This is a genomic window from Corynebacterium sp. KPL1995, from assembly GCF_000477935.1.
GTDB classification, from domain to species: Bacteria; Actinomycetota; Actinomycetes; order Mycobacteriales; family Mycobacteriaceae; genus Corynebacterium; species Corynebacterium pseudodiphtheriticum.
Window position 1 is genome coordinate 1,010,779 of record NZ_KI515715.1, and the last position, 230,686, is coordinate 1,241,464.

The window sequence follows — 230,686 nt, forward strand, 5'->3', positions numbered from 1 at the left end:
GTCATGGCCTTCAGTCTAGCTAGGCTTGGGGCATGAATTTTCCGAATAGTGGCGCTCGGTTGCCTCAGTCACCGCGCCCATCGAAGCAACCTCGCTCATCCCAGCCGTTTCTGGCTTCTCTGCCCCCTCTCGCAGACATCCTCGAGCGCGCCCACGTCGTTTCTTTGCCCATGGCGGTGAAATTCCGTGGCCTGCGCCACCGGGAAGTGGTGCTTATTGACGGCCCGGCCGGCTGGGGAGAATTCGCCCCGTTCGCTGATTACACTGCCCGCGAGACCACCCCCTGGCTGCGCTCTGGGTTGGAAGCTGCCTACCAGGGGTTTCCTTCCCCAAACCGTGACTATATCGAGGTCAATGCCACGGTCCCGGCGGTGGAGCCAGCCCAGGTTCCGGAGGTGCTTTCCCGCATGCCCGGCGCACGTTGCATCAAGGTGAAGGTGGCTGAGCCTGGCAAGGATTTCCGGGATGCGCTTGCCGACGACATCGCCCGGGTGTCCGCGGTGCGTGAGGAGCTGTCCGGAATTCCGGGCACCCGCATCCGTGTGGACGCTAATGGTGCGTGGACGGTTGAGCAGGCTGTGGAAGCGGTATCAGCGTTGGCCCCGCTGGATTATGTGGAACAGCCGTGCGCCACGCCAGAGGAACTGGCGGAGGTTCGCACCCAGCTGATGCGCCGCGGGATTTTTGTTCGCGTCGCCGCCGATGAGAGCATCCGGCGGGTGGAGGATCCGTACCGGGTGGCGGATTTGCAGGCGGCGGATGTGGCCGTCGTCAAGGTGGCCCCGCTGGGTGGGGTGCGTCGGGTGTTGCAGCTGAGTGCGGATCTGCGCGCGCGCCATATGGATGTGACAATTGCCTCGGCTTTGGACAGCGCGGTAGGGATTAATGCTGGGTTGGCGGCGGTGGCGAGTTTGCCGAAGTTGAACGACGACGAGGACATCGATGTGGCTCCGGCACCGGCGGGCTTGGCGACGGGTTCGCTTTTTTTGGAAGATGTGGCCGCGCCGCGTTCGCTTGTCGACGGCATGTTGGCGACTGCCCCGGTGGCACCCGATGCTGACCGGCTGGCTGCTTTGGCAGCGGACGGTGCGACGCACGACTGGTGGTTGGACCGGTTGCGTGCGGCCTATGCGCAAATGGAAGCGCACCGTGCCCGAGAAAATGGTGAAAGTTGGGCGCCGCGGTAAAGGTCCGCCCCCGGCTAGACTGGAGGTTATGCCTTCTTCGGATCCTGCACACCTGCCACAAACCGACGCCTCTGACCAGCAGCAACCCATACAGGTCCCGACCTGCGTGAGCATCCATGATGCCCACCTGCACAATTTGCGCCATATTGACGTGACCATCCCGCACGGTCAGCTGGTGGCATTCACCGGTATTAGCGGTTCGGGTAAATCCTCGTTGGCGTTTGGCACGATCCATGGGGAAGGCCAACGTAGTTACCTGGAATCGGTGGCTCCGTTTGCGCGCCGCTTGATCAGCCAGGCGACTGATCCGCAGGTCGGTTCCATTGAGGGGCTATCGCCGACGGTTGCGCTTCAGCAGCAGACCACGGCGCCTGGGGCGCGTTCGACGGTGGGCACGATTAGTTCTACATCGAATATTGTTCGTCTGTTGTATTCCCGGTGTGGTGATTACAGCGCACTGTCTGGCGCTACAACGTCTGGCAGCGCCCCATCCGACACCCCGATCACACGCCTGGCCTCAGATGCTTTCAGCCCGAATACTGCCGATGGCATGTGCCCGGAGTGCCGTGGAACGGGCACGAAGTTCGTCGCCACGGAAGCGTCGATGGTGCATGAGCCGGAGTTGTCGATCCGCGACGGCGCGATTACTGCATGGCCGGGCGCCTGGGCGGGTAAGAACTTCCGCGACATCCTGGAGGCCCTGGGCTATGACCTTGACCGCCCGTGGCAGGAACTTTCCGAGTCCGACCGCAACTGGATCCTGTTTACCCGCGAGCGCCCCGTCGTCGAGATCGTTCCGCACCGTGGTGCCGACCAGGTTCAGCGCACTTACCAGGGCACGTGGCGTAGCGTGGCCGAGTATTTGTATAAGACACTGCGGGAAACGGAATCGGATTCGTTGCGACGTCGCACGGAGTCTTTCCTGGAATCGCATACCTGCAGCAATTGCGGTGGCGCGGGTTTGCGGCCGCAGGCGCTGCAAGTGCGCTATTTGGATGTTCCGATTAATGAGCTGAATGCGTGGTCCTTGGACTTTCTGCACCAGGCGTTGGTGGACCGCCAGCAGGAGCTTGGCCAGCGTGCCGGCGCCAACAACGTCGGCCGTGATGACCAACCCGACACTGCTGCGGCCCCGGCCACCCGTACTGCGCAGGATGATGCCGAGGCCTTGTTGTTAACCCAGATTGTCCCTCCGCTGGCTGCTGCACTGGAGCTTGGCCTGGGGCACTTGAGCCTGGACCGAGCCGCAACCACATTGTCTGCCGGGGAGCTGCAGCGCTTGCGCCTGGCTTCTCAGTTGCACAGTTCCTTGTTTGGCGTGACCTATATTCTCGACGAACCCACCGCGGGTCTGCATCCGCAGGAACGCACGGCCGTGCTTACGGTGATCCGTCGCCTGTTGGCCGTGGGAAATAACGTGTTTGTCGTTGAGCATGACATGGATTTCGTGGCCCAGGCTGATTACCTCATCGACATTGGCCCTTATGCCGGTGACGGGGGAGGGACCGTGGTATTTGCGGGCAAGCCAAGTGAGCTTGCCGACGCTAATGGGCAGCTAGCGGAATCCCCGACTGCCCAGGCCTTGGCAAACCGACGTCTCGAGCTTGCCGACGCCCCGCGCGATGCTAACGGCCACTTGGTGCTGCGGGGGATCAACCACCGAAACCTGCAAGGGCTTGACCTGGAGCTCGGATTGGGCCAGTTCACCGCGGTGGCTGGGGTATCTGGTTCGGGTAAGTCGACGCTGGTGACAGATGTCGTCGGCAAGCGCGCAACGGAGCACCCGGACATTAGCCGGGTTGTCACGATAACGCAGAAACCCATTGGCCGTACTCCGCGTTCCACCCTGGCGACGTATACAGGAATGTTTGACCGCGTCCGCAGCATTTTCGCTGCCCAGGCGCGCCGGGATGGCAAGGATGCGAAGAAGTGGAATGCCTCGAAGTTTTCCTATAACACGAAAAAGGGCCAGTGTCCGGAGTGCTCAGGGGCCGGCCATATCGAGGTCGAGTTGGTGTTCTTACCTGGGACCTACACGTTGTGCCCGCGGTGTCAGGGCGGCCGGTTTAACGACGAGACACTGGAAGTGCGTTGGCACGGGCGCACCGTGGCTGATGTGTTGCAGTTGCGAGTTACCGAAGCGTTGGAGGTTTTCCGTGACCTTGCCGACGGCGGTACTAAAGATCCCGACCATTCCCAGATCACCCAGGTGGTGCGGGCTCTAGAGGTTTTGTATGAACTTGGCCTGGGCTACCTCCGCTTGGGGCAGGGGGCGCCGGAGTTGTCTGGTGGCGAGGCCCAGCGCATCAAGTTGGCGACGGAGCTGCAGCGGACGCAGAAGAAATCCAGTTTGTATCTGCTCGACGAGCCAACCATGGGGCTGCACCCGCACGATAGCGCGAAGTTGCTGGACAAGTTGGAAGCGCTTGCCGACGCCGGCGCTACCGTCGTTATGGTGGAGCACAATCTGCAGGCGCTGGCTCGTGTGGATCGTGTGATTGAGCTTGGCCCTGGGGCGGGAGCTGCTGGAGGTCGCATCCTAGCGCAGGCGAGCCCTAAGAAGTTGGCGGAAGAAGATACTGCTACGGGTCGGGAATTGGCCCGGCGGGTGGGGCCGTAAAATGTCTAGACTGGGCCCAAGCCTTGAGGAGGATTGATGACACCTAATTCTGGCAATTCTGGTCATTCCGGCCGTTCTGGAGCGAACCACGGCGGAGCAAACCATGGTGGCTCGAACCATAGTGGCCGCCCGGGTCGCGATGAACGTACCGAATTTTTCCGTGGCGACGATCGCACGGAATATTTCGGTTCGAACGATCGCACGCAATATTTTGGTTCGAACGAGCAGACACAATACATAGACCGTCCGAACATAGACCGTCCGCGGCAGTACTTTCCGGATCAGGACCAGAACCAGGGGCCCCAGGGCCAGCAAGGTCAGCCGCAGACTCAGCAGTACCAGGGCCCGTACACCCAAGGCTTTGGCCAGAATCAATACGGGCAACAGTATGGACAGCCATATAACTCCGGTTATGCCCCTGCGGCACAGCAGGCTACCGTGCACAATGCGCACCAGCCGCAGCAAACAGCACAGGCATCGGGTGGCTCGAGTTCCTGGCAAATGTTGCTTGGCATCATTTCGGGTTTGGCGTTACTGCTGGCCGTAGTGTTTTTCTTCCTGTGGCGTTCCGCTGATAATGAGCAGGCTACGCCGCCGACACCAACTACTGTGACCTCCACACAAACAGAAGAGGTTAATGTCACGGTGACAGAACCAACCACCGTTATCGAAGAACCCGTTTTGCCTGGTGGCGACGGTGGAAGTTGGCGAGACCAGATCCCAACTGAGGTGCCGGAGGAACTGTTGCCGCCAGAAGGTGAAGAGTTCGATCTGCGCAGCTGGTTGAGCAATATTTTCGGCTAGTTCTTTACCTGAATAGGCACCTGATTACGCCTGGCTAGTTTAGGCCTGACTAGTCATGACCTGGCCGTATCAACGCTCACCCGATCGTAAATATTGCGCTCATAAATACTGAAACTGTAAATCCTGAGTAGGAGATCATGCCCGAATCCCCACAGACCGAATCCCCACAGTCCGAAAACCAGGTGCAACCTGCGGCCGTCCAGTTGGCCCAACAGGTAGCTGCCCGGCTCGCAGAATTCGCCACCGATGTCGTGCTGTGTCCGGGTTCGCGTAACGCCCCGCTTTCGTTGGCGCTCATTGCGCACCCAGGATTGCGGGTGCATGTGCGCCTGGATGAGCGCAGCGCAGCCTTTTTGGCGTTGGGGTTGGCGCGCGTGCAGCAGCGGCATGTTGCGGTGGTAATGACTTCGGGCTCGGCGGTGTCGAATTGTTTGCCTGCCGTCGTTGAGGCTGCTCATTCTCATACGCCGCTGCTGGTGTTGAGCGCGGATCGGCCGCAGCGACTCGTCGGCACGGGGGCTTCGCAAACAATCCAACAACAGGGCATTTTCTCCACGTTTACCCAGACCACGCAGATCAACACCGTGGATGACCTCCCCGCGTTTTCTAAACGCCTTAGCGCTGACCGCTTGGCACACATCAATGTGGCTTTTGATGTGCCGCTGGTGGGAAGCGAACTGGCCGAGCCTCGTACAGATGGTCTTGCCGACGCCCACTTTGCTGATGCCAACCTTGCCAGCGCCCACTTTGCCGACACCCCCGCAATTGCACCGGTGGATCCCGCGCACCCTGCCCGCCGCAGGCTGCCTACCTGGTCTGATCACGGAGAGGTTGCCGTTGACCTGAGTAAACCAACCCTGGTGATTGCCGGCGATGAAGCCTGGCGTGTCGACGGGCTCGAAGATGTGCCGACGATTGCCGAGCCGAGCGCCCCGGCTCCGTATGTTCCGGTGCACCCGGGGGCGGCCGCGATTTTCGCCAAAGATGATGCCCAGGTTGGCGAGTACTACGTGCGTACCAAACCTGACCAGATAATCGTCGTTGGGCACCCTACTTTGCACCGCCGGGTGCTGACGCTGATCACGGATCCGGATATCGAGGTTATCGTGCTGTCCCGCACCGATGATTTCTTGAGTCTGCGTGAGGGCGGCGCTCAAGAAACCCGCGGTACTCGTGTGAAAACCAATGGTGAACCTACCCGGGAGTGGTTGCAAGTGTGCCAGGCCGCCTCCGATCTGGCTGCTGGGGCAGTACGCGAGGCGCTGGAAGGTGAATCGTACGGTTTTACAGGACTGCACGTTGCTGCTGCTGTCACGGACACGTTGGCGGTTGGAGATACCGTGTTCGTCGGCCCGTCGAACCCGGTCCGTGATGTTGCCCTGACTGGTTTGCCGTTTGACGGCGTCGACACGTATTCCCCGCGGGGAGCTGCCGGGATTGACGGCAATATTTCGCAGGCCATGGGTGTAGCTATTGCTGCGCAGTCTTTGCGTGCCGACGAAATCCGCGCCCCGCGCACCGTTGCCCTGCTCGGTGACATCACCTTTTTGCACGATGTCGGTGGACTGCTGCGTGGGGTGGATCAGCCGGAGCCGGAAAACCTCACGATCGTGGTGGCCAACGATGACGGTGGCGGAATTTTCGAGTCCCTCGAAGTAGGACAGCCCGGTTTGCGTCGTGATTTTGAGCAGGCCTTCGGTACCCCGCATGGGGTGGACATTGCCGTGATCTGTGAGGGCTACGGCCTGCCCTACCAGCGTGTGGAGAGCCCACAGGAGCTTCTCGACGCCTTGGCCGCCCAAACCGAATTTCCGGAATCGATCCTGGTCATTGAGGCGGCGACCACTCGGGCGACGCGTCGGCAATTGCACCAGGCGATCGATGCAGTTCTTGGGGGATAAATCTGGTTCCCTATGGCAGATTCTGTAGATCCACAAGCCACGAGTGCGCAAGAAGCAAGCCCGGATAAAACTGCACCTTCCGCCGCACAGTCTTATGATCCGCGGCGACGACGTCGGCAGTGGCAGCGGCGCATGCACCAGCTGGTTGCAACCTTGTGCTTAGCTGGGCTACTGGGCTCAGTTGCCATGATTGGCGGGGCAGCGGCGAATGATCACCGGATTGAATCTGATCCAGGTCGCGCCCTAGCGACGGTCACGGGTACCTCCTTGTTGCGCACTACCGTGGAATTCCGGGACGGCGAAGGTCTGTATCGGGCACCGTCGACAGGCGTGTTGTACCCCACCGGGCTTGCCGAGGGCCAGCAGGTTTGGGTGCAGTATTCGCGCGTGGATCCGGACCTGGTGAAAGTCGCAGGCCGCGGTTGGACGTTGGCGATTATCCCTGGGCTGAGTGTCGCGGCGCTGGTTGTCGTCGTCACGTTGGTGTTGTGGCAGTTGATTAGCTTCGCGACGCGTCCCACAGCGCATCCTCACAGGACGCCGACGAGCACACCAAGAACTCCCAAGACAAGTAATCGCGGGTGATGCTAGTTGTTGTCTGCACCTTCGGCCCGATCGCGGCTGCGCGTAGCCATCATCGCCGAATCTTTTTTGCCGCACGTGAACGGGGTCAGCAACTCCGTCCTCCGCATTCTGGAATATCTGAACGCGCAAGGCCACGACGCCATCGTTATCGCACCTGGCCCACACGGTAGGGGGCCAGACAGCAGAGTCCCGGACCATCCAGAAATCTCCCACTACGCGGGTTTCCGGGTCGTGCGCGTGCCGACGATTCGCTTGCCGTTCGTCGATTCTCTGCCCATCGGCGTGCCAACGCCGACCGTCTACCGCACGCTCGCCGAATTCCGCCCGGATATCGTGCACTTGGCCAGTCCCTTCGCGCTGGGGCGCGGTGGTGGTTGGGCTGCTCGGCGTTTAGGCATTCCCAGGGTGGCGGTTTTTCAGACTGATATTGCAGGTTTCGCCGGGCTGTACCAGCTGGGGGCATTACAGCGCGCTACCTGGCGTTGGATCAGGCGGATGCATAATCATTGCCAGCTGACGTTGGCGCCGTCGACGGAGACCATCCAGCAGTTGGAATCGCACGGGGTGCGCAATCTTGCACATTGGGGGCGCGGGGTGGATACGCAGTTGTTTCATCCGGAGAAACGCTCGGATGCGCTGCGTCGGAAGTGGTGCGCAGGACGGCCGAAACAATCACCGCCAACTATCGTCGGTTACGTGGGACGCCTGGCTAATGAGAAGGGTGTGCACCGGCTGGCTGCCTTGTCCGGGCGGACTAATGTGCAGCTCGTCATCGTCGGTGATGGCCCGTGCCGTTCTGAGTTGGAAACCGCGATGCCGGATGCGGTGTTTTGCGGAGCACTCAGCGGTCAAGATTTGGCTGCTGCCTATGCCAGTTTCGATGTTTTCGTCCACCCTGGTGAGCTGGAGACTTTTTGCCAAACCATCCAGGAAGCGCACTCTAGCGGCGTGCCGACGATCGCCCCGCGGGTAGGCGGCCCAGTCGACCTGATCCGGGATGGTAGCAACGGGAACCTTGGTGACAGCAACGGAAACCCTGCTGGCTGCACTGGGCTGCTACTGGATCCCGATAATTTCGAAGCAGAGCTTGCCGACGCGGTCAGCTGGTTAGTAGCCCCGAGCCGTCGGCAAGAATTATCCGCTGCAGCTCGCGAGCACGTGGAGGATAAGACCTGGCCGAGGATCTGTGCTCAGTTGGTGGACTATTACCGGCAGGTACTGGCGGAGGTGAACCCAGCTGCGTGGGAATCTCCGGGTGCCAACCATTAAGCTGGTGGGGTGGATTCTTCGAATAAGGCTGAGCAAGACAATAAAGCCCAAGGTGCTAGCGCCCAGGACAAAAAGGCCCAGGACAAAAAGGGCCAGGACAAAAAGGGCCAGGACAATAAACCTCAGCAAGCACCGAAACTCACTCGTGCGACGCTGGATAAGGCGCCGGTGGATGTGGCGTCGATGTTTGATACGGTCAGCAAGAATTATGATCTGACCAATACCGTCCTCTCGCTCGGAATCGATAATTATTGGCGCAAACGCACTCGTGAGCGTCTGGATCTCAAACCTGGCGATAAGGTGTTGGACTTAGCAGCCGGAACCGCGGTGTCTACCGTGCAGTTGGCGCGCTCCGGAGCCTGGTGCGTGGCCTGCGATTTTTCCACCGGCATGTTGGCCGCCGGTGCCCACCGTGATGTGCCTAAGGTCGCTGGCGATGGAATGCATTTGCCGTTTGCGGACGATAGTTTCGACGCTGTCACGATCTCGTATGGGCTGCGTAATATCCACGACTTTCGCGCCGGGCTGCGGGAAATGGCGCGGGTGACCAAACCGGGCGGCAAGCTCACAGTGGCTGAATTTTCTACCCCGGTGGTGCCCGTATTCAGCACGGTGTACAAGGAATATTTGATGCGCGCGCTGCCGGTGATTGCTCGGGTGATTTCTTCGAATGCGCAGGCGTATGAATACCTGGCGGAATCGATCCGTATGTGGCCGGATCAGGAGACTTTGGCTGCCGAGATCAACGCTAATGGATGGTCTGAGTGCGGTTGGCAGAACTTGACGGGCGGAATTGTGGCTCTGCATTCGGCTGTGAAGGCTTAATTGGTCTGGGCTGGGTCCGATTGGGCTTACCGTCCCGATTGGTGCAGTGGTTCCGGCCCCGGCACCGGCGTTAATTCCCCAGAGCGCCAAGAAAAAAATATACGATGCCGTTGTGAGATTTTACTGGAGCCATATTTACCGTCCGTAGGCTCAGTTCAACCATATTCGCAGTTCTTAAGCACAGCTCGTAGGCCCATAATGATAATTTTGACTATTTTGATAATCGCGATAGCCGTAGCGGGCTTATCTGCTATCTATGAATTTAAACATGGGAATCGGCCACGAGCCAGGATAGTGGCCTGGGCTGGAGTTCTCTTAGCATTACCCGCTGCATGGGTTCTTTATCGCGCTACTACCGGCGGCCTCCAGGAAATGCCTCTACTTGAAATCATCGCGACTGCTGTTTATATTTTCGTGCTTCTGGTTGTTGTAGAAACAAAACTCGTGCTGTCGGAGCGTAAGAACACAGGAGTCACGAGTGACGAAAACACTAAAAAGCCCAGATATTAAAAAGCCCAAATAAATTGGCCAGATTCCTTAATATCGGCGGTGGCTTTGTTTGGCCTTGTTTAGTTATGCCTCGCCATTGGTTTTAGCATCGCAGGTTCCCCATATTCCCTAAACCGTCGAATCCCACAGCGGCGTGTCGGCCCGCACCGTCGCCGCATATTTTCCGGCCTTCTTCCACAACCGGGAAATCAGGTCGCGGTCTTCGTCGGTAACTAAGTTGCCCATCAACCGAGCAGCCGCTGGCATTAAATAGCGCGCCGCCGGGCCCCGCAACCCTAACGGGCCGAACACAGGCAAAAACTGCGGGTAGGTCAAAAGTCGGGCCGCGGTGCGTGCCCACATGAACGCCTCGCCGAAATGCGCCCGCAACACTTCGGGCCACACTAAGGTGAGGTCGACATCGCTGTCCAACAGGCCTACGGCTAGCTCGGCGGTTTCCAGCCCGTAGTCGATACCCTCACCGTTTAATGGATTCACGCATGCCGCCGCGTCGCCGATCAGCATCCAGTTCGCCCCGGCTACGTTCGATACGGCCCCGCCCATGGGCAATAACGCAGAGGCCACTTCGTCCGGATCCCCTAAACCCCAGGCTTTGCGCTGTTGGCTGGCATAAAATTCCAGCAGTTTCTTGGTGTTGATCGCTGCCGGGCGTTTATCTGTCGACAATGCGCCGCATCCCAGGTTCACTGTGCCGTCGCCAAGCGGGAAAATCCACCCGTATCCAGGTTGAACGGTGCCTTGTTCGTCGGTCAGTTCCACGTGCGAATGCATCCACGGTTCATCGGAGTATGGCGAGCTGCAATACGACCGCGCGGCGATCCCATAGACTTCGCTGCGGTGCCAGGTACGCCCAAGTTTTTTGCCAAACGTCGAGCGTACCCCGTCAGCCACGATCGTCCACCGCGGGCGCAGCGTAATCTCGCTTGCCGACGGCTGCTGGTCGTTTGTTGGCTGTTGGCTGCCCGAGGATGCCGACTGCTCCGCCGACCGCTGGCCACCGACCCGTCGCACCGTGATGGTCTCAATCGAATTGTTCTTGACGACGACATCAGCACCCGAATACCCGGTCCACACCCGTGCGCCTGCTGCCGCGGCTTGCTGCACCAGGTAGTTGTCTAATTTGCGCCGTGGCCAGGCGGTGCCCACATCCCCAAAATGTCCGTTTGGCCACGCGGCGGTCACTGATCCGCCGAAGCCGTGCAGTTTTAATCCCCGGTTGCGGTATCCCGGGTTCACTCCATCCAGAAGCCCTAGCTCTCGGAGTTTCGCCATCGCGCGTGGGGTGAGGCCATCGCCGCAGGTTTTATCGCGGGGAAAGGTTGCTTGGTCTACCAATACGACGTCCCATCCGGCGCGTGCGGCATAAATCGCAGCCGCGGCTCCAGCTGGGCCACCGCCAATAACCGCGATTTCGCAGGAGACAGCGTCATTGCCGGTGCTGGAGGCGTCGGCAAGAATTTCGCTTTTCGGAGGTTTCGACGTGGAAGATGCAGTGTGGGACCCGGAATCGGGCCGAGCGGGGGAGTCGTCGGCAAGGCTCATGGGCATTATTGTTGCATGAATAAGCCCCCGGAAGTGTTTTGCCCTGTTTCGTCGGCTACTGTTAGGACGGGAATTATGGGAACGAATAAGCGCAAGGATAAACCTCGGATATGACCACTGGCCAAAACCAGGTTTCTGGTTACACCCCCGCTGTGGATTTGGGGGATGAACAGCTCAATTCGCGCATTGCTGCCGGGATGGAAACGGTCGAAGACCTGCTGCGTTCGGAGCTTTCGCAGGGCGCGGAATTCATCACGGATAAGGTTTTGCATTTAACTACCGCTGGTGGCAAGCGGTTCCGTCCAATGATGGCGCTGCTTGCTGCTGAATATGGCCCGCATGCAGAGTCGGACAACGTGTATAAAGCAGCGGGTGTGGTGGAGATTGTGCATTTAGCCACGCTTTACCACGACGATGTAATGGATGAAGCCGATCAGCGGCGTGGGGTCGAATCTGCGAATTCGCGCTGGAGTAATTCGGTGGCGATCTTGTCTGGTGATGTGTTGCTTGCGCACGCGTCTCGGATTATGTCGACGATGGATAGTCTGACTGTGCGCCACTTCGGAGAAACTTTCCAGGAGCTGGTTACTGGGCAGATGCGTGAGACACTTGGCGCGGGTGAGTCCGACCCGGTGGAGCATTACCAGAAGGTGATTGAGGAAAAGACCGCGGTGCTGATCGCCTCGGCTGGGTACTTGGGTGCGTATCATGCGGGTGCGGATGAGCCGACGCAGCGCTCTTTGCAAACCATTGGCGGTGCGATCGGCATGATCTTCCAGATCGTCGACGATATTATTGACCTGTTTTCTGATCCGAAAGATTCTGGCAAGATTCCGGGTACTGACTTGCGCGAAGGCGTGTTTACGCTGCCGGTGTTGTATGCATTGGCAGAAGATAGCGCTGCTGCTAATGAGTTGCGTTCTTTGTTGACCGGCCCATTGGAGGCTGAGGATGATGTGCAGCGTGCGATTGCATTAATTCGGGAGACAGAAGGACGTGCGAAAGCACTTGCCGACGTCCAAGCCCATTTGGATGTTGTGGACCGTGAGTTGGACAAGCTGCCGAATAATGCCGCGACGCGCGCCCTGCGCTTGCTTGCGGAATACACCATGCGCCGGGTGGGCTAGCTGGGCGCTTGCTGGGAGCATTGGGTGGTGGCTCCCTGTACATGCCTTTTCGGCTCGCGAAACCCCAACTGTAGTGCCGATTTGTAAGTTTATTGGGTGTCTATAGTAGGCTAAGAAACCGCACCAAATGGTGCACGCCAGGTTGCCCGAGCGGCCAAAGGGAGCGGACTGTAAATCCGCCGGCATTGCCTTCAGAAGTTCGAATCTTCTACCTGGCACAGTTTGAAACCTCACGCGAATTATCGCGTGGGGTTTTTGCATGCGGGGGTCTGGGGTTAAGTAGGGGTTAAGTAGCAAAAAATGTGTCTGATCGGCGTGTCGCCAATTCCCTAGATCTGGCCTTTCCGGATACCGATTGAATGTGTGTATTCAACATCGATGCCCTGGTCGTAGAAGGCTGGCTGACCAGATTACTGGCCAGTGGTGGAACTGGATGCATCCTAAGGCATAACTTGATTTCAGGTCGCATTTCTGTCCGTATAGTCCACAAGGAAGCGTAAAAACAGCCGTGCTGGGTCGGAGAGTCGGTTCTTCGAGCTCCACACCACCCGCAGCGGACGGTCGAAATTGACTCCAACCACCGGAACCTCGAGGTATTCCCCGGTGGCTAACTGCGATGATACCGCGCGCCTCGCGATCACCCCTGGTGCTCCTAGAGTGCCTATCCCGGTACGTTGTGCTCCTAGCGATCCAAACTCTCCTATCGGTGGGGCGAGACCTTCCAGAGCGTCTTCTACGACTTCTCGAGTGCCGCTTCCCTGCTCGCGCAGCACCAAAGGTGTGGATTGCAACTCCTCTTTCGTTATCGGAGCCGTCCCTGTCACTGGTATGGATGCTGAAGGCATATCCAGGTCATTGTGGTTGTTTGATTTTGCCCAGGGGTGATGCGCGGGTGCAGCAACGATTAGCTCATCGTGCCCTATCACTCGCTGGTGTAGTTCATGGGCCACCCAGTTACCCTCAACTAGAGCTAGTTCCGCATCTCCCTGGATCACGTGACGTTGGGCCTCCCGACTGTTGAGCTGACGCATGTGCAGATGAGTCTGCGGGTGACGGCGTTGGAAGGCCGCTGCCCACCGGGGGTAGTCTATTTCCGCCACAGTATGAGAAACCACCAGCTTAAGCCCCTCGGTTACAGCGTTGTTGGTGGCTGCTTTCAGACCATGCGCGCAATCGTTGAGTGCCCTTTCTAAGCCCTCAAGCACACGGATCACTTGGTGTCCCACTTTTGTCGTGGAACTGCCCGCGGCGCCACGCCAAAAAATACGTGTATTTAGGTGTTTTTCCAATTTGGCGACGCGTGTGCTGACCGTCTGTTGGGAAACATTGAGATATTTCGCAGCCTGATTCATTCCTCCGTGTCGGGCTACAGCGAGGACGATGTCAACCGTGAGGGCATCGGGAACGTAGCTTCGTCGAACGGAAGAGAACCGAGAGTCATCACCATCTCGTGCGGGGTACATGCTTTCATTGTAACCCTGTACGGATTTTGTGCTCTCCCGTAAACGTTCAGCAGTACATAGCCTGAAGCGCATGCTTAAAATTGAGAATAAAATGGAACTTCCGCCACTCGGACCTGGCTGGGCCGGAGCAGTAATGGGACTAGGGATCTCCTCGTCCCTCATTGAGACTCATCTCAGCCCCGTTGTGGGGCATCTCCCCGCGAAGATCATGATTGTTGCCGCAACTCTTCTCGCTCTGGCGCTCTCGATAGGCTTCATTAGGCACCGCAATCCGGGCTTTCGCCCCAATAACATGCCCGCGTGGGGCATGGTCTCTATGGGGATTTTAGCTTTAGGCAGCGCCTACTCGCTTATTTTTAATGCCTGGATGATTCATATTTTGTGTTGGGCAGCCGGAACCATCCTTGGTGTGATTACCTGCCTAAGGTATCTGCAGTTCCTTATTTTTGACCGTTCCGTTACTCCTGCTTTTACCTTGGGGTTGCCCCTGGTTGCACCGATGGTTTCCGGAACCTCCTCGGCTCAGTTGGTGCCGCACGCGGGGGAGTGGGGGTCGCTGGTGCACGGCATTGGCGTAATGTGCTTTGCATTGGCATTGGCTACGTCAGTGCCGACGTTCGCCTTCGTTTATTTGCGTACATTCCCCAATCTTCCCACCAGCTTTGCCGCCACTGCCTGGATTCCGCTGGGCATTGTCGGCCAGTCCACAGCGAGTGCGCAGTTGCTTGCCGGTGAGCAGTGGCATTTCCGGGCAATGATCTATGGAGTTGTGATGCTTAGTCTCGGGATTCCGTTGGCTGGTTATGCCATTGTCAAGCATTGGGGGGCAGTTCTTGGCAGCAGCCCAATGTCGTATAACCCCACGTGGTGGGCCAGCACTTTTTCGGTCGGCACCTGTTGTCTCGGTACGCATACCTTGTCGACGCAACCCGCAGCATTGGAGTGGGGTATGGGATGGATTGATATCGTCAGTGTCGGCCTGCTTGTTCTTCTTTTGCTCCACGTTATGTGGGCATCTTATGGAGCCGTCAGGATTACTGTGTTTAGCCGAGGATAATCCGGAAAGAATCTCGGTACTTCAGCAATGCTGGTCTCGACGTCGGTTAAAATTTGGTCACCTTTCAGCCCCCCGTGCAACGTCATAGGTTTCTAGTTCTGATACTGCCTGCAGTGACCATAAGACGGCCTATTGTCTGCGATCGTCACAAAACAATTACCTTTCGGTAATCGTAAATTGTTCAGTGGGGGGGGTATTATGCCGAAAAATCTATCCCAACCTGGTGATTTGTGTACTTGCATTCAATTGAGTTAGGCTGTGTGAGGCTTCAACGGAGCGCAACAAAGTAGATCGAAAGACTGCAAAGTTGGTTTCGAGGCTGCGCCCCCTTAGCTCAGTCGGTAGAGCGTTTCCATGGTAAGGAAAAGGTCGACGGTTCGATTCCGTCAGGGGGCTCTGTTGCTGTTTAGGGCCGAACGCCTTAAACGCTGCAACACCAGGCGGTGTAGCTCAGTGGTAGAGCATACGACTCATAATCGTTGTGTCGCGGGTTCAATTCCCGCCATCGCTACTGGGATTTTTCCCATTACCTCAAGCCTTGTGCTGACTGGTTCCCGGTCTGCTAAGGTGAAGGCTGCTGTAAGTTCAGGTTTCATCTTTGGATCCCTGTTCTTTTACCCAGCACCCTCTAGGGGCGTGGCGCAATTGGTAGCGCAACGGTCTCCAAAACCGTAGGTTGCAGGTTCGAGTCCTGTCGCCCCTGCCATTATTTTTATGAGGTCATTCACCAAGGTCTCCGAGGCCATTGAGGAGTTATTGACGTGAGCGAAGAAAACAACGCTACCGGTGGAGCGGCTCGCCCAGTCGGTAAACGTCAACTCTCGGGTGCTTCCACGACATCCAGCGCTTCCTACAAAGCGAAGCGCGTCGTCAATGTCGATGACTCATCTGTTCGTGATGACAAGCCCGGTGGCGGTCCAACCAGCTTTGTTCCAGAGGTCGTCTCTGAAATGGGCAAGGTTGTCTGGCCTACCGCAAAGCAGATGGTGCAGTACACCATCGTCGTGTTCGCCTTCCTGTTCGTCCTTACTGCGCTGGTTTGGAGTATTGATACTGTAGCCAGCTTGGGAGTTGATGCAGTTCTTAACCCTTAGGTATAGTTGCTAAATATCCGGTTGTTATCCCGCTTATCCCTCGTTGGATAAGCGGGATAATTTATGACACAACCGCACCAGAATTACCCAATGACCCTATGCATAAGGGAGTAGAACGACCGTGAGCGAAGATACGCAGAACGAAAACCTTAACGACAGCGACGTTTTTGAAGACGTCACCCCGGAAGTAGCCAGGGCTAGCGAAGCGGCCGAGCTCGCTGCTGAGGAAGACCGCGAATCGCTTGGTGATGACTACGATGCGGATTCCGATGATTTCGCCAAAGACCACGAAGAGGCCGTCAAGGCTACTGAAGCTGCCGCAAAGTCTGTAGAAGGCGCAGACGATGCCAGCGCAAAGGCCACTAATGATTCCGCTGAGTCTGATGCTTCTGCAACGGAGACGGATGCAGATGCGGATGCTGCCTACCGTATGCGTTTGCGGGAGTTCACGAAAGAGCTGAAGAAGCAGCCGGGGCAGTGGTACATCATTCAGTGCTATTCGGGTTACGAAAACAAGGTGAAAACCAACCTGGATATGCGCATCCAAACTCTTGAGGTTGAGGATTCCATCTTCGACGTCGTAGTTCCGATTGAAAATGTCGTGGAGAAAAAAGACGGCAAGAAAAAAATCGTCAAGAAGAAACTCCTGCCAGGCTATGTTTTGGTTCGCATGGAGATTAACGACCGCGCTTGGTCTGTGGTTCGTGACACCCCGGGTGTAACTTCTTTTGTGGGCAACGAGGGCAATGCGACTGTCGTCAAGACCCGTGAGGTGGCCAAGTTCTTGCTGCCGAAGACCACCGAGGCACGTGAAGAGGCGCCAGCACAGGCAGAAGAAGAGCAGGTGGCAAGCCCGCAGAAGCCAGCCGCATCTGGCATCAATCACGATTACCAGGTTGGCGAAGCCGTCACGATCCTGTCTGGTGCGCTGGCTTCGGTTTCGGCTACTATCTCCGAGATCGACCCAGAAACCGGCAAGATGCAGGCGCTGGTGTCGATCTTTGGTCGCGAAACCCCTGTGGAACTCACCGCAGACCAGGTCGAGCGCATTATGTAGTTTGAGCCTGGCGCCCGGGTTTGGGCTTGGCGCCCGGGTTGCAGTACGCTAGGTCTTCGTGTGTGCGTACTAATGCGTGCGCAATCGCGTTTGTAGCAGCACACCGGAAAAGAATTGCACATCCCCGGTTGCCGGCGAAGGCCGGAATCCGGACAGCCCCCGTTATTCATCGTGGCGGGGTGCTGGTACCACGGAATTGAGGTAAAACGATGGCTCCTAAGAAGAAAAAGAAGCAAGCAGGCTTTATTAAGCTGCAGATCCAGGCTGGTCAGGCAAACCCTGCTCCTCCAGTCGGCCCTGCCCTGGGTGCCCACCAGGTCAACATCATGGAATTCTGCAAGGCTTATAACGCCGCTACTGAAGACAAGCGCGGCGAAGTTATCCCTGTAGAAATCACCGTCTACGAGGACCGCTCCTTCGACTTCAAGCTGAAGACCCCACCTGCTGCCAAGTTGCTGCTGAAGGCTGCTGGCGTGCAGAAGGGCTCCGGCGTTCCGCACACCCAGAAGGTCGGAACCGTGACCTGGGAACAGTGCAAGGAAATCGGCAAGACCAAGTTCGAAGACCTGAACGCTCGTGACGAGGAAAACGCTGCCCGCATCATCGCTGGTACCGCTCGCTCCATGGGCCTGAACGTTGATGGACACCCAGACGCGTAAGTCGGGCCCCTCGCAAGCGTTAAGGTCTGTCGTACCGCAGCCTTGATGTTCGCCATGGCCGCACTCGGATAAAGTCGGATGAGGCCACATCCACCGTGGCAGAGCCAGCTACGGCTCGCTGACCACGACAATCCCCAAACTTAAAGGAATTGAGAAATGAGCACTAAGTCCAAAGCTTTTAAAGAAGCCGCGACCAAGATCTCCCGCGACCACCTGTACCGCCCACTAGAGGCAGTAAAGCTGGCTAAGGATACTTCTTCGAAGAACTTCGATGCCACCATCGACGTCGCTATGCGTCTGGGCGTTGATCCACGTAAGGCTGACCAGTTGGTTCGTGGCACCGTGTCCCTTCCAAATGGCACCGGTAAAGATGTTCGCGTTGCTGTTTTCGCGGCTGGCGAGAAGGCCACCGAAGCTGAGCAGGCTGGCGCCGACATCGTCGGTGTTGATGAGCTGATCTCCCAGGTCACCGAAGGCAAGATCGATTTCGACGTCGCAATTGCTACCCCTGACCAGATGGCAAAGATCGGTCGTATCGCGCGCGTCCTGGGCCCTCGTGGCCTGATGCCGAACCCGAAGACCGGTACCGTCACTAACGACGTCACCAAGGCGATCAAGGAAGTTAAGGGCGGTAAGATCTCTTTCCGTGTTGACAAGGCTTCCAACCTGCACGCCCTGATCGGTAAGGCCTCGTTCAGCGAGCAAGCTCTGGCTGAGAACTACGGCGCATTGTTGGACGAAGTTCTGCGTCTGAAGCCATCGGCTGCTAAGGGTGTTTACCTGAAGAAGGTTACCGTTTCTTCCACCACTGGTCCTGGTGTTCCAGTTGACCCATCGGTGCAGAAGAACTACACCGTAGAGGCTTAAACACCTCCAGGCTTAATCATCTCTACGCTTAGGTAGCTTAAGCCTTAAGCAACTGAGTGCCCGAGTGTTTCGCCCGAGGATCTCGCGCCCGAAGCACTCGTACTGCACCCCGCCCACCTTCACTCCCGTTCATTGGGATAGTGCAGGTGGGTTTTCTAGTATCCGTGTCAATTACCCTGCTATTACCCCCTATTAACTCTGTTGTACACGGGGTAATCTTGAAAGTACTATGCGGTATCTCTATCTGGCCCTTGGGCTGTTGTGCGTGGGGCTCGGTGCTTTCGGTGCGTTAGTGCCGTTGGTACCGGCGACTCCGTTCGTGCTGCTGGCGTTTTTCTTTTTCACGCGTAGTTCGCAGCGGTTGGAATTCTATATCGTGCACCGCTCACCGCTGCGTAGTTATCTCATTGATTTTTACTCTGGTTCGTTAAGCCGCAGACGTCGGATATACATCATTGCGACGGCCTGGGCCTCAATGATCTTGTCAACGATTTTGGTGGGAAAATTGTGGTTCGCGGTGATGATGGTAGGCATCGGGATGATTGCCGCGACCGTAATTTGGCGCCGCGAGCCCAAACCAGAAAAAGTAGCTCGTTTTTGGCGCCGTTATGAAGAGTCTGCTCGTCTCCAGAAACGTCGCCAGCAGGAACAGCACCAACTGGATCAGCACCAACAGAAGCGTCGTCAGAAATGACGCCAATACGGTCGCCGCATATCGCAGATGTTTAGATTTAACCTATGAGTTCTGGTTTTGCCCGGTCTTCCTTCGCCCACAATGGCAAGGCCCGAGTCGCCGTCATTGGTGCCGGCCCTAACGGCCTTACTGCTGCAGCAGTTTTAGCGCAGGCTGGCTGCCGGGTAGAAGTTTTTGAATCCGCCGACCATATCGGTGGATCAGCACGCACCCACCCTGCGTTCGGGGCGGGGAGCGCGGTTGATTTCGGTGCTGCGGCTCATCCGTTCGGAGTCGTGAGTCCGGTGTTTCGCCAGTTAGACCTCGAAAATTATGGGCTGGAGTGGAAGCATCCGCAGTACCCGATGGCGCACCCGCTTGTCGACGCACCTGCGGTTATCTTGCATCGCGATCTTAAGACCACCGCCGCACAGTTTTCCGACCATGACCGCCGCGTGTGGAACCACCTGCACAAGCCGCTTGTCGACGACGTCGGCAAGCTTGTCAACTCTGTGCTTCCGGTCCGCCCACGTTACCCGCTTGCTCTCGCGCGCTTGGGCCTGCGGGGTTTGTGGCCAGCGAGAAGCTTAACTTCGCGACTGCTTGTCGACGAAGCTGCTCGGGCCTTGCTGGTTGGTTCTGCTGTGCACGCGATTCGCCCGCCGAGTCAGCCAGGTACCGCAGCATTTGGATTGTTGTTTAATTCACTTGGGATGACCACGGGTTGGCCAGTGGTTTCCGGCGGTTCTGGACAATTAGTTAGGGCTTTGGCACGCGTGATTGAGCACTACGGCGGGACAATCAAGACCGGTGCTAAGGTCCAGGATCTTTCTGGTTTTGTAACCTATGACGCTGTGGTGGCTACGCAAACTCCGCGGCAGCTACTGGCCTTGCAAGGGCTAGATTTGTCTAGGCTGCGTTCGCGGAGTCTACGACGATGGAAATACGGTACCGCGGTGTACAAGGTGGACTATTTGGTTAATGGTCCGGTGCGGTGGAATGATCCGCGAGTGGCAGGGGCGGGCACGGTGCACGTGGGTGGAACCGTGTCTGAGATGCAGTTAGCGGAAAGTCAGGCTGCGGCGGGGATGTTGCCGGAGCGCCCATTCGTGATGGTCTGTCAACAACAGACCGCGGACCCTACGCGTTTTTCTGGCAGTTGGCGGTCGTTGGGGGCTGGGCGGGTGCTCTCGGCGCAGCTAGATGCAGGGAGAATACCGGAGGATGCCAGGCAACCGCACATCCTTTGGGCCTATGCCCACGTGCCGCATGGTTACCAGGAGCAATTCCCGGGTGAAGTAGCAGGCCTGATAGAAACGCAAATTTCGCGATATGCCTCTGGGTTTTCCGCGCAAATTATCGAACGCCACCAGGCTTCTCCAGTCCAGCTGCAGGAAGCCAACGCGAATCTGATCGGCGGGGATATCGCCGGTGGGGCCATGAATTTGGGGCAGATGCTAAGGCAGCGTCAATACGTTGGCACGCTGACGATGAATCCGGAGGTTCCGGTGGTGCAGGCGAGTGGGGCTAGCCTGCCAGGTGCAGGTGTGCACGGCATGGCCGGGTGGCGAGCAGCCCAAACGATTCTCCGTAGATTTTGGTGCTACTGAATTCAGGTGATAGGGTTCTAGCTGAAGTTTGAACGGCTTTTGCCGCGCTCAAGTTTCACCGAAGACCGTCGGTTATCCGTGTAGCGGATCGAAGGTCACCCCACGAGTTGCTCGTGGCGGCGACGACCCACGCAGGAGACACTTGTGCATTCCAACCAGAAGGTTGTATGCGCCCTGTGCTCTTGCACGGGGCTTTTTTGTTGCTAGCTTGCCAGCCCCAGTGGCATGGTCTTGCTAGAAGCAGGGGAGTCTCGTGGTGACACCACTAGGATGTATCGAAAGGAGGCGTGAGTAACCATGGCAAACCCGAAGAATGTTGCGGAATTGGCCAAGCTGAAAAACAAGCTGGCTGAGTCTGACTCGGTAGTTCTGACTGAATACCGTGGTCTGACTGTTCCGCAGATTTCCGAGCTGCGTGATCAGCTGGGTTTCGATGTTGAATACTCCGTCGCCAAGAACACCCTTCTGAAGATTGCCGTTAACGAAGCGGGAATCACTGACCTTGACGAATACTTCCAGGGCCCAACCGCCGTCGCCTTCATTAAGGGCGAGGCTGTTGACGCCGCGAAGGTATTCAAGAAGTTCGGTTCCGAAAACGACGCTCTTGTCGTTAAGGCCGGCTACATGGACGGCAACGCACTGAATGCCGACCAAGTCAAGGCATTGGCTGACCTGGACAGCCGCGAGGTAACCCTTGCGAAGCTGGCCGGCGCTATGAAGGGCAACTTGGCAAAGGCAGCAGCAGTGTTCAACGCACCTGCTACCAAGATGGCTCGCCTCGGCGCTGCTCTCGAAGAGAAGAAGCAGAACGAAGGCTAAAAACCACACGGTGCTGGCCCTCGCGGTTGCAAGACCTGGCTGGATTATCCAGCCCGGCTCGCATGCCGACGATGCGCCGGAACCAACGACAAATTGTGCACTGTGAAGCGCGAAAGCGCAGAACACGCAACTATAGAAAGGAAGCCTGACATGGCTAAGCTCTCCAAGGACGAGCTCATTGAAGCGTTCAAGGAAATGACCCTGATCGAACTTTCCGATTTCGTTAAGGAATTCGAGGAAGTATTCGACGTTGAAGCTGCTGCTCCTGCAGCTGTAGCTGCTGCTCCAGCCGCTGGTGCTGGCGAAGGCGCTGCTGAAGAGAAGGACGAGTTCGACGTTGTCCTGACCGACGCTGGCGCTAAGAAGATCGGCGTTATTAAGGCTGTCCGCGAAATCGTTTCCGGCCTGGGCCTGAAGGAAGCCAAGGAACTCGTAGAGTCCGCTCCAAAGGCTATCATCGAGGGCGCTTCCAAGGACGACGCCGAGGCTGCAAAGACCAAGCTGGAAGAAGCTGGCGCTTCTGTCGAGCTGAAGTAGTCTTTACTACCCCAAGCATTCTTGCCACCGCCGCGAGTCGGTTATAACTCGTAACAATCGCTAACCCGCGGGTTCACCTTTTCGGTGCCCGCGGGTTTTGTTATGGGATTTGGCAGCGTTTCCGGTCGTTTAATCCGATAAACCCCCAATTAACCCTGGCGCGGCTCGGGGTGTTGCCACAACGATGTCACTGGAAGGACAAATATCGTGTGCCCGTCGTCGTGGAATCGGAGCGCCTTATCCCCGAGGTAGATAACGACGGTTGCCGCTACGCGTTGACCTAGCTGTGAGCCAATGGTTTTTAGGTGTTTCCACGCGCGTGCATCGACGTCATGCGAGCTTTTTACTTCGATGAGAATAACCCGCCCGTCGGCAAGCTCAACAACGATATCGATTTCTTCGTTTCTTCGCCGGAAATGAGCGATGGAATACCGCTCGGTAGACCAGGTCTGTTGTTTGCGCAGTTCTCCGACGATGAATGCTTCTAGAAGTGCACCGTATAATTCAAAGCCGCCGGATTGCAGCGATTTTTGCACGGTTAGTCCTGATAAAAACGCGGCTAGCCCTGTATCGGAAACGCTGATTTTTGGGCGTTTCACGCTGCGGTTGGTAAAACCGACGCCCCAGCCGGGAATAGAGTCGACCAGATACATCCGTTCAGCGAGCTGTAGATAGTCGGTAAGTGCAGTTTCGGAGATTCCTAGGTTCCGGGCGACTTTTGCTTTGACAAGTTCAGCTTGTCCTTGGCTTGCCAATATCTTTAACAATGGTTGCAGATATTCTGCGTAGTCACTGCTTCCTGCTAATTCACGTGCGTCATGGGTAGCTAAGCGTTCCAGATATGAAGAAAACCATCGGTCCCGTCGGCGACCAGGCTCTCTCTTTAGTGGCTCTGGGTATCCACCTGCAATAACAATCGATCTTTGCTGCTCAGGGCGAGCAATATTTTCGTGCTGGTAGTGCTCGCCGACGGAGTCGATCGTGGTACTGGAAGTGACAGAAAGGATCCAGTGGACCCAATCTTCTGGGGTTGACCTATTGGCTAATTCTCCCTGACTGAGCCCGTAGAGACGTAGTGATTCCGCTCGTCCGGCAAGAGAATCGGATACCCCGGGGAGAGTGAGCAAATCGGTGGATCCGGTAATGGCATACCTGCCCGGACGGCGGTCTAAGTCAATGACGCGTTTCATGGCCAAAGCTAAATTGGGCGCGCGCTGTGCTTCGTCAATGACAAGAGTCTTGTTTGGTGCTTGTTGTAGAAATCCGATTGGGTCAGCCTGTGCATATTCGCGGTCTACGTCGACATCCAAGGTGACAAAAGCGGCTTCATCGTTGCTGAATGTTTGCCGTAACAGGGTTGATTTGCCGACCTGGCGTGCTCTCTGTACTACCAGTAATGGAGAGTCTTCAATGATCTCTCGAGCGATTACCGTAGGCTATGCCTACGTACTTCGTACGAGAGGTTCTTCATGGCTAAATAATAATAGGTGAACACGCTGCACGGGGTTTGTGTAGCTCAAGCGCGAGGATTTACCGAAGTTAGCACGGGGAAAAACCAATGATAGCGCAAGGATTAACCACAATAGACGCGAGGATTTTGTCGAACAAGCAGGTGCGGTTCCGGCGGGTGGGAAATCGTTCTGCCGTCGAGTGTGTTCCACACAAGGGCCCTCCACCATTTACTCATACTTTCGGATGATTTTTCGGATCCAGAAGAGGTAAACTAAAGCCTAGTGCTGCCACCACAATTGGCGGCAGCGTCGGCACTGTCGGCATGCTACCCGCGCAGATGCCACCATTTGTGAAGAAAGGATTCCCCATGACTGGCACCCCGAACACCCTTCTCGTTTTCTTTTCTCGTAGCGGTGAAAATCTCTGGGATGGTGGTCGCCGCACACTAGAAATCGGTAACACCAAGCGTGTCGCCGGTATGATCGCCGAACGTATCGAATGCGACATTTTCGAGATCACGGCCGCTGACCCTTATTCCGACGAGTTCGATTCCGTTGACCAGCGCTCGGCACAAGAACTACGCGACAATGCTCGTCCAGCCATCGCTGGCGAATTGCCCGACGTCGGCAAGTATGAGCGCATCATCGTGGGCAGCCCGGTGTGGCACGCAGAACTCCCCATGATTCTGCGCACCTTCTTCGATGAGACCAACGGTCTGGCAGGCAAGGACGTCTATCCGTTTGTGACGTTTACTGGCGGTGCGGGGGCGGCATTGTCGGAGGTGGCTGCGGCATGTCCGAAGGCGACGGTGCACCAGGGGCTGCCGGTTCGCGGTGAGGATGTGGACAATGCAGGGGAAGATGTTGACGCCTGGGTGGCAGTCGAGTTCCACGGTGAGGAGCTTTGAGTAACCACTATGTAGCGCGATCATCTCACATGGTGTGACATGATGCGGCATAGTGCGGGGGCCACCCAGGCGCCTCTCGGTCCCTGGGTACGGTAAACTGCCACACATGCTGCCTGCCTCACGCGTTTTGTCTGCCATTGCGATCGGCATTGGCCTTGCCTTGGTGGTCGGCGCCGGCCTGGCTTCGCGTTTCGTGCACATTGACGCGCGATTACCGCTTGATGTCCAGCACACCACCTTTCGGCTTGTAGACGACGCCACTGGTTACCAGCGCCAGTTGCATTGGGACCTGCTGGAGCCTGCTGATGCAGAATCGGTCGCCGTTCGCGTTGGTTCGACGCTTATACGAAGCACCGAGGAAAACCAAGCAGGCCAGCCCGACGAGCAGCCAGGGGGTAACCACGCGCAAGACAACCCGGACGCAACCGAGCTTGTCGACGCCGACGTTTGGGCCTTCGATATGGACCGTCGGAGCGGGCAAGCGCTGAGTACTGCGCAACTCAGCCACACGTTGGTGACTCCGGCTGCACACGTCGAGATCGATGGCCAGTGGTTAAAATTCCCAGTTGACGCGGAAAAGACCAGCTATGACGTGTTTGACGAAACGCTTCGGGAATCCCACCCGGCGGCGTTTCAGGAGGAAGTTACAGTAGACGGGGTGGAGCTGTACCGTTATCGTCAGGTCATCGATCCGGTGAACGTCGCCTCGAAATACGCGGATGCGCGCAACACTAAACAGGAAGACCCGGTGGTTCCTGATAGAGCTCCTGCAGAAAACGCTGAAGAAGCGCCTGTGAAAACTCCAGAAGAAAACGCAGAAGAAGCGGACGCGCTAGAACAAGTTCCGGCACCCACAATCAGGCGGCAGTTGTATTTGCATCATTCGGCGACGCGTGATTATTTTGTGCATCCACGCACAGGCATGATCGTCGACGTGCACGAAACTGTCGACGATTATTTTGCGACTCACACGGGAGAGCGTATCGAAGACGGCATTGCATATGAGGCGCAGCTTGCCGACGCCGACGTCGAAAAGCTTATTACCCAGGCGGAGTCATTCCCTGACGATGACACAGTGCGTCTTATCCGCTACATTGTGTTGGGACTTGGTGCGCTTATTACAGTGCTGGCGTTGATCGGCGTGTTTGGTGGCTTTCGGCGAGTCCGACAGAACTAGGTCTGAGCAGCAGGTGCTCCGTTAACTCCCTCTGCCACAGTTGCTAATCAGGACTTTACAAAATAAGCAAATTGCAATAGACTGCTACGTTGCGCTGGAATCTGTGGACTAGTGCATGCTTGAGCCTTGTTGATTTTCGTGAAAACGTTCACTTGACAAGGTGATTTTATGCTATCTGATCACGGAATTCCACAGCAATAAAAGATGCTAAAAAATACCAGCGGTTGTAGGGCAGTCACATGCCAGAGTGGCTGAAACCCGCTTCCGCGTGAGGTGCTGGAAGGACCCATCTTGGCAGTCTCCCGCCAGACCAGTTCAGTGGCTAATATTCCCGGAGCCCCGCAACGGTACTCGTTCGCGAAGATTAACGAACCGATCGCCGTCCCGGGGCTTTTAGACCTACAACGAGACTCTTACGATTGGCTCATCGGTACGCCCGAGTGGCGTGAGCGCGAACAAGAACGTCGCGGTGCCGATGCGCAGATTACTTCAGGGCTCGAGGATATCCTGAATGAGCTTTCGCCGATTGAGGATTACTCCGGCAACATGTCTCTTTCGTTGTCTGAGCCCCGTTTCGAACCGGTGAAAAACACCGTCGACGAGGCGAAAGAAAAAGACATTAACTACTCCGCACCACTGTATGTGACTGCGGAATTCATTAATTCCGATACCCAGGAGATCAAGTCCCAGACTGTTTTCATCGGTGATTTCCCGATGATGACCGAAAAGGGCACCTTCATCGTGAACGGTACAGAGCGCGTCATTGTTTCGCAGCTGGTCCGTTCCCCGGGTGTTTACTTTGATCGTTCTATCGACAAATCCACCGAGCGTCCGCTGCATGCGGTGAAGGTTATCCCTTCTCGTGGCGCGTGGCTGGAATTTGACGTTGATAAGCGTGACACCGTCGGCGTGCGTATTGACCGCAAGCGTCGCCAGCCGGTTACTGTGCTGTTGAAGGCTTTGGGTTGGACCGAAGAGAAGATCCGGGACCGTTTCGGCTTCTCCGAACTTATGATGTCCACGCTGGAAGCTGACGGCGTTGCCAATACCGACGAGGCTTTGTTGGAAATCTACCGCAAGCAACGTCCGGGCGAGCAGCCTACCCGCGATCTGGCGCAGTCGCTGCTGGACAATTCTTTCTTCAACCCGAAGCGCTATGACTTGGCACGCGTTGGTCGTTACAAGATCAACCGCAAGTTGGGCTTGGGTGGCGATCATGATGGTCTGAGCACCCTAACTGAAGAAGACATTGCTACCACGCTGGAATATCTGGTGCGTTTGCACACCGGCGAGCGGGAGATGCAATCGCCGGAAGGTCAGCATCTGATGTTGGACACCGACGACATCGACCACTTTGGTAACCGTCGTCTGCGTACTGTTGGTGAGTTGATTCAAAACCAGGTGCGCGTCGGTTTGTCTCGTATGGAGCGCGTCGTACGTGAACGTATGACCACCCAGGATGCAGAGTCGATCACTCCGACTTCTTTGATTAACGTCCGTCCGGTCTCTGCTTCGATTCGCGAATTCTTTGGTACTTCCCAGCTGTCCCAGTTTATGGACCAGAACAACTCACTGTCTGGTCTGACCCACAAGCGTCGTCTCTCCGCGCTGGGTCCTGGCGGTCTGTCGCGCGAGCGCGCCGGCATCGAAGTTCGTGACGTGCACCCTTCGCACTACGGACGCATGTGTCCAATTGAGACCCCGGAAGGTCCGAACATTGGTCTGATCGGTTCATTGGCATCGTACGCTCGAGTGAATTCCTTCGGCTTTATCGAGACCCCATACCGCAAAGTTGTGGATGGTCGCGTTACTGACGAAGTTGAGTACCTGGCTGCCGATGCGGAAGACCGTTATTCCATTGCCCAGGCTGAGGTCCCAACCGCAGAAGACGGCACGATTACCAGTGACCGTATCGAGGTCCGCCAGAAGGATGGCGATATCGCCGTTACCACTGCTGACGGCGTAGATTACGTTGACGTTTCCCCACGACAGATGGTTTCTGTCGCTACCGCGATGATTCCGTTCCTGGAGCACGACGACGCTAACCGTGCTTTGATGGGTGCGAACATGCAGCGCCAGGCGGTTCCTCTGGTCCGTTCCGAGGCACCATATGTTGGCACGGGTATGGAATTGCGCGCCGCATATGACGCTGGCGACGTAGTCATTACGCCGAAGGCAGGCGTTGTGGAAAACGTCTCTGCGGATCTGATCACCATCATGGATGATGATGGCATTCGCGATACCTACATGCTGCGCAAATTCGAGCGCACCAACCAGGGCACCAACTACAACCAGACTCCACTGGTTAATATTGGCGACCGCGTCGAGGCAGGCCAAGTGCTTGCCGACGGCCCTGGTACCCATAACGGCGAAATGTCGTTGGGCCGCAACATGCTGGTGGCGTTCATGCCATGGGAAGGCCACAACTACGAGGACGCGATCATTCTGAATCAGTCCATCGTGGAAGATGACTCTTTGACGTCCGTGCACATCGAAGAACACGAAATCGATGCTCGTGACACCAAACTTGGTGCCGAAGAAATTACTCGCGAAATTCCGAATGTTTCGGAAGATGTTCTACGAGACCTCGACGAGCGCGGAATCATCCGCATCGGTGCAGACGTCCGCCCAGGCGACATCCTGGTCGGTAAGGTCACGCCGAAGGGTGAAACTGAGCTGACCCCTGAGGAGCGTTTGCTCCGTGCCATCTTTGGTGAGAAGGCTCGCGAAGTTCGCGATACCTCGATGAAGGTTCCACACGGTGAGACCGGCAAGGTCATTGGCGTGGCGCGCTTCTCTCGTGAGGATGACGATGATCTCTCGCCAGGCGTCAATGAGATGATTCGCGTCTACGTTGCCCAGAAGCGCAAGATCCAGGATGGCGATAAGCTCGCTGGCCGTCACGGTAACAAGGGTGTCGTCGGCAAGATCCTGCCGCCGGAGGATATGCCATTCATGGAAGACGGAACCCCGGTTGACGTCATCCTGAACACCCACGGTGTTCCTCGTCGTATGAACATTGGTCAGGTTTTGGAGATTCACCTGGGTTGGCTGGCACATGCCGGTTGGAAGGTTGATCCCAACGATCCGCAAAACGAAGAACTTATCAAGACCCTGCCGAAGGAACTGTACGACGTTCCAGCCCATTCGCTGACCGCAACCCCGGTTTTCGACGGTGCTTCCAACGAAGAAGTCTCTGGTCTGTTGGCTAACTCCCGTCCAAACCGAGACGGCAATGTCATGGTGGATCGCCATGGTAAGGCTCGTTTGTTTGACGGCCGCTCCGGTGAGCCATTCGAGCACCCGATCTCCGTCGGTTACATGTACATCTTGAAGTTGCACCACCTGATCGACGAGAAGATTCACGCTCGCTCGACTGGTCCTTATTCCATGATTACCCAGCAGCCGCTGGGTGGTAAGGCACAGTTCGGTGGTCAGCGCTTCGGTGAGATGGAGGTGTGGGCAATGCAGGCATACGGTGCCGCCTACACCCTGCAGGAGCTTCTGACGATCAAGTCCGACGATGTGGTTGGACGTGTGAAGGTCTACGAGGCGATCGTGAAGGGCGATAACATTCCGGATCCGGGTATCCCAGAGTCCTTCAAGGTCTTGCTCAAGGAGCTGCAGTCGCTGTGCCTGAACGTTGAGGTTCTTTCCTCTGACGGAACTCCGATGGAGCTGTCTGGCTCTGACGAGGACGACGAAGCCGGACCATCGCTGGGCATTAACTTGTCCCGCGATGAGGGCGCCGCTGCAGACATCTCCTAAACGGCAAAACCAACGCCGAAATACCAAAAGTCCTTAATAGTCATTGCAATCCCTCCTTCATCGGAGGGGAAAGGGTATTTACGTGTTTGACGTAAACCTCTTCGACGAACTCCGCATTGGTCTTGCCACTGCCGACGACATCCGCCGTTGGTCCAAAGGCGAGGTCAAGAAGCCGGAAACCATCAACTACCGCACCCTGAAGCCGGAACGTGACGGCTTGTTCTGTGAGCGCATCTTCGGACCAACCCGCGACTGGGAATGTGCCTGTGGCAAGTACAAGCGTGTCCGCTACAAGGGCATCATTTGTGAGCGCTGTGGCGTTGAGGTGACCAAGTCCAAGGTGCGCCGTGAGCGCATGGGCCACATCGAGCTGGCTGCTCCAGTGACCCACATCTGGTACTTCAAGGGTGTTCCTTCCCGTCTGGGCTACTTGTTGGATTTGGCTCCAAAGGATCTGGAGCGCATCATCTACTTCGCGGCGAACATCATCACTTCAGTAGATGAGGAAGCCCGCCACAACGACTTGTCCACTCTGGAAGCAGAAATGCTTTTGGAAAAGAAGGACGTCGAAGACGACACCAATTCTGAGATCGCCGAGCGGGCTCAGAAGCTCGAGCAGGACCTAGCGGAACTGGAAGAAGCAGGTGCGAAGGCCGACGCACGTCGTAAGGTGCAAAACGCTGCCGAAAAAGAAATGCAGCACATGCGCGAACGCGGCGAGCGCGAAGTTGATCGTCTCGACGAAATCTGGAACCACTTCGTCAAGCTGGCTCCAAAGCAGATGATCATCGACGAGACCATCTACGAAGAACTCGTCGATCGCTACGAGGATTACTTCACCGGTGGCATGGGTGCGGAAGCCATCCAGACTCTGATCCGTAACTTCGATCTTGAAGCTGAGGCTGAAGAGCTTCGCGGCATCATCAATGAAGGCAAAGGCCAGAAGAAGATGCGCGCTCTGAAGCGCCTGAAGGTTGTCGCCGCATTCCTGAATTCTGGTAACGATCCTGCTGGAATGGTTCTGGATTCCATCCCAGTTATTCCGCCAGAGCTTCGTCCAATGGTGCAGTTGGATGGTGGCCGATTCGCTACCTCCGACTTGAACGACCTCTACCGTCGTGTGATCAACCGCAACAACCGTCTGAAGCGCATGCTGGATCTCGGTGCTCCGGAGATCATCGTGAACAACGAGAAGCGCATGCTGCAGGAGTCGGTGGATGCACTGTTCGACAACGGCCGACGCGGCCGTCCTGTCGCTGGCCCGGGTAACCGCCCACTGAAGTCCTTGTCCGACCTCTTGAAGGGTAAGTCGGGTCGTTTCCGTCAGAACCTGCTTGGTAAGCGTGTGGACTACTCCGGCCGTTCGGTTATTATCGTCGGCCCGCAGCTGAAGCTGCACGAGTGTGGTCTGCCGAAGTTGATGGCGTTGGAGCTGTTCAAGCCATTCGTCATGAAGCGCCTGGTGGAAAACGACTATGCGCAGAACATCAAGTCCGCCAAGCGCATGGTTGAGCGTCAACGTCCAGAAGTTTGGGACGTTCTCGAAGAAGCAATTTCGGAGCACCCAGTGCTGCTGAACCGCGCACCAACCCTGCACCGTCTGGGCATTCAGGCATTCGAACCGAAGCTGGTCGAAGGTAAAGCCATCCAGCTGCACCCACTTGCCTGTGAGGCCTTCAACGCCGACTTCGACGGCGACCAGATGGCGGTTCACCTGCCGCTGTCCGCCGAGGCACAGGCCGAAGCTCGCGTGCTGATGCTGTCGTCGAACAACATTTTGTCCCCAGCATCCGGTAAGCCATTGGCCATGCCGCGTCTGGATATGGTCACCGGTCTGTACTTCTTGACCATGAACAAGCGTGCCGACGAACAGGGCGGAGAGGGCCGCTACCAACCTGCCGACGAAAATGGTCCGGCACAGGGCGTGTACTCGTCGTATGCGGAAGCCATCATGGCACGCGACCGCGGCGTTCTGGGCTTGCAGGCGCCTATCAAGGTCCGTATTTCTCACTTGCGTCCACCGCGCGAAATCGAGGAAGCGCAGTTCCCAGAAGGCTGGCAGCGCGGAGATACTTGGTTGGCTGATACCACCCTGGGTCGCATCATGTTCAATGAACTGCTGCCATGGGACTACCCGTACCTTGAAGGCGTCATGGTGCGTAAGGGCGGTGGCTCGGAGAAGATCCTGCTGGGCGATGTCATTAATGACTTGGCCGTAAAGTATCCAATGATCTCCGTCGCACAAACGCTGGACAAGATGAAGGATGCCGGCTTCTACTGGGCAACCCGATCCGGTGTGACCATTACGATGCACGACGTTTTGGTGCTGCCAAACAAGACCGAGATCCTCGAGTCTTATGAGGCCGAAGCAGAGCGTATCGAGCGCAAGTACTGGGAGCAGGGTGCTCTGACCGAGCGCGAGCGCTATGAGCGCTTGGTCGAACTCTGGAAGGATGCGACCGACAAGGTCGGTACTTCTGTTGAGGAGCTGTACCCAGACGACAACCCAATTCCGATGATCGTGAAGTCGGGTGCCGCGGGTAACATGCGTCAGATCTGGACGCTGGCCGGTATGAAGGGCATGGTTGTGAACTCGAAGGGTGACTACATCACCCGTCCGATTAAGACTTCCTTCCGCGAAGGTCTGTCGGTTCTCGAGTACTTCAACAACTCGCACGGTTCCCGTAAGGGTCTGGCCGATACCGCTCTGCGTACCGCAGACTCCGGTTACCTGACCCGTCGTCTGGTCGACGTTGCCCAGGACGTTATTGTCCGCGAAGAAGACTGTGCGACCCGCCAGGGCGTGCGTGTGCCAATCGGTGAGCAGATCACTGACGACACATACGCAGTGCACGAGCTCTGGGAGACCTCCGCTTCCGGTCGTGTGGTTGCCTCCGATGTCAAGGACGCCAATGGTGAGGTTTTGGTCGCTGGCGGCGACGATTTGACTGAGGAGAACACCCAGAAGCTGGTCGATGCCGGAATCACCGAGATCAAGGTTCGTTCGGTTCTTACTTGCCAGACTCCAGCAGGTGTCTGTGCGAAGTGCTACGGCAAGTCCATGGCTTCCGGCAACTTGGTCGACATCGGCGAGGCCGTCGGTATCGTGGCTGCCCAGTCCATTGGTGAGCCTGGTACCCAGCTGACGATGCGTACCTTCCACCAAGGTGGTGTCGGCGGCGACATTACCGGTGGTCTGCCGCGTGTTCAGGAACTGTTTGAGGCCCGGAACCCGAAGAACCGTGCCCCAATTGCATCGGTCGCCGGTGAGATCTCGTTGTCGGACGAAGGGAACTTCTGGACCCTGACCATCCACCCAGATGATGGTTCGGACAATGTCGTTTACGAGAAGCTGTCGAAGCGTCAGGGCCTGGCGCAGGTGCGTCGCCCAATGGAATCCAACCCGGATGCCATGATTGAACGCGCACTGCGAGACGGCGACCACGTCGAGGTCGGCGAGCGTTTGCTACGCGGTGCTGCCGATCCGCACGATGTTCTGGAAGTTCTGGGACGTCGTGGCGTCGAAAAGCACCTTATCGACGAAGTGCAAGCCGTGTACCGCACCCAGGGTGTGGCTATCCACGATAAGCACATTGAGATCATCATCCGCCAGATGCTGCGCCGCGGTACGGTCATCGATTCCGGTACTACATCGTTGTTGCCGGGCAACCTGATCGACCTCTCCGAGGCCAAGCAGGTCAACGCGGCCCAGGTCGCAGAGGGCGGACAGCCTGCCGAGATGCGTTCCGAGATCATGGGTATTACCAAGGCCTCCCTGGCTACCGAGTCGTGGCTGTCGGCTGCTTCGTTCCAGGAGACCACCCGCGTTCTTACCGACGCCGCCATTAACAAGCGCTCTGACTCGTTGATCGGTCTGAAGGAAAACGTCATCATCGGTAAGCTCATCCCGGCTGGTACCGGTATTAACCGTTACCGCAACATCACCGTTAAGCCGACGGAGGCTGCTCGCAATGCGGCATACTCTATCCCTACCTATGGTGACTCCATCTACGGCGACGATGGCTACAGTGACTTCACTGGCGCTTCCGTCCCACTGGACGAGACCTTCGAGCTCTAAAGCGCTGTTTGTGTCCCGCAGCTTCCATAGGCGCAGGGACCCACAGCATTAGGACTATTATCGCCACTCGGTGCTAGTCCTAAGCCGTTCTGCAAGGCCCTATCCCTTTTCGGGGTAGGGCCTTTTGCGCGCCCAGATCGTGCTTGGTGTTTAGACTCGAGTGAGCCTTGTGGGCGGGCTGAGCCGAAATTACCGGCATTTCAGACAGGTCAAGGCCGTGCGTGCCTGGTGCACCACCTGGGTGTGGTGATTGTTCCCATAAGTGCTTGGAAAAACTTAGCCTTGGGTATAGCGTAAAGCGGGCTTAGAATCTTAAAAAGATCATTAGAATTTCAGAAAGGCAGCCATGTCTGATCATTCCTCCAATGCGCGCGCGACAGCAGAACCGAAACGTAGCCTGACTTGGCGCCCGATCGACATCGTCATCGTCGCCATCTTGGGTGTGGCGACTGGATTCATCTTCGTAGTCTGGAACAACATCGGTTACGCGTGGTTTACCGCTATGGATAATCTCACGCCAGGGCTGGGTGGTCTGGCGGTGGGCATTTGGCTGCTCGGTGGTGTGCTTGGTGGATTAATTATCCGGAAACCGGGTGCGGCGATCTTCGTCGAGGTTTTTGCGGCCAGTGTTTCTGCAGCTCTGGGTTCGCAATGGGGGCCGGAAACCCTCTATTCCGGTTTGGCACAGGGGTTGGGTGCGGAATTGATCTTCCTTATCTTTGCCTACCGCAAGTTTAATATCGTCGTCGCCACGCTTTCTGGTATCGGGGCAGGTGTTGGCGCCTGGACGTTGGAATTGTTCCTCTCTCCGAACCTGGCAAAATCGCTGGAATTCAACATTATCTACCTCGTATGCGTTGCCATTTCGGGTGCGATCCTGGCTGGCATTCTGGGTTTTTCGTTAATGAAGTCACTGGCGAAAACGGGTGCTCTCGACCGTTTCGCGGCTGGTCGGGAGCACCGCGCATAGAGCTTCCGGACCAAAAACACTAGCTCTCCATCATTCGACACCAATCGCATCCTTATCGATATGTCAGCAACAGCGGTCGAAATTGCTAATTACACCTGGAGGCATGCTGGGCGCGCGAAGCCAGCGATCGACAATCTGAACCTAGAGATTGCGGCCGGCGAACGTGTGCTCATTTGTGGTAATTCGGGTTCAGGGAAATCCACTTTGGTCGCTGCCATCGCTGGTGTGTTGGGCGGTGATGAAGAAGGCGATGAATCTGGCCGGTTGTTGCTTGCAGATGCCAGCGGTAGAAAAGAGCCTGCAGGAACCTCAACACCAGTGGGCCTGGTATTACAGGATCCGGACTCGCAGGTAATAGCTGCACGCGTGGGGGACGACGTCGCATTTGGCTGCGAAAATCTAGGATTGGAGCGCACCGAAATTTGGTCCCGGGTCCGTGAGGCCCTGCCATTGGTGGGTTTGAATCTCCCGTTAGACCATCCGACTGCATTCTTGTCTGGTGGCCAAAAGCAGCGCTTGGCTCTGGCGGGTGTTATTGCCATGCGTCCGGGCATCATCATTTTGGACGAACCCACCGCGAATCTTGACCCCGAAGGCGCGCGTGACGTGGTGCAAGCGGTAACCAACGTTGTAAACCACACTGGAGCGACATTGCTGGTCGTCGAGCATAATTATGACGTTTGGCTGCCATTATTAGAGCGTGGTTTGGAGTTTTCTGCAGGTAAACTTGTCGACGACGCACCGGCCAAAGACATCGTAAACCGGCGCCGCATTGGAAACCTCCCAGAGGCAGCGCCGAAGTTAGCAAACAATGCCGCAGCGCTCACGGCGCATGAGGTCATAGCAGCGGAACAACCTGCTCATTTGCCTGCACGCAGCCTGCACCTGCCTGAACATGCGTCGACGGTGCTTACCGGCGCTAATGGTACTGGTAAGACTACGCTGCTGATGACGCTGGCGGGCTTGCGGCCTCTTGCCTCAGGCCGGATTGATTTGGCAGATTCTATCCGTGATGGCCTACGGGGCAACGTCGCAAAGTGGAAGTCTCGGCAGCTGGCCCAGCGCATTGGATATGTGTTTCAGAACCCGGAGCATCAATTTGTCGCCCGCACGGTATTGGAAGAACTGCAAGTGGGTCCGAAGGTGATGGGTCTGGAGGTCAGTGCGCGCCGCTATGATGAGCTGTTGGAGCGGCTGTCCCTGGCCCATCTTGCACGAGCCAACCCCTTTACCTTGTCCGGTGGAGAAAAGCGGCGCCTTTCTGTGGCTACTGCCTTGATAGCCGCACCGAAATTATTGCTTTTCGACGAGCCGACTTTTGGGCAAGATCCCCATACCTTCGGCGAACTGGTCGCAATTGTGCGTGGTTTGGTTGACGAAGGTGTAACCGTGGCCTCAGTGACGCACGATGAGAACTACCGTAATGCGCTTGGTGATAACCATGTCGAGTTGTTAGCGACAGGGGGTAAGTGAGATGGCTTCCGAGCAGATCCCTTCTGTAACGCTTATCCCTTCTGGGGCGCCGAAGATTAACCCGTTGACCCGCATTTTGATCATGCTGTTGGTGACCACCCCTTTGTTGCTGAGCCTGGATTGGCTAAGCGCCACGGTCTCGTTGGTTATCACTATCGTGGCAGCTCTTATCGGGGGAGTGGGATGGAAGAAACTGGTGGCCACGCTTTGGCCTTTACTGTTGGTCGCGCCGTTGTCGGGCATCTCGATGCTGCTATATGGCGCCGAAGGCGGCGAGGTCTATTTCGAGTTTTGGTTGATGACGATCTCTGACAACTCCATTGAATTGGCCATTGCAATCATGATTCGAATCCTTGCGGTGGCGAGCCCGGTGATTTTGTTGGCCCGGAATATTGATCCCACACGCTTGGGCGATGCGCTGGCACAGATAGTGCGTGTTCCGGACCGCTTTGTCATTGGTTCGGTGGCAGGTGTACGAATGACGGGCTTGTTCAAAGACGATTGGGTGGCGATGAATCGCGCTCGTCGTGCTCGCGGCTTGGGTGATCGGGGAAGAATTGCCCATTTCTTCACTATGGCTTTTGGCCTGTTGGTGCTGGCTTTAAGGCGTGGCGGCAAACTTGCCACCGCCATGGAAGCTCGTGGGTTTGGCCGCCGGCCGCTCTATGGGGAGCACCGATCGTGGGCGCGGCCCTCGCGCTTGCGCACCGCAGATTGGCTGGCTTTGGGGCTTGCCCTCGTGTGTGCCGCAATCCCGGTGGTGGTCGCAGTGATGGTCGGCAGTTGGCGCTGGTTTGGTCTCTAATCTGCTTAGGTATCCGCTGTTCTGGCCGTATTTTGTTGTGCGGGGTGAAGGCCTTTGGACGGTGCTGGTGCGGCACTTGTCGACGCCGCTTGCTAAGGAAATACACTGAGTAAGCCAGTTGAGGGCCCAATCCAGGCCGGAAAATTGTTGCGCTCGGACAAACAGGTGCACTGAGGCAATCTTCTCTGGCAAGGACGGTCCTGGATTGATAGCCCCGCCGATTGAACTCGCGCTTGAGAAGTGCTATCCTACGAGTTGGTTCGTCTCACTTAAGTGGTGGGATGATAAGTCTGATCATCTTCTTGGCGCAGAAACGCCAATGGAGACGTTCTGGACACGCGGAAGGGCCCCGGAAAAGAGCCCCCATTTTTGCGTGTTTGGATGCGTTGTCTAGTCCAGCTCCGGCTGGCGCCACAAAGGTGAAGAAAACTCAACCGACAAGAAAGACTGGTTTATGCCAACTATTCAACAGCTGGTCCGCAAGGGCCGCCACGATAAGAAGTCGAAGGTGGCAACCGCAGCGCTGAAGGGTTCCCCACAGCGTCGTGGTGTCTGCACTCGCGTCTACACCACCACCCCAAAGAAGCCAAACTCGGCGTTGCGTAAGCTTGCTCGTGTTCGTCTGACCTCTGGTGTAGAGGTTTCGGCCTACATTCCAGGTGAGGGTCACAACCTCCAGGAGCACTCCATGGTTCTGGTCCGTGGTGGACGTGTAAAGGACCTTCCAGGTATTCGTTACAAGATCGTCCGTGGCGCTCTTGACACCCAGGGTGTTAAGGACCGTAAGCAGGCTCGTTCCCGTTACGGCGCAAAGAAGGGGTAATAAACAATGCGTAAGAATCAAGCTCCAAAGCGTCCAGTTGTTAAAGACCCGATCTACCAGTCGGAGCAGGTATCCCAGCTGGTCAACAAGGTCCTGCTCGATGGTAAGAAAGCTACCGCTGAACGCATCGTGTATGGCGCTCTAGATAAGTGCAAGGAAAAAACCGGAACTGACCCGTTGGGCACCTTGGAGAAGGCACTGGGCAACATCCGTCCAGACCTTGAGGTCCGTTCCCGCCGTGTCGGTGGCGCTACATACCAGGTTCCAGTAGAAGTACGCCCAAGCCGTGCGAACACTCTGGCCCTGCGCTGGCTGGTTACCTTTACCCGTAAACGTCGCGAGAACACCATGATCGAGCGTCTAGCTAACGAGATCTTGGATGCCTCCAACGGTTTGGGTGCTTCCGTCAAGCGTCGTGAAGACACTCACAAGATGGCTGAAGCCAACCGCGCTTTCGCCCACTACCGCTGGTAATTCGCTGTTTAACCAGACTGCGAAGCTTCTCCCGTTGAGTTATGTCTCGGCACGGAAGCAAACGCAGTCCGGACACGACAGATTGACCCGCAATGCGCCAGCCCAACCTGGAGGATTACGGGTCATTTGTTTAGCAGCCCGCATGCAAAATCGGCGACAAAAGCTTCGGCCAAGACTGTGCAAAGGACGTCGATAATAGCTAAACGGCTGCCAAACGAAACTTTTCGTGGCATTATCGCAATTAACGCGACTATCGCGCGGAAATTTACAGCAACAACTATTTTGATGGGGTAAAACTGTGGCACAAGAAGTGCTTAAGGATCTAAACAAGGTTCGCAATATTGGCATCATGGCCCACATCGATGCTGGTAAAACCACCACCACCGAGCGTATCTTGTTCTATACCGGTATTAACCGCAAGGTTGGTGAAACCCACGACGGTGGTTCGACCACCGACTGGATGGAGCAGGAAAAAGAGCGCGGTATTACCATTACTTCCGCTGCCGTTACCTGTTTCTGGGAAGGCAACCAGGTCAACATCATTGACACGCCTGGCCACGTCGACTTCACCGTCGAGGTTGAGCGTTCCCTGCGTGTGCTCGATGGCGCCGTAGCTGTTTTCGATGGCAAGGAAGGCGTTGAACCGCAGTCCGAACAGGTTTGGCGTCAGGCTGCGAAGTACGACGTTCCGCGTATCTGCTTCGTGAACAAGATGGACAAGCTCGGTGCAGACTTCTACTACACCGTGCAGACCATTATCGATCGTTTGGGTGCCAAGCCACTCGTTATGCAGCTCCCAATCGGCGTTGAGGATGATTTCGACGGCGTCGTCGACCTGCTGCAAATGAAGGCTTATATGTGGCCTGGCAAGGTCGAAGTCGGTGCTGAACCTCAGCTGACTGAGATTCCTGCAGACCTGCAAGAAAAGGCCGAAGAATACCGTGAGAAATTGGTCGAAGCTGTTGCTGAGACTGATGAAGAACTCATGGAAAAGTACTTCGGTGGCGAGGAAATCTCCATCGATGAGTTGAAGGCACAGATTCGTAAGCTGGTTGTTAACTCTGAAATCTACCCGGTTTACTGTGGTACTGCGTACCGCAACAAGGGTGTCCAGCCATTGCTGGACGCTGTCATTGATTTCTTGCCAAACCCAATGGACGTTGGCGAAGTCATTGGCCACGAAATGGGCAACGAAGATGTTGAGATGCGTCGTAAGCCATCGGCTGAAGAACCGTTCTCCGGTCTGGCGTTTAAGATTGCTGCGCACCCATTCTTCGGCCAGCTGACATTCGTTCGCGTTTACTCCGGACGTGTGGAGCCAGGCAACGAAGTTCTGAACTCCACGAAGAATAAGAAGCAGCGAATCGGCAAGATTTTCCAGATGCACGCCAACAAGGAAAACCCTGTTGACGAAGCACTCGCAGGAAACATCTACGCGATTATTGGTCTGAAAGACATCACCACCGGTGACACCATCTGCTCCAAGGAAGACCCAATCATCCTGGAGTCCATGGACTTCCCGGATCCAGTTATCCAGGTTGCAATCGAGCCAAAGACCAAGGCTGACCAAGAGAAGCTATCGACCGCTATCCAGCGTCTCGCTGACGAGGACCCAACCTTTACCGTTAAGCTGGATGAAGAATCCGGCCAGACTGTTATCGGCGGCATGGGCGAGCTGCACTTGGACGTCCTGGTTGACCGCATGAAGCGCGAATTCAAGGTTGAGGCAAACATCGGTAACCCACAGGTTGCCTACCGCGAGACCATCCGTAAGTCGGTTGCTTCCTTGGACTACACTCACAAGAAGCAGACCGGTGGTTCCGGACAGTTCGCTAAGGTTATCGTCTCGATCGAGCCTTATGCTCCAGACGAGAGCGAGCTGGAGGAAGGCGAGAGCCCGTTGTACAAATTCGAGAACGCGGTTACTGGTGGCCGTATTCCGAAGGAGTACATCCCTTCAGTCGACGCAGGTATCCAGGACGCCATGCAGTATGGCTACCTGGCTGGCTACCCGCTCGTCAACATCAAGGCAACCCTTGAAGACGGCGCTTACCACGACGTTGACTCTTCGGAGATGGCCTTCAAGCTGGCCGGATCCCAGGTACTAAAGGAAGCAGTAGCTAAGGCTAAGCCTGTGCTACTGGAGCCATTGATGGCCGTAGAGGTAGTTACGCCTGAAGAATTCATGGGTGACGTCATTGGCGACATCAATGCTCGCCGTGGACAGGTCGAATCCATGGATGACCGTTCCGGCGCCAAGGTCGTTAAGGCCCGCGTGCCGCTGTCCTCTATGTTCGGTTACGTTGGCGATCTGCGTTCCCGTACCCAAGGTCGTGCGAACTACACCATGGTTTTCGACTCCTACGGTGAAGTTCCACAATCTGTTGCAGAAGAAGTTATCGCCGCACGTACCGGCGGTTCCACAAACTAAATCGAGAAGAAGTGGGGAAATGGCTCCCCACCTGAGTCCGGGCGCCAAACATTCGGCAACTAACAACCCTGTTAAGCACCGTTTATTGGGTCGCTCGGCTCAATTCTCGCCGGGTTGCGGCCGCGCTGAGCTCATTACTTTCCGTTCTTTCGCATCGTAGATTATGAACTTTCCTAATCGCGAAGCCATTCGTCTCCGTTGATACAGAGCGGTTCAAGTGTTTAGGACATTGCTAGAATGGGCTGAGCCGGCCGTTACCCGATGGCCGTTGATCTGACTGATATGGTTACTTAAAACCGTTTATATGCATGAACGGTTTGATATATCTGTGCCATAATTCTAGGATCAGGTAACGGGCACACCTGTAAGACGTTGCCTGCCGCTTGTCTGCGACCTAGTCGTAGACGACTTAGTAGGCAAAATATACAAACCACGTGGCTGCGAAGGTCGTAGCCACCGATAAAGTCCAGGAGGACATACAGTGGCAAAGGAGAAGTTCGAGCGTACGAAGCCGCATGTGAACATCGGCACTATCGGACACGTCGACCACGGCAAGACCACCACCACCGCAGCTATCACCAAGGTTCTGTCGGACAAGTATCCTGATGAAAACCAGGCATTCGCGTTCGACATGATCGACAAGGCTCCTGAGGAGAAGGAGCGCGGTATTACCATTAACATCTCCCACGTGGAGTACTCCACCCCTAAGCGCCACTACGCGCACGTGGACGCCCCAGGCCACGCTGACTACATCAAGAACATGATCACTGGTGCCGCTCAGATGGACGGCGCTATCTTGGTTGTTGCAGCTACCGACGGCCCAATGCCACAGACTCGCGAGCACGTTCTGCTGGCTCGCCAGGTTGGCGTTCCTTACATCCTGGTTGCACTGAACAAGTGCGACATGGTTGACGACGAGGAAATCCTCGAGCTCGTCGAGATGGAGATCCGCGAATTGCTGGCTGACCAGGAATTCGACGAAGAAGCTCCAATCGTTCACATCTCCGCAGTCGGCGCCTTGGAAGGCGAAGAGAAGTGGGTTAACGCCATCGTTGAACTGATGGATGCTTGTGACGAGTCGATCCCTGATCCAGACCGTGCTACCGACAAGCCATTCCTGATGCCTATCGAGGACATCTTCACCATTACCGGTCGTGGCACCGTTGTTACGGGTCGTGTTGAGCGTGGTTCCCTGAAGGTCAACGAAGAAGTCGAGATCATCGGCATCAAGGAAAAGTCCCAGAAGACCACCATCACCGGTATCGAAATGTTCCGCAAGATGCTGGACTACACCGAGGCCGGCGACAACGCTGGTCTGCTGCTTCGCGGTACCAAGCGTGAAGACGTTGAGCGTGGACAGGTTATCGTTGCTCCAGGTGCTTACAGCACCCACAAGAAGTTCGAAGGTTCCGTCTACGTTCTTTCCAAGGACGAGGGCGGCCGCCACACCCCGTTCTTCGACAACTACCGTCCTCAGTTCTACTTCCGCACCACCGACGTTACCGGTGTTGTTACCCTGCCTGAGGGCACCGAGATGGTTATGCCTGGCGACAACGTCGACATGTCCGTCGAATTGATTCAGCCAGTCGCTATGGACGAGGGCCTGCGCTTCGCTATCCGCGAAGGTTCCCGTACCGTTGGTGCTGGTGTCGTTAACAAGATCCTGGATTAATTCCTTGACTTGTTGGCGTAGTGTCAACGCCCATGGCGTTCACTAGGCTAGACGCTTTTCGCCGCTACCGAATTTTCGGTAGCGGCTTTTTGCGTGGTGCGGGAGATTGTGTGTTGCAAGTCTATTAGGTTTAGCCGTACGTGCCCGGTTTACGCGGCTATTCGGTTGGAATAGTGGCCGTGGTGCTGCAACGATCCCACCTGGAGTATTGCTGATTTACCTTCCTTGACAGGCGACTCCCTTACTATAGTAGGGTGCTGCGATTGCGTAACCTTATACTTTTTCGCAACGGATCGAAAACAGATGTGATTCTGAAATTGTGGTCACGTATTGATGGCCACGCGAGGGAGAAGGTATTACGAACTCGTCGGGGTGAGGACCAGTTCGTTTTGATGTCTTGTGTTTTGTCAAGCTTTCTTCAACACCCAATGAGGTTTGCTAGGAATGGGGAAATAGCGACGGTTAGTGCTCCTCCTGCCACGAAATAGATGCCGTGTGTTGCTGCATCAATTTGGATTCGATTGCCACGCCGGTGACCGCAACAATGATTGGCAGACCGCTCGCGGAATACATCCCGACTTTCAGCCGCTCGCGCGGATTTGTGATTCCAGAGCCTGTGTTGCTGAATACCTGTCGTAGGTACACCGGCGGGACGTGCGTTACCAGAAATAGAGCGGCTGAGAATAATTCCAGCGGCAAATGGGCCTGGCGCAATAGCGACATTCGAAAGCTGCAGCTACTGCCCTCAGAATAGCCATATTCATTATGATTAGGCGCAAGCTAGTTTGGTTCGTTGCTCCGGCGCCAGATACGAACGCACGCCCGATCCCAGGGATCGCGTGAATTATTGCTGCGGGAGTTGAATGCACTGAAAAATACGCGCCGATACCGCAGCGATGGCGCAGATAACCCAAGTTGATAAGGCGGTTTTGGCTTGCTGGAACGCATCGACTTTAGATCAATTTCGTAACCTGCGAGTAAGAAGACGCGCCCCGGCCTAGCCCTTTACGTATTCCTATGCTCGTATCTTCTGTTGCAAGGTCTAGCACAGGCGGGCCGATAAGCATCCCAAAAAATAATAAAAGTGTGACAGCAGGGATGCGATTAGTGAAGGCGAAGGCCATCAAAGGCGCGAGTAACGCCGCAGCCATGATCCCAGCGAAGGAAACCAGAGCATCGGCATATTCCGTTGCCCCAGCTGTGAGTACTAACGTGCCAGTAGTGTCTATGCTGTCAACTGCCATACGTTGTTGCCTAAGCACTAACTAGGACGAATCATAATCCTGCACTCATCTAATGGCAGGTTTTAGTATTTGGTGAAAAGAAAACCGCGTGTCGGGAACAGACTTCCACACGCGGTCTCTTTAGTCTCGCAAATTCGATGGCGCTGAATAATGTATTTGCGCAGATTTTGCTCTCTAACGGCCTTTCCGTGCCGTGATGTCTTCGTTAGTAGGCGGGTTTTACCTTTTCCATGTGCAGCAAGTAGACAGTATCGATATCAACATCTTCGATTGCATCACGAAGATCTGCCTCGCTCGTTTCAATCATGTCATTGAGCTTGTTTAGATCGGCCTCTGGACGCGCATTAATGGTGAACTCGATAGTTGGCCGTTTTCGGTCGATAGAAACCTTCTGCTTTGCTGAAGTCACGTCGGAGTCTGTCGCTAACTGAGCTGCCACTGCCTGCGCGATATGACTAATGTGCATAGAAATATCGCCCTTTTCGTCGGAAGCTGAAGAACCAACTTGCGAAAAGGTCCGGCGGCGTAAGTTGATGATGATCAGCCACAAACCAATGATAATCGTTCCCGCTAGGATGCCCCAGAGTAGGTATTCATACCAATTTTGGTCTGGCAATGACCGCCAAGCGTCTGGGTCGCGCCAGAGTGCGAGCTCCTTCGCGAACTCTACATCGAAGTGCGCTAACACTGGCCAGAGTCCAAAGAGGATTAGCGTAATCGCGAGCAAGAAGAATATGAAGCGGTCAATGAATGCGGTCAGTTTGCTCATGATACGCCCTCCTGAGAACTGTCACCCTCGACCTGAACCTCGATCTTCGGCTGTTGTTGCAAGAATGCAAACTTAGTTTTGATTGCTTCCTCTACGCGCTGGGGTAACGAGGAGTCGTTGGTATCACCTTCGACAATGACTTGCAACCTCTTCCGCGAAATCTTGGAATGCGCGGAACGCGCACCAGGCAATTGTTGCGCAGTTGCAGAACTGACTCGAGCCAGATCCACGGGACGTACCCAGACCGCCGCATTGCTGTTTAGTATGCGGTGTGTTTGTCTACGTGGTTTGAAGGCAACAATCAGGAGCAACACTCCGAGCACGATCGCGCCCGCGCCCACCCATACGATCCATTCGGGAAGCTCATTCTGTCCAAAGAAGTCCGTAATTGGTGTAATCCAGCTCTGCTGGTCTTGATTCGGTAAGACGAACCAGATTTCCCGGATCATTACGCCGGCTACCGCGAGTAGAAGTAGGCCAAGCAGCACAGCAAGCCCACGGGCGATCGGTGACGCCTTTGGCGCTTGGCCACGATAAGCCTTTTGTTCAGCCACGTGAGCCTCCTCTTAGATCTCGAAGTACTTCCTTTGTGTCTTTCCGGTAGATAGCGCGCAGTGGGGCTGGTTTCGGAACGGTCACCGTTCGGAATGGGTGATCGGCAGGTGCGTAAGGCTTACGCAGTTGTTGTTTCATCGGCGTCCGTACTTTGCGAAGAGCACGGGCCTTGGGGACCTCCGGCTTGCGTGGCTGGCCCCAACTCGCAACATTTATTTCACGCAATGCGTGTTGTTTAGGCGGCTGTATTTTTCGCAGTTTTTTACGTCGAATGTTTACTGGTTGTGGCTTGCGGGGTTTCGGCACTGAAACCGAGCGAAGTTTCCGTTTCCTTGGCGTTTCGACTGACCGTAGAGCGAATGACCGTGTATTGACGTCAATAAGTTCCCGCGGTTGTGGCGAAACCACTTCGCGCAGTGGCTGAGGTTCGGGTGCTTGTACCGAAATGCTTCGCATTTCACCGACGGTAACCGACCGCAAAGCAGCCGGTTGCGGCACGGAAACTTCACGCAACGGGGCTCTTTTCGGAACCGAGATTGCCTTTAACTTCCTTTGCTCCGGTACTGAAGGAGAAAATGGTGTTCGAGGCTTCGGTGCCTCCACCTTTCGCGGACTCGGTAACTCGTTTACCGTGATTTCGGCTAGGGGCCTTGCTTCCGGTGCAGAGACGCGGACGGGCTCCTTGGGGTCATCCACAGAGATAACTCCGAGAGGTTTTGGCCAGGGAGTTTCTACTTTCCTGCGGATAGCTAGTTCGCGGGTCTCAACTGCAGTGAGTTCCGCAAAGCCAGGCGAGATCGTTATCTCCCGCAAAGGAGCAGCTTCTGCCGTCTCAATCTCCCGCAGGGTCTCGGTCTTTGAGGTCACGTGAGGATGCGCAACTTCGAGTTCATTGACTGAAATCGCGCGCGGTGTGAACTCGGAGCGAGCCTCGACGTCATCGCGGGTGATTCGTTGCTTCGACGGCACGGCTTCGCCGATTGTGACATTGACCCGCGTGGCTTCATATCCAATATAAGTGTCAAGCGCTTCGGCTATAGCTTTTCGCACTTCCGCAGCAACCCTCACCGCAGGAGATGGCCAAACCACGGCGATGACAGCATCGACCGAAGCGACCCGGCGCTCTTGATCCAATCGGATATCAAACCTTGGGTAGTTGCGTGATAACAAGCCGCCGTTAATGTCCGTGGTGCCCGGTACTTGGTAAATCGCGCGCTCAACGACGTGTTCGGCGACGCGAGTTTTGTATGTTGTCACGCCTGCAGCCTGCGACGAACCTGAAGACTTGACGGCCTTATGGGCCTGCTCGGTCTTGTCGACGGCGCTGGGGGAAGAAGTCGCAAGTGATTCCGTGGTGGCCGCAGGTTTATCCTGCTTTTCCATTAGCCCTGACCTTTACCCGAAGAGAAGATGTTTGTCAGATCGATACGACCATCGAAATGAGCGCCAATGGCGGCGCCGATCAGGGCAAATGGGATAGCCCAAAGGGAGTACCATCCGGTGATAGCGATCAGCAGCATTATACCGATGCCGACCAGCGCGCCAATCAAAGTGTAACTAATGTTGTTCATAAAACCCGTCCTCAAAAGTCTTACTACTGGGTAGATGTGGAGCTATCGGTGGCATCAGAAAAGATCACGTCCACGCGGCCTAAATCGATGGAGCAGGCTTTCTGAGCAACATCGCGGATGTCAGATGCGAGATCGTGTAAATTCATGCCCGCGGAGAAATCCGCGGTGATGTGAATTTCGATGTGTAGTTCACCTGCACCAGAAACGCGGCGTAGGCCAGAAATGCGTTCTCCGGGGTACAGCAGGGCGACTTCGCCGAAACGGCCGGAGTGTAGCCCAGCGACCCCGTGAACATCTTTAACTTTGGATGCGATGGATCGCGCATCCGCCACCTCAAGCTGGGGTGCTTGAGTTGCGGCCATTTTTAGCGATCCTGGCCAGAAGAGATTGCGGTTTGCTCGTCTTCGTTTTCGTCTTCTTCATCACCAGGAAGCTTGACGTCGTGAACGTTGACATCGACGCCGGAGACGTTCAAACCGGTCATGCGCTCGACGGCGGAAATAACGTTACGGCGGATAGCGTCAGCCAGCTCGTGGATGGCAACACCGTATTCTGCGGTGATTGCAACCTCGACGGAAGCGGTACCTTCTTCTACTTCGACAGAAACGCCTTGCTTGACGTCTTCGCTACCGAAGGTTTGGCGGATAGAGCCCATGACACGCTGAGAAGTCGATCCCAGGGCAGCAACTCCCGAAACTTCGCGGGTAGCCAGGCCAGCAATCTTGCCAACTACACCGTCGTCGATGGTGGTGGTGCCGTGCTCGGTTTCCAAGTTGCTGTTTACCTTGCGAGCAGGGGTGTTGTCAGACGATTGGTTCTGGTTTTGTTTTTGGTCGGCCATTGTGGCGCCTACCTTTCTGCTGTCTCATGGTTAAGAAATGAGACCCCGGTGACTTGCTAGCCGTGGCGGTACCGCCGTTGAGAATATGGAGGTACCCGGGGTGTATTTGAATCTGCCAAGCGGTGGAAATCACACGTTGATGTGTGCCATTTCCCTTGACTGACTTAATCCTACGGAAAAACGTTTATTAGCGTCGTCTCGTAGTGCTGTATATCCTACAGGTGGGGAGGCTGTGGGGGTAAATAGAGGTAGGTTGAGTTTTTCCGAATGACGTGTTTAAATGGCCAAGTTGCTTAAACAGGGTGTATTCCATCTATTGGTGCGCTGTCAGGTGCCGCAATATACGGTATTCCGAGTGCTGCCTCAATAGTCGGAGATGCGCTGTGGTTAAGCAAACATGACACCTTCGCCGTGCATGGCCCCTAAAAAACTCTCAAAACATCAGGGGCTGACACATGTGCACAGAAGGGCTACCAATCGGGCTAGGTTCGTCGTCATAGACAGAGCATCCCGAGAGGTAGTGCCGGAGAAGGGGCATAGCAAGTAAACAGCGGCAGTACACAGTCAGGTTCCATCGGAACGTTTGGCTTCAGTGCGCGCAAGAATTGTGTGCCTGGCCGGATCCGGTGCGTGTCAATATAGACCGAATACTGGCGTTGTTTGCCTTCAGCTAGCCCTGGATGCGGACAACGTTGAAGAGAAATCGAAGAGCGAGCTTTCATCGTCCGATGACGGAAAGCAAGCGAGGAAGAGGATAATCGTGGCGGGACAAAAAATCCGCATTAGGCTAAAAGCCTACGATCATGAGGCAATTGACGTCTCGGCAAAAAAGATTGTCGAGACCGTCACCCGCACCGGCGCCCGCGTGGTTGGGCCTGTGCCGCTGCCGACTGAAAAGAACGTCTATGCCGTTATCGGTTCTCCACACAAGTACACCGATTCGCGTGAACACTTTGAAATGCGCACACACAAGCGCTTGATCGACATTCTCGACCCGACGCCTAAGACCGTTGACGCATTGATGCGCATCGATCTTCCGGCCAGCGTTGATGTCAACATCCAGTAATCGCGAAGCGAACACTACATAAAACTGTCTAAAACTGTCAGTGGAGAACAAATAATGAGCGAAAAAGAGATCAAGGGCATTCTGGGCACCAAGCTCGGCATGACTCAGGTCTTTGACGAGAACAACCGGGTCGTCCCGGTTACCGTCGTCGAAGCTGGTCCTTGCGTGGTTACCCAGATCCGCACAAAAGAAAAAGACGGCTACTCGGCCATCCAGATTGCGTACGGCGAAATCGATCCCCGCAAGACTGCTAAACCACAGGCTGGCCACTTTAAGAAGGCCGGTGTCACCCCGCGCCGTCACGTAGCTGAAATCCGTATGGATGACACTTCGTCCTACGAGGTCGGTCAAGAAGTTACCGTCGACATCTTCGAGGGAGTTAACCTCGTTGACGTGACCGGCATCACTAAAGGTAAGGGCTACGCCGGCGCTATGAAACGCCACGGCTTTGCAGGTCAGGGTGCTGCACACGGTAACCAGGCCGCCCACCGTCGCGTCGGTGGTATCGGTGGTGCTGCAACCCCAGGCCGCGTATTCAAAGGAAAGCGTATGGCCGGGCGCATGGGTCGTGACCGCGTCACCACTCAAAACCTGAAAATCCAAAAGATTGACGCAGAATCCAACCTGTTGCTCATCAAGGGCGCTATCCCAGGTGTCAACAAGGGCGTCGTCACCGTTAAGACTGCTGTGAAGGGTGGTGCATAAGCATGAGTAACCTCACGCTAGATGTACAGACCGCTGAAGGCTCCACCAACGGTACCGTTGACCTACCAGCAGAAATCTTTGACGTGACCACCTCGGTTGCCACCATGCACCAGGTAGTTACCGCTCAGCTTGCTGCCGGTCGAGCCGGTACCCACAAGGTAAAGACCCGCGGAGAAGTCCGTGGTGGTGGCCGTAAGCCATTCCGTCAAAAGGGAACCGGTCGTGCTCGCCAGGGTTCGATTCGTGCTCCTCACTACACCGGTGGTGGCATTGTGCACGGTCCAGTCCCACGTGACTACGCACAGCGCACCCCTAAGAAGATGATCAAGGCTGCTCTCTTTGGCGCACTATCCGATCGTGCTCGTAACGGTCGTATTCACGTCATCGACGAATTGGTTCCAGGTCAAGAGCCTTCCACCAAGAAGGCCAAGGCATTCCTGGAGCGCGTTTCATCCAACAAGAAGATCTTGCTGGTAATCAACCGCGAAGATTTGAACGCTCAGCGCAGCGCCAACAACTTGCCGAACGTGCATATTTTGGACTCCGGCCAGCTCAACACATATGACGTTTTGAACGCTGACGACGTTGTCTTCTCGGCCGCAGCCCTGCATACCTTCATCAACCGCGGCGCAGAAGCAGCCGTTGCAGGGGAGGAAAACTAACATGGCTAAAATCGTAAACCCACGCGATATCATCATCGCACCGGTTGTTTCCGAGAAGTCCTATGGCCTTATGGAGCAGAACACCTACACGTTCTACGTCGCCAAGGACTCCAATAAGAACCAGATCAAGAATGCCGTTGAAGAAATCTTCGGCGTGCAGGTCGCATCCGTCAACACTCTGAACCGTGAGGGAAAGCGCAAGCGTACTCGCACTGGTTTCGGGCGTCGGAAGGCAACCAAGCGCGCCTACGTAACTCTTCGCGAGGGCAGCGACTCCATCGATATCTTCGGCGCTAACGCCTAAGACTTCGGAAGGTAAGGAAGAATTATGGCTATTCGTAAATACAAGCCGACAACTCCGGGTCGCCGCGCGAGCTCCGTTTCCGAATTCGAGGAACTGACCCGTTCCACCCCGGAAAAGTCACTTTTGCGTCCACTGCACAAAACCGGTGGTCGTAACGTACACGGACACATCACCGCTCGGCACATTGGTGGCGGTCACAAGCGCCGCTACCGTCTGATCGACTTCCGTCGCAACGACAAAGATGGCATCCAGGCCAAGGTTGCGCACATTGAGTACGATCCAAACCGCACCGCGAACATCGCGTTGTTGCACTACGCCGACGGTGAAAAGCGCTACATCATCGCCCCTAAAGGCTTGAAGCAGCACACCATCGTTGAATCCGGCCCTGACGCCGACATCAAGGTAGGTAACAACCTACCTTTGCGCAACATTCCAACCGGTACTACGATTCACGCAGTTGAACTGAAGCCAGGTGCGGGCGCCAAACTTGCACGCTCCGCTGGTTCCTCGATTCAGTTGCTGGGTAAGGAAGGCAAGTACGCCATCCTCCGTATGCCGTCTTCGGAAATTCGTCGCGTAGATATCCGCTGTCGCGCTACTGTGGGTACCGTAGGCAACGCTGATCAGATGAACATCCGTTGGGGTAAAGCTGGACGTATGCGCTGGAAAGGCGTTCGTCCAACCGTTCGTGGTGTCGTGATGAACCCGATCGACCACCCACACGGTGGTGGTGAAGGTAAGTCTTCCGGTGGTCGTCACCCTGTGTCCCCATGGGGCAAGAAGGAAGGTCGCACCCGCAACCCGAACCGCTATTCCAACAACATGATCGTGCGCCGTCGTCGCCCGAACAAGAAACGCTAAGAGGAGGTAAAACGATATGCCACGCAGCCTAAAGAAAGGCCCGTTCGTCGATGAGCACCTCCTCAACAAGGTGGACGCTCAGAACGAAAAGGGCACCAAACAGGTAATCAAGACCTGGTCCCGCCGTTCCACCATTTTGCCGGATTTCATCGGACACACCTTCGCGGTGCACGATGGCCGCAAGCACGTTCCCGTCTTCGTAGAAGACTCAATGGTCGGACACAAACTCGGCGAATTTGCACCTACCAAGACCTTCAAGGGTCACGTCAAAGAAGATAAGAAGAGGCGATAAGCGATGAGTGACGTTATCACCAGCGCAACCGCCACTGCTCGGTACGTGCGTGTAACCCCAATGAAGGCACGTCGCGTCATCGACCTGGTGCGCGGAAAGTCAGTATCTGAGGCTCTAGCCATCCTGAAGTACGCACCACAGGCCGCTGCGAAGCCAGTTGCAAAGGTCGTTGCCTCGGCCGCGGCTAACGCAGAAAACAACTTCGGGCTGAATCCTCGCACATTGGTTATCTCCGAGGCATACGCCAACGAAGGACCAACTATGCGTCGTTTCCAACCGCGTGCTCAGGGTCGTGCGTTCATGATCCGCAAGCGCACCAGCCACATCACTGTGGTAGTCGAAAGCCAGGAAGAAGGTGCCAAGTAAATGGGTAACAAGATCCATCCACACGGCCTACGTTTGGGAATTACCGCTAACTGGAATACCCACTGGTTTGCTGAAAAAGACTACGCAGACTACGTGGCCGAAGACATCAAGATCCGCAACTTCTTGTCCAAAGGACTAGACCGCGCGGGTATCGCAGATGTGGTCATCGAACGCACTCGCGATCGCGTTCGCGTCGACATCCACACTGCCCGCCCAGGCATCGTTATTGGCCGCCGTGGTGCAGAAGCCGACCGCATTCGTCGCGAGCTCGAAAAGCTGACCGGCAAGATGGTCGCGCTAAATATTCTTGAAGTTAAGCAGGTCGATGCCAACGCAACCTTGGTTGCCCAGTCGATCGCTGAACAGCTCGTGAACCGCGTTGCTTTCCGTCGTGCTATGCGCAAGGCAATCCAGTCCGCGATGCGTCAGCCTCAGGTCAAGGGCATTAAAGTCATGTGCTCGGGCCGCCTCGCTGGTGCCGACATGTCCCGCGTTGAGCGCTACCACGAAGGCCGTGTTCCCCTGCACACCCTTCGTGCAGAGATTGACTACGGAACCGCCGAAGCCCACACCACCTTTGGCCGCATCGGCATCAAAGTGTGGATCTACAAGGGCGACGTCGTCGGCGGCGTACGGGAATCCGAACTGAACGCACCATCCGAGCGTCGTGGCCGGGGCGATCGTCGTCCTCGCCGTGGTGGCCAACGCCGCCAGCGCGCTCAGCAGAAGAAGGACTAAAGCATGCTTATTCCTAAGCGCGTGAAATTCCGTCGCCAACACCGCCCAAACCGTAGCGGTGTCTCGAAGGGCGGAAACCGCATTAACTTCGGTGACTACGCGATCCAGGCCCTCGAGCCAGCGTATGTGACCAACCGCCAGATCGAATCCGCACGTATCGCCATCAACCGCCACGTTAAACGTGGAGGTAAAGTGTGGATCAACATCTTCCCGGACCGTCCGCTGACCCAAAAGCCACTCGGTGTACGTATGGGTTCCGGTAAGGGACCTGTCGAAAAGTGGGTAGCTAACGTTAAGCCGGGCCGCGTACTTTTCGAAATGTCGTACCCGAACGAGGCAGTTGCGGTTGAGGCTCTGCGTCGTGCCAGCCAAAAGCTGCCATGTAAGGTCCGCATCATCAAGAAGGAGGACCAGCTCTAATGGCAACCGGTACCCCTGCATCCGAGTTCCGCGAGCTCGACGAAAAAGAGCTCAAGCAGCGTCTAAGCGACGCTAAGGAAGAACTATTCAACCTGCGTTTCCAACTGGCAACCGGTCAGCTGACGAACAACCGCCGCATCGGCGTCGTCAAGCGCGACATTGCCCGCGTTTACACCGTGCTTCGGGAACGTGAGTTGGGTATGACCGAAACTCCAGGAGCTGAGGCATAACTATGAGTGAGGCAACTGTGACAGATTCCACCAAGGGCCCTACCCCGAAGAAAGAAAAGGAAAAGGGCGCCCGCAAGGTTCGGATCGGCTACGTCGTATCTGACAAAATGCAAAAGACCATTGTCGTCGAGCTCGAAGACCGTAAGCAGCACGCGCTGTACGGCAAGATTATGCGCTCGAACAGCAAGGTTAAGGCTCACGACGAAGACGAGATCGCCGGCATTGGTGACCGCGTCCGCATCGTCGAGACCCGCCCGCTGTCGAAAGACAAGCACTACCGTCTCGCAGAGATCGTCGAAAAGGCTAAGTAGTCCAACAACGGACAGAACTTATACCTGTCGACGGCGACACTCGTTTGAGACGCCTGGTCGTTAGCTAACTTACGACCTACCCGAATGCCCCGCATTGGCTTGCCTTTGCGGGGTCTTTCTGTAACTTAGGGCATCCATATCATGATAGGCTAATCTGAGTTGACTTCAGCCGATTTCAACGAAACACGACGAAAGGTGAATGGATGTTCCGCCGTTTTAGCGTCAAAACCGCAGTAACCGCGAGCCTGGCCGGCTTTGCATTGCTCGCTGCAGGATGCTCGAACTCGCAAGACTCTGCCGACAGCGCAGATAGCTCTGACGAAAAGATGGAGGCCACTTCGGAAGAACGAATTGCGGCAGTCGGCCTGGGCGATGCCGATACGGTCCTGGCTCTCGGCGAGACCCCAGTCGCGATTGCCCCGTGGGCAGGCTCCAACGATGGGGTAGGACCGTGGTCGGAAGATCTATTGGGTGACGCTGAGCCTACCCTGATCCGCGATACTTCCGCCGGCTTCGATCAACAGCACATCGAGACGATAGCGGCAACTGACCCCACGAAGATCATCGCGGTCAACCACTCAATTGATGACGAAACCAAGAAGAGATTCGAAACCATTGCGCCGACCACGCTGCACTCCGCAGAAGATAGCGATTGGCAAATTCCGTGGGAAAAGCAAGTAGAAACCATCGCCAAGGCATTGGACAAAGAAGACGAAGGCCAAAAGCTTATCGACGAGACGAATGCTGCCTTCGAGAACTTCCGGGAAGACCACCCAGAACTGCAGGGCAAAACCGCGGCCATCGCATTGCCATCCGACAACCAGCTGAGCCTGTACACCTCTGGTGATGGTCGTGGGCAATTCATCGAAGACCTTGGCTTTGTCATTCCGGAGGATCTGCAAGAAACCGACGGCGAATTCTACCGGACCATCGCGGCTGAAAATTTCAGCGAATATAACCAGGTCGACTACCTGTTCATCGTGGACTGGGAAGGTGCAGCCGACAAGATTAAGTCCCTGGAGGCATTCCAAAACATCGATGCCGTGAAAAACGGCAACGTCTTTTACTTCGATGACCTCACCGGGACCGCCATGTCCTTGCCGAACCCTCGCACCATCCCATATTCCATCAGTAAATTCACTGAGAAGCTCACTGAAAAGCCCAGTGATAGCACGAAATAGACTCGCGCTAGCGAGGCTTTCGGGGGTCCAACGGGCACACGGACGGTGTGCCCGTGACGGGGTCGGGGACCACCATTGCCGCTAAACCGTAGACGTCTTCGACCAATTGGGCGTCTAATACTTCACTGGGGGCCCCGGTGGTCACGATCTCGCCTTTTTTCATCACGATCAAATGATCGGCATACCGTGCTGCTTGATTTAAATCGTGCAATACCGCGACGATAGTTTTTCCTCTTTCGTGGAAATCGCGCATGAGCTCCATCAATTCGTACTGGTGCGCAATATCCAGAAACGTAGTTGGCTCGTCCAGCAACATGATCGGAGTTTGCTGCGCCAACAACATGGCAATCCACACGCGCTGGCGCTGCCCACCCGATAATTCAGCTACCAATTTCCCTGAAATATCTTCCAAACGAGTAGCGGCCAGTGCCTCAGCGACAGCCTGCTCATCCTGCTTGCTCCACTGGTGAAACAGGCTCTGATAAGGAGCACGCCCACGCGCAATCAAATCAGCCACCCGAATTCCATCTGGCGAACTAGAAGACTGCGGCAATAGCCCCAACTGTCGCGCGACCTGTTTAGCGGGCAAGCTGGCGATGGCTTTGCCATCAAGAAGCACCTCACCTTGCGATGGGGTGAGTACCCGCGAAAATGCGCGCAGCAAGGTTGATTTACCACAACCATTCGGGCCGATGATTGCGGTGAAGGAATTATCCGGGATATCGACGTTGATATCGCGGGAAATGGTGGCGGTGTCATAACCGACGGTGGCATTGACGACGCGGAGACGTGGAGCAGTAGAGTTCATCGTTATTGCTTCTCAGAGTGGGGGAGTATGTGTGGGGGAGTTCGCGTGGGTTAGTGAGTGGACAGCAAGGTGTGAGCCGAGGTGGATCCTTCTTTGTCAGCCGGTGCCGTAATGTCGCTTAGATTCGCGTATCAGTAGCCACAACATGTACATGCCGCCGATGACGACGGTGATCAAGCCGACCGGAATTTGCCGGTAGAACGTGGCAATAATCAACGACAATACGTGCGCTCCGGTTAACAACACCGCGCCCATAGCGGCGGCGCCGAGGAGAGAAACCCCAGCGGTGTGCATTAATCGGCGCGCGATTTGCGGTGCGACCAATGCAATAAACGAAATTGGTCCGGCAGCTGCTGTCACGAGCGCAGTGGTAGCAACCCCCACCACGATTAGCAGCAGGCGCGCACGGTTGACTTCGAAGCCTTGCGTCGTCGCGGCGTCGTCGCCAAGCTCTAAGTGCCGTAGCGGACGCGACAGTATTGCAGCACCGATGATGACGATTACGCCGAGCACCAGCGTGGGCAGCAGACCTTGCCAGGTCACTTTCGTGATGGATCCGGCTGCCCAAAAACCAACCTGCATGCCTTCTTCCACATCGGCGCGGGTGATGAGATACGAATTCAACGATGTCAACATGGCGGAGATGCCAATGCCGACGATGATCAACCGGAACCCCTGTACGCCTTTACGCCACGCCAAGACGTAGACCGCTAAGGCGGTGATGATGCCACCGATAATGGAGGCGGCGGCGATCGACCAAAAACTACTCGTGCCGATCACCAGCATCGTGATGACGACGGCGGTATAAGCACCCGCATCGAAGCCGATGATGTCCGGCGAGCCGAGCGGATTGCGGGTCAGTGATTGGAAAATTGCCCCGCCGATGCCAAGTAACGCACCGAAGGCGACGGCGGCTACGGCGATGGGTAAGCGCCATTCGCGCACGATGGTGGTATCGAAACCATCTCCGCCGCTGAACAAGGCGGTTATCACTTCGCCCAAATCCAGTGGATATTCGCCGAGAGTGATGGCCGCGATCGCTCCGATCACAGCTAGGGCGAACAAGCCCAGCGCGGTCAGTAGCAGGCGGGTAGGGAAGTGCAGTGAGACCCACCTGGTGCGCACGACGAGTTTGCGGTAGCCAGGGTCCACCGACGCAGGTGCTTGTGTGTCCTGAGACTGTGTACTCATAGTCCACTCGCTTTCCGACGGCGTACCAGCATGATCAGCACTGGTGCGCCGACCACTGCAGTGATGATGCCGACTTCAATTTCTCCAGGACGCGCGATGATGCGGCCGATGACGTCGGAAGCCAACACCAGCACGGGTGCTGCCAGCGCTGAATAAATAATGATCCAGCGCTGATCCGGGCCGACTATCCACCGTACGACGTGGGGAACCATCAGACCGACGAAAGCCAGACCGCCCGTCAGTGCGGTGGCACCACCTGCCAGCAGCGTGACTGCAATGATGCCCAGCACGCGGGTACGCACGACTTTGGTGCCAAGTGAAGCAGCGAGGTCGTCGCCAAGCGCAATCGAATTCAGTGACGACGAAATCGCCAGCGCGAGAACCAAACCTGCCGCGAGGAATGGTGCGACGAGAGCGGTATCAGAGAGGTCAGCGCGGGCAACAGACCCCAAGCTCCAGTTGCGGATGGCTTGGAAAGTGTCGGGGTCGATCAGGGTAAGAAACTGTGTGATTCCAGAAAGCACCGCCGCCAAAGCCACACCGGCTAGCACCAACGTCGCGGGGTTTGCCTTGCCGCTCGCGCCTAACGATGCGCCAGAGCCAATGAAATAAACCACCACGGTGGTGATCGCTGCGCCCAGGAAGGCGAACCAGATATACCCGCTGATGCTGGTCAATCCGAAAAACCCGACGCCTAAGGTGACCGCGAATCCGGCGCCGGCATTGACTCCGAGGATGCCGGGATCGGCCAGTGGGTTGCGTGTTAACGCCTGGATGAGAGCACCCGCCACGCCGAAGGCCGCGCCGGTCGCGATCGCCACGACGGTGCGGGGGATGCGCAGGGTCCAGACAATGATGGCGGCTTCGGAGTTATCGCGGGCGAGCAGGCCATTCCAGACTTCACCCCAGGGCAAAGGGTTAGCGCCGAGGGCGATGCTGAAGCAGATCATCACCACGATGGCGGCGAGTATCGCCAGCATGCCCAGCGTACGGCGGGCAAAAAGTGCAGGTGCCTGCATGAACCATCCTTCGTTTTTAGCAGGCCGGAGAGTTTTTGACCGTCGAGACCTGCCACCGAAATGCTTTCAACTTGGACAGCCTACCCTCTCAGGAGTGGATTAGCCATGCCTAGGCTATTTGTTTGATTTAGATATGCGTTATCGCGCATCGATTGCGCAAATTATCCCGGACGCGACCACCGGCACGGCCGCAGCTACAAGTCGCGAACTGAGTTGAACAATCATCCCAGGCTGTGGTTGAATGGCAGGGTTGCCGATGCAGGTCGGCGGATTTGTGATGCGTTTCCGAATCGCAACCGCCGAGACCCTTCGACCGTCACTGACTTTTTCTGTGGTGTGTTCGTCGACAAGCATCAGGTAGCTGCAAGAACAAGACCGAGTGCGATCAGGACGGAAATCTTTTCGCACATTAATCCAGGTCAGGAGACCAACTGTGATTCAACAAGAATCGCGCCTGAAGGTCGCCGACAACTCCGGTGCACGAGAAATTCTCGTCATCCGGGCCCTCGGCGGATCCGTGCGACGCTTCGCAGGCATTGGTGACATCGTTGTCGCTACTGTCAAAGAAGCAGTCCCAGGCGGAAACGTGAAAGAAGGTGACGTCGTTCGCGCCGTCATCGTTCGCGCAAAGAAGGAAACCCGTCGTGCGGACGGTTCCTACATTGCTTTCGACGAAAACGCTGCTGTCATTCTTCGTTCCAACGATAATGACCCACGCGGTACCCGTATCTTCGGGCCTGTCGCTCGTGAGCTGCGTGAGAAGAAGTTCATGAAGATTGTTTCTCTCGCACCGGAGGTGATCTAGGTGAAGGTACATAAGGGCGATATGGTCCAGGTCATTTCGGGCCCAGATAAGGGCGCGCAAGGCAAGGTCATTGAGGCATACCCAAAGACCAACAAGGTTTTGGTTGAGGGCGTCAACCGCATCAAGAAGCACGTTGCGAACTCTGCGCCGGAGCGCGGCGCCGAGTCTGGCGGAATCGTTACCCAGGAAGCACCAATCCACGTCTCGAACGTCGCGGTGCTGGATTCTGACGGTAACCCAACTCGCGTTGGCTACCGCTTTGACGAGAACGGCAAGAAAGTCCGCATTGCTCGTCGCAACGGGAAGGATATTTAAGGCATGAGCGACAACTACACTCCACGTCTGAAAACCCGTTACCGCGACGAAATCAAGAACAAGCTGAATGACGAATTCTCTTACGAGAACGTCATGGAGATCCCCGGTGTTGTCAAAGTTGTTGTCAACATGGGTGTTGGCGACGCTGCTCGCGACTCCAAGCTGATCAACGGTGCGGTTGAGGACCTTACTCTGATCACCGGTCAGAAGCCACAGCTGCGTCGCGCTAAGAAGTCCATCGCGAACTTCAAGCTGCGCGAAGGTATGCCAATTGGCGTGCGCGTCACCATGCGTGGCGACCGCATGTGGGAGTTCTTGGACCGTTTGTTGACTATCGCGCTGCCACGTATTCGTGACTTCCGCGGCTTGTCCGATCAGCAGTTCGATGGCCACGGAAACTACACCTTCGGTCTGTCTGAGCAGACTATGTTCTACGAGATCGACATCGACAAGGTTGATCGTCCACGTGGTATGGATATCACCGTTGTTACCAGCGCTACCAACGACGATGAAGGTCGCGCACTACTTCGTGAGCTGGGATTCCCATTCAAGTAGTAGGCTACTGCGTTATTGTCCTGTGTACGGGGCAAATAGCGGGTCATCAATGATCAAATCCTTCTGTGCTTGTCGCGCAGAAGGATTTTTTGTTAAGCCCTGCGTCAGTTCAGAGGGGCGTTGCAACACTTTCCCTTAAGAAGGTGTTGTTGTGCCTGGAGTTGTTGGCCCGTACCACTCATTGTCTGAATCGGATCGTCGTGGCCTGGTCGCCATGGTTGACAGTGGGCATAGCGTTCGTCCGGCTGCTGGTGAGCTTGGCTGTCATTACGTGCATGCTCTGAATTTTTGCCATGCCCATGGATTGCCAGTTGTGTATAAAGCCAAACGAGCTGATCGTAGCGGTAACCAAGCTTGTCAACTTGTAGAGCTAATCCAATACGGACTTTCGGTACACCAAGCCGCCTGTAGGTGCGGGATGCATCTAACCGCTGCCTATGCCATTGCTATAGAAGCTGGGTGCCATATCCGTCTAACCCGGTATGTCCGGAAAGCCCGCCAGACACAGTTGAGGGTGGAATACCTACGTCTTCGCCTGGCGAGTCTGCCTGTTGGTGATGCCGGTGTTCCAGTAGAAATTCATCGTCGAGCGTGTTTAGCTTTCGAAAAAGGACTCATCAAATCCAATAGGCCACGAGAAGAGTTCATACCCGTCGGTGAGGACGCCACCACGTATAAAAGACTCATGAAAGCGCTGCGTCAACGCCATGATGTCGTCGAATCTGGACGTCTTCGTTCTCCTGCCTTGCCTAGCGGGGTGGATCCGTATAAACGCATCAGTAATCGCTATATCTGCTTTGAAGAACGCGTTCTTATCGCCGATCTTCTTCGTGAGCATGTGCCGTTGCGTGTGATCGGACGCTGTTTAGGGCGAAGTGCCTCGTCAATTCAGCGTGAAGTACGCAGAAACCACAGTGCTGAAGACCCGTATCGTGCAGAAACAGTCCAGTTAAAAGCTTGTGCGCGTAGGCTGTGGCCGAAAATACCGAAACTGTTGGCTGACAAAAAGTTATGGGACTATGTATGCGCACAATTGCGGGCACAATGGTCACCTGAGGAGATTTCCAATCGCCTGCCTATCGGAGGGTGTCAGGAATTTTGTGTGTGAGGCTTTGATCTGAAGGAGTTTCACCGATAATGACTACTGTGTCACCGAAGAAAGGCCATGACCCGACAAGGGGCAACCAAATCAGCGAGAAGCTGATGGAAAAACCTTAAGCTGGCTAGCTTGATCGGCGAGCTGTCGAGTTCTGCTGATGATGCAAGTGACCTGGTAAAAGGTTTGTTGCAGGCATCGATCAACACTAGTCTGCAGCCGGAGATGGATACGCATTTGGGATACGGCCATGCCGAGGGGGCGTGTCGGCACGTTTGCTCCAACGATGGTGCCCAAAGGCTCCCATCGGCTCACAGAACTCGACGACATGATTATCTCTTTTTACGCCGGGGGATGACCGTGCGCGATATTTGCCACCATCTTTCCACCACCCTTGGTGTGGATATGAGCCCGGATACGATCAGCACGATTACCGATGAGGTCATGGTGTGGCAAAACCGCCAATTAGACGAGTTCTCCCCCGTGATCTTCCTCGACGCGCTCCGCGTGAAAATCCGCGATGGCCACCGTGTGGTCAATAAGGCCTGCCGGAAGCTGTGGAGGCAACCTGGCTGAATTCCATGGTGCAGACTGTATTGTGCACCTGATTCGAGTTGTTAAACGGTGGGTGTTGTATCAAGACCGCAAACCGTCTCTGGCATGCTACGCGATATCTACACAGCTGCAAATGAGGACACGGCCCGTGCCAGGCTGGATGCTTTTAAGGCCAGTGAACTGGGTCGTAAATACCCGCAATCGGTGAAAGTCTGGTGTGATGCTTGGGACCGGTTGGTACTGTTTCTGCAGTTCCCGCCGGCGGCACGGCGGGTGCTCTACACCACGAACTCGATCGAATCGCTCAATGCTTAGGCTGCGTAAAGTCACTCGTAACAGGGGGGCAATTCCCAACGATACTGACGCATCCCCAAGAATAGTGCGGAACGGAGATTGGATCATGCACATCCTCGGAAAGAACATCCCCCAGATGTGGATACTTTGGGATGGCGCGCGCGAGGCGTTCCGTGAAGATAGCGTGAGCAACAACCGCCACGGGCTGGCGGGCGCCCACCCATGATGCAGCACCTTCCGCGATGCCGAATTCGTGGGATTGAGCTTCCTCCCACGTATCGATATCCGAGGCGGGAACCACCTTCACTGCCACGCGTTGTACGGCAAAATCATGCGCTCCGATTCGTGCGTGAAGGATCACGATGAGAACGAGACCGCCGGTGTCGGCGACCGCGATCGCATCGAGGAGACCCGTCCGCTGTCCAAGGACAAGCGCTTTCGTCTCGTTGAGATCATCGAGAGGCGCGCTAGTTTTCTCTAGGATTTCCGGTACTTGCCGGTGTGTGGATTTTAGTTGGCCCTGGTGAGGCGGAAATCCGCAGTATAGACCGGCTAGGCAATCGCCTATAGCGGGTCTTAGTGTTATCCATACCCTTCCCATTCGGCTATTGTTAGGTTAAGCTAAGATTATTCAAGCTTGCTGTACTTGTGTCATTACTTCGCTCAAGTCGGTACGAAACCAGATTTTCCGCATTACGAGATAAGGAGCGCGTGTTGTCTAGCAACCCGTTTGATGACGAACAGGGCAGCTTTTTTGCCCTGATCAACGACAAGGGAGAGTACTCGTTATGGCCCAGTTTCGCCGCTGTGCCTGAGGGCTGGACGGTGGCACTCGGAGATCTCTCCCGTGGTGTAGACGGTGGGGTATCGAGGGACGAGGCGATGGAGTTCATCGATCGCGAGTGGACGACTTTGCAACCGGTAGGAAAGCCTCACGAATAAGTGAGTGTTGTACTTCCTAGCGCCACTCCTCGTCGGTCGATTGCCGAAATAGGTCGGTTGCTTCGTTGCACCGCTATGCCTGCAGTAAGTGCGATGCTGTTCACTTTCGCTGGCGCTTTGCTCTCTCTGGTTCCCATCTATTTGTTGGCCAGCGTCATCGATGCGGTAGCAGCCGGTGACGGGAAGTCTGGCGTGCTGAAGGTGATCGTGTGGGCTATCGCGGCATGCGTTGGTACTGCGGTAGTCGCTGGCCTTGCGGAGGCACTGACAGGCGTGACTATTGCCCGGCTGGTGGCCAAGTTGCGCGAGCGTGCCGTCGCTGCAGTGCTGAATCTTCCGCCCACGACGGTAGAATCCCTGGGACGGGGAGAAGTGTTGGGACGAGTTGGTGCGGATGTTGCCGCGCTAGTGAGCAGTGCACGCAAATCAGTTCCATCAACCCTGAGTGCGCTGGTGATGGTCGTGGTGGCCAGCGCAGGAATCGGCGGGTTGGATTGGCGCCTCGCATTAGCGGGGCTGTGCGGGATTCCGTTCTATGCCCTGGGGTTGCGGTGGTATCTCCCTCGTTCTGCCCCTTTGTATCGACGCCAGCGCGAACTGGAAGCCGGTGTTATCGGATCCTTGCAAGGTTCTATGGAAGGGATTCGCTCGGTGCGTTCGCATCGACTGGTGGAAAGCCGTCAAAGTCTTACGAGGCGCTACGCGCAAGCATCGCGAGACGAATCGATCGCTGCATTTCGTGTGTTTTCTGGGCTGGTGGCGCGGGAAAACTTCGCGGAGTTCGTGGGGCTATCGGCTTTGTCGATCGTCGGCTGGTTGCTTTTCCGCGAGGATTTGGTGTCGGTGGGCGAGATCTCTGCTGCGTTGATTCTGTTCCATCGTCAATTCGTGCCAATCGGCACGATTCTGTTCACCTTTGATGAACTGCAGCGTAGCGGAGCAGCCCTGGGTCGTATCGTGGGACTTATTCATTCCGTGGGTGCGCATACTCCACAGCCGATTGAAAGCCACTCCACGCTTCGGGAATTCCCATCTGTGGAGGTAGATGGACTGAATTATCAGTACGAGAACGGGCCGAAGATCTTGCATGACCTCTCGTTCCAGATTCCTGCGGGGCGCTCGGTATGCGTGGTTGGTGGATCGGGAGCAGGTAAGTCTACAGTGGCGGGAATTGTCTCTGGAACCCTCGAGATTACAGAGCCGGGTGTGATCACCATTGATGGTCGCGATGTGGTGGAGATGAGCGCACGAGAAAGAAGCTCGCTATTTTGCGTTGCCTCCCAGGAGAACTACGTCTTTGCGATGAGTCTGCGCGATAACCTCCTGCTGGCGGCCGAAAGTGCCAGCGATGCAGAAATATGGGATGCGCTGCGCCGAATTGGTGCTGAAGATTGGTGCACGTCCCTGTCCCATGGTAGTAAGCACGGCCTGGACACGATGTTGGGCGAAGGAGGCCTGCATGTAGATGCGGTGGCGGCCCAACGTCTGGCGCTGGCCAGGGTGGCATTATCGCGGGCTGGCGTCGTCATTCTTGACGAATCAACGGCTGAAGACGACGGTTACTTCGAGGAAACGCAGCAACCCAATGAGGCCTTTTCGATGTCCTTGGAAAATGCTGCGCGTGCGGCGATCCGCGGACGGACGGCGATGGTGATTGCCCACCGGCTCAGCCAGGCGACTACCGCGGATAGCGTGGTGGTGATGGAGCGCGGGCGCGTGGTGGAAACGGGCTCGCACAAGGAGCTTGCAGCTAGTGGTGGAACGTACGCCGACATGTGGACTGCGTGGAATGAATAGGGGTGGCAGGCGGGTGTCAAACAACAAGGTGGTGAGCCTGCGAGGGCTGGTCAGAAAAAATTCTCGTGCTATGGCTCTGAGCGGCTTGTTGCTGAGCATCTACCATGTGGCAGAAGCCATGATTGCGGTGTTGATGGGGTGGTTGGCGCACAGTCTTATCGCAAGCGACAACGTGTGGCATCTGGTGGGCGGAATCACTGCCTTAGGCGCCACTCTGGCCACGGTGTCTTTGAGCTGGCAGACCGGATTCCGGATCCTGCAGGCTACATCTGCTCGGAACGTATGTGAACTGCGGGCAGGTATCACCTCGCAGGTGGTAAGTCATGGTGGGCAGCCCGATGATGTGGACAGTCTGCCTCGCCAAGAATTGCCCACGGTGGTGGGCGAAGATGTGGTGCAGGCGGTAGACATCATCGAAGTGGTTCCAGTGGGGATCAGTGCGCTGGTGGGCGCCATTTTCTGCACGATCGTTTTGGCGCTGATTGATCTGCCGTTGGGTGTGGTGGTGCTGGTGCTCAGCTCGGTGGTGCTGATGGTTCTGCATAAGCTGTCGAAGATCATTGAACGGCGCGCGGAGCGGCAACAAATTTTGCTCGCGCGAGTGACCGCGCGCATGACGGACATTTTGCAAGGATTGCCAGTGATCGCTGGAGTGGCTGGTGCACATCCTGCCTACCGAGGATATGCACGGAAATCGGAACTGGCGTGCGCAGACGCTCGAAAGCTTGCGTGGGTCAGTGGAGGTTATGAAGCCTTAGCGATGGGCAGCAATGTGCTGTTGCTGAGCTCGGTGGGCCTGTATGCGGGCTATCGGGCTATTTCTGGCGATGTGACTTTGGGGGAGTTGGTCACCGTGGTGGCATTGTCGCAATTTATCGCGGAGCCGATGCGACAGTGCAGCAGAATGCCGCGCTTTATTGGGCTGGCGAGGGCTTCCGTTCGGAGGTTGCAGCGCGTGGCGGAAGCCCAGCAGCTCCGTGAGGGGCTGAGCGTGCCACCTGCTCAGGTCGGCACACCTGCTATTTCCACGTGCGGTGGAAACGGCGATGTTGCGGAGTTAGACCAGGCTTCAGTGAAGTTCGTCGAAGAGCGTCTGACGGTGGTGCACTGTTCAGCCACATGGGCGGATGCTCTGGTGGACGCGTTAGTCGCGGGGGAGTCTATGAAAGTCGGCACCCCAACTGATCCGCAGACGCAGCATCTTTGGATCCGTGGGCGAGACATCCGCGAGATCTCGGTAGGCGACGTGCGTTCCGCTGTACTGGCCGAACCCAGGCGGCCTGCCTTGTTTGGCGACACCGTGGGGCAGGCTGTACGGCGGAGCTCCGGAGAAGGCGGGATGGTAGATGCTGCGGAAATCCTCAGCGCATTGGGGCTCGATGAACTTGCGCCGGGAGGTGCTCATGCTGCCGGGGTATTGGATTACGAGCTGACCGAAGGCGCCCGCAATCTCTCCGGTGGCCAGCGGCAAAGGCTTGGCCTAGCGCGAGCGCTCTTGGTTGATCCGGAGATGTTGGTGATGGTTGATCCGGTCTCGTCAGTGGATTCAATTTCCGGCATGAAAGTGGCTCGTGCGGTGCGAGACATTCGCCGCGGGCGTACCACGGTGGTCCTGTGTGCGGGAAGAGCCTTCCAATCAGTGGCTGAGGAAGTAGTTGATGTGAAGCTCTTAGCGGGGAGTTTGCGGACGAGGGGTGATTAATTCTCGGCAGGGGGTTGCCAGGCAGTTAGATTTAGGTTAGTCTAACCTATGCATTGCCTGCCTTAAGAAGTTGGTTGGCGTATCCTACAGAGAGGCCACAGTGACTATCATTGATCGACAAGCTCACACAACCGCCGAGCGCAGCACCCAAGAAAATTCCGTCCGCGACCTAGTGGGAATCGGAATCGGCCCCGGAAACCTCGGGCTCGCAGTAGCTATCGAAGAGCAAGCCCCATATCTCGATGCCCTCTTTGTGGAAGCCCGCCCGGAATTCAACTGGCACCCAGGTATGCTCCTCGATGGGTCCAACATGCAGATCAGCTTCCTTAAAGACCTGGTCACAGTCCGCAATCCGCAAAGCCGCTTCAGCTTCATTAACTATTTGCATCACAGCGGCCGCTTGGTTGATTTCATTAACCGCCAAACCTTCACTCCGGAACGCGTGGAATTCGCTGACTACCTCCGATGGATCGCGGATCATATCACCGTGGACACGCAGTACAACACCACCGTGACTTCCATCGAGATGCTTCCAGAACAGGCCGCAGACGGAGCTCGTTTTGTAGTGCACATCCGCAGGAAGTTAGGAAACGGTGAATCCGAAGGACAGCATGCTCAGCGGGCGGAGTCCATTCGTTGCCGCAATGTGGTGGTTGCCTGTGGCCTGGAAGCCAAGATGCCCGCGTGGGCAGAGGACAGCTCCTTGGATACCTCGCGCATCTTCCACAACATCGATTTGCTCCCACGTACCAAGAAATTGCTGAACAGTGGATGGGATATTCGCCGTGCACTAGTGATTGGCGCGGGCCAGTCCGCAGCCGAGGCTATCCGGTTCTTCCACGATTGCCCGCATATCGATACCATCACGGGCAGCCTGAACAGCTATGGCTTTATCCTCGCCGATGACAGCCCCTTCGCTAATCGGGTTTTCGACCCGGATGCCGTTGATGACTTTTTCTACGCGCCTGATACGATCCGCAATGAGTTGTTGATCCGCCATCGGTACACCAATTACGCTTGTGTGGAATCTGAGCTTCTCAATGAGCTGCACGATCGTCAGTATCGGGAAAGCGTCACTGGGCGCAAGCGGCTCGATATTCGCCGGACCACGGAAGTGCTCAGTGCGCGTAATTGTTCCGACGGCAGCGTTGACGTGGACATTCGCCACCGCGTAACCGGAGATGTGGTGACCGAAAACTTTGACGTGGTGGTGTGCGCCACGGGCTTTAGTTCTCGTGGTCTTACGGGGATTCACACCGATAATCACGGAGGTGACGATTTCACCGTCACCAGAGATTATGGCGCCGTGCTTAACGGGCAGCGAGTGTCTGGATTGTTCGTGCAGGGAGCTACCGAGGCTACGCATGGACTAGGTTCCACCTTGCTCTCCAACATCGCGACGCGCTCCGGGGAACTGGTGGCGGCCATTACGGGGCAGCAGCGCACACATCGTGTACACGCGGATGAAAATCTCTGCTCGGAGGATCATCAGGATTCTTCGCATCTGATCGCGGGCTGATTTTCCTGAATTGTGCTCCGTTCGACATTGACTGACACCTAACTCGACGTTGGCTGACATCTAGCTCGGTGTTCGCAATCCGCGTCTGATTTCCTATTTTCCTAATCACCGAAAGGCTCTTAGTGCCCACTCGATCGTCTGCTCACACCCCGAATTCCTCTGGCGATACTCTCGCTTCTCCAGATGGTGGCTCCGCCATCTGCAATGGCCACAGTGAACTAGATCGGATCGCCCAACAGCGCATTTGGAATGACACGGATCAGGACCGCGATCGCCCTGACCTGATCAGCTTGCTCCTGCAACATACGCAGGAGGCCCCGGATGCGCCTGCAGTGGTGGATGACCAGCACACACTGACTTATGCGCAACTCGTCGCTCACGCCACATCCGTGGCGCATAGTTTGCAGAAACAGGGTATTGACGCTGGGCAGAGTGTAGGAATCTCGTTGCCACGCAGCGCGGAGATGGTGGTAGGTATCGTTGCCACGTTGCTCGCCGGTGGCAGTTTTGTTCCGTTGGATCCTTCGTGGCCGCAGGCGCGCCGGGAATCCGTCATCCACGATGCCAGCCTGAGCTTTGTGCTCACGCAAGACAATTGCGTGCTTACTGATGACGCACTATTCGACCTCGATGTCACTCGCGAGCTGTTCACCCCGCCAGCCATGGAAAGCGTTGCGTACGTGATTTTTACATCGGGCAGTACCGGCCGCCCAAAGGGCGCGATGATCCGCCACGGCGCGATCGTGGAGCGCTTGCTCTGGCAGCGCGATCAGATCCTGTTCTTCGGCCGTGATGATGCTTCTCTGTTCAAGGCTCCGCTGGCCTTCGACATCTCCATCAACGAAATCTTCCTGCCGCTGGTCTGTGGGGGCCGCGTGGTTGTGGCTGCGCCAGGTGTAGAGCAAGATCCCCAACGTTTGGCCCACCTTATCCATCGAGAGGGCGTGACGTTTGCGTATTTAGTTTCGAGTGTTCTCGACGTCATGCTCAAGCAGGCCGAAGGTACGAATCTGTTAGACAGCTTGCGGCATGTCTGGTGTGGCGGAGAGATGCTCACCCAGGCGCTGTTCCGTCGTTTTCGCCAGCAGCTGGCTATTCCGCTGTACCACGGCTACGGGCCAGCGGAAGCCACCATTGGTGTCTCCCACGTCATCTACCGTGACGATGAGGATCGCCTCAACACGAGCATCGGTGTGGCGAACCCGAATTGTCAGCTGTACGTCCTCGATGAGCAGCTAAGAGTGGTTCCACACCAAGAAATTGGCGAACTCTATGTGGCCGGTTTTCTTCTGGCTAAGGGGTATATCAATGCCCCAGGGCTCACGGCCAGCCGCTTTGTCGCTAACGTGTTTGCGTCGGACGGAACCCGGATGTACCGCACAGGAGACCTGGTGCGCAGGCACAACGACGGCACACTGGAATTCGTGGGGCGAGCCGATAATCAAGTCAAAATCCGTGGCATGCGCTTGGAGTTGGAGGACGTGGAGTCCGCGCTGGTGGGACACCCAGATGTGGAGGTGGCGAGCGTGATTGCCCGGGAGGGGAGACTGCTAGGCTACGTGACTGTGACTGCGGGCCTCGATGGTGCTGCCATCCGTGGTTGGTGTGCCGAAAAACTACCTGAATACATGGTGCCCGCGATTATCACAGTCATGGACGAGTTGCCGCGGACAGCCAACGGGAAGGTCGACCGGAAGGCGTTGCCAGAACCGGATTGGAACTCGCTCACAGACGCTCCGGCCGATGCTGAACGTGATGGGAAAACCGTCGCCCTGATCGCGGAGGCGATGGCTGAAGCATTGGAGGTCAGCGCGCTGGGGGCGGAGACGGACTTCTTCGATATCGGCGGCGATAGCCTGCGGGCCATCACTCTGGTTTCGGCGCTGGGAAGGCGCGGGGTGGAGGTCAGTGTGGGCGATATTTTTTCTGCGCGCACTCCACAGCAATTGGCTCATTGCGCCGAAGAGCGCGAAGCCTTTGTGCACGATCCGGATGATGAGCCAACAGGTGAAGTGCACTCGTTGCCGATTCTGCGCTGGTTTGATGCCATCACCCAACACGTGGACGGGTTCATTCAGTCCGTGGAGTTTTCCGTGCCAGAAGACGTGGACGAGCAACTGGCTGGGCGAATGCTTGGAGAGCTACTGCAAGTCCATCCCGCGCTGCGGGCGCGCGTGCATCAGAATCCGTTGCACTTGGAGATCCCGGAGAAACCTGCCGAGGGTGGGGTGCCTATCCGACCCACGACGGACATCGATGCGCTTTCCTCGTTGCTGGATCCGCCACACGGAGTGGTGGTAGCTACCGGACTAGAGCCTGGCAGACTGCGCCTGGTGGTGCATCACCTGGTGGTTGACGGCGTGTCCTGGAATATTATCGGCGAAGACCTCGCTGCAGCGTATCGCGGGGAACAGCTCGCGCCGGAGCGGACGTCCTTGCGCCGATGGGCGCAGCTGTTGCAGCTTGCCGTTGATACAGGCGAGTTTGTGGAGGACTCCAATAGTTCCCTGCCCCCATTGCCGAGTGCGGATGAACCTCTGCGGGACCCGCAGGTGCCAGCACTTGCAGATATTCCCGAGAATGCGCCCACAGTTCGTGAAGAACGCAGCCTGGTACATGAGGCATCGGTGCAGATCACGGGCGAATTACTGGGGGCGGTACCCCGGGCCTTCCGCACGGGAGCGAATTCCGTATTGCTCACGGCCCTGAGCGTGGCATTAGCGCGTTGGCGCCTGGAAAAACAAACATGGACCCTAGTGGAGATGGAGGGGCACGGCCGCGAAACGCGGTTCGTTCCCGGGGCACAGGGCAGGGAAGCAGACCTCTCACGTACGGTTGGCTGGTTCACTTGCCTGTACCCCATGCTGATCGACCCCACCCGGGCGGTACTGCAAGAAGATTCCGCGGCGGCCGGGGGTAACATTGCGCCGTTGGCGCTGGCTCTCAACGCGGTGAAAGACCAACTCGCTGCCATCCCCGGCAACGGTGTGCCCTACCAGGCCCACACTTGGCTGCACCAGTCTTCGAAGATCCCTCCACAGGCACAGGTGCTATTCAACTACTTGGGGCGTGTTTCCGCAGGTGCACACGATTTCGCTCCCGCTGGCTCTACCGGACAACTCGGCGAGCAACGTGACCCGGACCAGCCGTTGGTCCGCGAGCTGGAGTTCAATGCGATAGCCGAAGACACCGGCGAGGGGTACGTCTTGCGGACTACGATCTCCTGGGCGCGAGGCAGGATCTCCACCGAACGGATCGACGAACTAGTCGCGCACTGGGATAAGGCATTGCGCGAGGTGGCAACGCTTGCCGATCACGGCGTGTTGTCCCTGGGCGACGTTGCCCCCGCTCCCGTGAACACCGCGGACCTGGCGCGAATCACCGCGCAGGGATCCGCAGAGTTGCAGGACGTGCTGCCTCTGACCTCGTTGCAGCATGGCATGTACTTCCATTCGCTGTTCGAGGAATCGGCAAGCTCGTATGTGGAGCAGCAGGTCTTGCGTGTGGAGTGCAACGAGCCATTTGACCGGGAGCGATTTGCTCGTGCTGCGCGTCTTTTGATCCGACGCCACCCCGCACTAAGCGCGCGTCCTTGGGAAACCGACGGCGGCGATGTGGTTGCCGTGATTGATCCGGGGATTGCCGAGCATCTGCAGGTGAACTTCCAGGAAGCGACGGTGCCTGCTGAGTTGGCTGAACCTGAGTTGGCCCGTGCTGGATTGGAGGGGTGGCTCATGCAGCATGCGGAGGAGATTGCCGCTGACGACCTCTCACAGGGGATCTGCTTGCGGCCCCTCGGTGATGCCTTGCCCGAGCCGCTCATGCGATGGACCGTTGTGACCCCGACTAGCGCCGATGGTGAGGTGCATGGCCAGTACATCGCGGTGATCCAGACGGTGCATCACCTGATCGCTGACGGGTGGTCTGTGCCCATCATGTTGCGGGATCTCTTGGAGATCTACCGGGATGATGATGCCCAGATCCCGCGCTATGACCCGCAAGCCGGAATAGCCGGCAGCGTGCGATGGGTGGCGCGCAGAGACAAGGAAGCCGATCTGTCCGTGTGGCGTGAGGAAATGCGCGAGGTGCGCCCCACGGTGCTGTGCCCGAATCCTACGAGTTCGCTCGAGCGCAGGGAATTGCTGGTAGACGATCCGCGGACTATTGATGTGCCCGAGCGCGCTAGGGCAGCAGGTGTGGGCTTGCCGGATGTGGTGCACGCGGCGTGGGGGATGGTCCTTCGCGCCTTGGCGGGTTGCGAACCGGGGGCTGACGTGGTTTTTGCTACCTCAGTCTCTGGCCGTGACATTCCCGTTCCTGGTGTGACAGAGGCTGTGGGCATGCAGCTGAACACCATCCCGGTGATCGCTCCGGGGCAATCTGATCCCACCTTGCCCGTGACCAGTATGTTGCGCGCCATGGTCCATCACAACAATCAGGTCCGCGATGTGCAGCATGTCAGTTTGGCCGATATTGCCCGCGACCTGGGAACCAATGCCAGCGAACTGCTGGATACTCTGATGGTGGTGGAGGTGCCGCTGTCTCCACAAGACTTGGGATGCCCCGGCTCCCCACTGCAGGTCGTCGACGTGCGCAACAATGGCGCGCCGCACTTTCCCTTGTCCATCGTGGTTAACCCTTCCGCCGAGTACCCACTGCGCCTGATCTACGATCCGCTACGAATCACCGAGGTACGTGCCCAGCGCATCGCCCAGATGCTCGCGGCGAGTGTGGATTGTTTGCTGTCTGAATCCGGTGCCGTGGCGACCGTGGGTGAAGTTGCAGAGGCTTTGGGTGCGGTGCCTGGTGTGGAGTCCGGAGCGACGACTAGTGTGGGGTTCGCGGCGGACACGCTTCCTTCTTTGTGGCGACGCAGCTTCGAGCACTTCAGCGACCGGCCCGCCCTGACCAGTATCGGAGAAGACGGCGCTTCGGAGCATTGGACATATCAAGAACTAGATGATGCCGCGCGGCGTATACGCGCTCTACTGGACCAGAAGGTTTCCACCCACACACCAAGAGTAGCCCTGCTCATGGAGCGCGATGCTTGGCAGATCGCGGCCATCCTAGCTACCACGATGTCAGCCGGCACCTACGTTCCCGTGGATCCGCTGTCGCCGCAGGCGCGGGTGGAATTGATCCTGGAGGATTGCCAACCTGATGCCGTGCTGGTGTCTCCCAACGCGGAAAAGATGGTTTCCGAGCTGGTGAGTTGTCCTGTCCTCGTGTTAAGTGAGCAGACGATGAATGGGGAAGCGAAGCCAACTGCGGATCGGTCGGTAAGCGTGGCCCGTGACAATGACATCGCTTACGTGATCTACACCTCCGGCTCCACCGGGCGGCCGAAGGGAGTGGCCGTCACGCACGCCAACGTGACCGCGATGCTGCGCAATGCCCGCAACCACGTGGAGGTTTCGGAGGAGGACGTGTGGTCTATCAGCCACAGTTTTGCTTTCGACTTTGCGGTGTGGGAGATGTGGGCAGCATTGAGTTCCGGAGGGCGTGCCGTGGTAATGCCGTATGCCCTAATGCGCTCGCCTGAAGATGCCGCAGGTGTGCTGAGTGCCGAGGGAGTTTCGATGCTGAGTCAGACTCCCACCGCTTTTGCCGCGTTAGAGCCGCACCTTGGGCAGGACTCTGCGGTGCGCACGGTGATCTTCGGCGGCGAGGCTCTGGAGGCACGTGCGGCGGCGACCTACTGCAGTGCACATTCGAACATTCGGTTTATCAACATGTACGGCATCACGGAGACAACGGTGCACGTCACAGCACATGAATGCTCCGAGAACTCAGGGGAGGCTCGCAGTCCGATCGGCCGTCCGATGGACGGGGTGCGCACCTATGTCTTGGACGCGCGCTTGCAGCCAGTACAGGCTGGAGAGACTGGCATGATTTATGTCGCCGGGCCGCAGGTAACCGCCGGTTATTGGGGGCTTGCTTCTACCACGGCCTCCCGCTTTGTGGCTGATCCTTTCGTTGGTGGTGGCGCGCGGATGTACTGCAGCAATGACATGGCAAAGGTGCTTAACAACGGGCATCTGGATTACGTGGGCCGCGCCGATAGGCAAGTACAGCTGCGCGGTTATCGCGTGGAGCTGGGGGAGATAGAGGGTGCGCTGGAGAAGGTCAGTGGTGTGCGGGAGGCTGCCGTGGTGGTCGTTGATCTGCCTGAGGGGCAGGTGCCGGGTGCGTTGTTGATTGCAGATTCTGGTGCCGATGCCAAGGAGATTACCTCCCGGGCTGCCACAGCGGCCCGAAATGCACTACCTGCTTATATGATTCCGCAGCTATTCGCGGTGAGTACGCAGGTGCCGCAGACCATCAATGGCAAGCGGGATGAGGACGCGATCCTGGATCTTTTGGGAGAGGTTCCTACCGCTCGAAAGATTTCAGGCACTTCGGATCTGGTGGAGGTGATCTCGCGGGCAATCGCTGATGCGCTTTGCTTGGACCGCGCCGAGGTGGAGTCGGACTCGGACTTCTTCCGTTTAGGTGGGGATAGCATTCTTGCCATCCGTGTCACTCATGCGCTGTCGCGCGCTGATCTCAGTGTGACTCCGCGAGACTTCTTCTTGGGACGCACGCCGCGCAAGATCGCCGAGCGGGTTACGACACAGGCAAGCCAGAAGAATATACGGGAAACTGAGCAGAGCCAGGAAGAAGCCTTGCCCAAGAATGAGCACGCGGAGATCTCCGGAACTTTCCCCGTTCCAGCGATGCTACGTCGGCAGATGGAACGAGGAATGAGCGACCGCTTTGTGCAGGCACGCCGCTTGGATTTGGGGCCAGTCGTTGTGGAGGACCTGGAACGGGCCTTGCAGCAGGTTGTGCAGGCACATCCGATGCTTCGTGCAAGCGTGGACACCAGCTCCGCGTTCACACGCTTCGTTGGTGTTGAGGGGGATGGGCCTATGGTTGTGCGGACGCTCGGTGTGGATGAATTGATCGATCACATCGATATCGCCGCTGGCTGTAGCGTGGTGCTCGGGTGCGTGGATGGGTATGTTAAAGCCGTTGCCCATCACGCGGTGATCGATAGCGCTAGTTGGATGATTTTGGAAGACGATCTGCGCGATGCGCTCGCAGGGCGCAGGATTCTCCCTGAGCACGAGAGCTACAGGGATCTGTGCCTGCAAGAACTTTATGATGCCCACACAGCAGCAGCTCAGGATGTACAGCACTGGAGTGAACTGGCTGCACTGCCTAGGCCCGTCGAGGGCTCGAACCAGTGGAGTACGGATCACGTGAGCAAGCTCGAAGTGAGCATTGATGGACAGACCGCGCAGGTTCTGCAGAGCGTTGCGCCTGAAGTGATGGGTGTGGACGTCCAAGACCTGGTGACAGGACTGGTGACCGTCGCGGTGGCACGGGCAATGGGCACGGACGCGCGAAGCTGGGCCGTGGACGTAGAAGGCCACGGACGTCCGTCCGATCATTCCTATAGTCGAACCCTTGGGTGGTTCACTACCATCGCGCCGGTGGAGCTCCCGTTGGCTGATCCAGCGGATGCAGCGCGTGCCGCAGCGGAAATGCGCGCGCTCCACGAGGAAGGCGCAGCTCCGGACCGGCGCACCTATCAGGCACTGCGATACACACACCCGCAAGGCCAGCGAACTTTGAGCCACGGTGCACAGATCCTGGTCAACTACCTCGGACGGGGAGAGACCGGTACTGTCATTCACGCGCCGGGCGATGCCACCTGCCAGTGGACGAATTACCTGGTGGAGGCAGATGTTTGGTCTAGTGAGCGTGCTGTGAGCATGGACCTTTCCGTGGCGAATTCAGTGATTCCCGTCCAGCGTTTGCGCAGCGCCATCGGCGAGGTAGCTCGCGAATTGCAGGAGCATGTCAGCCGCGAGCAAACCTCAGGACGCAGCGCTCCGCTGAGTGTGCTCCAGCGTGGAATTTGGTTCCAGTCGCAGGTGGCAGCACCTGGAGCCTACGTCGCACAAACCGTGTTGACGTTTGACCGGAGACTGGATGCCGACGCCGTTGTGGAAGCCTTTCGGGACACAGTGACCATGCATCCAGCCATGGGGGCGGCGTTTCACACTGATGCTTCCGGCCAGCCTATGCAGATTTTGCCATGGAATGGACAAGACATCGATTTTCCCGTCGAGACCATCGATGGGGATCTCGAGGAGATCATGAGCGCTGATCGCAGCTCGGGCATCGATCTTGCATCCGTGCCTCTGGCGAAGGCAACCATCGTCTCTGGCCGAAGTGCCGAACAGCCTGGCGACACGCTGCTTCTCACCTACCACCTGGTTCTGGTCGATGGTTGGTCGCGCGCGGTAATGCTGCAAACTTTCCTCGAGAGGCTGTCGTTGAGGTCCGGACTTGCAAACAGGCAGGGTGCGGGAGAGTTGGCTCCGCGCGGTTGGTCTATTGCCGACGTCCTGCTCGAGTCCGTTGACACTCAAAAAGAACAGGCAGATAGCGACTATTGGGTACATCGTTTGGAGAAGTTGCCTCAACCTACGCTGGTTGCGCCGCAGGCCGCGGAGATCTCCTCAGAGCACCCTGGTAACGAGTTGCCTCTCCAAATGTTTGCTGAGGTCAGCGAGGAGCTGACCGGCGCACTGCAGGAAAAGATCCGGGCGCAGGCTGTGACATTGACCTCCGTGGCCAATTCAGCCGTGGCCGTGGCCTTGGGGGCTATCACAGGGGACTCAGATGTGGTGTTTGGCCAGTCCGTAAGTGGCCGCGATGTCTTGAGTGACCCTGGCATGGCTGATGTGGTGGGAGTGCTGCTCAACACCGTGCCAGTGCGAGTGACAGCTAGGCCTGGCCAGAGCATAGAAGAACTGGTGCAGGATGTTCATCGCCAGCGCATCGAAGACATGGATCACGATTCTGCGGATCTTGGTGCTATCCAGCAGCAGCTGGGTGTGGGCACGCTGTTTGATTCCATGGTTGTGGTGCAGAATTTCCTCGATCCGCAAGCAGCCGCGGAACTTCGGGAACGCCACGGTGTTGTGGAGGAGCGCGCGGAAGATTCCACACACTTCCCTTTGACCTGGGTATTCACCCCGGGGCCGAAGCTGGCCATCAAGCTGGAATTCCGCCACGATGTGATAGATGAGTCCTTAGCACATTCCGTGCTGAAGGCCGCGACCGAAGTCCTGACAGCGTTTGTGGATAAACCAGATATTCCGCTCGCTCAGTTGTTCCAGTTGGCGCCAGCCCACGCGGTGCATTCTGCCTGGCAGTGCTCGACCGCGCAGGTGGCTTCCTGGCAGAAGGCTGAAGGTATTGATCGCACCATCGCGGACGAGCTCTTGGACACTGCCCGACTCTTCCCGGATCGCATCGCGGTAGTGGATGACGCCCAACAGTGGACGTTCGGTGAGCTGATGGCTCGCTGTTCCGACATTGCGGAAAAGATCAAGAATTGCGGCGTGAACAGCGGTGATACTGTCGCAATTGCGGTGGAACGCTCCGCGCATTCGGTGGCGGCTCTGCTGGGAGCCCTGTGGGCGGGGGTGCGCTACGTGCCGCTTGATCTGACGCACCCCGATGGGCGGCTCCGGGTGGTCGTGGAGGACAGCCAGCCCGCAGCCGCGCTGGTGGATTCGGGTTCTCGGGAGCGCATGGAGCGGATCGGTGCGTTTCCTTGCGTTGACGTCACCACTGCCGATTCCTACGCAGCCACCCACACACCTGTGGCCATGCCTGGGGACGTTGCCTACCTGATGTATACCTCTGGATCGACAGGAAAACCCAAGGGCGTGGTGATTACGCATCGAGGGCTGCACAACATGTTGGACAATCACCGGCGCAAGATCTTCGCGCCAGCGGCTGCTGATGGACGAACATTGCGGATCGCGCACGCCGTCAGTTTTGCTTTCGATATGTCATGGGAAGAGCTGTTTTGGCTTGTCGAAGGCCATGAGGTGCGGATCCTTTCTGAGGATTTGCGACGCGATGCCGCGGCCATGGTCCAGGCCATTCGCGCGCATCAGGTGGATGTCATCAACGTCACCCCGACCGTTGCCGAGCAGCTGTTCGCGGAGGGGATGCTGGAATCCGACACGCATCGCCCGCGGCTGGTGCTTTTGGGCGGCGAGGCAGTCTCTCACAGGGTATGGGAGACATTACAAAATGCCGATGCCGTGCGCGGATACAACCTTTACGGACCTACCGAGTACACTATCAACGCTCTTGGTGCTGGCACGGATGAGAGCCCCACGCCCGTGATCGGAACGCCAGTGGACCGCACGGCGGCGTTCGTTTTGGACCCGTGGTTGCGTCCCGTTCTTGCAGGAACGCCGGGTGAACTCTACCTTGCGGGCAGCGGCTTGGCACAGGAGTATCACGGACTCGCGGCCCGCACCGCCAGCTCCATGGTTGCCTGCCCGTGGGGCGCCCCGGGTGAGCGGATGTATCGCACAGGAGACATTGTTCGCGTGCGTTCGGATGGTATGTTCGAGTACCTCGGACGCAGCGACGATCAGGTGAAAATCCATGGTCACCGCGTGGATCCCGGCGACGTTTCTGCCGTCGTGTCCCGTGGCCTTGATCCCCGAATCCTCCACTGCGTGACCATTCCTGTTCGAATATCCGACGCCACACTCCTGGCCTGTCACCTCGTGGCCCCACAACTGCTCGATGCGGATCAAGGGGAGCGGCAGAGTTTCCTGACTGGAGTGCGCAATGCATTGCGCGAGGAACTGCCCAGCTACATGATCCCGGACCGATGGTCGATCGTGGGTGAGTTGCCGATGACGTCGAATGGAAAGACCGATCTTGCCGCACTGGGTGAGGGAGAAAGGATCAGGGAGAAGGGGCGCGAACCGGCGAGCGAAGCCGAGGAGATCACGGCGGAGCTGTTTGCCGAATCGCTAGATATTGAGCCCAAGGACGTGCCGGCGGATGCTGATTACTTCGACATGGGCGGGCACTCCATGGCGGTTATCAAGCTCTGTGCGTTGCTGCGTGGAGAGCTTGGCGTGGAGGTCGGTGTGCGTGAATTCTATGGGCTGCGGACGGTCGAGCGCGTGGCGGAGTATGTGCAGGCGCGCTCGTAGACTCAGCCCAGCAGTTCGGCGAGTGCCGGGATGATCCCGTGGCGCCACATCGCGGGATCGTGGCCACCGGGCGTGCGGTGATTGGTGGTGGGAAAACCGCGACGTGTCAGCGCATCCGCTACTGCGTCCACGTGTCGTTGCATGGGTGGTTCCTCTGCACCGCACGTCAGTATGATGCGTGGCAGACCGGAGCCGCTGTGAGCGGCAGGAATTTCGAGTGAAGGGTGGGCAAGCTGTGCGGCAATGTCGCCACCTGCAGGGCCATCCGAGAGTGTGTCCGCTTGCTCTGTCGAGCGGTCAGCGAACCACCAGACGGCCGGGGATTGAGCGATGGCTCCTTTGATTGCAGGCGTGGTTTCAGTGGAAGCCGCAAGAGTAGCCCGCAGGGCGGAGAGCCCGCCGAGGCTTTGCCCCACCAGGACTATGTGGCTGCTCTTGATGATCGCCGGAAGTTCGGTGGCCAGTGCGCTGGCGAATGCTTGAGAGGTGTACTCCTCGCTACGGTCTTTGGCCGCTGGCAGGAAGACGCGGTTGATCTGGGGGATGAGTCCTGCCGTGACGGCCAGGTCCAGTGCACCCGTGAGGTCATGCAGGTGTATCCAGTCATCGCCGTCTAGAAACACCGCGGTGATATCTGCACCGCGGTCATCGAGGCGCGCGGTGCAGCGTCTGCCGAATACGTTTCGGTCGATGGATAGGCGTGCCCCAGGCAAGTCCGCGATGACTGCTGAGGAGCGAGGCGGCCAGAATGTCTGGTCCACGGAACCGCCGTTCAACAGGCTCGCCTGTGGGCCTGCGCCGTATGCATTATTTGGGTCGGGATACTTCAGCTCACCGGATTGAAAGCTATAGGTCACCGAGGAGTGTGCCGGAATGCTCACGTCTACGGTGGACACTGAATCGGTGAGCTCAATGTTTGGACGGTAGGGGTCTGTGAAAACGAGGGCCTCAGCGTCTGTGGGTACCGAGATGTGGTGATGGGAGGTCTCGTCTGGGGAATCTGACATGAGAATTACGCCACCTTCATTCTTGACTGCATAGGTAAACTTAAGCTAACATCTTTACTATGCGAGTTGCTGTTTTTGGCTATCAAACGTGGGGACATCGGACGTTGTCTGCGGTCATCAGTGCTGGTTATGAAGTAGTTTTGGTGGTTACGCACCCTGCCAGTGACCACCCATATGAGCAAATGTGGGCAGACTCCGTTGAAGAGCTCGCCAGTGAGCATGGGCTCCCGGTGTGCGTCGTAGAGCGCGTGGGGCAAGACGTCATTGAGGCGTTGCGCGATGCTGCACCAGACGTCATCGTGGCCAACAATTGGCGAACCTGGCTTCCTCCCGAGGTCTTCGGTGTGGCCAAGCACGGTGCATTGAACGTACACGATGGTCTCCTGCCGGAGTATGCCGGATTTTCGCCCATACTGTGGGCGTTGCTGAACCGGGAAACTCACGTGGGCGTCACCGTGCATGGGATGGACGAAGTGTTGGACGGCGGCCCCATCATCGCCCAGCGCGCGATCCCAGTCGGTCCGCAGGACACCACCACGGATCTCGTGGCCAAGACCATCGACCTCATCGAGCCCCTCGTGGAACGCGCATTGAGTGACGTCGCCCAAGGCACCGCCACCGCACAACCTCAAGATCCCACACGTGCTACGTACTTCCATAAGCGTGGCGAGCGGGAATCTCGCATAGATTTCACCCAACCTGCGGAAGATGTCGCCTTGCTGGTCAGGGCGCAGTCTGATCCGTATCCCAATGCTTACTTCGAGTTTCGAGGTCAGCGCGTCCGCGTGCTTTCCGCGCATGTCTCGCAAGGCCGCTTCGGCGGAACCCCCGGCCGAGTCACCATCCCTTACGAGGGAGGAATTGCGGTGGTCTGCGGGTCGCCCCGTGCCAACGTGCCGGCGCCGGCGATTGTTCTGGATCGTGTTCGTCTCGACGACAACTCGGAACTGCCCGCGACCGAATTCTTTGGACATAGGGCTGGATATATCTAACCAAAGGTTTGACCTTTCCCTTTTATGTACGGGCTACGCCTAGCGCGGAAATCCGTCGCCAATAACAACGGAGAAAAATGACACTCAAGAAGATTCTCGTTAGCACCGCTGCTGTGCTGACCTTGGGCGCAGCACTGACCGCGTGCTCGACTGATGACCAGTCCGGAAACTCCGGGGATTCCCAGGCAGTCAACGCCGAGCAGGGCGCATTCCCCACCACCATCGAGCACCGCTACGGGGCGACCGAAATCAAGGAAGCCCCACAGCGTGTGGTCTCCTTGGGCTACACGGATCAGGACGCACTGCTGGCACTGGGAGTTACTCCTGTCTCCGTGAACTACTGGGACGGAATGACTCCGGATGGTCAGGCTGCGGGCAACTGGTCCAATGACAAGATCGAGGGCGAGACTCCTCGGATCGACAAACACGCAGAGGTTAATGCGGAAGCTATCGCTAAGGACAAGCCAGACCTCATCGTGGCCGTTTACTCGGATATCGATGAAGCCACGTACAAGAAGCTGTCTGAGATCGCCCCTGTTGTCGTACAAAAGGGCGAATACGAAGAACTACAGCAACCATGGGACGTGACCACGGAAGAGATCGGGCAGGCCGTGGGCAAGCCTGAAGAGGCAAAGCGCCAGGTGGAGCAGGTCAAGGAGAAGTTCGCAGAGCTCAAGGCCCGCCACCCAGAGTGGGCCGAGAAGGAACTCGGTGTAGCCACTGTCTCTGACGAAAATCTGGCGGTCTTTGCCGAGGGTGATCCGCGCAGCCGCTTCTTCACCGAGCTGGGATTCAAGATCAACCCGGCCTACGCGGGCATCACCAAGGATAAGTTCTACGGCGAGGTCTCCAAGGAAAACGCAGCCAAGATCAATTCCGACGTACTGGTGTGGGACCAGCTGTCTTACTCTCCGACGCAGAGCAAGGCTTCTGTGATCGAGGATCCGATCGTGGGCGAGCTGCCTGCGGTGAAGGACGGACGCAGCGTTTATTTGGAAGGCGACTTGGAAAAGGCCTTCGGGTGGCAGACCGTGCTGAGCCTGAACTATTTGCTGGACAAGATCGAGCAGCCGTTGGCAGATGCCACGAAGTAGTCTGAATCAACTGCCGAACCACCTAGAATTAAACCAGCCCAACTTTCAAGGGCCGGTTAATTCAAAAGTACTGGGTTGGTTTTACTGTTGTTGAAAGCTAGGGCCGTCACCTACAGGGGTAACGGCTGCACGCTAGGGACCAAGCCTTGCCGACGAACCAATAAGGGCGCCGCAGGACGTCGTCTTTATTGAGCTACCATTTCTTGGTGGCGTGCGAGCACACCACCTTGCAGAAATCTCTTTCCCCGGCGGACTCGCACATAATCCACGTCTACGTGGGGCTTGAGTTGTCGATTCTGCGGAGACTCAACGTTGATGCTGCCGAGAAGATCGGTGACGGGCTGTGCGTAACCGTCAGAACCTGCGGTGATCCAGGTGAGGCTGCCTAAGGCGTTGCGCCAATCTTTCAGGTGAGGCTCTGAATTGGTACTGATGATTGCGATGACGTGGGTGTCTACGAGCTGCTCCGGATAGAGCATGGTAAGGTACTCCAGGATCGTGCTCACGCAAGGCAAGGATGAAGGATCTGCCACCAACAACTGTGTACGGTGGTCGCGATGCCACACTCTTTGGCATGTCCACAAGCCAGCGGGGTCGCCCGGCTTTCCGGACTAAGACCACGACAAGCCAGGGCCGGTGGGGGCGTCCGTAGAAGATTCGGCGAGAGGGCTGGTGTCAGTTGGCAGCGCATTCAATCCGTGCGTGCCGACGTTAAACGCGAGCAAGCCGGGGGTGTGTCGAGGCAACGCACGGTATACCACCGCAGACTGGGCCGCATTTCGGGGGGCGTTGCGGCCACGGCGACCCGTATATTTAGACCCTCGATGGGAGAGGCAGCGAAGCTCTCCGGAGAACTAAAGGGCTGATTTGGTGGTGGTATCAATAGACCGAAGAACTCATCCGGACCTGTGAGTATGTAACTCTTGAGTTCTTCGGCATGTACCACGATGTGTAGCAAAGTGTCCGTCAGGTAGTCCACGCTGTGAATTGTGACGGGGATCAGTCGATGGGCTTGTGTGTGCGGCGCGCGCAGTAGCTGGTGATCGACGAACTCCTCTGGAGAGCGCTTAAGGCTCGCAAGGGAAGAAATTTCGTGGGAGAAGAAATTAGCTCACCGTTACCGGATTGAAACTCGCCCGTTGCGCAATTGAAGTGTCCGTTTGGGGTTCGCGCCGTCATCGTTCGCGCAAAGAAGGAAACCCGTCGTGCGGACGGTTCCTACATTGCTTTCGACGAAAACGCTGCTGTCATTCTTCGTTCCAACGATAATGACCCACGCGGTACCCGTATCTTCGGGCCTGTCGCTCGTGAGCTGCGTGAGAAGAAGTTCATGAAGATTGTTTCTCTCGCACCGGAGGTGATCTAGGTGAAGGTACATAAGGGCGATATGGTCCAGGTCATTTCGGGCCCAGATAAGGGCGCGCAAGGCAAGGTCATTGAGGCATACCCAAAGACCAACAAGGTTTTGGTTGAGGGCGTCAACCGCATCAAGAAGCACGTTGCGAACTCTGCGCCGGAGCGCGGCGCCGAGTCTGGCGGAATCGTTACCCAGGAAGCACCAATCCACGTCTCGAACGTCGCGGTGCTGGATTCTGACGGTAACCCAACTCGCGTTGGCTACCGCTTTGACGAGAACGGCAAGAAAGTCCGCATTGCTCGTCGCAACGGGAAGGATATTTAAGGCATGAGCGACAACTACACTCCACGTCTGAAAACCCGTTACCGCGACGAAATCAAGAACAAGCTGAATGACGAATTCTCTTACGAGAACGTCATGGAGATCCCCGGTGTTGTCAAAGTTGTTGTCAACATGGGTGTTGGCGACGCTGCTCGCGACTCCAAGCTGATCAACGGTGCGGTTGAGGACCTTACTCTGATCACCGGTCAGAAGCCACAGCTGCGTCGCGCTAAGAAGTCCATCGCGAACTTCAAGCTGCGCGAAGGTATGCCAATTGGCGTGCGCGTCACCATGCGTGGCGACCGCATGTGGGAGTTCTTGGACCGTTTGTTGACTATCGCGCTGCCACGTATTCGTGACTTCCGCGGCTTGTCCGATCAGCAGTTCGATGGCCACGGAAACTACACCTTCGGTCTGTCTGAGCAGACTATGTTCTACGAGATCGACATCGACAAGGTTGATCGTCCACGTGGTATGGATATCACCGTTGTTACCAGCGCTACCAACGACGATGAAGGTCGCGCACTACTTCGTGAGCTGGGATTCCCATTCAAAAAGTAGTTTTGCAGTACTGAATAAGTCTGTTTGTTAAGAACTTTAACCCCTCCGACATGAAACCGGAGGGGTTAAAGTCATTTTTTGGTGTCCTTGGGTTGTTTTCTTCTTGGGTAGAAATACCATGCAGCTAGAAAAGCGATGAGGCTGGGGATGACGGCGATGATTAACTCAGAAGAATCTCGTATGAAGTACAACAACCAGTGAAAAAGACCGAGCAACATCAGCGTTGTAAAACAAATCCAATCATCGCGCCGTTTTTTATCTTTTGTCGCCACAGTACGCGTACCTCCTTATCGCGCCAGTGCAACGGCAACCTGCTATGCAATGGATCTGGCGGTCATTGTCAAATTAATCACCTGCGTGTATTGCTAGAATAGCTACAATCGCTATTTAGAGTGGTGATGCAAGAAACCTACAAGGAGCCAATAACTATGTCTACAATCCCAAGCATTCTTCTCCGCGCTATCCCAGGTGCCCTCATCGCGGATTCCGGCATTTCCAAGTTGGGTATGGATGCAGAATCCTCGAAAGGTCTACAGGACTTTGCTGCTACGGGCATTCCGCAGGTGAAGGAACTGCCGTCCGATAAGTTTGGCACTATCATCGGTGCTTCCGAAGTCGCTGTCGGTGGCGCGCTGTTGGCGCCATTCGTTTCCAACCGCCTTGCCGGTCTCGCGCTGACCACCTTTGGCGCAGGTCTGTTGAGCATTTACTTCCGTAACGACGATATGACCCGCGAGGATGGCATCCGCCCAACTCAAGATGGCATGTCTATCGCAAAGGATTCCATGATGGTTGCGATTGGCACAGGGCTGATCGCTCTGGATCAGCAGGATCGTATCTCTGGTGTACTGCAGGAACGCAAGATTGCTAAGGCAGAAAAGAAAGCTGCCAAGAAGGCCGCACGAAAGGCTAAGAAAGACGCAAGGAGAAACTCCTAAAGCTAATTTGCCGGTGACATTGGCACGCAGAGTCGGCTAAGCGTTCTAATGGTTGGCCGAATCGCCTCAATCCTGCTAGGGTTGGGGCGTCTTGTGCTTTTTGGGATACGTGTGTCTAAAACACCGTAGCCTGAATAGAGATTTAGCGTCGGCGGGAAGAACCGTTTTAGCGTTTACTCTGCACGCACAGACTTGCAAGTTTTTCCTACGTTTGTTGTAGGCCCCTCGCCATCATGGCGACCGAGCTTCATTGAGGTAGCGAGCAAACATGCTATTGAGCATGGGAGCGTTAAGTTGCCCAAAACAGCCCGGTAACGCCCTTAAGGTGAGTTCGGGAACCGCAACGAGAAAGGTTCAAGGTCAACACATGACCATGACTGACCCGATTGCAGACATGCTCTCACGGGTGCGCAACGCTAACCACGCGCAGCACGACACCGTGTCCATGCCTGCATCCAAGATCAAGGCGAATATCGCTGGAATCCTGAAGCAAGAAGGCTACATTTCCGATTATTCCGTGGAAGGCGAAAAGGCAAAGAAGACCTTGTCGCTGGACCTGAAGTACAACGGCCGCGAGCGCGCTCTGTCTGGCCTGCGTCGCGTTTCGAAGCCAGGTTTGCGTGTCTACGCAAAGGCTACGGAGCTCCCTAAGGTTCTGGGCGGACTGGGTGTGGCTATCATTTCCACCTCCCACGGCCTGTTGACCGACCGCGAGGCTGAGCAGAAAGGCGTAGGCGGAGAAGTCATCGCCTACGTCTGGTAAGGGAAGGGTGATTATTAATGTCACGAGTTGGTTTGGCACCAATCGCCGTCCCTAGCGGCGTCGAGGTAAAAATCGATGGCCAGAACGTTTCTGTCAAGGGCCCAAAGGGCACCTTGGAGGTGGACGTTCCAGAGCCAATTTCCATCGTCCAGGAAGACGGTGAACTTCGCGTTTCACGCCCGGACAACCACCGCAAGAACCGTTCTCTGCATGGTCTTGCACGTTCTTTGGTGAACAACTGCGTTATCGGTGTAACCGAAGGCTACGAAATCAAGATGGAAATCCACGGTGTTGGTTACCGTGTGCAGCAAAAGGGTAAGGACCTGGAGTTCGCTCTGGGCTACTCGCACTCCGTACCAGTCAAGGCTGATGAAGGCATCACCTTCGCTGTAGACGGCAACACCAAGTTCTCTATCTCTGGTATCGACAAGCAACAGGTTGGCCAAGTTGCGGCGAACATCCGTCGTCTGCGTAAGCACGATCCTTACAAGGGTAAGGGCATCCGCTACGTCGGCGAACAGGTACGTCGCAAGGTCGGAAAGACGGGTAAGTAAGCAATGTCTAATTCTGAAAACACCAAGCGCACTCCGGTCGGTAAGGATATTTCCTCCCGCCGTCGTGAAGCACGTGCCCGCCGTCATTTCCGTATTCGTAAGACGCTGCGTGGAACCCCACAGACCCCACGTTTGGTCGTTCACCGCACCGCGCGTCACCTGCACGCCCAGCTGATCGACGACCTCGCCGGCCACACCCTGGCTGCCGCATCTACCATGGAGATCCGCGACGCAGAGGGCGACAAGAAGGCACGTGGTGCCGAGGTCGGCAAGCTTATCGCACAGCGTGCCCAAGAAGCAGGCATCGAAGCAGTTGTATTCGACCGCGCCGGTTACAAGTACCACGGTCGCGTTGCTGCTTTCGCTGACGCCGCACGTGAAGGTGGTCTGAAGTTCTAATGATCAACGCAGTTGCACACACCAACGGAAAGGACGCGTAATGTCGGATCGTGATCAGCGCGACGGCGGACGCTCCGCCGACAACAAGAAGAACGATCGCAACAATCGTCGTAACGATCGTCGCAATCAAGACAACGAGCGCGATAAGTACATCGAGCGCGTTGTAGCCATCAACCGGGTTTCCAAGACTGTCAAGGGTGGCCGCAACATGAGCTTCACCGCTCTGGTCATCGTCGGTGACGGCGAAGGTATGGTCGGAGTTGGCTATGGCAAGGCCAAGGAAGTTCCAGCAGCAATCCAGAAGGGTGCTGAAGAAGCCCGCAAGAACTTCTTCCGCGTCCCAATGGTGGGCGGAACTATCACCCACCCAGTACAGGGTGAAGACGCAGCAGGCGTCGTTATGCTGAAGCCTGCAGCTCCAGGTACTGGTGTCATCGCTGGTGGCGCCGCACGTCCAGTACTGGAGTGCGCTGGTGTACAGGACATCCTGTCCAAGTCGCTGGGCTCGGACAACGCTCTAAACGTCGTTCGCGCCACTGTGGACGGCCTAAAGCAGCTGGTGCGCCCTGAGGAAGTTGCCGCACGTCGTGGCAAATCCGTCGAAGAGGTTGCTCCAGCCCGTATGCTGCGCGCTCGCGCAGGACAGGAGGCATAAACCGTGGCTCTGAAGATTACTCAAACACGTGGCTTGGTCGGTAGCACGCCGAACCAGAAGGCCAACATGGAAGCACTGGGCCTGAAGCGTATTCGCCATTCTGTTGTCCAGAAGGACACGCCGGCGATCCGTGGCATCATTCAGAAGGTGCGCCACCTGGTCACCGTAGAAGAAGTGGCAGGGGAGTAGATACACCATGAGCGATATCATCAAACTGCACGACTTGCGCCCAGAAAAGGGTGCGAATAAGGCTAAGCGTCGCGTCGGCCGCGGTGAAGGCGGCAAGCGCGGTAAGACAGCTGGTCGTGGTACCAAGGGTACAAAAGCACGTAAGCAGGTAGCAGCAAACTTCGAGGGTGGCCAAATGCCAATCCAGATGCGTTTGCCAAAGCTGCGTGGGTTCAAAAACCCGAACAAGGTTGTATTCCAGGTTGTTAACGTTACCGATCTGGAAAAGGCCTTCCCACAAGGTGGCGACATCACCGTCGCTGACTTGGTCAACAACGGTTTGGTTCGCAAAAATCAGCCGGTTAAGGTCTTGGGCAACGGCGAGATCTCTGTCAAGGTCAACGTTACCGCGCAGAAATTCTCTAAATCGGCCGTCGAAAAGATTGAAGCCGCTGGCGGATCTACCACCAAGGCATAATTTCTATGCGATGACTAGCTTATGGGCTTCCCAAAGAATGCTCTAAGCATCGCTATCGCCTAACGCCCCTGAGGCTGCACTACGCAGTGTCAGGGGCTTTGTTATACCCGCACCCTGGGTCGTTTTCCCAAGAATGATTAAGGTTGTCCTATCACACATCGACGCGAGGTGTTTTCAGTTAGAGAAGACTGGTAGGCTACTAGGGCCACGCGCGCATAAGCTTGCACGCAGGTATTTGGATTTAGTCGGCGACGGCTAACCCTCAAATGCACACAAATAAGAACTAATCGGTTGCCTTTGCGTCACTTTCCACGGTGGCAGTAGTTGGGCTAGGAGGCTTTAGTGTCTGCCATCATTCAGGCTTTTAAGGATGCGGATCTTCGGCGCAAGATTTTGTTCACGATTCTTTTGATCGTGATCTACCGCGTCGGCGCGCAGATCCCATCACCGGGCGTGGATTATCAAAACATTTCTGGGCGACTCCATGAGTTGACCCAAGAAAATGACAGCTTGTATTCCGTCATTAACCTGTTTTCCGGTGGCGCACTGCTGCAGCTATCGATATTTGCCATCGGCATCATGCCGTACATTACGGCCTCCATTATTTCGCAGTTGCTCACCGTCGTGATTCCACATTTTGAGCAGTTGAAAAAAGAGGGCCAATCCGGCCAAGCGAAGATGACCCAATACACCAGGTACATGACGCTTGCCCTGGCGCTGTTGCAATCGGCGGGCATCGTCGCCTTGGCGGACAGGAACCAGCTGCTGGGGCAGGGTGTAGAGGTTTTGGATCCTGACCGCACCGTTTTTGACCTCGTTCTTCTCGTGACGGTGATGACTACCGGCGCGATTTTCGTGATGTGGCTTGGTGAGCTCATCACCGAAAAAGGCATTGGAAACGGCATGTCGTTGCTCATTTTCGCCGGTATCGCAACACGCCTTCCTACCGATGGTTACAGGATCTTGCAGGACAACGGCGGAGTCGTTTTTGCGGTCGTATGCGCAGCTGTGGTGGCGCTCGTTGTCGGTATTACCTTCATGGAGCAAGGCCAGCGTCGGATTCCGGTTCAATACGCAAAGCGGATGGTCGGCCGTCGTCAGTACGGTGGATCTTCGACTTACCTGCCACTGAAGGTCAACCAGGCCGGAGTTATCCCGGTTATCTTCGCTTCGTCGTTGATTTACATGCCGGTTTTAATCACCGAGATTGTGAACTCTTCGAACCCGACACCACCTGACAACTGGTGGATGCGCAATGTAATTGCGAATCTGCAATCGCCATCGTCGTATGTCTATATCGCGGTTTATGTCACGCTGATTATCTTCTTCTCTTATTTCTATACCTCGATTCAGTATGACCCGAATGAGCAAGCAGAAAACATGAAGAAGTACGGCGGCTTCATTCCTGGTATCCGCCCAGGCCGCCCAACCGCGATGTACTTGAGCTTCGTCATGAACCGGCTTCTGTTCGTTGGTTCTATTTATCTCGCGTTCATTGCGATCCTTCCGAACCTTGCGCTTGACTTGGGGGTTGGCTCCAATGATTCCGCAGGCATGACTGCGTTTGGTGGTACTGCTATCCTGATTATGGTATCTGTGGCTCTTACCACAGTGAAGCAAATCGAATCCCAACTTCTGCAATCCAACTATGAAGGGCTGCTCAAATAATGCGATTGGTACTCCTTGGCCCAGCTGGCGCCGGTAAAGGCACCCAGGCTGAAATCCTCAGTGAAAAACTTAATGTTCCGCATATCTCTACTGGTGATCTCTTCCGGGCAAATATCTCAGAAGGCACACCGCTCGGCGTCGAAGCCAAGGAATACATCGACGCCGGAAAGCTGGTCCCTACTGACGTTACAGCTCGGATGGTTGAATCCCGCTTGGAAGAGCCGGATACCGAGGAAGGATTCCTTCTTGATGGTTTCCCGAGGACCGTGGAACAAGCTCAGATTCTGGAAGACTTGCTCGGCAAGAAAAATCTGCGGCTCGATCACGTAGTCAACTTTGAAGTTTCGGAGGATGTTGTTGTTCAGCGCATGAAGGCACGCGGGCGTGCTGACGACACTGAGGACGTAATCCGCACACGGTTGGAGGTATACCGTGACGAAGTAGTCCCGCTGATTAAACACTACGGTGACAACGTCATCAATGTGCAAGCCGAGGGAGAAGTCTCGGAAATTAACCAACGCACCATGCAGGCGCTCGGGAAATAGCCAGCTATCCGATAAGCTATGGGGGATCGCCAGCAGGCGTCCCGTTTTATTAAAAGGACAACTCTTCCATGACTACACGCAAAATCGTTGCCGGCCTCGTAGGCAGCTTGGCAATGTTGGTATCCGTTATGCTTCCGGGCGTCTCCGCGCAAGCACAGCCACTGCCAGGCTCGTCGGCGGCTATTGACCGGTTCCAAGCCCCGCAATTCCCAGACTTCAATCAGCTGGTCCAACAGTTTGATCAAGGCAACCGAGACGGTGCTTGGCATTTGCGAACACAACTCGTGCATCAGGCTAACACCTTGAACCCTCAATTTGCAGCGGGTCTTGCGCAGACCATCGACCAAGCGCTGGAGTTCGTATTCCCGGGGCTGATCGCCCAAAAGCAACAAGCCGCTCGTGGTCCTGCGGAGCCAATGACCCCGGCCCCGTCACGCGGCCCGCACATCGACACCGGAGCATGTCCGGCTGACGCTCGCGTTTGTGTGGATATCGACGGCCGACGCACTTGGCTGCAAGATGGTCATGGATCTGTCACCCATGTCGCGTCCGCGATGGCTCCCGGTAAACCAGGTCAGGACACCCCTCGAGGTACTTTCCACGTAAACCGTAAGGTTAAGGACGAGATCTCTTACGAGTTCAATAACGCCCCGATGCCATACGCGATTTATTTCACCAATAACGGACATGCGTTCCACGAAGGTTCTCCGGCTTACGATTCCGCCGGATGCGTACGTCTTCCAAATCAGGATGCGATCACCTTCTGGAACCACTTGAATATCGGAGACAAGGTCTTCATTTACTAAAATCGCCTTAAGCTTCCTGACAGGCAGGCCCCGTCTGAACTGAGCGAAAGCACAAGCAAACCTGGAAAAGTTTGTTTTTGCTGCTAGTGCTCTGTATAGTTGGAGCTTGGTCTGTCAAGGTTTAGTCTTGCTGCGTTTGACCAGCACGACGCGACTCAATGACACCGGCCGCGGCCGGTGTTTTTGCATTTATAAGACTCTTTCAGGCCGGTAAAGCATTAGACAAGCAATCGGCGCAGTTCGCCCTGTGCCAGGAAGCCGGAGGATATGGCTAAGGAAGGCGCAATTGAGGTTGAAGGTCGGGTAACCGAGCCTTTGCCAAACGCAATGTTCAAAGTCGAGCTAGACAACGGACATGAGGTGCTTGCTCATATTTCGGGTAAGATGCGCCAGCACTACATCCGTATCCTTCCCGAGGATCGGGTCGTCGTGGAGTTGTCTCCATATGACCTGAACCGTGGCCGTATTGTCTATCGCTACAAGTAAAGACTGTAAGCCTCCCTACTCAAAACAATCTGTCCGCAAATAACTCTGCGGACAATTGTTCGTATACCTCAGGCCGCGGTGGCCCGAGCCTGGTGTGCATTACGGCGCAATATTTTGCGTCTACGCCGCACGATCCAGGGCGGGTAGGGAGAAAACCACCGTACATACCCCGAAAGGACTCGCCTTATGGCACGTCTCGCTGGTGTGGATCTCCCACGCAACAAGCGTATGGAGATCGCTCTCACCTACATTTACGGCATCGGTCCAACCCGTGCCACCGAGTTGCTGGAAGCTACCGGCATCTCTCCTGATTTGCGTACCGACGCCCTCACAGACGATCAGGTGTCCTCGTTGCGCGACCAGATCGAGGCTCAGTACACCGTCGAAGGTGACCTTCGTCGTGAAGTCCAGGCCAACATCCGTCGCAAGATCGAGATTGGAAGCTACCAAGGTTTGCGCCACCGTCGTGGTCTGCCAGTCCGTGGTCAGCGCACCAAGACCAATGCTCGTACTCGCAAGGGTCCAAAGAAGACGATCGCAGGAAAGAAGAAGTAGTTTATGCCTCCAAAGACTCGCTCTGGCGCACGCCGTGGCCGTCGCGTCGTAAAGAAGAATGTGGCCCATGGCCACGCCTACATCAAGTCGACCTTCAACAACACCATCGTGTCTATTACTGACCCTGCCGGTGCTGTTATTGCATGGGCTTCGTCTGGTCATGTTGGTTTCAAGGGCTCCCGTAAGTCCACCCCATTCGCCGCACAGATGGCTGCTGAAAACGCCGCCCGCAAGGCAATGGATCACAACATGAAGAAGGTTGACGTTTTCGTCAAGGGTCCGGGCTCTGGCCGTGAGACCGCCATTCGTTCCCTGCAGGCTGCAGGCCTTGAGGTCAACTCCATCACTGATGGCACACCGCACCCATTCAATGGCTGCCGCCCACCGAAAAAGCGTAAGTTCTAGGGGAAGGAAGAGGTTTAAAACATGGCTCGTTATATTGGCCCCGCAACCCGCGTATCCCGCCGTCTGCGCGTCGACCTAGTCGGCGGAGACTTGGCATTCGAGCGTCGTCCTTACCCACCAGGACACGCTGGACGCAACCGCATTAAAGAATCTGAATACCTGCTGCAGCTGCAGGAAAAGCAGAAGGCGAAGTACACCTACGGTGTTTTGGAACGCCAGTTCCGTCGTTACTACACCGAGGCTAACCGCCTGAACGGCAAGACTGGTGACAACCTCGTCATCTTGCTCGAATCCCGCCTGGATAACGTCGTCTACCGTGCAGGTCTGGCCAAGACCCGTCGTCAGGCACGTCAGTTGGTTTCCCACGGACACTTCACCGTGAATGGCAAGAACATCGACATCCCGTCCTACTCGGTTACCCAGTACGACATCATCGACGTTCGCCCACGTTCGCAGAAGATGCAGTGGTTCGAAGAAGCCCAGGACTCCCTTGCCGACGCCGTCGTTCCGGCTTGGTTGCAGGTAGTCCCTGATACCTTGCGCATCCTCGTGCACCAGTTGCCCGAGCGCGCTCAGATCGACGTTCCGCTGCAAGAACAGCTCATCGTCGAGCTTTACTCGAAGTAATCTGGCTTCGGATCTGCAGCTTTACATTCCTCATTGTTGTCCTAGCCGGCGTCAAATAGCGGGCGCCAAAGGAGAAAATTCATGCTTATTTCACAGCGTCCCCAGCTGAGCGAAGAATTTATCGATTCTTCCCGCTCCAAGTTCGTCATTGAACCATTGGAGCCGGGGTTCGGCTACACGCTGGGTAACTCGCTGCGTCGTACGTTGCTGTCCTCGATCCCTGGGGCGGCGGTCACCTCCGTCAAAATTGATGGCGTACTCCACGAGTTCACGACCATTAACGGCGTTAAGGAAGACGTTTCTGAAATCATTCTCAACGTCAAAGACCTTGTGCTGTCCTCGGATTCGGACGAGCCGGTAGTGATGTACGTCTCCCAGCAGGGGGCGGGCACTATTACGGCCGGTGACATCCAGCCACCAGCGGGCGTGGAGATCCACAACCCGGATCTGCACATCGCAACGCTGAACGACGATGCTCGTTTTGAAATGGAGCTCGTTGTTGAACGCGGTCGTGGCTACGTACCTGCTGCAGCTACCTCGGGCGACATCGGACGCATCCCAGTAGATCAAATCTACTCGCCAGTGCTGAAGGTGTCCTACAAGGTGGAAGCAACTCGTGTTGAGCAGCGTACTGACTTCGATAAGCTGATCATCGACGTCGAGACGAAAAATTCGATTTCCGCTCGGGACGCACTCGCTTCCGCCGGCGGTACCCTGGTCGAGTTGTTCGGTCTGGCGCGCGAACTTAACACGCAGGCAGAAGGCATTGAGATTGGACCATCCCCACAGGAATCCGAATACATTGCCGCTTACGGTATGCCTATTGAGGAGTTGAACTTCTCTGTTCGCTCGTATAACTGCCTGAAGCGTCAGGAAATCCACACTGTTGGTGAGCTCGCCGAGTGCACCGAGTCTGATTTGTTGGATATCCGCAACTTCGGCCAGAAGTCGATCAATGAGGTCAAGATCAAGCTGGCGAATCTGAATCTGACTCTGAAGGACGCACCTGAAGATTTCGACCCAACTGTGTTGGAAGGCTACGACGCAGAAACCGGCGACTTCAAGGATCCTGCAGAAGATTCCGAGTAAAGCGCATATGTTCTGGCAGGTTCACTGTTTAGTGAATACTGTGCCGACACTGCAAGCACAGTTCCCTAGTGTCCCTGCTTACGCGCTCACTTAAATAATACGAGGAGAAACACTATGCCTACTCCAAAACGAGGCGCCCGAATTGGAGGCTCGGCTCGCAACCAGCGTCACATTCTGTCGAATCTGGCCGCTGCACTGTTCGAGCACGACTCCATCAAGACCACCGACGCCAAAGCTAAGCTGCTGCGTCCATACGCAGAGAAGCTGATCACCAAGGCCCGTTCCGGCACCTTGGCTGACCGTCGTGAGGTACTCGCACAGGTTCCGCAAAAGGAAGCTGTTGCTCGTCTATTCAACGAACTTGCTCCAAAGTTTGAAAAACGCGACGGCGGCTACACCCGCATGGTAAAGCTGGAAAACCGTACCGGTGATAACGCTCCTATGACCCAGATTTCCCTGGTTCTGGAAGAGACCGTGTCCGCTTCCGCAGAACGCACCACTCAGGCTGCCGCTGCGAAGGCCGATTCCGACTCCACCGATCCATCTGACGAATCCAACATGGATTCTGAAGGTGCCGCTGCTAACACCGAAGCAGACTCCGAGGAGAAGTAATCTCGCGGCTTTCTAGCGGTGGGCTAGTGGTTTGTTATTTATGACCAACTGCTAGCTCTCGGTACCTTATCTGCAGCACACCAACACGGTTGTGTGTAATGAAGATCACTAAGCTCTATTTCCTCTCCACCGAGGAAATAGAGCTTTTGTGCATTAAAGTGAAGTTATGAAACGCAACGAATCTAACCAAGACCGTGGAATCCGTGCTGTAGTCGGTATTATTGCCTTGCTCATTGGGCTGTTTGCAGTCGGCGGTTTTCTCCGCGCACTATTGATCATTGTCGGCCTCGTTCTGGTGATCACCGCAGCAGTGGGCTTCTGCCCGCTGTACCGCCTGCTGGGAATCAATACCTGCAAAGTGCGGCGTTAACAAAGCCTGGCGTTAACACATACTGGTATTAACATAGTCCGGCATCAAACCAGGGCGGCGTTTACCTAGCGGCGGTCTAGCCTAGGCAAAAGCGGGAGCACGTTTGCGACCGTGCCGCCCCAAAGACATTGAGCCGAGCGCCGCCACCAAGAGCAGGGCATAAGCGAGGGTGATTGCCACAGCCGCGGGGATGTCTATGCGATACGCGCTCCAGAATCCCACCAGGCTGCCTATTAGTGCAATCACGACGGCACTGCCCAGAATTTGGGTCAGCATGGAAATGCCCGGTAGGCGAAAAGTGACAGCGAAGATTCGCCCGGTAGCCGCAGGCAATACCATCATCGCGATCACCAGCATCACACCGGCGGCGTAAAAACTCGCAGTGACCGTCAAAGAGGTTAAGGCGAGCGTCGTCAAGCGCAATGCCCGTACCGGTACGCCAGCGACTTTGGCGGCACGGTCGTCGAAGGCACAAGCTCCAAGCAGGGGGAGGAGCCAGCCGACGAAGACGATGTTCGCCAGCATGATCGGCACTAGCGTCCATAGATAAGACGGTTGCGAAAGTGCGGCCAGATTGAGATTGCCGACCAACACGGTGTGCACGTCGAAATGGACGTTCGAGAAATTCAAGCTTAGCAGCACGATCCCGACGGCGAACATGGAGGGAAAAACCAACCCCAGTGCGCCGCCTTCTGCGATTAACCCGGTGTCCGCTAACCACCTCGTGCCCAAAGCCACCAGAAACGCCGCGGCTCCCGCGAATAAAACGAGTAACGGGGACTGCACTGATCCGGAAATCAGCGCGCCCACCACGATTCCTGGGAGCACGGCGTGCCCCATGCCGTCGAGAAGCATTGCATCCTTGTTTGCCACCACGATCACCCCAGGAATCGCGCAGGTAATAGCGGTAACGACGGCCAAAATACTGACGGTGACGACGAAACTCATTGGGAAAACACCAATCCGCGCTTAGGGGCGAAAATCAAAGAGACGAGGGCGAAGCAGGCCTGCACAACGGCGATAAGTGGGCCAGTAGGGATCGAGCCAATGACCACGGCCAGGTAGACCCCGATTAAGCAACTAGCAGCGCCGATCACAGCGGCAAGGACCGTGACGACGCCGAGCTGATTAGACCATTGCCGTGCGGCCACGCAGGGGGCGATGACGAACGAGACCATCAAGATCACGCCGACGACTTTGATGCCGTTGACGACCACTAATGCGAAAGCGGTCATGGCGACGATGTGCAGCAGGCGGGTGTGTACCCCGGAGGTTGCGGCGAAGGTTGGGTCGAAAAGCCAGCATTTCAGCGTGGGGAAGTACCAGATGAGTCCGCTGAGAATAACCAGGCTGAGTACGACGGAAATCCGTAAATCTGCGATGGTTACTGAGCTAGCATTACCCAACAGATAGTCTTGAATTCCGCCTTTGCCGGGCAGTGGCTGCTTGGTGATGATGAACAACCCCAGCATGCCTAAGGCAAAAGACACGTTGAGTGAGATGGCCATGCCGGTATCGACCGACAACGGCGTGTGGTGAAACAACCAATGGGACAGGCCGACGGCTAGTAATGCGGTCAGCAACGCACCAGCCGCTAAAAACAGCGGGTTGCGCGTCGGCAAGTTGAGGTACGCGGCGATAAGAAACGCGAAGGTAATTCCCGGTAAACTGGCGTGGGAAATCACGTCGGAAATCAGTGCTTGCTTGCGGAAATACACCACGGGGGACAATGCACCGGCTGCGACGCCGATGACCATGGTGCCGAGCACCGCCATGAGATACGTGTGGGTGGTCAGCAATTCCCATGGTGTGATCATGACACCGACCTGCGATCCCGCGTGAGGTTCGCGGAGAAGTTGCCCGGCAGATTATAAGCGTCGCTGATGGCGGTGTCGGTGAGAGTTTTGTGCGTTGGTCCGTTAGCGGATACCTTGCCGTTGGCTAACAACGTCACGTGGTCGCAGTATTCGGCGACTTCTGCCAGGTTGTGGTGAACCATGATGATGGTTGTCCCTGACTGGTGTAGTTCGCGGAGGATGTCGACGATTGTTTCTTGGCTAAATGCGTCGATGCCCTGAAAAGGCTCATCAAGGACCAGCAGCTCCGGACTGTTGACGAGCGTGCGGGCTAATAGTGCGCGTTGCCTCTGCCCACCGGAGAGTGCGCCAATCGCTGCGCCGGAATATTTCTGCAAGCCGACGGCGGCAACGGCCTGGCGCGCAGCTTTTTTATCTGCCGAATTTGGCCAAGGCCACCACGAGCGTTTGCTAGCAGTACGCCCCATCAAGGCCACGTCCAGGACAGTGGCCGGAAAGTCCCAGTCCACCTGTTGACTTTGCGGCATATAGCCGAGATCCGTCCGGATGGCACGCAGCGGCTTGCCAAAAAATTCCACCTGTGCCTGCCCCCGGGTCGCTTTGGGCAATAACCCCAGGCAGGCTTGCAACAACGTGGACTTGCCGCTCCCGTTTGCGCCGACGATGCCGGCGAAACTACCGCACGGAATTTTGACATCCAGCTCATCCAAGATGACGCCGGTGCCGTAATTGACTGTCAGGCCACGTACCGACAATGCAGTGGTGGTAGTGGGGGCGGGTGCAAGCATGGCGTTCTCCTGGACGGTGGTTGAAACCTTGATTTTCTTGATTACTGGGGCCGGTGGGCACTGTGACCGGTGGGTGCTGTGAATGCTGGGTACATAGCCCGGAGTTGCTGGTTCGGTCTACTTCAGTGCGGCAGCGATGGCTTCGAAGTTGTGGCGGAATGCGCCAAGGTACGTATCAACTGGGGCTTCGGCTCCGAGGCTATCGGCGAACAGTTCCTCATCAGAGATTTCGACATCCCATCCGCGCGCCGCGATGGCTTCGCTCAACGCGTTGATGGCCTGTGGGTTGACCTGGTTATCGTAGAAGATCATCGGAACCTTGGCTTCTGCGGTCTTTTCGGCCAACTCATCGAGTTCACTGGCGGATTTCTCGGCTTCGGTGGACACGAAGTCGGTTGCTTCCACATCTAGGTCGTAGGTATCGCCGAGGTAGTTGAAGGCATCGTGGCCGGTGACCAACAGACGAGAGGACAAATCGCTGAGCGCATCTTTGGCTTCTTGGTGCAACGTCGCGATTTCGTCGTTGTACTTCTCGGCGGCCTCGTGGTAACCCTCGCTGCCGTCTGGGTCGATTTCGGAGATATGGTCGGCGACGATATCGACGACTTCTTGCCACAGTTCCGGTGAGTTCCAAATGTGTGGGTCATATTCCGGTTCGCCTTCTTCCTCAGCTTCTGGCCAAGGCAGCAACTTGGATTCGTCGAGCTGATCACCAACGGCAACTTGCTTATCACCGAGGGCTTCTAGCTGCTTATCCATCTGGGCTTCGAGGTGCAGGCCGTTCCACAACACAACATCGGACTTTTGCATTGTGTCGATGTCTTGCGTGGTGGGCTGGTAGGTGTGTGGGTCGCCGCCAGGGCCAACCAGGGTGATCACCTCGGCATCTGGTGCGATGTGCTGGGCAGCGTCGGCAAGGTAGCCGGTAGTGGCGAAGATAGTCAGTTGTTCGTCTGCGCCGTTGCTGCCATTAGTGCCGCTGGCATTGGAATCGGAGTCATTGCTGCATGCAGCCAAGCCGCCTAGGCAGGCTAAGGCTGTGCCGATGGTGGCGGCGGTGCGGATGGATTTGCGTGTCATGCTTGCCTTTCGTGGATGAATCTTATTTTATGAAAGTATGCTTAAAAAGTTCAGCAATATGGATAATTGAAATCCTAGACACTGGTTTTTGAATCTTCAACTGAGCTTCTGTGCCTACCTGCCCTAACAGTGACGTGGCAGGTATTTGCCAGCTAGAATGGCCGCATGCATATTGGTGAGCTGCCGCAACGGACCCAGGAGTATCTGAAATTGCTTTGGGGGATCTCAGAACGTTCCGGTGAATCCGGGGGCCAAGCATCGGTAAGCCTTTCCGAATTATCCCGTCGTGCGCAGCAAAAGAATTCCACTACTTCTGAGGCCATCAAACGCCTGCAGGCCCGTGGCCTGGTGGAACACGAACCTTATTCTGGGGTGAAGCTCACTGAACTGGGCGCACGGTTGGCACTTGTGATGATCCGCCGCCACCGCTTGATCGAAACGTTCCTGGTGGAAACCCTTGGTTATACCTGGGATGAAATTCATACCGACGCCGACCTGCTGGAACACGCAGCCTCAGACCGTTTTATCAACCGCATTGATGCGCTGTTGGATTTTCCAACTCGTGATCCGCATGGCGACCCGATTCCGTCTGCCGACGGTCAGGTGGAAGATCTTGGTGTGATGAGCCTAGCGGAGTGCGAGCCTGGATTACCGGTGGTCATCGAACAGGTTAATGATGAAGATCCTGAATTGCTGCGGTATTTGGCCGCGCATGACATCGCACCGGGTTCTCGAGTCCGGGTGACGAGTCCGTCGGTGGCAGGTTTGGTGCACGTGCAGGTGCTTTCGTCGACGACTGATGAACCGGCAGGCGATCCGGTGGCGTTGGCTGTGAAAGCGGCTGCAGATGTAAAAATTAGTGTGGATAACGATTCGCTTGCCGACGTGCACCCCACTGCCGAAGACTCTATTGCAGAGCCCATTGCAGAACGTCACTCTAATGAAAACTAGTACTGAATTGCCTCGCGAGAAGTGTTCTGACAAGGTGCGCCTGCGTATCGACCTGGCCTATGACGGCACAGATTTTCACGGTTGGGCCCGACAAAAACCACAAGACGGCCAAGAATTGCGCACTGTGCAAGGCGTTGTCGAAGATGCCTTGTCCTTGGTGCTGCGTGCGCCGTTACAACTGACGGTGGCAGGGCGTACAGATGCCGGGGTGCATTCGGCGGGCCAAGTGTGTCATGTCGACGTGCCGGTGGACGCTCTGCAGCAGCGCTCAATTGATGGCCAGCCGTGCAAACTGGTGCGGCGCTTGTCGCGGCTGTTACCGGAGGATATTCGCATTAATGCGGTGGAGTTTGCACCCACAGGTTTTGATGCCCGGTTTTCTGCGTTGCGCCGTCATTATGAATATCGTGTGACTGCGCATCCGGGTGGGGTGCTGCCGACGCGGGCACGTGATACTGCGTTATGGGGTGCAGCAGTTGACCTTGCTGCCATGCAGGATGCCGCAGATGCGCTGGTGGGTTTTCATGATTTCGCTGCGTTTTGTAAAGCGAAGCCACATGCCACCACGGTGCGGGATCTGCAAATTTTTCAGTGGGAAGATGTCTCTACTGCCACTGAGCCGGCGACGTATCTCGCGCACGTAGTTGCTGATGCGTTTTGCTGGTCAATGGTGCGCAGTCTCGTCGGCACGTGCCTGCAGGTGGGGTCCGGGAAACGTGATGTGGATTTCGCCGCGACGTTGTTGGGGCAGGATTCGCGTAGCTCGAAGATCCAGGTGGCGCCGGCAAATGGGCTGAGTTTGGTACGCGTGGATTATCCGGCCGACGTGGAACTGGCGGCGCGTGCTATTGAAACTAGGCAGCGCCGTGACTAGGCAGTGGCGCGAATCGTGATGTAGCATACTGGCGTCTGTATGAACTTTCGGGGAGGGGACGTTCTATGGCCGCGGGGGATAATAACGAGAATTTGCAGAGTCCTGGCCGTGCTCTGGCGAGTAACGATGGTGGGCAGAAGAAAAGCGGTGCGCCGCAGACCATGCTGCCGACGACGAAAGCGCAAGTTAGTGGGCATAAGTTTTTGCGTCGCCGGGTGGAACATGGGGTGGTTACTGGCGATATCCGGATGATTCATGATCCGCTGGCGACGCGTCGGCGAGCGTTGATTTTTGGTACTGTCGCCACGGTGCTCATCGGTGCTGGTGCTGGCGTGTTGGCGTGGTTGTCGCCGGAACCAGATCCGGGCGATGCTGTGATCGTGCGCAGTGAGCACGGGCAGCTCTACACGCTGCTGGATGGGCGTTATCATCCGACGACGAATCTGGCCTCGGCCCGGTTGTTGGCTGGCAGCCCCGAGGACCCGGTGGCGATCGGTGCAGATAACCTCGCGCAGCGCCCGCACGGCATCCCGGTGGGTATTGTCGATGCACCAAATAATTTGCCAACTGCTGATGATCTTGCCGACGCCGCAGCTGGCGGTAGTTTTGCAGGTCGTATGCCTGTATCCGGTTCTGATGCTTCTGATTCACCAGCTCCCAGCCCGTGGGCGGGGTGTATTGATTTTGCATCCGCTGCGTTGAGCGTGGTCGCCGATAATCCGGAAGAGGCATTCTTGCTGGATACGCTCGACGGCGATGCCGCCGCACTCGTCGAACATGATGGCGTACAGTGGCTGGTCAGCGCCGATGGGCGTGTAGAAATCCCGGATGGTGCAGATCAGTTTTCGCGTGCCGTGCGGCGCGGCCTAGGCGTGAACCACGACTCTGCCGTGTGGGAGGCGCCGCCGGAATTACTCGCGAATTGGACAGCAAAGCCAGCTTTTTCTGTGCCACCGGCTGAAGAACTTCCTGAGGTTTTAGAGGTAAAAGCCCCAGCCCCGGATGCCAATCAGTGGTGGGCATTGCTTGAGGCTGGTGGCACCCCACAAGAATCACGCGGCATCACTCCGTTAAGTCAGCTAGAAGCGCAGATCTTGCAGGATATGGGTGCACAATCGCGCCGCACAGATTCCGCTGAGGTGCACCGTTACCCGGATGCGCAGCCAGCGGCTGTGAATTGGAATCTGCCTGAATTCAGGCCGGATTTGCTTGACGACGCTCACGGCCAAGTGTGTGCGGGTGGTAACGGAGAATTGGTGGTGCTGAATCACGATGCAGAACCTGATCCCGATGATCCCAGTGCACCTAGTGATCTCCGTGAGCTAGGTGCTCCCAGCGCCGAAGCCTCGGATCCGGTCCAGGTCAGCACGGTAGAAATTTCTGGCGCCGCGGCCGCGGATTATTTTGTCTCCACGCGAACCTTCAGCCATGGTGTTGCCAGCGAACACGGCTATCATGTGTTGACGCCTTCGGGTCGGATACATGATGTCGATGGTGCAGAAGCTATGCAGGCTGTGGGCGCGCCGGTGGTGCAGGATGAGCTGCTCGTGGAAGAAGTTTCTTGGGACTTGCTGCGTCTTTTGCCGGAAGGCCCGAGCCTGGATGAGCGGTCCGCACGGCAAGCTAGGGAATAACCTGGCTATCCTGGCCCCTGAAGCGGGAACCCTGCTGGCAGTTAAAACCCTGTTCGCGACTGAAACCCTGTGCGCAATGGAGATTCTGTGCACAGGGTTTTTCGTGAGTGGAGGCACCGACTACGTCTGCTCGTTTCTCCGCATGCGTGCCGAAATCCCGAAGGCCAGCAAGGTGACAACAAGCGCGCCGATAAGTACCACAACGGCCAGTGCCACCAGGCTTCGAGCTGTAACCAGGGTTTCATTACCCGGTGGACCGGCCACCACCATGCGCGGCTGCGCGACAGCAGCCTGGTCGTGCTCGGAGGGCGCACCAGCGTTCTGAGCACTGTCACCACCGGCACCACCGTCATCATCGTTACCAGCAGGTTCTACACCTGGGGCGGGGTGCGTGAGCACGCGCACCGGGTCGATAAAACCATGCTGTGGGTAGCTAGCAGTAACCAAAAGCTCCCGGATTTCTGCTGCACTGGCATGCGGATAGCGTTCCCGCAGCAAAGCCACGGTTCCGGTCACCACCGGGGCCGCGAAACTCGTGCCATGCAGCCCGGATGGTTGCCCATTACGGATGATCCCGGACGCCCAGGCCTGCGAATTTGGTGATAGTCCAACAGAAACTCGGCCCGGCGCGGAAAGTGCCACGTCGTTCGGGCCGCCGGAGTTGTACGCGGCATCCCCGTCGTCCCTGGCATCCCTGCCATCCCCGTCACCTGCGCCGGTCGGGTGACCAAGCTGCGGCATGGAATATTCGGCGTGCTCGTGTGGGGTGGCGAGTGCACCGACGGTAACGACGGTTTCGTTGTTTCCTGGAAAAACGATTGAGCCGCGTTCGCACCCCTGCCCGGCATTTCCGGCGGCAGCGACGACGGGAACTTGCTGGTGTTCGGCGCGGGCGAGTGCGTCGTCAAGGGCTTGTGTGTGTAGATGCTCTGCGTGTTCCGGTGGGATGCAGGAAACCACTGAGGCGTTGATGACCTGTGCGTCATGGTCAAGCGCGGTGTGGATGGCCTGGGCAAAACTGCTGAGAGTGCCGGTGAGCTCCGGTTCCTCGGCATCGGGTGCGTGCTGATGGTCTGGCGTGTTGTTCGGCTGGCGGGAGCTGTAGTGCGCCGAGGATTGCCGGATGGACAAGATCTGTGCGTTCGGCGCAACGCCCGATTGTTCGGCTCCGATGATGCCCGCGACGATGGTGCCGTGCCCGTCGCAGTCGAGTAGTGGGTTGTTCTCAGCCGGGGAAACCAAATCGGCGACCGGTTCCACGTGCAACTGTTCGTGGTTGAAAACTCCGGTGTCAATAACTGCCACGCGTACCCCGGCTCCGGTGGCGAATTGGTGGGCGGTGCGGTAATCCGTGCCGACGGTGAGCGGCTGTTGGTGGTGTGTGGGCTCGGATCCTGTCTGTTCCGTGCGGCCATAATGGTCTGGCGCAGAACCGGGGGAGCTGCCAAAAGCATCCTGCCAGGGCCTCGAAAATTCAGCCTCGGCTCCCGGAGCCGCCGGAGTTGGTGCCGGAGCCACAATGGGGTCAACGCAGTCAACGGTGCGGCGGACCTCGACGTCGTCACGAGTTTGTGCCTGCGCGGTCGCGGAACCCGTGCTGCCTCCAACCGGGAAGAACATAAAACCATGTAGCCCGAGGGCACCGGCGGTGCTTGCCACTAAAAGCTGCTGTACTTTCTGCATTAACCCAACCCCCGAATCATGGCGAATACTCCGATGACCTGCAGAGCGAGTGGCAAGCATGCGGCAACGGCAAGCGATTCTGCTCGTTCCAGCCACACCATTGTGGTCGGTTCCAGGTCTTGTACTTTTGGCACCCACACCGGGCTTGCCGACGCTGCCACCATGACCACCAACGCCACGCCGATCGCGCCGGGGTGGTCTAGCCCGGCCCAAATGCTGCTGCCGATGGCAATGACTGCGGCTGCGACTACCAGCAGCAATGCCCACACCGCAGCGCCGTGGTGGTGCCGGGCGGCGTGCAAACAGACTGCACCAGCTACTGCGAGGCACAGCATCTGTGCAAAAATTTCGCCTTCCATGCCTACTGCCAATAGCGCGGGTACCACCATTGCCGCAATGCCGCTGACGATTCCTGCGTGCACATCGTGAGTTCGCTGGGCTAATGTGAGAGATTTTTCTTCGGCCGACCGCGTCCGCGCAGCAGCATGGTCAGTGGTGGACAGCTCCTGCCCGGCGGTGGGCAAGCGTGGAATAGGAATGCCGGAAAATTTGGTTGCGAGCATCGGTGCGAGTGCTAAACCGAGGACCCCGCAAGTGATGAGTGCGCCCGCAAAAGCGCTGGTAATGCTTGCCGACGGCAACGACAGCGCAGAACTAGCCAGCACGAGCAACACCGCCGCGGTTGTGAGTGCGGCAACCGTGCGCATGGGTAAAGCGCGGTAAACGATCATAAGCACCAGCAATAATGCTGCCACCGCCACGCCGGATAATAACGCCCATGCGGTATCGGCGGCGGAAAGTTGCGCTATCAGATCCGCTGGTGCTCCTGCAGGCTGTAGCCCCCAGGCAACGAGAAAACCACCGGCTAGTCCGGCGGAAATAATCGAAGCGAGTGCAACTGCAGAACTGTCACCATCGACAGTCTTGTGCCGTATGCGCTGCTGCCAAGGCACGATGACCACCCCGATAAACGCAGCCACCGCAAACGCCAGCCACCACCACGCCAACCCGGCGGTCAGAAGTGCTGCCCCGGTTTGCGAGGCAAGTACCACCGCGGACAGCTGCCGACCACCACGATTGCCGTGTGCGGTGGCAGCCAGTGATTCTGCAGAATCCCGCACCACCGGCGAGCGCAATTCTGCTCGTGGGTGCACCAGGATGGTGTCGCCGTCGGCAAGCCCAATTTCTCCCACCGGCGAGCCCATATCCAGTGGTTGGCCCACCACGGTAGAGGCCTGCCATGGCTTGGAAATTCGTGGTGCCTGGCACAGCTGCGTGCAGCGCGGCAACAACTCCAGTATTGATGCGTGCCGCGGGATTGCGACATCGACCTCGCGGGAAAATTCCCCGACAACAAAACACAAAGAAACACGCAAACACTGCGTGAGAGACATAGAATTCCCCTCCCGAAATTCCCCTCCCGAATGCGGGTACGCGGTCACTGGGGGCGTACCCGCCCCTACATCACCCCCATGCTGCAATTGTGACCTACAATGTGGTCTGTGTCTAATGATCGGGGGAGAGACATAATTCGGGGAGGGGTTATGAATTCTGCGTATCCGACAACCACGGAAGCAAGTAACACAGCTGCCATTAACCAAGCAGCCAGTGATAATGCTGTCGCGGCTGCCGTGGGCACTCGGCAACCCACAATAGGCCCGCAAGAGTTTACGGTGGAGCCAATAACGCAAGCCCAGCGTGATCCGTTGCCGCCGTTACCGCAGGGCAGTCTGCGTGTCGACGCGGTTCCGGCTGCACAAAAACCACAAGCAGTGCCCATGCTGCGGATTCTGTTGCCGGTGGTGATGATCGCGGTACTGGTGCTACTGGTCGGCGTGATGTTCTTCGGTGGCGGTTCGGTCAGTGGGGTGGGCATGTCACCGATGCTGCTGATCTTTCCGCTGATGATGGTGATGTCGATGGGCATGATGTTCATGCCGCAGGGCCAGCAGGCCGACGCCGACGATACGCGGCGGACCTATCTGCGCCACTTGGATGTCATCCGGGATAAAGCAGAAAACAATGCCGATAAACAGCGTGCACACCAGTTGGCCCGCCATCCGCACCCGGAGGATCTGCACGCACGGCTGAGCACTAGACGGCTGTGGGAGCGCGCTGGCGATGACGACGATGTGCTGCAGGTGCGGCTTGGACTCGGTGAAGCGGAGCTGTGCACCCCGGTGGAAGTCAGCGAATCGGGTGCTCCGGAAGATCTGGATCCGGTGTGTGCGGTGAGCGTACGTCGTACGGTTGACCAGGTCTCGCAGGTTGCGGAGCTGCCCATCGTCGTCCAGTTGCAGGCTTTTGGCTGCATCGGGTTATCAGGTATTCGGGCGCGCGCACTGGCTCGTGCGCTGCTGGCGCAGTTGGTTGTTCACCATGGCCCGGAAACCGTTGGCATCAGTGTGGTGGACAACAGCACAGCACAGAACTGGGAATGGCTGAAGTGGCTACCACATACTCGCAGGCCAGAAGATGCGCAGTATCGAATTCTGCTGGTTGACGACGTGCCGACCACCGGAACTGAGGATTTTTTGGTCGACGATGAGTGGACCACCATTATCGACATCAACTCGCGGAGCACCACTGCGCTGGGGATCCGTGCCGAAATGGAAGGCCTATTGCTGTTTGCCGACGACGGACTGTCGGTGCAAACAGAAGCCGGCTTGGAAAATCTTGGGTTAGCCGATGGGCTTGCCGACGGTCAGCTGTATGCATTAGCGAAAGGTCTGGCGAAATATTCCCGGCCTTATGCCACAGGCAGCGCCGGAGAGACCACGCGCAATGAGATGGGCTCACTGCTCGGCATCGATGATCTGCGGCAGTTGGATAATTCCACGATGTGGCCAGAACGCGAACGCGATGACCGCCGCCTGACCGTGCCGATCGGCTTGGGGCCAGATAAGACCCCGGTGCAACTGGATTTGAAAGAATCTGCCCACGGTGGCATGGGCCCGCACGGTTTATGCATTGGCGCCACCGGGTCCGGAAAATCCGAGTTGTTGCGAACACTGGTCACAGCATTGGCTGCCACCCACAGCCCGGAAGAACTCAATTTCGTGTTGGTTGATTTCAAAGGTGGCGCGACTTTCTTGGGGTTGGACTCTTTGCCGCATACCTCTGCCGTGATCACCAACCTGGAAGATGAAGCCGTGCTGGTGGACCGCATGTTCGACGCCCTGTCCGGAGAGATGAACCGGCGGCAGGAGGTACTGCGTAAGGCCGGGAATTTCGCCAACGTCGGTGAATATAACCAGGCGCGCCGGAGTGGCCGGGATGATCTGGAGCCGTTGCCTGCTCTGGTGATCATCGTCGACGAATTTTCTGAGTTACTTGGGCAGTTCCCAGATTTCGCTGACCTGTTCGTGGCTATTGGGCGGCTGGGGCGTTCATTGCATGTGCATTTGTTGTTGGCTTCGCAGCGGTTGGAAGAAGGCCGGTTGCGGGGGCTGGATTCCCACTTGTCGTATCGCATCGGCCTAAAGACATTTTCGGCGATGGAATCACGTCAGGTGTTGGGTAGTGCTGACGCCTATCATTTGCCTGGCCAACCTGGTGCGGGGTATGTGAAAACTGATGCGGAAGAGTTGCAGCGTTTCCAGGCGGCGTATGTTTCTGGCCCGTTGGAGGTTCCGGCAACAGCTGGTTCCGGAACAACCGCCAGGTTGGGCCGTTCGGGAGCTGGTGAACTCGAGCAGGAAACTGCTGATGCGCAGGTTATTGAATTTTCTTGCTGGGCTGATATTGACCAGCCGTTGGCATCAGAACGCGATCCGATTGCTGATCCCGCAGGCGAATTGAAATCTGCCGGAGACGTGGAAGCTGCCGACGGACGGGAACCTGCCGATGCGGCAGAACCAACGAATATGGACACACTTGCCGTCGCCAGTGAGCCCGCGGGTACCACCATGGACGCCGTGGTTGATGCTGCTGTGGTCACGGCGCGCACTAGGGGCCAGGAGGCACACCAAATTTGGTTACCGCCGTTGCCGAAATCCATTGAGCTGGCCAGCGTGGCAGAACGCAGCGCACACCTTACCGCGGGCATCGGAATTATCGACCAGCCGTATCACCAGCGCCAAGATTTGTTGGAGATTGATTTCTCAGCCCACGGTGGCCACGTCGCATTGTGCGGCGGTCCGCAAATGGGTAAATCAACCGCCTTGCGCACTATGGTGGCGTCGCTAGCTGCGACCCATTCCACCGCGGAGGCACGTTTTTATGTCATCGATCTTGGTGGTGGACAACTAGAAACCTTGTCGCGGCTGCCGCACGTGGCCGGGGTCGCTGGACGTCATCAGCCAGAACGTATTCGTCGTGTCGTTGACGAAGTCTCTGGTCTGCTCAGCGATAACACCCAAGCCCACAGCACAGTGAAAACCCAGCAGCAGACTTTTCTGGTGGTCGACGGTTGGCACAATATCGGTACCTCTACCGCGGAGTTCGAGGACCTCGCCGAACCAATTACCCAAATTGCCGCCGATGGTCCGAGTGCTGGAATTCATCTACTGGTTGCGACCCCGCGGTGGAATACGCTGCGCCCGGCGATCCGCGATCTCATCGGCACACGCCTGGAGCTGAAACTCGCAGAATCCATGGATTCGCTGTGTGATCGCAAGATGCAAGACAAGCTGCCGGCGCTTCCGGGGCGCGGACTGGGCGTCGACAAGAAATACTTGCTGATTGCGCAAAGCTCGAATCAAGACCTGGCACATATCGCTGCAGTCAGCGCTGAGCGTGGCGACGAGCCGGTTGCTGCGCTGCGAGTGCTGCCGGAGAAGATCGCGCGCACAGAACTTACAGCCGCTGGCACGTTTGCCGACGCCGACCCCTCCGGCACCGCTGCAGTGCCCGGCCTCCCAGTTGCGGTGGGAGGTCCGAGGCTGTCGACGTTGGCCTGGGATCCGTCGACAAGCGATCACTTCTTGTGTGTGGCTGCGCGCGGAATGGGTAAAACCACCACGCTGCGCACCGTCATGGCTGGCATTAGTGACTTAGGCCGCGAGCAGGCGCGGATGGTCGTGATTGACCACCGGCGTGCGCATTTGGGCATGATCGATCAAGACATGCTGGCGGCCTATTCGCATTCCGCACCGCAGACAGAAAAAGTTCTGGCCGATGCCGTGACTACGCTGCGCCAGCGCCTGCCTTCGGCTGATATTTCCCCGGAACAACTTGCCCGTCGTGACTGGTGGGACGGCCCAGAGATCTACCTGGTTATCGATGACTATGACTTGGTCGCCGATAATGTGCTGCACCCGCTGATCGAACTGATCCCACACGCTCGGGATATTGGCATGCACCTGGTGGTTGCGCGGAAGGCTGGTGGGTTTAATCGTGCTGCCTTCGGGCCGGTGCTCAGCGCGATCCGCGATTCACAACCATGCGTCGTGGTTTTGGGCGCAGATAAAGACGACGGCCCTTTCTTCGGTATTAAACCGGTGCCGCAACCTTCCAGCGGACCACTCCCAGGGCGGGGTATTTGGCACGACGACGGTTCGACGGTCGGCACTTGTCACGTTGCCGTTCCGGGGGCTGCTTCCTCTGCAGACGGGCCTGAAATTGAGTCGCAATCTGTACCCGTGGATGGATCGGCAACCACGAATGTAAGCTCCGCTGCTGATTTAGAGGTGGAGTCATGATCCGAGCAGACTACGAGACAGAAAGTCAGCCACAGCATTCCGGGGCGCAGGTCTCGGTATATTTCTACGATGATGCCACCGTCTTCGGTATCGCGGGCACTGATGAGACTATCGTGCGCTACGACCTTCCCGCACGCGGAATTACCGAGGGATGGACGGTATCTGCCGTGTTGGAACAGACTGAGGCAATGGCTGAAGAAGAATGGCCACAAATCGATGTAGAAATTTTTGCGGCTGATGCCGAAGTTTACGACGATTTCGCCCGCGTACTCACCCAACATGGCGTGCGGGTGCTTGCCGACGACGTTGGAGCCGTTGCTGCAGAACCGGACAACGCTTCGCATGTTACGGATGCTGCGCACTCCGCCCCGATGCACAGCGACGAGGATGCTTTCGCTGCTGCCCGCGCCGGGGTGAGCCAGCGTGCTACGGAAAACCAGTCGGTGGGGTCGAATTTTGTGCAGCTGATTGCGCGTAAGCCGAAGCGTCGTCGGCACGCTAAGGCTGGTTGGCGGCCCAGCCCGTTTCAAATTTTGGTGGCTGCGGGTATAGCGGTGACTGGTTTGTCTGGGTGGTGGGTATTGGATCGCTATGGCGGTGCTGTTGGTGTCGATGAGGTAAGTGCAATGATTACCGCTGATAGTGCCGGCGGTGCTGGCTCTACCGAGACCACTGACTCCGAGACCACTGACGTTGAGACTCCTGATGCTGAGACTACTGACGTTGAGTCGGCTGGCGTTGGCGAGAGTGCCGCTTCTCTGCGCCCTACGGACAAACCCCAAATGGTGCACGAGCATTCTGGACTGCGGCTGGTCACACCACGTGGTTTTGTTATTGGTGATAGTTCACAACCCGGGGTGTTTGCTGCGACGGGGGAGGACCCGAATTTACGTATTTATGTCACTGCCGATCAGTTGCATGACGACGCCGCAGCTCAGATCAATCATGATGCGGTGTTGACTGACATCATGCAGACGGTTGTCAGCAGCCCGGACTTGCAAGAAGGGCGCCGTGAACACGAACCACGCGAACAAGTTCGTTATGTGGAAAAACCGGGTGATGGATCGCGTATTGCCTGGACTAGTTGGGTGGAAGAAAACCAGCAGTTGACCGTCGGGTGTCACAGTAGGCACACAGCAACAGCAGAACACAAGCAGGCATGTGAGCTGGTCATCGGGAGTTTAGAACGAATTTAAAAAATTATTTCCTTGTATTGGGAACCACAGTCGGTTGTATGCAGTCCAATGACAATGAGAGCGATGAGATGACGACGGCAGGATGCCGGGATCTCTTATCGTTCGGGCAAAATTTTTCAGACTTCTAATCCGGGGAGGGGATTTTTTATGGCACAACAATTTGCCACCGAAGCAGATGTCATGGTCGCAACCGCAGGCCGTGTAGATACCGTCAACAATGAGGTGCAGTCTGAGTTAACGCGCCTGCAGGGCACAGTCGATGGGGTACGTGCTAATTGGCAGGGCGCGGCACAGGTTTCGTTCGAAAACCTGATGCAGCGTTATCAACAGTCGGCAAACGAACTGCAGAATGCGCTGGCCTCTATCAGCGACAATATCCGTAATAACGCGCACCACTTTGACGACATGGAAGCGCAAAACGCGCAGGCGTTTAACAACGTTGGTGGCGGAGGCCTGGCTCTCTAACGCCAGCCTGTTGCAACCATAAGTGCTATTGCGTGAGCACGTTATCAGAAACTCCGTGAGCATCACGGAAACAGAGAAAGGCAAAAATTCAATGTCACAGATCAAATACCAATTCGGTGCCATCCAGGCTGCCGCGGCAGATATCAATTCCACCTCGGCTCGTATCAATGGGCAGCTCGATGACTTGAAAACACAGCTGCAGCCGATGGTTTCGACCTGGGAAGGCGAATCAAGCATTGCTTATCAGGAAGCGCAGGCCCGTTGGGACCAGGCAGCGGCAGAACTCAACCAGGTCTTGGCGACCATCTCGCGCACGGTGACCTCTGGCAATGACGCCATGAGTGATGTCAACCGCGCAGCTGCAGCTTCCTGGAGCTAACGGCTGGTCTAAATCCAAGTCCCTTTTCGTCTGCTGCACTCCCGTATTTGCTGCGGGAGTGTTTTTCTGTGCGGTTAGAGCTTGGCTTCTCAGGGTCGTTGCACAGGTTGTTATAGCTGTGCGTTTCCAGTAGAGTTACTTAGCTGTGTGCCCTGCTGGCTCATGAGCGATTTCGTCAGAAAATGCAACAGGTGTTTTCTTGGCATAATCATTATGTGAGACGGCAACGCTACCTGCAGGTCTCCACCGGCCGCTGTGGGGTAGTGCTGAGGCATTCGATAGAAGTTGGCCGGCAGTCCAAGACAGACTTTCAAGGAGTCATTGTGTCTACATTCCACCCAAAAAGTGGTGACATTACCCGCAAGTGGTATGTCATCGACGCCACCGACGTGGTGCTGGGTAAGCTTGCTTCCACCGTCGCAGACGTCTTGCGCGGTAAGCACAAGCCACAGTTCGCACCAAACGTTGATACCGGCGATCATGTCATCATCGTTAACGCTGACAAGGTTCACATCTCCGCTAACAAGCGTGAGCGTGAGATGCGCTACCGTCACTCCGGCTACCCAGGTGGTCTGAAGACCATGACCCTTGGTCAGTCCCTGGATAACCACCCGGAGCGCACCGTCGAAGAAGCTATTCGTGGCATGATGCCGCACAACAAGCTTTCCGGTGAATCCATCAAGAAGCTCCACGTTTTCGCTGGTTCCGAGCACCCATATGGTGGCCAGAAGCCAGAAAAATTCGAATTTAAGCAGGTGGCACAGTAATGACTGATCAGAACTTTGAAGAAAACACCGTCGCTGACGCTTCCGACATTGCTGCTGCAACCGCAGCTACCGAGCAGTTCACCAACACCATTGGTGATTCCCTGGCTCCGGATGTTTCCGACGAGGTAGAAACCGCTGCTCCAGAAATCCACGAGGGCCCAATCCAGACCGTCGGTCGCCGTAAGCGCGCCGTCGCTCGTGTACGCCTGGTGGAAGGTTCTGGCCAGATTGTTGTTAATGGTCGTAGCTTTGAGGATTACTTCCCATCCAAGCTGCACCAGCAGGACATTATGACCCCGCTGACTTTGCTCGAGCGCGAGAACCAGTTCGACATCAAGGTCACCCTTCACGGCGGTGGCCCAACCGGTCAGTCCGGTGCACTGCGTCTGGCTATTGCCCGCGCACTGAACGTTTACAACCCGGCTGAGCGTGACCAGTTGAAGAAGGCTGGCCTGCTCACTCGTGACGCTCGTGCCGTTGAGCGTAAGAAGGTTGGTCTGCACAAGGCACGTCGTGCCCCGCAGTACTCCAAGCGTTAAATTTTCTTTTACGCTTTTCTATCTCGTTGTCCGCCCGGCGCACCCTGCGGTGCACGGGCCGCGAGAAAACCGCAAGCCGCTGCTTCCTTTTCGGAAGCGGCGGCTTATTTGCTATTTATAGTGCGGAGGCCAGCGACGACAGGTCCAAAGTGAATGTGGGTGAGATTGGTTAGAATATTGAGTTACCTTCAATCCTTAAGCTACTGCACTTTGAGCCCTTTTGGATTGATGATCCTGTTGCTTATAAGCGAACCCCCTAAAAATATGATAAATATCACTTGAGTTGAGCTTTTGTGTCGTATATCCTACAAATGGTCACCCAAAAGGTATGACGGCCTACGTGATAGCTATTTAACTGATAGGAGGCTAAGGCGGTAACCGAAAAATCGCGTAAAACATTTCGTCAAGCTCGGAAGAACTTGATGAATTCACTGATCTTTTAAAGTGTTCACTCTGAGTCAGTCTGGAATCTGAGGACGATGATGGAGCGCTAAATGCTCGAGGTTATGGAACAGCACTAGATGCTTGCCGTAGATCAGTAAATTCGTTATACGCAAGTGGAGGAGCGGGTGGTGCTATCATTTGCGGGTTCCTGGGTTTAAGCGTAGTAGCAGGAATAGCCTGTGGAGGGGTTTTAGCGCTGATTGCAATGGTCGGATGTGAAGAAGCGAAAAAGCGAGTTTGCCGTAATGCGAGAGGGTAAACTCTTCCATTGTATGAGTATAGAAGTTCTTTCTTCAGAAAGGCATCTGATTTCATGACTGATGGCAACCGTGCGACTGAAAAAATTACTTTTCCGAGGGTATTATACATACTGGTTTTACTTGCTATATCCTCGCTTTTTGGTCTATTTTTATTTTTTGCTACGTATCGAAACATGTTGGCAAGCTTTTTAGTGGTTATAGCCATCCTCTTATTATGGCTGGGGTGGGAGAGACTGTCTCGTAAAAATCTTGTGTATGCACATCAAGAGGTGAATGCACAGAAAATGCCTTTGCCGAAAAGGCTTGTAACCGTTAGCTTGCCATTTCTGTTCTTCATTATCAGTCAACTTGGGCCAGAACAGAATTTATTTGCAGCGACGACGGCTGTGCTTGGAATGATAGCAGTATTTAGTATATCGCTAGTTAATAGCTAACTGAATAAGTTGTACTATTATGAATGTTTGCTCAGGATACTTGGCGAGTTTCAACGGTACCGATGTCTGGGCCTAGCGAGGGTATCCGATTTTTTGTGTGCGGGGCTTTGGTTTACAAATAGTCCGCGAATCGATTCGGGTAAGCCACGGCTAGTTGGTTAATGGCTTGTTTCCACCCGGTGGCTTTCGCTCCTTCAATATAGCCGTTGCATTCGATCTCGCACTTGGCTTTCTTCGCTTGCTGGGCAGCACGCTTGTCTTCGATGTTGCAGATCATCAGCCACAGCGTCTTTAGTGCGGCAGTATCGTTCGGGAATTGACCCCGGTTACGGGTAGCTTTACGCAGTTTAAGCGTTGAGCGATTCGATCGAGTTGGTGGTGTAGAGCACTCGCAGCGCTGCTGGCGGGAACTGCAGAAACGGCCGCGAACCGCTCCCATGCGTCGCGCCAGACTTTGACCGACTGGGGGTATTTCCGGCCAAGTTCACTGGCTTTAAAAGCATCCAGGCTGGTACGTGCGGTGTCCTCGTTAGCGGGAGACTGCTTTGCGGTCCTGGTAGGATACCCACCGATTCGCAGCTCGAATCAGGTGCACAATACAAGTCTGCACCATAGAATTCGGCCAGGTTGCCTCTACTGCTTCTGGAAGGCCTTTGAGCCCGTCGCAGCACACGATGAACACGTCGTTAACGCCACGGTTAGCCAAATCTGTGCACACTGATGCCCAGAATGCAGCATCTTCGCTGTCATCGATCCATAATCCCAGGATGTGCTTGATGCCGTCGATGTCACCACCGACCGCCATGTAGCAGGCCTTGTTGATCACGCGGTGACCATCACGGGTTTTCACTCGTAACGCGTCGAGGAAGATCACGGGGTAAAACTCATCATATTGGCGGTTTTGCCATACCTAGAATTGACGGTCTTGGTCTACGCCCCGTTGCGGTGATTGCTGCTCTGTGCGGTTTCCACCTGGGCTTTGGCCTTGCGGTCGGAATGGCTATAGCCCAAATGTGCATCCATCTCTGCCTGCAGACCAGCGTTGATCGATGCCTGCAGCAGGCCTTTGACCAGTTCGCTGGCGTCATCTGTGGACGTTGTTAGCTCGCTTATCAGGCTGGCGAGCTTGAGGGTTTTTCATGAGCTTCTTGCTGATTTCGGTGACCCTTGTCGGGTCATGGCTTTTCTTCGGTGACACGGTAGTCATTATCGGTGAAACTCCTTTTAGATCGAGCCTCACACACAAACTTCCTGACACCCTCAACAAAACTTGGGACACTTCAGTTTGTCGCACTGTAGCCAATCGCAAACGTAACTAGTCCCGCGAATCCAAGGCCTATTGCGGGCGCCATATGTCCTTGGAAGAGGTAAAACGCTGAAGTGAGGTAAAAAATCGTAGCTATGCAAAATGAGCATACGCCTATTTTTGATGGTCTTTCTACCGATGGGTGCTTAGGGTTTTGCTTCCCTGCAGAATACGCAGCACTACCAGACAATATTGCTGCACTCGCTACGACTAACAGAGGAAACCACATATTATCCACATTTCTTTAATTTACTTACCGCAGTTGCTTACCTTTTTGTTCCGGGAGCTGGAATGCAGCAACGGCAGCGATTGCGAAGCTCAGCCCGAACAACGCGAATAACAAGCCTTGCCCGCTGAGATTCAGAACAACCGGCACCAACAGCGGAGCTAGGATCGATGCTAGGCGGCCGAACCCAGCAGCGGCACCAGTTCCTGTCCCGCGCAGCGCCGTCGGGTAGAGCTCCGGCCCAATCGCGTACAGCGCGCCCCAGGCACCCAAGTTAAAGAAACTGAGTAAGCATCCTGCGATAATGATCGTCGCTTCGGTGGAGATGAAACCATACAACCCAGCTGCCGCAGCGGAACCCGCTAAAAACGTCGCCAAGGTTGCCCGCCTGCCCCAACGTTCAATCAACCAAGCCGCTACCGCATAGCCGGGAAGCTGTGCCAAGGTGATAATCAGCGTGAATCCGAAAGATTTCACCAGGCTAAAGCCTTGTTCATGAAGCAGTGACGGAATCCAAATAAAGGCGCCATAATACGACAAGTTGATGCAGAACCAGATGATCCATAGGTTGCGGGTACGCGACCGCAAAGATGGCGACCAAATGGATTTTCCACCCCGCACCCCGGCGTTTTCTTGGACGTCGTCGGTACGCTTGGGCAAGCGCTTGGCTTGCCATTTCAGCCGTGGGGAATCCTCAAATTCCTGCACTACTTTTTCGGCTTCGCGTGTTTTCCCGCGGCTTTCCAAGTAGCGCACGGATTCTGGCAGTGCCATTCGGATCACCAGGCCATAGATGGCTGGGATGCATCCTAACGCCAGTGCCCAACGCCAACCGTTGTCGCCAGAAGCCACCACGAATGTGCCGATCACCGCAGCGAGAATCCAGCCCACGGCCCAGAAAGCTTCCAGGATCACCACCATGCGTCCGCGGATAGAACGCGGCGCGAATTCGGCCACGTAGGTCGAGGCCACAGGCAGTTCTGCACCCAGACCGAGTCCGACGATGAAACGCAAAATGATCAACACCGCCAGCGAACCAGCCAGGGCAGACGCGCCCGTCGCCAAGCCATAAAGCAACAGCGTGGCGGCAAAGACTTGCCGTCGGCCGAATTTATCCGCCAACAATCCGCCGAGCGTAGCGCCAATGGCCATCCCCACGAACCCAATGGAACCTAACCAGGAGGCTTGCTCAGGCGATAGCCCCCACTGGGCGATGAGCGCGGCCATCACGAACGAGATCAGCCCGACATCCATGGCATCGAGTGCCCAACCAATACCGGAGCCGCCGAGTAGTTTTCCGTGCGCACGCGTCAAAGGCAGTTGCTCAAGCCGTTGGCTTCGGGTGAATTGTTGTGCGCTCGCCGTGGCGTTGCCAGATTTCCCATCGGAGCTGGAGGAGGAATTCATGGCTTATAGGCTACTCCAACGGTATGCCTGTACTGCGCGGGGATCTCAGGGCTAAAGCCAGCAGATAGGTCGCGATCTTGGCTAAGGGTGCATAATTGAGGGCATGACTCGTCTATTTGGAACCGATGGTGTCCGTGGTCACGCTAATGAGGTACTCACAGCTCCGCTGGCTCTGCGTTTGGGCGCAGCAGCGGCAGAAGTACTGACTTCGCAACGCGATAGGCAGGGGCGTCGCCCAACTGCCATCATTGGCCGTGACCCGCGTGTTTCCGGAGAGATGCTCGCTGCTGCGATGGCTGCAGGCATGGCTTCTCGTGGGGTGGATGTGTTGCGCGTAGGCGTACTTCCCACACCCGCGGTGGCGTTTCTTACCGACGACTACGGCGCGGATATGGGCGTGATGATTTCTGCTTCGCACAACCCGATGCCGGATAACGGCATCAAATTTTTCTCCGCTGGTGGGCGCAAGCTGCCGGATCACGTGGAAGACGAAATTGAAGCGCGCATGAATGTATTAGAGGAGTCCGGCCCTACTGGCTCTGCCATCGGGCGCGTGGTTGAGGAATCCCCGGATGCACACGAACGATACCTGACGCATTTGCAAGAAATTTGTGCGACGGATCTTAGCGGCCTGCACGTTGTCGTCGACTGTGCAAATGGCGCCGCTTCTAAGATCGCTCCTGAAGCCTATGCGGCAGCTGGGGCTCGCGTCGATGCGATTTACAACGCGCCTAATGCCTACAACATCAATGATGACTGCGGTTCTACGCACATCGAGAAGGCACAGGCAGCCGTGAAGGAATATGGTGCGGATTTGGCCTTATCGCACGACGGTGATGCGGATCGCTGCTTGGCTGTCGATGCCGAAGGCAATGTCGTCGACGGCGATCAGATCATGGCGATTTTGGCCGTTGGCATGAAAAATGACTCTGACCTTCGCCACAACACGTTGGTAGCCACGGTCATGTCGAATCTCGGACTGAGCCTGGCTATGGAGCAGCAAGGAATTGAGATGATCCAGACCAAGGTCGGCGACCGTTACGTTGTGGAGGCACTGCATGACGGTGGGTTCGCCTTGGGCGGAGAGCAATCCGGGCACATCGTTCTGCCAGAGCACTGCACGACTGGTGACGGCACTTTGACTGGTTTGCTGTTGATGTCGCAAATGGTCAAAACCGGCAAGAGCTTACAAGAACTTGCTGGGGTCATGACGGTGCTTCCGCAGGTGCTGATTAACGTTCCGGTCTCGGATAAATCTGTGATCATGGGCAACGACGACGTCCGAGCGGCTATTGCCAAGGCTGAAGAAGAGCTGGGCAACGGCGGGCGTGTGTTGTTACGGCCTTCTGGTACCGAGGAATTATTCCGGGTGATGGTGGAAGCAGAACAAGAAGAAACTGCACGGAAAGTCGCAGGTCAACTCGCGGCTGTGGTCTCTGCAGTATAAAACTTCCCCGAAAATATTTCTCCGGGAACCGCACCTCTACTTCTGCAGTCCAATATGGGCGAGAGAAAACGTTGGATGATTCTGCTCGTCTTTCTGGGTAACTAGTGCACATTATGTGCCCCCAGATTTGCAGTGGAGAAAAGGAGGTGCGGTTTTTCATGTCTAATGTCGATTTTGACTATGAGGCATTGCGTGAGGGATTCCGCCACGTAGTTCATGCTGATAATGAGCACCAGCACGCGCATGCTGCTGACCGGCCGGTTTATCCCTCTCAGGCTGCTGGTCAGGGTTTTAGTCATTATGGTGCGCGTATTGCAGCAGCACTCGAAGCTGTGCATGCGCAGGGGAGTGCACGGATCTACCGACGCCAGCAAACTGCGCAGTCGGGCATCGTAGAATGCGATAATTTCTGCGACCGAGATGACCACAATGCAGCACCATTTAGTGCACAGCAGGTGGGACGGGTTCGATGAGCGTAGCGATTAATCGATTACTTAATGATTTTCAGCAGTGCTTGGCAGAACTTTCTGTAGTATCCGGCGGTAGTTATCAGCCACCGGTGGGAGTCGTGGATACCATGCGGGAAGCTGCTGGCAGGGTAGATGGACTGGATTCTTCGCAACTGGTAGCTCAGTCCTCGGCAGCATCTGGTGCAAAACGAGATAAGGGCGATGGATTCAGCTACGTCTTAGACATCTTGACTTCCGGTTCGGGGATGCAGCTTGCCGGAGGTGGTCTGGAAGAAAGGTTGCGCGACTTTCAGTCGGATCACGAAGAAGATGAAGTAGCGAGCAAGAAGTTTGCCGATGATGCTCAGTCCTGCGGCACTGCCGTGGACGATATCCGCGATAGTTCAGAAATTGGTTTATCAGAGATTCTGGGGTCGGTGATACCAATCATTCAGTTGGTGACCCGTTTGCTGCGCCTGCATCCGATCATGCGGATTACCGGCATGGTGGGAACGTTGGCCAGTATGGTGATCGAACCTGCGGTCTCGGCGTTCATGCGCATGATTGGTGATCGAGATGATGCTATCTGTGGCTGTTACGAAGAGTTTTTGCGTAGGTGTGAGCAGCTATGTGAAAAAGAACTCGTCGACTCACCAGCGCAGGCGTCGGAAGCATCCAGCCCGGCAATAGGCGGCAAACAAAAAACTGCAGAATCTACTTCTGTAGTGGAAAATCCAGGAGGCGCTCCGCCAATCTCAACTGCTTCGTGCGAACCTGGGACACCAAGTCATCCGAGTCACCCAGTTGGCCAAGCGGAAGGTAAGACGGCCACAGAGCAGAAACTAGGGCTGACCGGGACAAGCGGCTCCGCTGCTGAGTACTGCGAAACGTCCGGGGTTTCCGAGAAGGTCACCGATGAACGGTTACGGACAGAGTGCGTGCCAAACGCACCCGAGCCACAACCCACTCCGCTGCCAGAGCCTGAGCAGCTGGATCCCGCAGCACCACCAACGCATACGGCTAGTTCCGTGCAGTTTGGTTGCGAGGTTGCCAAGTCATGCGTCGGTGAATTGGCCCGGGCAGGTCTAGGGATGGCAGTGATGGGGGCACAGCTGGTGCAAGAAATGGCTACTGAATGTTTGGAGCAGCTTCGTTGCGAGGCCGGTCCATCCCAGTCAGAGCCCCAAGGTATAGAGCCTGACTATTCGTCAGCGCAGGAACCACAAACGGTGCAAGCTGCTGAGCCTTGTGCTCCTTCTACGTCGTGTGAAACTGAAACTGCATCACAACCGGAACCGGGGTGCCCACCTGAACCAGAGTGCGCACCCGCACCCGCACCAGAACCAGAGCCGGAACCAGATTGCCCATCCGAGGAAAAGCCGGAACCACAACCGGAGCCTGAGCCAAAACCAGAGCCGGAACCACAGCCGGAGCCTGAGCCAAAACCAGAGCCGGAACCAAAAGACGAGGTTATTGAAAAACCAATGCCGGAACACTCTGTGGACAAAAAGCAGTTCCATTCTGGTCCAGCACAGGTAGCACCGGAGACGCAGTCGAAACCAGAACCTGCACCAGAGCCGGTGCAACCAGCGCAACCTGCAACCCCAGCCCCGCAACCCGAACCCGAGACACCTGCAGAGCCCGAACATTCTGCTGCTCATGAGCCAGGTGATGGAGAAAACGAAGCTGAGAAAGCAGGCGGCAACACGCACAGAATGGGACAATGGTAATGGAATTTCAAGAATTCGCTGAAAAATTCCGGGAGCGCACAGCCAAGCGCCTGCTGGAATTTGAGAACAAGTTAGAAAAAGCCCAGCAAGATTTAGAAAAACAGGCAGAAACGCAAGCTAAAAAACCGTCTGGCCCGCAGCAGGGGCGTGGTCGGACTAGCGGCGAGTACGGTTCGCCGCAGAACCCACAGCAGGCCCAGACAAAACGAGCGAGCCCAACGGCGAATCGAATAAGCCACATGCGGGATGCGGCCGGAGCTGCTAGGCCGCGACAAGTGAAATCTGTGTTGCGTCGCGGACCTGGCTAAAGATGAGGGATTACTGGATTAGAACAGCTTGCCCAACAACCCAGAGGGTTTTTTCTCTTCTTCCAGCTCATCGCCGGTAGCGCTGCTGAATCCTTTTCCATCCGCTTCTGGATCAGAAAAATCGGAGTATTGCTTGTCGCCGTTGAGCTGGTGCAACAAAAAGCCAGTGACCAGGCCGCGCGCGGTTTCTACGGCAGAAGCTTTTCCTATGCCAATGCCTAAGAAAAACTTCCGCAGGGTGTCTTCACTAAACGTTGCTTGCTTGCCATTATCAACTGCGCGGTAGCAGACTGGGCCGTTCCAGTTCTGTGCCATCTGCGGTGGGTTACCAGCGGAGAAAATATCGGTATCTTCTGGGCCGATGATTAAGCCTGGCTTGTCAATATATTTAGCTGCGTCTTGTGAAGAAGGTGAGGTTTGCGCAGGGTACAGCGCGGCTACGCATTGCACCTTTTCATTTTCCAAGGCGGCAAGCACAGCGGCACCGCCGCCCATTCCGTGGCCGATTACACCTAACTTGTTTGGGCTGACAGTGATATTGCCCTGGCCTAGTTTCACGCCGGCAGCAATTTGTAACGAAGTTTCTAAATCAGATGCGAAATCTCGGTGATCTGGCCACATACCCATTTCGGTTTCAGGTGCGACCACTACAATGCCCCAACTAGCCAAATGCCGCAGGGTATGGCGGTAATGTTTCAGCGAAATCCGCCAGTCATGCCCAAAAGCTACGGCAGGCAGAGAATTGCCTTCGGCTGGGGCATAAACTTTGCCGGGTAGGCCGGCATAATCTAAATCGCCGACCAGCACACGGTGCGGGCCACGCTTGGACACGTTTGCTAGCTGCTTTTTAAGACTCACACAGAACAGCCTAATGTATAGCTTCCTGTATAGCGACGACGCAGCGGTGGCGCGCCATCACGATTTTTCTGCGTAATGTAGTATCCAGCTCATGTGTGGAATCGTTGGATATGTGGGACACCCTGGCGCTGACCGTGAGTTTTATGCTCTTGACGTGGTGATGGAAGGCCTATCACGCCTGGAATACCGCGGCTATGATTCCGCTGGTGTTGCAGTTTATGCAGACGGTCAGATCGCCTGGCGTAAAAAAGCTGGCAAAGTTGCTTCCCTGGAAGCAGAATTGAAGAAGCGACCGCTGCCGGATTCCATTCTCGGCATCGGTCATACGCGCTGGGCTACCCATGGCGGCCCCAGTGACGTCAATGCGCACCCACACGTGGTGGGCAACGGCAAAGTCGCCGTCGTACACAATGGCATCGTCGAAAACTTTGCGGAAATCAAACGCGAGTTAAAAGACAAAGGCTATAACTTCGTCTCAGACACGGACACCGAGGTCGCTGGCACCTTGCTTGCCGACGTTTTCGCTACCGAGGCCAACGGAGATCTGGCAGAAGCGATGCGTCGTACCGCTAGCCGGTTTGCGGGTGCATTCACCTTGTTGGCCATGCACGTTGATCAACCTGACCGGATTGTGGCTGCCCGTCGTGACTCGCCGTTGCTGATTGGTCGTGGCGAAGGCCAGAACTTCCTGGGCTCTGATGTTTCCGGATTTATTGACTATTCCAAAGACGCTGTGATCATCGACAATGATCAGGTGGTTACTGTTACTGCCGATGACATCGAGATCACCGACTATGACGGCAACGTCGTCGAGCCGCGCGAATTCAAAGTGGAGTGGGATGCAGAATCCGCAGAAAAGGGTGGCTATGCCTCGTTCATGGACAAAGAAATCCATGACCAGCCCGCTGCGGTTCGTGATACCCTGATGGGCCGTTTCGACGAAAATGGCCAGCTCTCGTTGGATGAGGTGCGCATTGACGAGTCGATTTTGAAATCAGTCGACAAGATCATCGTGATTGCCTGCGGCACCGCAGCTTATGCCGGGCACGTTGCTCGCTACGCGATTGAACACTGGTGCCGCATTCCGACCGAGGTTGAATTGGCGCACGAGTTCCGTTATCGCGACCCGATCGTCAATGAAAAGACCCTCGTCGTTGCCCTGTCACAGTCTGGTGAAACTATGGACACGCTCATGGCTGTGCGCCACGCCCGCCAGCAAGGGGCCAAGGTTATCGCGATTTCGAATACGCGGGGATCCTCGATCCCGCGTGAATCTGACGCAGCGCTTTACACGCACGCCGGCCCGGAAATTGCGGTTGCTTCCACCAAAGCTTTCCTGGCGAAGATTGCCGCAACCTATTTGTTTGGTCTCTACCTGGCGCAGTTGCGCGGCAATATGTTCTCTGATGAGGTACATGCCGTGCTCAACGAGCTGCGCCAGATGCCGGAAAAGATTCAGCAGGTCATTGATGCTGAGGGTGATGTGAAATCTATCGCGGAGAAGATGCACGATGCGCGCACCGTGTTGTTCTTGGGCCGTCACGTCGGTTTCCCGGTTGCGCTTGAGGGTGCGTTGAAGCTGAAAGAGATCGCATACTTGCACTCCGAAGGTTTCGCTGCAGGTGAGCTCAAACACGGGCCTATTGCCTTGGTAGAAGAAGGCCAGCCGGTTTTCGTTATTGTGCCATCACCACGTGGACGCGATGTGCTGCATTCTAAGGTTGTCTCGAACATCCAGGAGATCCGAGCCCGCGGTGCAGTAACTATTGTGATTGCCGAGGAAGGCGATACTGCCGTGGAGGATTACGCTAACCACATCATTCGCATCCCGCAGTCACCGACACTTATGCAGCCATTGCTGGCCACCGTGCCGCTGCAGATTTTTGCCTGCGCGGTGGCTGAAGCAAAAGGTTATGACGTCGACCAGCCACGTAACTTGGCGAAGTCCGTCACCGTGGAATAGATCTGGTGTGCATAAACCTGAGTTAAGCAACCCGCCGTCGCCGGAAAGAGCAAAGCCGAACGTATGAACATGCTGCGCACTCGCATCGACTTGGATGCCATCGCCCACAATGTCCGTGTGCTTAAGCGGGCGGCAGGCGAAGCGCAGCTGATGTGCGTCGTCAAGGCTGACGCTTACGGTCACGGCATGGAGCGCGTGGTTCCGGTAATGGAAAAATCAGGCGCTGACCTTTTTGGTGTGGCCACGATCGCCGAAGCCCAACGCTTGCGTGAACTCGGTACAGAACTACCGGTCATGGCGTGGTTGTGGGATGCCGCGAGCCAGGATGCTGCACAGGTAGTTGCAGATGCTCTTGCCGACGACATCCAGTTGGCTGCGCCGTCATTAGATCACCTGGCCGTGCTCGTTAACGCTGGCATCCCTGCGACGATCACGCTGAAAGTTGAAACAGGGATGCATCGTAATGGCATTGATCCCGCTGATTGGCAGCGTGCCTTCGAGATGGCGAAAAATGCCCCACACCTGGCCGTGCGCGGGTTGATGTCACATCTGGCGTGTGCGGATGAGCCGGATAATCCTGCTAATGCCGCGCAGCTTGAGCAATTCCGCGCCGCAATTAGGCAAGCACGCGCCATGGGCTTGGAGGTTCCGGTCAACCATATAGCTAATTCGGCCGCGACCGTGCAGCTCCCTGATACTCATTTTCAACAAGTTCGCCCGGGCATTGCCTGCTATGGGTTGCAACCCGCCGCTGGTTTTGCACATGAGCTACGCCCGGCGATGACTTGGGCAGGTACTGTCGTTAACGTCAAGCCCATTACCGCAGGTGAAGCCGCCTCCTATGGCTTGACTTGGCGGGCAGGAAAGACTGGGTATTTGGCGGTTATCCCTTGTGGTTACGCTGATGGTTTGCCACGCAGTATCCAGGGGCATCTTGTGGTGGGCATTTCTGGGAAGTGTTATCCGCAGGTTGGGCGAGTATGCATGGATCAGATTTTGCTGGATCTTGGCGAAAACCCCTTCGGCGTGCAACCGGGTGATGAAGCAGTGTTGTTTGGGGAAGGTGGCATGTCTGCCACGGAGTTGGCCGATGCTACGGGAACTATTAATTATGAGATCGTGACTCGCCCTGGCGGGCGCACTGTTCGGGAGTATGAAGGGGGAATCCAGCTATGAGTGAATTCTCGCTATTAGATTTTTCGCAGTCTGGCACCGTCGAGTTGCCCACCACTGATGCCACTCGTGAGTTCGGCGCATATCTCGGCTCCACGCTGGGCGCTGGTGACGTCGTTATCTTGGCCGGTGCGCTCGGCGCCGGAAAAACTACGCTCACTCAGGGCATTGCACAAGGGATGGATGTGCGTGGCAGGGTGACAAGTCCCACCTTTACTATTGCGCGCGTGCATCGGGCGCGGCGGTCAGAGGCCCCAGATTTAGTGCATGTCGACGCTTACCGTTTGCTCGGTGAATCTGCTCACCAGCCCGTGTCTTCAGCCACCGAATCACCTGTGGGGCAAGAGCTAGATGGTAGCACTGCTGCAGCTGATCCTTGGGGAGAGCTGGACGCACTAGATCTGGATACTGATTTAGAAACTTCCGTCGTGGTTGCGGAATGGGGAGCGGGGTTGGTGGAAGCTCTGACTCGTCGTTATTTATTGGTTGAGCTGGACCGCGAAACCGCAGCGGTGAGCGATCCGGATTCTGAAACGCGTATCATTACCTGGCGTTGGGTGGAAAACTAAGAAGTTGTCGCCACAATGTTGCTAAGGGGATGTTAGGCGGAAACCCCGTTTCTTGGAGCTGTTGGGCTACGCGCTATCCTTGAGGCAGATTGCACGGCAAAGACCCCATGTCTGTTTTATTTTTAAGGAGCTTGTATGCCGAAAAACGGCGGAGCCATCATCGGTACCCTTGTTGCACTGTTCTGTCTGGCCTTGGCAACTATGGTTGGGGCAGCTGCATTGGCACAAGACGATTCCGCGCCGAAGGAATCGTTCGCTGGGACTCTACATAAGGTAGAACAGCAAGGTTTGTCGACCACCGGCATTTCGCCAGCCGATCTTTTCGGCGAGGAATGGGTTGCTGGAACCTTCGTATGCCCCGGTGTTACGGAGCAGGAATTGTTGGTTAGTGGTTTGAACCCGGCAGAGTTCAACCTGGTCAACGGTGAGATTGACAAGCACGATAACTACTTGCTGGTAGCGAAAGAAAACGGTGAGTACCACGTGGAGAAGATGTCCATTCATAACGTCAACCTCTGCACCATTCCGTTGCAGGGGCCATTCCAAACCCAGGCAATCATCCACTTGGAAAAAGATGAAGAAGGAACCTGGAACTTCATCGGGTAATTATGTCGTTTAGTCCTTCCACATCGTCTTCTCGGGGTACCGCGGATCACCGTGTGCTAGCCCTGGATACTTCGACGCCCACTCTGGTGACAGGCTTGGTGCGCACGCTTGCCGACGGCGGCAGTGATGCCACTGAGAACACGGTGGAAAACACCCGCGCGCACAATGAGCTGCTGATGCCAACGATTTTCCAGTTATTGGAATCCAGCGGAAGTGAATTGCACGAACTTACGGCCGTTGTGGTTGGCTGCGGGCCCGGGCCATTTAGTGGTTTGCGTGTGGGCATGGCGACGGCTTCTGGTCTCGGTCATGCTTTGCAGGTGCCGGTGTATGGTGTTTGTTCGCATGATGCGATTGCCTGGCGCGCCCAGGACGCTTCTGCTTCAGCAGAAGAGCATTTATTGGTCGCCACTGATGCGCGTCGTCGAGAGACTTACTGGGCGACCTATCGTGGTGCTCAACGTGTCACGGGACCGGAAGTCGGGCCCGCCGAAATCTTGCAGCCGGAAGTTTCCCGTGTGCTGGCTAACCCGACTATTGCTGCGCGGCTGCCGGATCGTTTGCGGGCGCTTGCTCAGCAAGAAGAGGTTCCGGCGGTTCCTAGTGCTCGTGGGCTGGTTGCGGTGGCGGATTTCGCAGTTGCCCCGCAGCCGTTGACTCCGTTGTATCTTCGGCGCCCAGATGCGAAAGAACCAGCCGCCAAACCGGTTTCTGCCGCGTTGCGTTGGGCTGAGCAGAACAATAAATGAGCAGAAACAACTGATGAGCAGAGCAACCAATGACGGATAGACAAGGTGGCGGGAACTCGGCCCGCAAGCGCCCGAGCGCACAATCCGCTGGCCCTGCGAGCCTGGCTTTGGAACAGCTGCGTCTCCGTGAATTAGGTCCGGCTGATGCGCACCGGTGCGCGCAGCTAGAACGTGAGTTGTTTGCTAATGAAGGCCCCTGGACGGAAGCTGATTTCCGCGCGGAGTTTGCCTCGGCGCATACCTTTTACTTGGGGGTGGAAGGCGTGGCGAGCCAAGAATCGGGCAAGCCTCCGGCGCGCGTTCTAGTGGGGTATGCAGGTTTGGCGCAATTGGGGCCGAGTGATGATCCAGAGTTTGAAATTCATACCATCGGAGTTGATCCACGAGCGCAGCGTCGCGGTGTGGCCCGGTTACTCATGGATAATTTTTGTTATGTTGCGGATCGCGTCTCGGCGCCGGTGTTTTTAGAGGTCCGTACTGACAACGAACCCGCGATTGGCCTGTATCGAGCCTATGGATTCGACACCCTGGGGCTTCGAAAAAACTATTATGCGGGTGGCGGTGATGCTTATACGATGCGTCGGCCAGCGAACTCAGCGGAATTGTAGCGAAAGGACGCTCCATGATTATTGCCGGAATTGAATCCTCATGCGATGAAACTGGCGTCGGCATCGTCCGCTTGCACACAGATGACGGAAGCGCTGCCAGCACCCAACCGCGCATTGAGGTTTTGGCCAATGTAGTGGCAAGTTCTATGGAACAACACGCGCGTTTTGGTGGTGTCGTCCCAGAAATTGCGTCTCGGGCGCACCTGGAAGCCCTGCCGCAGGTGATGCAACAAGCATTGGATGAAGCTGGCATCGACAAGCCCGATGCCGTGGCTGCCACCATTGGCCCGGGTTTGGCGGGTGCTTTGTTGGTTGGTGTCGCTGGTGCGAAGGCATACGCTGCGGGGTGGGGTGTTCCGTTTTATGGCGTGAACCATCTGGCCGGCCATGTTGCGGTAGCGAATTTGGAAGGCGAGCAGCTCCCGCATGCCGTCGCCCTGTTGGTTTCGGGTGGGCATACTTCTTTGTTGGAGGTTGATGCTGCGAAACAGCAGTACCGGGAACTGGGTGCCACGCTAGATGACGCTGCTGGTGAGGCTTACGATAAAGTCTCGCGGTTGCTTGGTCTGGGGTATCCGGGTGGACCATTGATTGACAAGTTGGCGCGAAAAGGCACGGTCACCGTTGATTTCCCACGGGGGTTGTCCCGGGCGGAGGATTTGCGCGGCGAGCATCGTTATGATTTCTCCTTTTCCGGTGTGAAGACTTCGGTGGCGCGGTTCGTGGAAAAAGCTGAGCGCAATGGTGAATCGATCAATGCTGAAGATTTGTGTGCTTCTTTCCAAGAAGCTGTCTGCGACGTGCTGACCAAAAAAGCTGTGCTGGCGTGTAAAGACACTGGTGCTAACACGCTATTACTTGGTGGTGGAGTGGTCGCGAACTCACGTCTGCGGGAGCTAGCGCAGCGGCGTTGTGATTCTGCAGGTATTAGCTTGCGAATTCCACGGTTTGAATACTGCACGGACAACGGTTTGATGATTGCTGCAGCGGCTGCACAGCAAATTGCGCATGGTATGCAGCCCGCAAACTGGGATATTGCCACTGATCCAGCGTTAGAATTAGGTGCATAGTAGCGCTTAGTGCCTGTGCAGTGTCATGCCGGCCGTTGCCACACTCCAGTCACACTCCGGCTGCGAAGCGAGTTCGGGCCAGCTGTCGGCAAGGCACCGGCACCCCGTCGGCAAGCGATTGGCAAGCGGGAGGCAAGTTGCTAGCACTACGCTCAAGATAGTTGTCACTTAGCACCCGGGTAGGTAGAGTGCTAATAGGTTGTTTGACCCACAGTTGTTCACCCGCGACGACGGCTGTGCTGGACATCCACAACCGGCACATAACAGCTTCGCGTGCTGGTCACATAGGTGATCGCGCGCATTGGACCTGATTTCACGAAAGGAATCATCGTGGCAAACATCAAACCGCTCGAAGACAAAGTTCTGGTGCAGATTAAAGAAGCAGAAACCACCACCGCATCCGGCCTGGTCATCCCAGACTCTGCTAAGGAAAAGCCGCAGGAAGCCACCGTCATCGCTGTTGGCCCAGGCCGCACCGACGACAAGGGTGAGCGCGTAAAACCAGATGTCAATGAAGGTGACACCGTCATCTTCTCCAAGTTCGGCGGCACTGAGCTGAAGTACGACGGCCAGGAATACCTGTTGCTTTCGGCTCGTGACCTGCTGGCAGTCATCGAAAAGTAAGGGGGAGTAAGCCACTATGGCAAAACTCATTGCTTTTGATCAACAGGCGCGGGAGCATCTGCAAGCGGGCGTCGACACGCTTGCGGACACCGTTAAGGTCACTCTCGGCCCTCGTGGTCGCAACGTCGTGCTGGATAAAGCATTTGGTGGCCCACTGGTCACCAATGATGGCGTGACTATCGCCCGGGATATTGATCTCTCGGAGCCTTTCGAGAACCTCGGCGCGCAGCTGGTGAAATCCGTTGCGGTGAAAACCAACGATGTTGCCGGTGACGGTACCACCACCGCTACGCTGTTGGCCCAGGCTCTGATTTTCGAGGGCCTGCGCAACGTTGCTTCCGGTGCCAACCCCGTGGAACTGAACCGCGGCATTGCTGCAGCTGCAGAAAAAACGGTGGAAGAGCTGAAGGCTCGTGCCACTCAGGTTAATTCCAGCGCAGAAATTGCCCAGGTCGCTACCGTTTCCTCTCGTGACAGTGAAGTCGGCGAGATGGTTGCTGGCGCGATGGACAAGGTCGGCAAAGACGGCGTGGTCACTGTGGAAGAATCGCAGTCCATGGATTCCTCTGTCGAGGTCACCGAAGGTGTAGCTTTCGATAAGGGATTCTTGTCGCCATATTTCGTGACGGACCAGGAAACTCAGCAGGCGGTCTTGGATGATCCATACGTGCTGCTGGTGCGCAACAAGATTTCTTCGTTGCCGGATTTCTTGCCGTTGCTGGAAAAGATCGCTGAGGCTGGCAAGCCTGTGCTGATCGTCGCCGAAGATGTCGAGGGCGAAGCCCTGCAGGCGCTGGTGGTCAACGCTATCCGCAAGACTCTCAAGGTCGCTGCCGTGAAGGCACCATATTTTGGTGATCGTCGGAAAGCGTTCATGGATGACTTGGCAGTGGTTACCGATGCCACCGTGGTTGACCCTGAAATTGGTGTCAATCTACATGAGGCAGGCCTGGAAGTACTGGGCTCTGCTCGTCGTGTCACCGTCGAGAAGGACGAGACCGTGCTTGTCGACGGCGCCGGTTCTGATACTGCCTTGGAGGAGCGCCGCGAGAAGATTCGCCGCGAGATCGAAGCCACCGACTCCACCTGGGATAAAGAAAAGGCGGAAGAACGCCTGGCTAAGCTTTCCGGTGGCGTCGCTGTAATCCGCATCGGTGCTGCTACCGAGACCGAGGTGAACGAGCGAAAGTTGCGCGTAGAAGACGCCATCAATGCCGCACGTGCGGCGGTGGAAGAAGGCGTGATCGCTGGTGGTGGTTCTGCGCTCGTGCAGATCGCTGAGTCGCTGAAGTCTTATGCCGAGCAGTTCGAAGGCGAAGCTCGCGTGGGTGTGGAATCGGTAGCCCGGGCGCTGACCAAGCCGGCTTTCTGGATTGCCCACAATGCTGGTGAAGACGGCGCCGTGGTCGTTTCCCGCGTTGCGGAAATGGCTAATGGCGAAGGTTTTAATGCCGCCAACCTGGAATACGGCAACCTGATTGAAAGCGGCATCATTGATCCCGTAAAGGTTGCGCACTCTGCTGTGGTTAATGCTTCTTCGGTTGCCCGTATGGTGCTGACCACGGAGGCGTCGGTTGTTGACAAACCTGCAGAGTCGGAGAACTCTGAGGCTGGCCGCAGCCATCATCATCACTAAGCCGCTGCTTGCTAGCCGGTTGTGCACGATCTGTCGGCTGCGCTAGCAATCTTTCTAGCGGGAATTTTCCTGAACCGCCGGAAGCGCCAGGGTAATAACCTGGTTCTTTCGGCGGTTTTCCGGTTTTGCAGTTCCCTTATGACAGTGGAGGCAATGCCCAGACTATCGCTGGCAGAAGAAAATATTCTCTGTGGTGGGCCGGTAAAAATAGGGTCGAATAAATTATCGAAATTAGAGCAATTAATTTAACACGTGTTCGCACGCGGTTATATGATGGGACAAGAGTTTAGGTCGGCTTCGGCCGGAATGCCGCGCATGCACTTGTGTCGGCAAATTGGCCTGCAGTCAACGAAAGATTTGGGACGTGAGCGATTCTGATGAAGAACTCGCGCGGCTGGTTCCACTGGCAGTAGATGGGGATCGCCGTGCCATGCAGCAAGTCATGCGGATTATTCATCCGCAGGTGCTGCGCTATTGCCGCGCCCGTATCGGTGGCGGAAAAACTCCTACAGCCGAAGACGTGGCTCAAGAAGTCTGCCTGGCGGTAGCTAGTTCGGTGCAGAAGTTTGTGGACCGTGGCCGACCATTCATGGCGTTTGTTTACGGGATTGCTTTTAATAAAGTTGCCGATGCCCATCGCTTCATGGGCAAAGACCGGCTGCACCCTTCAGAGGAAATACCAGAAGAGCTGGATCTGATGCCCACCCCGGAGGATGCGGCTTTGGAATCTGATGGTTGTAACACAGTCCGCGGGATGCTCGATACTTTAAATGACAAAGCTCGTAATATTATCATCCTGCGCGTATTCGTGGGGCTGACGGCCGAGGAAACAGCACAAGCCTTGGGCAGCACTCCTGGCGCGGTACGGGTGGCGCAACATCGCGCGCTTGCGCAACTTCGCAAGCGTATGGAAAACGAGGATTCAAGGGAGTAAACGTGAACCAACGCGACTGGGAGAAAGACGATTTCTTCCTGGACCAGCTGGCGCAGGGCCAAGACCCTTCGCAGGGGAAGGACCCCCTAGCGGCAGCATTGTTGGGTTTGCGTACAGAAATCGAATCCGAGATGCCAGCTGCGCCAAAGCTTCCTGCTGATTGGGCAGTGGAACCCCACGCTGCGCAACCTCACGCCGCGCAGTCTCACGCTGCGCAACCCCAAGCTGATACTCCTGATGAGTTGGCTGACGCCCGCCGTCGCCGAGCTGCGCGCGGAACCCACCGCGCCCCAAGGAGAGGTTTCGGTTTTGGCACTGGTGCCGTTGCTAGCCGACGTTTTGGGTGGACTAGTGCCTTGGTGGGCGCCGCGGCCGCCACAGCATTGTTTGCGGTTGGAAGTTTGAGCGTTTATCACGCGACCCCGAATTCTCCGCTGTGGGGAATGCACCAGGCGCTGTTTGATGATGAAAAAGCAGCTCGTATTGAGCTTGCTAGTACCTTGCAACAGCTGGAAGACAGTGCTAACCGGGGTGATGAGGAAGCCACCCGGAAACTGATCGCTGAGGCCCGCACTTTGCTGGAAAACCTGCGTGAGCGCAAAGAAGCCAAGCAGAGCAAAGGCGCGGGAGAGAATAAAGACCGCGGTGAGCAAGCGGACACTGACGGTAAAGCGGCGAAAACCAAAACCACCGTTACCCGCGTGCGGCCGCAGCCGGAAGGTGAATCAGAACCGCAAACGGTCACAGAAACCAAGGAAGTTACCGTCACGAAGACTGTGGCTCCGGCACAGCAAAACCCACAGACAGTGCCGGGTGGTGGCGGTCCGGAGCCACAACCACGCCCGTCGGGTGAGCCGTCTGTTGGTGAACAACCGCCTGCACAGCCACAGCAACCGTTGTCTCCAACGCAACCGGACGTCGAGTCGCGGGAAGACGGACAACGCGGCCAGGGTGGTCAGGGTGCAGGCGTATCCCCTGGAAATGACCATGCCGCCCCGGCTGGCCCGGAACACCAGGCGAGCACACGGGGCGGCGCGTCTTAAAATGAGTACTTGTTAATTCAAGTGCTTGCGGTTCAACCCATCAAAGAAACCAACTGCGTATTCCCAAGGGGTGTAGCGGTCGGTATTCGGTTGCGCGGAGGGCTCATGTACCGGCGCTAATTCACCAGAGAGGGTGGAGCGCATATTAGCGGCCATGATGTCCCAGTCGTAGTAGTGCTGTTCTTCGCAGTCCTCGCAGATGAAAAATATGCCATCGATGCCGAATTCCGGCAGGGTCTGTGCCATTTTGCGCACCATGCGTAGATCATGTTCTAGCATGAGGCGTTCTTCGTCAGAAAGCTCTGGCATGGGCTCGTCAGCGTCGAGGAACGACGCCGGATCGTTCGGATCATCTGCGAAGGGATCGCGGGGCATATTCGAATCAAAGTCCACATAGCACACACTATTGTCAAAACCATTCATATTCAATTCCCCTTTCCATTCCCTCCCGGCTACCCCTTTTTCTTGGCCAGCCATTACGATATAAGGACATAGCTAGACAGCTAGCAGCGGATGACAGCGGTCTGACAAACGTGAAGCTGGAAAAGGAGAATCTTGGGAATGACTGATCAACGCGTACACACTGGTGGAGATGACCCAAACAAGGTTGCATTGTATGGCCTGACCTTTGACGACGTGTTGCTTCTCCCCGCAGAATCGAACGTTATTCCCTCTGAGGTTAATGTTTCTACGCGCTTTAGCCGCAATGTGAACTTGGGCCTGCCAATAGCGTCCGCGGCGATGGACACGGTTACCGAAGCCCGCATGGCCATTGCGATGGCGCGGCAGGGCGGTATTGGCGTGCTGCATCGCAACCTCTCCATTGATGAGCAAGCACAGCAGGTTGAGATTGTGAAACGCTCCGAATCCGGCATGGTTACTGATCCGGTGACTGCCCGCCCGGATATGACAATCACTGAGGTGGACGACCTCTGCGGGCGTTTCCGCATCTCCGGCCTGCCTGTGGTCGACGCCGACGGTCGCTTGGTTGGGATTTGCACGAACCGTGATATGCGCTTTGAAGCAGACCCGAACCGACTGGTGCAGGATGTTATGACGCCGACTCCATTGGTGGTGGCGAAAGAGGGCGTCAGCAAGCAAGAAGCATTGAGCTTGCTTAGTGAAAACAAGGTAGAAAAGCTGCCTATCGTTAATGAGGACAATAAACTCGTTGGCCTGATCACGGTGAAAGACTTTGTGAAGACTGAGCAATTCCCGCACGCCTCCAAGGACAAGGAAGGTCGTCTGTTGGTCGCTGCCGGTATCGGCACGGGTGCAGAGTCTTTCCAGCGCGCCGAGGCTTTGGTGGAAGCTGGCGTCGACGTGCTTGTGGTTGACTCCGCGCACGCACACAACAACCGCGTGTTGCAGATGGTCTCGGACGTGAAAAAGGCCTTCCCGCAGGTCGACGTCGTTGGCGGTAACTTGGCAACGCGTGAGGCCGCGCAGGCCATGATCGATGCGGGAGCTGACGGCATCAAGGTGGGCATTGGCCCAGGTTCGATTTGCACCACCCGCGTGGTTGCTGGTGTGGGCGCTCCACAGATCACCGCCATTTTGGAAGCAGCCTCTGTTGCTGGCCCAGCTGGCATTCCCGTGATTGCCGACGGTGGTATGCAGTACTCCGGTGATATTGCCAAGGCCCTGGCTGCTGGCGCGGACTGCGTCATGCTGGGTTCCATGCTGGCCGGAACCAAGGAATCGCCTGGCGATATCGTTGTTGTGGGCGGTAAGCAGTACAAGCGCTACCGTGGCATGGGTTCGATGGGGGCGATGCAGGGGCGCGGCCTGACTGGCGAGAAGCGTTCCTACTCCAAGGACCGTTACTTCCAGTCCGACGTGCGCAGTGAGGACAAGCTGGTGCCAGAAGGAGTGGAAGGCAAAGTTCCGTACCGCGGTGAGATCGACGCGATCACCCACCAGATCATCGGTGGTCTCCGCGCTTCGATGGGCTACACCGGTTCTGCTTCCATTGCGGATCTGAAGACCAAGCGCTTCGTGCAAATTACCGCGGCAGGCTTGGCGGAATCGCACCCGCACCACTTGCAGCAAACCATGGAAGCTCCGAACTACCGCTAGAGCTACCTCGAGAAGCTCACGCATAACGTTGTCGTTATAGGAAGGTTTATTCAGTGCGCGAATATGCAGAGATAGGGATCGGCCGTGAGGCGCGCCGTACCTACGGGCTTGAGGACATTTCCATCATCCCGACCCGTCGTACCCGCTCCTCGAAGGACGTCGATACTACCTGGAGCATCGACGCTTATCACTTCGATATCCCGGTCTGCTCGCATGCTTCTGATGCGTTGGCTAGCCCGGAGTTCATCATTGAGATGGGCAAGCAAGGTGGTCTGGGCATCATCAATGCGGAAGGGCTGTGGGGGCGTGTCGACGACCTCGCTGGCGCCGTCGAGGCCGTAACCAAGGCGGAAAACCCTACTGAGCACCTGCAAAAGCTGCATGCGCTGCCACTCGATGTGGAGCTGCTGGCGCGCCGTATCGCTGAGGTCCGGGAATCTGGTGTGACCGTTGCAGTGCGTGTTTCGCCACAGCGTGCGCGGGAGTTGGCGCCGACGGTCATTAGCGCGGGTACGGAAATCCTGGTGATCCAGGGAACATTGATTTCTGCTGAGCATGTCTCTGCCAACGGCGAACCGCTGAACTTGAAGGAGTTCATTGGTTCGTTGGAAGTCCCCGTTATTGCTGGTGGCGCGGTGGATTACACAACTGCGCTGCATTTGATGCGCACGGGCGCGGCGGGCGTGATCGTCGGCGGCGGCGTGAATACCAACGATATTTCGTTGGGTATCAATGTCCCGAAAGCCACCGCGATCGCCGATATTGCTGCGGCGCGCCGGGATTATTTGGATGAGACCGGTGGCCGTTACGTGCATATTCTTGCCGACGGCATGCTGGCGAATGCTGGCGATATTGTTAAGGCAATCGCGTGCGGCGCCGACGCCGTCGTCCTCGGCCCGTTGTTGGCACAGGCTGAGGAAGCGCCTGCGGGTGGTTGGTTCTGGCCGTCGGTGGCTGGCCACCCAAGCTTCCCGCGCGGATATGTGGAAATCTATAGCGATATTGAACTAGGCGAGGGCTTAACTGGGGAAGATCAAGCTTTCGATCCCACGACGGTTGTTTCCAAAAATTCCCCGCTGGAAGTTGTGTTGCACGGCCCGTCGTCCGATCCATTTGGGCGGCAGAATTTGGTCGGTGGTTTGCGTCGGGCGATGGCAAAGTGCGGGTACACCGATTTGAAGGCTTTCCAAAAAGTCGACTTGGCTGTGCATTAGCGGCTCGTGGCTGTGCATTAGTCGCTGGCTGCTACTGGCTGTGCATTAGTCGCTATGGCGACGTCGTGGCACAACTTTTCTGCCAACGTCCTGTAGCTTTTTCAGCTTCGACCGGGGCGCGCCATCCGCGCCAGAGCCCCCGGTTCCGACGGTTTGTACTACGGATGCTGCGATAACCACGCCGATGGCTACTAGTTTCAGCGTGCTGATGTTTTGCGCGAGCAGTAGCCACCCGAAGAATGCGGCGAAGACGGGTTCGAGGGAAATCAGAATGGAAAAGACATTGGGGGCCAGCCCGCGCAGGGCAATCAGTTCCAAAGAATAGGGCACCAGCGACCCCAAGATTCCGGTGCCGATGGCAAACCACAAGGTATCGGTGGAGGTCACCAGGTTCCATGCGCCGTCAGCGCCCATTGGTAGCATCGCGACGCCGCCAACGACGAATGCCACGGCCAGCCCGCCCTGGCCGGGCACCAGCGCACCGGCGTTTTTATTCGCCAGGATATAAATGGCCCAGAACAAGGCTGCCCCCAGCAAGAATGCGACGCCCAGTGGGTTGAGCGGGTTGCCGTTGAAAGCATCCAGGCCCAGTAGTGCCATGCCGGTCATGGCGAGGACGACGCAAATGCCGTCGCGCAGAGACCGCGATAAAAATGCTGCCAGGAGCAGTGGGCCTAAGAACTCGATGGTCACGGCGGGTCCGAGGGGTACTAGGTCAATTCCGGCGTAGAAAAATCCGTTCATCAGCCCCAGCGATAGTCCAAGTCCGAGTACCCCGGCCCATTGTTGCCGGTTCCATTCGTGTACCCGCGGGCGCGTGATGGCCAGTAATACCACTGCCGCGACGAGTAGCCGCACCGCCGAGGTACCCCAGGTGCCGCCGTCGTCGAAAAGCTTCACTGCCAGCGCAGATCCCAGTTGCAGCGAGATGCACGAGCCGATGATACACAGCACAGAGATGGGGTTTGCCGAAGATGCCATGGCAGTGATTATTCCGTCTGCATGATTTTTGCGTCCAATAGTCCAACCCACTAGTACCCGCTAGTTTGCAGCGCGCATCATCTGGGTTGTGTATCGGTTGGGTTATGTGCCGTCTGGGTTGTGGCCGTGAGTTAAACTATGGGGCGTGACTGATGCAGCAACTCCACGTCCTGTCCTTGTCGTCGACTTCGGTGCGCAATACGCGCAGCTGATCGCGCGTCGTGTGCGCGAGGCGCAGATGTATTCCGAGGTCATCGCCCACGATGCGCCGATTGCGCAGTTCCGGGAGAAAAACCCGGCTGCGCTGGTGCTGACCGGCGGCCCGAGCTCTGTGTATGCCGATGGTGCGCCGTCGTTGCAGCCAGAATTGCTGGAGCTGGGGGTGCCGGTTTTCGGTATTTGCTACGGCTTCCAGGCGATGACGCACGCGTTGGGCGGCACTGTCGCCCAGACCGGTAAGCGCGAGTATGGCCGTACGGATTTGACGCTTGCCGACGGCTGCGGTGTGCTGCACGAGGGTTTGGCAGAGACCCACAAGGTGTGGATGTCGCATGGCGATTCTGTCTCAAAGGCTCCGGAAGGCTTCGACGTTACTGCTACTTCCGAGGGTGCGCCGGTGGCTGCGTTTGAGTGCTTGGAAAAGAAGATGGCTGGCGTGCAATACCACCCTGAGGTGTTGCACAGCCCGCATGGTCAGCAAGTGCTGGAGCGTTTTTTGACGCAGGTTGCGGGCTTGCAGCCGACGTGGACCCCGGGTGCTATTGCGGAGTCTTTGGTGGCTGATGTCCGCGCCCAGATTGGCGAAGGCCGCGCTATTTGCGGTCTGTCCGGTGGCGTGGATTCCGCGGTGGCTGCGGCACTGGTGCAGCGCGCGATTGGCGACCGGTTGACTTGTGTATTCGTTGATCATGGTTTGCTGCGTTCCGGTGAGCGCGAGCAGGTGGAGCAGGACTTCGTTGCCGCTACCGGCGCGCGCCTGGTCACTGTCGACGAGCGCGAGGCTTTCTTGCAGAAGTTGGCTGGGGTGACCGATCCGGAGGCTAAGCGTAAGGCGATTGGTGCGGAGTTTATTCGTTCCTTCGAGCGTGCAGTGGCCGGTGTATTGGATGATGCTCCAGAGGGTGCTTCCGTGGACTTCCTGGTGCAGGGCACGCTGTATCCAGACGTCGTGGAATCCGGCGGGGGATCGGGCACGGCGAATATTAAATCGCACCACAACGTCGGTGGTTTGCCGGATGATGTGGAATTTGAGCTGGTGGAGCCGCTGCGTTTGCTGTTTAAGGACGAGGTCCGCGCGGTGGGCCGCGAGCTGGGCTTGCCGGATGAGATTGTCTCGCGCCAGCCGTTCCCGGGCCCTGGCTTGGGTATTCGCATTATTGGCGAGGTCACCGCGGATCGTCTGGAAACCCTGCGTGCTGCCGATCTGATTGCCCGCGAGGAACTCACCGCTGCGGGCATGGATGCTGAGATTTGGCAGTGCCCGGTGGTGTTGCTTGCCGACGTGCGCTCTGTCGGTGTGCAGGGCGATGGCCGTACCTACGGTCACCCGATTGTGCTGCGCCCGGTGTCGTCGGAGGATGCGATGACTGCCGACTGGACTCGCGTGCCGTATGAGGTGCTGGAGACGATTTCGACGCGCATCACTAACGAGGTTGCGGAGGTTAACCGAGTGGTTGTCGACGTGACCTCGAAACCACCAGGAACCATCGAGTGGGAATAAGGAGTAGTTGAAAATGCTGGGCCTGAAGCGAGTTTAGATCTCAGTTTTCTTCAGGCGCTTGGCGTTAGCGCTTTCGAGTCTCAGCTCCGGAGATGAAAACGATCAGTCCTAGTGTCGCTATTGCCATCGTCGCTAATGTCGAAGCTATTTCGGTAATAGTCAATATGATAGCAATTAGCGCTAGTACTATGGATACGATGTTATGAATCCGCATTTTTTAAAAGCAATTCTCACGAATTCCTGAAATTCCGGAAAGTTCTGCAGCAAGAGATGCAAGCATGCCAGTTACGGTGTCTTCGTCGGCGCGTTCTTTTGTAATTTTTATTAGTCCTCCGGATTGTTTAATTTTTCTGCGTTATTAGATTTCTCATTTTCCTCCTAGTCAGTGGGCTTGACAACCCTGTGCTTATGCAGAAACCCCTCTTAGGTAAGATTATTGTATTAAGCTTTGCCTAACCTTGTCAATGATTAAATTTTAGGTAAGGGTGGGGTGTGTGGAAAATAATCTGATTTTCTGGGTCTACACATTGGAAATGTGAGATCCTTGATGGTCGCAGGGCTACTTAACGTCTTATTTTGACTGATCGCTAAGATGTAGCATCCGTTGTCATGTAATTCCATCAGGCTAAGATGGCTTGTCCTTTTATCTAGGTGTGATACCTCCAAGTGTTCGAACATGGTTGCGTGTTTAGAAAACCTGTGCCATACTGTCGCTATGACTCAAACAGGTATTCGCGCGCAGGAAGGGCGGGGGCAGCAAGAATCTGTAGCTGTTCTTGCCGACGCGCGTGCGGAGCGTGTGGCGTCATTGCGGAATAAAATTGCTGGTTTAGAGTCCGCAGCAAACTTAACTCCTGTTCAGCAAAAACCGCGTTTGCTCAGTAATGATTCTGTTTCTGAAGGGAATGAATCTTCTGTAGATCCATACCGTGTGGTGGAATTGTCCGGTCGGCTCGCTGGTGCTATTCCCATCGGCGGGTTGCCGAAAAACTCTGTGTCTCATTGTAGTGATTGCCCTGCACTCGTCTCTGAACTTATCGCACAAATTAGCGCACAGGGAAAAACAATCGCTATTGTGAACTGGTCAGATCTTTCCTTGGCGCAGGTCGCGGAAAGCGGGGATCTCTCAAAAATCATCACGGTTCCCAACCCGGGTGGGGAGTGGATAACGGTGCTTGGCGTGCTGGCAGAAGGTGTAGATGTGTTGATTTATCGCAGCCCGCGTACCCATACTTTGAGCCCTACGCAAGCACGCCCGCTGCTGGCGAAAGTCCGTAAGGGTAGGGCGGCTGTGCTCACTGTTGGTGTGCAAGTGCCCTCACCGGCATTGACAATTAATGCTCAGGTCACTGGTTTTTCTGGCATCGGTTGCGGTGCTGGGCGCATCCGAAATACAGAAATTGCGGTCAGTTCCTACAGCAAAACCCACCGGAATGGGCCTGTCGTGCTCACGTGTGGTGCGCGCTCTAGCGCTGAATCTGCCAGTGCTGAATCACTACGGGCGGTGCGGTAGATGACTGCCACGGTTCCGTCTCGTATTCAGCCCCAGGTTGAGTTCCGGTCCGGTACACAACAGAGTGAGCGTCGCCAACAAAGTGATCACAGCCAGCGTAGCCACCAAAACGCCAGCCAAAGCACTCGCCACAATTTCGGGTATTCGCACAGTGCAGGAAACCGCATCGCCGTGCTGTGGTTTCCGGACTGGCCCGTCCAGGCAGCGCTCTTGGAAGAAACTCGCCGCGGTATCAGCCCAGAAAGCCCGGCTATTGCACTGGCTAGTAATCACCGCATCACTGCATGCTGTGATAAAGCCCGCGCGCAGGGTGTGCGCCGGGGCATGAAATTGCGGGCAGCTCAAGCGCTCTGCCCATCTATGGTGGTGCGTGATGCTGACCCACAACGCGACGGGCGACTGTTTAGCAGCATTGTCGAAGAACTGGATGATGTCTCTGCTTCCTTGGAAGTGTTGCGCCCGGGGATGGTTGCGCTGAATCTGACGGCAGCAACGCGCTTTTATGGTAGTGAACAAGTTGCCTTAGAACGGTTCATTGATGCTGCCGCGCACGAGGGGATTGATGCCACCGCTGGTGCTGCCGATGAACTTTCGACTGCCATTATTGCTGCCCGGCACCGTGTGCTTGGAGCCGTCGTTCAACCCGGTGATTCTGTTGCATTCTTATACCAGCAACCGTTGTCCGTCCTGCTCGCAGAACCCGCGTTGGGCTGTCAAAAAGACACTGTAGAAACCCTTGCTGGACTCGGCATTTCTACCCTGGGCGAGCTCACCGAACTGCCAACCACTGCCATTAGTACTCGTTTTGGCAGCGCAGGGTTGCACTGCCATCGCATCGCTAGTGCACAACAACAACGCAAAGTTGCTCCTGGTGCAGTGGAACTGGATTTGTCAGCTTCTATCACACCGGAAGCACCCATCACACGCGTCGACGAAGCAGCCTTCATCGCGCGCATGCTCGCCGACCAGGTGCACCGACAGCTGGCCACGCAGGGGCTGAATTGCGTGCGCATCAAGATTGCTGCAGAAACCGACGACGGTACGATGATCTCGAAGATTTGGCGCACCACCACTGCGCTGACAGAGCATGCCACTGCCGAACGCGTACGTTGGCAGCTCGATGGGTGGCTCTCCAGTGGCGGCGCCGGAGCAATCGTGGAATTATCCCTGATCCCACTGGAAACCCAAATACCAACAAACACCGGATCTATCATCGAAGCCGATACCGCTGTGGCAGAAGAAACCACCGCGACCGTGGTTTCTCGTTTGCAGTCAATGCTCGGTTTTGATGCCGTACAACAACCGCATGCTGTTGGCGGTAGGGGAGTTGCCGACCGTGTGCGTTTTTTGCCCTATGGGCAGGCTGCAGAAAATATTCGGGAACCTGGCCGACGCAGTGCAGAATGGATCGGTGCCATCCCCTCGCCACTACCAACGCGACTGGGCGGCGGGCTGGACCACCCCGCCAGCCGAGTGCGCTTGGTGGATAAACACGGAAACCCGATTTTTGTCACCGCAGAGGCACTACTGAGTGCTGATCCCGTCGGCATGTCCTGGGGAAAAAAGAAATTCCAGGTGCTTGGTTGGTCGGTGCCATGGCCCGTGGATACCGGATGGTGGGAAAGCGAGATTTCTGATGAAAGCCAGCGGCTCGCGCGGATGCAGCTCGTCGGCAAGAACGCCGGTGATCAGCATCCAAAAGCGTGGCTCTTAGTGTGGCAACACCGTGCTTGGCGTATCGAAGCCATGTACTAATGCAAAATATCAATGACCAGCCGCGTCGGTCCCCGTAAAACCTGTACCGAAAATGGCTGTTTCATATCCAACCCCAGGAAATACTGGGCACGTCCGTCGTGCATACCACCAGGGATGAACTCCTTGACGACGCCGAGCTGTTTGCCCAGATCAGAGTCTAATTTGGCTACCTCCGCATAATCTGGACTGGGAAGATCCTTTGCAACCTCATCCGAGCGCACCACGCCGTCGATATTGATGTTCAAGGCCACCAAATGCTCCATATCCACAGTGCGGCCGGAGCCCTGGTAGAAGGGCTGTTCGGTATAAGAGACGTACCAGCCCGGCATGCCGTTGCCCGCCATTTCAAAAACCACACGATCGAAATCATCATGCCCAGCAATGCGGATATCCGTGACAGCCAATTGGGCCGGTGCCTCCAAACGCTCCGTTTTTGGCGCGCCATTAGTATCGCCAAGAGCCGTCAAACCAGCCGGTGCCGAATGCTCAGGCTGTGGCGAGGCTGGAGTTCGTGGGGTAAGCGCACCGTCGGAACTTGAGCTTCCCTTCTGGGCTTTTCCAGAAGCATCCGTGTGTGCGGGATGTGAATTCACAGAATCGTTATCAGGCCGGTGCCCCCCGAACCCCATCCCGGCAACATTCGTCCCGGAATCCGTGCACGCGCCCAACAGCAGACAGCTTGCTACCGCAGTAGCTAAGCCTGGCACGTATCGCTTCCGGGAAACCATATTCATTACCGTAGTCGCCCACAATACTGGGGGCCAAGACAATCAGCGTACAAAAGCAAAGCGATAGAAAGACTCAATCAAATCGTTGCCTAATTGTGTTCTAGGCTGGGGGTATGACTGAACCCGAATCCCGGAACCACAATCCACGATGCTCTGATGTGCAAATAGAACCATTGCCCGGCACTGCTAAACGCGACCGGATGTATGTGGTTTTTGAATGGCCCGCGGGCTGGAGCCATGACGTACTTGATGGTGATACCTTCGGTGCGGAGCTTTCCAAGAAAATCAAAGAGCACTTGGGTTCTGGGGTGGGGTTCCAACTTATCCGCAAACCTGGTCGCGCCGGGCACCAGATGCCCCGACAGCACCGGGTGTATTTGGTGTATCCGGAGCAGGCATATACGGAGCTACTTTATATCGGTGGGCCGGAAGATATTCTGCAACTGGATCTGGCAGGGCCGGGGAACAATAAACAATTTGCTGCCCGCCCCAGCCGTGATCCACTGCTCCTGGTATGCACGCACGCTAAACGCGACGTTTGCTGCGCGGTGAAAGGGCGTCCGCTGGCTGCATACTTGGAAACGAAATCGTCTACCGGTGATGTGGTCTGGGAAACCTCGCACACTAAAGGTCACAGGTTTGCGCCGGCGATGCTGTTGCTGCCGTGGGGCTATAGCTTTGGACGGCTGAATGAGCAGGCTGGTGGTGAACTTTTACAGGCGGCACTGGAAGGCAAGTATTTTCATCCCGCCAACCGTGGGCGGGGAATCTACGATGAGCCGAGCCAGGCCGCGGAAGTAGCGGTGGCCGGTGAATTGTTAGCCGCCGGTGAGTATTTGTCCTACCAGGACTTGGTTTATGCTCGGCAGGTTGCAGAACGTGCCACCGGTGCCCCCGGCGAATCCAGCGGGACCGGTGGCCCCGGTGCAGACTCGCGCGTGGTGGAAGTTGCACACCGCGACGGCCGTACCTGGCGGGTTGCGTTGGAACAGCAGCTTTTCGACGGTGTCGTGGCTTCCTGCGGGAAAAACCCTGCGACGAAGCCGGGCTGGGCGGTCACTGATTTAGCGGCGTCCTGATATTTTCGCGCCGGCTATTTCACTTCTTTCCCGAATGTGGTTGCGATTTTCCGTGCGGTTTCTTTGGCAAAGGGGCCGACTCCGGTGATCGTTGCTGACCCGGGGCCAGTCCAGTCACCGTAACCGACTAAGTGTAGATCGGTGTATTTTGGTGTCGTGCCATTGAGCAGATGGCGAATCGGTTTTAGTGCCGGGCGGAAACCTGTGCACCAAATAAGGTGATCGGTGCTTACCTCATCGAGTGAGTCGAACATGGGGGTTGCCTGCAACCGCCCGGAATCACGAGCCTCGCGCATTTTCGGCAGTGCGACGATGTCGCCCAGGTTGCTATCAGCCCCAGGGTCTTTGTCACCGCGTTGCATGGCTAGGGCTCGTTTTCTGTTGCGGCGAAATAACACGCGGCCATCGACATCATCAGGCATCCACCGTGGTTCATGCCGGGTGTACCAGGTGACATCGGCATAGTCGGTGAGTTCGGCGGCTATTTGTGCCGCAGAGTTTCCGGCACCTACTACAGCTACAGAAGAATCGCGGAAGGGTTCCGGACCGGGATAATTCGCGGAATGCCACTGGGTGCCGTCAAACGTGCCTGGGTAATGCGGAACAAAAGGGCTAGACCAGGTTCCAGTGGCAGCGACGATGTGTGTTGCGGTCCAGGACTGCTCGCCAGCAAAAACCTGGTAGCCGTCGTCTTTTCGTTCTACCTGGTCAACGTGTACAGGGCGCTCGACGGGGATCCGGTAGCGCTGCTCATATTCGTCCAAATAAGCAACGACGTGGTCAGCCGGAGGGAAGCCGTCGTATTCTGGCATGGGTTTGCCCGGAAGATTGGAAAAAATCGCGGTGGAAAACAAGGTCATCGACGGCCATACGTGACGCCATGCCCCACCAGGGGCGTCTTGATCATCCAGAACGAGGGTGTCGACCCCAGCGCGCAGTAGATAGTATGCGGTAGCTAGGCCGGCTTGGCCCCCTCCAATAATGATGGCTTCGTGGTGGTCAATGTTGGGGTGGTCAATGTTGGGGTTGCGTTCGTGAGCGCGTGTGCCGGCCGTATTCATAGATTTTGTCCCTTGCGATGTCTTGCCTTCCATCGTGTCGCCGTTGCTGTTTGCTTAGTTCTATCCGATCTGCAGGATGGTACGTAGTTCTGCGAAAAGCTGTGGACGCACGCGGTGGGTGACCGTACGGCCGATTCGTACCTTGGTCAATAAGCCGACCTCGGTTAAGCGTGCTAAATGATGGGATACGGTAGGTTGGCTCAACCCTGATAATTCTGTTAACTCTGCGACGCTAACTGGTTCGCATCCCTCCGCAGCTAGCCGCGAGAGTAATCGTAGGCGGGTGGGATCGGACAGCGCTGTGAACAGAATGGAATAGCGTTCAGCTTCACTTTTGGTCAAAAGGCCAGATCCCAGGGAACAACAGGAGGTGAGATCAGTCAGCGGGAGAGTCTCTGGGGAGGTCATAACAACTATTTTATATTGACGGCTATCGATATAAAATATTGATAGCTATCGATATAAGTTTAGGATTCTGGCTTGATGCTCAGAATTGTTTTTAAGGAGTTTTATGACCGTTGCCCAACGTCCGCGTATGTCCTGGTTGAATCGATTTTTACCGGTATGGATCCTCGTCGCGATGGGTGTTGGACTACTCCTGGGGCGCACGATGCCGGGAATCGGAGAAACGCTGGCGCGGCTAGAAGTAGGTGGTATTTCTTTGCCTATTACACTCGGTTTGCTGGTGATGATGTACCCGCCTCTAGCGAAAGTTCGTTACGATAAAACCCGCAAGATCGTTGCAGATAAGCGGTTGATGACAGTATCAATCGTGCTTAATTGGCTGGTGGGGCCAGCTTTTATGTTTGCATTGGCGTGGTTTTTCTTACCTGATCAGCCGGAACTTCGTACTGGATTAATCATCGTTGGCTTGGCCAGGTGCATTGCAATGGTGCTGGTGTGGTCAGATCTATCCTGTGGTGACCGGGAAGCTACAGCTGTTTTGGTGGCTATTAACTCTGTATTTCAGGTACTTATGTTCGGGCTGCTTGGCTGGTTTTATCTGCAAGTATTACCCCAATGGTTGGGGCTGGGTGCCAGCGAAGTGGAGTTTTCCTTCTGGACCATCGTGAGTTCTGTGTTGGTGTTCCTCGGAGTGCCTCTGGTTGCTGGTGCTTTGTCCCGGGGTGTGGGAGAAAATATCAAAGGGCGGCAGTGGTATGAAACGAAATTTTTGCCAGCTATTTCACCATTGGCGCTGCTTGGGCTGTTGTACACCATCGTTTTATTGTTCTCCCTGCAGGGTGAACACATTGCAGCGCAACCGACGGCAGTAGTTCGTGTAGCCGTCCCATTGCTGCTTTATTTTGTTGGGATGTTTGCTGTGTCGTTGGTTGTTTCAAAACTGGTGGGGATGAATTATGCGCAGTCTTCGTCGGTGTCGTTTACAGCTGCCGGAAATAATTTCGAATTGGCTATTGCCGTATCCATCGGTACTTTCGGAGCGCATTCCGCACAAGCGTTAGCTGGAACAATAGGTCCGATGGTCGAGATTCCTGTGCTTGTCGGGTTGGTTTACGTCATGTTGTGGGTGGGGCCAAGGCTTTTCCCTGGTGACGCAACCTTGCCGGGTATGACCACGCCGACTACCGGACAGTAACCTGACCGCAGTTGTGTTTAATTAGGTGCTGTGCGTTAGGTGCTGTGCGTATGGAAAAGCCCGGCGGTTAAGCCGGGCTGGGTGGTAGTAAAGAGTGCGGAGACTAGCGCCAGATGATTTAGGGTCGCATGATCTAGCGCCAGATGATTTAGCGCCGCATGATCTTTTTCGACAACCAGTTGCCGAAGAACTGCGCGGCCTGCACCATCAGGATGATCACGGCAGTAGCAACCAGTGTGACCTCGTAGTTGAAGGCGCGGTGTCCGTAGACGATGGCGAAATCGCCCAAACCGCCGCCGCCGACGTAACCGGCCATGGCGGACATGTCGACGATCGCGATGAAGATGAAGGTGTAACCCAGGACCAATGGCCCCAGGGCTTCGGGGAGGATCACGCGGGTGATGATTCGCCACGGGCCAGCACCCATTGCGCGGGCAGCTTCGATAATGCCGGGATCGATCGCGACTAGGTTCTGTTCGACGATACGGGCGACGGCGAAGGTTGCGGCAATCCCCATCACAAATGCCGCGGATTCGCGGCCAATGGAGGAGCCGATCACTCCCACAGTCACTGGTTGTAGCAACGCCAGCAAAATGATGAAGGGGATTGGGCGGACGAAGTTCACCAGGATGTTTAGGACCGTGTAGAAGAATTTGTTCTGCAGGATCCCGCCTTCGCGGGTGGTGAATAAGAAAACGCCGGTGACTAGGCCGAGGATGCCGCCGACAGCCATGGCGAAAGCAACCATGACCACTGTGTCGACGATTGCGTCGGAAAACATGGGGCCCAGGCGGTCCCAGTTGGTATCAGCTGCGGAAATCATCGCTTAATCTCCTCAATGTGGGTGCGCTGGGATAGGGTGCGGTAGAACTCATCGATGGTGTCATCAGAGCCGTTGAGACGCACAGTCATTTTGCCAAAGGACTGCTGCTGCAGGGTGGTGACGCCACCGTGCACGATATTGATGGAACCACCGCCTGAACGCAGCGTGGCGGCGGCTTCAAAGAACCCGGAGTTTTCGGTCAGCTCGATGGTGAACAGGCGCCCGTCGTGGGCCAGTAGGTCATCGGCTTCAATAGAGTCCGGTTCATTGCGTAGGGCAGTAGCGACGAATCGCTTGGCGACGTCCGTTTTCGGCGCAGAAAAGATTTCGTAAATCTCGCCGTATTCCACGACGGAGCCGTTTTCCATCACCGCGACTTTGTCCGCGATGGAGCGCACGACTTCCATTTCGTGGGTAATCACCACGATGGTGATCCCGAATTCTTGGTTGACTTTCCGCAATACTTCCAAGATTTCTTGAGTAGTCTCTGGGTCGAGTGCGGAGGTGGCTTCGTCGGCAAGCAACAGCGACGGGTTTGTCGCCAGGGCGCGGGCAATGCCGACGCGCTGTTTTTGTCCGCCGGATAGCTGCTCGGGGTAGGAGTTGCCACGTTCGCCGAGACCGACGAATTCGAGTAGCTCTTGCACGCGTTTTTTGCGTTCGGCTTTTGCGATACCGGCGAGCTTCAGTGGGAACTCGATATTTGCGGCTGCGGTACGGGAATTAAAGAGGTTGAATTGCTGGAAGATCATCCCGATATTGCGGCGTAGTCCGCGCATTTTTGCTTCGGACATGCCGACGATCTCTGTGCCGTCGAGTTTTAGCGAACCGGAAGTTGGTGAATCTAGGCCGTTGATCAGGCGCACCAGGGTGGATTTACCTGCGCCGGAATAGCCGATGATGCCGATGACTTCACCGGACTCAACGGTCAAGGTGACATCGTCGACGGCGGTGACCTTCGCAGAGCCTTTCTTCTTGCTCGCAAAGACTTTCTCGACGTTGGTGAATTCGATGCGGGTGCCGCGGCGTTCGCCACTTCCGCTAGTAGGGCTTTGGCCCGAGTGTTTTACCACGAAAAAACCATCATTTCTTCTTAGACGGAAAACGCTTAGTCGCAGCTATGTTAGCCGTGACTAAGCGTATTTCGTTACTAGCCTGGTTAGAAATATTCGGATGAGTCCCGAATGTGCTCCGAATTAGCCCTGCTGTAGTTCCTCTTCCAGCTTGTCCAGGATCTCTTGCAGTTCTGCGCGTGGACGCTTGATTTGCACGGCGGTGCCGCCGGATTCTTCGCGTACAGCTTCTGCGACGCGCTCGTCGTGCCACAGTTCTGCCAGCTCGTTCAGTACAGCATCGTCGACGTTGTCGGCACGCACGGCCCATAGGTTGATGTACGGCTCGGCGCCTTCACCATTTGGATCATCTTCGAAGATGGCTTCCTTTGGATCAATGTTGGCCTTCTCCAGGAAGGAGTTGTTGATCACAGCAGGGCGGCCTTCGCCGTACAAGCGTGCGGTCTGGGCAGCGTCGATCGGGGTGACGGTGACCTTGGAAGCGTCTTTGTCGATATCAGCCGGGGTTGGGGTGTACTTGGAATCGCCGGTCAGCTTGATCAGGCCAGCTTCCTGTAGCAGCAACAGTGCACGACCCTGGTTCACGGTGTCGTTCGGGATGGCGATTTCTTCGCCCTCGATCTGGTCAACGTCGAGCTTTTCGGCGTCCTTCCAGTACAGGCCCAATGGGTAGATCTCTGTGGAAACTAGTGGCGCCAGGTCGTCGCCGGAGCCAATGTTGTGCTGTGCCAAGTACATCAGGTGCTGGAATTTGTTGGTATCCAGTTCACCCTGGGTTAGCGCTGGGTTTGGGGTGGAATATTCCGCGAAGTTGCGCAGATCGATGTTGAAGCCGTGCTCTTCTGCGACTTCCTCGAATACTGCCCACGATGGCATCGAAGCATCGGTGGTGCCGATAACGATGGTGTCGTCTTTGGAGTATCCGCCTTCACCGTTAGCGGAATTGGCGGAGTCATCGCTGGAGCAGGCAACCAGGGTGGCTGCGGTCAGTGCAGCGGTGCTGCCTGCAATAATACGGCGGATCTTCATAGGGTGTGGGGTCCTTTCATGGGAGTTTCCAGCATGCAGTTTTGGCCCTTGGTGCATGCGGATGCAATGACGTGGAATCTAGCAGACGCTATACAGCTTTGTCTACATTTTTGTTCAACTGCTGCTGTTTAAGGGGGTGTAGATTTTGCTTTGTTCGAAAATGTATACGCACCCGTGCGGCTTTCTGTGTAGGGTTGCACTCATGAATTTCAATGGTGGTGCGGGCCTGCCGTGGTCCCGTTTGGAAAGGATCTTATCTGGGCATCCAGTGCCTGCCCCCGTATTGCTGCCCGCACGTGCTGATATTGTCTCTACCTCGCAAGATTCTGCAGGGTATAAGCTTGCCGACGGCCCAGTCTTTGCGGAATTAACTGCGGTGAGCTCCTATAGCTTCCTTGTGGGGGCTTCGGATCCAGAAGCCCTGGTGGAACGTGCCTGTCAACTGGGCTTGACCGCGTTGGGTATCTGCGATCACGACGGCTTTTATGGTTCCATCGTCTTTGCGGAAGCTGCAGCTAAAGCTGGTTTGCCGACCATTTTTGGTGCTCGGCTGAGTCTGGATCATGGCAGTCTTACCGTCCTGGTGCGCACCCCGGAAGGCTACCGTCTGTTGTCTCGGGTGATGGCGGCTGCGCATATGGCTAGTGATGATCGGCGCCCGCGGTATCCAAGCTTGGAATCTTTGGCCGAGCAATTGGCCGGGCAATGCTATATTCTCGTGGATTATTCTTGGCTTAGTATGCTCGATACCTTGATCGAATGCTTCGGAATAGACAGCTTGGTTCTACACTATGAATCTAAGTTATTACCGGAAGACGCTGATCACTTTGCTGCTTTGGATTCCGCTGCTGCGGCGGTGAAAACTGCAGAATCTGAGAATTTGGTGCAAGTAGCTGCCGCACAAGGTCTTAAAACACGTGGAACTAACGGGGAAACTACGTGGAGAAGGCCGCGCCTTCGTGCCATCATTAGCGCCAGCCCACATGCTGCTACCCGTAAGGAAACTCGTCTAGCTAGTGCGAAAGCCGCGTTGGCGCAGCGCGAATCACTGGACACCGCTAGTTGGCACACGCACCCGATGGGGGCGCAGTGGTTGCGTGATGGCCGTGGCATGCTGCGTTTAGCTCCGGGGCGGGAACAGCTGCTGCAAGAAACCGTCGATATTGCTGCAGAATGTGCTTTTAGTTGGGATATCGTGGCTCCGCGCTTACCGCATTTTGCTGTACCCGACGGAGAAACTGAAATGAGCTGGCTAAGGCAGCTGACCTTTGAGCGGGCCCGGCAACGCTACCAGGCGTATCCGGAACAGGTCTATCAGAAAGCTAAAAACCAGATTGCGCATGAGCTCAGGGTTATCGAGAAACTCGGGTTTCCTGGCTATTTTTTGATCGTGATGGATATTGTTGATTTCTGTGTGAAACAGAACATCTTGGCCCAGGGCCGGGGGTCGGCAGCTAATTCTGTGGTGTGTTTTAGCCTGGGGATCACCAACGCGGAACCAATCAGTGCGCAGCTGCTATTCGAACGCTTCTTGTCGGCAGATCGCGATGGTCCACCAGATATTGACCTTGATATTGAATCCACTCGCAGGGAAGAAGTCATCCAATACGTCTATGCCACGTACGGGCGTGACCGTGCCGCGCAGGTGGCTAATGTGATTACTTACCGCCGGAAAGGTGCGGTTCGTGATGCTGCGCGGGCGTTGGGGTTCCCACAAGGCACCGCAGATAGCTGGGCGCAAGGCAAAACAGAGCCTCCGGATAATGTGGTGGCTCTTTCCGAGCAATTCCTGGGACAACCACGCCATTTGGGGATTCATTCCGGGGGCATGGTTTTGTGCGACCGGCCAGTCACCGACGTGGTGCCCACGCAGTGGGCGGCGATGGAAGGCCGCAGCGTCGTGCAATGGGACAAAGACAGCTGCGCGGGCGCAGGCTTGGTGAAATTCGACTTGCTGGGGCTGGGCATGCTGGAAGCTTTGCACCACATGATTGACCTGGTGCAGGAGCAACACGGGCATACCGTGAATCTTTGGGAAATCGATTTAGCAGACCACAATGTTTATGACATGCTGTGCCGGGCTGATGCCGTGGGCGTATTTCAGGTGGAATCACGTGCGCAATTGAACACCCTGCCGCGGTTAAAACCTCGCTGTTTTTTCGATTTGGTGGTGGAAGTCGCACTGATCCGCCCTGGGCCGATCCAAGGCGGTTCCGTACACCCGTACTTACGACGGCGGGATGGCCTGGAAAAGATCACCTATGACCACCCGGTGCTGGAAAAAGCTTTGGCGAAAACCCTGGGAATTCCATTATTTCAGGAACAATTAATGCATATCGCGGTTGATGCCGCAGGTTTTAGTGGCACAGAAGCCGATGACCTCCGCCGGGCGATGGGATCGAAGCGCTCACCTGAGCGCATGGCCGCGCTGCAAGAACGCTTTTTGCGCGGATGTTGGGAAACCAACCAGATCGAGGCAGAAATAGCCTATAAGCTGTGGTCAAAGATCATAGCCTTTGCAGCTTATGGGTTTCCGGAATCGCATTCGCAGTCTTTTGCCTCACTGGTGTTTTTCTCTGCCTGGTTCAAGTGCTACTATCCGGCAGAATTTTGTGTGGGGCTGCTGCGCGCCCAGCCGATGGGTTTTTATTCTCCGCAGTCGCTGATTCAGGATGCCCGCCGCCACGGGGTGCAGATCCTGCCAGTTTCGGTGCTGGATTCGCAGGTAGAAGCCAGTGTGACCAGCGGGGCCATCCGTTTGGGGCTTGGTTCTGTGAAAGGCTTGTCGACGTCTACCGCCGAAGCTATCGTCACCGAGCAACCCGCGTTGTCTCGACAGTCTTCGGTAGCCGATCTGGTGCGCCGAACCGGGGCATCAGTACGCGAGGTCGAAGCACTCGCCCGCGCTGGGGCATTGGAAATACTCGGGCTGGATCGTCGGCAAGCGCAATGGGTGGCTGGTGTGGCTGCTACCGAACAGCCGGGTATGCTGCCGGGGCTTTCGGCGATTGCTGCACCGGCGCTTCCCGGAATGAGTGGTTTTGAAATGCTGGTGGCAGATCTTGCCAGCACCGGAGTAACCCCGGATACCCAGCCGATGGAGTTGCTGCGGCATGCGTTGGCAGGCCAACAGGTGCTGCGTGCTGCGGACTTGTTGCGGGTTACGGATGGTAAACGTATCCGTGTGGCAGGCATGATTACCCACCGGCAGCGCCCGAATACCGCTAGCGGGTCGACGTTTCTGGGAATGGAAGATGAAACCGGGCTGATTAACGTTATTGTTTCGCCGGGGTTGTGGAAGAGGCAGAAAAGACTAGCGCGCACCGCCAAAGCTTTGGTGGTGCGCGGGATAGTGCAAAACGCCAGCGGGGCAGCCACCGTGGTGGCCGACCGGCTGGAGCCCCTAGAAATCAGTGAGTTGCTTGCGGTGCGCTCGCGGGATTTTCAGTAGCTGAGCTTATGCAGCCGAGCTGTACTTATGCAGTGAAAGCCCAGATCATGCAGCCGGGTCGAGCGCATCAGTTGAGCTTATTTGCTGTCTGCATCCAGCATTTCTAGCAGCTCTTCAATGACATCAAGGGCGTGCATTGCGGAGTAATAAGCGCCTTCATGGGTCTGCTCATCAGAGCGGACCACGGCTTCGTTCTTCACCGCTGGAATCTTGCCGAACTGTGCATTCGACTGCAGCGATTGCCAGACGGACTTCTCGTTGACCAGGGCCACCAAGGCGTCGACGTCGGCAAGCTCATCGCCAATCTCATCGACAGAGTACTTGCCAGTGACACCCTCCAGGGCCTCGTTGAATGCCTTCGAAGGTTCCGCGCCGAGATCCTGCAGCATCTGCGAGAGCAAACGGGTTCCGTTGATGACGAACTCTTCGCCGTCGTAGCTGACCGGGGCGAACTTGTTGTCCGCCAGGACCTTGGCATACTTATCCGACAGCTTGCCGACGCGTTTCTCATAATCGGCAATCAGGCTGCCACCCTCTTTTTCAGTACCGGTGGCAGACGCAACCAACATCAGATCATCTTGCCAGGTAGCGGTGGAAAAATCACCGATTGGCAGAACCGGGGCGATCTCTTTGAGTTCGTCGTGGATCGGGGTGACATCCTGGACCGCACCGATGATTAGGTCCGGGTCGGCTTTTTTAATAGCGTCGATGTCTACTTCTTCATCACCAGCGGTGTACAGCGTTTCTGCGCCATCTTCGTCGGCTTGTTTGATTTCTGCAGCCAATGGCGAATCCAAATCAAACGCCTCTGGTGCCTTCGGATAACCGGTGACCGGCAGCTCCAAAGATAGAGCAATATCGAGGTCGCGGCTGCCAGTCAGCACCACGACGGATTTCACATCGGCAGGTACTTCTACCTCGCCGAGTTCGGTATCCACAGTGCGGGATTCGCCATCCTTGTTGGCGGTTTTCTCGGCGTCCGAAGCAACCGAGGATGCGGTGCTTGCTGCTTCCGAGGCTGCGTCTTTGACAGAATCAGCGGCTTCGTCAGCAGAAGAGCACGCGCTCAGGGTCAAGGCAGCAGCTACACATAGCGGAACAATCTTTTTCATAATTATTACGTTAGCAAAAAAATCTGCTGCCAAAACTCTAGAAATTACATCTTGGATTCGATGTACGTTACGTGGGTTTCGACGAATTCCATGATGCCGTGCTTGCCATCGGCACCGCCGATACCAGAGTTGCGACGGCCAGCGTGGAAGCCCTGCATTGCTTCGAAGTTTTCGCGGTTGATGTAGGTCTCGCCGTAGAGCAGCTCGCGGGCAGCCTTGTGGGCTTTGTGCACGTTCTCGGTATATACCGACGAGGTCAAGCCGTATTCCGAGCTGTTCGCGAACTCAATGGCCTCATCCAAATCCTTGACGGTAACCACCGGTAGAACAGGACCGAAGACTTCTTCGCGGGTAATCGCAGCGCCTTTTTCTACGCCGTCCAACAGCGTTGGCTGGTAGAAGAAGCCTTTGCCTTTATCCTCAGCAGCGGCACCGCCACACACCACCTGGGCGCCGGCGTCGACGGCGGCTTGCACCATTTCGCTGACATTCGTCAATCCGGCCTGGTTGATCAGTGGGCCCATGTCCAGCTCGTCCTCGGTGGAAGTATCACCGTAGCGGGTGGACTCGAATTTGTCCTTCAGCTTGGCGACGAGCTCATCATGCACGGCTTCTTCCACGAGCACGACTTCCGCGCAGTTGCATACCTGGCCGGTGTTGATCACGCGTGAGTTCCAGATGGCGGTGGCTGCCAGGTCCAGGTCGGCGTCAGCAAGCACGATCGCTGGTGCCTTACCGCCGAGTTCTAGGTTGACGCGGGTGAGGTTTTCCGCAGCAGCTGCCATGATCTTCTTGCCGGTTGCTACCGATCCCGTCATCGAGATCATGTCGACGTCCTGGTGACGGGTCAACGCATCACCCACGACAGATCCGCGGCCACCGACCATGTTGAATACGCCCTTAGGCAGGCCGATGCCGTCGACCAGTTTCGCGAACTCGAAGGCGTTGATGGGGGTTTCGTCTGAAGGCTTGATGACGATCGTGTTGCCGGTGACCAGGGCCGGCGCCATTTTGCGCACGATGAGGAAGAACGGGAAGTTCCATGGCAAGATGCCACCGACGACGCCAATGGGTTGGTAGGTCAGGAAAATGGATTCGTTTGGGCGATCCGATGGGATGACTTCGCCTTCAATGCGACGGGCAAAACCAGCCATGTAGTCGAGGTAATCGGCAGTGAAGCTGACCTCGACTTTGGCCAGGCCACGGGCTTTACCTTGCTCACGCACCAAGTAATCAGCGAAACGGTCGACGTGGTTGCGTAGTTCTGCTGCGATCTTGGTCAAATACCCGGCACGCTCAATGGCAGGTAGCTTTGCCCATTCCACCTGGGCGGCCTTGGCTGCTTGTACTGCCTGATCTACTGCTGCGGCATCGGAAGCTGGTGCCTGGGCGATGACCTCACCCGTCGACGGGTTGAGAACGTCGTGGAATTCGGCTGGGGCGACGAATTCGTTGTTGATGTAGTTCTGGTAGCTGGACATGAAAACTCCTTGGTTGGTGTAACTACTGGGTTAGTTGCACTACTGCGTTAGCTGCGAGCAGTGTCAATGAGTCGAGCAATTTCTTCCTGCTGTGCTCTTGTTAGCTCGATATATGGCTCATGCGTGGCGGTGCTGAAATCTGCGCCGCTGGCATAACGCACAGCGTGTTTTATGGTGTGGATGAAGTGATCACCTACCTCGTAGACAGACATCAGAGCAGCAATCTTTTCCGCATTCTGTGCTGCAGCGGCTAAATCGCCAGACTCATATGCGCGGTGCATGTCGCCGAAAATCTCCGGAACGACATTGGTGAGTCCACACAAAACGCCCTGGCCCCCTGCGATGCGGTTAGGGAAATAGTACTCGTCGAAACCGGAAAGCACGGAAAAACTATCCGGGGTATCTCGGATTACCCGTCTAGTGTGGGCTGCGGAATCCACGGTGTCTTTTACCCCGACGATATTTGGGTGTGCCTGTGCAATCCGGCTGATAAGTTCCGCCGAAAGATCATTGCCTGTGCGGTCGGGGAAGTTGTACAGCACGATGGGCAACTCAGAAGCGTCGGCAAGCTCAGTGAAATATTGCACTGCAAGTTCATCGCTGGGGCCAAAATAATATGGGCTGACGACAACTGCAGCATCGGCCCCATGTTTCAGACCATGGGCATTGAGTTCTTTGACTTCTTCTATTCGGGCGCTGCCCGAGCCAATAAAGAAATGCATGCGGCCTTGGACAACCTGGCTAACAAATTCGATAGCCTGCTTCTTTTGTTCCGTGCTCAACGCATAGAACTCACCGATGCTGCCGAAGATTAAAACACCGGAAATGCCTCCGGAAATCAGTCGCTCGAGATGGGCTTCCCAAGCCTGAAAATCAATGCTGCCGTCGCTGTGAAATGGAGTTATTGACGGGCAGTAAACTCCTGTAAACATTTATTTTCCTTTCAAGTTATAAACGGAACGGGCAGTACTGGAAAACACATCAGGATCATCGCCAAACACTTTCCGTATTGCGGTGATATGCGTATGTAACTCGGTATAAATACCGATGACCGGCCAGTTTGATGCAAACATGAGTCTTTGCGGGCCGAAGATCTCGCCGAGAAACTCCAATAGCCGGTAGGCATCTGCTGTGGATTCGTAACTTAGCCCTGAGAGTTTGCAGTACACATTGGGGTGTTCGGCTAGAGCTCTCATATTGCTGGCAAACTCGCCATTGAGATTTTGGGCATTGCCGCAATGGTCAATAACAACGCGGGTATTTGCACACTCTGCATAGGCTGTCGAGAAATCTCCTAATTCCGGGGTGCGCATGCAGAGATCGAAAACCTTTGCTTGGCTAGATAAGTTCCTGCAACCCGCGGCGAAGCTGCTTTCTAAGCAGCGGCCTCGGGGTACGTTATCGTTATGCAACACTTCCCGCACTCCGGCGGCACCTAGAGTAACTTGCAAATCTTTGTGTAAATAAGCATGCGTAACGAAGCCTTTTAGTAACGGTTCCTGCTGCATTAAAGATGTAATGCGAGCGTCTTCGTCAACAGGATCAGCGACGTCGGCTTCCACATGCAGTGCACCGACTAGTTCGACGTCCTCCAGACCTTTGTCGTGCAGGTTGTTGTAAGCCTGCTTAAGGTCAGAAAAACTGAAAGACCTATGCAACATGGAATCTACGCCCTGCAGCCAGTCGAGCTGTTGGGCTGCAGGATCCCACACATGAATGTGAGAATCGAAAATCTTCAGATTAGTCATTTCCCGTACCGTTTTCGCGATTACAGCTGTCGTTGCAACCTGCTTTACAGAGCCCGGTCTAAGTGCACGTAGCCACCATCCGGATGGATCCACTGGCCGGTAGTGTGCGAAGACCGGTCCGACAGTAAGAACACTGCCGTATCAGCGAGCTCTTCGACCGTGGTCATGCGGTTGTGCAGGGGGATTTCGTCGGTGATGAGCTGTAGACGCTTCTGTTGAGCCTCTTCATCGCCAAACGATTTAATCCACTTCTCGTACAAAGGGGTCCATGCTTCTGCGACGACGAGTGCGTTCACGCGCACCCCATGGGGAGCCAATGCAGCAGCCCATTCACGGGTCAGGCCTAGGATGGCACCTTTCGCGGCTGCGTAGGCTGAGGTTTTTCCTTGGCCGGTCAGCGCAGTTTTCGAACCGATATTGAGAATGGCTCCGGCAGATTCTTGCAGGTATTTTTGAGCTGCGTGCACGGTCTCGTAGTAGTGCGTGAGATTGCTATGCAAAGATTGTTCAAACTCACGCCAGGAAGTTTCTTCGAGCGCTTTATTATCGTTGGCACCCGCATTGTTTACGATGCCGTCGATATGTCCATAACGCTGGTAGGCATCATCGATAATGCCTGCTATGTCGTCGGTGTTATTCAGATCAATCTCGTAGGCAGCGTAATCTGCCGTGAGATCTTCAATTTCGGTTTTGTATTCGTCGTTGAGGGGAGTGCGATCAAGGATGACCGGAATCGCACCTTCGCGCGCGAGCGCAAATACGATTGCCTTGCCGATTCCGCCCATGCCACCGGTGACGACGAAAACTTTTTGGTCGAGGTGAAGGTCCATGCTGCACCATCCTTTGGTTCTATGGTGTGAAACCCTGTTTCATGTTTTGTCTCATAGTACCCCAAGAAAATGTGAGATGGAACCCGCGATATCAATTAGTGTGATCTAGCTGGAATATTTCGTCGTGTGTGCACCTAAATTATGTGATATTTCGGCTGCGGCTTCGGTGATTAACGGCGCAAACCGTTCCACCTGCTTCAATGTGTTTTCCATTGCCAGAGAGGTGAGGGAAATCCCGTATGTAGCTTTCCCGGAGTGGTCGAAGACTGGTGCGCCGATACAGCGAATTCCGGGGACATTTTCTTCATCGTCGAAGCTGTAGCCACGGGTGCGTACGACCGCGATTTCTTGGTCGAGGTCTTCTGGGGTGGTAATGGTGTTTGGGGTTAGTGCAGCGAGTCCTGCTTGCCTGATGGCGCTTTCTAGTTCTGACTTATCCATGCCGGCGAGTAGGCACTTTCCAATTGCAGTCGAGTGGAGTGGAAGGCGTTTGCCGATTGTGGATGGGATCTCGTAGGGGGTTGGGCCTTGGCGTTTGGCGACGTAAATTGCCTCATTGACGTTGAGCGCACCAACGTGCACGGTGTATCCAGTTTCTTCGGCAAGCTGTGTCAGTACTGGGTTGGCAACTTCGGAAATGTCAATCGAATTAAACGCTCGGCTGGCGAGACGAAGTGAGGTGACACCAGGTGCATAAGTCCCATCACTTGCCAGGTAGACAAATTCGTAGTCAAGTAGCGTTTGCAGGATTCGGTGCACCGTAGCCTTGGCGAATCCGGTAGCTGTGACGATGTCTGAAAAGCGTTCGTGCTCAATGGCGGCTTGTAAAACAATCAACGTTTTGTCGGCAGCAGTAAGACGAGCGTTCGGCGCAGTCATTATTGGGGGTGCTCCTCGCGGATATTGGCAGGCATGGGGTGAAAATTACTTCATCAGTAGCTGGGCTAATGCCTATTGTCGCACGATTGTTATGAGTGGGTTTGTGTGTGAGGTTGAACGTAATTTGTCTAACCCCTTGCGCATGTTCGTGACTTGAACTACATTCCTAACTACACAATTAAGGAACTAGGTTCTGCCATGTGAAACTTCACGCTTCATGGTGCGCGCAGAGCCATCCGTTAAGGAGGGCACAATTGTCCAGAATCACGCAAATAAAAACCTACGATTTTAGATTTCCGACCTCGCAGTCACTCTCCGGCTCTGATGCGATGAACCCCGACCCGGATTATTCTTCTGCGTACGTAGAAATTTCAACGGACGCAGACGACGGGCATACTGGTATCGGCTTCGTTTTCACCATCGGACGTGGTAACGACGTCGTGTGTAAAGCTATTGAGTCGCTTAGCCAACGATTTATTGGGCAAGAGATAGAACCATACCTCGACAATATGAAGCGTGCCTGGGATGACCTGGTGCATGATTCCCAACTGCGCTGGCTGGGCCCAGAAAAAGGCGTCGAGCATATGGCTATCGGTGCAGTGCTGAATGCGTTCTGGGACCTGAAAGCTAAACGTGCAGAGGTGCCACTTTGGCGGTTATTAGCGGAGATGGATCCAGCCGACTTGGTGGCGACTCTCGATTTCCGGTATCTCACGGATGCTTTAACTCCAGAAGAAGCTATTGATTTCCTAAAAGATGGTAAAAGAGGCCAGCAAGAGCGAATCGATAATCTTTTGGCTCACGGCTACCCGGGATATTCCACGGCGGCCGGATGGCTGGGCTATTCCGATGACAAGATGGTCAGATTGGCGAAAACGGAAAGTCAGGACAAAGGCTTCCAGCTGATCAAACTCAAAGTCGGCCAGAACCTTGATGACGATTTGCGTCGATTGGCACTAGCCAGGGAAGCAATCGGTCCCAACGTTCGCTTGGCAGTGGACGCCAATCAGGTATGGGACGTCCCACAGGCAATTGATTGGATTAAACAATTCCACGAATTCGATCTCGCGTTTGTGGAAGAACCGACCAGCCCTGATGATGTGCTCGGACACGCTGCGATTGCCCGCGCCGTGGACCCAATCCCCGTAGCAACCGGCGAGCAGATGCAATCCCGAATCCTCTATAAGCAATTTTTGCAGGCTAATGCCTTCGGAATTATGCAGGTAGATGCTACCCGGGTGGCGGGGCCACAAGAACTCCTCATCGAGTATTTGCTGGCACATAAATTTAACAAGCCTGTGGTGCCGCATGCTGGCGGCGTCGGCTTGTGCGAGGCCGTGCAACATTTTGCGATGTTCGATTATCTGTCAGTGTCATGCACATTGGAAAACCGGCTGATCGAATATGTCGATAACCAACACGAGCATTTCGTGGACCCGGTCGTGATCAAAAACGGTAACTACATGCCGCCACTGTTACCGGGAAACAGTTGTGAAATGACTCTGGCCAGCACAGAGAAATATCTTTACACGCCTGGTGCCTAACAGGATAAATCGCCACCACCCAGAGCCACTACCCAAGGCCTAAGCCTTCATTTTCTAAGGATGCGATATGAATGGAAAATCAAATCTGAACCCAGCGAATAGCGCGGGAACAGAAGCTACAGGAACGCAAAAATCTACTGGAACGAAGAAAAACGAATCCGGTGGATTCCTTTACCCAGGGTTGCTGCTTCCCTTCGTCCTGATCGTTTCGTGTTTCGCGGCGTGGGGAATTTCGACTGACCTCACCGCTCCAATGGTTAACGTGTTCAGCTCGGTTTTCGATATGAACGCGTTTCAATCAGCTCTCGTACAGTTTGCATACTTCGGGGCATATTTCTTACTTGCCATCCCGGCAGCCATAATCAATACCAAGCTGGGATTCAAAGGCGGAGTTGTCCTGGGCATGAGCATGGCAGCACTGGGCGCCTTCATGTTCTTCCCTGCGTCACAAATTATGACCTACGGGGTATTCCTTGCGGCACTGTTTATTCTTGCCGGTGGATTGTCGATTGTCGAAACTTCAGCGAATCCGTACGTAATGTCGCTGGGGCCGGAGAAGAATGCGACTCGACGCCTGAACTTTGCGCAGGCCTTCAACCCGATCGGTGCCAACATCGGCGTTTTGATGGCCACCCTGTTGGTAGCACCTCATATTCGTGAATCCGTCGACAAATCCGGACTTAGCGAAGACCAGTTGCTCGAGCAAACCTCCCAGGAACTGGAAAAGGTGATGATTCCATACATCATCCTGGGCGTACTCTACGTTGCACTGGCACTGTCCATCTTCTTCGTGAAAGTTCCAAAGAACAAAGCGATGGAAGAAACTGACTTCTCTAATGTTCCGAAGGGCGTTGTTGGGCGCCTGTGGAACAACGGAACCTATCGTTTCGGCGTCGTCGCGCAGTTCTTTAATGTGGCGGCACAGACTTGTATCTGGACTTTCATTCCGTTTTATATCCAGTACACGCTCGATGCAGACCTAAAAACTGCTGGTTGGTGGCTGCAGATCTCACTCGTGTTCTTCTTGGTTGCCAGGTTCGTCATGGTCTGGTTGATGGGTAAAATCGAGGGTCGCTACCTGTTGACCATAATGTGTGGTCTAGGTGTGGTATTCACGATCATCGGCATCCTTTCCGGAAACGTCTTGGGTGCATTGTGCATTGTCGCTTTGTCCGCGTGTATTTCGCTGCTGTTCCCAACCATTTACGGAATTTCTTTGACTGGAGTGGGGCGCGATACCAAATTCGCTTCCTCGGGTCTGGTGATGGCGATCATTGGTGGTGCAATCGCGCCAATGATCCAAGGTGCAATCCAAGACGCGACTAACCCGCAAGTTGGTTTCACTTTCGTTCTGCTGTGCTTCATCGTTATCGGTGCCTTCGGTTTGTACGCCATCAAGCACCAGAAATCTGATGCTATTGAGGCAGCACCAACGATGGGGAAGAAATAACAATGTTGCGCGGAATATCGCCCTTACTGACTCCCGAATTATTGTCAGCACTATCCGCAATGGGGCATGGTGACGAGATAACGCTTGCCGACGCCCATTATCCCCGGTTCGGTGATGGGCAGCGTGCCATCCGCATGGATGGACTAGGAATCCCTGCTTTGCTTGAGGCAATCATGCCTTTGTTTAAACTCGATCAATACGAGGATAAACAATATTTGCTCATGGCACCGGTAGCAGGTGATTCTGACGCTCCGGTCTGGGACAGCTATCGCAAGATAATTTCGGCGTATGACCCAGGTGCAGAACCAGAATTTTTAGAGCGGTTTCGCTTCTATGAGCGCGCACAAAGTTCGTATCTGACAGTCGTGACTGGTGAAACCGCCCAATACGGCAATATCATTTTGCGGAAAGGCGTAATTCTCGATTAAGTCACCCGGTAGGCTGGCTGCCATGTGCGCAACGTATGGGCTCGATTCGACCATGGAACTGCCGAATTACGAGCCGTTGTTTTAACCAGTGCAGTTCTAACCAGTGCAGCGGTGCCACTGGTTCCGTGTGACCACTAATGCAGCGCGCCGGGTCGCCGGGTTGTTTAGCAATGGGAATCGCTTTTGCTCAACCCCGCGCGTTCCCACGCATTCAAGAAGGCATCGGCTTCTTGTTCGCTAGTCACGGAAATACGTACGCCTTCGTCGCCGTAGCGGCGGATGATCACGCCTTCATCAAAGATGCGTTGTTCCACGTCCGCCGCATCCGCGCGTGGTAGCCACACGAAGTTGCCTTGCGACGGTGCCGCGCCGATAGCTTGTGCAATGCGATCACGCTGGCGCTTGGATTCTTCCACCCGCGGGCTAAAAGCTTCGCGGTGTGCCAGGGCAGCAATTGCTGCCTGTTCCGCCATTCCGGTCACGGCCAGTGGCAGTGCCACCAAGTTCAGCGCTTTTGCCAATTCTGGCTGGGCAAAGCCGTAGCCAACCCGCATGCCTGCCAAACCGAAGGCCTTGGAAAAGGTCCGTGCGCCAATCAGGTTTGGGTAATCCTGAATTTCCTGCACTGCATCTGGGCGCTGCGGGTCATCGTTAAATTCCCAGTAAGCTTCGTCGATCAGCACCACAAGATCATCCGGGATCATATCCATGAACTCGCGGAATTCTGCGCGGCTAAAAGTCGTGCCGGTAGGGTTGTTCGGGTTGCACAAGATCACCAGTTTGGTCTTGTCCGTGATGGCTTTGGCACAGGCACGCAAATCGATGCTGTAGTCGTCGGCAAGCGGGACTGTGACTGGAACGGCGCCAGCCATGCGCACATACAGCGGGTAGGCCTCGAAGCTGCGCCAAGGAAAGACCACCTCATCGCCGGTATTACAGGTGATGCGGACGGCGCGTTGCACGATGGATGAAGCGCCAGGGCCAACGCAAAGATTGTCCTCGCTCAACCCGAGGTATTCCGCAAGCGCTGCTGTGAGCTCCGGGGACCTGAATTCGCCATAGCGGTTGCCATACTGCACAGCAGCGTGGATGGCATCTTGCACGAATGATGGTGGGGTGTAGTCGGCTTCGTTGGATGAGAGCTTTACTTTCCCCTCGGCGCTTTTGCCCGGGCGATAATACGGGAACTCGCCAAGATCTTTGCGCAGCATGTGGCTGACCTCCTAAAAATGCGGGGATGAAGAATTAGAACAGATCCCAGATGGTGATGAGCATAATGACCACACCGAGTCCAAGAACGAAATAGTTCGCTTTGTCCTTGCGGAAGTGCTTGTACACATCCAGGTTGCGGAACATATAGACCGGCAACAAGTAGACCATAAAGACCACGAAAACGCCGGCGACCAGAGATGCCAAGGTAACGATCGACGGGTTGAACACAGCGACCAGCGTCGTGGTCACGAAAGCGAAGACGTAGATGCCGATGAGCAGGTTGCGACGTGGAATGCGCTCGGCAGTTTTTGGTGCCACGGTTTTGAAGAGGTATTCGGTACCTTCCTCGCTGCCCAACAGGTGACCGAAGTACGACGAAACGATCGCACAGACCACAACCATTGGCGCAATCGCGGCCATGATGGGAGTTCCAGTGACGTTGGCGAAATAGGACAGCACCGGAATATTTTGTTCATGCGCCTCGCGCATACCGTCCGCGCCAAGAGCCAACACGCACGACCACACGAAGACCATGGTGAATACGACCAGCAGAATCGCGGTGTAGAATTCAATTTTGGACACACGCTTTTCCGTATTTTTGCCATATGCCGGTTGCATGTCAACGGACAGCTGTGAGAGTGCTGCCATATGGGAGAAAGCAAAGACCATCACCGGCAGGATCAGCAAAACACCCTTGACGACGGACAAGAAACCGCCGTCACCATATTCGAATTCCAAGAAGCTGGAAATATCCCAGCGTGGAATGAGGTAAATCGAGGTGATCGCTAGGAAACCGATCAGCGGGTAGACCAACATTTGCGCGAGCCACAGCATAGGTTTGCGGCCGAAGGCAAAACCGGCGGTCATCAAACCAACACACAGCGTCGCCAAGACCCAACGGTTAATGGAGGGCCCGCCCATTTGGTGCACGATGAAGCTATCGACGGCATTGGTGATGGAAACCCCGTAGATGAGCACAGTGGAAAATACTGAGATCCAGTACAGGATGGCGATGGCTACACCACCACGCCGTCCCAGGTATTGCGTGCAGAGTTCTAAAACATCTTTGCCGTGGTCTTTTTCCGGTGCGCCGGAGACGATGCGTGCGTAGGTGCGGTGCGAATAATAGACCAGTGGAAATGCGATGATCGTGGCGAACAGCAGCGGGATGAAACCGAAAGAACCAGCGTTGATAGGCAAAAACAGAATGCCCGCGCCCACGGCGGTGCCGAACAACGTGATTACCCAGGTGGAAGTAGAACCGGCTGGCTCTGCCTTCTTCTTTTTCCGTTGCTTCGTGCTGGTGGAGCTAGCTTGGCTAACCCCGTCGGGGTGCACGCCGGTGTTGCTGGCGTTCTGGTTGTTTGTGCTCATAGCGGTTGCTTTCTTGTTTGAGCTGGGTGCTGGGTGCTGGGTTCTAGTGGTTGGGTTCTAGTGGTTGGGTTCTAGTTGTTGAAGTCTAGTTATTGGGCGCTGTTTGTTGGCTGCTAGTTGTTTGGGTGACGAATTGTACTCGTCGTAATGCTACTCCTCAGTGTTTTGCCGAATGGTGGGGATGGAAAGTGCTTGGTCGGTAATCACGTTAATTAATGCCGGTTTCCCTTCACGCACCGCGGCCAGGGCACGCTTGACTGCGCTGGTGGCGTCCTGGTCAGAGGTGACGGTTTCGCCATGCGCGCCGAAGGCCACGGCGGCGGCAGCGAAATCTGGGTTCGCCAGTTGCGTGCCGGACACTCGCTTGGGGTAGTGGTTGAGTTGGTGGGTGCGGATGGTGCCGAACTCCGCGTTGCTCATGACCACTACCAGAAAGGCCCCGCCGGCTTGTACCGCGGTGGCAAGTTCTTGCCCGTTCATCAGATATTCGCCGTCGCCAGCGATGGTGATGACGGCGCGTTCCGGGAACTGTAACGAGGCCGCGACGGCTGACGGGATGGAATAGCCCATTGAACCGTTACGCACGCTGAGCTGCGAAGGGTATGTTTCCGTGCGTAGGTAGCGCTGCGCCCACAAGCAATGGTTTCCCGCGCCAAAGGTGTACAACGCATCGTGTGGGGCCTGTTCCTGGATCGCGGCCATGATGGCTGCCATGTGTGCGGTGCCTTTTGCGGTGGCGGGCCAATCTTCTGGCTTGCCGACGTGCGAGAACGCTAGGTGTTTGCGGTGGGCAGCGGTGAACCATTCGTGCTGCGCGGCGGAGATAGCAGCATCTGTGCTGTCGCTGGTGCCCGTGCTAGCTTCACTGCCAGCGGTGACCCGCTCTTCGGAGCCGATGCGCTTGGCCAGTTCCTCGGTAACCTGCGCGAACGCTTGCGGGCTGGCCAGAATGTGGTGGCTGACGGCCGCGGAATTCCCCAACAAAGTGGTATCGGTAGTGATTACGATATTTTTCGCGTCCAAGTTCTGGCGCAGTGTGTAGCCATCGGTAGGGACATCTGTGAGGACGGCGCCGAGTTCTACGACCAAGTCTGCTTCGCATAGCAATTCAGCGGCGGCATCGTTGCGGCCATAGCCCAACCAGCCGGCATTTGCTGGCGAGGAAAACGCGGTGCGGTCGCTGGCGCGCCAGTCGTGCACTACCGGGATCTGCTGTTGCTCAGCGAATTTTTGTACGGCTGCGCTGGTTTCCGGGCTCCAGTGCGCGCCACCGGCAAAGATCAGCGGTTTTTCTGCTGTTCGGAGCTCGGAAGCGAGGTAATCGAGGTCGGCATCGCTGAACGCGCCATGGCTGGCAGGTAGAGGATTGCAGAGATCGCCGGTGAATTCTTGGTGTAGGACGTCTTCCGGTAGGCCGATGACCACCGGGCCGGGGCGGCCCTGGGTGGCTAGATGGAAGGCTTCGGCGACGACGCGGCTGGCGCGGGAGGCGTCGTCAAGCACATAAACGCGCTTTGCTTGGGTGCCGAACCACGCTTTGATGTCGAATTCCTGGAAGGATTCGCGGTCGCGGTCGTTGGTGGGTACCAGCCCTACGAACAGTACCAGGGGAGTAGCGTCCTGCCAGGCGGTGTGGATGCCGACGAACGCATTCGCGGCACCCGGGCCGCGGGTGACCATGGCGACGCCCGGCTGTCCCGTAGCTTTGCCGTGGGCTTCTGCCATATAACAGGCGCCGCCTTCTTGGCGGCACACGACGGTGTCGATGGATGATTCGTAAAGACCATCCAGTACCGGAAGGAAACTTTCGCCTGGTACCTGGAAGATCCGTGGGACGTCGTGGAGTTCAAGACTACGGGCGATTGCTGTGCCCACGTGGCCTACGCTCATGCTGTTACCTCGTGATGTAGCAGGGATATTAGTCAGCGACCATTCTAGTGATCTGAAGCAAATTGCCCTTGTGTGTAGAGACGATCGGCCTGTGTAGTTATGCCTGGTTTCTCCGTGTTTTCCGTGAGTTTTCTGCGGGGGTTTTGTGGGTTTTTGTGCTAGCTGGGCGCTTCTTATGCGTTTGCTTTCGCAGTACACGGAATACAAAAAGCCGCATGGCGGGTAACAACGCCATGCGGCCGGAGCCGGGGGAGTTGAGCCAGTAGTTACTTGCTACTAGCGACCGGCTACTAGTGGGGATTAGCGCTCGGAATATAGAGCGAGAACCCTCCAATTACCATCGGGCCCCTTCGCAATGCCGATGCCGGTTTGTGTTGCTTGCTCGTTCGCCATGTTCGCGTGATGTCCTGGACTATTGGCCCAGCCGCGCACTATTGTTGGCGCGAAATTGAAGCCGTCTGAGAGTTGAAAAATATTTTCACCGACTCCGCCGTGGTTTGCTACAAGCGAGCCAAGCTCGAAGTGATGGAAAGCGTTGTTCCGCGCAAGCTCCTCGGCGCGACGTTGTGCTTCGGCATTAAGCGCAGGGTTGCTTTGCAGCGGTTGTGCCCCTTGCTGTGCGCGGAACTTATTTGTTTCCGCGATGACTGCTGCCCGCTTAGCTTCCACGTTCGATGGGGTAGAAGGCTTGCTTGGTGCACCAGGGGTTCCAGGCGTGCTCGGCCGGTGCTGCGTACCAGGCGTGCTTGGGGTTCCCGGCTGCTGTGGCGTCGGCAGGCTAGAAGAAAGCGGGATGCTGCTTGTAGGCAAGTTGAAAGCTTGTGCCTGAGAGCTAGCTGGTGCAGCGATCATTCCAGTGAAAACTCCGGCAGCAGCAAAAGTTGCCGCGAATGTACGGGTGGAAAACTTCACGGTAATCTCCTTAACTCTGTAAAGAGCTCAGTAAACAAGCTGTTCTAAACAGCCCAGTAAACAGGGAAACGCGGGGGAGCGTTCATTTCAACGATGCCACACGAGCGCGTTGGGATGCCCTGAATTTCGATATTTTATTCATGTTAGGAGCAATTTATGACAGACAGTGCACGTATTTTTGGTCCGCGTAGCCCGCATAATCCGCGGATGAGCCGACGTCGTGGTGTACAAGTCATCGCAGCACTCGGGGCAAGTGCTATTGCCCTGGCGGGATGTTCGCAGGCTGATGACGCCGCTGATGCAGCAAACAACGCGGCCGACAGTGCTAGTGAAAACGTAGAAAGCGCAACTGAAGCCGCCACTACTGGGAAGGAAGAAAAGTTGACCTTTGAAAAACAGCAGGTTGCAGACCTGGACGTGCAGGCGAACCCCGTACCAGCAGCGGCGGCGAAATTGCCGCAAGGGTTTGATTTGCAGTCACACCGTTTTGGGCGTGGTGAATGGATCGAGTCTTCGCGTGAGGGCTTGGTTAATTCCCTGAAAATGGGCGTGACCACCCTGGAATTCGACATCGAGTTGTCTGCCGACGGGGTCCCTGTCGTCTGGCACGATACGAAGATCGATGCCGAGAAATGCCAGGACACCAAGCCTGTTACCGAGGGTGATCCACAGTTCCCGTACGTCGGCAAGCTGGTCCACGATCTGACTTTCGCGCAGCTGTCCATGCTGAACTGCAATAAGAACCTGGACGATTTCCCGGACGCTGCCCCGCAGGACGACAACCGTTTGCTGCAACTCTCTGAGGTCTTCGAGATCGCCGCGGATTACCCGGATGTGCACTTCAATATCGAAACCAAGCTGGAGCCGGAGCACCGCGAACAAACGGCATCCCCACAGGAATTCGTCGATGCGATCATGGATGAGGTGGAGAATGCTGATGTCGCGGATCGCACCATGATTCAGTCCTTCGATTGGGCATCGCTGCCGCTGGTGCGTGAACGCGATGCTGAGATTCCGCTGGTCTTGTTGTGGGACGAAACTACATGGAAATCGGGCTCGGCCTGGATTGGCGATGTTGATTATGATGCCGTCGACGGTGACATCGTAGAAGCCGCAAAACAGTTAGGCGTGCAGGTGCTTTCGCCTGGACATGCGGTTCCTTATGGGCAAACCCCGCGTGACGACGACTACCACCCGGTCGCTACACCGGAGCTGATTACTCAGGCGCACAAGGCGGGCATGGCGGTGGTGCCGTGGACTGTCAATGATGAAGACACTATGCGTGAGCAGATTGCTGCCGGCGTAGATGGCCTCATCACCGATTATCCAAGCAAAGGCCAGGCGGTACTGCAGGAGAAGTAGCGCGCTAGTGAGAGCAGTAGTGCACGTGATAAGAACGCGATGAGCTAAGAATTCTTCGCCGCATTTGGGTGGACTAATTTCGCGCTCTGCGTAGCGGTGGAGTTCAATATTGCTTATGTCTGAAGTAGATCCGCTCATTGAATCCTTGTACCGCTGGTCTGATGTCAGCGGCGTGCTGCTGATGGGAATTATCGGCGGCACTATCGCTCGGAAAAGCGGCTATGACATCATCGGGTTCTTTTTTATCGCGATGTTCTCCTCGCTGGGTGGCGGTATGGTGCGCGACGTGCTCATTAACCAGGGCACCGTCGCGGCAATGAGTGAGCCAGAATATCTGTACCTGGCTTTTACTGGTGCGCTGATTGCACGCTTTGTCTATTTCAAGGGTAAAACCTGGGATTATATCCAGGCGCATGGCGACGCCGTCGTCTCTGGCCTGTGGGCAGGAACTGGTGCGGTGAAGGCTATTACCTACGGTCTGCCGTTGATTCCGTGCATCATGATGGGCGTGTTTACCGCTACGGGTGGTTCCATGATCCGTGATATTTCCATGGGGCGGGAGCCAGCTGTTTTTGGCAATAATCAGCCCACGGTCATTCCGGCGATTGCCTGTGCCAGCATTGTGCTCATCGGCAATCACTTCGGCATGCTGGCCGTCGGCATGGTCGTCGGCCCGTTAGTTTCTATTTTCCTTGCACTGTTGGGTATTTGGGCTGGTTGGCGCGTGCCTGCCCACCAGGATTGGGCACCAATTAATGACACCGCGGCGCAGGTGAAAGTGCTGGCTAAGAAGGCTGAGCATAAAAGCCGCGCGGTGGGGCGCAAGCTGGAACCACACCGCGTGCGTTCTTGGCGGCACCGGCAGATGGAAGCAGCGCTGCAGCGTCGTATGGAAAAAGAGGCACGCTCGGGCAAGCACAAGAAGATGACGGAAGAAGAAGTCAGCGACTTTATGGATTCTTTTGATTCTGATGTGGATCAACTCAGCGCTAGTACCGACTCTGGCGCTGCTGACGAGACCGACTTCGGCATGGACTTGAGCGGTGATTCTTATGACACCGAAGAGCCGGTATCCACGGAAGAATCGCAGCGGTTGCTTGATGCCATTTTGGCGGATGACAAGCTCACAGATGAACTCATTGAACGTTTGATGAGCCGCTATAATTCCCGCGATTAAAAGTAGCTTACGGGGTTTAGAAAGCTTAAAACTTAGAAAACATGCCAATTTACAGTGCACAACCAGATCTGGAAATCCCGAATAGCACTGTCTACGACGTGTTGTTTGGCAACCTGACCGATGAAGATCGTGACCACATCGCTATCACCGATGATGCGACCGGTTCCATAACCACCTACGCGGAACTCAAAGCGCTTGTCGACGCATTTGCTGGTGCGCTCACGCACCGGGGAATAAAACCGGGAGATGTTATCGGGCTGCACTGCCCGAATAGTCTTGCTTTTGCCGTGGCATTCCACGGAAGTTTGCGCGCCGGGGCGAGCGTAACCACGTTGGGCGCACTGTTGAACACCGCGGATATTGCGCAGCAGCTCACAGATTCTGGTGCGAGCTACTTGTTCACCACCAGCATGCTGGGGCAAGCTGGCTTTGCCGGAGCCGAAGAGGCTGGAATCGTTGCTCAGAACATCGTGGATCTTACTGATGAAAACACCGGTGTGCAGGCTCTCGTGGCTGCAGGGTATGCCCCGCCGGATCTTGATATTGATCCTGCCACGCATGTGGCTGCGCTGCCTTATTCTTCAGGAACCACGGGGCTTCCGAAGGGCGTGCGTCTTAGCCACCGGAACTTGGTGGCGAATATTGTGCAGATGACTGCTCGGCTACAGGCTAACGGGGTGCACCGCGATTCTGTGCTTATGTGCGTGCTGCCGTTTTCGCATATATATGGCATGAATGTGTTGTTGAACGTTGGTTTGCGTTTACGTTCGCACATCGTGGCCATGCCGAAGTTTGAATTGGGAAGTTTTTTGGCCGCGCACCAAAAGTATGGGGTGACTTTTACTTTTATCGCCCCGCCGATTGCTGTGGCGTTAGCTAAGCATCCGTTGGTTGCTGATTTTGACATCAGCGCTTTAGAAACTGTGCTCTCCGGGGCGGCCTCCCTGGATGGTGAGTTAGCGCGCGCCGTTGCTGATCGCTTGGGGGTCAACGTTATTCAGGGGTTTGGTATGACAGAAACCAGCCCGGTCACAAACGTCGGCGATATCGGCGTGACCCCACTGGATTCCATCGGGGTGCCGGTAGCTAATACGGAAATCAAGGTGGTAGACGTTAACTCTGCCGCTTTCGAGGAAATTCCACCGCCTGCGCGTGCGGGCCAGCGTTCGGCCGACGGCGAGTTGTGGGTGCGTGGCCCACAAGTGATGCTGGGGTATCTCAACAATGAGGCGGCGACCCGCAGGATCATGCTTGACGACGGCTGGTTGCGCACCGGTGATATCGCAAACCTGGATCACCGCGGCAACGTTTACGTGGTTGATCGCTTGAAAGAATTGATCAAGTACAAGGGCTATCAGGTTGCGCCTGCGGAGTTGGAGGCGCTGTTGATGACGCATGAGGCCATTGCCGATGCCGCGGTAGTGGGGCACTGGCGTGAATCTGCTGGGGAAGAGCTACCGCGCGCGTTCGTGGTGCTGCAGCAGGGCGTTGATGCAGCTGATCCAGCTGTTAGTGCCGAGGCTTTACTGGAATGGGTGGCGCAGCGCGTGACACCATACAAAAAAATCCGCATGATGGAGTTTATCGACGTGATTCCGAAATCAAGCACCGGAAAGATCCTGCGCAAGGAGCTGCGGAACCTCCCTGTGACTGAGACTGAACGCTGAGAAGAACTGAAAGGAAGCAACATTCATCATGGCCTTGCTCGACATACTCATTACTAATGCCCGCATCTGGACTGGCGACCGCGAGAACCCGTCGGCAAGCGCAGTCGGCATTGTTGGTGACCGGTTCTTCATCCTCGATGAGGCCCAAGCCCACCAGTTGGGTGCACGGCGCCGCTTTGACGCCAACAATGCGTTTATCGCGCCGGGCTTTAATGATGCGCACTGCCACTCGGTGTGGTTTGGCCTGACGCTGGCGGAGATTGACCTGAGTGATTGCCACAGTGCACAGGATGTGTATGACACCTTGGCCCAGGCAGAGAAGGAGCGCCCAGACCAGGATTGGTTGATTGCTTCGAATTTCCGTCCGTCGAAAATGGGTGGGGAAGAACTGGACATCGCTGAGCTGGACCGCGCCACCAACAACCGCAAACTGGCCATCAAGCACAATTCTGGCCACAGCATGACGGTCAACACCGCGGGCCTGCAAGCTGGCGGCATCAACATTGATGACCCGGAGCAGCCCGAAGGCGGCCAGGTGGTGCTTGACGACGATGGCAACCCGACCGGCCTGCTGGAAGAAAACGCCATGCGCGCGATTAACGATCAGCTCAGCCCGGAATCTGTCGACGAGCTTGCCTATGCGTTGCAGCTGGCACACCGTCGTTATGTAGAAGAAGGCCTGACCTCGGTGACTGATGCCGGAATCGCCGGTGGCTGGATCGGACACAGCCCGCGCGAGATGGCCGCGTACCAGCAAGCCGCGGCGGCTGGGGACCTGCTGGCCCGTACCCAAGCGATGATCACCAGCGACGTTTTGCACCCGCTCGACGGGCACGCTGATGATCCGGAGGGGCACGGTCTAGATGCGGGCATCCGCACTGGTCTGGGCGACGAGCGCCTGCAGATCGGCCCGGTGAAGCTGTTTACCGACGGCTCAATGTTGGGTACCACCGCGGCGATGACTGAAGCCTATTGCGGCTGTTCACACCGCAAGGGCTACCTGCAGGGAGATCCGGAAGATATGACTGCGCAAGCCATCAAAGCTGCCGGAAATGGCTGGTCGCTAGCGTTGCATGCCATTGGTGATGCCGCGGTAGATTTGGCACTCGACATCATCGAAGAAGCCACCGAAAAATACGGGTCACCGGAAATGCCGCACCGCATCGAACACGGCGGGGTAGTGCGTGCTGATCAAATTGAGCGGCTGGCGAAAAACAACATCGTGGTGGTACCGCAGCCGCGGTTCATCCCGGAATTCGGTGGGATCATGGCAGAAATGCTCGGTGAAGAGCGCACGAAACTGGCTTACCCGGCCAAGCGTCTGCTGGAAGCGGGCATGATCTTGCCGGGAAGCTCGGATCGCCCGGTTGCCGATGGCGAGCCACTCAAGGTTATTCAGGCATTCGTGCAGCGTAAAACAGAAAACGGGGAAGAGTTCGGCCCAGCAGAAATCATCACCGTCGACGACGCGCTCTACGCATATACCGCGGGTTCGGCGGCAGCCACCGGCTGGGCGGGCCGCAAGGGGCAGATTGCGCCGGGCCAGTTGGCTGACTTGGTGGTGCTTGCCGACGACCCGCGTGAGGTGGATCCGGATACCATCAGCGATATCCAGATCCTGGCCACCATGGTCGGCGGTGAATTTGTCCACGGTGGGCTGGAAGAAGTGTAGTTTTACTGCAATCTGCTGCGGGCCTCGCCTGTTATATCCGCTGCAGATTAGCTGTTAAACCTGCTGTTTTCCGGCGCCCATGGATGTCACGGTGAGGCCGGAGGCCCGAATCAGGAATTGGATGCCGTCGGTGTCGCCGAGAACTATTTACCAGTGTGTATTCGCAAGGGCTGGGTAATGAGTAGCCGGAACCGTTGATTAGATATGTTATTAAACACAATCGTCAATAGTTTTTATTTGTTCTTTGCGGAGGCGCCGTGCCCATCACTATTACCGCCGAATTTAAAGATGCCCTGGATATTATTGAGCAGGGGCGGAATGTTTTGATTACTGGCAAGGCGGGTACTGGTAAATCCACCTTATTGCGGCATTTTTTGGACAGCCACAGCGATAAAGAAATTCTAGTAACCGCGCCTACTGGAGTGGCTGCACTGAACATAGATGGGTTTACCATACATAAGTCCTTTGGGTTCCGTCCGGGAATGTATCCGGATGCGCTCGCACCTGGTGGTGAGTGGAGTGCGTCGAGCAGAGTTTCTAAGGTGCTGAAAGCTATCGACGTGCTCGTGGTTGATGAAATTTCCATGGTGCGCGCGGACATTTTCGACATGATGGATATCGCACTGCGGAAAATTCGCGGTCGTGATGTTTCGTTCGGCGGAGTACAACTGGTGTTAGTAGGCGATCTACTCCAGCTTCCACCTGTTGTGACGAGCAAGGAAGCAGATCTGTTCAACAGCGTGTGGGATACGCCGTACTTCTTTTCCGCGAAATCTTATGCTGAACTGCAGTTAAAGGAGATTAACCTGACGACGATTTGGCGCCAGGCAGATTCCACGTTCGTCGATATCCTCAATGAGGTGCGCGAAGGCGTGGTTGGCAGTGAAGCTTTAGAAATCCTGAACCAGCGAGTAGACCCAGATTTTGTCGCTCCGGATGGTTGGGTTACGTTGACGTCACGTAAAGCTACGGTTGCAGCGATCAACCAAACGCGGCTGAGCCAGCTGCCTGGCCGTCGTTACGTTTCTTACGCCGAAAAGAACGGATACGCGGATGTCCACTCCTTTAGCGGCAGCGAAGAACTGCATTATGCTGTGGGGGCTCGGGTAATGACGGTGGTTAATGATGCCCACGGGCGTTATGTGAACGGCAGTTTTGGTGAGATAGTCGGCGCAACGGATAAAGAGATTATGGTGCGTATCGACGACACCGGCCAACTAGTGAAGATTGTCCGTTATACCTGGGAGATTAAACAGCCTGCTGTTGAGGGCGGGCGTTTGGTGAGTGTTCGAGTTGGTGCGGTGACGCAATTTCCGATTATTTTAGCTTGGGCGATCACGATCCATAAGAGCCAAGGCAAGACGATTCCGCGACTTTTCATTAATTTGAAAGGCGGAACTGCTACCGATGGGCAATTTTATGTCGCGTTGTCGCGGGCGGTTGATTTGGAGAATCTGCGGTTCTCGGCACCGGTGGAGCCCCGGCATATTCGGGCGAATAATGCGTTGGTGCGCAAGGTGCGACGGGAAGTGAGCGCCGGGATCAATGCTAGCCGCGTGGTGTTTTTGTCATTTAATGGAGTGAATTTTGGGCTTAGCCAGCACGTGGCACGTATTCACGCGATTATTTACCAAGATGGACGGCGGGTAGCTGATTTTGGTTCGTGGATTAATCCGATGGCAGACTTGGGTGATTTTGGCCGACAGCACAACATTCCAGCCAGGGGCTTAGCGATGGTGCCAACACTCGGCGATTTTTGGCCGTTGTTGCTGCGCCAGGCACAGGGAGGAATTGTTATTGGTGATCGCCTTGCGATGTTAGAAGGCGCAGTACGCCATCAAGAACCAGGCATGGATGTAGCGTTGGGTATCGGTTATGAAACTGGCGATTTTCAGTTTGAGGCGCAAGGCGAAACAGTGGTAGAGCGTTGCGAATCGATGGCCCGGGCTTACGAACAAGGCAAACTTGTGCCTGAACGTGGGCAGCTCGTCCCAAACGCAAACAAGGATGCGGAAGGTGCTGTGTATCGACCGCAGTGGGCGCCGAACTTCCCGATGATTTTGGATAATTCGCAGGCTACAGATTCCGATATCGCGTGGGCAGCAATGTCGGGAGGTGGTGCACAGCCGCAGGATTTTGCTGAAGTAGCAGAATGTGCCGAGCTTTTGTCCGCGTGGGCACTGTCGCGTGGTGCTTGGACCACGACGTTGGAGCATGAGATCAAACAGCGAGTTGCTCGTATTGATTCGCGTCCGGTTTCGCTCCCACCAGTGGAAGACGAAGTCGTGGACCTTTCTCAGCTGCTGCGCCCGGGCACCCGGGTGGCGTTTACGGGAGTCACCAGCTTGTTGGGCGGGTCTGCGAACGATGAAAGATCAGCAGAAATCTGTGCCGAAAAGGGGCTGGAGTACAAGAAGAATATGTCGAAGACGCGGTGCGACGTGGTTGTTGCCGCTGACATCGCTTCAATGTCGCGGAAGGCACAGGCTGCCCGCGAGTTTGGTAAACCGATTATTGCCCAAGAAGATTTTGAAGACTGGTACTACAACAACGATCATGCGCAGGAGACACAAACTCCGAACTACGTTGCGGTTTCTGCGCCTGCCCCTGAGCCAAAGGCTCCGGTAGTCGAAAAATTTGTTGCAGATTCACAACACTACCCGTATGGCCAGCAGCCGGAGACGGAAAAATCTGCTCTTCAGGTAGTTCGAGCAGACGAAGCTCTTGTCGAAGGCACCCGGGTTGCCTTCCGCGGTTCCACTGTCGTCAATGGTGAGTTGTACCCGCACGGGGATTCTCTGCAAAGGCTGTGCGCGATGCTTGGCCTGGACTACAAGCAGGCTGTTACTAAGACGCGTTGCGACGTCCTGGTTTCTGATGACATTACGGCTGAAGACGGTAAAACGGGGTTGGCCCGTCGTTATGGGAAGCCAGTTGTTACCGCAGCTGATTTTGCGCAGTGGGCGGAGCTCCAACTCGATGTGTCTTTTGCAGATGAGGCTTTTGCTACAGAAGAGGCCGAGGTTGACGAGCTTGCAGAACTAGCACAGCCTCTAGAACAGCAAGCTAGCGATGAGCGTAGAGTGCTTAACGACGAAGGCCAGCGCATCTGTAGCGCCGACCGCATTACTCGTGCGACACACAGGAACGAGGAAGCTACTCCACAACCACGGTCTATGCAGGCAGCGCGGGAAAATCTGGATCCAGAAATTGATGATGAGATTGGTGAGCAGCTGCTAGCCCAGGCACGTGCTTTGCGCTATGGCCCGATAAATGACGGCAGGGGCACTGATGCTGCACCAGTGCAATATCAGGCAAGTCATTCTGCAGAGCCTGCTAAACAAGCACAACCGCGGAAAGCGCCTCGCAGACTGAAACAGTCAGCGTTGACACTGGGTGGCATAACCGCAGTGACTATCGTTGCGGCTATTGCGGAAGCCCCAGCTGCGGTAGGGGGAGTGCTTATGCTCGGTTGGATGGCAGCCCTGGTCTGTGTAGTCGTGTTCGGAATCCTGGCGTTGGTGACGAAGAAATAACGATTGCCGAGGAACCAGGAACTTTGGGGGCCAGTTCAGAAAATGCTGCTCCATAATTCTGGAGACTAGTACCGCAACTGCAGTAGCAGTGGGATAACTGTTGTAACGATAATTCGATTCGATCAAGGGAAAGCTGCGAGGAGGCATCATGTCAGCACCATTATCGACTCCACGTTCAACGGAGGAGCTTCGCAGCGATCGTAACCAGGTCGAAAAAGAAATGTATCCTTACACAGTGGCGATGTTGCGGCGACTCCGAGAAGCAGACGCTCTCGAATTCAAAGAAGAAGAACTGCTCGATCGCTATGAAGCACTTTCGTGGCTCATTGAAGACTAATTTCTGTGGACACCAGCTAGTTATTATCGTTGCCTGCCCCGTCGAGGGGGCCGCAGCATCAGTCACGGGGTCGATTGGGAAGTAGACGTGGAAGCGGGGTATCGCCGACTGGGGTCCGGGGTCCTTTCGCCCTCTGGTGGTTCCTGCTGGTGGCGGTCATCAACGCCACACCCGCCATCCGCTTAGCCAGCGATTTCGGGGTGACCCATTCAGCCAGGTCCTCGGTGTGGGAGTTGCCGACATCCATGACCAGGCAGTTCGAGGTCACGAAACTGCCCGCCCAGCGTCTACGACGCACATACTCGGCAACCACATGATCCAGCCTGGCGACCGTCTCCAGGTCTGTCGCAGTGGTCACAGTGTGCGGGTTTGGGTAGTGGCGTTGTTTTGCTGGCCTGCCACCTGCGTGGTGAACATCGTCATTGCCCTCGTAGGGTGACTTCCTCAAAATCAACGTCTAAATAGGTGATCGGCAGCTCGAGGTGGTGGGCCCATTCGATCTCGGCGCGCTGGAGATTCTTCAGCGCTTTGAACACGGTGGGGTCTGGGTAGCCCTCCGTGTTGTGGGGCGAGAAACCGAGGTCGATGTTGACAGCAGTCGTCGTCATGCCGCACCGCTGTCCTGTTCGATGACCGGCAGCAGGCCGTACTGCTTCTTCAGCAAGTCGTAGACGAAGAGCCGTCCCTTCTGGGTCCAGTACATGTGCGTGCGGGTCTTACGCCAGCTCATGCAGGATTTTTTGGAGCGCACCAGTCCAGTACATGTGCGTGCGGGTCTTACCCTTGTCGTACTCGTGGGTCTTGGACTGCGTGTAGCTCTGCTCGGCGAACCGGGCGTAGAGAAACCAGCGGCCGGACTGCCTGAACTGCACCCCGGCGTCGTGCAGCAGCAAGTTCAGCTTCTTTGCCGACAATCCATAGTCTTTGGCGATTTCCGTGATGGTCAGCAGCGAGTCCGACTGGAGCACCACGTCGTAGTAGGAGACCTTCGGGGCGGACTCAAGCAGGACCTGGGTTGATGTGAATTCCAGCAAGCCACGGGTGCGGCCGCTTTGGGCTCTCACGCATACGCCCCTGAGTCCACGCGAATCCGGACACCCCGACAGCAGCAACTTTGTATCCGTTGGGAGAGGTGCTGTATAGTAGGTTGCAATAGATCCCCGGTCGGGCCTCTTCCCTGTAAGGGAATGCACAAATGGCCGGGGCCTTTCATTTCTATGGAGGCATACCCGATGCCGAAGGATTGGTTGAGCTACGAGCAACAAGTAGAGCTACTCGGTCGGCGCGGCATGCGCATCGATGACGAGGCATCTGCAGCTGAATTTCTCGCGCGGGTCAATTACTATCGCTTCTCCGGATACTTCCGGCATTGGCAGCATGACCCAGCGCGGGGCGACAATCAGTTCTTCGAGGGCGCCTCATTTGAGACGATTCGCGCTCTCTATGACGCAGAGCAGGAGCTGGTGGCTGTCTGTGATGAGCTCCTGCACCCCCTTGAGGTTCTCTTACGCACCCGGTTCGCCTATGCCTATGGTTGCCGTGTCGGGGTAACCGGGATGTTTGCACACGGCGAAGGTTTTACTCAATCACCTCACCCTGATGCTGAACGTGTCGAAGAGCACGCCCTTTCGAACCTTGATCGCAGTAAAGAGGCTTTCGTCGCCCACTACCGCGATGAAATCAAACAAGGCCATACCTACAAGCCTGAAGCCTATGACCGCATGCCAATTTGGGTCGCCGTGGAAGCTTTTTCTTTCGGTAGCCTGTCACGCCTCATCGAGGCATCCAGCTTGTCTGGAGTGTTGGATGACATTGCAGACTCGATGAATACCTCTCGCAGACTACTGCCTGGCCAAGTGAAGTCATTCGTGTACTTACGTAACCGGATAGCTCATTGTGCTCAATTATGGAACCACCGAGTGCTCGATGTTCCCGGCCTGCAGCCGAAGACCACCAGACGCATCAAACAGGACTACCGAAAATTCTCGGACCATTCGATTTACAAAATCCTTGTTGCACTCGACGACGTAGCTACCCGTTCTGGAATTTCGACCGGCTGGCTGTCAGAGACCATCGAGCCGATATTGGACAAGCATCGGTTGCTCGCGAAAGGAATCGCTGAACCGGCACGATACGGAGAACTATCTCCCGATACCCTTATCGACTAGTCCCTTTGGTAGAACTCGCACGAGTGGGGTTGCCCGCAAATCGTGGACACGTTGTTAAGCTGCTTAGGGGTTAAGCAGCGGCCTTCTTATTATCAATTTGATCAGCGAGCTGGGCTTCGAAATCGAAGAGGCTGATCATCCCGATGAACGAGTGGCAACGGCGCCGGTTGTGCAATCCCTAGTTGCTGGCAGACATTCCACAATTGTTCACTCGTGAACTGAGTGCCACGATCTGCGTGGAATACCAAGCCATCGGGTACGTCACCACGCAGGATCTAAGCCATGCGCAGTGCACGTTCAACCAGGTAAGAATCCTGCACACTACCCATCGGCCAGCCGAGGACTCGGCGGGAGTGTCCATCGCGGATAACGCATAGGTACAGCCAGCCCTGGCTCGTGCGTAGATAGGTAATATCCGACATCCATACTCGATTAAGCTACCCTTTTTCAAATAGGCGTTTCACCAGGTCTGCAAGCGTGGATTTCCGCTTGGATTGAATCGTTGTTACGGGAACAAACGCCCTGGGTGGAATACCCTCAATACCCATCATCCGCATGCGTTTGGCCACGGTTTTGCGATTTATAGTAGCCAGAACGGGAAGCCTCTAATAACCTGCTCATTGTTTTTATGCTGTGGTTCGCCTTGCTCTGGCTGTATTAGCTCAAGTTTTTCCGATCGCGTTGTTTCAAAGCGAAAAGGCGGTGGCCTGTGACAAGAACTCATTATCCATCTTGGCCGCAGCTAACTCACGACGCAGGCGAGCGTTTTCGGCTCGTATATCGGCATCACTACGGCCATCTACCGAGCCTTGGCGTTTCCGCTCGAGTTTGACCACCAGCCTAAAAGGCCTGGTCCGACGCAAATCTCCTTTGAAACATGAGCGATTGGGCGCTGCGACTCGATTACTAGGTTCGCGGCTTCACGTCGATACTCAGGTGTGTATTTCTTTCGCTGTTGACTCACAATGAACATCCGCTCTTACGGACACAGGATCCTTATTAATAGGGTGTCCACTACTCGAGGATAACCTCACGTTGAGCCTGAAGATACTCGCGAGATCATTGACATCAAAGAGCTCATTGCGGAGATTGAAAGTATTGTGATGCGCCAATCTCAGCTTCGCGATGCCATCGACGAGATCGTTAAGGACTTGGTAGAAGAATTCGTCGATTCCGTTACCGTAACGACCGCCGTTGATGAGGGGCCTGGCCAGCATACGTGCGCCGCAAAATGGCGCAAGAACTGAACCGCATTATTGAAGGCGAAAAATTAAAAGCAGACGCCACCTGGGATGTGGTACCCGCTGCTTTCGGTAGTGGAGCGGCCTACCTGGGCGGGGCGAAGATCGCGAAACTGCTTCCCCCGATGTCGCGGTTTAGCCGCGGCGGCGAGGACCGGAAAGAAAAACAATCGCGGGTTGAACAGAAACTACACGAGTTATTGGTGCGGTTTGATCCGCTGTTTGTGGAGGACGGGTCTGCTGAGCTCATGCAGATGCGTGGGGCGTAGTGATTTGCGCTTGCGAAGTTGGCCTGGGGTTGATGCCCAGGTGTTTAATCCTTAATCCTTTACTTCGACTGCTGTTTTTGCAGGGAACAACGGATAAATTCGAATGAAATAAGGCTCGTAATGATGCTGTGCGCGAATAAAGCTGGCGACTTTTTCGCATGGTGCCATCTCATCGAAGCATCCATTCCAATAGCTTTCCCACCAACGCAATTGGGCGTTATATCGAAAAGGAAATTGGCTGTCCATTGGTGGGGAATGCCGGAAATGTATTCTGGCGGCAAGAGTTTCAAAGGCAAATCCTGCTGTGCGTGCCAGAAGTTCTTGTTCGCTTCGGCAATACATGGACTGATTTGGCCACGGAAATTCATACATATACCCGTAAAAGCCGACTAGTTCTGGTTTTTGGCCTTGTGGTTTTTCTATTTCAATTTCTGGATTGAAATGGACTGGGCGGCCTAGATTTAGTGCGGGGTCGACTGTGTGGGCATAACGTTTGATCCATTCGAGTAGGGAGGCATCGTCGAAAATTTCGAATTGGAGATATATGTGGTGGTGTAGAAATGGGGTAATTTGGGTGGCGATTTGGGATATTTTTGCGTCTACGATGCACCGTTGTATTGCTGCTTGGTAGAGGGGGTCAAAAAATGCGGCTTTATAAGCATCGTAGGCTTCTTTGAGAGCGGTCTTGTCTAGTTTTCCTGCAGCCTCGAAAGATAGAATCGAACCGTACAAGAATGAATGGGTTTTGAACGCAAGTTGGTCCCGCGAAGGCCATGGGCCCATGACAATGTAGCAGCTCCATGAGTTCGGGGCTAGCGTGTAAACACATATTGACCTGGCATGATTCATAGTAGGTGTCCTAAGCGTTTCCATTGGTTGACGTGATCGGGGCATCTCGACACATAGGGCTCTGACCTTCTGATTCCAGCTGGGTTGCACCATGCGGTAATGAGTCCGTTAGCCCACTTGGCGGTTGTTCCTGTGTAGTTTTTTGGCTTGAATGGATCGAAGATCACGGTTATTTCTTCTGGATCATAGACTTGTTTACAGTTATTGCGCGTGAAGCTAGGGCCTCCGCATGAATAAAAGTAAACGATTTTATCGAATCGGAAGTAATCTTTGTCAGGGTCAGAACTGTAGCCGATTGGAGAATGTTTGGACACTGCCTCCATCATTTTGTAATTTGAGAAGTTATGTTTGCAAAGTGCTTTTAACTGACCCCATCCGTCCATCATAGAGGCATCATAAAATCCCTTACGGATCATAAACCTAAATTCGTCTGGGTAGTCCCGTGAGTTTGTTTTGCCTTTAATGACAGCCCCTATTTTTACGGCGAAGTTTTCGTTTTTCTTTTGCTCTGAAACTGGCGGCAAGCTGCTGCATAAATTCGCCGAGCGGGACATTCCTGGGGAAATATGCGAGTCAGCATCCATGGTTAGACCCGCAGTGCGGGTGGCGATTTCATTGGGCCAGTATTCTTCGTCGGAAGGGATCCAAGCGAGACTGTCAGATGAGCCAAGGACGGTACCCTTTGTAAAGTCTTGGTGGATTGAGTCATGCATAGATTCGAGAGAGGGGATCGGCCACCCCAAATCATTTGGGGTGCCACGATGCTGAATCCATAGGTTAAATAATTGTCCCTGGAGTTCACGTGCACCTAAAAGGTTATTCCAGGCAATGACACCGCGATCGCCAAAGTTGACTAGATGAAAAACTCCGGCATGTTCGGCGACTTCATCAGTCTCCGGAAATCCCAGTGTTCCTGTTTCCCGGCCTAATGATTCCCAGACCCTACGAGCAGGCAAATACATATAGTGGCTGCGTCGACTACTGCGCTGCCACGTCATTACTCCGTTTGAAAAATTATTAAATCGATATTCATCGGTATTAGACAACTCATTACTAACTGGAATGCCGATCGGATGAGATGGGCCACCTATTGCATCATAACGCTGTTTCAGGTCGCCCCAAATTGCGCCTCCAGTGACGGGTGAATAATAGGTGTCTCCACCTTGGAAATTTTGGTACTGAGCGACTGGCAATGGGCTAATATTTTTGGGCCCGGATGTTGGATACCCAAGGACTCCTTGCTCCCAACCTAATGAACCCCATTGACGCATACCATCGTTTGTGATGGCGTGTGCTCCAGTTTCGGGATGCCAATAGATAGCACCGCCAAGAAAAGTAGATCGATAACCGACTTGATCGGGGTTACGTACTTCTCCGCTTGTTGGTGGTCCTAGCCATGATAGTGCTCCGCCGATTTCCTTATATTTAGCTTTAATTGCGCCGCACACAGAAAAGCGTGTTGGCCATACCCTTTCGCAAGCACTTCTGGATTCCCCTATTGATGCAGGGGCCTCAGGATTTCCTAAGGATTGCACTGGAGTTGTGGTTGTTTGAAGTTCGTATTCAGCAACTGTTTCCGGGTGCTCGAGCGCAAATTGTTTTATTTCATCCTCAGGCGAGGGTTGGTCACGATCTGCAACATAATCCTGGGTTTGAGTTTCTAAAGCTATAGCTTCATCGGTGAGGACATCGTCGCTGACGGCACTGACCTGTGCTGATGCAACCTCTGAGTTGAAAACTGCGAGCAGCGTGATTAGAGGCATGGCCAATATGGCTGTGTAGTGTTTGCGTCTCAATCTGATCAGTCCCTTGTGATCTCGTAGATCCTCGCAGATCTAAACGGTGAAGTGAACCCACTTTAGTAGAGTGTGACACAAATCGCGTATATGGTTGTATGCACTAAATTGGCTTAAGGAGACCAGTGAAGTTGGCCTGGGGGGATTCCCAGGCGTTTAATCCTTGCCCTCGGATGATTGTCTTGCAGGGATCAACGGATAAATTCGGATGAAATAAGGCTCGCGACCACGCTTCGCACGAATAAAGCTTGCGACTTTTTCGCATGGTGCCATCTCATCGAAGCAGCCATTCCAATAGCTTTCCCACCAACGCAATTGGGCGTTGTATCGATAAGGAAATTCACTGTCCATTGGTGGGGAATGCCGGAATTGTATGGTGCCGGCAAGCTCTTCAAAGGCCATTCCTGCTGTGCGCGCCAGAAGTTCTTGTTCATTTCGGCAATATTCGGACTGATTCGGCCACGGGAATTCATACATATACCCGTAATAGCCGACTAGTTCTGGTTTTTGTCCTTGGGGTGTTTCTATTTCAAAATCTGGATTGAAATGGACTGGTCGGCCTAGATTCAGCGTGGGATCAATTGTGTGGGCATATTGTTTGATCCATTCCAGTAGGGAGTCGTCGTCGAATATTTCGGGTTGTAGATATAGGTGGTGGTGTAGAAATGGTGTAATTTGGGTGGCGATTTGGGATATTTTTGCGTGTATGATGCACCGCTGTATTGCTGCTTGGTAGCGGGGGTCAAAAAATGCGGCTTTATAAGCATCGTAGGCTTTTTTGAGAGCGGTCTTGCCTAGTTTTCCCGTTACCTCCTCGGAGAATTGGATAATATTGAACAAGAGTGAATGGGTTTCGAATGCAAGTTGGTCTCGCAGATGCCACGGGCCTTCGACAAAGTAGTGGCCCCATGCTCTGGAGATTAGTGTGTAAACACATATTGACCTGGCATGATTCATAGTAGGTGTCCTAAGCGTTTCCATTGGTTGACGTGATCGGGGCATCTCGACACAACGGTGCTTTGTGACCCATTGGTGCTTTGTAGCCCATTGTCTTCCTGAATACCAGATTACGGATTGCTAGTGATCCTCCCACTGAGGATGCGGGGCAGAGCCTCCGCAGCGGTGGCTGTGACAATCACGCTGGCTAGCTGTGATAAATCCGTCGGCTGTGGGCTGACCTCCACGATCGGAATACCACGCCTATACGCCGTCACAGGCAGCCCGGCGGCAGGGTAGACCACCCCAGAAGTTCCCACGATGAGCAGCGCGTCCGCCGTGGACATCCGACGTTCCGCCTTTACCCACTCATTTTGTGGCAACGGCTCGCCAAACCAGACTACGCCCGGCCGAATGAGCCCACCGCACTCCCTGCATTCTGGTGGCGTAATCTTGTCCACTGGTCTGGTAGGCAGGGCAATCTGCTCACGATAAGGCGTTGCGCAATCCGTGCAGCGGAATTCGAACAAAGAACCATGCAAGTGGGCAACATCTTCACTGCCTGCGCGTTCATGCAGATTATCAATGTTTTGCGTTGTCACGGTCACTTTTCGTGCTGCTGCGAGGGCGCGGTGTCCGGCGTTGGGCTCGGCGCGTTGTGCCAAGTGTGCGCGCCATAAGTACCAGGCAAACATGGTTTCTGGATCGCGATGCCAGGCATCGATCGAAGCCATCGCCTGCGGGTCCACGTTCTCCCACAAGCCGGTCTGCGCATCCCGGTAAGTGGCGATCCCACTATCCGCACTCATGCCCGCGCCAGTAAACACTTCCACCTGTTTGGCGTCGGCAAGAATCTCGTGGGCGTCGATAAGCGATTGCTTCATGCCACAAGCCTACGGTGTGGTGCGAGTTAGCCACCGCGATCAGGCTCAAGAGTGCATGTAATTCGCTACCTAGCTCACGGCAGATTTGTCCTGTTCGCGCTGCGAGTTACTTTGCGTGCCATCACCCTGCACGCGTTGTTTCCGGTTGGATAGCCACAGCCAGATCACCAGGATGAGCAGAAAACTCAGCACTGCAAATGCCACGAATGCCAAAGAGATCACCACGGTATTGCGCGGCTCGTCGAAAAAGATCATGACCACGACCGAGGCTGCGAAGATTGCAGCGAAGAAAGTGATCAGCCAATTCTTTTTCGTGTGCTCCTTGAAGGACATGGTTTTAATTTTAATGGGGGAGCGTTTTGGAGACAATTTTTACCGCACCACAACAATCACACTGCTTGCTCAACTGGCTGTTTATCGACCTACATCTTTTGAAGGAACCTATTAGTAACCCCGCCGGTCATGAATTATTTTCCGACTATTTTATGAGGTATTTATAGGACTGTACACAGGTTATCTGTGCGAAGTCTTATAGATGGGATTTGGGTCATCATGTCTGAAGTTCAGCGCGCGTCCTTGGCAGAGGACACAGAAGATCGGTCGAAGCCGGTCCTCGCATTCAATAGTGCATGGGTGCAAGGTGTTGCACTGACCATGCTTTTCGGCTTTTTCGTCATGGGCTTTTTGGCGTATCGAACTTACGATGCCTCCATGCCGCAGCCAGAAAAGATTGTTTCGCAGGAGTCCGGTGAGACCATCCTGACTTCTGAAGAGATCACCCATGGCCAGGAATTATTCCAGGCCCGCGGCCTGCAACAATATGGCTCTGTGATGGGGCACGGTGCATACCTGGGCCCTGATTTCACCGCGGAGTACCTGCGCATGGCCACTGAGCACGCCAAAGAGCAGAACTCAGCAAACGGTATCCCAGGCTTCATCTCGCCGGAGTCAACGGAAGATGAAGCCATCGTCGAGGAATTCCGCACCAACCGGTTCGACGAACAAACTGGTGTGCTGGAGTGGACCCCGAACCAAATCTCGGCATTCGAAGAAGCGCAAAAACACTACCTGGACTATTTCGGTACTAACTCCGATGTTCACGGTCTGCCGAAGGAGTTCATCAACAACGAAGACGAAATTCACGACCTCACCGGCTTTTTCGCTTGGACCGCATGGGCTTCTGCTGCAGAACGCCCAGCCCATGATTATTCCTACACAAACAACTGGCCAGCAGAGCCACGTGTGAACAACACTCCGACGGCTGACTTAGTTGTGTGGTCGGTGCTCTCTCTAATTGCACTGATCGGTGGTATCGGTCTGATCTTCGCCATCTACGGCCGCTGGTCGCGCCAGATTGGCTGGCACGCTGAAGAGACCCCAAACCTCGATTTCAAACAACCCGGGGAAGTAAAACTGTCCAAATCGCAAAAAGTGGTTGCCTGGTTCGTTCTGGTCACCATGCTGCTGTTCCTCATCCAAGCGCTGCTGGGTGCCGCAGTACAGCATTACCGCGTGGAAATCGAAGGCTTCTTCGGAATCCCGCTGCAAGAAATCTTGCCGTACAACGTCGCGCGTACATGGCACCTGCAATTATCCCTGCTGTGGACTGCCGGTGGTTTGCTGGCCGCCGGTATCTTCCTGGCACCATTCATTGCCCGCCGCGAACCTAAAAAACAAAGCTGGCTGACATGGGCTCTGCTGGGCGCCATCGCCTTTGTCGTCTTCGGTTCCATGGCCTTTGAATGGCTCTCGTCCTTCGGCATCGTGCCAGAAGGCAGCATTTGGTCGCAGCAGTGGGAGTTTTTGGATCTGCCACGTTTCTTCCAGATCCTGCTGACCATCGGCATGTTCCTATGGATCTTCATGATCTTCCGAACCCTGCACGGTCGCCTGAAAACCGAGCACAAGTCGAACATGCCGTGGTTGTTCTTCTTCTCCGGGCTGACCATCCCAGGTTTCTACGCCGTCGGCATGCTTGCAGGCTCGTCGACGCACCTGACTGTTGCAGAGTTCTGGCGTTTCTGGGTTGTCCACCTTTGGGTCGAAGACTTCCTGGAACTCTTTACGACGATCATGGTTGCCTATGTCTTCGTGTTGCTGGGTGTTATTCGCGAAAAGATCGCCCTGGGCATCATCTACTTGGACATCATTTTGTATTCCATTGGTGGCGTGATCGGCACCATGCACCACCTGTATTTCTCCGGTACTCCGGTTGAGCACATGGCGCTGGGGTCGTTCTTCTCTGCCGCCGAGGTGGTCCCGCTGACATTGTTGACCGTCGAAGCCTGGACGTTCATGCAGCTTGGATCTAAACAGCGTGCGACCGGCAAGCGGCCATTCCCACACCGTTGGGCTGTGATGTTCCTGGTTGCCGTTGGTTTTTGGAACTTCTTGGGTGCCGGCATCTTCGGATTCTTGGTCAACCTGCCAATCGTGTCATACTTCCAGATCGGTACCGCCCTGACGGCCAACCACGCACACGGCGCGATGATGGGTGTTTACGGATTCCTTGCCGTCGGCCTAGGCGTGTTCGCGCTCCGTTACCTGACACCTCCGAAGTACTGGTCGGATAAGTCGATGCAGTGGAGCTTCTGGCTACTCAACATTGGCCTGCTGTGGATGGTCTTCATTTCGCTGCTGCCGTTGGGCACATTGCAGCTCTACCACTCGGTTGCGGAAGGTTATGTTGAAGCTCGTTCGCTGGGATACATCACCCAGCCGGATAACGCCCTGATCGAATGGCTGCGCCTGCCTGGCGACGTGATCTTCATGGCCGGTATTCCTGGCTTGATCTGGGGAGCATTCAAGGCCGTGCGTCACAGCGGCGAGATCCCAACGATGGAAGATGAGAAAGAATTCCCGGTCACGCCACTGTTTAGCAAGGTGGAATCCGAAGAAAACCTAGAGCCCGTTGGTACTGGAGCACAAGGCCAAGGCTCTCCGGTTGGATTGGTCTCCGGTGGCCATGGCCGCGTCGACAACCGCACGGGCGCAGAAGTCTCGGATACACTGGATAAGCACAAGGCCAACAGCTCCACCAAGTGGGGCGGTAGCTACAGCTCCGACAAGCGTGACGACGACAGCAAGTAAGCAAGCGAGATAGCAATGGAATTACCTGCGGTATTTACCATCCTCAGTTCCATCTATGGTCTGTTCCTGCTCGCCGTGGCGTGGGGTTTTGACCGGATGGCTCGGTCGGCATCCAATCGCACCAATGGTGATCAGACAGGTGGATTCCGCTATATGGAATCCCACGATGCTTGGCAGTGCCCGGAAGACCAATGGCTGTGGCCTTCCAGCTTCGACCCAGAAAACCGCGTCATGCGTTACCGGGGTAACCCGACCGTGTGCAACACCTGTCCGGTCAAGCAATCCTGCACGGTCAGTGCGAAAGGCCGCGAGGTTACCCGTCAGCTTGACCCGTGGCCACATTCGGAGACCGGACGTTTCCACCGTGGGGTTTCTTTGGCGGTGGCGTTGATGGGCTTTATTTTGCCGCTCATGTCATTGCTTGTGCATTCGTCGACCGCAGATTTGGTATTGACCGGTGGAGTGCTGGTCGTGCTGGTCGGCGGCACTATTCCTTTGGCGCGTCACCTGTGGTCCACCCCGTCGAACTTCCCCGAAGAGCTGCCATCGATGGATAATATCGAGGCCGAGGTTAATGCGGCCGTAGCTGATAAATATGGTGTGAAGTACCGTTCGACGAAAGAAGCCATCGCTGGCGTGCGTGACGACGAAGTCTCCCGACTTGCGAAGAAATACGGCTCCGAGCGCATTCGCGCAACCGGCGAAAACCACGACGAAGTCATTGCTGCAAAATACAAGCACCACTATGGTTCGGATAGCCGATCGCAGCGTCGGTTGCGCAGCAAACCAGTGGAAAACTCCTAAAACATACAAGCCTCATTAGGCATAAAGGTAAGGCACAGGCGAATTTTTCATGAGCGCACTAGTATTTTGGCCGATCATGGCATTGCTGGCATTGGGAGTGCTGGTGGTGATCATCAGCTATTCGTTTAAGGTCATCAAACAATACGAAAGGGGAGTGGCCTTCCGGTTTGGGCACTTGCGCCCGTTGATGGAACCGGGCGGGCATTGGATCATCCCGGTGATTGACAAGATGGAACGCGTCGACCAGCGCGTGGTTACGTTGACCATCCCGCCACAGGAGATCATCACGAAAGACAACGTCTCGGTGCGTGTGAATGCCGTTGTCATGTTTGAGGTGACCGATTCGATCAAAGCTGTGCTGCAGGTAGAAAACTATGCGGTCGCGACCTCGCAGATCGCGCAGACGACGCTGCGTTCGCTGCTGGGACGTGCCAGTTTGGACGATTTGTTGGCGCACCGCGATGAGCTTAATGAGGATCTTCGACGCATCATCAATGGTCAAACACACCGTTGGGGTGTAGAAACTCGGATTGTCGAAATCAAGGACGTGGAAATTCCGGAACTCATGCAGCGCGCCCTCGCGCGTGAGGCAGAGGCCGAGCGTGAGCGCCGTGCGAAAGTCATTTCGGCACACGGTGAACTGCAATCGTCGAAAGAGCTGCGTGAAGCGGCTGAGGAATTACAAAAGGCGCCAGCCGCTCTGCAATTACGCTACTTGCAGACCATCTTGGAGCTGGGTGCTGACCAGAACTCTACCGTGGTGTTCCCATTGCCCATCGATATTCTGGGTGGGTTCATGGACAACATGGGCAAGTTCCAGCAGGGTTTTAGTGATTTGAACCAAAACCTCAGCTCATTGGTGGGCAATAAAGCTGATGAGTCACCAACGAGTGACAACAACGACTCGCCTGCGGACAACAACTCCGATAGTGGCAAGCAGGCTGGTGAATTCACCTCTTTGGATCTGCGGCCAGAGACTGCCGAATACAAGCTTGACGACGGGTATGGCAAGGACGTCGACGGCGAGAAGGGCGACGATAAAACCGTCGACAAAGAGTAATCGCGCACCGCGTTATTCGCAGGCTACGCCGTCCTTGTCTCGGTCTAGCTGTGAGCGATAGCCTGGATCGCCTGCGTGCAGGGGAGCGGCACCGGCTGCACGAGCGGCTGCGCAATTTTGGAAATACGTTTCGCCGCTGGGTGCCGCCGGTGGAGCAGCAGGAGCATCGACGTGCGCCGGCGCCACCGGGTGCTCGTCCATCTCGGGATTCGCCCCCGGAGCCTCCGGTGCTGGTGGCTGATCTGCTGGTGCTTCCTGAGCACGCGGGAAGCGTTCGTCGTAACGTTCCGGGAGCACCGTGCCATTGCCACGCCCAGAATGCTCGTGCGCGTTGACTTCGGCTGGGTTTGCCGCTGCGTCTTCAGCACGTGCTTCTTCCATGGATTCTGCCGACGCGGTTGCAGTTTCCGTAAAGGTTTCCGTTGACGTTTCGGTAACCATTGCTTGGTCTGCTGAAGAATCCACATCCGTGCATGATGCTAAGAGGATGCACGTGGTAGAAAGCGTCGCTAAGAGTGTTTTGCGCAGGGAATTCACATGTGGAGATATTTCCTGATGGCTAGCTCTAAAGCAACTCTTACGTTGTTCAAAAACTAATCATGCATATAATGTGCTCATGACTATTACAAAGACCTCTCGTCGCCGTACGCTCCGTTCCGCAGCCCTGGGCATCACCTCCGCATCCGCACTGGTGCTGGCCAGCTGCTCTTCTGAAGAAGTTAAAGACACCGCGGCATCGGTAACCTCCGAGGCTGGCGAAGCCGCAGAGTCCGCCACCGAAGCTGCTGGTGAAGCTGCTGAATCCGCCACCGAAAAGGCGAAAGAAGCCGGGGACAAAGCAATGCAGGCCATTGATGCCGAAATGCGCGTCACCCCGGACCCAGAAGCTGGTGTGGAAGCAGACAGCGAACTGCAGATTGAACTGTCTGGTCTGAACCCGGATCAGGGCTACTACGTCGCTATTTGTGCTGACGACGAAAACGACTCTGAAGGTCGTCCACCACTATGCACCGGTGAGCATGGCGACGAAGCCACCCAGGCTTGGGTCAAGACTGAGGGTGGCACCGTGGACATGAAAGAAGATGGCACCGCTGTTGTCACCTTGCGCGCGACCCCAACCGGCGAAGGCGTCGACTGCACCACCCAGGACTGCAACGTGCAGTTGTTCGGTGACCACACCGAAGGCTTCAAGCGCGTTGAAGAAACCGAGATCAAGTTCGTCTAAGAACATAGATATGGCGGAACTCTAGCAAGCTACGGTAACTAAGCCGCAATCTCGTTTTGCATTGCCTTCCGCATTCTCTTCGCACAGCCATGCTGGTCATGATGACCGGCATGGCTGTTTTTGCGTTTGCGCAAGGCTGCACAACGAAAGGTAACCTGGGTTGCCATGAACCCAGTGTCGAGGAAACTGATCAAAGCGCGTTATCTTTCAGGTCTGCCCTGGGCCGTATTATTTATTGGTGGCTCCATCGCAGCTGCCGTGTTCTGGAGCAGTTGGCTGTGGATCGCCACCGCCGTCATCGCTGCCTTCGTCCTCTTTCGCATCTGGCTCATTCCACGGCAGGTAAAACTGCTTGGCTGGAAAGAAACCGACGACGAACTTCTGATCACCCGCGGCAAAATCTGGCACACCTTTACCGTCGTGCCGTATGGGCGGATTCAATTTGTGGATGTTTCTGCTGGCCCCATCGATAAACTCTTTGGCTTAAAAAATGTAAAGCTACATACGGCTTCGTCTTCGTCCGACTCCGATGTCCCCGGGCTAGAAGCTGCCGACGCAGATGCATTACGTCAACGCCTGTCCGAAAAAGCCCGTGAGAGGATGAGCGGCCTATGAGTTCAGCAGAAAACCCTCAGCCGCACGATCAGCACCCCACGGCTTCGCACCCAACTGCCGCAGAACCAGCAGCCACACACCCACTGGCTGAGGCACAAACAAACCAGCAGCAGTGGCACCGAGTCCATTTCCTCACCCCGATCCTGGAATTCTGGTCGGTGTTGGTTGGTTTGGCCGTCATCATTTTCGTCAACATCAATTCGACGATTATCAACACGGTCTCCAGTTGGGCAGATGGCGAGATCCTGACCGACTTGCTCATTGGAACCGCGATTCTGCTTGGCATCGCGGTGCTCGTCGTGGGGCTATCGTATTTCTGGTGGCGAGCCATGGGCTTCCGGCTTGACAACGAAGAAATCGCGCGCAAAAAGGGCGTGTTTTCTACCCAAGTGCGCTCGGCACGGTTCAATCGCATCCAAGCCGTCGACATCGTCGAGCCGTTCGTCGCCCGCATCTTTGGCCTCGCGAAAGTCCGCGTCGAGACCGCCGGCGGCTCGGATTCTGTGATTGAAGTCGAATATCTGCGCAAAAAAGAAGCAGAACGCCTACGCGTGGAAGTTCTGCAGCGCGTGCGTGGTGAAAAATCACCCGAGCCTGATACCTCGCACCCAAGCATCACAGAGCCCGGTGCACCGGAAGCGACGCCAGTAGAAACCCCAGTCGGTGGTGCCGCGCAAACACACAAGCCTGGTCTCGCCCATCCGGCTCATTCGACTGACCAACCGAACCGCGTAATTATCCCGCCGATTCCCACCGGACGGGTGCTCGGCTCAATGGTGCTGCGTCCCAGCACCATGATCGCGGTTATCGTCGTGCTTTCTCAGCTGTTTACCGCTCTGAATATCTTCTCCAGTTTCGTCATCGTCCTTGCCGCCCTGGGCGCGTTGCTTGGCCACATCAACAATGCGTGGCAATTCACCGCCACGCTCAACGAGACCGGCGGGCCGAACAACTCGCCGTCCCTCGACATCGCGTATGGGCTCACCAGCAGGCGTCGGCAATCAGTGCCACTGAACCGCATCCATGCCGTCGAAATCCGCCAACCCGTCCTGTGGCGGCTGACCGGCTGGTGGATCGTGCAGGTAGATGTCGCAGGTTATGGCGCACTATCTGGCAAAGATTCCGGCTCCACGATGATCCTGCCCGTCGGCAGCAAACAACAGGCCCAACAGATTGCCACGCTGGTCACCCCGCTTGCCGACGAGCACCTCACCGAATTTGCCCGGCCAGACGGTTTCACCAGCCCCCGGTACACCTCGCCGAAGCAGGCCCGTTGGTGCTCGCCGATTGATTACAAACAACAGGGCGTCACGCTTGTCGACGACGCCGTGATCATCCACCACGGTTGTATCGGCCGGAGCGTTGCGGTTGTCGCCGAGCCGCACATCCAAGAGCTCTCGTTGCGCAGAGGACCGATACAGGCGCTGCTTGGTTTGCGCAGTTTACGCCTGGACCTGGTCGGCGGGCCAGTGAGCATGGTAGGCGCGGATCTTTCCCCAGACGATGCCGAGGAACTCCTGGAATACTTGCGCCAGCGCACGTTGCCAGAACTAGAACAGGCGGGGACTTTTCACTAGACCCCACCGGCAAAGCCGAGTTGCCGCCACGCCTCAAACACCGCGACGGCAGCAGAATTCGACAAATTCATCGACCGCCGCGCTGGCAGCATGGGGATGCGCACCTGCTCGGTTATCCGCGGGTGCGCTAGCGCCTCGGCAGGCAGCCCGGTGGGTTCTGTGCCAAAAAGCAAAATGTCGCCGTCTTGGTAGTTCACCTCAGTGTGAAAGGTGCTGGCACCAGTGCTAAAAGCAAACACCCGGCCGTCGCCAAGCGATTCCAAACACGCGTCCAAGTTGGGGTGAATCTGCAGATCTGCTAGATCGTGATAATCCAGCCCCGCGCGTTTCAAATGTTTATCGTCGAAATTGAACCCCAGCGGCTCCACCAAATGCAGGTGGGCCCCGGTTACCGCAGCTAAACGGATCGCGTTGCCGGTATTCGAGGGGATCACCGGATTATCAAAGACAACATGCAAATCGGCCATGGCAAGAGTCTAGAATGGTAGCCGTGACTGCATTGACATTGGATGGAAAACTCTACCGAGACGAAATCTTCGACGACTTGAAAAAGCGCGTCGACAAGCTACGCGACAAGGGCATTACCCCTGGTCTGGCCACCGTGTTGGTGGGTGATGATCCAGGCTCGCACAGCTACGTCAAAATGAAGCACCGCGACTGTGAAGCTCTGGGCATCAACTCAATCCGTCGTGACCTGCCCGGCGATATCAGCCAGGAAGAATTGCTCGCCGTCATTGATGAGCTCAACGCGGACCCAGCCTGTACCGGCTATATCGTGCAGTTGCCGTTGCCGAAGCACCTCAACGAGAACGAGGTGCTGGAGCGTATCGACCCCGAAAAGGACGCCGACGGCCTGCACCCAGTGAACCTGGGCAAGCTGGTGCTCAACGAGGACGCGCCTCTGCCATGCACCCCGAATGGTTGCATTTCGCTGCTACGCCGTTTCGACGTCGAGCTTGCTGGCGCAAAAGTTGTGGTGATCGGCCGTGGCGTGACCGTGGGCCGCCCAATCGGTCTGATGCTGACGCGTCGCAGCGAAAACTCCACTGTCACCCTGTGCCACACCGGAACCAAAGACCTGGCCGCAGAAACCAAAGCTGCTGATGTCATCATCGCGGCTGCCGGCGTGCCGCATATGCTCACCGCAGACATGGTGAAAGAAGGTGCTGCAGTGCTGGACGTAGGCGTTTCGCGTGTCGACGGCAAACTCGCCGGAGATGTGGCCCCCGATGTTTGGGAGAAAGCCGGTGCGGTCTCGCCCAACCCCGGCGGTGTGGGCCCGCTGACCCGTGCCTTCCTGGTGCACAACGTGGTGGAGCGCGCAGAATTGCATGCCGGATAAACCACACTCGCACCAGGCTGGGCGTCGCACTGGCCAACCAATCACTGGCGGTGCGCAATCCCTGACGACCCGCCAAAAGAAGGCAGACCGCAGCGGCCTGGCCAACCCACACGACCTGAACCTGGCTGCCTCCCGCGTGCCTGGTTGGATGCAATGGTCTGGCATGGCTGCGTTTATCGTGCTGCTGGCCGCCGCCGCGTGGTTTTTGTTCGCGGATCATTGGCGCCGAGCCACGTTTGCCCTGGGCGTGGCGATGCTCTGGCTGGCAGCACTGCGCCTGACCTGTGACTCTGCGAAGTTGGGCGTCTTTGCTGTGCGTTCGCGCCGGTTCGACGCCGCTTTCAGCGCTGTTGCCGGGGCAGCGCTGATGTTTTTATCCGCCTCAGTCGACGCACTGGGTAGTTAGTTGTGCGGTGCAGTTAGTTGTGCGCCGCAAATAGTAGAAAGTTGCACCAATGTCACCAATGGATACTTGGGAGCCCACACTGGGCACAGCACCGCTTTTAGCCATCGCCGCGGCAGCCGTCGCAACGATTTTGGTGCTGGTGATTTATTTCCGCATCCACGCGTTCATCACCCTGATCACCGTCTCCGCACTGACGGCCTTGGCGACGGGTATCCCATTAGCAGGCGTCGTCCCGACCATGACCGACGGCTTCGGCTCCACCTTGGCATCGGTGGCCTTGTTGGTCGGTCTGGGGGCGATGCTTGGTCGCTTGGTAGAAAACTCCGGTGGCGCGCAGTCGCTGGCGGAATTGCTGGTGCGTAAATTCGGCGAAAAGCGTGCCCCGTTTGCCCTGGGCGTGGCATCGCTGCTGATGGGCTTTCCCATTTTCTTCGACGCCGGGCTCATCGTTATGCTGCCGGTCATCTTTGCGGTCGCACGGCGCCTGGATGGCCCGATTCTGGCTTACGGCATCCCGGCAGCCGGCGCGTTTTCTGTCACCCACGTTTTCTTGCCACCGCACCCAGGGCCGGTAGCAGCTGCCGAATTCTACAATGCGGATATCGGGCTGATCTTGCTGTTCGGCCTGCTTATCGCGTTGCCGACGTGGTATATCTCTGGCTATGTGTGGGGGCAGTTCCTGGGCCGCAAATTCCCGCTGCCGGTACCTGATTTGCTGTTGGGCGCGCGCTCCGAGGCTCCGAAGAACCCGGCGGGTGCTGGTTCCGTCGCTACGATCCTGCTGCTGCCGATGCTCCTGATTTTCGGCAACACCGGCGCGAACACCGCCGCCACCGCAGGCTGGATCGACGGTGATTCTGGGCTTGTGCAGTTCCTACGTTTCCTCGGACAAACCCCAATCGCCCTGCTGATTACCGCATTCGCAGCCATCGCTGTGTTGGGATTGCGTAGGGGAGTAAGCCGCGAAGCCATTGAAAAATCCATGGACGGCGCGCTCGGTCCTATCTGTTCCGTCGTGCTGATCACCGGCGCTGGCGGCATGTTCGGTGGCGTATTGCGTACCTCGGGCATTGGTGACGCGCTCGCCGAATCCATGGAAGGCATGGGCATCCCGCTGATTCTCGCCGCCTACCTGATTGCTGCCGCACTCCGCGTTGCCCAAGGCTCGGCGACTGTCGCCTTGACGACGGCCGCAGCCCTGATGGCACCGGGCGTGGCTGCCGCGGATTACTCCGAAGTCGCGCTAGCACTGATCGTCTTGGCGACGGCCGCCGGTTCCGTCATTGCCTCCCACGTCAACGATTCTGGCTTCTGGCTGGTGGGTCGACTGATGGGCATGGATACCGCGACTACTCTGAAGACCTGGACGGTGAATCAAACACTGATCTCCGTTATCGGTTTCGCTCTGGTTATGGTGATCTACGGCGTCAGCGCGCTGTAATCCAGTCCTTCATTGCCTCCGCCACCAGGGTTGGTGGTTCGGCGACATCAAAACTCGCGCCGGGTTCATCGGCACGCAGCGGCTCCAAAGTAGCCAGCTGCGAGTCCAGCAAATGCGCCGGCATGAAATGCTTAGTGCGCTCCAGCATGCGTTGCTCCAGCAGTTCGCGTGAGCCTGTGCAGTGCACAAACACGGTGCCCGGGCACTCAGAGAGCAATACCTCGCGGTAGCTGTGCTTCAACGCGCTGCACGCAACGATCGCGCCGTGTTCTTGTTCGGCGAGCCAATTGCCGACGCGTCGCAACCACGGCCAGCGGTCGGCGTCGTCAAGCGGGATGCCGCTGGCCATTTTGTCGATATTGGCTTGCGGGTGAAAATCATCCCCGTCGAGGTAAACCAGCCCTAAAAGGTTTGCCAGTTCCGTGCCGACGGTGGTCTTCCCGCTCCCAGAAACCCCCATCACTACGATGTGATGGGGCAGTGGTGTATCCGGTGCATGTTCAGGCATGTTGGTGATCCTAACACCTGCCGGGAACCTCACTGGCGGCTGTGTTGTTGTGACTCAGCGTTGTTGTGTGGTGGCAAGCCCAAACTTGCTGCGTACGACGTAATCGCACTCGCTTGCGCCGGTGCTGCGATCGAGATGACGTCGCGCAGGTACGGCCACAGACGCGGGTGGTCTTTGCCGTAGTAGCCTTCTGCCAAGAACGCGAAATTCACGCAGTAGTCTATGCCCGCCTGCCCCAGTGCTTTCTCGGCAGCGTAGATGGGCAGACGTGGCGTAATATCTTCGCTGAAAAAATAGGTCCAGGTTATCCACCGCGCGATTTCCGCCCCAGCAGACGCATTCGCTGAGCTCACCACAGCCTTGGCCGCGGATAAATGCAGGGCAAGAGCATCGTTCAGCGTATTTTTCGCAGCCTCACATCCCGCCAGGCTCAGCGTACGGTTGCTGGCAAGTTGCTTTATGAATTCCTCGAGGTACGGAAGCATCAATTCTGTATGCCCATGGTCAAGGAAATGCCGAAAAATCACCATCATTTCTTCAAACCGAGCAGTTTGTTCGCGCTTGCCGACGCCCGCGTTCAGACTTGAGTGCGCACCAGCCCCAGATGGCGGGCTGCTTTCTGTCCACCGCGGCGGCAGAAAGCTCCCAATGGCTTTGCCAAGGTGATCTTCAAGAAACTCCGAAATGCTCACGGTCGTGCCAGTATGCGCCAAGACAAGTAGCTGTAGCGGGAGCTGGACCTGTGGTTCCCACTGAAAAATTTTCCGGAATGCACTAACGATTTCACTAGGGCTCGCGGTGTCGACGAAGTTTTCTAGGAAACGATCCTCAGACGCTTGAAATAATGCGATGCTGCGTAAACCGACGGCGACGCAGTGCTTGCACCATTGGTGCTGCACAGGGCAGGTGCAATAGGTGATGGGCGTTCCTTCGACCAGCTTGATGTGCACCTCATAGGGATGGATTGCCGATCCCTGCACGAAAGCTTTAATAGATTTGTCGGTCACTGTGTGGCCGGAAATTGCTGTGGAATCAATTTTTGATCCCTTGTGGAAGCTTCCCGAATCTGTGTGGGCGGCGATGTAAGTACGAGTAAGGAGGTTAATTAAATAAGACTGCTGTGGCAACGACATAACTTAAGAATAAGATGCTGCTGCACACAGCGGTCCACGATATCGAACTTGATTGCTAATCAATGAATCCTGACGTGGATAATTGCCGGACTATTAGTGAATCATTTTTAGTGCATCGAACGCGCGATCGAGTAAATAATTTAACTCAGGGCGGTTCTTTTCTTTAGTTGCTCCAGAGTCAGCGGAGCTGTCAACATCACGGCTGCGTGCCGACGACCGCGCAGCCGTGTATTCGTCGACTGCCGAGGCAATCGCGGCGCCGATCAACCAGTCGTACGTGTGGATGGTGAACTGATCGGCATTCGGCATCCGCGCGGCCAAAGCGTCGGCAAGCAAATGCGGGGACGTGTCGCCGTAGTCCTCCTCGAAAGCGTATTTTGCTGCACTAATATTTGGCATCGCCGCTACCTGCTGCACCACGTGCATTAACGCAACCATCGAGGACTGCTCGCCAGTGCCAGTGCTAGTGCTAGTTACAGTGACAGCACTAGTGTCAGCGCCAGCATCGGAATCCACAACAAACACCGCGCGGGCAGCTTCTACCACGGAATACTCGGCCGGAACCTGCGCGAAAGCCTCGGTGATTTCCGCGCCGTGCAAATGGATAAACCACAACAAGGCCTCTTCCATGGACTGGAAGTAGTTGTGAAATGTGCGGGGAGAAACCCCGGCTGTCTGGGCGACGTGGGCGACAGTCAGCGCCTCTGCGCCGTCGCGCAATAAGACGTGCGCTGCAGCTCGTACGATGGCCTCTTTGGTTTCAGCTTTCTTTTTCTCCCGCAGGCTGGTGTTGCTGGGGGAGCCTACGGTCTTGCTGCTGGTAGCACCATGGCCCGCGCGGTTAGTCATCGCTGGCCTGTTTTTCCGTGCGCGCCAACAGCTTCTCCTTGTCGTCTTCCAAAGCTTCGCCCTCGATATCCAGGCGCGGCAAAATCTTATCCAGCCATCGCGGGAACCACCAAGCGCTGTTGCCCAGCAGGTACATCGTGGCCGGAACCAGTGTCATGCGCACGATAAACGCATCCAACAGGATGGCGACCGCCAGCGCGAATCCCATGGTGCGGATGAACGGTTCGTCGAGAAGCATGAACGCCGCGAACACCGAAATCATGATCAGCGCAGCAGCAGTGACCACACGCGCGCCGTGTTTGAAGCCGTTCGCCGTTGCATTGCCAGCGGTCTTGCCGACGCGCACGAAATTCTCGCGCATGCGGGTGACCAAAAAGACCTGGTAATCCATGGCCAAACCGAAAGTCAGTCCGATGAGCATGATCGGCAGGAAAGACAAGATCGGCTGCGGATCGCTGACGATGCCGAACCCGCCTTCCTGGAACATGAACACCGTCAGGCCGAAGGTCGCAGCAACCGAGAGGGCGTAGCCGGCGGCCGCGATCAGCGGCACCAGGATGGAGCGGAATACCAGCACCAACACGATGAATGCCAGGCCCAGCACGATCAGGATATACGGGATCAAAATGCCGGTCAGCAGCTGCGAAATATCGTCGAAGATCGGGGCGATGCCGGTGATGCCGAATGACGCGTCGTACTGCTCAGCAAAGTGTGCCTGATTCTCGCGCAGACGCTCTAGGGTATCGGTGGTTTCCTCGTCGGTAGCACCCGTGGTGGGGGTGATCAGCATCTGGATGCCATCGGCTTCGGCAGTGGTATCTACCACCTGGGCATTGACGACGCCGTCGGTGGCGGTAAACGTCGTCATCGCTTCCTGCATCAGCTGTGGGCGCTGCTCGGCAGGGGTGTTGGTGGCGTCGATATACGCGAGCATCGGGGCGTTGCGGCCGTCCCCGAAGGCCTCGGAGGTCATCTCATAAGCGTTGCGCTGCGGGCTGCCGGGCGATTCCTGGCCCTCGGTGGGCATAGCAAGCTGCAACTGTGCTGCAGGAATGGCCAGAATACCCAGCATGACGACGCCAACCAGGAGGTTCAGAATTGGGCGTTTGCGAATCTGCCGCGCCCAGCGCAGCCCCATGGTGGGGTTGTCGTTTTCTGGGTCCGGAACCTTCGGGCCAGGGATGCGCAAGGCGAAAATCTTAGAGCCCAGCAACCCGACCATTGCGGGCAGGAACGTCAGTGCTACCAGCACGGCGAGTGCGACAGTACCTGCGGCGGCCAAGGCCATGGCGGTCAAGAATGGAATATCGATGATGCTCAGGGCAGCCAGGGCGATCAGCACTGTGACACCCGCGAAAATCACGGAACCGCCGGCGGTGCCCAGCGCCATGCCCATCGCGTGCGCGCGGGTGGGTTTGTCCAGGCCACGTAGCGTCTGGGCGAATTCCTTCGGCGATTGGTGCTGCGTCCCGGTCACGGTGATCAGCTCGTTGCGGAACCGCGAAAGGATAAACAACGAGTAGTCGATGCCCACGGCCAAGCCGATCATGCTGGCCAAAACCGGGGTCATGTCGTTGATAGCGTCGGTCAGCGCGGTGCCGGACATGACAATGAGCAGCCCGGTGGCAACACCGACGATCGCAGAAATCAGCGGGATACCGGCAGCGATAGCGGAACCGAAAGTCACCAGCAGCACGATGGCGGCAACGGCTAAACCGATCATTTCCGCAGTTGGGTCCATGCCCATTTCGCCCATGAAAGCGTTGCCAGAGTAGCCAGCCTGGAAGCCGGGCTGCTCATCGAAGGCGTCGACAAGCGAGGTGATGGCTTCGCGGTCTTCGGGGGCAATGGCCATGGCGGTTGCGGCATCGAAGGTTAGCGAGATGGTGCCGGTGTGCCCGTCTTCTGATAATGGCGAGATTGCAGCCAGGTCCGCCCGGATTTTTTCTTCCGGCATGCCCTGGGCGGCGAGTTGCTCACGCATCTGCTGTTCCATGCCCGCAGCCGCCATAACTGGGTTGACCACGGTCTCTGGGGTAGCGAGCACACCAGTGGCCTGCATATCGGCGACCAAGGCGTCGACTTCAGCCATGACCTCAGGGGCCGTTAGCGGGGCATCCTGTGATTGGATAACCACCGTGCCTTCGGGCGCGGAGACGAAATCCTGTTCCTCGGTGCCTTCGCCCTGGGCGGCTTTATCGCGTGCGAAATGCTCCTGCATGCGTTCTTGGGTGTCGGTGGAATCCATCGACGGCATGGAAAAGTTCGGCGAAGGTTGCTGGGCAACGGTGGAAACTACGATGCCTAAACCTGTGAGAACAATGAGCCAAAAGGCAAGAAAAGGCCAGGCGTGCCGGTAGGCGAGGCTACCGAGCCGGTAGAGGAAGCGCGACATGACAATCCTTTGCGGTGTACAGCAAATAAAATACTTGCACATGCTATGCAATATTGCAGTCGGTGTGCAAGTATTGCGCGGGGCTTATGTATTGCTGTGTGCTTATGGATTGTGTCGCGGGGGTGGAGGCTGGGATAGCCAAAATTGCGCGGGGCACGACCAGGGCGGGCAAGTTTAAATACTGTAGGGCTCCGGCAAAGACAACTTGAAGAACTTCCGGAAAATGCGATCTAACTGCCGGGTTTCCGTTAGGAACGCGTCGTGGCCAACCGGCGAGACAATCTTCGCCATACCCAAGAAGTTGCCAATATTCCGTGAGAGATGTTCCTGCTGGTGATACGGGTACAAAATGTCCGTGTCGACGCCAATGATCATTGTCGGCACGGTCGAACGTCCGAGGGCGCGATTGAGACCGCCACGCCCGCGCCCAATATCGTGCCGGTTAAGCGCCTCGGTGAGCGCGACGTAGGAACCGGCATCGAAGCGTTCCGACAGCTTGATGCCCTGGTATTCCAGGTAGCTATTGACCGCGAAGCGCTGGGTAGGGTCACGGAATTCGCCGAAGGGGTTTTCGCCTTCGTTCGCATCGGAGCCGAAGCGTTCGTCGATCTCCTGCTCGCCACGGTACGTCAGGTGTGCGATCCGGCGGGCGGCGCACAGACCTTCGAGAGGGTAGTCGTCGGTGTCGTAGTAGTCGCCACCGTGCCAGTTGATGTCGCGCTCAATGGCGGAAATCTGTGCGCACTGAATGCCAATCTGCCAACCAGAAGCACGGGCGGATACCGCCAGGATGCATACCGCATCCATCATTTCTGGGTAGAGTAGTGACCACTCGAGCGCGCGGGCACCGCCCATGGAGCCGCCAATAACGGCGTGGACCTTTTCCAACCCGAGCTTGTCGAGCAGCCGACGTTCCGCGGCGACAATATCCCGGATCGATACTGCCGGGAAGCGCGAACCCCATGCCCGGCCGTCGGAGGCAATGCTGGATGGGCCGGTGGAACCGTGGCAGCCGCCCAGCGCATTGACACAGATGAAGCACCAGCGCGAAGTATCGAGAGCTCGCCCGGGGCCGAGCAATTCACCCCACCAATCCGCGACGTCGGAGGAGCCAGTCAGGGCATGCTCGATCAGGATGACGTTATTGGGTCCGTCCAACTCACCCCGGAAAGCTCCAAAGACGTGATATCCCAGCGTGACCTCATCCATCATGGCGCCAGCTTCCGTGCGGAATTCGCCGATGCTGGCGTGGTTCAGCGTGGAGGTTGGGCCAAAAGGCGTGGTGTGAGGCATATCTGTCGCTTTCCGACGTGGACGGTAACTTGCTTCACACAGTCTAGATGAACAGAGCTGTCTACTTATAGAATTATATTCTGCTTCCGCGGCGGTGTTCGTCGGTAAGTCAGATGTAGCTGATGTAGTTGTGTTTCAGATCTGGTTTTTCATTCTTGTGATGTGGCTGACATAATGGTGTGGACTGCTCAACAATCTGTGATTATTAATAATCATTCTTGACGACGGAAAGGCTCCAGCTCGTGAGCGAAAAACACACTCCCGCTTCAGCGCAAACCGAAACCGCAGGCGGCCAAGGTACAGCTGGCGACCCCGGGACAACAACCGATCCTGGCCACGATCAGGACGTCCGTGGCGAAAAGCCCAACAATGCGAAATGGGCCCTGGCGCTGTTTGGTACTGCCGTAGGTGCCGGTATCCTTTTCTTACCTATTAACGCCGGTAGTTTCGGTTTCTGGCCGCTGCTGGTGGCCACACTCATGATCGGCCCCATGGCATTTCTGTCACACCGTGCCTACGCGCGCATGCTCAGTGGCTCCTCGCAACAAGGCCAAGACGTGCTGGAAGTGGTCACGGGCTTCTTCGGCAAAAACATCGGTATTCTGATCGCTCTGATCTACTGGTTCACGGTGTTCCCGATCGTCATGATCTACGGCATTTCCATCACCAACACCGTCGACAGCTTCATCCAAAACCAGCTGAACGGACCAGAAATCTCGCGCCCAATCTTGGCGACGCTCTGCGTTGGCTTGATGACACTCGGCTTCGCCTTGGGCCGCAACGCTGCGTTGCTAGTCGCGCAATTTGTGATCTACCCGTTGATCGTGGCGCTGGCCGCTGTCTCGCTGTATTTGATCCCGCAATGGGATTTCAGCTCGTTCTACCACTACAGCGCCGACGGTTTCGTCGCTAACCTCGGCGATATCATCCTGATCATGCCCGTGTTGGTGTTTTCGTTTAGCTTCCTGGCGGCAATTTCGCAGTTCGTGCTGGATACAGAGCGCTTTTACGGCGACGACGCCGAAAAGCAATCGTCGAAGATCGTCCTAATTGCTACCGCGCTGCTGACGGTTTTCACCATGTTTTTCGTCTGGTCTTCGGCACTCGCTTTGGGCGCTGATGGCATGGAGGAAGCCTACGAGCAGAACATTCCGGTGCTGTCTTATCTGGCAAACGAAACTGGCACGCAATTCTTGGCCTATATTGCACCAATCGTGGTTATCTGTGCGATCGTCTCGTCCTACTTCGGCCACCTGCTGGCGACGGTGGAAGGCACCCGTTACTTTGGCAAACTTGTGGCCCCAAGGCTCATGCGGGATACTAAACCACGCACCGTGGCCATTGCTATCTACCTGTTCGTTTTTATCGTGGTCACGGCCGTGGCGATCATCAACCCATCCATTTTGGACATGATCACCTTGATCGGTGGTATTTTCATGGGCTTCATGACTTACTTGCTGCCAGTGTGGGCCATCTACCGCATCGATGCGCTCAAGCGTTTCCGGCCGGTAGTCAGCAACTGGTTTGTGGTCATCATCGGTGTGGTTGTGATGGTCGGAACCTTCTGGGACGTGTTGCGCAACCTGGTGGGTTAAGCAAGGCTACGGGGCGTGGGTTCCGCGAAAGTCCAGGTGAAAACTTTTGTAGGCCGAAGCTAGTGGTGCGTTTTTACAAATAGGCGCGAAAAAAGCCCCTGTTTTGCTGCACTATTTGTAAAAATGCACCAAACCGCGAATAACCAAGCAGTATCCAGGCATTATCCAGCGCGTCATTATCCGGCCAGCACCAAACCGACACCACCCGGACACCAAAAAGCGCCCGAGGCAAAACCCTGCCTCGGGCGCTTTAAGCTTTAAATGTGTGTCTGCGCCGGATATCCGGCGCAGACACCGCAGCTACTCGTGAGGTTTTACTTCTTCAGATCTTCCATCAGCTGGTTATAGGTAGCCGATGGGCGCATGACCTTGGAAGCCTTGTCGTCGGATGGCTGGAAGTAGCCACCCAAATCAGCGCTGTCGCCCTGAACTTCCATAAGCTCGGCATCGATCTTGTCAGCAGCTTCGGAGAACTTCTCCGCGATTGGGGCGAAGTGCTCAGCCAGCTCAGAATCCTCCGACTGTGCTGCCAGTTCCTGAGCCCAGTACATCGCCAGGTAGAAGTGAGAGCCACGGTTGTCGATTTCGCCTACCTTGCGGGAAGGCGACTTGCCCTCGTCGAGAAGCTTCTCGGTGGCCTTGTCCAGCGTCGAGGCCAAAACAGAGGCCTTCGCGTTGTCGTTCTTGGAAGCCTCGTGACGGAAGGACTCCGCCAACGCCAGGAATTCACCCAGGGAGTCCCAGCGCAGGTGGTTTTCTTCCAGAACCTGCTGCACGTGCTTCGGAGCGGAACCGCCAGCACCGGTCTCGAACAGTCCGCCGCCAGCCATCAGCGGAACTACCGATAGCATCTTCGCGGAAGTACCCAGCTCCAAGATCGGGAACAGGTCGGTGTTGTAATCACGCAGCACGTTACCGGTTACGGAGATGGTGTCCTCACCGTTGCGCATGCGCTCGACGGACTTCTTGGTGGCAGAGACCGGATCCATGATGGTGATGTCCAAGCCCTCGGTGTCGTGATCTGCGAGGTACTTGTTCACCAGCTTGATCAGGGTGGCGTCGTGGCCGCGGTTTTCATCCAACCAGAAGATGGCTGGCATGCCGGAAGTACGCGCACGGGAAACAGCCAGCTTGACCCAGTCCTGGATTGGCTCATCCTTGGTTTGGGTGGCGCGCCAGATATCGTTTTCTTCCACGTCGTGGGAGATCAGAACCTCACCGGCGCTGTTGCGCACCTCGACGGTGCCTGCAGAAGGGATCTTGAAGGTCTTGTCGTGGGAGCCGTATTCTTCGGCCTTCTTGGCCATCAGGCCCACGTTTGGAACGGTACCCAGGGTGGTTGGGTCGTACTGGCCGTTCGCCTGGGAATCCTCGATGACGGTCTGGTACACACCGGCGTAGGAAGAATCCGGGATGATAGCCAAGGCGTCCTGGGTTTCGTCGTTCTTGTTCCACATCTGTCCGCCGGTCTTCATCATCGCAGGCATGGAAGCGTCCACGATGACATCCGAAGGCACGTGCAAGGCGGTGATTCCCTTGTGGGAATTGACGTAAGCCAGCGGGGCGCCGTCTTCCTGCGCCTTGTCGAAGGCCTGCTTGATCTCGTCGCCGTTGTCCAGCTTGTCCAGGTTTTCCAGGATATGGCCCAGGCCGTTCTCGCCATTCAGCCCGGCTTCGATCAGCTCTTCGCCGTACTTCTCAAAAACTTCGTGGAAATACGCACGTACCACGTGGCCGAATAGAATCGGGTCGGAGACCTTCATCATGGTGGCCTTCAAGTGAGCCGAGAACAGAAGGTTATTTTCCTTGGCGTAAGCGACCTGCTCGCGCAAGAAATCATCCAAGGCTTTCGCAGACATGAAGGTGGCGTCGACTACTTCGCGGTCTTCAACCTTCAGACCTTCCTTCAGTACCTTTTCGGAGCCGTCGGCGGCCTTGAGGACAAACTTCAATTCGTCGTCGCCGTCGATGATGACGGACTTCTCGTTGTGTGCGAAGTCGTTGGCATCCATGGTGGCCACGGCGGACTTGGAATCTGCTGGCCAGTCCTGCATGGAGTGCGGGTGCTTCTTGGTGAAGTTCTTGACAGCCTGTGGTGCGCGGCGGTCAGAGTTGCCCTCGCGCAGCACTGGGTTTACGGCAGAACCCTTCACCGAGTCATAGCGGTTGCGGATGTCTTCTTCTTCGGCGTTAGCGGGCTTGTCTGGGTAATCAGGAACGTCGTAGCCGCCTTCCTGGAGTTCCTTGATGGCGTTCTTTAGCTGCACGAGGGAAGCTGAGATATTTGGCAGCTTGATGATGTTCGCTTCTGGCTTCTGAGCCAGTTCGCCGAGTTGTGCCAGGGCGTCGTCCATTTTTTGCTCTTCAGTCAAACGCTCTGGGAACTGGGAGATGATACGACCAGCCAGGGAGATATCGGCGGTTTCAACATCAATATTCGCGGTGGAAGCAAAAGCCTCGACTACTGGCTTCAATGAGTAGGTTGCCAGCAGAGGGGCTTCGTCGGTACGGGTCCAAATAATCTTCGCCATCTCAGACTCCTTAAAATTTTCGTCACTAAAATGTCGCGGTACCAGGTTACCTACAAAAGCAATCGTCTGCCGTAAAGGCCATAAAGATTGTCAGCCATAAACGCCATGAAGATGACCCAACACCGTGTGTTGTCGTGGCGCATAACACACAACAAACGGGAAACTAGGCACCTGCATGTTTTTCGGCGTAGGGTCACATGCGTGCCACACCTGAGTCATTTGCGCAAGATTGCTTCTGCCCCTCGTCGTCGAGCCCTGCCACGGCAAACTGAGATCACAGAGAAACGACGTTATATCGTCATGGTTGCCCTGGGGCTGGGTGGATTCGGTATTGGAGTTACCGAATTCGTGTCCATGGGTTTGTTGTCGCTGATCGCCGAGGATTTCGGGGTCACGGAAGACTCTGCGGGACGCATCATTTCCCTGTACGCGTTGGGCGTCGTCATCGGTGCGCCGGCGATCACTGCTGTCACAGGAAAGATTCCCCGGCGACGGTTGCTGCTTCTGCTGGTTGGTGCGTTCATCGCAGGAAACTTCTTGTCGGTCATCGCGCCGAGCTATGAATTCTTACTTGCAGCCCGTTTTCTTGCGGGTTTGCCACATGGCGCATATTTCTCGGTGGCGGGTTTGGCCGCGGCTTCGATGGCGCCGGAGGGTGAACGCGGACGTGCGATTTCCTTTGTCTCGATGGGGCTGTCCTTTGCCACCGTCGGCGGTGTTCCTGCAGCACAGGCGCTGGGGCAAGCCTTTGGCTGGCACGCGTCGTACGTTTTCGTGACGGCTGTTGGCGTTATTACGCTGCTGTCGTTGTGGTACCTGATGCCGCACATGGTGCGCATGGGGGCGACCTCCGTTCGTACGGAGTTGGGCGCATTGCAGCGTGGCCAGGTATGGCTCACCCTGGCGATGGGCACCGTTGGTTTCGGCGGCATGTTCGCGGTCTACACCTACATCTCCTGGACGATGACCGAACAAGCTGGGCTGGATCCGTCACTGATGTGGGTGGTCCTTATGGCTTACGGCATTGGTATGGTTGCGGGCACTTGGTTCGGTGGGCGCGTTGCTGACTGGAACTTGGAAAAGGGCATCCTGTTTGCTTTGGCGATGATCTGCCTGGTGCTGGTCGCGTTCTATTTCACCTCGTCGAATCCGTGGTTAGGTACCATCAACTTCGGCCTGGTAGGTTTTTTCGGTTCGACGCTGGTGCCATCGCTGCAGATTCGTTTGATGGATACCGCTGGCGACGCGCAGACTCTGGCTGCTGCGTTGAACCATTCCGCACTAAACATGGCGAATGCTGCGGGTGCTGCGCTTGGTGGTGCGGTGATTTCCGCCGGTTACAGCTACAGCGCTCCATCGCTTGCTGGTGCCGCTTTGGCCATTGCTGCAATCCTTATTTGGTTTCCGACTATTTGGTTGCGCCACAAGTCCTTCACTAAAACGGGACAAGCTGTTCACTAAGACCGGTTAGTTTCCACACTGTGACGCCCACCCTATACAGTGGGTGCCATGTCTGAACCTCAACTGACGATAGCCACAGTTAACGTCAACGGCATCCGCGCCGCCTGCAAGAAACGTAACGACGATAACCTGGGGATGAATCTCTGGTTGGAAAATACCAGTGCCGACGTCGTCCTCATGCAGGAAGTCCGCGCGACCCCGGAACAAACCGAAAAGGCATTAGCCCCTGCTCTGGAATCTGGCTGGCACCTGGTAGTGGCTGATGCCGAGGCCAAGGGTCGCGCCGGGGTGGGAATTTTATCGCGGAGTCCGCTTGCCGACGTCCAGGTGGGCTTTGGCGGCGACAGTGCGTTTAATAATGCCGGTCGTTGGATCGAAGGCACTCTGGGTTCTAGCTTTGGTGATGTCCGCGTCGCCTCGCTGTATTTGCCTTCCGGCGCGCAGGGGACAGCTAAGCAAGACGAAAAATATGCTTTCTTGGATGAATTTGATTCGATTTTGAACCAGCGTGCAGCTGCACACGAGAACATGGTCATCGGTGGGGACTGGAATATTTGCCACCGCAGCCAAGATCTGAAAAACAACAAGTCTAATGAAAAGGTCTCCGGCCATTTGCCGGAAGAACGCGCCTTTTTTGATTCCGTCTTCGGGGCGTTTCCTGATGCTGCCCCGCAAGAGAAGAAGTTTCTTGGTGACTACCAAGGCGTAGTTGATTATTCGGCACACACCCGACGTGAACCGACCACCGACCCGCAGTGGTTTGACCTGGCGCGTCGTCTCAACCCAGATCCGGAACAAGACGGCCCGTATACCTGGTGGACCTACCGCGGTCAGGCTTTTAACAACAACGCGGGATGGCGCATTGATTATCAGGCTGCTACTCGCGCCATGCTGGAACGCGCGCAACGAACCTGGGTAGAAAAGGCCCCGACGGTCGAGCAACGTTGGTCGGATCACTCGCCGTTGTTGGTGGAATTTCACTAAGTTCGGCTCGGAGCTCAAGCTGCGCTCTAGCGCAGCCCCAGCGCCGCTCTAATGCAGCCCCAGCTTCGATTCCAGCTCATGTAAAGGACGTGCATCAATGACCGTGACGACGTTATTGACCGCGACATATGTCGTCGGTATTTCCGCAGAGGCCATGACCGCAGCTTTGTCTGCTGGCCGCCAGCGCCTGGATTTTTTCGCCGTCTCGCTGCTCGCCGCTATCACTGCCTTCGGTGGGGGAACAGTGCGTGACGTGTTACTTGGGCATTACCCGCTGGTGTGGGTGGAAAATCCGGTGTATTTGATTGTCGTACTGGCAGCTGCGGCGATCACTGTTTCGCTGTCGTTTTTCATGCACTATTTCCGTTCGCTCTTTTTGGCGCTTGATGCGGTGGGGTTGGCCGCCTTCACGGTGTTGGGTACCCAGGTGGCGTTGTCGGAAGGCCATGGGCCATTGATCGCTATCGTGGCCGCGATTTGTACCGGTGTCTTCGGCGGAATTTTGCGCGATATCTTAAGCGACCGTGTGCCGCTAGTATTCATGGGCGATTTGTATGCAGCCTGCGCACTGATCGGCTCGGTGACTTATATGGTCTTGGAACAATTAGGTGCCCCACCGGCAGTGGTGATTCCCGCGGGGCTGATCGTGACTTTTGCCGTGCGCATGTGGGCAGTGAAGTACAACAAGTCCATGCCAATTTTCGCGTATAACGACGAAAACCAGCCGGTGGATCCGCGCCTGCGCCTATCGGCGCAGTTTGTGCGCGAAACCGCGCGGAAAGCGAAATCAAAGGTTGCTAGGGGGATCAAACCGGAGGCCTCGAAGAAAACTAAGAACCCTGATAATAAGCAGCCAAAATCGTCGGAAAGCGACTAACCTGCTAGCATAAAAGGAACTTAACTTCTGACGCTGAGCGGAAAGAGAATTCAGTATGATTCGCGTTTTATCCTGGCTGATCATCGGCATCGCCATTTTGGCCGGTTCGATTGTCTGGTACCTGAACGTGCAGTATTCCATGGCAGGGCTGGTTTCAGGTATCACCATGGGTGTAGGCGGCGCGTTCCTCGTTGCTGCTTTCGCCACTGCGCTGGATCTCTATGATCCAACTTCGCGCAAGGTTTAGCTGAATACCCACTAGCTACCGTTAGCTTCGCGCCCTGCTGGTTGCACTCCCGCCAGCAGGGTTTTTGCGTGCCAGAAACCATTCGTTTTTCAGTAAAGGATAAGAAGATGACTGCATCGGTGCCTACAACCGACAAACCACGCGTGCTGTCTGGCATTCAGCCAACCGCAGACTCGTATCACCTGGGTAATTACCTCGGAGCGCTCAAGCAGTGGATTGAGCTGCAAAATGACTTTGACGCGTTTTATTTCATCCCAGATATGCACGCATTGACGGTGGAGCAGGATCCGAAACAGCTGCGCGAGCGTACTTTCGCTGGTGTCGCGCAATTGATCGCTTTGGGGATTGATCCGGAGCGTTCCACATTGTTTATCCAGTCGCATGTGCCGGAACATGCTGAGCTGAATTGGGTGCTGCAGTGCCTGACTGGCTACGGCGAGGCTGCACGCATGACGCAGTTTAAAGACAAGTCCGCTAAGCAGGGCGAGGAGCGCACGTCGGTGGGCTTGTTCACTTACCCGATGCTCATGGCCGCTGACATTTTGCTTTACCGTCCGCAGTGCGTACCGGTTGGTGAAGATCAGCGCCAGCATTTGGAACTCACCCGTAACCTGGCGGAACGTTTCAACACCCGTTTTGGCAGCACCTTTGAGGTTCCCGAGCCGTTCATCCCAGAAGGTTCGGCCAAGATTTATGATTTGCAGGATCCGACGATCAAAATGTCGAAATCCACTCCACATCCGAAGGGGTTGATTAACCTGCTGGATCCGCCGAAGACCTCGGCGAAGCGCCTGAAATCAGCGGTCACTGATGACCGCGGCGTTATTGCTTTTGATCGTGAGCAGCAGCCCGGGGTGTCCAACCTCCTGACCATCCAGTCTGCGCTTACCGGCACTTCTGTTGACGAGCTGATCGACTCCTACGGGGGCAAAGGGTATGGCCATCTAAAGGTCGATACTGCGGATGCGTTGGAAGAATTCACCACTCCGCTGCGTGCTCGTTACGACGAACTCATGGATGATCGCGCACAGTTGGGCCAAATTCTTGCCGATGGAGCCGAGCGCGCCCGGGAAGTGGCTGCTGGAGTGCTTGCCGACGTTTACGACAAGGTGGGTTTCCTGCCAGCGAAGATACGCTAGTCCAGGATGCGTTAGAGTGAACAAGCAGCTCTCACAGAGAAAATTCAGGGCAGTCTAAGATTGCACTAGCCAACGTAGGTCAGCGCTGGCTAGTGCACGTCTGTGACAACACATATGTGACAACCCGCCTGAATGCACGACCAACACCAACCTAAAGGACACTGAAGTGGCAGCCACCACCACAAAGTCAAACGAGAAAAACCACGATAACTACGGCATCGAGCGAGTTCGAGAAGACGAGCCCGGTTTCGTCGACAAGATGCGCCAAAAATCGGACTTTTTCGACCACGTTATGCGCACCGTCGAACGTTATGGTGCGCAGGGCGGTAATCAGTTTGCCGCCGGTATTACTTATTTTTCGGTGCTGGCGGTCTTCCCGATCGCCATGTTGATCGTCGCTGCGGCTGCACAGGTTCTGGCAGGACGTCCCGAGCTTTTTGCTAGCTTCCAGAATCAGATCACGGCATCTCTGGAAGGGCAGATGGGCGAAATCGCCAACGAGATCCTGGAAGGCGCGGTCGAACGCCGTGGTGCGGTCGCCGGTATTGGTGGTTTGACTGCGCTGTGGACCGGTCTGAACTGGATGCACAATCTGCGTTCCGGTATTTCAGCGATGTGGAATATGGATCCGAACGACGGGGCCAACTTCGTCGTCAAGAAGATTAATGATTTGCTGGGCTTAGTTGGTCTGATTCTCGCCTTTATCATTGCTTTTGGTATCACCGCCGCGGGTTCTTCCGGTATTGTATTTACCATTTTGGAATGGCTTCATGTAGAAGATGTGATGCCAGGGTTGAACTATATTCTGTTCTTCTCTGCGTTGTTCATTGGTATTCTGGCGAACTTCCTGGTCATGTGGTGGCTGGTGGTTATTCTGCCGCGTAAGAAGGTACCGAAGAAAGCCGGCTTCATTGGAGCATTACTTGGCGCACTTGTTTTTGAAGTAATCAAGCAGCTGTTTACCGTGATTCTGTCTTCGGCTACTGGTAGCCCAACTGGTGCAATCTTCGGTCCGATTATCGCTTTGATGATTGTGTTGTATTTGATCTGGCGCGTGGTGCTCTACGTTTCTGCATTCACCGCCACCACCAAGCAGGCTCGTGCCACGGAAGAGGTTCCGGTTCCCGAACCAGCCGTGATCCGAGTGCGCCATGAGGTGAAACAGCGTCCATCGACCCGCACACTGCTGGGTGCCGGGGCAGGCTTGGGTGCTGTTGGTGGCTGGGCGCTTCGCCGGATCTTTAAGGCGAAATAACGTCTGGATAACGTTTTCCCGAACAATTGCTATCTTGGGAAAATATAGAGTTGTCCGTGGCAAAGAGCTTAACGCCTGCGCAAGATAAATCCAGCTATTGCCGCAATTCCGGCGCCAGCGGCGATGACAGCCAGCACCACAATCAAGATCGTCTTTTCGTGGGGTTCAGCATTCGTACCGGCATTGTCCGCGTCTGCGCTATCTGGCGATGCATCATCGGAATTTTGCGGTGCTGGACTAGCCCCCTGTGTCAGGGTGGGTTCGGTGTCTGCATTGGCGACTGGTTGCAGCATGCCGATATTCGTGCCCGGTGCCACAGAGAATCCCGAGTGCAATAGCTTCTGCGCCTGCTCCCACGCGCGGGCCTTGTCGACGGTGGTATCGAGAATTACCGCCATTAATCGCCGACCGTCACGGTTCAGTGCACCGACGAAGGTGTGGTTGGCATCGTCGGTGTAACCAGTTTTACCGCCCATGCCGTCCGGATCATTCATGAACAGGTGGTTGTCGTTCCATACTTCGAATCCTTCGTGCTCGTCGAAGCCTGGGAAGGCAATGAATTCGGTGTTCACGATGCGATCAAAAGTCGGGTTTTGGTAGGCCGCGCGATAAATCAACCCCAGGTCATACGCAGAAGCCGAGTTGCCCGCGACGTCCAAACCGGAATAGCTCGCGGCGTAGGTGTCTGTGGTTCCGAGATCGTCGGCAAGCTTATTGATCTTGCGCAGCGTCGCTTCGTCGCCGCCGAGTTCCTGTGCCAGAGCGTGGGCAGCATCATTACCCGATGCCAGCAACAAACCGTGCAATAGCTGCTCGATGGTGTATTCGCCACCGGCGCCGATGCCTACTCGGGAGCCGACTTGATCGGCAGATTCCTGCGAGACGGTCACGGTCTTTTCCAGGTCCAGCTCTGCAATGGCGACCAATGCCAGCAATGCTTTAATAATCGAGGCTGGGCGGTAGCGTCCGTGCGGATCTTTTTGTGCGATGATCTCGCCAGAATCGATGTCGGCAACCAACCAGGCCGAAGCCAAGACGGATTCGTCGACATGAAATCCGGGAGCGGTACTTACCCCGCAGTTTTGTTTCTCCAGCGGCGGCAATGGGGTAGGAGAGGGCTGACCGGGTGCGACAGCCTCAGAGGTGGTCCGCGCTTGTGGCGGATGGACACGGTTCGGGCACGAGCTGGTATCGGGTGCGTCCTCGCGGCTTAGTGGCTCCGGAGCAGCCGACTCGTCGCCCTCGCTTGGGGCTGGAGCGGGGCCTTCCAATGGAGTGGGCTCTTCCTGTTGGGCGTGAAGCAGCGGGGCTGCCTCAGCGTGCGGGGTTGCGGCAGCGTGTGGGGTCGCGGAGCCAAAAGCGCCAATGCCAAGCGTGGTTGCTCCTGTGGCCATGCCGACGACCAGAAGATTCGCGCAACAGGTTGAACCGTATCTCACAATGGCGCGCCGGCCGGGTTTGCTCTCATTCATAACAGCCAATAATTCTACTCCGCGCGACCCGCAGCGTTGCTTATTCCGTAGGCGGGGTGAAGCAATTGTCTTAGCAAACACAGTGTTTAGGCTCAGCGCACAAACACCGGCAACGAATCTCAGACCGCAAAATTCGGACGGTACCATCGTATGCATGATTGAGACTCCTGCGATTAGCCCAGAGCATAAAAACTTTGCTTCCCAGTTGATCACTGAGCTGCCGAAAGTCAGCATCCATGAATACTTGCCCACGCAGACCGACGACGGTTCCCAGGTGGCATCTCGCGAGCAATTGGCCAAACACATCCAGTCGACGGTGCGTCGCTATCACGAGGATAATGTCGTCTACCTTGAGTTACGTGTTGTGGTGGAGGATTTCTGCACTGATGATTTTGTGCTTGCCGACGCCTTTGCCACGGCGCTCGATGCCGTGGCTGCCGAGGGGATCCAGGCGAGGTTGTTAGTGTGCGCGCGTGCCGATGGTGCTGCCGTTTCCGAATTGACGGAGCTGGCGGTACAAGCGCAGGGGGATCCCAACTTTGCTGGGATGGTGTTTATCCTGGGCGGGGATGCTGCCTGGAATGCTGTGGGTTCGGCCTTGAGCGCTGCTTGCACGAAGCTGCGTGAAAATTATCTGCCCTTCGCGATCGACGGTGCTGCCGGTATTGATGCGGTTGGCGCCGCTGTACAGCTAGGCGCGTTGCGCTTAGGTCGCCCGCTGGCGCTGGTGGATGACTTTTCTGCTGATATCACCGGTATTGTGCCAGGAAAGATTTCGAGTTGGGTGCGCGATCGGGGCATCACTGCGGAAATGACTCCGCTGTGGGATCTTGCCGACGAATCTTTGGGAGAGGCAGCCGTCGATGAGCTTCCGGATCATCCGTTGCCGCTGCTGCAGCAGCTGGGGTTTCGCTGCACCATTTCCGCTGGGCAATTGCATGCTGGTAGCTGCAGTGATGTCATGAATTCGCTTACCGAGACCTTCGGCTATGGGCTCGAAGAGTTTTTTGACCTTACTGCAAAGACAGTCACGGCTAGTTTCTTGAGTGAGCCGGAGCGCCAGCAGCTGCTGGAAACCCAGATTTTGCCGCGCTATGAAAAACTGGCTGACGCAGAATTGCGGCAGCCAGAAGGAACTAATGAATCTGAGGAAGCGGAAGAAGCTGGTGAAACGGGGGCGGTAACCGAGGACGGCTCCGCAGGCCAGAACGTAGACTAGAACTTCGTGAAGCGTTTGACCAGCATGTCTTCCAAGCCGCGCCAACCTTTCGAGTGGTCGGTGTAGGGCTTGGAAGGCACGTAGCCGCTGGTTTGTTGTGAGCCGAGCATATAGCCCAGGTAATCCTGGAAACGTGGGTTGGCCAGCATATACGAGTTGATGGAATCGTCACCAGCCCAGTCTGCTGCATCGGCGAGTAGTTCGTAACACGCCGACATTTGTGGCACGTCCACTGCTTCAGGCCCTTTTTCCATGTCCTCAGTGAGCCCCTGGAAGCTATAGGAGTTATCGCGGTGGACCGTGACATCCAGTTCACCGGCGTTGGCGGCAGTCACTATGTCTTCCCACGTAGAAACCTTTGCGAGGTCGTGTTCATCATTTTCGATGATCCAGCGTAACAACTGGCGGCTGGTCGCGAAGGAGTTGATGGTGCCAAAACGCCCCAAAAACACCGGTGTGCCGTCGACATAGCACCGCAATGTGTACACAGATTTACCGTCGATGGTGATCTTAATAGGGTCGATACCTGCCGCGGCCCAGGCTGAGGAATCATAAGGATCGGCTGCTTCTGCCTCGCGCTTGCGTTCTTCCTCCCGCTTAGCGCGCTCTTGGTCGGCTTGCTCCTTCGAAGAAGCGATGCGCTTTTCGGCATCTTCGATGGTGGTTTTGTCGACGCTGGCGAATTCTTCGGTGACATCAACAATGCGCACGCTATCTGCCAGATTCGATTCGATCTTTTTCCAGTTGGTGAGAACCGCTCGGCCGACGGAAGACCACTCGGAAAGGCCGTGTTCGCCAGAGTAGTGGTCAGCGCCGCGCTGCACGTTATTCAGCACAGAGTGGGTAGAAAAGAAAATCATCGTGTCGTCATCGGCGCAGACATTGCCGAGGGCTTTGGTGATCGACAAAATTTTGGCAGAGGTAGCGACGGCGTCATACGAAGGACGATCGGCCAGGTAGTGGGGCAAGCCGACGATGTCATAATGATCGCGGTCTTCCGGGTGCGCGCGGTATTCCGGAAGTTCTGCGAAATCTTTCCACTTCGGGTGGTCACGCAGGTCGTGCTTCGTGGTGTTTTCTAAGTACACCAGCATTTCTGCCACAGTGGGAAAGACTAAGACGTTTTCATCGTCGCCCAGAAAGGCTTCCCATTGCGAGCCGTTTTCCTTCCAGGTTGGAGCCCACAGGGTGTAAAAGTCACCACTGTTGAATGAAACAGAAACCGGGATGATCGCGCGATTATTCATGGGCACTAAGTTTAGCGAACCCGATTAAACAGTGTGCTGTAACGGCTCTGTGACGGTGCTGAGATGGCGTCTGTGACGCGTGGCAGGCGATGGATTCGGCATGGCTTTGGCATGGTTTTGGCCTGTTGAGTTGCTAAGCCGTCGGCCGATAGAAACCGTGAAAATTCATGTCTAAGTTGTTGGTCCGCAATGGTGAAGTAGATACCGGGCTGCCTGCCTCAATAAGCTCCCCGTTTCCGGCATACATGGCTACGTGCCCGTCCCAAACCGCGAGATCTCCTTCGCGCAATTCATTGACAGAAACCTGCTGGCCGACGGCCTGTTCATGTGCCAAACGGGGAATATCTACTCCGGCTTCGCCCCAGGCCCATTGAGTGAATCCAGAGCAATCGAATCCGACACCAGGTGTGGTTCCGCCCCATTGGTAGGGCGTTCCCAGCTGGCTTCGGGCAGCAGCAACGGCTGCGCGCCCGGCGGCGGCACTGGCATCATCTGTTGCGTTGTCTGTCGGGTTATCAGTTTCTGTGCCAGTTGGAGTGCCAGCTTGAGCGCCAGTTTCTTCGGTGGTTTCTAGTGCTGCTGGTACAAAATTTGCTTCAGGGAAAGCAGCGTTATTGTCCGGGCTGTAAGCAGTCCCATTGCCTCCGGTGCTGGCGTACTGCGCTGGACTAGGAGGTGTTGCAGTGGGTGAAGCATCATCGAGTGCAAACGGTTCTTCGGCGATACCGTGCAGCCGCGTAGCCAATGCAGAAAGCTGTTCGTCCAGCTCGTTGGCCGCCGTTTCCGCTTCCGCCATGTGGCTGCGTGCTAGGGCGTCAAGCTGCGCGATAGAGCCTGCAGCGGCACCTGGGACTGGTTGCAGTGCTGTCAGTGCTACAGGGGCAGCCTGTTGGAGAAATGAGTGCCCAATTCCCAATAGATTTTCTGCAGTGGTAGTTATCGCTACTTGTGCCTCGGCGGTGATTTCTGCGATGTGGTGATTATTCCCGTCGATCAGTTTTGCAGCTGCCTCAATATCCGCAGCGCTCGCACCACTGATGGCGGCCAATTCACCAGCAGCGGAGACATCCGGCATGATGGGTGCAGAAAAATCACCTAGCTGCGCGGGAGCGAGCTCACTGATGCGGTTGATAGTTTCCAAGACGTTCATCAGCCCGCCTCCTTATCCATTAGAGGAGTGTTGGTTAGAGAAATTGCCGCTGGTTGAGGTACTTCGGCCAGGCAGGGCGTCGGCAAGCGTATTCGATTCGGTGATCGTGCTGGATTCTGCCAATTGGGCATCACGGACCATGGTGAAACCAGAATCCGCAGCTTGCTGTAAACGCCGTGCTAACCGGCGCGAATGTGTAGCAGTTATAGTCGTGGCGCGTTCTAAAGCGGTGCGGAATTCCTGCTGGCCCTGCTGGCCATCTGCTTTGGCGGCAACGGAAGGCTCGGCCATTGGTGGGGCAGGTTCACGGATGCTACCTGCGGCTTTTTCTAGGTCGTGGGATAGAGCAGTGGCATGGTCATAAGCAAAAGTGAACGTCGTCATGCCCCATTAGACAGCGGTGAATGCACAAAGGTTCCCACGAGTTTCCACCGCCAGCCACAAAGCCAGCCCCATGGCATAGCATGGGCACTATGGATATCACCGTGGTAGAACACCCCCTGGCCGCCGCGCGTTTGAGCTTGCTGCGCGATCAACGCAGCGACAATGCAGCTTTTCGCGCAGCATTGAAAGACTTAGGCTCCATGCTGGTGTATGAAGCCGCACGCAACTTAGACATCGACGAGTTTGCCCTGCACACCCCGGTTGCCGAAACCACCGGCACCAGGCTTTCGAACCCGCCGATTATCGTGCCGATCATCCGCGCCGGGCTAGGCATGGTAGATCCAGCATTGGCAATGATCCCGGATGCACAAGTTGGTTTCATCGGGATGGCGCGGGATGAACAAACTCACGAGCCAGTTCCGTATTTGGAAGCTCTACCGGATGATTTGAGCGATCGCACGGTCTTCCTGGTCGACCCGATGTTGGCAACTGGTGGCTCTTTGCTGCATTCACTGCGCCTGTTGGCTGATCGAGGTGCGCGTGACATCACTGCGGTGTGCATCGTTTCTGCTCGCCCGGGTGTGCAGGCCCTCGAGGAGTCCGGTTTGCCGGTGCGTCTGGTCACCGCGGCCATTGACCCGGAGCTTAACGACGACGCCTATATTGTTCCTGGGCTTGGCGATGCTGGTGATCGCCTGTATGGCCCGCGCAATATTGATCTCTAATTCCCCGTGCCCGTGGGCTGTAGGCAAACGCAAAAACACTAGAGCGCTAGAGCGCTAAAACACTAGAACGCTAGCCCGAGTTGGCGGCAACGCCAGCAAACGCGAGCAAATCCTAGCCAGCCCTAGGCCAAGCCTCACCCCGCGTGGCAACTGCGCGTGTGGTTCCGCTCATACTAGAGTGGGAGCGCATTGCAGTTGTTTTCGGGGGAGGATACGCAATGGTGGAATATCACCGCTGGTATTGGACAAGCTACGGACACGCACTAGCTAATAATCTGCGGTCCTTGCGGGAAATGCGCGGGCTATCGCAGACCCGGTTAGCGCAATTATCGGGGCTTTCGCGCAACCTTATTTCTAACCTGGAACGTAACGAATCTGGAGCTAAAGCTGCTGATCCCGTGTTGTCCACGGTGTACAAGCTGGCACAGATTCTGTATGTTCCGCCAGGCGTGCTGTTGCCCGGGGTAGATGAGGTGATTGCTGGTCCGTGTGCGGCGACCACCCCGCATTTGCAGGGCAGGTGGCCCGTTGCAGAGCATGACACAGCCCCGTTTAGCCCGCTGTATTTGGCGCGGGCAGTCACCGATGAGCTTCCGGAATTCGCCGCACCAGAACCGTTAGGAACAGCGGAAATCACGCTACCCAAGCGGTCCCCGGGAGAACGTCGCAGGAAAAGATAACAGCGTATAATTCGGGCCTGTGTACTGTGCAGAGTAGGGTGCAAGAGTAATTGCGAGATTCGCAATTGGAGATTAGCTGTTAGATAGCTGAAGAAAGGACCGGGTTGATGGATATTGCCTCGTTCGTTGCTGAGTGGATCGAACACCATCACGACGAGGTTCTCGGGTGGCGTCGCCACATTCACCGTAACCCGGAACTATCCCACAAGGAATACGCCACCACGGATTTCTTATGCCAGGTGCTGGAAGAATACGGCCTGCACCCTCACCGATTCCCAGAAACGGGACTTTATGTCGATGTCGGTGAGGACCACGGTAAAGGTCGCATAGCCTTCCGTGCTGATATTGATGCGCTGCCCATTCAAGAGCTCACCGGTGCGGAATTCGCTTCGCAGATTGATGGGGTTTCGCATTCTTGCGGGCATGACATTCACACCACCATTGCGCTGGGCTTGGCGTGTTCTTTGGGACAGTTGATCAGTGCTTATCCCGGTGCTTTGAGCTTTGGCGTGCGGGTAATTTTCCAGCCGGCTGAAGAAGTTATGACTGGTGGCGCAGTTGATGTGATTGAATGGGGTGCACTCGAAGGGGTCTCGGCGCTGTACGCGGTGCATGCAGAACCCAAATTGAAAGTTGGCCAGATCGGAATCCGTACGGGTGCGATTACCTCGGCCTCAGATGTTATTGAAATTGCAGTCTCTGGCTCGGGTGGGCATACTTCCCGCCCTCATCTCACTAGCGACGTCGTCTACGCACTGGGCAAATTGGTGACGGAATTGCCAGCAGTGCTTTCGCGCCGAGTGGATCCGCGCACCGGCACCGTCGTAGTCTTTGGTGCCATTCACGCGGGATTTGCTCCGAACGCGATCCCAGAACAAGGTTCAGTGATGGGCACGTTGCGCACCGCGGATATCAGCGTGTGGCGTTGGCTGCGTCGGGAATTATCAGGAATCGTCGGTGAGATCCTGGCTCCAACCGGGGTAGATTACGCCATTACGCATGACCAAGGTGTACCACCCGTGCTTAACGACGAGGTGGCAACGGCCCTGCTGGCAGAGGCAGTGACCGGCATTGATCCGCAGGCGGCAGTGCAAGCTCCGCAATCGTCGGGAGGGGAAGATTTTTCCTGGTACCTCGAACACGTTCCTGGTTCTATGGCGCGCCTGGGGTGCTGGTCGGGTACCGGCGAAATGCAGGACCTGCATCAGGGAAACTTCCACCCGGATGAGCGCTCGTTGGCCGTCGGCATTCGTTTGTTTGGTGGCATTGTTGCGCGTTATGAGGAACAAGCGCGTTAGAATGGGTTAAATGTGATCTTTGCTGCGTTGTTCTGCACACCAAACCTGGTGTGTGGGCGTGCCGCTGAGGTCAAATCCTGCTAACCCTCTGATGGTTCCCACGACTACATCAGGCCGGAGAAATGCAGGCCGGACAACATCAAACCGCACATAATTTTCGATGAGAGTGTAAGGAGCCCGCGTGTCTCACACCGCAAAGCGAATGGTCATCATAGGCGGAGGGCCAGCCGGGTATGAAGCAGCCTCGGCGGCAACTAAATATGGTGCCAAAGTGACCTTGATTGATGATCTGGCTCCGGGTGGCAACTCGGTGCTGCTGGATTGTGTTCCATCGAAATCGTTTATCGCCGGCGCGAATATTAAAACTGACTTGCGCCGTGCCGACGACATGGGCTTGAACGAGGGGATTGGCGAAACCAACCTTTCGGTGAAAGCGCTGAACGAACGTGTGCAGGTGCTGGCTAATGACCAGTCCGCCGATATCGCCGAAGGCCTGGAAGAGCTGGGCGTGCGCGTAATTAACGGCCGCGCTAGCTTCGAGGAAATGGTTTCCGGCGTCACCCACCTGGTTACTGCTACCCATAAAGAAGATGGCCGCGAAGAACTTATCCCGTGTGACCTGGTGTTGCTGGCCACCGGTGCGAGCCCACGTATTTTGCCGGGTGCGCAGCCAGATGGTGAACGGATTTTGACGTGGCAGCAAATTTATAACTTGGAAGAGCTGCCAGAGCACCTCATTGTGGTTGGTTCCGGTGTTACTGGTGCCGAGTTTGTCTCCGCGTTTTCTGAGCTGGATGTGAAGGTCACCATGGTGGCTTCACGTGATCGTATTTTGCCGCATGACGACGCCGATGCTGCCGATACTCTGGAGGAAGTGCTGGCCGAGCGTGGCGTGGAACTGGAAAAGCACGCGCGTGTTTCCGAGATCAAGCGCACTGACGGTGAAGGTGGGCAAGGCGTTGTGGTGATCACTGACGACGGCCGTGAAATTCATGGCTCGCATGCGCTGCTGTCGATTGGTTCCATCCCGAATACCTCCAATATGGGTCTGGAGCGCCTAGGTGTGGAGATGGAAAAGTCTGGCCACATCAAGGTGGACCGCGTCTCGCGTACCAACGTGCCGAATGTTTATGCCGCTGGCGATTGCTCGAACCTGTTCCCATTAGCATCGGTGGCTGCTATGCAGGGCCGTATCGCGGCCTACCACGCACTAGGCGAAGGTGTCTCGCCATTGCGTTTGAAGACGGTGGCTACCGCGGTGTTCACTCGTCCGGAGATCGCGGCTGTGGGAGTGACAGAAAAAGAAATCGAAGATGGGGAAGTGCTGGCCCGGAAGTTTAAATTGCCGTTGCACACCAACCCGCGTGCGAAGATGCGTTCGCTGCGCCATGGTTTTGTGAAGATTTTCTGCCGTGGGCAATCCGACCTGGTTATTGGTGGCGTGGTAGTTGCTCCGCATGCTTCGGAGCTGATTTTGCCGATCGCGGTTGCGGTGGCAAACAACCTCACTGTGACGGATCTGGCGGATTCTTTTGCCGTGTACCCGTCACTGTCTGGTTCGATCACCGAGGCAGCTCGTCGCCTGATTGCCCCAGATACGCTGACTTAAGCTGCGTATTTTCTATCGAGATATCACCCCTCCCGCCGTCACCCACGGCGGGTTTAGTATATTGAGACCTAGATTACCCAACAATCTGTAACGCTCAGCCGGTGAGGCGGTGTGTGACGATGTGGGTGGGTGATTTCTCATGTGTATATCCGAAAGGAAAATGACGTGCCACAGTCAGGCTTGCCAGCCTTCAACAAAATTCTTGTTGCTAACCGCGGCGAAATTGCCGTTCGCGCATTCCGCGCCGCTTTCGAGACCGGCGCGCGTACCGTCGCGGTGTATCCGAAAGAAGACCGCAACTCTTTCCACCGTGCTTTTGCCGATGAGGCAGTGCGGATTGGTGCGGAAGCTCAGCCGGTTAAGGCATATCTGGACGTCGACGAAATCATTCGCGCTGCGAAGAAATCTGGTGCGGACGCGGTTTATCCGGGCTATGGTTTCTTGTCTGAGCGTGCGGATTTGGCACGCAAGTGCGCCGAAAACGGAATCAAATTCATTGGGCCAACAGAAGATACTTTGCACCTGACCGGTGATAAGGCCGCGGCTGTTCATGCTGCAGAAGAAGCTGGCTTGCCGACGCTGAAGGATTCGAAACCGTCGTCGGATGTCGATACGCTGGTGGAGTATTCCGCAGACTTTGAATATCCGCTGTTCGTCAAAGCCGTGGCTGGTGGTGGTGGGCGTGGCATGCGCTTTGTGAAAAACGAGAAAGAGCTGCGCACCAAAATCTCCGAAGCTTCTCGTGAAGCCGAGGCCGCATTCGGAGACGCTAGTGTTTATCTAGAGACCGCGGTGATTAAGCCACAGCACATCGAGGTCCAGATCCTGGCGGATTCGCACGGCAACGTGGTGCACCTGTATGAGCGTGACTGCTCGTTGCAGCGTCGTCACCAAAAAGTTGTTGAAATTGCTCCGGCGCAGTTTTTGGATGCTGAGCTGCGGGAAAAGATTTGTGCCGACGCGGTGCGATTCTGTGAACACATCAATTATGAGGGTGCCGGTACGGTCGAGTTTCTTGTCGACGAAAACGGCAAGCACGTCTTCATTGAAATGAACCCGCGTGTGCAGGTGGAACATACCGTCACCGAGGAAGTTACTTCGGTCGATATCGTGAAATCGCAAATGCACATTGCTGCTGGTGCGACGCTGCACGAATTGGGTCTGACACAGGATTCCATCACACTTTCCGGTGCCGCGCTGCAGTGCCGTATTACCACTGAGGATCCTGCCAACGGCTTCCGCCCGGATACCGGCACGGTGTCGTCGTACCGTTCGCCGGGCGGTGCGGGTGTACGTCTGGATGGCGCTACCTCTGTCGGGGCTGAGATCACCCCGAATTTTGACTCGCTGCTGGTGAAAATGACTTGCCGTGGTGCGGATTTCCAGATCGCTGTAGCCCGTGCCCAGCGCGCACTGAACGAATTCACCGTCACCGGTGTCTCGACGAATATCGGCTTCCTGCGCGCCTTGCTGCGCGAACCAGAATTCGCGAATAAACGCATTAACACTGGCTTCATTGCGGATCACCCACACCTGCTGGAAGCGCCACCAGCTGATGATGAGCCAGGCCGGATCTTGGAATACATCGCAGATATGACCGTGAATAAACCACACGGTGAACGCCCAACTGCGCTGCGTGCTTTCGATAAGCTGCCAAAGAAATTGTCTCCGGAGATCCCGAAGGGCTCCCGTGATCGCTTGCTGGAGCTCGGCCCAGAAGGTTTCGCGAAATCGATCCGAGAACAAGATGCGCTGGCGGTCACCGACACCACGTTCCGTGATGCACACCAGTCATTGCTGGCTACTCGCGTGCGTACCTCTACGCTGTTCGCTGCAGCCCAGCATGTCGCACGCATGGCCCCGGATCTGTACTCCGTGGAAGCCTGGGGCGGTGCTACTTACGACGTCTCTATGCGTTTCTTGCATGAAGATCCTTGGCAGCGCTTGGATCTGCTGCGTAAAGAGATGCCAAACATCAACCTGCAAATGCTGCTGCGTGGGCGCAACACCGTTGGCTACACGCCGTACCCGGATGCCGTCGCTAAGGCCTTCGTGCAGGAAGCTTCCGATTCCGGCATCGATATTTTCCGTATTTTCGATGCGCTGAATGATGTTTCGCAAATGCGCCCAGCTATCGACGCTGTGCTGGAAACCAACAAGTCGGTCGCCGAGGTTGCCATGGCCTACTCGGGTGATATGGCTTCGCCGAAAGAGAATATTTACACTCTGGATTACTACCTGCGCCTGGCAGAAGAGATTGTGAAATCCGGCGCGCACGTATTGGCAATCAAGGATATGGCGGGCTTGCTGCGTCCGGCAGCCGCCAGCAAGTTAATTACTGAACTTCGCAAGAACTTCGATTTGCCGGTGCACGTGCATACGCACGACACCGCTGGCGGCCAACTTGCAACGTATTTGGCAGCAGCCAACGCAGGTGCGGATGCGGTCGACGGGGCTTCGGCTCCATTGGCCGGTACCACGTCGCAGCCATCACTGTCGGCGATTGTGGCTGCCTTCGAAAATACTGATCGCGATACTGGTCTGGATCTGCAGGCTGTAGGCGATCTGGAACCGTATTGGGAAGCCGTGCGGCAAGTGTATGCACCGTTTGAGTCTGGTATTCCTGGGCCGACGGGCCGCGTCTACAAGCACGAAATCCCGGGCGGCCAGCTATCTAACTTGCGTACCCAGGCCAGCGCGCTGGGCTTGGCCGATCGCTTCGAACTGATCGAAGACACCTATGCCGCCGTGAACGAGATGCTGGGGCGCCCTACCAAAGTCACGCCATCGTCCAAGGTAGTGGGCGACTTGGCGCTGCACTTGGTGGGAGCAAATGTCTCGCCGGAAGATTTCGCGGCTGATCCGCAGAAATATGACATCCCGGATTCGGTCATTGCTTTCTTGCGCGGTGAGTTGGGAACCCCACCAGCTGGTTGGCCAGAGCTGAAAGATAAAGCACTAGCGGGCCGCTCTGATTCGAAACCGGCGTTGACCGAGGTGCCGGAAGAAGAAGAAAAAGCGCTTGCCGACGACGATAAGTGGGTGCGCCGCGGCGGGCTGGATCGTCTATTGTTCCCGAAGCAGGTGGAAGAATTCGCAGAATTCAAGCGCCGCTACGGCGATACCTCCGCGTTGGATGATCGCGTCTTCTTCTATGGCTTGGTGGAAGGCGAAGAAACCGTGTTGCACTTTGCTCCGGACGAGACAGGCTCCACTCCGCCATCCATGGTGGTACGTCTGGATGCCGTGGGTGATCCGGATGAGAAGGGTATCTGCAATGTCGTGATGAACGTCAATGGACAGATCCGCCCGATCAAGGTCCGCGATAACTCAGTGGAATCATCCGTCGCGTCTGTGGAAAAGGCCGATAAGTCTAACCCTGGCCACGTTGCAGCGCCATTTGCTGGTGTGGTGAACCCAACCGCACAGGTGGGTGACAAGGTTTCTGCTGGCGACGAAGTTGCCATCATCGAGGCGATGAAGATGGAAGCCCAGATTTCCGCGACCGTGGATGGCACCATCGAACGGGTTGCGATGGGCCAAGCCACTAGCGTGGAGGGTGGAGACTTGATCGTAGTGATCAAGGAAGACTAGTGCGAGACTAGACTAGCTAGTCTCTGTCCAGCTAGTCTGCGTCCACTTCGAAGTACTCGGCGATATCGTCGAGTACTTCGTTTGCTCCATAAATGCCGACGGCGCTCATCCAAATGGTGTCGTCGACATCGTGGATCTCACCTTTCAGTTGGTTCCAGAGCGGATTGCGCTGGAATTCTTCTTGTGTCTTTGCGGCTTCGCCATCGTTGTCGCCATACGCGCTGGTAAAGATGTAGTCTGCATCTGCTTTGGCGATTTCTTCTGCGGAAATTTCGGTGGTGAACCCAGTGCCGGTGGAAGCGTCATTTCGTGCGAAGCCGAGATCGGCAAAGATCACCCCGATATAGCTGTCGTCTTTATAGATCCGAGTCGGCCCATCGACGAATCGCACGGACGTCACGCTCGGGTTTTTCCCGAGCTTTTCGCGTACGCGATCACCGATGCGCGCAGCACGCTCTTCGTATTCGGTGATCAGCTCGTCGGCTTTTTCGGTTTTACCCGCTACTTCACCTACCAGGCGCAAGCTGTCTTTCCAGCCATGGCCTCCAGAATCAGAAAAAACCGTCGGCGCGATGCTGCTCATCCGTTCGTAGAGATCTTCATGCCGGACTTTCGACGACAAGATCGCATCGGGTTTCAGCGCAGCGATTTTCTCTAATGACGGGTCATTAAGTTCACCAACCGAGACCGCGTCACCTGCGTATTTCTCACCATCATCGCCGAAATAAGCAGGGATTTCGCTGCCCCCTTGGAGCTCGGTGAAGCCAACGACGTGCAAGCCCAGAGCGATAGCTGGGTCCAATACCGTGCGGTCGAGTGCTGCGACGGTGGTAATTTCTTCGCCCAGCTCCGTCGATCCCATTGCGTGCGAAATTGTCCGTGTAGCAGACGATTCTGTGCTGCCTGCAGTGCCGGTGGTTGTATTCTGGCTGGAGTGCGCAGAATCATCGGCTGGTGCGGTACATGCAGTCAGTAGCCCCAAGCTGCAGGCGACTGCGAGGAATGCGCTTCTGGCCTTCCGGCTGTGGAATGGGCTGCCGAGCGATTGTCTGCTTATCGACGTTGGGTGTGGGGAGAATTGCCTGTGGGGAAGTGGTGAGGAAACTGCTGCTGCTTCGGGCAGTGGGGATGCTGGCACTGTGGCTGTACCTCCTGGTCGCAAAACTGAAGTGCAGACCAGCAACGCCGAACTAGCGTACGGTGTTGCTAGTCCACCCTTATTACGACCAATAGGTTAGCATAGCCAAATTTATAAGTTATTGTGAAGCTGGGTGATGAAGCGGTGGTGATGATGTGGAGACCATGAAATAGCCACGGAGCCGTGGCGGGTTAAATCCCGCTCAACGTGCAGACCGGCCCCGCTAGACTCCCACAACGCCCCGCTAAACGCGTGGAGTCGCGAACCACTTGACCATTGTGGAATCTGTCTTGTATTCGAAGCCGAATTTCTCATAGCGCGAACGCGCACGTGGGTTGTCCTTATCCACGAACAAAGAGATACCTGGGGCGCCTTGTGCGCGCGCGAGCTCCACACCGGCCTCCAAGAGACGAGTGCCCAACCCGAGGCCGGCATAGCGGCGCTCAACCGCGATCACGAGCTCCGGCACCTCTGGGTAGCCAACCCAGCCAGAACCAGGATTATTGGACTTCCAGTAGCGCAGGAACAAACCGCCAGCTGGTACCGCGTGGCTTGATACCGCGATGATGCCACCCTGGGTGTACGGATCCCACTGGTTGACGTATTTGTGGTGATCAGCGGCTTCGCTTTCCGGGAGGTCGCGGGACTCGTCGCCGAAAACGTCAGCTAAGTAGTGCAGACGGGATAGGTAGGTGCGGTCCTCGTTGGTAGCCGGGCGCAGGGTGATAGTTGTGTCGTTAGTCATAGCTACCTAGGATAACCGAAATCTATATAGCGTGGGCTACACATTTTGGGGAAGATGACTTATTTGATCTCCAACATGACATCGCCTTTGCCGATTTGTCCACCTTCAGCGATTTGCAGGCCAGTAACTGTGCCAGCTTTGTGGGCTTTCACCGGGTTTTCCATTTTCATGGCTTCCAGGACGACGATGACATCGCCTTCTGCGACCTCTTGGTTTTCTTCCACAGCCACCTTGATCACGGTGCCTTGCATTGGGGCAGTGACGGCATCACCGGACACGGCGGCCTTAGAGCTACCGCCGCGACGTTTCTTTGCCTTCTTCTTTGGTGCTTCTCCGCCACCGCCAACAGTCAATGAGCCAGGCAGTGCGACTTCGATGCGACGTCCGTCGATTTCGACAACGTATTTCTGCGGTGGCAAGTCTGCTTCGGCTTCTGGTTCCACGTGTTCCCCAGAAAAAGCAGCGAGCTCGTTGTTCCATTCTTCTTCGATCCACTTGGTGTATACCGTAAAACCTTCGGCATCGGCGGATGCGAAAGCCGGATCGTCGATGATTGTGCGGTGGAAAGGGATGACCGTGGGCATGCCGTCGACCAGGAACTCATCCAGTGCACGGCGAGAACGCGCTAGGGCTTCTTCGCGGTTTTCCGCGTGCACGATCAGCTTGGCCAGCATGGAGTCGAACTGGCCACCGATTACGGTGCCCTGGCGTACGCCGGAATCCACGCGGATGCCGGGGCCGGCAGGCTCGGAATAAGTCGCCACGGTGCCTGGTGTGGGCATGAAATTTGCGCCCGGATCCTCGCCGTTGATGCGGAATTCAAAGGCATGGCCGACTGGGGTGGGGCCTTCGCTAAAGCGCAGTTTTTGCCCTTCGGCGATGCGGAACTGCTCGCGCACCAAATCGATGCCGGTGGTTACCTCCGTAACCGGGTGTTCTACCTGCAGTCGGGTATTGACCTCCAAGAAGGAAATCAGGCCATCGGAACCCACCAAGAACTCGACGGTTCCGGCACCGTAATAACCGGCCTCACGGCAGATGCGTTTGGACGATTCGTGGATTTCTGCGCGCTGCGCGTCCGTCAAGAACGGGGCTGGGGCTTCTTCCACTAATTTTTGGAAACGGCGCTGTAGCGAACAGTCACGCGTGCCGGCGACGATGACGTTGCCGTGCTGGTCGGCCAGCACCTGGGCTTCCACGTGGCGGGCACGGTCGAGGTAACGTTCGACGAAGCATTCCCCGCGGCCGAAGGCGGCAGTCGCTTCACGGGTGGCGGATTCAAAAAGTTCGGCAACTTCTTCGCGCTCGTAGGCGACTTTCATGCCACGGCCACCACCACCAAATGCGGCTTTAATGGCGATGGGCAGGCCGTGTGTGTCCGCGAAAGCTTCCACTTCTGCGGCGTCAGCGACTGGATCTTTGGTGCCCGGTGCCATCGGGGCTTCAGCTTTTTCTGCGATATGGCGCGCGGTGACTTTATCGCCTAGGTTCGCGATGGCTTCTGGTGAGGGGCCAATCCAGATAAAGCCGGCGTCGATGACTGCTTGTGCGAAATCGGCATTTTCGGATAGGAAGCCGTAGCCAGGGTGGATGGCGTTGGCGCCGGATTTCTTCGCGGCGTCGAGTACTTTGTGGAAGTCCAAATATGACTCTGCAGACGTGGAGCCACCCAAGGCGAAAGCTTCGTCGGCAAGCCCAACGAAAGGCGCGTTGGCGTCGGGTTCCGCATAGACGGCCACGGAGCCGATGCCGGCGTCCTTGGCGGCGCGGATGATGCGTACCGCGATCTCTCCGCGGTTGGCGATCAATACCTTGGTGATCTTTGTCTGTTCAGCCACGTTGGCCCTCCATAGCGCTTAAAGTAAAAAATCGTTGCACAATTCGTGAATCCGTCTCAGTCTATTCTTACACACCAAAACATGAGAAAACCATCAGGTTTTGGTTTGTGTTCCAAAATCATGCCGAAAATCGTGCAAAAACCAAAATCGCGGCATCGGCTAATTATTTTTCGCCGTCGCTTTATTCTTCGGCGTCACTGCCCGTTTCAATAGGCATGCCGACCATGTTGCCCCATTCGGACCAACCGCCGTCATAAATTCGAGTTTCTGTGTGCCCCAACAAGAACCGGCCAATGAACCACACTAGTGCGGCGCGTGCGCCTACCTGCGAATAAATTACGCTTGACTGTGCTGGCCAGACTTTCTCGAGCTCCTTACGGGAACGGAACATGCCACTCGGAGTTATCAGCGATTTCCACGGTAAATGCTTAGCGCCAGGAACGTGACCTTGTCGACGCGCCGTCACCGCACCAGGGCCTGATCCCAGCTCCGAGTGCGCTGCTGCCTGCTCGCTAGGCAACCCGGAAAATTCCGCGGCAGAGCGCACATCGATTGCTGTTATGGAATCGTCGTCGGCAAGCTCATCCACAAATGCTCGGGCGTCGGAATCATCGCGTTCGCACACCGGATAATGCGATGGGCTCAGCACCAACGCCGGGCTAAGGGAAGTGTCCCGTTCTTCTTGCATCCAGCCTTCACGGCCACCATCTAAAATGCGCGTGTCCGGGTGCCCAAACAACTCGAAAACCCACAGCGCGAAGCACGCCCACCGGTTGCTCCGATCACCATAGAAAACCACGGTGTCATCCCG

At 56.1% G+C, this 230,686-nt stretch carries 206 protein-coding genes, 4 tRNA genes and 7 pseudogenes (2 of these 217 running past the window's edge); 146 read left to right on the forward strand and 71 right to left on the reverse strand.

Annotated features, from left to right (window positions below; translation table 11 throughout):
* A protein-coding gene (locus tag HMPREF1292_RS04415) for a 1,4-dihydroxy-2-naphthoyl-CoA synthase (RefSeq protein ID WP_023018918.1) crosses the window boundary here: on the reverse strand, nucleotides 1-5 show its 5' end (the start). The gene continues 1,015 nt to the left of window position 1, outside the view; only the first 5 of its 1,020 coding nucleotides appear in the window; the start codon lies at nucleotides 3-5; its stop codon lies off the left edge, out of view.
* A gap of 27 nt (nucleotides 6-32) precedes the next feature.
* On the opposite strand from HMPREF1292_RS04415, the gene HMPREF1292_RS04420 reads away from it, so the two are divergent.
* The 8 genes from HMPREF1292_RS04420 (at nucleotide 33) to HMPREF1292_RS04460 (ending at nucleotide 9,701) form a co-directional block, all read left to right on the forward strand.
* Nucleotides 33-1,187 (forward strand): o-succinylbenzoate synthase, encoded by a 1,155-nt coding sequence (locus HMPREF1292_RS04420; protein WP_023018919.1) that lies wholly within the window; start codon nucleotides 33-35, stop codon nucleotides 1,185-1,187.
* 28 nt (nucleotides 1,188-1,215) lie between these two features.
* The gene (locus tag HMPREF1292_RS04425; protein ID WP_232218009.1) at nucleotides 1,216-3,807 is read left to right on the forward strand and encodes an excinuclease ABC subunit UvrA; all 2,592 of its coding nucleotides are present in this window, start codon (nucleotides 1,216-1,218) and stop codon (nucleotides 3,805-3,807) included.
* A gap of 36 nt (nucleotides 3,808-3,843) precedes the next feature.
* The gene (locus HMPREF1292_RS10430) at nucleotides 3,844-4,611 is read left to right on the forward strand and encodes a hypothetical protein (RefSeq protein ID WP_023018921.1); all 768 of its coding nucleotides are present in this window, start codon (nucleotides 3,844-3,846) and stop codon (nucleotides 4,609-4,611) included.
* Between the two features lie 137 nt (nucleotides 4,612-4,748).
* Entirely contained in the window at nucleotides 4,749-6,512 is a 1,764-nt protein-coding gene (gene menD, locus HMPREF1292_RS04440; RefSeq protein ID WP_023018922.1) for a 2-succinyl-5-enolpyruvyl-6-hydroxy-3-cyclohexene-1-carboxylic-acid synthase, read from the forward strand.
* Between the two features lie 12 nt (nucleotides 6,513-6,524).
* Nucleotides 6,525-7,097, forward strand: a complete 573-nt coding sequence (locus HMPREF1292_RS04445) for a DUF3592 domain-containing protein (protein ID WP_021352101.1) — start codon at nucleotides 6,525-6,527, stop codon at nucleotides 7,095-7,097.
* Between the two features lie 36 nt (nucleotides 7,098-7,133).
* Complete coding sequence (locus HMPREF1292_RS04450; RefSeq protein ID WP_084521412.1) at nucleotides 7,134-8,366, forward strand: glycosyltransferase family 1 protein; 1,233 nt, start codon at nucleotides 7,134-7,136, stop codon at nucleotides 8,364-8,366.
* Between the two features lie 153 nt (nucleotides 8,367-8,519).
* Entirely contained in the window at nucleotides 8,520-9,191 is a 672-nt protein-coding gene (locus HMPREF1292_RS04455; protein WP_034645809.1) for a demethylmenaquinone methyltransferase, read from the forward strand.
* Nucleotides 9,192-9,398: 207 nt separating this feature from the next.
* A complete protein-coding gene (locus tag HMPREF1292_RS04460; RefSeq protein ID WP_126849761.1) occupies nucleotides 9,399-9,701 on the forward strand; it encodes a hypothetical protein in 303 nt (100 codons plus the stop codon).
* Nucleotides 9,702-9,809: 108 nt separating this feature from the next.
* Here the strand turns inward: HMPREF1292_RS04460 and HMPREF1292_RS04465 are convergent, their stop codons facing one another.
* Nucleotides 9,810-11,249: a geranylgeranyl reductase family protein gene (locus HMPREF1292_RS04465; protein ID WP_034645096.1), complete on the reverse strand. Its 1,440-nt coding sequence runs from the start codon at nucleotides 11,247-11,249 to the stop codon at nucleotides 9,810-9,812.
* Between the two features lie 104 nt (nucleotides 11,250-11,353).
* Between HMPREF1292_RS04465 and HMPREF1292_RS04470 the strand changes: the two genes are divergently transcribed.
* Nucleotides 11,354-12,370, forward strand: a complete 1,017-nt coding sequence (locus HMPREF1292_RS04470) for a polyprenyl synthetase family protein (RefSeq protein ID WP_023018927.1) — start codon at nucleotides 11,354-11,356, stop codon at nucleotides 12,368-12,370.
* Nucleotides 12,371-12,506: 136 nt separating this feature from the next.
* Nucleotides 12,507-12,588: transfer RNA gene (locus HMPREF1292_RS04475), tRNA-Tyr, on the forward strand.
* Nucleotides 12,589-12,828: 240 nt separating this feature from the next.
* Here HMPREF1292_RS04475 and HMPREF1292_RS04480 read toward each other — a convergent pair.
* Nucleotides 12,829-13,833, reverse strand: coding sequence for a LysR family transcriptional regulator (locus HMPREF1292_RS04480; RefSeq protein ID WP_023018928.1), 1,005 nt, complete (start codon nucleotides 13,831-13,833; stop codon nucleotides 12,829-12,831).
* 70 nt (nucleotides 13,834-13,903) lie between these two features.
* On the opposite strand from HMPREF1292_RS04480, the gene HMPREF1292_RS04485 reads away from it, so the two are divergent.
* The 12 genes from HMPREF1292_RS04485 to rplL all read left to right on the forward strand — a co-directional run bounded on the left by HMPREF1292_RS04485 (nucleotide 13,904) and on the right by rplL (nucleotide 22,206).
* On the forward strand, nucleotides 13,904-14,890 hold the full coding sequence (locus HMPREF1292_RS04485) for a TDT family transporter (RefSeq protein WP_021352094.1): 987 nt from the start codon (nucleotides 13,904-13,906) through the stop codon (nucleotides 14,888-14,890).
* Nucleotides 14,891-15,213: 323 nt separating this feature from the next.
* A tRNA-Thr gene (locus tag HMPREF1292_RS04490) sits at nucleotides 15,214-15,286 on the forward strand.
* A 43-nt stretch (nucleotides 15,287-15,329) separates the two neighbouring features.
* Nucleotides 15,330-15,401: transfer RNA gene (locus tag HMPREF1292_RS04495), tRNA-Met, on the forward strand.
* 119 nt (nucleotides 15,402-15,520) lie between these two features.
* A tRNA-Trp gene (locus HMPREF1292_RS04500) sits at nucleotides 15,521-15,596 on the forward strand.
* Between the two features lie 55 nt (nucleotides 15,597-15,651).
* Nucleotides 15,652-15,984, forward strand: coding sequence for a preprotein translocase subunit SecE (secE, locus tag HMPREF1292_RS04505; RefSeq protein WP_023018930.1), 333 nt, complete (start codon nucleotides 15,652-15,654; stop codon nucleotides 15,982-15,984).
* A gap of 121 nt (nucleotides 15,985-16,105) precedes the next feature.
* Nucleotides 16,106-17,041 (forward strand): transcription termination/antitermination protein NusG, encoded by a 936-nt coding sequence (gene nusG / locus HMPREF1292_RS04510; protein ID WP_021352092.1) that lies wholly within the window; start codon nucleotides 16,106-16,108, stop codon nucleotides 17,039-17,041.
* Nucleotides 17,042-17,250: 209 nt separating this feature from the next.
* Nucleotides 17,251-17,700 carry a 50S ribosomal protein L11 gene (gene rplK, locus HMPREF1292_RS04515; RefSeq protein WP_018121334.1) on the forward strand — a complete coding sequence of 150 codons (450 nt, stop codon included), beginning with the start codon at nucleotides 17,251-17,253 and terminating at the stop codon, nucleotides 17,698-17,700.
* A gap of 156 nt (nucleotides 17,701-17,856) precedes the next feature.
* Complete coding sequence (gene rplA, locus HMPREF1292_RS04520) at nucleotides 17,857-18,567, forward strand: 50S ribosomal protein L1 (protein ID WP_023018931.1); 711 nt, start codon at nucleotides 17,857-17,859, stop codon at nucleotides 18,565-18,567.
* A gap of 229 nt (nucleotides 18,568-18,796) precedes the next feature.
* Entirely contained in the window at nucleotides 18,797-19,261 is a 465-nt protein-coding gene (locus tag HMPREF1292_RS04525; protein WP_023018932.1) for a YbaN family protein, read from the forward strand.
* 44 nt (nucleotides 19,262-19,305) lie between these two features.
* Nucleotides 19,306-20,850 carry an NAD(P)/FAD-dependent oxidoreductase gene (locus HMPREF1292_RS04530; RefSeq protein WP_023018933.1) on the forward strand — a complete coding sequence of 515 codons (1,545 nt, stop codon included), beginning with the start codon at nucleotides 19,306-19,308 and terminating at the stop codon, nucleotides 20,848-20,850.
* A gap of 297 nt (nucleotides 20,851-21,147) precedes the next feature.
* Nucleotides 21,148-21,669 (forward strand): 50S ribosomal protein L10, encoded by a 522-nt coding sequence (gene rplJ, locus HMPREF1292_RS04535; protein ID WP_023018934.1) that lies wholly within the window; start codon nucleotides 21,148-21,150, stop codon nucleotides 21,667-21,669.
* 150 nt (nucleotides 21,670-21,819) lie between these two features.
* Nucleotides 21,820-22,206 (forward strand): 50S ribosomal protein L7/L12, encoded by a 387-nt coding sequence (rplL, locus tag HMPREF1292_RS04540; protein ID WP_018121329.1) that lies wholly within the window; start codon nucleotides 21,820-21,822, stop codon nucleotides 22,204-22,206.
* A gap of 149 nt (nucleotides 22,207-22,355) precedes the next feature.
* On the opposite strand, the gene HMPREF1292_RS04545 is transcribed toward rplL, so the two are convergent.
* A complete protein-coding gene (locus HMPREF1292_RS04545; RefSeq protein WP_034645101.1) occupies nucleotides 22,356-23,633 on the reverse strand; it encodes a DUF4143 domain-containing protein in 1,278 nt (425 codons plus the stop codon).
* Nucleotides 23,634-24,025: 392 nt separating this feature from the next.
* On the opposite strand from HMPREF1292_RS04545, the gene HMPREF1292_RS04550 reads away from it, so the two are divergent.
* The 11 genes from HMPREF1292_RS04550 to tuf all read left to right on the forward strand — a co-directional run bounded on the left by HMPREF1292_RS04550 (nucleotide 24,026) and on the right by tuf (nucleotide 42,236).
* Complete coding sequence (locus tag HMPREF1292_RS04550) at nucleotides 24,026-24,565, forward strand: flavodoxin (protein ID WP_023018936.1); 540 nt, start codon at nucleotides 24,026-24,028, stop codon at nucleotides 24,563-24,565.
* Between the two features lie 106 nt (nucleotides 24,566-24,671).
* Entirely contained in the window at nucleotides 24,672-25,742 is a 1,071-nt protein-coding gene (locus HMPREF1292_RS04555; protein ID WP_023018937.1) for a DUF3068 domain-containing protein, read from the forward strand.
* Nucleotides 25,743-26,015: 273 nt separating this feature from the next.
* Entirely contained in the window at nucleotides 26,016-29,510 is a 3,495-nt protein-coding gene (locus tag HMPREF1292_RS04560; RefSeq protein WP_027017513.1) for a DNA-directed RNA polymerase subunit beta, read from the forward strand.
* 82 nt (nucleotides 29,511-29,592) lie between these two features.
* Nucleotides 29,593-33,588 (forward strand): DNA-directed RNA polymerase subunit beta', encoded by a 3,996-nt coding sequence (locus HMPREF1292_RS04565; protein ID WP_023018939.1) that lies wholly within the window; start codon nucleotides 29,593-29,595, stop codon nucleotides 33,586-33,588.
* A gap of 346 nt (nucleotides 33,589-33,934) precedes the next feature.
* Nucleotides 33,935-34,558: an ECF transporter S component gene (locus HMPREF1292_RS04570; RefSeq protein ID WP_021352939.1), complete on the forward strand. Its 624-nt coding sequence runs from the start codon at nucleotides 33,935-33,937 to the stop codon at nucleotides 34,556-34,558.
* Nucleotides 34,559-34,618: 60 nt separating this feature from the next.
* Nucleotides 34,619-36,031, forward strand: coding sequence for an ABC transporter ATP-binding protein (locus HMPREF1292_RS04575; protein ID WP_023018940.1), 1,413 nt, complete (start codon nucleotides 34,619-34,621; stop codon nucleotides 36,029-36,031).
* A 1-nt stretch (nucleotide 36,032) separates the two neighbouring features.
* Nucleotides 36,033-36,836 carry an energy-coupling factor transporter transmembrane protein EcfT gene (locus HMPREF1292_RS04580; RefSeq protein ID WP_023018941.1) on the forward strand — a complete coding sequence of 268 codons (804 nt, stop codon included), beginning with the start codon at nucleotides 36,033-36,035 and terminating at the stop codon, nucleotides 36,834-36,836.
* A 454-nt stretch (nucleotides 36,837-37,290) separates the two neighbouring features.
* On the forward strand, nucleotides 37,291-37,659 hold the full coding sequence (gene rpsL / locus HMPREF1292_RS04585) for a 30S ribosomal protein S12 (RefSeq protein ID WP_018121319.1): 369 nt from the start codon (nucleotides 37,291-37,293) through the stop codon (nucleotides 37,657-37,659).
* A gap of 6 nt (nucleotides 37,660-37,665) precedes the next feature.
* Nucleotides 37,666-38,133 carry a 30S ribosomal protein S7 gene (gene rpsG, locus HMPREF1292_RS04590; RefSeq protein ID WP_021352942.1) on the forward strand — a complete coding sequence of 156 codons (468 nt, stop codon included), beginning with the start codon at nucleotides 37,666-37,668 and terminating at the stop codon, nucleotides 38,131-38,133.
* A gap of 298 nt (nucleotides 38,134-38,431) precedes the next feature.
* Nucleotides 38,432-40,564, forward strand: a complete 2,133-nt coding sequence (gene fusA, locus HMPREF1292_RS04595; RefSeq protein WP_021352943.1) for an elongation factor G — start codon at nucleotides 38,432-38,434, stop codon at nucleotides 40,562-40,564.
* A 481-nt stretch (nucleotides 40,565-41,045) separates the two neighbouring features.
* Nucleotides 41,046-42,236, forward strand: coding sequence for an elongation factor Tu (tuf, locus tag HMPREF1292_RS04600; RefSeq protein ID WP_021352944.1), 1,191 nt, complete (start codon nucleotides 41,046-41,048; stop codon nucleotides 42,234-42,236).
* 953 nt (nucleotides 42,237-43,189) lie between these two features.
* Here the strand turns inward: tuf and HMPREF1292_RS11360 are convergent.
* The 7 genes from HMPREF1292_RS11360 to HMPREF1292_RS04635 form a co-directional block, all read right to left on the reverse strand.
* A complete protein-coding gene (locus tag HMPREF1292_RS11360; protein ID WP_023018943.1) occupies nucleotides 43,190-43,480 on the reverse strand; it encodes a hypothetical protein in 291 nt (96 codons plus the stop codon).
* Between the two features lie 205 nt (nucleotides 43,481-43,685).
* The gene (gene amaP / locus HMPREF1292_RS04610) at nucleotides 43,686-44,249 is read right to left on the reverse strand and encodes an alkaline shock response membrane anchor protein AmaP (RefSeq protein ID WP_023018944.1); all 564 of its coding nucleotides are present in this window, start codon (nucleotides 44,247-44,249) and stop codon (nucleotides 43,686-43,688) included.
* Nucleotides 44,246-44,803, reverse strand: coding sequence for a DUF6286 domain-containing protein (locus tag HMPREF1292_RS04615; RefSeq protein ID WP_023018945.1), 558 nt, complete (start codon nucleotides 44,801-44,803; stop codon nucleotides 44,246-44,248). Before HMPREF1292_RS04615 ends, amaP begins: the two co-directional genes overlap by 4 nt.
* Nucleotides 44,796-46,187: an Asp23/Gls24 family envelope stress response protein gene (locus HMPREF1292_RS10445; RefSeq protein ID WP_023018946.1), complete on the reverse strand. Its 1,392-nt coding sequence runs from the start codon at nucleotides 46,185-46,187 to the stop codon at nucleotides 44,796-44,798. The genes HMPREF1292_RS04615 and HMPREF1292_RS10445 overlap by 8 nt, the downstream gene beginning before the upstream one ends.
* Nucleotides 46,187-46,375 carry a hypothetical protein gene (locus tag HMPREF1292_RS04625; RefSeq protein ID WP_021352949.1) on the reverse strand — a complete coding sequence of 63 codons (189 nt, stop codon included), beginning with the start codon at nucleotides 46,373-46,375 and terminating at the stop codon, nucleotides 46,187-46,189. The genes HMPREF1292_RS10445 and HMPREF1292_RS04625 overlap by 1 nt, the downstream gene beginning before the upstream one ends.
* A gap of 23 nt (nucleotides 46,376-46,398) precedes the next feature.
* A complete protein-coding gene (locus tag HMPREF1292_RS04630; protein WP_023018947.1) occupies nucleotides 46,399-46,737 on the reverse strand; it encodes a hypothetical protein in 339 nt (112 codons plus the stop codon).
* Nucleotides 46,738-46,739: 2 nt separating this feature from the next.
* Nucleotides 46,740-47,216 carry an Asp23/Gls24 family envelope stress response protein gene (locus HMPREF1292_RS04635; protein WP_021352951.1) on the reverse strand — a complete coding sequence of 159 codons (477 nt, stop codon included), beginning with the start codon at nucleotides 47,214-47,216 and terminating at the stop codon, nucleotides 46,740-46,742.
* Between the two features lie 760 nt (nucleotides 47,217-47,976).
* On the opposite strand from HMPREF1292_RS04635, the gene rpsJ reads away from it, so the two are divergent.
* From rpsJ to HMPREF1292_RS04695, 12 genes are all read left to right on the forward strand, one after another.
* Nucleotides 47,977-48,282: a 30S ribosomal protein S10 gene (gene rpsJ, locus HMPREF1292_RS04640; RefSeq protein ID WP_018121308.1), complete on the forward strand. Its 306-nt coding sequence runs from the start codon at nucleotides 47,977-47,979 to the stop codon at nucleotides 48,280-48,282.
* Between the two features lie 54 nt (nucleotides 48,283-48,336).
* Nucleotides 48,337-48,987 (forward strand): 50S ribosomal protein L3, encoded by a 651-nt coding sequence (gene rplC, locus HMPREF1292_RS04645; protein WP_021353215.1) that lies wholly within the window; start codon nucleotides 48,337-48,339, stop codon nucleotides 48,985-48,987.
* Nucleotides 48,988-48,989: 2 nt separating this feature from the next.
* The gene (gene rplD, locus HMPREF1292_RS04650; protein ID WP_021353216.1) at nucleotides 48,990-49,649 is read left to right on the forward strand and encodes a 50S ribosomal protein L4; all 660 of its coding nucleotides are present in this window, start codon (nucleotides 48,990-48,992) and stop codon (nucleotides 49,647-49,649) included.
* A 1-nt stretch (nucleotide 49,650) separates the two neighbouring features.
* Nucleotides 49,651-49,953 (forward strand): 50S ribosomal protein L23, encoded by a 303-nt coding sequence (gene rplW / locus HMPREF1292_RS04655; RefSeq protein ID WP_021353217.1) that lies wholly within the window; start codon nucleotides 49,651-49,653, stop codon nucleotides 49,951-49,953.
* Nucleotides 49,954-49,977: 24 nt separating this feature from the next.
* Entirely contained in the window at nucleotides 49,978-50,814 is an 837-nt protein-coding gene (gene rplB, locus HMPREF1292_RS04660; protein ID WP_021353218.1) for a 50S ribosomal protein L2, read from the forward strand.
* 16 nt (nucleotides 50,815-50,830) lie between these two features.
* Nucleotides 50,831-51,106: a 30S ribosomal protein S19 gene (gene rpsS, locus HMPREF1292_RS04665; protein ID WP_018121303.1), complete on the forward strand. Its 276-nt coding sequence runs from the start codon at nucleotides 50,831-50,833 to the stop codon at nucleotides 51,104-51,106.
* 3 nt (nucleotides 51,107-51,109) lie between these two features.
* On the forward strand, nucleotides 51,110-51,472 hold the full coding sequence (rplV, locus tag HMPREF1292_RS04670) for a 50S ribosomal protein L22 (RefSeq protein WP_021353219.1): 363 nt from the start codon (nucleotides 51,110-51,112) through the stop codon (nucleotides 51,470-51,472).
* Entirely contained in the window at nucleotides 51,473-52,210 is a 738-nt protein-coding gene (rpsC, locus tag HMPREF1292_RS04675; RefSeq protein WP_021353220.1) for a 30S ribosomal protein S3, read from the forward strand. It abuts the gene before it with no gap.
* Nucleotides 52,211-52,213: 3 nt separating this feature from the next.
* Nucleotides 52,214-52,630 carry a 50S ribosomal protein L16 gene (gene rplP, locus HMPREF1292_RS04680; protein WP_021353221.1) on the forward strand — a complete coding sequence of 139 codons (417 nt, stop codon included), beginning with the start codon at nucleotides 52,214-52,216 and terminating at the stop codon, nucleotides 52,628-52,630.
* On the forward strand, nucleotides 52,630-52,860 hold the full coding sequence (gene rpmC / locus HMPREF1292_RS04685) for a 50S ribosomal protein L29 (protein WP_021353222.1): 231 nt from the start codon (nucleotides 52,630-52,632) through the stop codon (nucleotides 52,858-52,860). The genes rplP and rpmC overlap by 1 nt, the downstream gene beginning before the upstream one ends.
* Nucleotides 52,861-52,862: 2 nt before the next feature.
* Nucleotides 52,863-53,171, forward strand: a complete 309-nt coding sequence (gene rpsQ / locus HMPREF1292_RS04690; protein WP_021353223.1) for a 30S ribosomal protein S17 — start codon at nucleotides 52,863-52,865, stop codon at nucleotides 53,169-53,171.
* Nucleotides 53,172-53,374: 203 nt separating this feature from the next.
* Nucleotides 53,375-54,352 carry an iron-siderophore ABC transporter substrate-binding protein gene (locus tag HMPREF1292_RS04695; RefSeq protein WP_023018948.1) on the forward strand — a complete coding sequence of 326 codons (978 nt, stop codon included), beginning with the start codon at nucleotides 53,375-53,377 and terminating at the stop codon, nucleotides 54,350-54,352.
* Nucleotides 54,353-54,359: 7 nt separating this feature from the next.
* Here HMPREF1292_RS04695 and HMPREF1292_RS04700 read toward each other — a convergent pair whose 3' ends face one another.
* The 3 genes from HMPREF1292_RS04700 to HMPREF1292_RS04710 form a co-directional block, all read right to left on the reverse strand.
* Complete coding sequence (locus HMPREF1292_RS04700; RefSeq protein WP_023018949.1) at nucleotides 54,360-55,160, reverse strand: ABC transporter ATP-binding protein; 801 nt, start codon at nucleotides 55,158-55,160, stop codon at nucleotides 54,360-54,362.
* A 96-nt stretch (nucleotides 55,161-55,256) separates the two neighbouring features.
* Nucleotides 55,257-56,351 (reverse strand): iron chelate uptake ABC transporter family permease subunit, encoded by a 1,095-nt coding sequence (locus tag HMPREF1292_RS04705; protein WP_023018950.1) that lies wholly within the window; start codon nucleotides 56,349-56,351, stop codon nucleotides 55,257-55,259.
* Nucleotides 56,348-57,370 carry an iron ABC transporter permease gene (locus HMPREF1292_RS04710; RefSeq protein ID WP_023018951.1) on the reverse strand — a complete coding sequence of 341 codons (1,023 nt, stop codon included), beginning with the start codon at nucleotides 57,368-57,370 and terminating at the stop codon, nucleotides 56,348-56,350. The genes HMPREF1292_RS04705 and HMPREF1292_RS04710 overlap by 4 nt, the downstream gene beginning before the upstream one ends.
* A gap of 433 nt (nucleotides 57,371-57,803) precedes the next feature.
* Here HMPREF1292_RS04710 and rplN point away from each other — a divergent pair, with 433 nt between their 5' ends.
* The 11 genes and pseudogenes from rplN to HMPREF1292_RS04770 all read left to right on the forward strand — a co-directional run bounded on the left by rplN (nucleotide 57,804) and on the right by HMPREF1292_RS04770 (nucleotide 77,980).
* Nucleotides 57,804-58,175, forward strand: coding sequence for a 50S ribosomal protein L14 (gene rplN / locus HMPREF1292_RS04715; RefSeq protein ID WP_023018952.1), 372 nt, complete (start codon nucleotides 57,804-57,806; stop codon nucleotides 58,173-58,175).
* Nucleotides 58,176-58,490 carry a 50S ribosomal protein L24 gene (gene rplX, locus HMPREF1292_RS04720; protein ID WP_018121290.1) on the forward strand — a complete coding sequence of 105 codons (315 nt, stop codon included), beginning with the start codon at nucleotides 58,176-58,178 and terminating at the stop codon, nucleotides 58,488-58,490.
* 3 nt (nucleotides 58,491-58,493) lie between these two features.
* Nucleotides 58,494-59,045: a 50S ribosomal protein L5 gene (gene rplE / locus HMPREF1292_RS04725; RefSeq protein WP_018121289.1), complete on the forward strand. Its 552-nt coding sequence runs from the start codon at nucleotides 58,494-58,496 to the stop codon at nucleotides 59,043-59,045.
* Between the two features lie 151 nt (nucleotides 59,046-59,196).
* A complete protein-coding gene (locus tag HMPREF1292_RS10780; protein ID WP_023018953.1) occupies nucleotides 59,197-60,153 on the forward strand; it encodes a helix-turn-helix domain-containing protein in 957 nt (318 codons plus the stop codon).
* A gap of 29 nt (nucleotides 60,154-60,182) precedes the next feature.
* Nucleotides 60,183-61,063: pseudogene (locus HMPREF1292_RS10785) on the forward strand (transposase); the annotation flags it as partial.
* Between the two features lie 237 nt (nucleotides 61,064-61,300).
* Nucleotides 61,301-61,471, forward strand: a pseudogene (locus tag HMPREF1292_RS10790) (uS17 family ribosomal protein); the annotation flags it as partial.
* 233 nt (nucleotides 61,472-61,704) lie between these two features.
* Entirely contained in the window at nucleotides 61,705-61,932 is a 228-nt protein-coding gene (locus tag HMPREF1292_RS04750; protein WP_023018957.1) for an MbtH family protein, read from the forward strand.
* Between the two features lie 75 nt (nucleotides 61,933-62,007).
* Nucleotides 62,008-63,729, forward strand: a complete 1,722-nt coding sequence (locus tag HMPREF1292_RS04755; protein WP_231892418.1) for an ABC transporter ATP-binding protein — start codon at nucleotides 62,008-62,010, stop codon at nucleotides 63,727-63,729.
* Nucleotides 63,730-63,799: 70 nt separating this feature from the next.
* Nucleotides 63,800-65,431 carry an ABC transporter ATP-binding protein gene (locus HMPREF1292_RS04760; RefSeq protein ID WP_231892419.1) on the forward strand — a complete coding sequence of 544 codons (1,632 nt, stop codon included), beginning with the start codon at nucleotides 63,800-63,802 and terminating at the stop codon, nucleotides 65,429-65,431.
* Nucleotides 65,432-65,531: 100 nt separating this feature from the next.
* Nucleotides 65,532-66,950 (forward strand): lysine N(6)-hydroxylase/L-ornithine N(5)-oxygenase family protein, encoded by a 1,419-nt coding sequence (locus tag HMPREF1292_RS04765; protein WP_023018960.1) that lies wholly within the window; start codon nucleotides 65,532-65,534, stop codon nucleotides 66,948-66,950.
* 122 nt (nucleotides 66,951-67,072) lie between these two features.
* Nucleotides 67,073-77,980, forward strand: a complete 10,908-nt coding sequence (locus HMPREF1292_RS04770) for a non-ribosomal peptide synthetase (protein ID WP_023018961.1) — start codon at nucleotides 67,073-67,075, stop codon at nucleotides 77,978-77,980.
* Between the two features lie 2 nt (nucleotides 77,981-77,982).
* On the opposite strand, the gene HMPREF1292_RS04775 is transcribed toward HMPREF1292_RS04770, so the two are convergent.
* Nucleotides 77,983-78,987, reverse strand: a complete 1,005-nt coding sequence (locus tag HMPREF1292_RS04775; RefSeq protein ID WP_023018962.1) for an esterase family protein — start codon at nucleotides 78,985-78,987, stop codon at nucleotides 77,983-77,985.
* 59 nt (nucleotides 78,988-79,046) lie between these two features.
* On the opposite strand from HMPREF1292_RS04775, the gene HMPREF1292_RS04780 reads away from it, so the two are divergent.
* Both HMPREF1292_RS04780 and HMPREF1292_RS04785 read left to right on the forward strand, forming a co-directional pair.
* Nucleotides 79,047-79,979 carry a methionyl-tRNA formyltransferase gene (locus HMPREF1292_RS04780; RefSeq protein WP_023018963.1) on the forward strand — a complete coding sequence of 311 codons (933 nt, stop codon included), beginning with the start codon at nucleotides 79,047-79,049 and terminating at the stop codon, nucleotides 79,977-79,979.
* A 77-nt stretch (nucleotides 79,980-80,056) separates the two neighbouring features.
* Nucleotides 80,057-81,073, forward strand: coding sequence for an iron-siderophore ABC transporter substrate-binding protein (locus HMPREF1292_RS04785; RefSeq protein WP_023018964.1), 1,017 nt, complete (start codon nucleotides 80,057-80,059; stop codon nucleotides 81,071-81,073).
* A 185-nt stretch (nucleotides 81,074-81,258) separates the two neighbouring features.
* On the opposite strand, the gene HMPREF1292_RS04790 is transcribed toward HMPREF1292_RS04785, so the two are convergent.
* Nucleotides 81,259-81,606 carry a hypothetical protein gene (locus HMPREF1292_RS04790; RefSeq protein ID WP_198010702.1) on the reverse strand — a complete coding sequence of 116 codons (348 nt, stop codon included), beginning with the start codon at nucleotides 81,604-81,606 and terminating at the stop codon, nucleotides 81,259-81,261.
* Between the two features lie 158 nt (nucleotides 81,607-81,764).
* A complete protein-coding gene (locus HMPREF1292_RS11570) occupies nucleotides 81,765-82,052 on the reverse strand; it encodes a siderophore-interacting protein (RefSeq protein WP_198010703.1) in 288 nt (95 codons plus the stop codon).
* A 186-nt stretch (nucleotides 82,053-82,238) separates the two neighbouring features.
* On the opposite strand from HMPREF1292_RS11570, the pseudogene HMPREF1292_RS10450 reads away from it, so the two are divergent.
* The 3 genes and pseudogenes from HMPREF1292_RS10450 to rplE (HMPREF1292_RS04805) form a co-directional block, all read left to right on the forward strand.
* Nucleotides 82,239-82,439: pseudogene (locus tag HMPREF1292_RS10450) on the forward strand (uL14 family ribosomal protein); the annotation flags it as partial.
* Complete coding sequence (gene rplX / locus HMPREF1292_RS04800; RefSeq protein ID WP_018121290.1) at nucleotides 82,440-82,754, forward strand: 50S ribosomal protein L24; 315 nt, start codon at nucleotides 82,440-82,442, stop codon at nucleotides 82,752-82,754. It abuts the pseudogene before it with no gap.
* A gap of 3 nt (nucleotides 82,755-82,757) precedes the next feature.
* Nucleotides 82,758-83,312 carry a 50S ribosomal protein L5 gene (rplE, locus tag HMPREF1292_RS04805; RefSeq protein ID WP_023018966.1) on the forward strand — a complete coding sequence of 185 codons (555 nt, stop codon included), beginning with the start codon at nucleotides 82,758-82,760 and terminating at the stop codon, nucleotides 83,310-83,312.
* 71 nt (nucleotides 83,313-83,383) lie between these two features.
* On the opposite strand, the gene HMPREF1292_RS04810 is transcribed toward rplE (HMPREF1292_RS04805), so the two are convergent.
* Nucleotides 83,384-83,584 carry a hypothetical protein gene (locus tag HMPREF1292_RS04810; protein WP_023018967.1) on the reverse strand — a complete coding sequence of 67 codons (201 nt, stop codon included), beginning with the start codon at nucleotides 83,582-83,584 and terminating at the stop codon, nucleotides 83,384-83,386.
* 156 nt (nucleotides 83,585-83,740) lie between these two features.
* Between HMPREF1292_RS04810 and HMPREF1292_RS04815 the strand changes: the two genes are divergently transcribed.
* From HMPREF1292_RS04815 to HMPREF1292_RS04895, 17 genes are all read left to right on the forward strand, one after another.
* Complete coding sequence (locus HMPREF1292_RS04815; RefSeq protein WP_023018968.1) at nucleotides 83,741-84,250, forward strand: hypothetical protein; 510 nt, start codon at nucleotides 83,741-83,743, stop codon at nucleotides 84,248-84,250.
* A 367-nt stretch (nucleotides 84,251-84,617) separates the two neighbouring features.
* Nucleotides 84,618-85,013: a 30S ribosomal protein S8 gene (gene rpsH / locus HMPREF1292_RS04820; protein ID WP_021353408.1), complete on the forward strand. Its 396-nt coding sequence runs from the start codon at nucleotides 84,618-84,620 to the stop codon at nucleotides 85,011-85,013.
* A 17-nt stretch (nucleotides 85,014-85,030) separates the two neighbouring features.
* The gene (rplF, locus tag HMPREF1292_RS04825; RefSeq protein ID WP_021353409.1) at nucleotides 85,031-85,567 is read left to right on the forward strand and encodes a 50S ribosomal protein L6; all 537 of its coding nucleotides are present in this window, start codon (nucleotides 85,031-85,033) and stop codon (nucleotides 85,565-85,567) included.
* A 3-nt stretch (nucleotides 85,568-85,570) separates the two neighbouring features.
* Entirely contained in the window at nucleotides 85,571-85,966 is a 396-nt protein-coding gene (rplR, locus tag HMPREF1292_RS04830) for a 50S ribosomal protein L18 (RefSeq protein WP_018121284.1), read from the forward strand.
* Between the two features lie 40 nt (nucleotides 85,967-86,006).
* Nucleotides 86,007-86,621: a 30S ribosomal protein S5 gene (rpsE, locus tag HMPREF1292_RS04835; protein WP_021353410.1), complete on the forward strand. Its 615-nt coding sequence runs from the start codon at nucleotides 86,007-86,009 to the stop codon at nucleotides 86,619-86,621.
* Nucleotides 86,622-86,624: 3 nt separating this feature from the next.
* The gene (rpmD, locus tag HMPREF1292_RS04840; protein WP_021353411.1) at nucleotides 86,625-86,810 is read left to right on the forward strand and encodes a 50S ribosomal protein L30; all 186 of its coding nucleotides are present in this window, start codon (nucleotides 86,625-86,627) and stop codon (nucleotides 86,808-86,810) included.
* A gap of 7 nt (nucleotides 86,811-86,817) precedes the next feature.
* Entirely contained in the window at nucleotides 86,818-87,267 is a 450-nt protein-coding gene (gene rplO, locus HMPREF1292_RS04845; RefSeq protein WP_021353412.1) for a 50S ribosomal protein L15, read from the forward strand.
* Between the two features lie 342 nt (nucleotides 87,268-87,609).
* A complete protein-coding gene (gene secY / locus HMPREF1292_RS04850; RefSeq protein ID WP_023018969.1) occupies nucleotides 87,610-88,935 on the forward strand; it encodes a preprotein translocase subunit SecY in 1,326 nt (441 codons plus the stop codon).
* Nucleotides 88,935-89,480 carry an adenylate kinase gene (locus HMPREF1292_RS04855; RefSeq protein WP_021351971.1) on the forward strand — a complete coding sequence of 182 codons (546 nt, stop codon included), beginning with the start codon at nucleotides 88,935-88,937 and terminating at the stop codon, nucleotides 89,478-89,480. Before secY ends, HMPREF1292_RS04855 begins: the two co-directional genes overlap by 1 nt.
* A 68-nt stretch (nucleotides 89,481-89,548) precedes the next feature.
* Entirely contained in the window at nucleotides 89,549-90,286 is a 738-nt protein-coding gene (locus tag HMPREF1292_RS04860; protein WP_023018970.1) for a L,D-transpeptidase, read from the forward strand.
* 267 nt (nucleotides 90,287-90,553) lie between these two features.
* Nucleotides 90,554-90,772, forward strand: coding sequence for a translation initiation factor IF-1 (infA, locus tag HMPREF1292_RS04865; protein ID WP_018121277.1), 219 nt, complete (start codon nucleotides 90,554-90,556; stop codon nucleotides 90,770-90,772).
* A 186-nt stretch (nucleotides 90,773-90,958) separates the two neighbouring features.
* A complete protein-coding gene (gene rpsM / locus HMPREF1292_RS04870; RefSeq protein WP_021351969.1) occupies nucleotides 90,959-91,327 on the forward strand; it encodes a 30S ribosomal protein S13 in 369 nt (122 codons plus the stop codon).
* A gap of 3 nt (nucleotides 91,328-91,330) precedes the next feature.
* Entirely contained in the window at nucleotides 91,331-91,732 is a 402-nt protein-coding gene (gene rpsK, locus HMPREF1292_RS04875; RefSeq protein WP_018121275.1) for a 30S ribosomal protein S11, read from the forward strand.
* Nucleotides 91,733-91,753: 21 nt separating this feature from the next.
* Entirely contained in the window at nucleotides 91,754-92,359 is a 606-nt protein-coding gene (gene rpsD / locus HMPREF1292_RS04880) for a 30S ribosomal protein S4 (RefSeq protein WP_021351968.1), read from the forward strand.
* Nucleotides 92,360-92,440: 81 nt separating this feature from the next.
* Nucleotides 92,441-93,448 carry a DNA-directed RNA polymerase subunit alpha gene (locus tag HMPREF1292_RS04885; RefSeq protein ID WP_021351967.1) on the forward strand — a complete coding sequence of 336 codons (1,008 nt, stop codon included), beginning with the start codon at nucleotides 92,441-92,443 and terminating at the stop codon, nucleotides 93,446-93,448.
* Nucleotides 93,449-93,562: 114 nt separating this feature from the next.
* The gene (rplQ, locus tag HMPREF1292_RS04890; RefSeq protein WP_023018971.1) at nucleotides 93,563-94,060 is read left to right on the forward strand and encodes a 50S ribosomal protein L17; all 498 of its coding nucleotides are present in this window, start codon (nucleotides 93,563-93,565) and stop codon (nucleotides 94,058-94,060) included.
* A gap of 166 nt (nucleotides 94,061-94,226) precedes the next feature.
* Nucleotides 94,227-94,430 (forward strand): DUF2892 domain-containing protein, encoded by a 204-nt coding sequence (locus HMPREF1292_RS04895; protein ID WP_021351965.1) that lies wholly within the window; start codon nucleotides 94,227-94,229, stop codon nucleotides 94,428-94,430.
* Between the two features lie 81 nt (nucleotides 94,431-94,511).
* Here HMPREF1292_RS04895 and HMPREF1292_RS04900 read toward each other — a convergent pair whose 3' ends face one another.
* The 4 genes from HMPREF1292_RS04900 to HMPREF1292_RS04915 all read right to left on the reverse strand — a co-directional run bounded on the left by HMPREF1292_RS04900 (nucleotide 94,512) and on the right by HMPREF1292_RS04915 (nucleotide 98,115).
* Nucleotides 94,512-95,378, reverse strand: coding sequence for a metal ABC transporter permease (locus tag HMPREF1292_RS04900; protein ID WP_023018972.1), 867 nt, complete (start codon nucleotides 95,376-95,378; stop codon nucleotides 94,512-94,514).
* Nucleotides 95,375-96,247, reverse strand: a complete 873-nt coding sequence (locus HMPREF1292_RS04905) for a metal ABC transporter permease (protein ID WP_023018973.1) — start codon at nucleotides 96,245-96,247, stop codon at nucleotides 95,375-95,377. Before HMPREF1292_RS04905 ends, HMPREF1292_RS04900 begins: the two co-directional genes overlap by 4 nt.
* Entirely contained in the window at nucleotides 96,244-97,035 is a 792-nt protein-coding gene (locus HMPREF1292_RS04910) for a metal ABC transporter ATP-binding protein (protein ID WP_023018974.1), read from the reverse strand. Before HMPREF1292_RS04910 ends, HMPREF1292_RS04905 begins: the two co-directional genes overlap by 4 nt.
* A 117-nt stretch (nucleotides 97,036-97,152) precedes the next feature.
* Nucleotides 97,153-98,115, reverse strand: a complete 963-nt coding sequence (locus tag HMPREF1292_RS04915; RefSeq protein ID WP_023018975.1) for a metal ABC transporter substrate-binding protein — start codon at nucleotides 98,113-98,115, stop codon at nucleotides 97,153-97,155.
* Between the two features lie 165 nt (nucleotides 98,116-98,280).
* On the opposite strand from HMPREF1292_RS04915, the gene HMPREF1292_RS04920 reads away from it, so the two are divergent.
* The 3 genes from HMPREF1292_RS04920 (at nucleotide 98,281) to eccB (ending at nucleotide 101,574) form a co-directional block, all read left to right on the forward strand.
* Nucleotides 98,281-99,066, forward strand: a complete 786-nt coding sequence (locus tag HMPREF1292_RS04920; protein ID WP_018121617.1) for a metal-dependent transcriptional regulator — start codon at nucleotides 98,281-98,283, stop codon at nucleotides 99,064-99,066.
* The gene (truA, locus tag HMPREF1292_RS04925; protein WP_023018976.1) at nucleotides 99,056-99,940 is read left to right on the forward strand and encodes a tRNA pseudouridine(38-40) synthase TruA; all 885 of its coding nucleotides are present in this window, start codon (nucleotides 99,056-99,058) and stop codon (nucleotides 99,938-99,940) included. The genes HMPREF1292_RS04920 and truA overlap by 11 nt, the downstream gene beginning before the upstream one ends.
* Before the next feature lie 65 nt (nucleotides 99,941-100,005).
* Nucleotides 100,006-101,574: a type VII secretion protein EccB gene (gene eccB / locus HMPREF1292_RS04930; protein ID WP_023018977.1), complete on the forward strand. Its 1,569-nt coding sequence runs from the start codon at nucleotides 100,006-100,008 to the stop codon at nucleotides 101,572-101,574.
* Nucleotides 101,575-101,694: 120 nt separating this feature from the next.
* On the opposite strand, the gene HMPREF1292_RS10455 is transcribed toward eccB, so the two are convergent.
* Together HMPREF1292_RS10455 and eccD are read right to left on the reverse strand one after the other, a co-directional pair.
* Nucleotides 101,695-103,257, reverse strand: a complete 1,563-nt coding sequence (locus HMPREF1292_RS10455; RefSeq protein WP_023018978.1) for a S8 family serine peptidase — start codon at nucleotides 103,255-103,257, stop codon at nucleotides 101,695-101,697.
* A complete protein-coding gene (gene eccD, locus HMPREF1292_RS04940) occupies nucleotides 103,257-104,651 on the reverse strand; it encodes a type VII secretion integral membrane protein EccD (protein WP_023018979.1) in 1,395 nt (464 codons plus the stop codon). The genes HMPREF1292_RS10455 and eccD overlap by 1 nt, the downstream gene beginning before the upstream one ends.
* Nucleotides 104,652-104,801: 150 nt before the next feature.
* Here eccD and eccCa point away from each other — a divergent pair, with 150 nt between their 5' ends.
* From eccCa to HMPREF1292_RS04975, 8 genes are all read left to right on the forward strand, one after another.
* Nucleotides 104,802-108,899, forward strand: a complete 4,098-nt coding sequence (gene eccCa, locus HMPREF1292_RS04945; RefSeq protein WP_023018980.1) for a type VII secretion protein EccCa — start codon at nucleotides 104,802-104,804, stop codon at nucleotides 108,897-108,899.
* Nucleotides 108,896-110,095, forward strand: coding sequence for a type VII secretion-associated protein (locus tag HMPREF1292_RS04950; protein WP_023018981.1), 1,200 nt, complete (start codon nucleotides 108,896-108,898; stop codon nucleotides 110,093-110,095). The genes eccCa and HMPREF1292_RS04950 overlap by 4 nt, the downstream gene beginning before the upstream one ends.
* A gap of 147 nt (nucleotides 110,096-110,242) precedes the next feature.
* The gene (locus HMPREF1292_RS04955) at nucleotides 110,243-110,560 is read left to right on the forward strand and encodes a WXG100 family type VII secretion target (RefSeq protein ID WP_023018982.1); all 318 of its coding nucleotides are present in this window, start codon (nucleotides 110,243-110,245) and stop codon (nucleotides 110,558-110,560) included.
* A gap of 91 nt (nucleotides 110,561-110,651) precedes the next feature.
* Nucleotides 110,652-110,939, forward strand: a complete 288-nt coding sequence (locus tag HMPREF1292_RS04960; RefSeq protein ID WP_021351958.1) for a WXG100 family type VII secretion target — start codon at nucleotides 110,652-110,654, stop codon at nucleotides 110,937-110,939.
* A gap of 323 nt (nucleotides 110,940-111,262) precedes the next feature.
* Complete coding sequence (gene rplM / locus HMPREF1292_RS04965; RefSeq protein ID WP_021351957.1) at nucleotides 111,263-111,706, forward strand: 50S ribosomal protein L13; 444 nt, start codon at nucleotides 111,263-111,265, stop codon at nucleotides 111,704-111,706.
* Nucleotides 111,706-112,245 (forward strand): 30S ribosomal protein S9, encoded by a 540-nt coding sequence (gene rpsI, locus HMPREF1292_RS04970; RefSeq protein ID WP_021351956.1) that lies wholly within the window; start codon nucleotides 111,706-111,708, stop codon nucleotides 112,243-112,245. The genes rplM and rpsI overlap by 1 nt, the downstream gene beginning before the upstream one ends.
* Before the next feature lie 463 nt (nucleotides 112,246-112,708).
* A complete protein-coding gene (locus HMPREF1292_RS11575; RefSeq protein WP_081703734.1) occupies nucleotides 112,709-112,948 on the forward strand; it encodes a halocin C8-like domain-containing protein in 240 nt (79 codons plus the stop codon).
* 54 nt (nucleotides 112,949-113,002) lie between these two features.
* Nucleotides 113,003-113,383: a hypothetical protein gene (locus HMPREF1292_RS04975; protein WP_021351955.1), complete on the forward strand. Its 381-nt coding sequence runs from the start codon at nucleotides 113,003-113,005 to the stop codon at nucleotides 113,381-113,383.
* 112 nt (nucleotides 113,384-113,495) lie between these two features.
* On the opposite strand, the pseudogene HMPREF1292_RS04980 reads toward HMPREF1292_RS04975, so the two are convergent.
* Together HMPREF1292_RS04980 and HMPREF1292_RS04990 are read right to left on the reverse strand one after the other, a co-directional pair.
* A pseudogene (locus tag HMPREF1292_RS04980) lies at nucleotides 113,496-114,590 on the reverse strand (IS256 family transposase).
* A 352-nt stretch (nucleotides 114,591-114,942) separates the two neighbouring features.
* Entirely contained in the window at nucleotides 114,943-116,322 is a 1,380-nt protein-coding gene (locus HMPREF1292_RS04990; protein ID WP_023018985.1) for an MFS transporter, read from the reverse strand.
* Nucleotides 116,323-116,425: 103 nt separating this feature from the next.
* On the opposite strand from HMPREF1292_RS04990, the gene glmM reads away from it, so the two are divergent.
* The 4 genes from glmM (at nucleotide 116,426) to HMPREF1292_RS10465 (ending at nucleotide 120,256) form a co-directional block, all read left to right on the forward strand.
* On the forward strand, nucleotides 116,426-117,769 hold the full coding sequence (gene glmM / locus HMPREF1292_RS04995; protein ID WP_023018986.1) for a phosphoglucosamine mutase: 1,344 nt from the start codon (nucleotides 116,426-116,428) through the stop codon (nucleotides 117,767-117,769).
* 158 nt (nucleotides 117,770-117,927) lie between these two features.
* A complete protein-coding gene (locus HMPREF1292_RS05000; RefSeq protein ID WP_021351950.1) occupies nucleotides 117,928-118,242 on the forward strand; it encodes a hypothetical protein in 315 nt (104 codons plus the stop codon).
* Nucleotides 118,239-119,948, forward strand: a complete 1,710-nt coding sequence (locus HMPREF1292_RS10460; RefSeq protein WP_023018987.1) for a hypothetical protein — start codon at nucleotides 118,239-118,241, stop codon at nucleotides 119,946-119,948. Before HMPREF1292_RS05000 ends, HMPREF1292_RS10460 begins: the two co-directional genes overlap by 4 nt.
* A complete protein-coding gene (locus HMPREF1292_RS10465) occupies nucleotides 119,942-120,256 on the forward strand; it encodes a translation initiation factor IF-2 (protein ID WP_126849933.1) in 315 nt (104 codons plus the stop codon). Before HMPREF1292_RS10460 ends, HMPREF1292_RS10465 begins: the two co-directional genes overlap by 7 nt.
* Before the next feature lie 18 nt (nucleotides 120,257-120,274).
* Here HMPREF1292_RS10465 and HMPREF1292_RS05015 read toward each other — a convergent pair whose 3' ends face one another.
* Nucleotides 120,275-121,114, reverse strand: a complete 840-nt coding sequence (locus tag HMPREF1292_RS05015; protein ID WP_023018989.1) for a dienelactone hydrolase family protein — start codon at nucleotides 121,112-121,114, stop codon at nucleotides 120,275-120,277.
* Nucleotides 121,115-121,205: 91 nt separating this feature from the next.
* On the opposite strand from HMPREF1292_RS05015, the gene glmS reads away from it, so the two are divergent.
* The 11 genes from glmS (at nucleotide 121,206) to HMPREF1292_RS05070 (ending at nucleotide 132,089) form a co-directional block, all read left to right on the forward strand.
* Nucleotides 121,206-123,077, forward strand: a complete 1,872-nt coding sequence (gene glmS / locus HMPREF1292_RS05020; RefSeq protein WP_023018990.1) for a glutamine--fructose-6-phosphate transaminase (isomerizing) — start codon at nucleotides 121,206-121,208, stop codon at nucleotides 123,075-123,077.
* A 63-nt stretch (nucleotides 123,078-123,140) separates the two neighbouring features.
* Nucleotides 123,141-124,253, forward strand: a complete 1,113-nt coding sequence (gene alr, locus HMPREF1292_RS05025) for an alanine racemase (protein ID WP_023018991.1) — start codon at nucleotides 123,141-123,143, stop codon at nucleotides 124,251-124,253.
* Nucleotides 124,250-124,819 carry a tRNA (adenosine(37)-N6)-threonylcarbamoyltransferase complex ATPase subunit type 1 TsaE gene (locus HMPREF1292_RS05030; protein ID WP_023018992.1) on the forward strand — a complete coding sequence of 190 codons (570 nt, stop codon included), beginning with the start codon at nucleotides 124,250-124,252 and terminating at the stop codon, nucleotides 124,817-124,819. Before alr ends, HMPREF1292_RS05030 begins: the two co-directional genes overlap by 4 nt.
* 135 nt (nucleotides 124,820-124,954) lie before the next feature.
* A complete protein-coding gene (locus HMPREF1292_RS05035) occupies nucleotides 124,955-125,425 on the forward strand; it encodes a hypothetical protein (RefSeq protein WP_021351942.1) in 471 nt (156 codons plus the stop codon).
* 2 nt (nucleotides 125,426-125,427) lie between these two features.
* The gene (gene tsaB, locus HMPREF1292_RS05040) at nucleotides 125,428-126,174 is read left to right on the forward strand and encodes a tRNA (adenosine(37)-N6)-threonylcarbamoyltransferase complex dimerization subunit type 1 TsaB (protein ID WP_023018993.1); all 747 of its coding nucleotides are present in this window, start codon (nucleotides 125,428-125,430) and stop codon (nucleotides 126,172-126,174) included.
* A gap of 116 nt (nucleotides 126,175-126,290) precedes the next feature.
* Complete coding sequence (rimI, locus tag HMPREF1292_RS05045; protein WP_034645869.1) at nucleotides 126,291-126,782, forward strand: ribosomal protein S18-alanine N-acetyltransferase; 492 nt, start codon at nucleotides 126,291-126,293, stop codon at nucleotides 126,780-126,782.
* A gap of 14 nt (nucleotides 126,783-126,796) precedes the next feature.
* A complete protein-coding gene (gene tsaD, locus HMPREF1292_RS05050) occupies nucleotides 126,797-127,852 on the forward strand; it encodes a tRNA (adenosine(37)-N6)-threonylcarbamoyltransferase complex transferase subunit TsaD (RefSeq protein WP_021351939.1) in 1,056 nt (351 codons plus the stop codon).
* Nucleotides 127,853-128,176: 324 nt separating this feature from the next.
* Nucleotides 128,177-128,476, forward strand: a complete 300-nt coding sequence (gene groES, locus HMPREF1292_RS05055) for a co-chaperone GroES (protein ID WP_126844147.1) — start codon at nucleotides 128,177-128,179, stop codon at nucleotides 128,474-128,476.
* Nucleotides 128,477-128,492: 16 nt separating this feature from the next.
* Nucleotides 128,493-130,112, forward strand: coding sequence for a chaperonin GroEL (gene groL / locus HMPREF1292_RS05060; RefSeq protein WP_023018996.1), 1,620 nt, complete (start codon nucleotides 128,493-128,495; stop codon nucleotides 130,110-130,112).
* 364 nt (nucleotides 130,113-130,476) lie between these two features.
* Nucleotides 130,477-131,046: a sigma-70 family RNA polymerase sigma factor gene (locus HMPREF1292_RS05065; RefSeq protein WP_021351937.1), complete on the forward strand. Its 570-nt coding sequence runs from the start codon at nucleotides 130,477-130,479 to the stop codon at nucleotides 131,044-131,046.
* A gap of 2 nt (nucleotides 131,047-131,048) precedes the next feature.
* Complete coding sequence (locus tag HMPREF1292_RS05070; RefSeq protein WP_023018997.1) at nucleotides 131,049-132,089, forward strand: hypothetical protein; 1,041 nt, start codon at nucleotides 131,049-131,051, stop codon at nucleotides 132,087-132,089.
* Nucleotides 132,090-132,101: 12 nt separating this feature from the next.
* On the opposite strand, the gene HMPREF1292_RS05075 is transcribed toward HMPREF1292_RS05070, so the two are convergent.
* On the reverse strand, nucleotides 132,102-132,482 hold the full coding sequence (locus HMPREF1292_RS05075; protein ID WP_027017540.1) for a DUF5319 domain-containing protein: 381 nt from the start codon (nucleotides 132,480-132,482) through the stop codon (nucleotides 132,102-132,104).
* A gap of 168 nt (nucleotides 132,483-132,650) precedes the next feature.
* Between HMPREF1292_RS05075 and guaB the strand changes: the two genes are divergently transcribed.
* Both guaB and HMPREF1292_RS05085 read left to right on the forward strand, forming a co-directional pair.
* Nucleotides 132,651-134,168 carry an IMP dehydrogenase gene (gene guaB / locus HMPREF1292_RS05080; protein ID WP_023018999.1) on the forward strand — a complete coding sequence of 506 codons (1,518 nt, stop codon included), beginning with the start codon at nucleotides 132,651-132,653 and terminating at the stop codon, nucleotides 134,166-134,168.
* A gap of 53 nt (nucleotides 134,169-134,221) precedes the next feature.
* Nucleotides 134,222-135,382 (forward strand): GuaB3 family IMP dehydrogenase-related protein, encoded by a 1,161-nt coding sequence (locus HMPREF1292_RS05085; protein ID WP_023019000.1) that lies wholly within the window; start codon nucleotides 134,222-134,224, stop codon nucleotides 135,380-135,382.
* A gap of 45 nt (nucleotides 135,383-135,427) precedes the next feature.
* Here HMPREF1292_RS05085 and HMPREF1292_RS05090 read toward each other — a convergent pair whose 3' ends face one another.
* Nucleotides 135,428-136,363 carry a DMT family transporter gene (locus HMPREF1292_RS05090; RefSeq protein ID WP_023019001.1) on the reverse strand — a complete coding sequence of 312 codons (936 nt, stop codon included), beginning with the start codon at nucleotides 136,361-136,363 and terminating at the stop codon, nucleotides 135,428-135,430.
* 145 nt (nucleotides 136,364-136,508) lie between these two features.
* Between HMPREF1292_RS05090 and guaA the strand changes: the two genes are divergently transcribed.
* The 3 genes from guaA (at nucleotide 136,509) to HMPREF1292_RS05105 (ending at nucleotide 141,351) form a co-directional block, all read left to right on the forward strand.
* A complete protein-coding gene (guaA, locus tag HMPREF1292_RS05095) occupies nucleotides 136,509-138,083 on the forward strand; it encodes a glutamine-hydrolyzing GMP synthase (RefSeq protein ID WP_023019002.1) in 1,575 nt (524 codons plus the stop codon).
* Nucleotides 138,084-138,798: 715 nt separating this feature from the next.
* Nucleotides 138,799-139,596, forward strand: a complete 798-nt coding sequence (locus tag HMPREF1292_RS05100) for a hypothetical protein (protein WP_051137365.1) — start codon at nucleotides 138,799-138,801, stop codon at nucleotides 139,594-139,596.
* On the forward strand, nucleotides 139,597-141,351 hold the full coding sequence (locus HMPREF1292_RS05105) for a DNA polymerase Y family protein (RefSeq protein WP_023019004.1): 1,755 nt from the start codon (nucleotides 139,597-139,599) through the stop codon (nucleotides 141,349-141,351).
* On the opposite strand, the gene HMPREF1292_RS05110 is transcribed toward HMPREF1292_RS05105, so the two are convergent.
* A complete protein-coding gene (locus HMPREF1292_RS05110) occupies nucleotides 141,348-142,085 on the reverse strand; it encodes a hypothetical protein (protein ID WP_023019005.1) in 738 nt (245 codons plus the stop codon). The genes HMPREF1292_RS05105 and HMPREF1292_RS05110 overlap by 4 nt on opposite strands.
* Nucleotides 142,086-142,192: 107 nt before the next feature.
* On the opposite strand from HMPREF1292_RS05110, the gene HMPREF1292_RS05115 reads away from it, so the two are divergent.
* Nucleotides 142,193-143,158, forward strand: a complete 966-nt coding sequence (locus HMPREF1292_RS05115; RefSeq protein ID WP_023019006.1) for a sucrase ferredoxin — start codon at nucleotides 142,193-142,195, stop codon at nucleotides 143,156-143,158.
* Nucleotides 143,159-143,172: 14 nt separating this feature from the next.
* Here HMPREF1292_RS05115 and HMPREF1292_RS05120 read toward each other — a convergent pair whose 3' ends face one another.
* Nucleotides 143,173-144,219: an ArsO family NAD(P)H-dependent flavin-containing monooxygenase gene (locus tag HMPREF1292_RS05120; protein WP_023019007.1), complete on the reverse strand. Its 1,047-nt coding sequence runs from the start codon at nucleotides 144,217-144,219 to the stop codon at nucleotides 143,173-143,175.
* Between the two features lie 60 nt (nucleotides 144,220-144,279).
* Nucleotides 144,280-144,627 (reverse strand): helix-turn-helix transcriptional regulator, encoded by a 348-nt coding sequence (locus HMPREF1292_RS10805; RefSeq protein ID WP_023019008.1) that lies wholly within the window; start codon nucleotides 144,625-144,627, stop codon nucleotides 144,280-144,282.
* A gap of 103 nt (nucleotides 144,628-144,730) precedes the next feature.
* Here HMPREF1292_RS10805 and arsB point away from each other — a divergent pair, with 103 nt between their 5' ends.
* Nucleotides 144,731-145,819 (forward strand): ACR3 family arsenite efflux transporter, encoded by a 1,089-nt coding sequence (gene arsB / locus HMPREF1292_RS05125; protein WP_021351925.1) that lies wholly within the window; start codon nucleotides 144,731-144,733, stop codon nucleotides 145,817-145,819.
* A gap of 148 nt (nucleotides 145,820-145,967) precedes the next feature.
* On the opposite strand, the gene HMPREF1292_RS05130 is transcribed toward arsB, so the two are convergent.
* The 3 genes from HMPREF1292_RS05130 to HMPREF1292_RS05140 all read right to left on the reverse strand — a co-directional run bounded on the left by HMPREF1292_RS05130 (nucleotide 145,968) and on the right by HMPREF1292_RS05140 (nucleotide 148,744).
* A complete protein-coding gene (locus HMPREF1292_RS05130; protein ID WP_021351924.1) occupies nucleotides 145,968-146,642 on the reverse strand; it encodes a methionine ABC transporter permease in 675 nt (224 codons plus the stop codon).
* Nucleotides 146,639-147,715, reverse strand: coding sequence for a methionine ABC transporter ATP-binding protein (locus HMPREF1292_RS05135; RefSeq protein WP_021351923.1), 1,077 nt, complete (start codon nucleotides 147,713-147,715; stop codon nucleotides 146,639-146,641). The genes HMPREF1292_RS05130 and HMPREF1292_RS05135 overlap by 4 nt, the downstream gene beginning before the upstream one ends.
* Before the next feature lie 123 nt (nucleotides 147,716-147,838).
* Nucleotides 147,839-148,744, reverse strand: a complete 906-nt coding sequence (locus tag HMPREF1292_RS05140) for a MetQ/NlpA family ABC transporter substrate-binding protein (RefSeq protein WP_021351922.1) — start codon at nucleotides 148,742-148,744, stop codon at nucleotides 147,839-147,841.
* Nucleotides 148,745-148,946: 202 nt separating this feature from the next.
* Here HMPREF1292_RS05140 and HMPREF1292_RS05145 point away from each other — a divergent pair, with 202 nt between their 5' ends.
* Nucleotides 148,947-152,195 (forward strand): error-prone DNA polymerase, encoded by a 3,249-nt coding sequence (locus tag HMPREF1292_RS05145; RefSeq protein WP_023019009.1) that lies wholly within the window; start codon nucleotides 148,947-148,949, stop codon nucleotides 152,193-152,195.
* Nucleotides 152,196-152,272: 77 nt separating this feature from the next.
* On the opposite strand, the gene HMPREF1292_RS05150 is transcribed toward HMPREF1292_RS05145, so the two are convergent.
* The 6 genes from HMPREF1292_RS05150 to HMPREF1292_RS05175 form a co-directional block, all read right to left on the reverse strand.
* Complete coding sequence (locus tag HMPREF1292_RS05150) at nucleotides 152,273-153,307, reverse strand: ABC transporter substrate-binding protein (RefSeq protein WP_023019010.1); 1,035 nt, start codon at nucleotides 153,305-153,307, stop codon at nucleotides 152,273-152,275.
* A 44-nt stretch (nucleotides 153,308-153,351) separates the two neighbouring features.
* A complete protein-coding gene (gene aldA, locus HMPREF1292_RS05155) occupies nucleotides 153,352-154,788 on the reverse strand; it encodes an aldehyde dehydrogenase (RefSeq protein WP_023019011.1) in 1,437 nt (478 codons plus the stop codon).
* A 47-nt stretch (nucleotides 154,789-154,835) separates the two neighbouring features.
* A complete protein-coding gene (locus tag HMPREF1292_RS05160) occupies nucleotides 154,836-155,720 on the reverse strand; it encodes a dihydrodipicolinate synthase family protein (RefSeq protein ID WP_021351917.1) in 885 nt (294 codons plus the stop codon).
* Complete coding sequence (locus HMPREF1292_RS05165; protein WP_023019012.1) at nucleotides 155,721-156,536, reverse strand: amidohydrolase; 816 nt, start codon at nucleotides 156,534-156,536, stop codon at nucleotides 155,721-155,723. It abuts the gene before it with no gap.
* Nucleotides 156,537-156,580: 44 nt separating this feature from the next.
* Nucleotides 156,581-157,366 carry an SDR family oxidoreductase gene (locus HMPREF1292_RS05170; RefSeq protein WP_023019013.1) on the reverse strand — a complete coding sequence of 262 codons (786 nt, stop codon included), beginning with the start codon at nucleotides 157,364-157,366 and terminating at the stop codon, nucleotides 156,581-156,583.
* Nucleotides 157,367-157,471: 105 nt separating this feature from the next.
* Nucleotides 157,472-158,245: an IclR family transcriptional regulator gene (locus HMPREF1292_RS05175; protein ID WP_023019014.1), complete on the reverse strand. Its 774-nt coding sequence runs from the start codon at nucleotides 158,243-158,245 to the stop codon at nucleotides 157,472-157,474.
* A gap of 329 nt (nucleotides 158,246-158,574) precedes the next feature.
* Here HMPREF1292_RS05175 and HMPREF1292_RS05180 point away from each other — a divergent pair, with 329 nt between their 5' ends.
* The 3 genes from HMPREF1292_RS05180 to fucU all read left to right on the forward strand — a co-directional run bounded on the left by HMPREF1292_RS05180 (nucleotide 158,575) and on the right by fucU (nucleotide 161,667).
* Nucleotides 158,575-159,789, forward strand: coding sequence for an enolase C-terminal domain-like protein (locus HMPREF1292_RS05180; protein WP_198010709.1), 1,215 nt, complete (start codon nucleotides 158,575-158,577; stop codon nucleotides 159,787-159,789).
* A gap of 67 nt (nucleotides 159,790-159,856) precedes the next feature.
* A complete protein-coding gene (fucP, locus tag HMPREF1292_RS05185; RefSeq protein WP_023019016.1) occupies nucleotides 159,857-161,239 on the forward strand; it encodes an L-fucose:H+ symporter permease in 1,383 nt (460 codons plus the stop codon).
* Nucleotides 161,240-161,241: 2 nt separating this feature from the next.
* The gene (gene fucU / locus HMPREF1292_RS05190; RefSeq protein ID WP_021351910.1) at nucleotides 161,242-161,667 is read left to right on the forward strand and encodes an L-fucose mutarotase; all 426 of its coding nucleotides are present in this window, start codon (nucleotides 161,242-161,244) and stop codon (nucleotides 161,665-161,667) included.
* Between the two features lie 164 nt (nucleotides 161,668-161,831).
* Here the strand turns inward: fucU and hisC are convergent, their stop codons facing one another.
* The 4 genes from hisC to HMPREF1292_RS05210 all read right to left on the reverse strand — a co-directional run bounded on the left by hisC (nucleotide 161,832) and on the right by HMPREF1292_RS05210 (nucleotide 167,055).
* Entirely contained in the window at nucleotides 161,832-162,878 is a 1,047-nt protein-coding gene (gene hisC, locus HMPREF1292_RS05195) for a histidinol-phosphate transaminase (protein WP_023019017.1), read from the reverse strand.
* Nucleotides 162,879-162,912: 34 nt separating this feature from the next.
* On the reverse strand, nucleotides 162,913-164,253 hold the full coding sequence (locus HMPREF1292_RS05200) for an amino acid permease (RefSeq protein WP_023019018.1): 1,341 nt from the start codon (nucleotides 164,251-164,253) through the stop codon (nucleotides 162,913-162,915).
* A gap of 150 nt (nucleotides 164,254-164,403) precedes the next feature.
* Nucleotides 164,404-166,143 carry a thiamine pyrophosphate-dependent enzyme gene (locus tag HMPREF1292_RS05205; RefSeq protein WP_023019019.1) on the reverse strand — a complete coding sequence of 580 codons (1,740 nt, stop codon included), beginning with the start codon at nucleotides 166,141-166,143 and terminating at the stop codon, nucleotides 164,404-164,406.
* 300 nt (nucleotides 166,144-166,443) lie between these two features.
* On the reverse strand, nucleotides 166,444-167,055 hold the full coding sequence (locus tag HMPREF1292_RS05210) for a CAP domain-containing protein (RefSeq protein WP_023019020.1): 612 nt from the start codon (nucleotides 167,053-167,055) through the stop codon (nucleotides 166,444-166,446).
* A gap of 156 nt (nucleotides 167,056-167,211) precedes the next feature.
* On the opposite strand from HMPREF1292_RS05210, the gene HMPREF1292_RS05215 reads away from it, so the two are divergent.
* From HMPREF1292_RS05215 to HMPREF1292_RS05240, 6 genes are all read left to right on the forward strand, one after another.
* A complete protein-coding gene (locus HMPREF1292_RS05215) occupies nucleotides 167,212-168,417 on the forward strand; it encodes a glycerophosphodiester phosphodiesterase family protein (protein ID WP_023019021.1) in 1,206 nt (401 codons plus the stop codon).
* A gap of 115 nt (nucleotides 168,418-168,532) precedes the next feature.
* The gene (locus HMPREF1292_RS05220; RefSeq protein WP_021351903.1) at nucleotides 168,533-169,594 is read left to right on the forward strand and encodes a trimeric intracellular cation channel family protein; all 1,062 of its coding nucleotides are present in this window, start codon (nucleotides 168,533-168,535) and stop codon (nucleotides 169,592-169,594) included.
* Nucleotides 169,595-169,635: 41 nt separating this feature from the next.
* Complete coding sequence (locus tag HMPREF1292_RS05225) at nucleotides 169,636-171,261, forward strand: AMP-binding protein (RefSeq protein WP_023019022.1); 1,626 nt, start codon at nucleotides 169,636-169,638, stop codon at nucleotides 171,259-171,261.
* Nucleotides 171,262-171,289: 28 nt separating this feature from the next.
* Complete coding sequence (locus HMPREF1292_RS05230; RefSeq protein ID WP_023019023.1) at nucleotides 171,290-172,933, forward strand: amidohydrolase; 1,644 nt, start codon at nucleotides 171,290-171,292, stop codon at nucleotides 172,931-172,933.
* A gap of 257 nt (nucleotides 172,934-173,190) precedes the next feature.
* Nucleotides 173,191-176,469, forward strand: a complete 3,279-nt coding sequence (locus HMPREF1292_RS05235; protein ID WP_023019024.1) for an AAA family ATPase — start codon at nucleotides 173,191-173,193, stop codon at nucleotides 176,467-176,469.
* Between the two features lie 148 nt (nucleotides 176,470-176,617).
* Nucleotides 176,618-176,806, forward strand: a complete 189-nt coding sequence (locus HMPREF1292_RS05240; RefSeq protein ID WP_023019025.1) for a hypothetical protein — start codon at nucleotides 176,618-176,620, stop codon at nucleotides 176,804-176,806.
* 58 nt (nucleotides 176,807-176,864) lie between these two features.
* Here HMPREF1292_RS05240 and HMPREF1292_RS05245 read toward each other — a convergent pair whose 3' ends face one another.
* From HMPREF1292_RS05245 to HMPREF1292_RS11580, 3 genes and pseudogenes are all read right to left on the reverse strand, one after another.
* Nucleotides 176,865-177,164 carry a hypothetical protein gene (locus HMPREF1292_RS05245; protein WP_023019026.1) on the reverse strand — a complete coding sequence of 100 codons (300 nt, stop codon included), beginning with the start codon at nucleotides 177,162-177,164 and terminating at the stop codon, nucleotides 176,865-176,867.
* 61 nt (nucleotides 177,165-177,225) lie between these two features.
* Nucleotides 177,226-177,414, reverse strand: coding sequence for a hypothetical protein (locus HMPREF1292_RS05250; RefSeq protein ID WP_021351898.1), 189 nt, complete (start codon nucleotides 177,412-177,414; stop codon nucleotides 177,226-177,228).
* Nucleotides 177,411-177,819, reverse strand: a pseudogene (locus tag HMPREF1292_RS11580) (phage antirepressor KilAC domain-containing protein); the annotation flags it as partial. The gene HMPREF1292_RS05250 and the pseudogene HMPREF1292_RS11580, both read right to left, overlap by 4 nt.
* 219 nt (nucleotides 177,820-178,038) lie before the next feature.
* Here HMPREF1292_RS11580 and HMPREF1292_RS05260 point away from each other — a divergent pair.
* Entirely contained in the window at nucleotides 178,039-178,974 is a 936-nt protein-coding gene (locus HMPREF1292_RS05260; protein WP_021351896.1) for an Abi family protein, read from the forward strand.
* 275 nt (nucleotides 178,975-179,249) lie between these two features.
* Here HMPREF1292_RS05260 and HMPREF1292_RS10810 read toward each other — a convergent pair whose 3' ends face one another.
* Both HMPREF1292_RS10810 and HMPREF1292_RS11235 read right to left on the reverse strand, forming a co-directional pair.
* The gene (locus HMPREF1292_RS10810; RefSeq protein WP_023019028.1) at nucleotides 179,250-179,396 is read right to left on the reverse strand and encodes a DDE-type integrase/transposase/recombinase; all 147 of its coding nucleotides are present in this window, start codon (nucleotides 179,394-179,396) and stop codon (nucleotides 179,250-179,252) included.
* A 264-nt stretch (nucleotides 179,397-179,660) separates the two neighbouring features.
* Entirely contained in the window at nucleotides 179,661-179,810 is a 150-nt protein-coding gene (locus HMPREF1292_RS11235; protein ID WP_023019029.1) for a hypothetical protein, read from the reverse strand.
* A gap of 264 nt (nucleotides 179,811-180,074) precedes the next feature.
* On the opposite strand from HMPREF1292_RS11235, the gene HMPREF1292_RS11055 reads away from it, so the two are divergent.
* Together HMPREF1292_RS11055 and HMPREF1292_RS05270 are read left to right on the forward strand one after the other, a co-directional pair.
* Nucleotides 180,075-180,221: a hypothetical protein gene (locus tag HMPREF1292_RS11055; RefSeq protein ID WP_153246453.1), complete on the forward strand. Its 147-nt coding sequence runs from the start codon at nucleotides 180,075-180,077 to the stop codon at nucleotides 180,219-180,221.
* A complete protein-coding gene (locus HMPREF1292_RS05270; protein WP_023019031.1) occupies nucleotides 180,206-180,484 on the forward strand; it encodes a hypothetical protein in 279 nt (92 codons plus the stop codon). The genes HMPREF1292_RS11055 and HMPREF1292_RS05270 overlap by 16 nt, the downstream gene beginning before the upstream one ends.
* 51 nt (nucleotides 180,485-180,535) lie before the next feature.
* Here the strand turns inward: HMPREF1292_RS05270 and HMPREF1292_RS05275 are convergent, their stop codons facing one another.
* The 5 genes from HMPREF1292_RS05275 to HMPREF1292_RS05300 all read right to left on the reverse strand — a co-directional run bounded on the left by HMPREF1292_RS05275 (nucleotide 180,536) and on the right by HMPREF1292_RS05300 (nucleotide 185,282).
* The gene (locus HMPREF1292_RS05275) at nucleotides 180,536-181,267 is read right to left on the reverse strand and encodes a hypothetical protein (protein ID WP_034645135.1); all 732 of its coding nucleotides are present in this window, start codon (nucleotides 181,265-181,267) and stop codon (nucleotides 180,536-180,538) included.
* Between the two features lie 62 nt (nucleotides 181,268-181,329).
* Nucleotides 181,330-183,096: an LGFP repeat-containing protein gene (locus tag HMPREF1292_RS10815; protein ID WP_023019033.1), complete on the reverse strand. Its 1,767-nt coding sequence runs from the start codon at nucleotides 183,094-183,096 to the stop codon at nucleotides 181,330-181,332.
* A gap of 189 nt (nucleotides 183,097-183,285) precedes the next feature.
* A complete protein-coding gene (locus HMPREF1292_RS05290) occupies nucleotides 183,286-184,086 on the reverse strand; it encodes a hypothetical protein (RefSeq protein WP_021351890.1) in 801 nt (266 codons plus the stop codon).
* A 110-nt stretch (nucleotides 184,087-184,196) separates the two neighbouring features.
* Nucleotides 184,197-184,949 (reverse strand): NAD-dependent deacylase, encoded by a 753-nt coding sequence (locus tag HMPREF1292_RS05295; RefSeq protein ID WP_021351889.1) that lies wholly within the window; start codon nucleotides 184,947-184,949, stop codon nucleotides 184,197-184,199.
* A gap of 69 nt (nucleotides 184,950-185,018) precedes the next feature.
* A complete protein-coding gene (locus tag HMPREF1292_RS05300; RefSeq protein WP_023019034.1) occupies nucleotides 185,019-185,282 on the reverse strand; it encodes a hypothetical protein in 264 nt (87 codons plus the stop codon).
* Between the two features lie 219 nt (nucleotides 185,283-185,501).
* On the opposite strand from HMPREF1292_RS05300, the gene HMPREF1292_RS05305 reads away from it, so the two are divergent.
* From HMPREF1292_RS05305 to HMPREF1292_RS05315, 3 genes and pseudogenes are all read left to right on the forward strand, one after another.
* On the forward strand, nucleotides 185,502-188,039 hold the full coding sequence (locus HMPREF1292_RS05305; protein ID WP_023019035.1) for a nitric-oxide reductase large subunit: 2,538 nt from the start codon (nucleotides 185,502-185,504) through the stop codon (nucleotides 188,037-188,039).
* 15 nt (nucleotides 188,040-188,054) lie between these two features.
* A pseudogene (locus tag HMPREF1292_RS05310) lies at nucleotides 188,055-188,660 on the forward strand (hypothetical protein); the annotation flags it as partial.
* A gap of 259 nt (nucleotides 188,661-188,919) precedes the next feature.
* Nucleotides 188,920-189,648 (forward strand): annotated as a pseudogene (locus HMPREF1292_RS05315) (SPFH domain-containing protein); the annotation flags it as partial.
* A 267-nt stretch (nucleotides 189,649-189,915) separates the two neighbouring features.
* Here the strand turns inward: HMPREF1292_RS05315 and HMPREF1292_RS11375 are convergent.
* On the reverse strand, nucleotides 189,916-190,368 hold the full coding sequence (locus HMPREF1292_RS11375; protein WP_232218012.1) for an excalibur calcium-binding domain-containing protein: 453 nt from the start codon (nucleotides 190,366-190,368) through the stop codon (nucleotides 189,916-189,918).
* A gap of 151 nt (nucleotides 190,369-190,519) precedes the next feature.
* On the opposite strand from HMPREF1292_RS11375, the gene HMPREF1292_RS10480 reads away from it, so the two are divergent.
* The 3 genes from HMPREF1292_RS10480 (at nucleotide 190,520) to HMPREF1292_RS05335 (ending at nucleotide 193,320) form a co-directional block, all read left to right on the forward strand.
* The gene (locus tag HMPREF1292_RS10480; RefSeq protein WP_023019039.1) at nucleotides 190,520-191,128 is read left to right on the forward strand and encodes a hypothetical protein; all 609 of its coding nucleotides are present in this window, start codon (nucleotides 190,520-190,522) and stop codon (nucleotides 191,126-191,128) included.
* Between the two features lie 165 nt (nucleotides 191,129-191,293).
* Complete coding sequence (locus tag HMPREF1292_RS05330) at nucleotides 191,294-191,743, forward strand: PH domain-containing protein (protein WP_023019040.1); 450 nt, start codon at nucleotides 191,294-191,296, stop codon at nucleotides 191,741-191,743.
* Nucleotides 191,740-193,320 carry a PH domain-containing protein gene (locus HMPREF1292_RS05335; protein ID WP_023019041.1) on the forward strand — a complete coding sequence of 527 codons (1,581 nt, stop codon included), beginning with the start codon at nucleotides 191,740-191,742 and terminating at the stop codon, nucleotides 193,318-193,320. Before HMPREF1292_RS05330 ends, HMPREF1292_RS05335 begins: the two co-directional genes overlap by 4 nt.
* Here the strand turns inward: HMPREF1292_RS05335 and HMPREF1292_RS05340 are convergent.
* Entirely contained in the window at nucleotides 193,317-193,787 is a 471-nt protein-coding gene (locus HMPREF1292_RS05340) for a tRNA (cytidine(34)-2'-O)-methyltransferase (RefSeq protein ID WP_023019042.1), read from the reverse strand. The genes HMPREF1292_RS05335 and HMPREF1292_RS05340 overlap by 4 nt on opposite strands.
* A gap of 23 nt (nucleotides 193,788-193,810) precedes the next feature.
* Here HMPREF1292_RS05340 and HMPREF1292_RS05345 point away from each other — a divergent pair, with 23 nt between their 5' ends.
* From HMPREF1292_RS05345 to HMPREF1292_RS05355, 3 genes are read left to right on the forward strand one after another with little or no spacing between them, the layout of a single operon-like run.
* A complete protein-coding gene (locus tag HMPREF1292_RS05345; RefSeq protein ID WP_126856375.1) occupies nucleotides 193,811-194,662 on the forward strand; it encodes a bifunctional methylenetetrahydrofolate dehydrogenase/methenyltetrahydrofolate cyclohydrolase in 852 nt (283 codons plus the stop codon).
* The gene (locus tag HMPREF1292_RS11585) at nucleotides 194,652-195,068 is read left to right on the forward strand and encodes a DUF3017 domain-containing protein (protein WP_023019044.1); all 417 of its coding nucleotides are present in this window, start codon (nucleotides 194,652-194,654) and stop codon (nucleotides 195,066-195,068) included. The genes HMPREF1292_RS05345 and HMPREF1292_RS11585 overlap by 11 nt, the downstream gene beginning before the upstream one ends.
* Nucleotides 195,069-195,126: 58 nt before the next feature.
* Nucleotides 195,127-196,509, forward strand: a complete 1,383-nt coding sequence (locus tag HMPREF1292_RS05355; RefSeq protein WP_027017568.1) for a GntP family permease — start codon at nucleotides 195,127-195,129, stop codon at nucleotides 196,507-196,509.
* Here the strand turns inward: HMPREF1292_RS05355 and HMPREF1292_RS05360 are convergent.
* The 5 genes from HMPREF1292_RS05360 to HMPREF1292_RS05385 form a co-directional block, all read right to left on the reverse strand.
* Nucleotides 196,496-197,017, reverse strand: a complete 522-nt coding sequence (locus HMPREF1292_RS05360) for a gluconokinase (protein ID WP_021351873.1) — start codon at nucleotides 197,015-197,017, stop codon at nucleotides 196,496-196,498. The two genes, HMPREF1292_RS05355 and HMPREF1292_RS05360, sit on opposite strands and share 14 nt — an antisense overlap.
* 29 nt (nucleotides 197,018-197,046) lie before the next feature.
* Nucleotides 197,047-198,150 carry an SWIM zinc finger domain-containing protein gene (locus HMPREF1292_RS05365; RefSeq protein ID WP_023019046.1) on the reverse strand — a complete coding sequence of 368 codons (1,104 nt, stop codon included), beginning with the start codon at nucleotides 198,148-198,150 and terminating at the stop codon, nucleotides 197,047-197,049.
* Nucleotides 198,151-198,243: 93 nt separating this feature from the next.
* Nucleotides 198,244-198,999 carry a TetR/AcrR family transcriptional regulator gene (locus HMPREF1292_RS10485; protein ID WP_023019047.1) on the reverse strand — a complete coding sequence of 252 codons (756 nt, stop codon included), beginning with the start codon at nucleotides 198,997-198,999 and terminating at the stop codon, nucleotides 198,244-198,246.
* Entirely contained in the window at nucleotides 198,992-201,394 is a 2,403-nt protein-coding gene (locus HMPREF1292_RS05375) for an MMPL family transporter (protein WP_023019048.1), read from the reverse strand. Before HMPREF1292_RS05375 ends, HMPREF1292_RS10485 begins: the two co-directional genes overlap by 8 nt.
* A 174-nt stretch (nucleotides 201,395-201,568) precedes the next feature.
* Nucleotides 201,569-202,687 (reverse strand): homoserine O-acetyltransferase, encoded by a 1,119-nt coding sequence (locus HMPREF1292_RS05385; protein ID WP_023019049.1) that lies wholly within the window; start codon nucleotides 202,685-202,687, stop codon nucleotides 201,569-201,571.
* 242 nt (nucleotides 202,688-202,929) lie between these two features.
* Between HMPREF1292_RS05385 and HMPREF1292_RS05390 the strand changes: the two genes are divergently transcribed.
* Nucleotides 202,930-204,282, forward strand: coding sequence for an amino acid permease (locus tag HMPREF1292_RS05390; RefSeq protein WP_023019050.1), 1,353 nt, complete (start codon nucleotides 202,930-202,932; stop codon nucleotides 204,280-204,282).
* Nucleotides 204,283-204,596: 314 nt separating this feature from the next.
* Here the strand turns inward: HMPREF1292_RS05390 and HMPREF1292_RS05395 are convergent, their stop codons facing one another.
* Nucleotides 204,597-206,813, reverse strand: a complete 2,217-nt coding sequence (locus tag HMPREF1292_RS05395) for an NADP-dependent isocitrate dehydrogenase (RefSeq protein WP_023019051.1) — start codon at nucleotides 206,811-206,813, stop codon at nucleotides 204,597-204,599.
* A 201-nt stretch (nucleotides 206,814-207,014) separates the two neighbouring features.
* On the opposite strand from HMPREF1292_RS05395, the gene HMPREF1292_RS05400 reads away from it, so the two are divergent.
* The 6 genes from HMPREF1292_RS05400 (at nucleotide 207,015) to HMPREF1292_RS05425 (ending at nucleotide 212,776) form a co-directional block, all read left to right on the forward strand.
* The gene (locus tag HMPREF1292_RS05400) at nucleotides 207,015-208,274 is read left to right on the forward strand and encodes an MFS transporter (protein WP_051137369.1); all 1,260 of its coding nucleotides are present in this window, start codon (nucleotides 207,015-207,017) and stop codon (nucleotides 208,272-208,274) included.
* A 48-nt stretch (nucleotides 208,275-208,322) separates the two neighbouring features.
* Nucleotides 208,323-209,258 carry an exodeoxyribonuclease III gene (locus HMPREF1292_RS05405; protein WP_023019053.1) on the forward strand — a complete coding sequence of 312 codons (936 nt, stop codon included), beginning with the start codon at nucleotides 208,323-208,325 and terminating at the stop codon, nucleotides 209,256-209,258.
* Between the two features lie 97 nt (nucleotides 209,259-209,355).
* Nucleotides 209,356-210,135: a trimeric intracellular cation channel family protein gene (locus HMPREF1292_RS05410; RefSeq protein ID WP_021351860.1), complete on the forward strand. Its 780-nt coding sequence runs from the start codon at nucleotides 209,356-209,358 to the stop codon at nucleotides 210,133-210,135.
* A gap of 55 nt (nucleotides 210,136-210,190) precedes the next feature.
* The gene (locus HMPREF1292_RS05415; protein ID WP_021351859.1) at nucleotides 210,191-210,382 is read left to right on the forward strand and encodes a hypothetical protein; all 192 of its coding nucleotides are present in this window, start codon (nucleotides 210,191-210,193) and stop codon (nucleotides 210,380-210,382) included.
* A 107-nt stretch (nucleotides 210,383-210,489) separates the two neighbouring features.
* On the forward strand, nucleotides 210,490-211,521 hold the full coding sequence (gene trpS, locus HMPREF1292_RS05420) for a tryptophan--tRNA ligase (protein ID WP_023019054.1): 1,032 nt from the start codon (nucleotides 210,490-210,492) through the stop codon (nucleotides 211,519-211,521).
* 166 nt (nucleotides 211,522-211,687) lie between these two features.
* Nucleotides 211,688-212,776 (forward strand): YhjD/YihY/BrkB family envelope integrity protein, encoded by a 1,089-nt coding sequence (locus HMPREF1292_RS05425; protein ID WP_023019055.1) that lies wholly within the window; start codon nucleotides 211,688-211,690, stop codon nucleotides 212,774-212,776.
* Between the two features lie 68 nt (nucleotides 212,777-212,844).
* On the opposite strand, the gene HMPREF1292_RS05430 is transcribed toward HMPREF1292_RS05425, so the two are convergent.
* A complete protein-coding gene (locus HMPREF1292_RS05430; protein WP_023019056.1) occupies nucleotides 212,845-214,248 on the reverse strand; it encodes a D-alanyl-D-alanine carboxypeptidase family protein in 1,404 nt (467 codons plus the stop codon).
* Between the two features lie 154 nt (nucleotides 214,249-214,402).
* Here HMPREF1292_RS05430 and HMPREF1292_RS05435 point away from each other — a divergent pair, with 154 nt between their 5' ends.
* Nucleotides 214,403-215,467: a hypothetical protein gene (locus HMPREF1292_RS05435; protein WP_023019057.1), complete on the forward strand. Its 1,065-nt coding sequence runs from the start codon at nucleotides 214,403-214,405 to the stop codon at nucleotides 215,465-215,467.
* Here the strand turns inward: HMPREF1292_RS05435 and HMPREF1292_RS05440 are convergent.
* The 3 genes from HMPREF1292_RS05440 to HMPREF1292_RS05450 form a co-directional block, all read right to left on the reverse strand.
* The gene (locus HMPREF1292_RS05440) at nucleotides 215,464-216,714 is read right to left on the reverse strand and encodes a hypothetical protein (protein WP_021351854.1); all 1,251 of its coding nucleotides are present in this window, start codon (nucleotides 216,712-216,714) and stop codon (nucleotides 215,464-215,466) included. The two genes, HMPREF1292_RS05435 and HMPREF1292_RS05440, sit on opposite strands and share 4 nt — an antisense overlap.
* A gap of 133 nt (nucleotides 216,715-216,847) precedes the next feature.
* Nucleotides 216,848-217,864, reverse strand: a complete 1,017-nt coding sequence (locus HMPREF1292_RS05445) for a C40 family peptidase (protein ID WP_023019058.1) — start codon at nucleotides 217,862-217,864, stop codon at nucleotides 216,848-216,850.
* 12 nt (nucleotides 217,865-217,876) lie between these two features.
* Nucleotides 217,877-218,248 carry a hypothetical protein gene (locus HMPREF1292_RS05450; protein WP_023019059.1) on the reverse strand — a complete coding sequence of 124 codons (372 nt, stop codon included), beginning with the start codon at nucleotides 218,246-218,248 and terminating at the stop codon, nucleotides 217,877-217,879.
* Nucleotides 218,249-218,337: 89 nt separating this feature from the next.
* Here HMPREF1292_RS05450 and upp point away from each other — a divergent pair, with 89 nt between their 5' ends.
* The 5 genes from upp to HMPREF1292_RS05475 all read left to right on the forward strand — a co-directional run bounded on the left by upp (nucleotide 218,338) and on the right by HMPREF1292_RS05475 (nucleotide 226,154).
* Nucleotides 218,338-218,973 carry a uracil phosphoribosyltransferase gene (gene upp / locus HMPREF1292_RS05455; protein ID WP_027017579.1) on the forward strand — a complete coding sequence of 212 codons (636 nt, stop codon included), beginning with the start codon at nucleotides 218,338-218,340 and terminating at the stop codon, nucleotides 218,971-218,973.
* Nucleotides 218,974-219,191: 218 nt separating this feature from the next.
* Complete coding sequence (locus HMPREF1292_RS05460; RefSeq protein WP_023019061.1) at nucleotides 219,192-219,653, forward strand: helix-turn-helix domain-containing protein; 462 nt, start codon at nucleotides 219,192-219,194, stop codon at nucleotides 219,651-219,653.
* Nucleotides 219,654-219,760: 107 nt separating this feature from the next.
* Nucleotides 219,761-220,951, forward strand: coding sequence for an amidohydrolase (locus HMPREF1292_RS05465; RefSeq protein ID WP_023019062.1), 1,191 nt, complete (start codon nucleotides 219,761-219,763; stop codon nucleotides 220,949-220,951).
* A gap of 202 nt (nucleotides 220,952-221,153) precedes the next feature.
* Nucleotides 221,154-222,560, forward strand: coding sequence for an NAD(P)H-quinone dehydrogenase (locus HMPREF1292_RS05470; RefSeq protein ID WP_021351848.1), 1,407 nt, complete (start codon nucleotides 221,154-221,156; stop codon nucleotides 222,558-222,560).
* Nucleotides 222,561-222,725: 165 nt separating this feature from the next.
* A complete protein-coding gene (locus HMPREF1292_RS05475; protein WP_023019064.1) occupies nucleotides 222,726-226,154 on the forward strand; it encodes a pyruvate carboxylase in 3,429 nt (1,142 codons plus the stop codon).
* 31 nt (nucleotides 226,155-226,185) lie between these two features.
* Here the strand turns inward: HMPREF1292_RS05475 and HMPREF1292_RS05480 are convergent, their stop codons facing one another.
* The 4 genes from HMPREF1292_RS05480 to HMPREF1292_RS05495 form a co-directional block, all read right to left on the reverse strand.
* The gene (locus HMPREF1292_RS05480) at nucleotides 226,186-227,292 is read right to left on the reverse strand and encodes an ABC transporter substrate-binding protein (RefSeq protein WP_023019065.1); all 1,107 of its coding nucleotides are present in this window, start codon (nucleotides 227,290-227,292) and stop codon (nucleotides 226,186-226,188) included.
* Between the two features lie 244 nt (nucleotides 227,293-227,536).
* Nucleotides 227,537-228,037 carry a GNAT family N-acetyltransferase gene (locus tag HMPREF1292_RS05485; protein WP_021351845.1) on the reverse strand — a complete coding sequence of 167 codons (501 nt, stop codon included), beginning with the start codon at nucleotides 228,035-228,037 and terminating at the stop codon, nucleotides 227,537-227,539.
* A 59-nt stretch (nucleotides 228,038-228,096) separates the two neighbouring features.
* Nucleotides 228,097-229,875 (reverse strand): acetyl/propionyl/methylcrotonyl-CoA carboxylase subunit alpha, encoded by a 1,779-nt coding sequence (locus tag HMPREF1292_RS05490; protein ID WP_023019066.1) that lies wholly within the window; start codon nucleotides 229,873-229,875, stop codon nucleotides 228,097-228,099.
* A 181-nt stretch (nucleotides 229,876-230,056) separates the two neighbouring features.
* A protein-coding gene (locus HMPREF1292_RS05495; protein WP_023019067.1) for a sulfurtransferase crosses the window boundary here: on the reverse strand, nucleotides 230,057-230,686 show its 3' portion. It continues 261 nt past the right edge of the window; only the last 630 of its 891 coding nucleotides appear in the window; its start codon lies beyond the right edge, outside the window; the stop codon is at nucleotides 230,057-230,059.

Bases quoted from the DNA above. Each gene is read 5' to 3' on its own strand.
- HMPREF1292_RS04420 (WP_023018919.1), top strand. From the start codon at position 33: ATGAATTTTCCGAATAGTGGCGCTCGGTTGCCTCAGTCACCGCGCCCA.
- HMPREF1292_RS04425 (WP_232218009.1), top strand. From the start codon at position 1,216: ATGCCTTCTTCGGATCCTGCACACCTGCCACAAACCGACGCCTCTGAC.
- HMPREF1292_RS10430 (WP_023018921.1), top strand. From the start codon at position 3,844: ATGACACCTAATTCTGGCAATTCTGGTCATTCCGGCCGTTCTGGAGCG.
- menD (WP_023018922.1), top strand. From the start codon at position 4,749: ATGCCCGAATCCCCACAGACCGAATCCCCACAGTCCGAAAACCAGGTG.
- HMPREF1292_RS04445 (WP_021352101.1), top strand. From the start codon at position 6,525: ATGGCAGATTCTGTAGATCCACAAGCCACGAGTGCGCAAGAAGCAAGC.
- HMPREF1292_RS04465 (WP_034645096.1), bottom strand. From the start codon at position 11,249: ATGCCCATGAGCCTTGCCGACGACTCCCCCGCTCGGCCCGATTCCGGG.
- HMPREF1292_RS04470 (WP_023018927.1), top strand. From the start codon at position 11,354: ATGACCACTGGCCAAAACCAGGTTTCTGGTTACACCCCCGCTGTGGAT.
- HMPREF1292_RS04480 (WP_023018928.1), bottom strand. From the start codon at position 13,833: ATGTACCCCGCACGAGATGGTGATGACTCTCGGTTCTCTTCCGTTCGA.
- HMPREF1292_RS04485 (WP_021352094.1), top strand. From the start codon at position 13,904: ATGCTTAAAATTGAGAATAAAATGGAACTTCCGCCACTCGGACCTGGC.
- rplK (WP_018121334.1), top strand. From the start codon at position 17,251: ATGGCTCCTAAGAAGAAAAAGAAGCAAGCAGGCTTTATTAAGCTGCAG.
- rplA (WP_023018931.1), top strand. From the start codon at position 17,857: ATGAGCACTAAGTCCAAAGCTTTTAAAGAAGCCGCGACCAAGATCTCC.
- HMPREF1292_RS04525 (WP_023018932.1), top strand. From the start codon at position 18,797: ATGCGGTATCTCTATCTGGCCCTTGGGCTGTTGTGCGTGGGGCTCGGT.
- HMPREF1292_RS04530 (WP_023018933.1), top strand. From the start codon at position 19,306: ATGAGTTCTGGTTTTGCCCGGTCTTCCTTCGCCCACAATGGCAAGGCC.
- rplJ (WP_023018934.1), top strand. From the start codon at position 21,148: ATGGCAAACCCGAAGAATGTTGCGGAATTGGCCAAGCTGAAAAACAAG.
- rplL (WP_018121329.1), top strand. From the start codon at position 21,820: ATGGCTAAGCTCTCCAAGGACGAGCTCATTGAAGCGTTCAAGGAAATG.
- HMPREF1292_RS04550 (WP_023018936.1), top strand. From the start codon at position 24,026: ATGACTGGCACCCCGAACACCCTTCTCGTTTTCTTTTCTCGTAGCGGT.
- HMPREF1292_RS04555 (WP_023018937.1), top strand. From the start codon at position 24,672: ATGCTGCCTGCCTCACGCGTTTTGTCTGCCATTGCGATCGGCATTGGC.
- HMPREF1292_RS04570 (WP_021352939.1), top strand. From the start codon at position 33,935: ATGTCTGATCATTCCTCCAATGCGCGCGCGACAGCAGAACCGAAACGT.
- HMPREF1292_RS04575 (WP_023018940.1), top strand. From the start codon at position 34,619: ATGTCAGCAACAGCGGTCGAAATTGCTAATTACACCTGGAGGCATGCT.
- HMPREF1292_RS04580 (WP_023018941.1), top strand. From the start codon at position 36,033: ATGGCTTCCGAGCAGATCCCTTCTGTAACGCTTATCCCTTCTGGGGCG.
- rpsL (WP_018121319.1), top strand. From the start codon at position 37,291: ATGCCAACTATTCAACAGCTGGTCCGCAAGGGCCGCCACGATAAGAAG.
- rpsG (WP_021352942.1), top strand. From the start codon at position 37,666: ATGCGTAAGAATCAAGCTCCAAAGCGTCCAGTTGTTAAAGACCCGATC.
- HMPREF1292_RS11360 (WP_023018943.1), bottom strand. From the start codon at position 43,480: ATGGCAGTTGACAGCATAGACACTACTGGCACGTTAGTACTCACAGCT.
- amaP (WP_023018944.1), bottom strand. From the start codon at position 44,249: ATGAGCAAACTGACCGCATTCATTGACCGCTTCATATTCTTCTTGCTC.
- HMPREF1292_RS10445 (WP_023018946.1), bottom strand. From the start codon at position 46,187: ATGGAAAAGCAGGATAAACCTGCGGCCACCACGGAATCACTTGCGACT.
- HMPREF1292_RS04625 (WP_021352949.1), bottom strand. From the start codon at position 46,375: ATGAACAACATTAGTTACACTTTGATTGGCGCGCTGGTCGGCATCGGT.
- HMPREF1292_RS04630 (WP_023018947.1), bottom strand. From the start codon at position 46,737: ATGGCCGCAACTCAAGCACCCCAGCTTGAGGTGGCGGATGCGCGATCC.
- HMPREF1292_RS04635 (WP_021352951.1), bottom strand. From the start codon at position 47,216: ATGGCCGACCAAAAACAAAACCAGAACCAATCGTCTGACAACACCCCT.
- rplC (WP_021353215.1), top strand. From the start codon at position 48,337: ATGAGCGAAAAAGAGATCAAGGGCATTCTGGGCACCAAGCTCGGCATG.
- rplD (WP_021353216.1), top strand. From the start codon at position 48,990: ATGAGTAACCTCACGCTAGATGTACAGACCGCTGAAGGCTCCACCAAC.
- rplW (WP_021353217.1), top strand. From the start codon at position 49,651: ATGGCTAAAATCGTAAACCCACGCGATATCATCATCGCACCGGTTGTT.
- rplB (WP_021353218.1), top strand. From the start codon at position 49,978: ATGGCTATTCGTAAATACAAGCCGACAACTCCGGGTCGCCGCGCGAGC.
- rpsS (WP_018121303.1), top strand. From the start codon at position 50,831: ATGCCACGCAGCCTAAAGAAAGGCCCGTTCGTCGATGAGCACCTCCTC.
- rplV (WP_021353219.1), top strand. From the start codon at position 51,110: ATGAGTGACGTTATCACCAGCGCAACCGCCACTGCTCGGTACGTGCGT.
- rpsC (WP_021353220.1), top strand. From the start codon at position 51,473: ATGGGTAACAAGATCCATCCACACGGCCTACGTTTGGGAATTACCGCT.
- rplP (WP_021353221.1), top strand. From the start codon at position 52,214: ATGCTTATTCCTAAGCGCGTGAAATTCCGTCGCCAACACCGCCCAAAC.
- rpmC (WP_021353222.1), top strand. From the start codon at position 52,630: ATGGCAACCGGTACCCCTGCATCCGAGTTCCGCGAGCTCGACGAAAAA.
- rpsQ (WP_021353223.1), top strand. From the start codon at position 52,863: ATGAGTGAGGCAACTGTGACAGATTCCACCAAGGGCCCTACCCCGAAG.
- HMPREF1292_RS04695 (WP_023018948.1), top strand. From the start codon at position 53,375: ATGTTCCGCCGTTTTAGCGTCAAAACCGCAGTAACCGCGAGCCTGGCC.
- HMPREF1292_RS04700 (WP_023018949.1), bottom strand. From the start codon at position 55,160: ATGAACTCTACTGCTCCACGTCTCCGCGTCGTCAATGCCACCGTCGGT.
- HMPREF1292_RS04705 (WP_023018950.1), bottom strand. From the start codon at position 56,351: ATGAGTACACAGTCTCAGGACACACAAGCACCTGCGTCGGTGGACCCT.
- HMPREF1292_RS04710 (WP_023018951.1), bottom strand. From the start codon at position 57,370: ATGCAGGCACCTGCACTTTTTGCCCGCCGTACGCTGGGCATGCTGGCG.
- rplE (WP_018121289.1), top strand. From the start codon at position 58,494: ATGAGCGACAACTACACTCCACGTCTGAAAACCCGTTACCGCGACGAA.
- HMPREF1292_RS04755 (WP_231892418.1), top strand. From the start codon at position 62,008: ATGCCTGCAGTAAGTGCGATGCTGTTCACTTTCGCTGGCGCTTTGCTC.
- HMPREF1292_RS04760 (WP_231892419.1), top strand. From the start codon at position 63,800: ATGGCTCTGAGCGGCTTGTTGCTGAGCATCTACCATGTGGCAGAAGCC.
- HMPREF1292_RS04775 (WP_023018962.1), bottom strand. From the start codon at position 78,987: ATGTCAGATTCCCCAGACGAGACCTCCCATCACCACATCTCGGTACCC.
- HMPREF1292_RS04780 (WP_023018963.1), top strand. From the start codon at position 79,047: ATGCGAGTTGCTGTTTTTGGCTATCAAACGTGGGGACATCGGACGTTG.
- HMPREF1292_RS04785 (WP_023018964.1), top strand. From the start codon at position 80,057: ATGACACTCAAGAAGATTCTCGTTAGCACCGCTGCTGTGCTGACCTTG.
- rplE (WP_023018966.1), top strand. From the start codon at position 82,758: ATGAGCGACAACTACACTCCACGTCTGAAAACCCGTTACCGCGACGAA.
- HMPREF1292_RS04815 (WP_023018968.1), top strand. From the start codon at position 83,741: ATGTCTACAATCCCAAGCATTCTTCTCCGCGCTATCCCAGGTGCCCTC.
- rpsH (WP_021353408.1), top strand. From the start codon at position 84,618: ATGACCATGACTGACCCGATTGCAGACATGCTCTCACGGGTGCGCAAC.
- rplF (WP_021353409.1), top strand. From the start codon at position 85,031: ATGTCACGAGTTGGTTTGGCACCAATCGCCGTCCCTAGCGGCGTCGAG.
- rplR (WP_018121284.1), top strand. From the start codon at position 85,571: ATGTCTAATTCTGAAAACACCAAGCGCACTCCGGTCGGTAAGGATATT.
- rpsE (WP_021353410.1), top strand. From the start codon at position 86,007: ATGTCGGATCGTGATCAGCGCGACGGCGGACGCTCCGCCGACAACAAG.
- rplO (WP_021353412.1), top strand. From the start codon at position 86,818: ATGAGCGATATCATCAAACTGCACGACTTGCGCCCAGAAAAGGGTGCG.
- HMPREF1292_RS04855 (WP_021351971.1), top strand. From the start codon at position 88,935: ATGCGATTGGTACTCCTTGGCCCAGCTGGCGCCGGTAAAGGCACCCAG.
- HMPREF1292_RS04860 (WP_023018970.1), top strand. From the start codon at position 89,549: ATGACTACACGCAAAATCGTTGCCGGCCTCGTAGGCAGCTTGGCAATG.
- infA (WP_018121277.1), top strand. From the start codon at position 90,554: ATGGCTAAGGAAGGCGCAATTGAGGTTGAAGGTCGGGTAACCGAGCCT.
- rpsM (WP_021351969.1), top strand. From the start codon at position 90,959: ATGGCACGTCTCGCTGGTGTGGATCTCCCACGCAACAAGCGTATGGAG.
- rpsK (WP_018121275.1), top strand. From the start codon at position 91,331: ATGCCTCCAAAGACTCGCTCTGGCGCACGCCGTGGCCGTCGCGTCGTA.
- rpsD (WP_021351968.1), top strand. From the start codon at position 91,754: ATGGCTCGTTATATTGGCCCCGCAACCCGCGTATCCCGCCGTCTGCGC.
- HMPREF1292_RS04885 (WP_021351967.1), top strand. From the start codon at position 92,441: ATGCTTATTTCACAGCGTCCCCAGCTGAGCGAAGAATTTATCGATTCT.
- rplQ (WP_023018971.1), top strand. From the start codon at position 93,563: ATGCCTACTCCAAAACGAGGCGCCCGAATTGGAGGCTCGGCTCGCAAC.
- HMPREF1292_RS04895 (WP_021351965.1), top strand. From the start codon at position 94,227: ATGAAACGCAACGAATCTAACCAAGACCGTGGAATCCGTGCTGTAGTC.
- HMPREF1292_RS04900 (WP_023018972.1), bottom strand. From the start codon at position 95,378: ATGAGTTTCGTCGTCACCGTCAGTATTTTGGCCGTCGTTACCGCTATT.
- HMPREF1292_RS04905 (WP_023018973.1), bottom strand. From the start codon at position 96,247: ATGATCACACCATGGGAATTGCTGACCACCCACACGTATCTCATGGCG.
- HMPREF1292_RS04910 (WP_023018974.1), bottom strand. From the start codon at position 97,035: ATGCTTGCACCCGCCCCCACTACCACCACTGCATTGTCGGTACGTGGC.
- HMPREF1292_RS04915 (WP_023018975.1), bottom strand. From the start codon at position 98,115: ATGACACGCAAATCCATCCGCACCGCCGCCACCATCGGCACAGCCTTA.
- HMPREF1292_RS04920 (WP_018121617.1), top strand. From the start codon at position 98,281: ATGCATATTGGTGAGCTGCCGCAACGGACCCAGGAGTATCTGAAATTG.
- truA (WP_023018976.1), top strand. From the start codon at position 99,056: ATGAAAACTAGTACTGAATTGCCTCGCGAGAAGTGTTCTGACAAGGTG.
- eccB (WP_023018977.1), top strand. From the start codon at position 100,006: ATGGCCGCGGGGGATAATAACGAGAATTTGCAGAGTCCTGGCCGTGCT.
- HMPREF1292_RS10455 (WP_023018978.1), bottom strand. From the start codon at position 103,257: ATGCAGAAAGTACAGCAGCTTTTAGTGGCAAGCACCGCCGGTGCCCTC.
- eccD (WP_023018979.1), bottom strand. From the start codon at position 104,651: ATGTCTCTCACGCAGTGTTTGCGTGTTTCTTTGTGTTTTGTTGTCGGG.
- eccCa (WP_023018980.1), top strand. From the start codon at position 104,802: ATGAATTCTGCGTATCCGACAACCACGGAAGCAAGTAACACAGCTGCC.
- HMPREF1292_RS04950 (WP_023018981.1), top strand. From the start codon at position 108,896: ATGATCCGAGCAGACTACGAGACAGAAAGTCAGCCACAGCATTCCGGG.
- HMPREF1292_RS04955 (WP_023018982.1), top strand. From the start codon at position 110,243: ATGGCACAACAATTTGCCACCGAAGCAGATGTCATGGTCGCAACCGCA.
- HMPREF1292_RS04960 (WP_021351958.1), top strand. From the start codon at position 110,652: ATGTCACAGATCAAATACCAATTCGGTGCCATCCAGGCTGCCGCGGCA.
- rpsI (WP_021351956.1), top strand. From the start codon at position 111,706: ATGACTGATCAGAACTTTGAAGAAAACACCGTCGCTGACGCTTCCGAC.
- HMPREF1292_RS04975 (WP_021351955.1), top strand. From the start codon at position 113,003: ATGACTGATGGCAACCGTGCGACTGAAAAAATTACTTTTCCGAGGGTA.
- HMPREF1292_RS04990 (WP_023018985.1), bottom strand. From the start codon at position 116,322: ATGAATTCCTCCTCCAGCTCCGATGGGAAATCTGGCAACGCCACGGCG.
- glmM (WP_023018986.1), top strand. From the start codon at position 116,426: ATGACTCGTCTATTTGGAACCGATGGTGTCCGTGGTCACGCTAATGAG.
- HMPREF1292_RS05000 (WP_021351950.1), top strand. From the start codon at position 117,928: ATGTCTAATGTCGATTTTGACTATGAGGCATTGCGTGAGGGATTCCGC.
- HMPREF1292_RS10460 (WP_023018987.1), top strand. From the start codon at position 118,239: ATGAGCGTAGCGATTAATCGATTACTTAATGATTTTCAGCAGTGCTTG.
- HMPREF1292_RS10465 (WP_126849933.1), top strand. From the start codon at position 119,942: ATGGTAATGGAATTTCAAGAATTCGCTGAAAAATTCCGGGAGCGCACA.
- glmS (WP_023018990.1), top strand. From the start codon at position 121,206: ATGTGTGGAATCGTTGGATATGTGGGACACCCTGGCGCTGACCGTGAG.
- alr (WP_023018991.1), top strand. From the start codon at position 123,141: ATGAACATGCTGCGCACTCGCATCGACTTGGATGCCATCGCCCACAAT.
- HMPREF1292_RS05030 (WP_023018992.1), top strand. From the start codon at position 124,250: ATGAGTGAATTCTCGCTATTAGATTTTTCGCAGTCTGGCACCGTCGAG.
- HMPREF1292_RS05035 (WP_021351942.1), top strand. From the start codon at position 124,955: ATGCCGAAAAACGGCGGAGCCATCATCGGTACCCTTGTTGCACTGTTC.
- tsaB (WP_023018993.1), top strand. From the start codon at position 125,428: ATGTCGTTTAGTCCTTCCACATCGTCTTCTCGGGGTACCGCGGATCAC.
- tsaD (WP_021351939.1), top strand. From the start codon at position 126,797: ATGATTATTGCCGGAATTGAATCCTCATGCGATGAAACTGGCGTCGGC.
- groL (WP_023018996.1), top strand. From the start codon at position 128,493: ATGGCAAAACTCATTGCTTTTGATCAACAGGCGCGGGAGCATCTGCAA.
- guaB (WP_023018999.1), top strand. From the start codon at position 132,651: ATGACTGATCAACGCGTACACACTGGTGGAGATGACCCAAACAAGGTT.
- HMPREF1292_RS05090 (WP_023019001.1), bottom strand. From the start codon at position 136,363: ATGGCATCTTCGGCAAACCCCATCTCTGTGCTGTGTATCATCGGCTCG.
- HMPREF1292_RS05100 (WP_051137365.1), top strand. From the start codon at position 138,799: ATGACTCAAACAGGTATTCGCGCGCAGGAAGGGCGGGGGCAGCAAGAA.
- HMPREF1292_RS05105 (WP_023019004.1), top strand. From the start codon at position 139,597: ATGACTGCCACGGTTCCGTCTCGTATTCAGCCCCAGGTTGAGTTCCGG.
- HMPREF1292_RS05110 (WP_023019005.1), bottom strand. From the start codon at position 142,085: ATGAATATGGTTTCCCGGAAGCGATACGTGCCAGGCTTAGCTACTGCG.
- HMPREF1292_RS05115 (WP_023019006.1), top strand. From the start codon at position 142,193: ATGACTGAACCCGAATCCCGGAACCACAATCCACGATGCTCTGATGTG.
- HMPREF1292_RS05120 (WP_023019007.1), bottom strand. From the start codon at position 144,219: ATGAATACGGCCGGCACACGCGCTCACGAACGCAACCCCAACATTGAC.
- HMPREF1292_RS10805 (WP_023019008.1), bottom strand. From the start codon at position 144,627: ATGACCTCCCCAGAGACTCTCCCGCTGACTGATCTCACCTCCTGTTGT.
- arsB (WP_021351925.1), top strand. From the start codon at position 144,731: ATGACCGTTGCCCAACGTCCGCGTATGTCCTGGTTGAATCGATTTTTA.
- HMPREF1292_RS05130 (WP_021351924.1), bottom strand. From the start codon at position 146,642: ATGATTTCCGCAGCTGATACCAACTGGGACCGCCTGGGCCCCATGTTT.
- HMPREF1292_RS05140 (WP_021351922.1), bottom strand. From the start codon at position 148,744: ATGAAGATCCGCCGTATTATTGCAGGCAGCACCGCTGCACTGACCGCA.
- HMPREF1292_RS05145 (WP_023019009.1), top strand. From the start codon at position 148,947: ATGAATTTCAATGGTGGTGCGGGCCTGCCGTGGTCCCGTTTGGAAAGG.
- HMPREF1292_RS05150 (WP_023019010.1), bottom strand. From the start codon at position 153,307: ATGAAAAAGATTGTTCCGCTATGTGTAGCTGCTGCCTTGACCCTGAGC.
- aldA (WP_023019011.1), bottom strand. From the start codon at position 154,788: ATGTCCAGCTACCAGAACTACATCAACAACGAATTCGTCGCCCCAGCC.
- HMPREF1292_RS05160 (WP_021351917.1), bottom strand. From the start codon at position 155,720: ATGTTTACAGGAGTTTACTGCCCGTCAATAACTCCATTTCACAGCGAC.
- HMPREF1292_RS05165 (WP_023019012.1), bottom strand. From the start codon at position 156,536: ATGACTAATCTGAAGATTTTCGATTCTCACATTCATGTGTGGGATCCT.
- HMPREF1292_RS05170 (WP_023019013.1), bottom strand. From the start codon at position 157,366: ATGGACCTTCACCTCGACCAAAAAGTTTTCGTCGTCACCGGTGGCATG.
- HMPREF1292_RS05175 (WP_023019014.1), bottom strand. From the start codon at position 158,245: ATGACTGCGCCGAACGCTCGTCTTACTGCTGCCGACAAAACGTTGATT.
- HMPREF1292_RS05180 (WP_198010709.1), top strand. From the start codon at position 158,575: ATGAACCCCGACCCGGATTATTCTTCTGCGTACGTAGAAATTTCAACG.
- fucP (WP_023019016.1), top strand. From the start codon at position 159,857: ATGAATGGAAAATCAAATCTGAACCCAGCGAATAGCGCGGGAACAGAA.
- fucU (WP_021351910.1), top strand. From the start codon at position 161,242: ATGTTGCGCGGAATATCGCCCTTACTGACTCCCGAATTATTGTCAGCA.
- hisC (WP_023019017.1), bottom strand. From the start codon at position 162,878: ATGCTGCGCAAAGATCTTGGCGAGTTCCCGTATTATCGCCCGGGCAAA.
- HMPREF1292_RS05200 (WP_023019018.1), bottom strand. From the start codon at position 164,253: ATGAGCACAAACAACCAGAACGCCAGCAACACCGGCGTGCACCCCGAC.
- HMPREF1292_RS05205 (WP_023019019.1), bottom strand. From the start codon at position 166,143: ATGAGCGTAGGCCACGTGGGCACAGCAATCGCCCGTAGTCTTGAACTC.
- HMPREF1292_RS05215 (WP_023019021.1), top strand. From the start codon at position 167,212: ATGACAGACAGTGCACGTATTTTTGGTCCGCGTAGCCCGCATAATCCG.
- HMPREF1292_RS05220 (WP_021351903.1), top strand. From the start codon at position 168,533: ATGTCTGAAGTAGATCCGCTCATTGAATCCTTGTACCGCTGGTCTGAT.
- HMPREF1292_RS05225 (WP_023019022.1), top strand. From the start codon at position 169,636: ATGCCAATTTACAGTGCACAACCAGATCTGGAAATCCCGAATAGCACT.
- HMPREF1292_RS05230 (WP_023019023.1), top strand. From the start codon at position 171,290: ATGGCCTTGCTCGACATACTCATTACTAATGCCCGCATCTGGACTGGC.
- HMPREF1292_RS05240 (WP_023019025.1), top strand. From the start codon at position 176,618: ATGTCAGCACCATTATCGACTCCACGTTCAACGGAGGAGCTTCGCAGC.
- HMPREF1292_RS05250 (WP_021351898.1), bottom strand. From the start codon at position 177,414: ATGACGACGACTGCTGTCAACATCGACCTCGGTTTCTCGCCCCACAAC.
- HMPREF1292_RS05260 (WP_021351896.1), top strand. From the start codon at position 178,039: ATGCCGAAGGATTGGTTGAGCTACGAGCAACAAGTAGAGCTACTCGGT.
- HMPREF1292_RS10810 (WP_023019028.1), bottom strand. From the start codon at position 179,396: ATGTCGGATATTACCTATCTACGCACGAGCCAGGGCTGGCTGTACCTA.
- HMPREF1292_RS05270 (WP_023019031.1), top strand. From the start codon at position 180,206: ATGGCGCAAGAACTGAACCGCATTATTGAAGGCGAAAAATTAAAAGCA.
- HMPREF1292_RS05275 (WP_034645135.1), bottom strand. From the start codon at position 181,267: ATGGGCCCATGGCCTTCGCGGGACCAACTTGCGTTCAAAACCCATTCA.
- HMPREF1292_RS10815 (WP_023019033.1), bottom strand. From the start codon at position 183,096: ATGCCTCTAATCACGCTGCTCGCAGTTTTCAACTCAGAGGTTGCATCA.
- HMPREF1292_RS05290 (WP_021351890.1), bottom strand. From the start codon at position 184,086: ATGAATCATGCCAGGTCAATATGTGTTTACACACTAATCTCCAGAGCA.
- HMPREF1292_RS05295 (WP_021351889.1), bottom strand. From the start codon at position 184,949: ATGAAGCAATCGCTTATCGACGCCCACGAGATTCTTGCCGACGCCAAA.
- HMPREF1292_RS05300 (WP_023019034.1), bottom strand. From the start codon at position 185,282: ATGTCCTTCAAGGAGCACACGAAAAAGAATTGGCTGATCACTTTCTTC.
- HMPREF1292_RS05305 (WP_023019035.1), top strand. From the start codon at position 185,502: ATGTCTGAAGTTCAGCGCGCGTCCTTGGCAGAGGACACAGAAGATCGG.
- HMPREF1292_RS10480 (WP_023019039.1), top strand. From the start codon at position 190,520: ATGACTATTACAAAGACCTCTCGTCGCCGTACGCTCCGTTCCGCAGCC.
- HMPREF1292_RS05330 (WP_023019040.1), top strand. From the start codon at position 191,294: ATGAACCCAGTGTCGAGGAAACTGATCAAAGCGCGTTATCTTTCAGGT.
- HMPREF1292_RS05335 (WP_023019041.1), top strand. From the start codon at position 191,740: ATGAGTTCAGCAGAAAACCCTCAGCCGCACGATCAGCACCCCACGGCT.
- HMPREF1292_RS05340 (WP_023019042.1), bottom strand. From the start codon at position 193,787: ATGGCCGATTTGCATGTTGTCTTTGATAATCCGGTGATCCCCTCGAAT.
- HMPREF1292_RS11585 (WP_023019044.1), top strand. From the start codon at position 194,652: ATGCCGGATAAACCACACTCGCACCAGGCTGGGCGTCGCACTGGCCAA.
- HMPREF1292_RS05355 (WP_027017568.1), top strand. From the start codon at position 195,127: ATGGATACTTGGGAGCCCACACTGGGCACAGCACCGCTTTTAGCCATC.
- HMPREF1292_RS05360 (WP_021351873.1), bottom strand. From the start codon at position 197,017: ATGCCTGAACATGCACCGGATACACCACTGCCCCATCACATCGTAGTG.
- HMPREF1292_RS05365 (WP_023019046.1), bottom strand. From the start codon at position 198,150: ATGTCGTTGCCACAGCAGTCTTATTTAATTAACCTCCTTACTCGTACT.
- HMPREF1292_RS10485 (WP_023019047.1), bottom strand. From the start codon at position 198,999: ATGACTAACCGCGCGGGCCATGGTGCTACCAGCAGCAAGACCGTAGGC.
- HMPREF1292_RS05375 (WP_023019048.1), bottom strand. From the start codon at position 201,394: ATGTCGCGCTTCCTCTACCGGCTCGGTAGCCTCGCCTACCGGCACGCC.
- HMPREF1292_RS05385 (WP_023019049.1), bottom strand. From the start codon at position 202,687: ATGCCTCACACCACGCCTTTTGGCCCAACCTCCACGCTGAACCACGCC.
- HMPREF1292_RS05395 (WP_023019051.1), bottom strand. From the start codon at position 206,813: ATGGCGAAGATTATTTGGACCCGTACCGACGAAGCCCCTCTGCTGGCA.
- HMPREF1292_RS05405 (WP_023019053.1), top strand. From the start codon at position 208,323: ATGTCTGAACCTCAACTGACGATAGCCACAGTTAACGTCAACGGCATC.
- HMPREF1292_RS05410 (WP_021351860.1), top strand. From the start codon at position 209,356: ATGACCGTGACGACGTTATTGACCGCGACATATGTCGTCGGTATTTCC.
- HMPREF1292_RS05415 (WP_021351859.1), top strand. From the start codon at position 210,191: ATGATTCGCGTTTTATCCTGGCTGATCATCGGCATCGCCATTTTGGCC.
- trpS (WP_023019054.1), top strand. From the start codon at position 210,490: ATGACTGCATCGGTGCCTACAACCGACAAACCACGCGTGCTGTCTGGC.
- HMPREF1292_RS05430 (WP_023019056.1), bottom strand. From the start codon at position 214,248: ATGAATGAGAGCAAACCCGGCCGGCGCGCCATTGTGAGATACGGTTCA.
- HMPREF1292_RS05435 (WP_023019057.1), top strand. From the start codon at position 214,403: ATGATTGAGACTCCTGCGATTAGCCCAGAGCATAAAAACTTTGCTTCC.
- HMPREF1292_RS05440 (WP_021351854.1), bottom strand. From the start codon at position 216,714: ATGAATAATCGCGCGATCATCCCGGTTTCTGTTTCATTCAACAGTGGT.
- HMPREF1292_RS05445 (WP_023019058.1), bottom strand. From the start codon at position 217,864: ATGAACGTCTTGGAAACTATCAACCGCATCAGTGAGCTCGCTCCCGCG.
- HMPREF1292_RS05450 (WP_023019059.1), bottom strand. From the start codon at position 218,248: ATGACGACGTTCACTTTTGCTTATGACCATGCCACTGCTCTATCCCAC.
- upp (WP_027017579.1), top strand. From the start codon at position 218,338: ATGGATATCACCGTGGTAGAACACCCCCTGGCCGCCGCGCGTTTGAGC.
- HMPREF1292_RS05460 (WP_023019061.1), top strand. From the start codon at position 219,192: ATGGTGGAATATCACCGCTGGTATTGGACAAGCTACGGACACGCACTA.
- HMPREF1292_RS05465 (WP_023019062.1), top strand. From the start codon at position 219,761: ATGGATATTGCCTCGTTCGTTGCTGAGTGGATCGAACACCATCACGAC.
- HMPREF1292_RS05470 (WP_021351848.1), top strand. From the start codon at position 221,154: ATGGTCATCATAGGCGGAGGGCCAGCCGGGTATGAAGCAGCCTCGGCG.
- HMPREF1292_RS05485 (WP_021351845.1), bottom strand. From the start codon at position 228,037: ATGACTAACGACACAACTATCACCCTGCGCCCGGCTACCAACGAGGAC.